This window comes from Bifidobacterium colobi (assembly GCF_018555455.1).
Taxonomy (GTDB): domain Bacteria; phylum Actinomycetota; class Actinomycetes; order Actinomycetales; family Bifidobacteriaceae; genus Bifidobacterium; species Bifidobacterium colobi.
In genome coordinates this window covers 1-230,686 of sequence record NZ_JAFEJU010000002.1, presented here as the reverse complement: position 1 = coordinate 230,686, position 230,686 = coordinate 1, and the positions used below count along the sequence as shown (strand labels likewise).

Sequence of the window (230,686 nt, the reverse complement as noted above, 5' to 3'; positions counted from 1 at the left end):
TCATGTCCACGAAACGTTCGGCCGGGAATTCGCCGTCGCGGGTCATATCCCAGAAGGCCAGCCAGGTCACGGCGCGAGCCAGCGCATCATCGAAGCGGTGCAGGTTGGCTTCGGCGAAGGCCTGGGATTCGGCGTCGAAGCGAATCTTGGTGTAGGTCAGATCGTCATCATTCACCAAGATCAGTGCCGGACGCTGCTTGCCTGCGGCGGATTCCACGATGGTGGTTTCGCCGTCAACGTCGAGTTCGAACTGCTCGGTGCGCACGATCTTGCCGGTGGCCGCGTCTTCATTGTAGAAGCCGATGGCCAAACGATGCGGGCGCAGCACCGGATGCTCTTCGGAGGCGGTCTGGGTGAGCTTAAGCTCGGCGATGGTGCCGTCAGCCGTTTCGTTCACGGCGGAGGCGATGGTGTTGATGCCGGATTCCTCCAGCCACTTGGCGCTCCATGCCTTCAGATCGCGGCCGGAGGTCTTCTCCAGTTCGCCCAGCAGGTCGGCCAGGGTGGCGTTGGAGTAGGCGTGACGGTTCAGGTAGTTGTGAATGCCCTGGAAGAACTGTTCGCGGCCCACGTAGAATGCCAGCTGCTTCAATACGGAAGCGCCCTTGGCATAGGTGATGCCATCGAAGTTCACGTAGGTGTCGTTGAGATCGTTGATCGGTGCCACGATCGGATGGGTGGTGGGCAGCTGATCCTGGCGCAGCGCCCAGCTCTTCTCGCCGGAGCAGAAGGTGGCCCAAGCGTCATGCCATTCGGTGGCTTCAGCGGTGGCCAGCGTGGAGGTGAATTCCGCGAAGGACTCGTTGAGCCACAGGTCGTTCCACCACTTCATGGTCACGTAGTCGCCGAACCACATGTGGGCGAGCTCGTGCAGTACGGTCACCACGCGGCGTTCGGCCAGAGCGTCAGTCACCTTGGATTCAAACACGTAGGAGTCGCGGATGGTGACCATGCCGATGTTCTCCATGGCGCCGGCGTTGTATTCCGGCACGTAGATCTGGTCGTACTTGGCGTACGGGTACGGCACGCCCCAGGTCTTGGCGTAGAAGGCGAAGCCCTTCTTGGTGATGTCGAACAGGTAGTCCACGTCCTTGGCGAACGCCTCGGCCAGGGATTGGCGGCAGTACTGTGCCATCGGCACGATGCGGCCGTCTTCATTGTGGTATTCGGTGTGCCATTCGGCGTACGGGCCGGCGCAGATGGCGGTCAGGTAGGAGCTCATGACCGGGGTCGGCTCGAAGATCCACAGGCGGCTGGACTCGTTCGGCTTCTCGCCCAGGGTGCCGTCCAAGGTTTCGCGCGCATCGTCTTCCACGCTGGAGGTCGGCATGTTGGAGGTTACGATCCAGCTTTGCGGGGCGAGCACCTTGAATTCGAAGGTGGCCTTCAGGTCAGGCTGGTCGAACACAGCGTAGACGCGGCGAGCGTCCGGCACTTCGAACTGGGAGTACAGGTAGATGTTGCCGTCGGACGGGTCGACCGAACGGTGCAGGCCTTCACCGGTGGTGGAGTAGCGGCACAGTGCGGTGACCGTGACCTCGTTCTTGGCCTTCAAATGATTGAGTTCGATGCGGCTGTCCTTGTAGACAGCGGCCGGGTCGAGCTTCTCGCCGTTCAGTTCGATGGCGGTCACTTCGTCGGCGATCAGGTCAAGGAAGGTCGAGGAGCCTTCTTCTGCATTGAAGCAGATCAGGGCCTTGGAACCGAAGTTCTTCGGGCCGACCGTAAGATCAAGATCCACATGGTAGTGGATCGGCGCTTCGACTACGGCCTTGCGCTCTTCGGCCTCAACACGGGTCAGATTCGATCCGGGCATAGTGTTCCTTTCATACAAAAACCTCCCGGTTGGCGGGAGGTGGCGCGGTGCGCCGGATTGGAAAACGTTTTTTCAAGTAAAGGCTGTATACAACTGTAGCGGGTCAGGGGTATTACTCCCTGACCCGCTACAGTCAACATTGGTTTTAGTGCTGGTCTACGATTTCGACATCCTGTGCGATGTCTGCCACAACCGGCACGATCATCGGCTTGCGATGCAGCTGGCGAGCCACCCAGCTGCCGAGCGTGCGACGCATGATCTGCTGCAGCTTGTAGGTGTCGCGTGTGCCTTGCATCAGTGCATCGTTGAGCTGTTCAACGATCTGGTGACGCACCTTGTCGAATTCGCTTTCGTCTTCGGCCACGGCGTTCAGGTAGATCTTCGGACCGGTGACCACTTCGCGGTTGTCGGTGTCCACCACCACGAACGCGGAGACGAAGCCTTCGGTGCCGAGAATGCGGCGCTTCTCCAGCTCGTCATCGGTGAGTTCACCGACCGAATCACCGTCGACGTACACGTAGCCGCAGGGCACGGAGCCCACGACTGCGGCCTTGCCATGGTAGAGATCCACCACGTCGCCGTCTTCCGCAAGCACCACGTTCTGCGGGTCGACGCCGGTCTTGACTGCAATCAGACCGTTGGCCACCAAGTGGCGGTTCTCACCGTGGATAGGCATGGCGCACTTCGGCTTGACGATGTTGTACATGTACAGCAGTTCGCCTTCGTTGCAGTGGCCGGAAACGTGCACTGCGGCGTTATCGCGGTTGACCACCTTGGCGCCGAGCTGCACGAGCTTGTTGATCACCTTGTACACGCCGTGCTCGTTGCCCGGAATCAGGGAGCTGGCGAGAATCACCGTGTCGAATTCGTTGATGTGAATGTCGCGGTGGTTGCCGTCGGCGATGCGGCCGAGCGCCGCCATCGGTTCGCCCTGGGAGCCGGTGCACATGTAGACAAGCTGGTCATCCTGGATGTCGTTGGCCTGCTTCAGATCCACCACGGTGCCCTCAGGGATGTGCAGGTAGCCAAGGTCGGCGGCGATGGACATGTTGCGTACCATCGAACGGCCGACGAACACCACCTTGCGGCCGTACTTGTGGGCGGCGTCCACCACCTGCTGCACGCGGTGCACGTGGGAGGAGAAGCTGGCCACGATGATCTTGCGGGTGGCTTGGGCGAACGCCTGATCCAATGCCGGGCCGATGGAGGTTTCAGGCTTCACGAAGCCGGGCACCTCGGCGTTGGTGGAATCCATCATCAGCAGATCCACGCCCTTTTCGCCGATCTTGCCGAATTCCACCAAATCGGTGATCTTGTGGTCGAGCGGCAGCTGGTCGAGCTTGATGTCGCCGGTGTCGATCAGGGAGCCTGCCGGGGTCTTGACGTAGACGGCCAGAGCGTCCGGAATGGAGTGGGTCACGGTGACGAACTCAAGATCGAATGGGCCGACCTTGAGCTTCTCGCGACCGGAGACCTCCACCTTGGTGGGGTTCTGATGGTGCTCCTTGCACTTGGCGTCCACGAACGCGAGGGTCAGCTTGGAGCCGATCAGCGGGATGTCCGGGCGCAGTTTGAGCAGGTAGGGCACGCCGCCAATGTGGTCTTCGTGGCCGTGGGTCAGCACCAGAGCGTCGACCTTGTCCAAGCGATCCTTGATGTAGCTGAAATCAGGCAGAATCAGGTCGACGCCCGGCTGCTCCTCTTCCGGGAAGAGCACGCCGCAGTCGATGAGCAGCAGGTGACCGTTGTATTCGATCACGTTCATGTTGCGGCCGATTTCACCGAGGCCGCCGAGCGGCGTGATGCGCATGGAACCCTTGCGGTACTTCGGCGGCGCGATCAGCACGGCATCCTGCTGCGGTGCGGTAGGTGCCTGGTTCTGATTGATCTTGCGGGACTGGTTGTTGCGGATAGCCTGGCTCCTGCCGCCCTTGCGGCCGGAGCCGCGGCGACGAGAGTTGCTGTTTTTAGTTGTCTTCTTTTGTTCTTGTGCCATATCTTCTTGGATTTTCTGTTGTTTGTGCCTCTGCTCTGTCATGCAGGGGCGGCGGGCTGGCAACCCGTGTACAGCAGTTGCGGTACAGCAATTACATGCTGTTTACCGCAGTCCGATCACAGCAGTCCGGCGGCGCGCATGCCTTCCTCAGCCTTGTCGAGCTGGGAGGCGTCGGGGCCAATGTTCGGCAGGCGCATGGTGGTGGAAGGAATGTATCCCTTGACCTTGAGCGCGGCCTTGGCCATGACGGCCTGATAACCGTCACCATTGAGCGCGTGGACGAGTGGGGCAAGCTGGTTGGCGAGACGACGTGCGGTGGTGATATCGCCACGGTCGAATGCCTGGACAAGCTGCTGCATGGGGTTGGATGCGACGTGGGCGATCACGGAAATGATGCCAACGGCGCCGATGGAAAGGAACGGCAGGAAGAGGCCATCATCGCCGGAATACCAGGCGAGGCCGGTGCGCTGCTGCTTCTCCACTGCGGCTGCAAGATCGCCGGTGGCGTCCTTAACAGCCTTGACGTGTTCGAGTTCGGCCAGTCGGTCATAGGTTTCCACCTTGACCTTCAGACCGGTACGGCCGGGGACATCGTATACGATGATCGGCTTTTCGGCGGATTCATCAACGGCCTTGTAGTGGCCGACGATGCCGTCCTGCGAGGGGCGGGAATAGTAGGGCATAACTACGAGCACCGCGTCGGCGCCGGCTTCCTGGGTCTGTTCGACCATACGCACGGTATGGGCGGTGTCGTTGGAGCCAGCTCCGGAGATCACCGGAACGTTCACGGCTTCCTTGACGGCTTTGACCAGCTCGACCTTTTCTTCCATGTGGGTCACCGGCGATTCGCCGGTGGTGCCATTGACCACCAGACCATCAGCGCCGTCTGCCACGAGGTTCTTGGCGAGCGCAACTGCGGCGTCGAAATCAACGCTGCCGTCCGCCTTCATCGGGGTCACCATCGCCGGCAGAATACGACCGAAAGGTGCCGGGTCAAGAAGATGCATGTCATGCTCGCTCATAGTGTTCACCGTACTTCCCATTGTGGACGCTTGGATAACTTGGTTGTGCGTGTTTGTGCGCCCGCAATATGTAGTGATGTTGTTTGATTTGTGATTGATGTTGTTTGCTAAAGGCTTACGTTCACAGGTCCAGGAACTGGTCGAGGCCGACGGTCAGGCCGGTGGGAGCATCGCCGGCAAGCTTGCGCACGGCGAGCAGCACTCCCGGCATGAAGCTGGTGCGGTCGAAGCTGTCGGCGCGAATGGTCAGTTGTTCGCCGGCATTGCCAAAGAGCACTTCTTCGTGGGCGTTGAGGCCACGCAGACGTACGGCGTGCACATGGATGCCGTCGATCACCTGGCCACGAGAGCCGCCATCGGTTTCGGTGGCGTCCGGCACCGGAGCCATGCCGGCTGCCTTGCGTGCTTCGGCGATACCGCGAGCGGTGTGGATTGCCGTACCGGAGGGGGCGTCGACCTTGGTGGGGTGATGCAGTTCGATGACTTCCGCGGATTCGAAGTACTTGGCTGCCTTGGTGGCAAAGTAGTCGGCCAGCACTGCGGAAATGGCGAAGTTCGGGGCGATGAACACCTTCTGGGTGCTCGGCTTCGGACCTTGTGCGATGGCTTCCTTGACTTGGGCGAGCTTTTCGTCGGTCCAGCCGGTGGTGCCCACCACCACGTCCACGCCCTGGCCAATCAGGGCGAGAACATTGTTCAGGCTCACACTGGGCACGGTGAACTCCACCACCACGTCGGTGTTTTCGGGGGTGATTTGGGTCAGGTCGTCGCCGGCGTCGAGCGCAAGCGCGAGCTCGGTGTCTTGAGCGTTGTTGACGGCTTCGACCACATGCGAACCCATACGGCCTTTGGCGCCGACCACGGAAACCTTAATCATGACTCTCCCCTGTTTGTTGATGCAACGGTTGTTAATACAACGGTTGTTAATGCTACGTGCAGTTGGCATATTCAGTTATGTTGTGCGCTTAATCGGCATTCAGATTATCACCGGCGCTCTTGCGATCCGGTGAAATGTCCACGGACGATCGCCTCTTGGCCAACCACCATCCGCCCAATGCGATAGGCACTGCCGCGAGGGTGAACAGGAATGGCAGCATCATGCCGATGTGCGCGCCTGCGGCATCCAATGCCACGCCGGCAACCGAGGAGCCGATCGAAGTGCCTACGGTGCCCGCCGTGGTCACCCAGCTCAACCCTTCGGTCAGGGATTCCGAGGGAACAAGGTCTTTGACGATGAGGTTGCCGGTGGCGAACAGGGGCGAGACGGTGAGGCCGGTGAGGATTTCCACCAGACCCAACACAATGAGATGATCCATGGTCAGGCGGAAGAATATGTATCCAACGGTCAGCAGCATGAGAAACATCACCATATGCGCCCAATGGGAGCCTTTGAGCTGTCGGGAGCCGAATATCAGCGCCCCGATGCATGAGCCTACGGCGAACATGGCCAGCTGGAGGCCCAGGAATGGCTCAAGCCCCATGGCTTTCATGGATGCGGTGATGGATACGTCGAATGAGGTGAAGCTCATATTGAACACGATGAATACCGCGAGCAGTGGCAGTACGCCGGCGTAGAGCAGCACGCTCTTGGGTTTGGCGTTGCTTGTTTTCAGTTGGCGCATGGTCAGCTTGTCTGCCTGCCCATTTGCCTGCTGGGTTGCAGGTGATGCGGCAACACCGCGTTTCATTCCGCCCTGTTCCCGACCGGCGTCTTCAGCTGCGGCCGGCAGTTCAATCGCTTCCACAATGGGTTGCGGCTGCGTGGATTTGAGGCTGAAGAACACGGTTCCGCCGATGCCGCAGGCCAATGTGGGCACGAACAGCTGGGAGACGGGGTGTACGGAGGTGGCGAGCCATGCGGCCAGAATCGGTCCGAGAATGAACACGATTTCGTCGATGGCGGCTTCCATGGCGTAGGCGGTGTTCAACAATTGTTCGCCGTCTTCTACTTGGCGCAACGCGTAAGCCCAACGGGTTCGCACCAATGCGCCGAATGAGAATTGCGTCAAGCCCATCACAATGGCCAGTACAAAGAGCACGGCTATGGGCACACGAATCAGTGCCGCGAACGCGAATCCCAACATGGCGATGATTTGCACGGCAAGCGCGATTCTGCCGACTTTGGCTTGGCCGAACCGGTCGAATGCTCTCGCGTAGAACGGGGTGACGCAAGACATGGCGAGCACGTAGACGGCGCTCATGGTTCCCGCAACCGTCCAGTTGTTGTAGAGGTGGTTCAATGCCAGTACGATGCCGAGGCTCATCATGGAGATCGGCAGTCGGGCCACTGCTCCGGAAACGCAGAAGGCTTTGGTTCCCGGCAATGCGAACAGCCTGCGGTATGGCGAGGTGTGGGCAACAGTCGACTTGGCGTCAACACGAGTCGCAGACACTGGTGTACTCCTTACTGGTGGTTCGTCCGGCACGTGCGCCCGCCCACACGCGCCTTCCGAGGGTAGCGGCCCCTGAGCAACGTCACGCGGTGCGTTTCTCCCGCGGACCAATGCCGTTGTGGTTGCGGCTTCGGCAAGCGGCCAGCGTCTGCTGGCGCTTGCTGACCTCATTCCGGCATTGTGTCATAGGCGTTTGCCGCCTAGTCGTTGTCAGATTGTTCAGGGATTCCGGAGCTCAACTCGGTAAGGATTTCCTGTTTGGTTTTTGCGTGGGCGTGGAGCTCACGCAAGCCTGCTTGAGGCTCACTGACATAGTAGAGGGTCGCGTCGATACTTTCCAGCGGCACGTCCTGCACCACGGAAAGCAGCAGACGGTACATATCCAACTGCGCGAGTTTATGTTCGATGTCTTCCGGCTTGGTGGGGCGTTTGCCGGTTTTCCAGTCGACCACAGTGAACTGCTTTGCAGTGTCTTCCGGATCCAACCCGCCGGCGAATACCGCGTCAAGCTTGCCGTTGACGATGCCGACCGACGGCACATCCACCACTATCGAGCGCTCGGCCCAGAGCGGCGTACGTTCAGCCCAATGGGATTGGGCGAGTCGTTCGGCCCAGAGCGGCAGGCTGCCTTCCTCCGGTACTGGTACGCCACGGTATTGATCGGCGTTCTGGTTCGCGTCCGAACCTGGATTCTGACCGGCGAACTGACCATCGTATTGGCCTGTGTACTGGCCGGATTCGATTGCCAGCTCCTGCTGGAGTTGTTCGTATGGATTGCCGGCGTTCACGAAACGTTCCGCCCAGTCGTGGAAGCGGGTGCCTTCCTGTGCCGCCGGCGAGGAGATGCGCGGCACGGGGCGGACCACATAGCGCCAGTAGTCTCGTTCCTCACGTTCGCTCATGCCACCGACTCGTGCCTGCAAACTGGTGACGTTCTGTCTGCCGGCGGCGAGAATGCGCTGCGCTTTGGCTTTCACTGTCTCGTCAAGGGAGTCTGCGTTCCCGCTCGCACTGCCGCTCATCAGATCGGCGTCGTCGGCCAGCAGCTGCGCCCGCTGGGAGATCGGTCCGCATATGAGTACTGAGGTTTCTCCACCGGCTGCCACGGTCTGTTCCGCCTTGGCGATGGCCGCGCGAACGGCTGGAAGGCCTTGGTTCAGACGTTCGTGCAGTGCCGGACTGAGATTCGCCGGCCACATCAGGCCGTTGATGGTTTCAGTCTGCTGTTCCAATGGCGTACGCCATGCGTCAGCGACCACGACTTCACCGTATTCGCCGGCCGCATCTCCTACGAAGAATCCTTGGGGCGGTGCAATGTGGGCGCCATCCTGAGTGACGAGCGCCACAGTGTCCGCCAACTGGTCGACGCATTGTTCCGCACTCACTACGTGCGGATGCGCGTGCAGGGCATCATGGACTTCCAGCCAGAAGTTGGAGGGCGAGGCTTTCTTAGCGCCTTTGATCACCATGGATGGATCGCGGCTGGACTCGTTGGCGTACGTGCTGTAGGTCAATAATGCGTCTTTGCGAGCGCGGGTCAATGCCACGTAGGCCAAACGACGTTCATCGGCATGCAGTCTGCGTCCGTATTCCTCCGATTGTGTCAAATACCAGCCGCTGCGGTCGGCGTCTTCCACGCCATCGCCGTAATCGCGCATGGAGCCGAATACCTCATCGTCGATGAGTTCTATGCCTTCCAGTGTCTGCAACGTGGCAATAGGGTCGGCATCCACATCGGCATCGTGCGGGAAACGCGGCAATATGCCGGCATCAGCTCGCATTGGCACTGGTACGGCGGTGGGATTCATAAGCCAGGAGCGGGCCTTCTCATGGTATTCGGGGGCTTGCCATTGGCCTTGTTCCATGCCTCCCTCATGGCCTTCCTCAAGGGTTACTGAGAGATGGTCGCCTTGATTGCTGGGGAATCCGCCTTGGGTCATGCCTACAACAGCCACGGCGTCCCATTCCAGACCTTTGGATTGGTGCACGCTCATGAGTTCCACATCCACCGGAGCGTCCGGCAGGTTGGCAGCCTCATCTTTGACATCGTTCAAATAGTCGGCCCATGCTATGAATCCGCGCAATGTGGGCGTTTGATCGGCATCGAGCTCTTGCGTATAGGTATCGACCAGGTCAACGATGGAGTTCACGGGCATGCGAGCGATGGTGGGATCAACGTGCCCCGCTCCCCGCACGGCGTGCGCCACCACGGTATCAATGTCGAGGTCCAGAGCCTCGATGGCCGTACGAATCACTTCAGCCAGCGGGCGCCCAATGGCATGCTGCACTTGTTGAGCCGCGCGTGCGGCTTGCATGACGCCTTGCCGCCCATGTTCGCTCAACCTGTTGAGATAGGTGGGCAGATTATCGTGCGCGAGCAGATCAGGAACGAATACCGCATTGGCCACCTGGTCGCGATGCTCGCGCACCACGGCCGCCTGCTGCGAAACTGGGGTGTCGGCGGGCACGAGTCCGGCTTCCACCAACGCTCTGAACCGTTGTTGCGCGTTGAGTTCTTCGGCTAGTGATGCCAGAGCGGTCAGATCATCCGAGGAAAGGTTGAATCGTGGCGTGGCCAGCAGGCGCATCAACGATGCGGTATCCGTACGATCAGACACCACATGCAGCAATGCCATGATGTCGCGGACTTCAGGACGTTCCAGCAGTGCGGAATACCCCACTACGAATGTGGTGAGTCCCGCCTGTTCGAGTGCCTCCTGATAGAGCGGCATACGTGTTTTTCCACGGAACAGTATGGCCACGTGAGCAGGATTGCCATCTTTCGTACGGTATTTCTTGACTGCTTGCTTGCAGAAACGCACCACCGCGTCGATTTCCTGACCGCCGGTTTCGAATCCGAGCACGCCGAGGGTGCCTTCCGGGGCGTTATCTAAGGCGCTCAGTGAGGAAACGTCGACTTCGCGCATCAGTGAACTGGATGGGCGCGCCGGGCGGGAGCGCAACGGCAAGGTCAGATCGTTCGCCGCTTCGAGCACAATCCGACTGTTGCGTCTGGTAACGGAGAGTGGGAATGGCTTGGAATCGGTCGGCATGTGGAAGTCGTGCTGGAACATGCGGAACGCGCCCGGGCTGGCACCACGCCAAGCGTAAATGGATTGGAACGGATCGCCTACGGCATTGACTGCGCATCGATGGGTGTCATCCGGGTGGAACAGTGCGGCGATGAGGGCCGCCTGTGTGGTGGAGGTGTCTTGATATTCGTCCAACAGCACATGACTGTATCGGCGGCGGGTCTGCTCTCCGATGGATGGGAACCGTTCAATGAGCTGGTATGCGGCGATGGTGAAATCCGAGAATTCCGCCATATTCTGTTCCCGCTTGGCCTGCACATAGGCACGCACCAATTGCAGCAGCACTTCGCGTTTGCGCGTTGCCGCCAGCAGTTCGGCGCACCGGTACACGCATAAGGCGCGCAATTGTGCGGCTCGTTTATCCAGCTTGGCCTGCCAAGTGGCGTCAGTGTCTTTTTTCCTCCTCGTGATACTGGAGATCTTCGGCTCCTCCTCGGGAATGGTTTCCCCTTCGAGATTCCGCTGCAGCACGTCGATGAATGCGGCATCCCATTGATGCACGCGATCCATCGCCGTTTCGAAATCCGTGCACCCGGACCCGATCATGGCGTTACCGATCGATGCGGATAAGTCGATGACATCTCTGGCCACCGTGTTGAGTGCGCCGAAACCTTGGCCGGATACCTGATCCATATGCTCATCGATGACATCGATGGCAAGCTGCAGGGCGCTGGCTTCGCTGAGCGGCTGCGTATTCTGGTCGAATCCCACCAGCAAGCCGTATTGTTTCACCAGCGTTTGGAAGAATGCGTCATAGGTGAAGATTGCCGGCTTCAGAAAGGCATGGTCCCATGATGAGGCGATGGTCTTGTCGCCGGCGGCCTTCGCGGCAAGCGTCTCGCTGGCATGAGATGCATCCTGATTGTTTTGAGCGTTCTGCCCGCTTTGGTTGCCTTGATTGCCTTGGCTGCTTTGGCCGTCTCGACCGCTAGCGCCACCGACCGCCGCCGACACGCGGTCGAGCAGCTCCCCCGCGGCTTTGCGCGTGAAGGTGAGGCCAAGAATGCGTTCGGGGGCAACACCGCGTTGAATCAGCGCGATGATGCGTTGGGTCATGGTGAAGGTTTTGCCTGAGCCGGCGCCGGCAACCACCAGCACATCGTCTTGTGCCGGGGCGTCGATGATGACAGCCTGTTCAGGGCTTGGCGTGAAATCGCTCATGCTTGCCTCGTTTCAAATACGGTGTCCACCTGACCTGCGCAGGCCGGGCAAACGTTCTTCATACGGCAGTGTTCTACGTGGGCGGATTGTGGATGCGCATCCAGTGTTGCCGAGCGGCTGGCTGCAGCGGCATAGAATACGCGCGCGATCATGGTGAGCGACCACATGGCTTGGGTGCCGGCCAGACTCAGGAACTGTTGCCATGCTTCGTCACTCACGTTATCCGGCTGTTGCTCTGGTAATATCCCCGGCAAATCGAGGAACTTGTCTGCGGTCGAGAACCAGAACCGCTGGGTGAACGGTTCGGCGTTGAGGCTTCCATCAACGAACAACGGCGGCTGGAAGGCCCCTTCCGGCGCGTGATTGTCCGCGGGAGTCTCTTTCTCGGCAACGTGGAACAGTTCGCTTTGCCCTATGTTCGGCGCTTTTCGGAGTGCAGCCGCGCCACGCGGGCCGTGTTCCGGGAACACCAGACCGAGCTGATAGCACACGAGCTGAAGATCATTGAACACCTGTTTGCCGTTCGGCAATGCACCGGTTTTATAGTCGATGAGACGAATATTGCTGCTACCGTCAGCCAATACGCGTTGTTCCACACGGTCCATGCGGCCGGAAAGACGCACTGTCAGGTCTTCGCTCATGCCTTCGGGCCAGCCTTGTACCAGTACTCCCATGAGCTCCAGCAAGGTGCTGCGGTCAATGGTATTCATTCCCGGCAAGGCATTGTATGCAGCGAGGATATCGTTGATATCGAATCGTGCCGAGAATTGCAATTCGCAATCCACGTCCTGCAATGTGCCGATGTTGAATTTGCCGAAGTTCTTGCCGAGGTAGGATTCGTCCGCAGACATCACAAAGTAACTGGCGATGTTTTGCAGCATGTCTGTGGCAGCCTCATCCTTGCGCAGAGCCTGATACCGTTCGCGCACATCCGCTATGGCATTCGGATCGGGCCGTTGCTCCTGATAGATGGCCATGAGCCTGTCGCGGACCGCTTGGACGCGTTGCGGCTTGCTGGAAGCGTCGTCCAAACCCAACGACTGCAATACATGAGCATCGGTGTCAAGCCGGTCCAGATGCTCTTCGCTGCCTTGTTGGGCAACGGCGTGAATCAGCGTGCCGAATCCGGCGTTCACCGAACCCGGCTGCGGGCCGGCGAATTGATGTTCCAGCATCCAGCACACCGGGCAGGCCCACAGTCCATCCACCGCCGAGGGAGAGAGCGTGACCACCGGTTTGCTATCCGATTGTTGCCGCTGTTGCTCACGTTGTTGTTGCGACTGCCGTGGGCTTGCCTCCACTTCGTCCGACTGCTTACTGCATTGCGTAAACGCCCAGTTCTCGGGATCCGCCGCCTCGATTCCATGAGCGGTGAGTATGCCCAAAGCGGCCGCCGCATCCTGCTGCCGGCTGTTGGCATCTGAGGTTTCGGCGAGCATGACGCGGGCAGCAGCTACCAAGTCGCGCGGATTGCTGTCCAATCCGGCGTAGAGTTCGTTATCATTAACGGATTCACCCGCTTCGACGGCTTTGGCGCTATAACCCACTGTGGTGAATACCGCTTTCTTGACGTCTCTAAGATACCGTTCCGGAAGATATCCAAAGAGGAAATCCGAGGGACTGGTGTCATCGCTCCATACCGCACTGACGAACACGCGTTTGGATGCTCTAGTGAGCGAGACAAGGAAGCTTTTCTTCTCACTGGAAAGCACGGCCATATATCGCGGGTCGTGGCCGTGTGCGTCTGTACCGGCCAGCGTTCCGCGTAATACGAGCTCCGCAAGCTCCTCGCCGCCGAACATGGTGTTGCGGCTGGCGAGATTCGGCCAACCATCCTGCTCGATTGCGGGAATCCACACGTATGGCCAGTGTCTGCCGACTGCACCTGCCGGCGTGGTGAGGCTCACCGCGTCTTCGACTGGTCCAACATGCGCCAGAGAGTCCGCCTGCACCTGCATGTTGCGCACCTGGGCTATGAACCCGGTGATAGTGGCACTGGCTGTTGAATCCTCTGCGAATTGGAACAATCGCATGGCTGCATCCAGCCTGTCGTTGGCGGCACGACCATCCGGCGTGTTCGTCAACGCCACTTTCTGCCATGGTGCGGCCACGCCTGCAGCCTGCCACGCGACGGACAGCGCATTGGCTGGCGTATTCCGCTGATCTTGAGGCAGCGAGCGCATGGCGACACCGATTCGATCCACGAGATTCCATAGATTCACGAATGCGCGAGCCTGAGGGTCATTGCCCAGGACGGCGTTCACTGAAGCAAGCACCTGCTGGGCCGGAGCCGTGTCATCGTCCAGGGCCAGCATGACGTAGAGTGCGTCGATGCCGAATGCGAGATCGTTACGCGACGTTCGATCCATCATGGTGTCGTCAACGGCAATCACTGAGGCGATCCCTGGCCCGCCATGATGTTGTGCAGTATCGGTCGCATCAGACGTATCTGCAACCGGATCGTCCGCCTCATCAGCGGTCGGCGATGGCTCATCAACGGAAACTGCGGAGTTGCGCAGTGCATGCCATCCGTCAACCAATGTGGATAACGCGCCTTCGCCACCAGCCACGGATGCCAGCGATTCCAAGGCATCCATAGCGGAGTCGATGGGAGCTAGACGCGCCGGCCTGCCTTGGCCGGGCTTATTGCCCGTGGTGATCAGCGGGCCGTTCATCAGGGTTCTCACTCGCGCCCGAACATAGGCGGCTATTTGCGCCAGCGTCATCTGGCATTGCGCCAGCCCCTCCACACGCAGTCGAGCGAGTTCCACAAGCGCGAACAATCCTTGGACGAACGGCTCGTCTTTCAACGGCCTTGTGACCGACGAATAGCGAACCGGCACACCATCGCGGCGGAGACGCTCGCCAAAGGTACGTACGGTGGCGTTGTCGTGCGCGATGATCGCCATATCATTCCAGCGAACATGATGATCAAGATGAGCGCGCTTGATGCGCCATACCACGTCATCCAGTTCTTCACGCGCCGACCGGTACAATCCCGTCAATAGCGACTGATCATCGGAGTAATCCCCGGCACCGGCGTTCAAGGCTTGCGTCAGTTTGCCCGGACGTTTGGTAAGAGGCAAATCCTCCTCTTCCTCGGAGGGGATGGACAGGGACACGCGTGAGGCCACCACCTGCGCGTAATTCGGCTCCCCCACCGGGTGCGGTGTGCTCGCAGCCTGAGCTTCCACAGGAACCACTACGGCATGCAATTGGCCTGTGACCGCGCGGTGCATGAGATATTCAGGGTATGATCCACGGAACGTCTGCACAGCCTCATCGGGATTGCCCACCAGCACGATGGCCGTGCCGGATTCATGCAATTCCTCAAGGAAACGCATGCCCGCCAACGTAATGTCTTGCACGTCATCCACCACAATGAGCCGTGGAACAACCGATTGCTCCGATTCAACTCCCGCATCGGAACGGGACGAACGCGGCAGATCCTCGCTTGTGCGCCCCAGCCGGCGTTCACGAATCTCCTTCACTTCACGCGCGCCAGCAACGAGCAGATACGATGCGTCCAGTCGGTATTGTTCCGGGTACGCTTCGGCTTGCGCATGGATGTATTCGGCTCGCAGAGCAAAGGCCAATCGCCATTGCACCAGCAGTCGCGCGTCCGATCGGACCGCGTCCAGCAGGGATGGCTCCTCACGCGGTCCGACGCCAAGTTCATCCAATCGGGCGAGCATATCCCTCAACTGGCTGATGAACGCATCCGAAATCCCCCTCGCCAGGACCTCGGCACTGGTGGAGCCACCAGCCACGGCATTACTGGAATCCGTAATCAATGAAGCCCATTGAGCCTGCGCGAAGTACTCACGCAACAGCAGGCACGTCGCACACTCATCTCCGGCAACGGCATGAGCCATATGCGCTGCCAGTACCTGCCGCAGCAGAGCATCCTGCTCAGCGCCATTGAGCAGACGAGGTTCCGGCAAGCCTGATTCCGCTCGGGACGCGGCAATCACGCGGAAGGCAACCGCACCTAACGTGGTCACCGGTCTTGCCTGAGTGGAGAAGCCGCGCTCACGAATCACACGATTGCCCAGCTGATCGGCCGCGATTCGGCCCGATACGGTCATTACCGCGTGCGATCCGCCATATCGATGCAAACCTTCCAGCAGCACCGAAAGCGCATATTCGGTTTTCCCCGCCCCTGGCACACCAATCACCAGCCTTGACGCACCGTCGCGTTCAATGCCGTCCAGCAGCCATGTGGGATTCATCTGTTCGTTCATGGTTCAAGACTAAGCCACGTTTTTCATGAGGGAAAAATTATTCCCTGCGTCAATACTGCCCTTATGCTGGCAATAGCGGAAGAAACCAATGCGTGTTTCGCATAAGCCCCAAGGGAGGATTGCCATGCCTGCTACCATCACACCGCCGAAGCTGTCCGGCTATGATTTCGTGCAGCGATTGGGAGCGGGCGCCGCGGCCACGGTCTTCCTCTACAACCAGCGCATGCCTCAGCGCCCTGTGGCTGTAAAGGTCAGCAATACCACGCTTGATCCGCGTGCTGCCGCCGGATTCAACCGTGAGGCGAATTTCATGGCCAAGCTGTCCGCGAACCCCTACATTCTTTCGGTATATAACGCAGGAACCACTACAGATGGCCATGGCTACATGGTGATCGAATATGCGCCCGGCGGCACCTATAACAGCATTATGAAAGCCCGGTCCATGACCTGCGAACAGGTATTGGATCTCGGCATCAAACTCGCCGGCGCCTTGTATTCCGCGCATCGCAACAACATCATTCACCACGACATCAAGCCCAGCAATATTCTCATTACCGCACAGGGGCTGCCGGTTCTTGGCGATTTTGGCATCTCCACCGATATTTACGAGCGCCGCGCCACCGGTTTCTCCTTGCCATGGGCACCGCCTGAGGTACTTGAGGGGCGCAGCAACGGTTCGGAAACCGCAGACATCTATTCGCTGGCGGCCACGCTGTATGCCTTGCTGGTCGGCTGTTCTCCGTACCAGCATGAATATCATCCGCATACGCAATCCGAGCTGGCGAATCTCATTATCAACCAGCCATTGCCGCGTATCGGCAGGCCGGATGTTCCTGCAAAGGTGGAGTCGATTCTGGCCAAGGCGTTGGCCAAGGATCCGGATCAACGCTATTACTCGGCATTGGAGTTCGCGCGCGCCATGCAACGCGTGCAGCAGGAACAGTATGGGCATATCACTCCTGTGGTGGCGGATGAGGTAGCGCCATATCCCAAGGATTTCATGCGTCGGCGGGCCAATGAACCGGGCGTTCCCCAACCGCAGCAAGCGCAGCGCAAATGGGTGAAGCCTGTGGCGATTACCACCGCGGTAGTGGCTGTAATCGCGGTGGTCGCCTCGGTGTTCGCTTTCGCCGTACTGCCGAATATGGATACGTCTTCCACTTCCGATGCCACGCATGTGGATGCTGCAGGCGTCGATGAAGCCAACCGGGACAAGAACAATGCGGATGATTCCATTACCGACACCGCCAACAGTCAAGTGCCCGCTCCGGAAAACCTCACCGGACAGTACTCGTTGGATGGCTCGTCCGTAACCTTCACCTGGACGAATCCTGATCCGCTCAAGGGCGATAGCTATGCGTGGTCGCTGGTGCAGTCAAACGCCGTCGATCAGAATGCGCAGACCACTACCACGAAGGAAACATCCGTTTCCGTCAACGCTCAGGATGGTTCGCAGACCTGTATTCAGGTCTCCATAGTGCGAGAAGACCGGCAAATGTCCACCAGTCCGGCCATTGCCTGCGCCGCAAAGCCGTAATCCGGCTAAGCTAGGGTGCAGGAACGAGGGAAGTCCGAAGGAATAATCATGGTGAAGCCATCTGAGTCATCACGTCGGCGCCAGTTAGTCGCTATGGCGCGGCATTTTCTGCCGTCTCGCAATCGAACATGGCTCATGCCCGTGGTCACGCTCCTCGCCATCTTGATGATCATTGCCGGAGCCGTGATTGTCAGCAGCGTGACCAGACGCCACGTGCAGCTCGATGACGGCACAGTGTGGGTCACTTCGCTAAATCATCAGAAAGCCGCCCGATTCAACGTCAAGAATCAGGAGGCGGATGCCGGCATTTCCTCCGCCGCTCCTCGTTTTGATATCACGCAGCACAACGGCAGCACCGTGCTCACCGAACCAAGCCGGGCAACCTCCATCAAAGCCTCCACCGTAAGCGCCGACGCCAAAACCGACGTAAAAGCCAACACCACCGCCGTTGAGGGAGGCGACACCATTGCGTTCCTCAATGAGAAAACCGGCAATGTGTGGGCGGGACCATCCGATCAGCTTGACGCTCTGGCACCCACCACCGCCAGCCCGCAGATGAAACTGGGCTCTGGCGGCCGCATCGCCGTGACCAATACCGGTGATGTGTATGGATACCGTCCTTCCGATGGCATGGTATTGCACTTGGCCAACGGCGACTCCAAACCCCAGGAATTGCAATCACTGACCGATGGCAAACAGGTCAACGCTGAAAGCTTTACCATCATTGGCGATATGCCGGTCATCGCATCCGGCAATACGGTGATGTTCAAGGACGGTCAGGTCAAGGTGGATACCACTGGCACGTTGACGTTGCAGGCGCCATCCACCGACGGCAAGCAAAGCGGATGGGTTGCGGCCGCCTCACCACGCGGTCTTGCCATAGTACAACTCAAGTCGAACAGTGCCGCGCAATTCCTCGCCACCGGCGGCAAGGGAGACGCAGCCCAGCCTGTCTCCACCAATGATTGCGTGTATGCGGCATGGAGTCAGAAAGCCAGCAACTATATTCGCGTCTGCTCAGCCAAAGCATCACAACAGGATTTCCAGACTCTGGAATCCGTCAACGCCACCTCAGAGTTGGTATTCCGCACCAACCATCGACTGGTGGTGTTGAATGATGTGACCAACGGTAACGTATGGAATCCGGACAAGGACACCAAGGTCATCAAAATCCAATGGAACACCATTCAGACGCAGCAGACCGAGCAGGAGCAGAACAACAACGACTCCGCCAACAATCATCATGATTTCTCGAAAACCTGCTCCGCCCAGTCCGGTCAGATTCAAGCCGAGGATGATCAATTCGGCGCCCGCGCCGGCTCCGAACAGATTCTTGACGTGCTGCGCAACGATGAGCAAACCGACTGCTCGGTGTTGAGCATCACTAAAGTGGGTGCGGTCAACGGCGCCAATGTGACTGTCGCGCCGATTTATGACGGCCGGTATCTGCAATTGAACGCGTCCTCCGCCTCCGCCGGAACAGCAACATTCTCCTATGATATTTCCGACGGCCGCGGCCAGACCTCCAGCGCCACGGTTACGGTGACGCTCACCGGTGCGGGCAACCATGCGCCGACGCAATCCGATGTTCCTCCGGAAATCAGCGTAGAGCAGGGTGCAAGCTACACCGCCAACGCACTCGGCAGCTTCACCGATCCGGACGGCGACCCGCTCACACTGGTTTCCGCCACACCGCAGAACAGCGATCAGGTGCAGGTGTCCACCCGCGCAGACGGTCAGCTCACGTTCAACACCGGCGCTCAGGCCTCAGGCCGTGTTGGCGTGGAAGTGACCGTGTCTGATGGCACGGATACCGGCACCGGCATGGTGTATTTCTCGGTGAAACCAGCCAATACATTGGCTGCGGTGATCGACCCTGTGGCGAAAACCACCACGCCGAATACCGATACCGTGATTGCTTTGACCCCTTACGTGCATGGCACCTCCACTCAGCCGGCGCAACTCAGCCAAGTGGATACGCCGAATGGAGCCAGCACTACAACGAACGCGGCGGACATGTCCATCTCGTTCAAGGCAGCCAATCCTGGCACCTACTATGTGCCGTACACGATCACCCAAGGTTCGATTCCGGCCACTGGTCTGGCCCGTGTGGAGGTGCAGCCGGTCGCCGGCGAGGCAGCCAAGCCGATTGCCGCCAATGATGTGGCATTGCTCGGCGCCGATAACACTGCGATTGTGGAGCCCCTGACCAATGATGTCGATCCGATGGGCGGCGTACTGTCCGTCACCACCGTGACCGCGGCGGCCGACTCCGGCATCAAGGTCGGTCTGGTGAGCCATAAGCGCGTATATATCACCGCACGCCAAATCCCCACCAAGCCGACGCCCATCACCTATACGGTGGCCAATGCGGCCGGCGCGTCCACCGGTACCATCGTGCTGCAGCCACCGGCTTTGACTACCTCGAGTTCCGCTCCGAAGGCCAGCAATATCAACACCCAAGTCCGTACCGGTGGCATTGTTTCCATTGATGTGCTTGACCATGTCGATTACTCCGACGGCACCACGGTGAAACTCAAGGACAATCTGCAATACGATAAGAAAACGTTCAAGGGTCTCGCCTTCGTTTCCGCGGATACCGTACGTTATCAGGCTCCGCAGGAGGCGGGCGTCTTCCCCATCACATACACGGTTCAAGACAATCTGGGCAATGTGGCTTCGGCCACCATCACCATCACGGTGCATAAGAGCGATGCCGAAAGCAAGGCGCCGCCGACCCCGCACAACACCGAAGCGCAGGTGGCAGCCGGCCAAAAGGTCCGCATTCCCATCACGCTGACCGGCATCGACACCGATGGCGACGACGACCAGCTGCTGGGCCTCGGCAATAAAGCACCCTCGCTGGGCCGTATCTCCGAAGTCGGATCCGACTACTTGGTCTACGAGGCATATCCGGATTCGTCCGGCACCGACACATTCTCGTATGCCGTGGAGGATTGGACCGGTCAGCGTGCACAGGCTCAGATTCGCGTGGGCGTGTTCCAAGGCGCCTCCGACTCCGGTGTCTACGCTCGCGATGATGAAATCACACTGCGGCCTAATACCGCAGCTACCGTGCCCGTGGCGCAAAACGATATCTCAGGCGACAACACCGATCTGACGGTAACCAAAAACGTGGAAGCCCAAGGCATTAGCGGGGTCAGCGTGAAGGATAATATGATCGCCTTCACCACGCCGGCAAACGCCACCACCGCTTATATTGCCTACACGGTGCGCGACAAGGCCGGGCTCACCGATACCGCCACGCTCAGCGTGAATGTGGATCCGAATGCGCCGATCGAGCCACCGACGGCATACGACTATCGTGTGCCTTCCGCCGCGACCATCGATAAGAAATCCGTGGATGTGGATGTTTCCCAGTGGATCGCGAACCCGTCAGGTACTTCCGATGAGCTGAAGGTCGCCGTGCATCCTTCCGCCACCGATCATGCACACGTCAAGGGTGGCGACAAGTCCACCACCATCACGGTGGATTTGACCTCTCAGGCGCGCGCCGTACCGTACACGGTGACGAACACGAAGTACAACATCACGTCCACCGCCTTCATTCAGGTGCCGGCTTATGGCGTATTCCCGCCGAGCCTGCGCCCCAAGGCTCCTGAGCTGAAGGTCAATGCACGCGAAACCATTCAAATCAACATCAATGATTACGTGCGTGTGGGTGCCGGCAAGGAACCGCATATCGAGAGTGCGGACTCGATAAGCGCCACCAAGGCCTCGAACACCGACTTCTATGTGAACGACACCACGTTGAAGTTCACTGCAGGCAAGGATTATGCAGGCCCGGCGTCCATCACCTTTACCGCGGTGGATGGCAAACCAGGCTCCGATAAGACGAAGATCATCAACTCCGCAGTGCTCACCTTGCAGATCACCATCATTGGACGTGACGTTCCCGCACCGACGTTCTCCTCCCCCACCATTGATGTGGAGGCCGGCGCTGATGCGAAAACCGTTGATCTGACCGCGCTCACACATGCACCGAGCGGCCTGTATGAAGATGAGAAACAGTACACGTATTCGGGTGGTTCATCGTCAGGCCCCATCAGCACGAGCCTGTCATCATCCGGCTCATTGAAGGTGTCCGCAAACGTCGATGCCGCCCCAGGCACTACAACGTCCGTGCCAATATCCATCAAATACAGCAAGGGCACGGTAAATGCCGGTGTTACAGTCCGCGTCACCGTTTCCACGCGCTCGTTGGCACGAGTCAGTAATAAGACGCTGAAAATCAAGGCGGGCTCGAGTGAGTCGGTCAATATTCTGGCCGACGCCTACAACCCGTTCCCGGATAAGCCGCTTACTGCTGTGAGCTGCCGCACCGATGATGCTTCCAAGCTGTCGGTGACCAGCTGCGGGTCAAACGGCAATATCACCGTGGCCGCCGCATCCGATATCGGCGCATCCTCGAACACCGTACTGGTCACCGTGCAAGACGGCACCAAGACCAAGGAGCGCGAGGTTACCGGAACCGTTACCGTTTCCGTAATCGATAAGCCTGAAGCCCCGTTGCTCTCCCCCGTGGCAGGAGAGCCGCAGGATGGTGCGGTCAACCTCAGCTGGACGGCCGGCTCCGCCAACGGTAGTCCCATCACCGATTACAAAGTGCATTGGACCGGTGCCGCCACAAGCGAGAAATCCTGCGGCGCGGTGACCACATGCCAAATCACTGGATTGACGAACGGCAAGACCTATTCCTTCACCGTCACCGCGCAGAACGAGGTGGGCTGGTCCAAGCCGTCCGCCGCCGTGGAAGCCATGCCGGATAAGGTGCCTTCCGCTCCCACCAAGGTGACGGTGGAAGGAGGCCATCAGCAGGCTGTAGTGACATGGTCCGCTCCGGAAGGTGACTTCAGCGCCGTGGATAACTACTCAGTCACCATTAGCGGCGTTGGGGCTCCACAAACGCAGGAGACAGGCGGAGCTGGAACCCGCGCATCATTCAAGTTCGCTAACAATGACATCAACGATGGCACCAAAGTGACAGCCACCGTGAAGGCCCATAACAAGGTCAACTGGGGTGCCGAATCCGCAGCCTCCAATGCGGACGACGTATGGGGCGATCCGGATAAACCGAGCCTGTCCATGGACAATCACGGCACCGACACGATCACGGTAACGGCGAGCGCGGGCAACAACCGCAATGCCGGATGCTCCAGCATCAGCATTTCCGGAGCCACCAGCGATACGGTCGCCTGCTCGGGAGGCACCACCACCTTCCAAGTGCCGGAAAGCGCGCTCAACACCAAGGAGTACGTCACCAAGGCTACGGTGAACCCCAAGCGCAATGCCTCTCCTGCAACAGCGGAGGCGAAATTCACTCCGACATACAACGTGCAACCGCCGACCAATGTGAGAACCTCGGGTTCGGGGAACAGCTGCACGGTGAGCTGGAGCAAGCAAGGCTTCGCACAATCGTTCAGGGTCACCGTGGATGGTATCGGCAGCGATGAAGTGCGCGGCACGTCCAAGACCTTCACCATGAAGCCTTGGGCAACATGTGGCAACGCATCAGTACAGCAGGTACTGAATGGTACTGCCAGTAATCCCGCCACCGGTGGATCAGCCAACCCCTATATCTATAAGAAACAGGCTGAAGTCACCAACCCAGCGGAACTGCGGTGGGGTGATAATGCCAACTCCGTAATCGTTTCAGGCGGTGCAGTGGAACAGTACGGCCAAGGTGCGCGTATCTACATCTCCATCAATGGACAGGACTTTGACTGGACTCCGGGACAACCCTCTCCCATTGATGTGAGCAAATTGGCCGTAGCCAGCGACGGTGCCTACCACTGGAAGGTCAGAGTGATTGGCACTGATACCGCCTTGACCAACGACCCGCAGAACTATGCCGGAACGATTCGCGGCACCCGCCCATCATCGGACTCCGCCAATACGGCGTCCTTGCGAGCGTCGGCGCAAGTCAGCACACTGTCCGGCAGTCCTTGGCTACTTGGTCTTGCCAATACGCCCAGATAAAACGCCCACGACAAGGCTGGGCAATAACCCAGCCTCCCACATTCGATCAATAATCAATCAATAATCAACACAGACCACAACACCAACAGGAGAGAACATGAGCGAGAACATCAACGACGAAACGCAGCTCTCGGATGCTACGCAACTGTCCGGCATTTCCGACGCCACGCAATTATCGTCCGGAATCTCTGATGCCACGCAGCTGTCAAGCAACATTTCGGATGCCACCCAGCTGTCCGACAGCACGAAACTGTCCGACAGCACCATCGTGAACAAGCAGCCGCATAAGCAGACGCCGAAGAGCAACAAGCCCAGCGCCAAGACCGAGCCGCAGTCCACTGCGCAACACACAACAACCAAGTCCAACCAGCAGGGAGCCAAGGCTCCGGTCAACATTTCTCTGCCGGCACGCCCCACCTCCCCCAGCCACGCCAACACCAGCAAGCCTGGCACCGAGCCCATCACCTCGTTTACCGGATCATTCGGCGCTCAGCAGCCACAATCAGCATCGGCATCCCAATTCCACAACGCCACTTCATACAATCCGGCGGCCGCACCACAAACCGCTGCACAAACCATCACGCCTGCCACCACGACCACTGCCACAGTGACCACCGCAGCCGCCACAACCGCAGCCGGCGCTCCTTCAGTCGCGCTGCCGCAGGAGCACACCGGTTCCGCGCAGCCCGTAAGCACCATGAACCCTGGCATGCTGCCGCAGCCCACGCCGGAAATCCAGGAATTCCAGCGTGCGTTCAATGCACTGGTCACCAACATCTCCCGCGTGGTCATCGGCAAGGCACGACCCATCAAGGAGTGCGTAACCGCATTGATGGTGGGTGGCCATGTGCTGTTGGAAGACAATCCGGGTACCGGTAAAACCCAGCTCGCACGAGGTCTCGCCAATTCCATTTCCACCAGCTTCAAGCGTATCCAGTTCACGCCGGACCTCCTGCCCTCCGATGTGGTGGGCGTGACGTTCTACGATCAGAAGCGCACGGAATTCGAGTTCCGTCCAGGCCCGATCTTCGCATCCATCGTGCTGGCCGATGAGATCAACCGTGCTTCGCCAAAGACACAGTCCGCACTGTTGGAGGTCATGGAAGAGCAGAAAGTCACCGTGGACGGCAAGACACATGACGTGCCGCAACCGTTCATCGTCATCGCCACGCAGAACCCTATCGAACAGCTGGGCACGTATGCGCTGCCTGAAGCGCAGATGGATCGATTCCTCATCAAGACATCCATCGGCTACCCAAGCCACGATGTTTCCGTAGACATCCTCAAGCAGGTGGACGTGACCGATCGTGCGCAAACCGTCTCCCCTGTGCTGAGTGGCGACGATGTACTGCGTCTGCGCAAAACCGCATCCGACGTGTACGTGGATGATTCGATTCGCGAATACATTGTGCGTATCGTCGAAGCAACCCGTCACAACGATCGCATCAAGGTGGGCTCGTCCATGCGTGGCGCTCTGGCTCTGACCCGCTGCGCACGAATCTGGGCAGCAGCGGACGGTCGCGCCTATGTGGTGCCGGATGATGTCAAGGATCTCGCCGTGGCGGTGCTGGCACACCGTATTCTGCTCACCCCGGAGGCCACGTTCGACGGCACCACCGCCGACATGCTGATCGCGCAGATTCTCGAAGACGTTCCAGCGCCAACGCTTGGCGCCTGAAAGGCTTGACATTCCATGGCTACTCCATTCGTTGCAACATCACAGTTCAGCAGACGCTACGGGCGCAAGCTCAAGCGTCTTGCTCGACACGTCAAGCGCGCATTCACCGCTTACGTTTCCCCCTGGGGTTGGGCTGTAGCCGCAGCAGCCGTGCTCGCACTGGCGCTGTTCCCGGTTTTGGGATGGTATGAGCTGCTTACATTCGGCATCATGGCAACGGTGATGCTTGTGGCGGCCATCGTTCTTTCGCTTGGCAACACCAGGTTCGACGCGCACATCAGCACCTCGAACCGACGTGTGACGGTGGGCGATTCCATGCATGTGACCGTCGACATCGACAACACCGGCAAAACCGCCACCACCAATGCACGCGGTGACCTGCCCATTGGAGACGTCCACGAACGATTCAACATCCCCATGCTCGCTCCCGGCCAGTCCAAGCGCACGGAACTATCCTTCCGCACCGTCTCTCGAGCTGTGCTGGATATCGGCCCCCTGCGTATTCGCAAAGGCGACCCGTTCGGTTTGATTCGCCATGAAAAACAACTCGCGGAACGCATCACCGTGTTCATTCACCCGAAAACCGTACGGCTGAACACGCTGAACGCCGGCGTGCCCCGCGATCTCGAAGGGCAACCTTCCGGCCAGATCGTCGATGACGATCTCGATTTCTATGGCCTTCGCGAATATGTGCCCGGCGATGATGTGCGCAATGTGCACTGGTTGAGTACCGCCAAAACCGGTTCTCTGATGATTCGTCAATACGAAGCCACTCGGCGAACCGATACGTCACTGACCATCGGCGTAGATCCCGATGATTACGCCTCCGCCGAGGAATTTGAAATGGCCGTATCCATTCACGCATCCATTGGCGTCAAATGTCTGATGCAAGACCGCCCGGTAACGGTCCACGCCGGTTCAACGCATACGTCGCCGCGCAATCCCATGGAACTGCTGGATTCCGCGAGCGGCATTGCCCCCGATCGTGAAGATAATCCGAACCTTTCAGTGAACACGCTGGCGCATGATTCCGATGCCTCGTTTTACTTCTTTACCGTGGGTTCCTTGAAAGACCTCGACCATATCAAACGTATGACCAGAGCATTGCCGCAATCGGCGCGATGCGTGGTCATTCAAGCCAGCTCAGGTTCCAACCGTTCCATCAAGCAATTCAATACATTTACGCTGGCCACGGTCGGCGAATTGAATGACCTGCCCATCATCATGGGGGTGCTCGCATGACCAGCAGTCTTCCCAATCCACATCATCCGAATAGCCCAACCGTCTCAGCTCTGCCGGAAGGCGAGACTCTGGCGCCAGACGCAAGTAACCTCACGTCATCATCAACCTTCACCGGCGCCTCCACCACTGGCTCATGGGCCGATTCCACGCATTCCGTGATTTGGATGACCCGTGGCGGCATGAAACGTGAGCTTCAAGGCACGCAGCAGCCTTGGGCGAAATACGCCGCGACCTTGGTTGTTATCGCACTGCTGATGCTCATCGCCCAAGCCAATCTGCTCGACGTCTATGGCACACCCATGCCATGGGCCATCGCATCCGTGACCTCCACACTGCTTGGCGCACTCATCGCCTTGGCTGGAATGCAACGGTCCATGCGCTTGTGGTGGCAGATCGTGTTTCTGGTCGTCTCCCAGTTCATCATCGGCCCGGTCATTACACTCAACTCCACCACCATCACACACATCATTCCGAGCCTCGATACCCTGAGTCAAGGCTGGGATATGACGTTCGGCTCGTTCAAATACCTGATTTCCATAGAGCCGCCCATCGGTACCGCCGACGGCAGCCTCATGGCCGTATGGACCATCGGCCTGTGGCTCACCTTCCTCGCCGGAGTGTTCGCGCTCAATCAGAACGCATGGCTTTCGCTGGTAAGCGTTCTACCGCTTACCACGGGCATCAGCGTCTGCGCGCTCCTCGGCACGCACACCGGCTGGTATCGCGTAATCAGCGGCATCGTCTTCGCCGTACTGCTTATCGTGTGGCTGTCCTGGCGACTGAGTCTCATGGAATGGGGACGCTGGCTGTCCGCCATCATCATCGTGGTGCTCGCCTGCGCACTGGCATTCGCCGGCACCATTCTCGTGGCGCAAAACCGTATGATTCTGCGCGATCACTATGATCCGCCCATCAGCCCCTATGATTACACCAGCCCGTTAAGCGGCATGCGCTCGTACATCAAAGAGCATAAGGATGATGTGCTGCTGACCGCCACCAATCTGCCAGCCGGCACTCCGGTGAGGCTGGCGGTGATGGATCGTTTCGATGGTTCGGTATGGAATCTTTCCGACGCATCCGAAGCTTCCGATTCCTCCAATTACCGCCGTGTGGGCACCACTATCGCCAATAACGCACAGGGTAAAGAGTTCACCGCACAGTTCACCGTGCATGAGGGGCTGAGCGACACGTGGCTGCCTCTCGCAGGCGCGGCCTCAAGCGTACAGTTCACCCATCGCGACGACGCCAACACCTTCTACTACAACAGCGACACTGATTCGGCTATCTTCTCTTCAGGCACGCGCAAAGGCATGACCTACACCGAATCCGGCATTGTACCCACCATCCCCAGCGATAAGGAAATCAGCAAGGCCAAAGCCGCGCAGATTAGCCAACCGCAAACCCAGGATGTTCCCGATTCAGCCAGCAAATTGGCCACTTCCATTGCAGGCGGCCAATCATCAGGTGGTGCCGCAGCCGAAGCTTTGGCCAGCACATTGCGTGATTCCGGCTGGTTCTCCCATGGTTTGAAAGGCGATTACCCATCTGAGGCAGGCCACGGCAACTATCGCATCGATAAACTGTTGGCTGGCACCGCCATGGTCGGCGATTCCGAACAGTACGCTTCCGCCATGGCCCTGATGGCACGCGAATTGGGTCTGCCATCGCGCGTGGTGTTGGGATTCCTGCCGAAAGACAAGGAAGGCAATATTTCCGACGCACGCACCAAAACCATGTCCGGCAATACCACCAAAACCGAATTCACCGGCAATGATGTGACCGCGTGGGTGGAAATCAAATTGCAAGGCTATGGTTGGGTGGCGTTCTATCCAACACCTAAAGAAACCAAGATTCCTGACGAAAATCAGAATCTCGCACCGCCGAATCCGCAAACCCTGGTCCGTCAGCCTCCGGTGCCGCTTACCGATCCGCTGCGCGATCAGACGCAAGCCAAGAGTCAAAGCTCACTTTCCGGCGCCGATGCCGACGCCCAACCACCGAGCTTGTTCTGGCTGCGCTTCTGGCGTGTGACCCGAGCGGTGGCGCTCTACGGCAGCCCTCTATGGATCGTGCTCATCATCTGTGGACTGATTCTGGCGTTCAAAGCGTTGCTGTTGGCCAGAGCACGCCGTTACGGCTCGCCACAGACTCGTGTAGCCTCCGGCTGGAATGCTGTCTGCGCGTTGGCCGCGCAATGTGGCGTATCCGTACAAGGTACCCGCCGCGATCAGGCTGATGGCATTGCACGCGAGCTCAACACGTCTCACGATGTGTTGCATCAATTAAGCCGTGAAGCCGACTACGCCACATTCTCCGGTCAAAGCATTGAATCCGAGCAAGCAAGCCATTATTGGGCACAAGTCGACGCGTTGCGTAAGGCAATGTTCAACTCATTACCACGATTCAGACGGATAAAAGCACAACTTTCCTTACGAAATGTGCGTATACTTGCTCACAAGCGCACAATGAAGCCGCGCACCATGTTGGTTCAGCTGGTTGCACGTCGTCACAGCAGGGGGAAAGCATCATGACCACAGGTTCCATCCATATAGCGATGACCAGTGATTGTGGTCTCAAGCGCAAAAACAACCAGGATACGGGCCTGACTCATCAGGGAGTCTATGTGGTGTGCGATGGCATGGGCGGTGGCATGGGCGGCGAACAGGCAAGTCAACTTGCCGTCCGCCGTTTCGCTGAGCTCTCGAACGTGCAATACCGCAACCGCGAACTCATCAGCGAAACACTGGAGGATGCCCAACAGCAGGTCCTGCAGCTGGGCCAACAGCTCGGCGGGGTGGCCGGCACCACCATCACCGGCCTTATTCTGCCAGCCAAGCCCTCCACCATCAGCAGTGCTGACACCAGCGCCGCGGCCAGCACTGACCCCGCAGGCAGCAACGCCGAAGCCGCCGCGCCTAGCCAATACGACATAGCCGAAACCCCAACTGCCGGCCCAGACCCATCCGCATCATCCGACGGCCCCATCGACGATTCCACATTGGATGGTTCAGGTTCCTATGGCACTGATGCAGCTGCAGACGAGGACGGCGACACCGATGCAACATTCAGCCCGACCAGTCCCACGGTGTTCGACTCGTATTGCGTATCGCAGCAAGTCTATGTGGTGAACATCGGCGACTCCCGCACCTACCACCTGAGCCCTAAGAACGCGTTCTCCGCATCCCAAGAATCTTCATCTTCCTCCTCTGCATCGTCGCAGAACACTCCCGTGTGGGATCCCGCATCACTGACTCGCATCACCCGTGATCATTCGCAGCGCCAGGAAGCTATTGATTCAGGGCTTATGACTCCTGAAGCAGCCGCGGTTCTGGTGCCGCGCAATATCATCACCCAATGCCTTGGAGATCCCGAAGGCATTGCCCCCGATATTTATGTTGCCGATCTGACCGGCAGGTACATCATCTGTTCTGATGGTTTATACAGTGAAGTGCCTGACCATCTCATCGCCAGCATCGCCGCCGCTCACGCCAGCCCTCGAGCTGCCGTGGACGCGTTGGTTCAAGCGGCACTGCAAGCCGGAGGCCATGACAATATCACCGTCATTGTGGTGGATATGCCAACTCCGGAGCATGAATCACACGCATTCAGCGCGTTCCGACTCGGCGATGGCGAAGATATCGGAGCCATCGAAGATACCACTCTGCAAACACTACGAACAATCCGTTCAATTCAGCCATAGCACAAGGAGACAATCATGGTTGATTACGATGCTGCCGTTGCCGCAGTACAGGATCCTAACGCCGACCCGATTCTGCTGGCGAAGATCGCCTATGAGAATCCGGAGTTCGGCGCCAACGTGGCAGTGAACCCGCGCTGCTACCCCGGACTGAAGCGTTGGCTTGCCGAATTCGGTGATGTCCGCGCCCGCGAAACCCTGGCCCAGATTGGCTTCACCGCCGATTCCATTGGCGGCCCGGTCCAAGATCAGCCGGCCGAACAGCAGGCACCGCAGGAGTCGGCGGCTCAGCCGGCACAGGCGCAGCCGGAAGCTCAGCCGGCACAGGCTCAGCCCGACGCATCCGCATACGCCGGCGCCTACACCGATATCGCGCAAGGTGGTACCGATTCCTACGCCGCTCAGCCCGCGAGCCAGCCGGCCGCGCAATCATACGCAGCTGCCCAGCCGGCACAGGACCAGTACGCTGCCGCACAGCCCGCCGAACAGCTGGCCGCCCAGCCGGTACAGGCTCAGCCGGAAGCTCAGCCGCAGGCCGAGGCTCAGCCGCAGTTCGAGAACCCGACGCCGACCAACCCGTACGGTTTCACCGCCGAGCAGGCACTCACCACCAGCGATCAGATGGAGATTGCACAGATCGCCCAGTACGCGCCGGAACTTCGCGTATGCATCGCACGCAACCCCAATACCTATCAGGCTCTGTTGGATTGGCTGCGTCAGCTTGGCGATCCGGCCATCGACGCCGCTTTGGCAGCTCGCCAGTGAAAGGATCAATGATCAATCATGGCCGTACTTCCATACCCTCCAGCACCAGAATTCGGCTGGTACGCTGACGATTCGCAACCGGCGGATGCTGCTCAACCGGCCGAAAACAACCAATCGAACGACGCAGCTCAGTCCGCCGAGCCGCAGTTCACCCAGTCCGCTGCCCCGGAAGCGACTACAGCACCTGCAGCCTCGCCGGCTCAGGAAACTCAGGCTCCAGCCCAGTCCGCTGAGCCAGCAGCCGCTGAGCCACAAGCCGCCGCACCGCAGACCGAACCGCAGTCGCAGCCAACCGCCGCACCGGCAGCAGAGCCGCAGCCTGCCGCATCACAGTCTTCAAGCCCGCGCCATGCCGGCACACTGCCGGACTATCTGGCCTTCCCGGGCTACGAGAATGTGATGCCCGGCACGTTCGTCGGCGGTGAGCACGTACCGCCGAGCACGCACAACGATGATTTCCACGACAACGACATTGACGATTGGGATAGCACCGTGCTCTCCTCCTCGTTCACGTCGAAGACGCCGAAGATCACGTATCTGCTGCACAGCGACACGACCAATCAGGATGTAATTATCGATACCAGCACATTGCTGGGCCGTAAGCCTTCGGCCGATGTGCCGCAGGGCGCCAAGTCCGTGCGACTCGACGATCCGACGCGCACCATCTCGCGCAACCATGCGGCCATCAGCATCGACACCAACGGCACGCTGTGGATCGAAGACTACGGTTCGCTCAACGGCACCTACATCATCCAGGATGATCAGGAAACCCAAGTGGTCAAGGGCACGCCCATGCAGCTTACCGCCCCTGCCACCATTCGTCTGGGTGACTTGTTCTTCTCATTCACCCAGCAACAGTAGCGTCCGCCAGCAGAGCTGCCTCGCAACTCGCCGCGCATCATATGGTTGTGGCCCGTCAACATACCAAGTGTTGACGGGCCACAACCATATGAACACTGCATCACTACAGCACTGTTGCTACAGGTTCGAATGCACAGCACCCTAACTCTGTGCCGCTGCCTGCACCCTTACCAATATCACCGATATATCATCGGTGCAGCAGCTTGACCACAAACGTATCGTCGGCCAGCGTGAAATCACCGCCGGACGGCAGATATTCGCAGCCGCCGTCAGCCAATTCGCGGCCTTCCACAGCCGTGCCGTTGGCTGAATGATTATCGGTTATGGAGAAACGGCCATCGTCAAGCACGTCGATAATCGCATGCACACGGCTCACATTCGTATTGCCGCCCATGTGAATATCCGCGGTTTTCGATCGGCCGATGGTGGCATGCTCCGCGTATACGGTAATCGTTTTGCCATCACGCAAACGGGTGACTGTAAAGCCGGAAACCTTGCTTGCCGATGGGCGCAGTATCGTCTCGCCTTCACTGTCCTCAGGCAAATCCACCGCCGGCTGAGTCTGCTGAATCGGTTGAGCTTGTGTCTGTTGTGCTACCGGCTCTTGTATCGGCTGTGATGACTGCGATGCCATGATGGGCTGGGACTGTGCGACCGGCTGTGCAACTGACTGCATAGCAGACTGTTCAATCGGCTGAGATTGTTGCGCAAGCTGAGGTTGTGGTCGAAGCGGCTGCTGCATCGGCTCAGGTTGTGCAACCGGCTCGGGATTCGCAATGGTCTCCGACTGTACTGGTTCAGTATGGAGAGGCTTCGGCAGCACTGGTTCGGTCTGCGGCGATGCCTGAGGCTTGGTCTGTAGCGGTTCTGGTTCTGATTGAACAGGCTGAGCCGGCAACGGTTGTTCCACCGACTGCGGCTGAGGTTTTCGCGTTTCCACGCGCTGAGGCAATGGTGTCGCAGGCGACGAATGCGCATCCGTGCGACGCTTCAGCAGGGTGGACAGCACTGTGCCGCCGTCCTCATCATCCTCGGCAATCGGTTGAGGACTAGGCTGCTGAATTGGTTGCAAACCAGACTGCTGAATCGGCTGAGGACTAGGCTGATGATCATCAATCGACGTACCGTCGGTCGACCGATTGTCAATCGACTGATCGCCATTGATTAATGTGGCATCGTTGCGCGCGCCCAACTGGGTGGCATCATCTGTAGCAGCAGTGCCATTCGCAGCACTATTCACAGCACCATTCACAGTGCCGTTTGCCGCACCATTCGCGACCCCACTTGCAGCAGAACGAATGGCATCGAACTGCGCGGTGCCAGCCACCACAGTCTGCCCGAACTGCGTCTCCGACATCGGTTCCTCAGCATTCCGAGCATCATAGGCGGCACCCTGGGCTTGACTATTCGCCGGACGATCGTTCGCCGGCTGATCAGTCACTCGTTGAGCCGAATCAGTTGCAGCACTCTGTGCAGCGGGCTGAGTGCCAACAGCGCGCGGCTGCACCATGCCGGGCAGCGCCATCGCAAGAAAATCATGGAACACAGCCGGCGAAACCACTGGAGTCTGCTGCAGGAAACCATAGAGCTTCACCTGCTGATTCTGCTCGGCAGCATCGGTCACCTTGGTTTTCCGAGTATCCGCTAGAAGCTTCAGCAATGTTGCCTGCGTATCACGATTCGATGCAATGCCGACTAACGGAGTCACCATGAACAATGGATAGCCTTGCGGTGCCATGAAAATCTGCTTGGCATCCCAGTCAATGTAGTCCAACGGCATATGCTGACTATCGCATTGTTCCATCACAGACAACACCGCCAGCAGCGCTCCAGTGAACTGCCCAGCCGGCAAAGCCTGATGCAGATGCTTATGCAATGGCACGCAGTTGGTCACGTCGTAGTAGAGCAGGGTTTCAGCCTCATTGCTTTCATACCGGAAAGGCAACATGTACCAGTGCCCTTGAGCAAGCCACTGCGCCTGCCGCACATCCAAGGATTCACCTCTGGTGGCGTGCACAGTCATGGTTTGTGCACCATTGCGACGATCTTTGACCAACTTCGCTCTCATATCTCCACCTTAACCCCGCGACTTTAGCCCAGCAATGTGATCTTCACGGGACGGTACCGTTCAACCACTCCAGAGCGCGAGCCTTCCCCTACATTCATTATCCACCATAATGAGGCAGAAATCATGATTTCGTCTATGCAATGGCAGATTGGTGTGTTGGTTCTTCGTCTCCTTGTTCTTTACCAAGTGGCGAGTGTCTTAATAGTATCCAATCCATTTTGACGGTGCACCTCATCAAGTTTGTTCCAATATGAGGAGTCCTCAGTGAGCCTTTCGTGCAACAGTTTGATACGTTTGCGATCAGTGCTGCTGTGTAAACGTTCGAGCTCTATGTCGGGATCAGGAATAAGAGATGCAAGCATAGCGGCATCATAAAGATGTCGCTCTCCATAGCCGGCGTGATCAACACTATACGCCGCACTTTTTAGAATCAACGCGCCGAGCAAGTCCGGAATACGAATCACAACATTGGTATTGTTGGGTTTGTCAACGAGGCATACCTGCATACTTCGTTCCACAGCCTGTGCACCTCCCGGCATAGAGAGCACCGGCAATCCAAATAAAGTCGCATCGCGCTCAAGGAATTTAGGCAGATGGTCAGCAACCAATAAATCCACAACGTCTCCATTGGATGCGCTCATACGGGTCGTATAGCCAGTCAACGTTCCCGGTTGGGTTTTGAAGCCATGGGAGGTAAGGATGTTGCGCAATTTGGCAATGCCCCGCCTATCAGCCATAAGATCGGACAACAGGTCAGCATCAGTAGTGGGACGGACTGTCAAGCCGCCCATGATGGCATGCAACTGAACCATTAGCCCTCCCGTAAGCAGCCACGATGCTGAAATACCCGCTTCAGCGACCATGTACACAGTATTCCACGGATGGCATGCGCTAGAAATGGGAATTGTTGGAATCATGCTCAGTTCCCCTTATGATGATAATCGTCAATCAACTGTTGCAATACGCTTAGTCCAGCTTGCCGTTCTCTAGGATCGATGGACTCAGCCAAATCTGCCGCACATACGGCAATGGGCATCGTCCCGTCACCGACAGGAAGACTGTCGGAAACGCGGAGCCGTACCCGAACAGGCACGACACCCTGCTTCAGCCGGCATTGTTGAACAATATCGATTAAGGCATCGGCAGCAACGTAGCCTTCCACCATATCCGTAGATGCCAGATGAAAGGTATCAGCCATTTCTCCGGTGGCAGAAGAAGGTCGAATTAATTGCCTAATCTTTCCCAAATTGGAATCCCTGCACCAATATTCAATTGTTGTTGAACGACGACGCGTGAGTCGGGTTAAATTCTCCGCATCCATATGCCTCAAATATCCTTTGAGGCGATACCGCTGCTGCCTCCCCAGCCATGGCACATCAAACTCGCTGAGCATATATAACGCCGCAAATGCCATGTCTCGAGAATATGGACGCCCACCCTCGCCTCGCCAACGCTCTTGACGTTGAACCGAATCTTCCGTAATCAGAACAGCACCGCCCACGGGGAATGATTCAAGTTGCCCAGAAATGCAAAGCGCATTGATTCGCCGCTCACTCACTCCAAGACGGAGTGCGGCTTCCTTCCGTGTGACCAGTGCACGATTCATCCTGATAACCATTACTACATTGTATACGAAACTATTCCCAATCGAGAATAATTTCGTATACATCAATGGTAATACCTTCACTCATTAGCCCAGCGTCGACAACCGCGACCAAATCTATGATTCATATGGCAAATCCGGAAAGCACACACAAGCAGGCACGATAGATGGGGGTGCACGCACCGAAATTCGTCACAGCAGTAAGTCAAACTGACCAAACACTTGTGGGCAGCGCGGTTGCGGATTAACCGCCACACTGTCCATACCATCCCAAGCATGCTGCACATCTTGCATAGAGACCGGTTCCATGCCGACCACTTGGATTCGATCTCCATCAACATGGAGTTCAATCATCATCATGAGATGGCGATGCCCCCAATGTCGGTCAGGATCCGGCTGGTTAAACCGCTGTTCCCACTCTTTCTTCGTTACATAAGCGGGAACATAGATGGTCTGAGGTTCGGCATCCGTTCGCCAAATAATATACATCAACGGATACGAGTCGCTGTACCTGTTTCCTTCACTACTGCGGGAATCCGCTTTATATACCACTTCTCCGGGCAAGTTATAGGTATTGATACCCACAAACAGCGGAGAGGAGAACTCATCGCGAGTCTTAATCCAACGCAAACGTTGAGCAATGATAGACAGCATCCAGAACAGGACGGCTACTGCAAAACACAGCGAAACGAGGAAAAACACCACCCACATCCAATCAATGGCTGCGAGATCCAAATGGGGGTTATCCCCGTGATCGGACACCCAGACAGACTCATAGGCGCCGACGCCACATATAGCAACAATTGTCGCTGCTATTAGAAAGAAAAGCAGCAAAGCCAGCAGGACCATTATTTCATCACCAAATCCGCTATTGCGGCTTCTGCGCGCTTCGCCAACAATCCGATGGGATCCTACGAGCCATTCTCCTTGTTCCGCTTTCGCGACCGATGCTGGTTTTGAACCCTTTACTTCATCGAGAAAACGCTGGCTGTCTGACTGAATGCTCACTGCATACCCCCTTCATTGAAAATCACGCATTCGGCATATTGCGGATGTCAGGCTGGATCGTTGGTGTGATTCGCGCACTCGGCGCAGGCCATGGCATAGGCACGCGCCTTCCCGGCATGCCTGGACACGCGCAACGCCCACGAACGCCGCGCGATACTGGAAGGCATCCATCTCCCCTTTCACACCCGAGGAGACGAAACCGTCATCCGGTTTACGCAACCCCTCACGCTCCAACAAGGGGAAGATATCACGATTCACCACCCGGCGGAAACGAACCATGCTGAACGCCAACGTCAAAACAAGCGGAATCGAGAAAAGAAGCCCCAACATCGACCATACCCACATCACACGCTCAACAAGACAGGCTCTCTGTCAGCTGGCGAACGTGTTGAATATAGGTGTCAATGTCCGCGTCAAGCAACGCGAGAGCGAGTTTGCGACTCCATTCCGGTTCGGGAACACGCGCGAGCAGCACAGCCCCCATGCTCGCGCACAGGGCTCGTGAGGTCTCCAAATACTGCATGCGATCATCCAAAGAAGCGTCTTGCTTAAGTCCCTCGGAATCAGACAGGGTGCTCAACGCGATAATCGGTAGCGTCAGCAAGCCATCATCGTGCACAATGCCACGGTAAATGTCCAGCAAACGCAGTGCCGCGCTGAACTGCTCCTCGTCACCATCGAACATGGACTTCACCACCAACGGCTCTATAACGTCCGCACCCGCAAGGCTCAGCAGCTTATCATGCACGAAACGAGGATTGTCCCACGGGTTCTCACCTGCGGTACTATCAGCGGCATCGTTGGTATTGTTCTCGGATGAATCGTCAGTAAATAGTCGCCGGTATGCTGCAATAGTATGCTCAGCATCGAAAATGTATAGGGTATCCGATTCAGGGAACGGGCGACCGTCCTCATACAAGCCGTCTTCTGCGGATTCCGAGGTTTCGTCAGGCTGCTCAGATTGCTGAGACTCCTCAGATTCGCTGGAATGCTCAACACCACCGTCACCGAGTGCATCGCTATCCTGTTCGGCAGCAGCTTCTCTCTTGCCGGATGGCGTGATGCTCGCGACAGATTCCTCAGCGCTATGCCTCGCCGCTTTCTCCTCACGACGCGCCTCGGCTTCAATGGCACGCTGCTGAAGATCCGCAATCACCAATGCGGATTCCTGCGGATCGAGGGAGACTTTTGCATATGGCAGCAGACAGTTCAACGCCTCGTCATACTGCTCAAGGAGGAACAATCTGGCGATGGCCGCGCACGACGCATCATCCTCACCCCATGTGAGAAGAATATGCGCGCACATACGGCATGCCGAGGTGAGAAAATCGAAGGTGGCGTCCATATCCTCAAGCTCGTCAACCTGCTGCCGCAGCCAGATTTCTCTGCCCCAAATCATGCGGAACATCCAGCCGAACACATTCTCTTCCTCGATCATGGAAACCGTGTCGGCAAGGAATCCCGCAGACTGTTCGATAAGATCATCATCATGCGTCTGCACGGCCAACACCAGCAAATCCGCAGGATTCGTCTGCCCGAACAAGCCATATACGCGATTGATTAGACCATCAGCGAACGCATCAGGAAGCGGCACCACGGCTTCCCTCCACATATCGAAGTCCGCTTGTATATGCTTCACTTCATCAAGAAAACGCTGGCTATCCAACTGAACGCTCACTGTATATTCCCTTCATCGAAGAACACGCATGCAGCATGTACGGGCTCGGTCAAACCGACATCGGCAGAGCCGTGCAGATACCAAGGAACACCATCAATTCCACGGTAATCCAAAACGCGGCGGACCACTCGCCACAGGCCTCACGCTTGTGCTTCACACAGAATTCAATCGCCGCGGTCTCGGAGAACGCATACATAATCGCAAAGAGCGCAACCACAGGCACGCACGCCATTACAAACCAACCCGCATGACGCGACAGCATAATGCCCAACGCCACAATCAGACTGACCACACCACCGCCCGACGCAACCATGGCAAGCGGCACACCCCACACCGACGACGAATTCGAAGCCATCACGAAATACGCCACAAGAATAAGCAAACCTGCCGCAAGACCCGGGATCCACGCCCAACTCAAAGACGGCTGATACAACGGAGCCGACTGACCGGTATACGACGACAAATCAACAAACGAATCGGCAGGCCACCGTCCCGGCACCACATACATATACCACAGCCACACACGACCGATCTCCTGACCGACAAACGAACCACCGGCCAGCATGGCAAGCACCGCAAGAGGCACATACACACGCGTCAACCGCGGCCAAACACTCCCCACCAGCAGCACCGCAAACGGAGACAACGCGCTTAACAGAAACACAACAACCGCCAACGGCACCACGGAATAAAAAACCGCAACAGGCCACCAGTCACCGCCACCATTCGCCTTCGTCACCGCCATGAACGCAACCTGAACAACCACAGACGCCACGAACAACACCACAAACAACAGGGCCTTCAACACCACACCCTTGCGAGAGAACACCCGGCCACCAGGCTTCGGACCACGCAAGTTCTCGACGGACAAAGCGAACAAACCATGCTCACCATACTTCAACGTGGGACCGCCATTAGCAGCCGAATTCTCGAAAGCTTCCTTCTTACGATCATCCAGCTCCTTAATGGCATCACGATCCCCCTTCGCCGCCGCAACCTCCAACCTATGCTGCGGATCCAATTCCAGCGGCGTAGGATTGCCCTTCTCCCTAAGAATCAGCTCATGAATCTCCTCAGGAGTGGCATGACTCAAATCCGGACGCCCATCCTTACCCTCAATAATCAATCCGACACCGCCTTCACGAGCTTGCCCGGAGCATTAACCAACGTATCGTAATTCCACAACTTCATAGGATCGGGAACCAACGTCTTAACATACGACTTTGCATCGTTCTTCCAAGTCAGCCCATTATCAGTGGGCTGAACATACGGTTTTACAATCTTGGTTACCTTCAGGGTGTCATAACCGGCATTCATATAATTACCTGTTCGCTGCCAGAAGCCAAGATGATCCCACTGCGTCATATGCTCCCATTGCTCCATATGTTTGCCCAGCTGAACCGTATTCTTCATATCGTGAATATTACGGAAATCCGTATATGCATTGCGCACATCCATAACCGTATTGCTGATAGTCCAGTTACTGCCTTTGTTCCAGGCATCCAATTTCTTGAACTGTCCATCCCAGAAGTCGCGCATAACAGTATTGTGGGGATAATTTTGCGCAGTATCAGCAGCTAGTTTTCTAGCAGAGGACCAATCACTAGCGAAATCGTGAACGGTTTTTACTCCATTCTTCCAAGACTGATGTACAGCCTTACCGGCATCACCCAAATTGGTCTTGAGAGTCTGCCAACCTTGCCGCGCAAGATTGGCAGTGACATTCTTAATTCCAGCCTGGTGCAAGGTATGAAGTAAATCCTTGCCGGATCTCATCAAATGCTTGCTTCCCTCGAACCCATCTTTCAAAGAGCCTTGAAGCAACTTCAACCAGCCGCCTGCATCTTTCTTAGACTTCAGCAGTTTATCGCCGGCATTCAATAGCTTATCTCCCCATTTAGTAGGCCCCAACAACTTCGAACGGAGTGCACTTTTACCAATCGCAGACACTGTTTCTTCGGTTAATCCGCGGGAACGCGCAACCTTCATCAAATCTTTAGCCGCCGCTCCTGCATGGAATAATCCATCCGCACCATAAAGGGCTTTGACTCCAGGCACCACGTCTAGCAACGTCCAAAAACCGGATACGATAACATCCCAAATGGAAGCATCGCCATTGGCCTTGGCCAATAATTTATCAATAAAAAGCAAAGCAGCCACAGCTGCGGCAGCCACCGCAATCCACCCGCCAAAGAACAGACCGACAACACCGAGAATCACCGAAGCGACTTCCAGCACCTTAACGAGTACCTGCCATCCATCAGAGTATTGCCATCGTTCCCAAAAGTTATTCAAGCTCGGGGATTCCTTAGTGGCTTTTGCGATCTCGTCAGCATGGCCTTGGCTGGTATTGTCATAATTGTCTACCAGCCTACGCACTTCCTTCTTTGCTCTTTCCAAAGCACCGTCCGCCGACTGGCAGTTTTTCTTGTACTGATCCAACATGCTTTGTGCACTGTTGCGACGGCTTCGGGCCTTATCAATGTCATCGCTACTCGCATTGGAATCAAGATCGTCATACGCGTTCTTCGCATCAGTCAAATCACGCTGACCATCCTGAACCTTCTGCTGCGCCGCCGCCTGCGCCTTCTTGGCATTGGCCACATCGATAAACGCACGGAATGCCCTGCCCTGCAATGAATCAATCTCCGTGCTCCATGTGTCGAGCGCCGAATGAACATCTTTGAACCCATTGGCAAAACCACGGAAGTCCTTGGGCATATTGCCAATCTTCTCGCTGAACTTACTCACCCAGTCGCCGCTCATGCCGGCATTGGTCTGCAGATTCTGAAGATCGTCCGCCATGCCATCGAACGCTGTATACAAATTCTGATAACGGGTTGCTAGCTGGCTCACCTGGTTGCCATTCCCCGGCATCCTATTGCCTTCGGGGTATCCAACGAACGCCCAATCCTCACCTTCAAGGTCCATGATTACTCCTCCCCTTCAGCTGTTGTATTGTTGTTCAACTCCGAAACCGTTATGGTTACGGAGCGAGTCATGGCGTCGAATAATTCAAAAAGCACATCGGCAATATCCACCTGTGGAGTAGTGCCGGTCATCACGAATACGTGTTCCCCAACCGGAACGAATGTTCTCAATGATGCCACTCGCCGATCGGACTTGCTGCCATCCTCATGCGGCAGCGCGGTAATGGATAAAGCTTGAATGGCATCCCCCATGTGCGGAAGTTGAACTTTCTGCAATTCCATGGATTCGCCCTTGACGAGCCCTCCTTCTCGTTGGTCAACGATTCGACCATCGCATCCAAGTCATCATCGGGATTTCCCGTAGGGCTCGCCGGCGGCAACATGGAAATCATGAACGTTGCCATCACCTGAATCGCATCATCGGGATCCACGTCTGTGGCAATGGCATAACGCACGCCAGATTTCCAAGCATCGGCGTACACGCCAACCAGATAACACCTGAGCGCTGGATACACTTTACGCCATTGCGGCACCACATATCGTAGCTGGCTCAGCTGGCGCTCAATCACCTGCTCACGATGCTCAGGATCCACGTCAATCTCCCGCCAACCCGTAGGCGGTACCATGGCAATGGAATATTGATAGACCATGCTGTACATCCTTTTTTAGGAAACGCTTAGACAACCGGTAGGAGCTTCAATATTGTTCTCAGCTCCAATCATCATTCATTTGACTTTCAACGCCGATTGAATCTGTGCGTCCGCATCATCCGAGCCGGTTTTCACATCTTTCAAGAAATCAATCAACTTTTCGGTCTTGATCTTGTATTTGTTTTTGGTCGAAGAAACCTGACCATTGAACTTATCTAATGCGTCAATGAGTTTCTGGCTTCCCACGTTGCCACGAGTCGCCCTCATATCATCACGACCAGCTAAATCGAGCTTGCCGTGGATATCTTCAAAACCCTTTTTAAGACCCTGAACAGCCTGATCGATAATTTTCAGTTTCGCTGCCATAACGATTCCCCTTCAGCAAATCGGATAACAGGCACATACGGTGAAGAAGAAAACAAAGACGTTGGGCGGCCCGCCGCCAAACCCCACTGGCACACAGACCGCCCTCAGTCCACAAGAATATTGACGGAATCAGCTGTTGAGCGCGCTGGCCAGAGAAGAATCCAGCTGGGTCAAAGCATCCTGAGTCTTCTGCAGGAACTGCTGCATACCATTGAGACCGTTCACTGTTTCAGTTGCACCCTTGGTGAACTGCTCATAGGAGGATTGGAAAGCGCCAGAAGCCTTATCGGTCACGAAACCGCTGGTGACCAAATCGTCCACAGTCTTCTTCAACTGGTCAAGAGTGGAAACCAGATTCTGGCGACCCTTCTCCAAATCGCCCTTCACACGCTGAAGATCATCATACGTAACATTAACATTTGCCATGAGAGTAACCCCTTCTTAGCAGTTCACGCGTCACGGCAATTAACCGTTTGCGCCGAATAGACAACTGTGCCCATCCACTTTGGATGCTACTCTTCAAGTTCCATGCCGGCACTAGGCCACAAATAAAGTTCAAATCTTGTTCAGCTATTGTTTGCCTAATGACTGCCACCACTCTTTGCCGGCGCATCGCGGATGTCAGGCTGGATCGTTGGCGTGATTCGCGCACTCCGCGCAGGCCATGGCATAGGCACGCGCCTTCCCGGCATGCCTGGACACGCGCAACGCCCACGCACGCCGCGCGATACCATCCAACACATCCTTCGGCTGGGAAGACAACCCATAGCCGGCCAACACCACGTCACGCCACGCATCCCAACGACCCGAACCACGACCGGCAGCCAGCCACGCGTCCGACGCCCGCCAATCACCGGCACGAAGCAAACCAACCGCCTCACGGATCAGAGCACGATCAGCAACCGGAAACGGGCCGTCGGGCACCACCCGAGGAACCGCAGCCCGGAAGGCCGGACGCGCCACCGCATCCGGCCCTACACCGAAACCACGCACCAGCACATCATCGGGACCAACACCGGCAACCGCATCCTCCCGACGCTGGAAGGCATCCATCTCCCCTTTCACACCCGAGGATACGAAACCGTCATCCGGTTTACGCAATCCCTCACGCTCCAACAAGGGGAAGATGTCACGATTCACTATCCGGCGGAAACGAACCATGTTGAACGCCAACGTCAAAACAAGCGGGATCGAGAAAAGAAGCCCCAGCAGCGACCATACCCACATCACACGCCTCTTTTCTCTGACTTGCTCTTATGAATCGTCAAATGACCGCGCCAATCCCAAGGACCAAACCAACGCACCGCCGCAATAGGCAAAGTGGACATAGAGAAGAACAACAGGAACATGAACATACCAAAGGAGAAAGGCAGTTGCAGATTGTATGCTTGCCCCAACAACGCATACATCGCTAAAACAGGTATGCACCATATGCTGGCCAAACACAGGACACCTATGATTGGACCACCAAACACATACCTCAGCCTTGACGCCCTGCGTCCCACCGCGAACGCCAATTCCGCGGATGTCGCAGGCTCATAATTCACCATACGACCAAATACCAGGCTGCAGAAAACCCAGTATGCCACAAAGGCCGTCACCCATATGATCGCCAACGCCACATATGTGTCCCACTCCTCGTATGACATCCCAGGCGGCATCAGATAATCGAACAAATCCTCGCGCCCATAAATTGGAGGATCATACGGCAAAAACGCGCTCACCAGCCGAATCATTGTCTCCAACGATGCAGCGAAATATGGTACCGACAAGCCAACTACCACAGGAATCCACGTATCGCCTGGTTTCACCTTCTTTTTCACCAAGCGCTTCCACGCCCTGTGCTCGAACGTATCCCAATAAACCACAGACCCATCAGCCAGACGACCAACCAGCACAAACCGCATGAAAAACACATAACGAAAAAACTCCACCCGTATCACCTCTCCTCAGGCAAATGGACGATTCGCCTCAATATGGCTACCCAAATCATCACCATCGCCACGATGCACCCAGTTGTCATATAGACCATCCCAAGAACTACTAAGATTCCAATCCACTGTTGTGCCTATGATTTTCCCAACAAATGCCCCTTGAGCGACTCCCATGCCGCCTGTCACAATAGTTATAAACGACTCAGCTGCGGAACCCATTGTTGTGCCGAGAGAACCACTTATTGTTCCGAAAATGAAATGTGCCGCCCCATCCTGAGCTGCTTTGTCCAATCCATATTGATCAACCCTTTCACCGTACGTAGCAACACCATCAACCACGCCGCCCAATAATGGATCTTTAACAAAATCCGACTGGTTCTCAACGACTTCTTTCCACACAGCATTGCCGGCGTCCTCCGATTGTGCTGGTATTTCCACGGCCTGCAACGCCGATTTCCAATCACTGCCCTTATGCTGCCGATAAAAAACAACTAAATCACCCGCGGTCTTTCCTCCGCTGGCACCCACCCCAACCACATCTTGAAAATCAAGATAATTACTTATCAACGACGCGAGCTCGCCAATTAGAGCATCCAGAGAGGAAACGATTCGCTTACCATCATCTTGATACTGCTGCTCGATTGTGGTCACCTTATCGTGCAGCTCACTGATACGAGCCTTCTTTTCATCGAATTGCGATTGCAACCTCTGTCTTTCCGCTATCGAATCATCGACCTTGCGTTGAAGCCTCACAATCCTGTCATCAAGTTCCGCATCAGGGTCTGAACCTTGATTGCGCAAGGCACGCTGCAGCTGCCGAGCATCAGATAACTTAATTCGGCGATCATCCAACAAGGCTTTCGCATCATCAAGCGAACGCTTCAAAGAGACATGCTCATCACGAAGAGTCATACCTTCCCTGCACATTGGATCCGCTTCAGACTGATATTGCTCGACCAAAGACACCCAATTAAGCAGAGTGGAATGAACTTCATCACAGATTTCTCCCACGCATCGGGCAAAAGCGGACGCATTCTGCAGCTTTCCGCATACAGCCTGTGCCGTATTCCCTACAAAATACGCGTGACCGTCCGTCAACCCCTTTGTCTTTGCGCAAACGCCTTCGAGTACATCCGTGTAATCCTTCAGACGATTAACAACCCTCTTCATCACATCGCAATCACCACGGACCGGATCCTCTTCTTTGTCAATGGCGGACCAATCCAAATCTGATCTATTACTCATCGGCCTGCCCTCCAAACGGCTTTTGCGACTTCTGACCAGCTATTCCCTGGGATTCCCCTTCAGCAAGCCCATGCGCTTTCTCACCAGCCAAGCCCTCCTTCAGCTGTTCGCCGGCATTCGATGGAAAATCATCCTTATCCACGTAAACGCCCTTTCCCGAACCAGCATCGTCTATCCGCGCCTGCGGAGGCAAAACATCACTGAGCTGCCTGCTGCTAATAATCATCGACAGATGCCCATCCACCTCCCTTGTGTTCAGTTCAACCGCCGATAGCACATTTTCCACGCGCCGGAGATCATCATGCAAGTAATGCATGCATGTCACCAGCTGGTCGCTGCCTTGATTGGTTCTTGTGGCGATACCAGCAAAGCCGGCTTCCTCCCACGTCAAAACATCAAGTTGCTTCAACGCGTTCACCTGACTAATCAGTACCTGAATCGCGATTTTCAGCCCATTGATATCCGTGTAGTCTACGCCGAAGTCAGTCATGATCGGGCACCCACATCCACACTGAACCGCTCATACCCGCCGGCGGCGACCAGATCGTCATACCTCTGCTCGAAGCCACGCTCCACATCATCCACGAACCCGACGAACACCACATCCGCCACATCCTCACGATTGAAGAACAACACCCTGCGCGAATCCACCAACCCCTGCGGATACACCACCGCCGCATAATCAAAATAACCCCTATGGCCATCACGCTCCGTCAACGCGGCACGGGACACCACCAACAGCAACGCATCCCCGCCATCACGAAGACGAACCACGCTACCCAAAGGCAGCACGCCAACATTCTCCACACCATCCGCGGAATCATTCTTGCCGGCTGCAGAAGCATCAACCATGAGCCCTCCCCCTTGAAAAACCGATTATTCCAAGACAGTACAACCCTCGTATTACGCCAACGCAAGTCCCACACAAGAGTTCAAACCAAATTCAACAGGAATTCACCAACACGCCATTCACGCACTTACAAAGACAATCCCTGCACACCAGCATCGGTCATATAATCCACTACCGCATGTATGCTAGATACTACGACGAGCGTAGGCCGACAGGCTTATGATCGCTGTTAGGCTAGGAGTCGCTTCGGCGGCTCCTATGCATTTTTCAGTCCAGGCGATTCAAGAAGCCGTAATCAGTCCGTTTTTCCATCGGATACCAAACCGCCGACTGAGGCGCAATGACAGGACGGATGACATCGACAATTTTCAATACGGCTTTATCTCCTTCATTCATTTTCCTGGCGCTGTCGATACTTGCTGCGCGACCACACATGAAGAGCGCCATATCAATCATTTGCAAGCCATATAGCGTACGCGAGTCCTCCCATTGGAAGGGCATCTTGATGCGCGCCAAATCAGAAGGATAATACCCTTCGGTATTGCCGATTAACTGATAACGAACGATTTGGCCTTCCTGAGCCGCTTGATCCGCCACCTTATCTGCCATGACCGATACATCATCACGTTCTTGTTCGGCAATCATGTTCACACGTTCCAAACAGTGCTGAAGAGATACTTGATGAGGGCTATGCGCATACTTGCGGTAACGTTCCTGTAACTGTCCAACGTGCACGCCACGAATCACTAATCTGGCACCACTATCCGCTAAGATACGCATAGCCGCACGATAGATACCAGCCGACTGTCTATGCATGCCCTTCATGCATTTCCAATCATCTTTATACTGAAACATACACTGACCATGAAATTCAGCATCACGTGGCACACCGAATCTGCAATGCACCTGCTCTAACAAGTTATCCAACCCGTTATCAATAACAGCCGCTTGAGCAGGAGTCGCCAACAAACAACCTACATAGTACACGTCATATCCATGCCGATAAGGGTCTGCGTCACACCTCTGCGTATGAGACTCATCAATATATGCCAAAAGCATGAACCTATGGTAACTCACAAAGAACGATAGACACTTTGATGCGGCTTGACTGTCTTGGCGGTCTTCTCGCACGCGATGATATAGGCCCGCGCCGGACCAGCGCCACGCCACAACCGCTCACGGCGAGCCACGCGCTCCACACGACGCAACACCACAGGCGAAACCACCGACAAGCCATACCGCGCCAACACCTCATTACGCCACGCATCCAACCGCAGGCCACGCACCACACGCGGAGTCGAACGCACGCCCCTCAACCAACCATCCGCATACTTCCAATCACCACCCTCGTAAATATCCCGCGCCCAACGAGCCATGGGCCGATCGAACGGATACGGGCCGGCCGGCAACGGCGAAACATCAAACCGCGGATCGAACACCACCATCCGACGCCGCTCACGCGCCTCACGCTCCGCGACAGAGGGATCGGGAGCCGAAGCCGCCGCACGCTCCGCACGATGGAACTCCTCCATACGCTCACGCACACCAGAGGACACGAACCCGTCATCCGGCCTGCGCAACCCCTCACGCTCCAACAACGGATGAATACGATGATCCATCACCCACCGGTAACGCACCATGTTGAACGCCAGCACCAAGCACAACCCGATCGCCACCAGCACACCCATACCGGCAGCCAACAGCAACTCAATCACCGCAACCAACCCCTACGCTCATCCGCACCATGCAAATCAAAACGACCACGCCAATCCCACGGACCAACAAAACGCAAACCCAACAACAACGGAGAACACCACACCAGTATCATCCAAACAAGACCAATTGAATTCATCCGTTCAGACAACATTCTATCTTCAATCGACGAGCTATAAGCCAAATTCACACCATCCGACCAATAGCCCCATGTAGGCATAACCAAAAGCGACAACATTCCCAACAGGAACATAGTTCCCACAATCGGCCCACCGAACATATACCGCAACTCGGATGACCGCATCGAAGACGCGAACGCCAGCTCCTCCAACGAAGCCGGCACATACTCACGCATCCTGCCGAACACCAGACGGCAGAAACACCAATACAACAGGAAACCAGACAGCCACATCACCGCCAGGCACACGTCCATGTTCCACTCATCCACATACACGCCATCCGGACGCAAAAACCCCAGCAACACCACCTCACCACCACCGGACGAAGCCCCCTCCGGAACGAACAAGCCCACCACATCACGCACCACACGCGTCAACACCGGAACCAAACCCGCGGCGACAGTCCCCGACACCAACGCCGCACGAGTCCAACCCGCCACGGCCCTCACCCGCAACACACGCTTCCACGGCCGCCCCTCCAACGAATCCCAAAACACCTGAGAACCATCAGCCAAACGCCCAACCAACACAAACCGCAAAAACAACAACAACACCAATAATCACACATCCTTAGTACCCAAAGTTTCCTCGCAAGCTTGAAGGTACGCGCCGGCTGGGCCCATCTTGCGGAACAACGCAATACCACCGGCACGACGTTCAATGGCTCTGACAACATCCTCAGGCTGAGAATCCAAACCACAACGGAATAGCACTTCATTACGCCATGCATTCAGTCTCGCAGAGCGCACGTCGCCGCTAACATCATTACCTTCAACCCACCGATCCGCGAGCCGCACATCACCAAATTCAAACAAATGCCGAGCATTCAAAGCCTCGGCACCAGCATCATACGGACCCGAGGGCAACCGCATGGTTTTTGGGACAGACGCGTGTGACGGCTGCACATTAATCTCAGGAGAATCAACAAGTGAATCCACTGAATTGACATCATGATTCGATGCATCCTTTGCAACAGACTCACGAATCACTTCAGCATCAGCATCCATCCTCGTTGCGGCTTTACCGTAATGCTCCTCCACATCATCAGCGACCCCGGAAGACACCCATGGATCATCCGCTTTACGCAAGCCCTCTTTAATCAGCATTGGATGAATACGCTTCTTCATCAACCTGTAGTAGCGGAACATGTTAAACGCGAAAGTAAACGCAATAGCAGGCGCTGACAGCACGCCGATAGCGAGCACCATGATAAGAATCATAGAGAGCTTCATCAGAACTCCGCTCCAAATCTCCGACGCACTTTACATTCAATATATGGCACAAACAATATCAACAGGGAAAAAATATAAGCTGATATGAAAAACCAGAACCAGCCCCACGCCCACGGCGAATCATAATGGTTAAACCATGGCTGATTATCGACAATGGAGATTGTGCACATATACCACGGTATGCCCCAAAGAGAAAATGCGAAGAACGGGTACAAAACCGAGTGCCCCATCTCATAACGAGTAAAGCCTGCCAACCGAGAAGTAGCAAAGGCGACCTCCCACATCGATGCAGGAACATATTCCTCCCGATGGATACCGAATACAAGCCAGCAAAACACCCAATACAGGAAATACGCCAAAGCAAGGCCGCATAGCGCCGCGATTATACTCCCCGTCCGCTTATCAAGCGAAAACACCGGCATCAAACCCTGAATCCACAACCACGCCCGGATATCATCGACGATCGGCAACAACGAAACCAGCCATCCAAGCAAACGAAGTACCAACAACAGCAACGGAGCCAAACACATCACAACAACTGTATTGCGTAAACTCTCTCCAGGCTCCAGACGCCGTGCAATAGGACGTTTCACCGCCTTGCCCTCGCGCGTATCCCAAAACACACGCGTCCCATCAGCCAGCCTTCCCAACAGCACATATCGCATAAACAACATATGTCACTCATCCCAGAAGGATAGTTCATCGGCAAAATTACCTAGGAAATCGCCCTCTTCCCCGCGATGAACCGCGGTATCGTATGCCGCATCGGCAGCTGATCCTCCACCATCACATGCACGAATTATCCCTGCACCAGTCATGCTACAGGCCTTGAGATAACCAACGGCAGCACCTCGCCATCCATGGAAGCACTCCGGCAAAAAGCCACCGCACTTGCAACCGAAGCATCAACCATGAGCCCTCCCCCTTGAAAAGTAAGCAATACGATACCCCGCAGATGTTTCCCAACCACCGACCACAGAAGGAGTTCAAACCAAATTCAACAAGAATTCACCTACGAAGATACTTGATGAGGGCTATGCGCACACTTGCAATAACGCTCTTGCAGCGGGCCAACGTACCAGTTTCATAGATTCAGCAAAGTTGGCCCGTGCGCCGATTTGAAGCGTTTTTCAGAAATGGCTTCATTCCGCCATTTTTGACTCAACCGGCACCGGGCCAACATAATGAAAAAACGAGAATCAACACGTTCGCCCGCCCAACACCGGGACAGCACGGATGAAACGAGCGAATCTGCATAATGGCCCGCCCAACAACGGGATTATCCTTACAAATCAGCAAATTCCTCACGTTGGCCCGTCAACTAGCACGCCAACAAACTTGGTTTCGCCCATCTCCTTACAGCTGGTAGATAAACGCCACGACCATCATTATCGACAACAGACTCTCGAACGTGACGGCAGAAGCGAACGCCCACATCCAACGCGCCTCACGCTTGGTACGCACGCACCACGCGGCGGCGGAAAGCTCATTCGGTACAACCAAGCCCAGCAGGACCGCCAACATAAGAACGCCAAGAACCGTCTCACCACCCGCGGGGAGGAGACCACGCAGCACCCCGATGCCCAGACAAACCGTCGGCGTCATCGCGTACATGACCCTGGACCAGAGGGAATCCTTCGTCGATCCACGACGCAGCACGCCGCCAACCGTGCACCACAGCACAATCACAAGCAGCACAGCAACGGTCGAGCCAATCACGCCGGGCAGCATGGAAAGCAAACCGTTGCTGGAAGGCATTCCATACAGCGTCCCATTCTTGAACAACCGCCACCACATGAGGCTCTGACCGGCGGCGTTCCCAGGAAGAATCGCCCACACCATAACCATCAGCGTAAGCATTACCGCTACAAACGGCCACACCCACCTATGCCCATCCAACAACTTGCCCGCAGCGGCCAGCATAACCATGATCGCAGGCGCGAGACCACCAAGCGCGAACACCGGAATCAGAACAAGCACACCCCACCAAGTGGCGCCCGTAATTCCCAACCACGCGAGCACGCCCGGCGAACCCAACTTATCACCGGTCTGAGCTGCATACAACGCATGCGGAAACGCGAGCACCACCATACCGGCGACCAGCACGAACACGCGCCACAACAAGGACCACACGCTCGCAGCCCGGCGCCCCGGCCCGGCAACCGGTATGCCACCGCAAGCCGTGGCGAACAAACCATAACGCTCATAATCATCGTCAGACAAAGAACTGCCAGACCGGGCAACATCTACGTCCACGCCACTAGAAGATGAGGAAGAACCCTGGTTATCGGACATTCCTACTCACCCAGCTTCCTCGTCGAATACGAAACATCAACACCAGACAACGACACCTCACCGTCAGGCAACGGATGCTCACGAACACGAATCCCCGCCTCACGATCACCGCCAAGCCAACCCTCCTCATCGGCCTGAGCATCTTTAATGCTGACCGTAGAATCACGTCTATCGCAACCTTCCCCTGGACGAGCATTCACTTCATACAGCACGCCGACACCATTCATCTTCATAGAATAAGCAGCATCAGCGAGCAAAACATTGTACGGATAATAGCCATCGAACTCAATCCGAGTCACACCCGAATAATATTTCACGACCTTACGCGCCAAGCATTCCTCTGTCTGACGCACCGCCACAGCCTCACGACGAGCCAGATACCGGGGCACCTCAACCACAGCGAAAATACTGCCCGCCGTCACAGCAAGCACCCACACCACCACCAACACCCACACCACAGCCAACCGACGACGATCCGACACCGAATCAGAAACGGTTCCCTTATACGCAGACGATGCCCCTTCAGGCACCAGACCAAACCCCTCCGGCACAAAAGACCGGTTGGAGCCACTGCCGCCATCAGAACGCGTAGTATCATCCCGCTCAGCCATCACATTGCTTCCTTCTCCAACGATTTCATCCCGCACATAACCTGCAATCTCCTGCATCAGCCGCTTCAATTATCTATTTATCTATTTCCACAGTGGAATAGATAACCTTTACATCATCCAGGGAAACATCAGATATTGCCAAGGCCTTCTTACGCAACATAGCTCCCGAAGACTTATCACCTCCCAGCCAGCCTTCGTTATACGCCTGCACATCTTTGATGTCATCACTGGAAGTCTGCAAATCATGCGAAGCACCTGGCTTCCCAGCAACATGCCAAACATTCTCAACACCGTTGACCGAAGCAAAATACGAGGTATATCCGCTCCCGTTGTAGGAATACCCGGTAAACGTAATCTCGTTGATGCCACTATAGTTCGCCACCATGGTCTTGGCTATGAACTCCTCGGTTGTCTCAACACTCCGAGCTGTGTTTTCTTCTCGACCACTAGTCGAATGGCCTACGAAAGCAATCCAACCGAACACTGAAAACACAAGAACAATAGCCGCAACAATTCCGCCTATAACGGCAATAACAATATAGGTGTGATCACGATTATTGTTCGATCTATCACGCATAACCAATCAATCCTCCACCATCACAGACAATTATCAGCCCAAACGTACAAGCCGTGCGTGCATATTACCGAAGCGCAATACATCGCCGGCAGCCATGCTCACACGAGCCAACTTCGGCAATTGTGTCCGCGAACCATGCGATTCCAACCATGTGCCATTGGAGGAATCGCAATCCATGACCCATACCTGCCCCATGGAGGTCATGCCGAATTCAAAATGCCGACGGGATATCTGTTGGCTCGGGTCATGCAGCAATGCGAATGCATCATATCCATCACGAGCAGTCACCGGCATACGTCCAGCACCGCATCGAGCTGTAACTGCCACACGCTGCCCATCCGAAAACTCCATTACGAAACCATGCAGCTGCTGCGCTTCGTGCGGAGTCTGCCGGCCAGCGCGGAATCGTTGCTGTGTAGTTGCAGGAACTGATGGCAATGGACGAGCGATCCGCTCCACTGCTGCACGATCCCACTGCACTCGAATGCTCGACTGGCTCATGCTTGGCAGGGTCGGTAATTCTCGGTATATCTGCGCCGGCTTGATCGCTGTGATGATACCGGATGCTTTCTTCCTATGAAATAACGGGAACACGGTGCATCACCTTTTCTTTTGCGGTATCGGAGGCATTTGGGTTGGCAAAGGTATTGCGTCATCTTTGGGCATGGGCGGCATCGGCATCTGTGGCGGAACCGACTGCTCCCACTGCTCGGAAAGCTCAGACTGCTTGAGCGACTGAGACTGTGCCATACCAGTTCGTGCGCCTCCGAGCTGATGATTGCTCTCTCCCGGCACGCTCAATGCCACCTGCATCGTAACGGACAAGCCACCAAGATGAATGAATCCTCGCCCAGCAGGCATATCAGCGGACAAATCAGCTCGCCGCAATCGAATATTGATGAGATCTTGATATATCACTTCGTCTGGTTTCAACATCACACCTTGGCGAAGAGTCTTAATCTTGGAACCCCAATTGCCGAATCCTGTGGGGAATTCCGCAATATCACCAGCGAACACAAACCCGGCACCAGTACCTTCAATCACACCTATTTGTGATTGCAACCAATCCGAAGCAGGAATGTCCTTCAACAACTGGCAATCATCGAAGACGAACAGCATGTGCGAGTCGTCGGCATGCGAAGACAACAGATCTTCGGTAACGTCCGATGGTTCAGTGATAACCTGATCCACGCCAGACGCGCCCTCAAACTTACGCAAATCATTGTTCTTCGGAGCGACAATCACCACATGGTATCCGCCGAGCAATGCACCGTTGACTATGGTGACCAGCATTGAGGTCTTGCCGCTTTGCTGCGTGCCATAAATCGGCAGCATCGGTGCCTCACCTGGATCAAACAATATCGGCTCGTTATCCTCACCGCCGATGCCCAGCGGAATCCGATATTTATTACCATGTTCAGGCAAGAATTCATCGCCATATTCACGAATGCACTCGTGAACTTGCTCAAGCGAAAGCTCCTGAGGAAGTTGTTCCACCCGGAACGGCATTACCGCACGAGGCAAATCATGGTCTCGTCCAGCTTTCAGTTCAGCTCCGGTGGCACGAATCAGTTCAGATTCCGCTTGGCCAGAGAGTCCTTGGCGGATTTGCGCTACCTGTATTTCCGCTCCGTCTTCGGAACGATATCCTCTACCGTCCGGAATGTTTTCCGGTACGTCACGCGAAGACATACCAACTTCCGTATAGTCGGAAGGATCCACCAAACGTAGCAACACCTTACTATCAGACAGCACTGCCATGCGTCCCGCCAATAGCAGATGATCACCAGTCACAATAAAGTGAATACCCGAAGACGGCCCCTCCCTCATTAATATCTGAAGACGTTCAATCAACGAACCGCCATCGTACCCTTGGAAAAACGAATTAAATCCATCCCAGGAGTCCAACATCACGAGGATATGCGGGAGTTCTCCGTTCTGTTGCGCGGATTCGCTGCCGTTGTATTCATCAATGCTGCTGAACCCATCCTTGGAAAGCATGCTGGAGCGATGCTTGGCTTCCGCTTCCAGTTTGCCAATCAGACGTTCGATTTTCTGGGTTTCACTGCGCAGTGCCACCGCGCCGACGTTCGGCAGTGCGGAGAGCGGCGAAATCGCACCGTTGCCGCCGTCGATGCAATAGATATGCAGCTTACGCGGCGAGTATGCCACGCTGCCTGCATACGCGATGGTGCGCAAGGCTGTGGATTTGCCGGAGCGCGACGTACCGACGATAAACATGTTGCCGAACGAGCTGGCATCAATAGTCACAGCTTGCTGTTGCTGCTGTTGTGGGTAATCGCCGAGCGCGAACGGAATCACTACATGCCCGGCAGACTGCCCAGGCTGCTCACTGGACTGCCCGGACTGCACCGCGGCCTGCAAACGCTGCAAATCCAACTGTTCCGGCAGTGCTGGCAGCCACGGTTGGCGTTGCTTCGGAATACGTTCACGCTCTGCTACCTTGTTGATGGCATCCACCAAGACTTTCAAGTCAGTTACATTCACATCGCCTTTGTCTTTCTTGGCCCTCGGGCGTTGTGGCGCAGGCTCGCCCAGTTGGGAGAACGCCAGCGAACGAATAAATGGCGCTTGCGAGCGCCCCGCATTCTTGGCTGTTGCCGGATTGATGTATCGGCCGCCGACTCGCGCCGATTGGAATGGAATCAAAGAGCTGGACCCCAAACGCACCACGGCTCGTCCCGGCGTGGATTTGGAAATCAGTGCGGCATCCTTGGCATCAATCACGTCCTGGCTTTCCGAGGCATCGGTCATACGCAACGCAATACGCAAATTGGTGTTCGCGCGAATCTCCGGAGAGACCACGCCGCCAGGGCGCTGTGTGGCAAGCAGCAAATGGATACCCAAGGAACGGCCTCGTTGCGCAATATTGACCAAGCCGGTCACAAAATCCGGCAGTTCGCGAGCCAGTGACGCGAACTCATCGATAACAATCAGCAGACGCGGAATCTCCGGCAAACTGGGCTTCGCCTCACGCATATCGATGTAATCTTCCAAATCCTTGGCTCCGGCCTTGGCCAGCAGATGCTCTCGATAGTTGAGTTCGGCACCGAGCGAAGTCAGTGCGCGGGAGACCAGATGATTATCCAAATCGGTGACCATGCCCACGGTATGCGGCAGTTTCACACAATCCTTGAACGCGGCACCACCCTTGTAATCCACGAGCACAAAGTTCAGCGCTTGAGGCGTATTGGCTACGGCGAGCGAAGCCACCAACGACTGTAGGAGCTCGGATTTACCGGAACCGGTGGTGCCACCAATCAAACCATGCGGACCATCTTTGGCAATATCCAAACCGAACGGACCATCCACAGACTCACCAATCAGGCAAGACGTGGAACGCGGATACATGGCCCAGCGAGCCTCAATCTGATCGGGAGTTGGTGTGAGGTTCAGCAAATCCAATAACCGGCTCTGATCCGGTATGCCCGTCTGGCCTTCAGATGGGCTGCCATCCTCGATTGGTGCCAAGGCTCCGCCAACGGCACCCAACCAATCAGAGGAAACCAAGTCGGGCATGATATCGAACACGTCGTCGGCAATGTTGCTTTCCACTCGTAGATTGCTATCCGTAGCAGTAATCACCGTCTGGCATTCCTCAGGCAGCATGCGTTCGTCAGTATCGATGCACAGCGAATACATGCCCAACGCCGGACCTTCCTGAAGCAGTCGAATCACACCCGGCATGGAGCGCAGCACATGCGCACGCTCCATAATGACCACCACGGCGGAGCCCACCCAGTGTTTGACCGATTGCCGTTTCTTTTCGCTGGCTCGCTCATCGAGCACGGCAACGAGTTCGGAGATGCGTAACGCCAGATCATCCGCGGTGACTGCCATAGTGCGCAATGTATTCTGGCCGGAATGCGGCGTGAATTGTGGGAACCATTGGGCAAACGACCAGTCGATGCCACTGAAATCGCTCTTGTGGTTGTGGTCATTCATACGTGGCGTCAATAAATACAGTGCCAAATCTCGAGTGGAGTGCAATGCTGCCATTTGCGCAGTCATCCATGAGACCACCGGGTAGAGAACTTCAGCATTACCGGTGCATCCCACACACCCGGCTTCCGGCAGAGAGACAGTGACTGGAAAATTACGCAACCGCCAATGCTCGATACGCTCAAATTCCATTTTTTGCGGATCTTCGAGCGTGATATGTGAGTCAACCGTGCCGGCTCCCACGCGTAATCTCAGCCATGATTCATCAGTGGAACGCCGATTCCACAACCGTTTGGTATGACGGGCGCAAATATCCAACACCTGCGTAGGATCCGGGTATTCCAAACGCGACTGGGCTTCTTCGGCATCCACGGCTTTGCTCGCTTCGGCCCGAATACGCTTGGAATTCTCATGGAAGCGTTTCATCTGTTTCTTGTAGCGTTTCTTGCCTGCATGATTGCCGGACACGTACGAGCCAATCATCATTACCGGGCTCATCAAGCCAAACATCAGATATGTATAGCTTTTCAGCAACACGCACATGCCAACGGCCATCACCAGCGGTAGCAGACTGGCCATTAATGGGATCGGCATTTTTTCAGGCTTCGTCGGCTCCACTGGCAACACAAATTTACGTTGTTTGACTACTTCACGGATTTTCGGAGGCCGGGCGAACAGCCAGTGGCCTTCCGACTCGTGCGTATCTACCGGCACCGAGGTTTCGCGTCCGTGCGTGACTTCCACAATGCACTCCGGCAGTACGACCTCGGTATCATTCTTGAGCGTTACCGGTTCAATGGCTTCTTTGCCATTGATGAACACGTTGGAATGAATTTCCCTCTTGCGACGACTATACCAATGCTCACGCTTTTTGTACTTGCCTTCACTCACATGTGGAATCATGCGCACATCGCCGTCCGCTCCCACATCGAGCATGAAATCCGCATTCATGGAATTCTTCTCAGGGTCAAGCAACGAGCTGATGGACATGGTGCCTTGGGATACATCGTAGATAGCTCCAGCGTTCACACCACTCACAAAACGCAACTGCACAAAGCCATCGTTGTTATCGGTATTGGCATACGGGTTCATCACTTTGGCTCCGCGACCCATGAGCGAAAGCCAGGAGCCTTCATGTAGTTCGCATTGGCCAACCGTGGTGTCTGGCGTTACGGTTTTGCCATCGACCGCTATTCCCAGGGTTTCCAACTCACCTTGTGCACCTGTGATATTCGACAACGACGGCATGATTGACGATAGCGGCGTGGTATCCGACGCTTCCAAATATGCGGTGAATCGGGTGCCTGCTGTGGCATCGTGAACCGTGACCAAACCCTTCATATCTTGCCCTTCTCTTTCTGTTCCATCCCCATCATGGCGGTCGTCTATCGCTGTTCACGCCATGTTCAGCAGCTGTTCAATGTCTCAGGAAATGCACAACGGGCTGGTCTGACAGTTATCAGACCAGCCCGTTGCGGTGTGTGATTATTCAGTTATGTATCGGCTGTGCGCCGCGCGTTGCCTGCCGCTCGCTACTCGCGTTCGAATGGGTTCTTGCGGTAGGCGAACTGCTTCTTGCGCTGTGCAACCCACACGATGATTCCTGCGATGGCTGCCAGCACCAGCAGCAGGGCGAAGATCATCATGTTGCGAATCCACGCGGTATGGGTGGCGTATTGCCACCAGTTGGATGCCACATAGATGTTGTCGTAGGTGGAGGTTGCTTCGTTGCCAGCCTGATCGATTGTATGAATCACAATCTCATGGCTGGTAGCGTCGGCGTCCAGGTTGAGGCTCGGCGTGGACTTCAACAGTGCGTCGCCCTTCCAGCTGCCCTTCGGCTGGCCATCCACATAGACTTCGGTGGACTTGATGCCCATGTTGTCCTTGGCATCCACCGAAACCGAGTGACCGCTCTGGCTGTAGTATACGGAACCGGAGCGCAGGCCCAGCAGGGATGCGGTCGGCGCGGTGGTGTCGATGGCGAAGTTCACTTCGGCATTGTTCTTGCGGCTGGCATCCTTGTTGTTCATCGTGTTCTGAGACAGGTTGCCTGCCTCGTCCACGGACTGCACCTGCACGCGGTAGAAGCCGTCGGCGTTGAAGTTGGATGCTGGCACCGTGTAGGTGGTGCTGCTCCAACCCTTGTCGTCGTTGGTCTTCGTGGTGAAGTCCTTGCCCGCGTTCAGCGTGTTGGCCTTATCATCCTTGGCCACCACGATCTGGCGCGCATCCGGCTTCAGGCCGGAGACGTTGATCTCGGTAATCACCACGTTTTCGGCCTTCTTCAGGTACGTACCCCTCAGGCTCGTGGTGCCTGCATCGAACAGGTAGGTGGAGCCGAAGCGGTTCACGGAGAAGGTCTTCTGGGTTTCGAACGCGTTGCCGGCCATGTCGGTGGCGGTGGCCTTGATGGTGTACACATCATCAAGCTGCACCTTGCGTTCGAAGTCCTTGAAGTCCACCGTACGGGTGTTGTCCGTGTTGGTGGTGGTGTTGAGCGGAATCTCCTTGTCCTTCAACTCACCACGGTGGCTGCCGGTAATCGTGTAGTTCACGTGGCTCATGTCGATATTCGTATCGTCATAGTCGATGAGCGGAGCCACAGTGCCCGCGTATGCGGTCTTGTTCTCCACGCGTTCGATCTTGACTTGCGGCTTGGTCTTATCGATCACGAACTCCGGTTCGCTCACTTCCTCGGCCACGTTACCGGCCAAATCGGTGGCATTGGCCTTGATGGTGAAGTGCGCTTCGGTGGTGAATGCCACGGTGTTGGTCCACTCGGTGGATTCGCGTTCGCCACCGGTGCGGCTCCAGCCGGCCGGGCTCGGCGCGGTGATGTCTGCGCCGTTATCATCCTTGGCGGTTACGGTAATCACCGATTCGCTTTCGGAGAAGTTACGCTCCACTTCCTTGACCGTGGCGTGACGATCGGCGGCATAGTACATGCCGTTCTTCGCGTTGTTGTTGTCGAAGGTGAGCGTGAGCTTCGGCGCGATGGTGTCCACCGTGAACTCGGTGTGATAGGTCACTGCCGGGTGCAGTACGTCGGCAAAGCTGGCGTCCACGGTCCAGTCGCCATCCTTATCCGCCTTGAACTGCGCGGTGTAGGTCTTGCCATCGTCCTTGGCCAGTGCCTTGAAGTCCTTCAGCTTGACGGTCTGCTTGGTGCCATCCACATCCGTGGTCACGACTACGCGGTCGCCGTCGCGCTCCTGAATCAAATCGAGGTTGGATTCGACGATGGTCACGGTACCGGTGCGGTGGGCCTTGTAGTACTTGCCGTTGCGCACATCGTTATTGTCGTAGGTCACGGCGAGGGTCGGAGCCACGTTGTCGATGACGATCTTCTCGATCTTGTCCTTGAAAGCGGACAGGTTGGAGAAGTCTCCTGTGGAGGCGCAGTTGCCGGCCATATCGCACACGGCAAGCGAAGTGCCATCGGCGTTCAGACGGAAGCTGTCAGCGTTCATCGTGAAGCTCATCGAGCCGGCTGATGGGTTGGACAGGTCGGCGTTGGTGAGCTTTACGCCACTGTTGTGGGTGTCGAAGCTCACAGCGTGATCGTTGTCGACATCGTTGCTACCGGCCTTGTCATCATCGCCCTGAGTAGTTGTGGCGAATGCCTTGGATGCATCATCAATGCCTGCAAGGTTATCGCCGATGCCGTTCAGCGTCACAGTTTCAGACTCAGCGAACAGCAGCTGCTTCCAGACCTTCTGATCCGGGTTGAGCGCTATCTGGCCGAGCGTCGGCTTGGTCCAATCGATGATGAAATCATCACGACCGTTAATCAACTTGCCGGCTTCCGGCTTGGCCGCATCACTAGGATTGTCGTAGAAGCCCTTGTATTGGAGCTTTACTTCATACGTGCCTTCCTGCACAGCCGTTTCGCCGCGCTTGCGCACGTTCTTGGAGATGGTCCAGTTGTAGCCGTTGGAGTTCTTCCAATCAGTGTCGGACGGCTCGAGCTGCATGAACCCGTTCTGCGTGCCATCCACCTTGCTGCTGGCAAGCAAATCAGCATCCTTGATGCTGGTTCCATCAGGATACTTGGCCGTAGCATTCTGGGTAAGCGGGAACCACTTGTCGGTTACCGTGTAGGTGGCTTTCACATCGCCACGGTAGTAGCCGGCGTGATTGCCTTCCTTCTTGCCGGAGATGTCATCAAGCTGAATGGCGGAAACACTCGGCTTGGCACCCTTGGCGATGGCCACGACAGCATCCACGTCACCGGTCTTGGAGTTGGCCGTGACAGTGCCGCTATCATTGCCCACGTTATCGGTGGCTTGGATTTCCACGTCACTCAGATCGTAGTAACCATCCTCCGGCAGCGTTACGGTACCTACATAGGTGCCGTTCTGGTTGGATTGCTGCGCGATAGTGACGTTGACGTCTTCGGCAGCAGACACCAAATCCTTGGCCTTCTTGACCTTCGCGCTCACTTTCTGCACACCAGAGGTGTGATCGGTGCTCTGCGGATTTGCCCCCGTACGGTAATCCTTGACCGTCACGGTAAGGGTCTGCGGACCCACCGCGGCGAAGATCTTCTTGCCGTTGTATTCGGTATTGGCAGAGATGGCAGTGCCGTTCAGCGTGACGGATTCCACTTCCGGCTTGCCCGTATCCACACCGAATGCGTTGACGGCAGGGGCAAACTTGCCGAACAATGCAGTGAAGTACGAGGCATCGTTGTTCGCAGTGTACTGGTACCAGCCATCATCCTTCGGCTGGAAGGCAGCGGGGAAGGTCACCGTTGCAGAGTCACCAGTAGCCTTCACGGTGAGATCCTGATACGTCACCGTGGCGGCATTATCCGTGCCATTGAAGTTCTGGCTGAACACCTTAGTATTCTTATCAGCGGCAAGCACCGCGGCGATCTTCTCAGCCAAATAGTTGTTCTTAATGGTTACTTCGACCGTCGGTGCTGCACCATACCATTTAGCGCCGTTGACGTTCACTGCATCCTTGCCCTGCGCTGGAGTCACGGTAAACGTGGAGCTGGCCTTGGCAAGCTTGGCCATATCGGCAATAACCAGTTCCTTCGGCAGCGTGCCTCCGTCCGTTACACCGGTAACGGCAGTGTTCGCACCCTGGTTGCCAACCTTGTCGTTGACCTGGATCTTCATCTTGGAGAAGTCATACGTACCAGCCTGAGTGAACGTGGCGGTAACCGTATTGCCATTCGCGGTGATCTGCGGCTTCGGATCAGCGGCCTTGCCATCAGTGCCGGTGAAGGCACCGGTGGTGTCGAGCTTTACGTCGTTGACATCGAAGCCGGAACCTTGCTCGTCGACTGTAAAGGTCAGAGTTGCCGAAGCGTTGGCGTTGTTGGAGCCCAGCAGAATAGTGCTGGAGCCAGAGGTAAGCTCATCTCCATTGCCGGCGTATGCCACCTTGGTCACCGCCGGAGCGGTGGAATCGAGAGCAAACGTAGCGGACGCATTGTTCTGCAACTGCAATGCGGCGGTGTACTGGCCGTCGCCACTCAAGGTGGAATCAAACTTATACGCCACAGTGCCGTTGTTCTCAACTGTTGCCGTACCAGTCGGCGCAGTGGCACCAGCTGGAGCGGTGACCTTCACCAGCGGATCGGTGAGTGCCAAACGGTATGGCAATGTAGTTTGATTGCCACCGGTGATGCTCAGACCGGAAACCTTGGTGTAGTACTTGACACCGTTCACGTCAACCCCGGCATTCGGCTCACCGGTTACCGCAACCTTGTAGTTCTTGGCGGTATCAACCACAAGCGTATCCACGGCATTGGCAGTGCCCAGCAGTGTGGACAGCTTCGTGGGAGTCTTATTGCCGGCGGCATCAGTCACCACAACATTCAGATCAGCAACATTTGCCACCGTGTCAGCATTCGGCGTCCATGTAGCGGTCTTGCCGCTAGCAGTCAGGTCTCCCACGGTTTTGCCATCCGCGGAGACCAGCTGCACCTTGGCACCTGTCTCCACATTGGCAGCGAACGTGACATTCAATGCGGCGTTGCCGTCGGACAGCTGTACCTTCTTGCCGTTCACCGTGCCGGCAGTCCAGCCAGCGCCGAAAGCAGCAGCGGTCGGCGCGGCAGGAGCGGTGGTGTCATGAGTAAGCGTCGGCTTGGTGATGGTGCTGGAACCATCCTGTGCCACGAACTTATCGAGCGCCACCGGGGTCTCGCCCTTGGATGCATCGTAGGTTGGCGTATCCACGGCAACGGTGAAGTTCGTGCCGCTGGCACCATTCAACGCGAAAGCCGGACCATCCTGGGGCTTCACCTCATAGGAGCCCTCAACCGGCTTGCCGTCCTTGTCAAGCACCTGGCGGAAATCGCCATAGCGCACATTGAAACGACCTCCCAGCGGCTGGATATCCAGAGCAATGGCGGACTGGTCCTTGGCGTCACCCACATACTTGCCGGTGGTCTTGTCGAACGCGCCAGCCGGGAAGTCGGTGTAATTGGTGACAGTAATACCCAGACGGATGGAGGATGCGTTGGTGGCCGAGCCCAGCGGTTTGGCATCGTTAGGTACCACACCGTTCTTGGCCGCATACGCCTCAATCTTCATCGTCGGAGCAGTCGCGGCAACAGCTGCCGGAGCAGCGGCTGCGGCATCACTCTGAGCTTCGGCGTTCGCAGTGTCACCGGCCACCTTGGTCTCAGCCGAGTCGGTCTTGCCGTCAGTCGTGTTCTGATCGGTGGACTTGGCAGTCTCCTTCACCGGCGGGAAGGTACGCAACGACGTTGGATGATCGGCATCCTGAGTCTGCGCGGTGTCGGAATCATTCTTCGGCAGATTATCCGCCACGGCGAGCGGGGCGATGGAGACTGCACCAAACGTCAGTGCAGCCACGGCCACCACTGAGCCGAACAGCGGCTTCAGCCACGTACGAGTATTGGATTTCATCAGTGTTTCTTCCCTCCACGAACCAGAATGGTGCGGGATTCATCGTCATCGGACGGCTTATCAGTAGTCTTACGGAATTGCATCAGCGAAGTTTCACCTTCGTCAGCCAGCTCAGCGGCGGAAGCCATGGACACCGGAATCTCAACCACGGAGTCGGATTCGGACTGTTCCTTAGCCTGAGTCTTCTTGGCTGCAGCAGCATGGTTGCCATGCTTAGGCTTCGTACCGGTGCTGCCGTTCGGCACTGCAGACGGCTTGTCAGCCGCACGAGTCACGCCAGCATTGGTGGACGCCGAGCCACTGCCCGTGCCCGAACCGGTACCGGAACCAGTACCGGTTACCGGGCGGAACTCCATATCACTGGTTTCATGCGTACCAGTGGTGGTGTCAGCGCCCTTGCGGGCCTTGCGACGCTTACGGCCTTCGCCCAGCTCATCGGCGCGAGCCCACGAACCTGCGCGCACACCACGCAGTTGCGCAATCTCACGCTCAGCGGTCTTACCAGTCAGCGCATCGCGGACTGCCGGAATATTGAACTTGCGGAACAGCACTACGGCCACAGCTGCGAGAATCACCGCCAAGGCCAGGAAAATGACTGCCAGAGTCCTGTAGGTATCAGCGTTCACTTGGCATCCCCTTTAATATCAACGAAAGCGTTGGCAATGGCATCCTTAGTGGGCTGCTCGGCCTGCTTTGCGGATTTCTTGCTGGCGTCCAGTGCCTCGGTGGTGGACTGGGTTTTATCAGCGAGTGTGGAAGCGGCGTTGGCCAAATCAAGCATCGACTGCTGCTTGATGCCATCCGCACGGAACTTACGCGGGTAGACGCGCAACGCGTCCAACGTCAAGTTGGCGGCTTCCAGACGAATCACTTCGTTGTCTTCCTTGTTCGCCGCGCTTACCAGATCATTGAGCTTGGTGAAGTACGGCTTGTATTTGCCGGAATCGGAACCCTGATTGATCAACGGCACGATCTGCGTATTGAAGTCGGCAATGTCGGCGTAGATCTTGGCGAGCTTCGCATCCTTGAAGCTGCTGTCTGCCGCAGCATTGTGCATCCACTGGGAGGCGGCGCGAATACGGGCGTAGCGTTGCGGATCGGTATTGTTCGCCGTATCCTTGCTCGCCATCTTGGTGCCGGAATAGTAGTACCAATACATGCGGCCGGTGTCGTAGCTCAGCTGTGCCCAATCATTCTGGTTCTTACGAAGATCAGTGGCATGCTGGCTCAGTAGCTCGTTGTACAGCTGCTCTTCATCATCGCTGAAGTCACTGTCGAGCGTGTAGCGCTTGATCAGCTCCTCATACGGCTGGATTGCGGTCGGCTTAATCTGAGCCGCGCGCACGTATGCGGCCTCAGCAGCAGATGCATCAGAGTTCTGCGCACCCTGCGACATCCAGTAGTCGTAATCCGTGTTGCGCGCATGGTTGGACAGCAGCAGGCAGCCGCCGGCGAGCGCCAAGCAGACCACCGATGCGATGGCAGTACCGAGGAAACCGCGCCACTTGCCGACCAAAGCCTTGCGAGTGGCCTCATCTTCCTCGCGGTAATGCTTGAGCGCGTAGGCGAAGTCAGCGCAGGACTGGTAGCGTTCGTCCGGATTCTTGCGGGTCGCCTTCTCGATAACCGCTTCCAAGCCTTGGGAGAGTTCCGGCTTGATCTGGCGGATCGGCACGATGCCGTTCTTGCGCGGGTGCGAGCCGGTGAGCAGATAGAACAAGGTGGCGCCCAGCGCGTAGATATCAGTACGGGCATCCACGTGAGCGTTCTCATCGAACTGTTCGGGAGCGCCGAAGCCAGGCGTGCCAAGCTGGCGATCATCACCGATCAGCGGCTTGCTATCCGCACCATCATTCTTGCCAATCTCCAGCGCAATACCGAAATCGATAAGTTTAATGGCACCCTCAGGAGTGAGCATCACATTGGAGGGCTTCATATCGCGGAAAATCACCGGATGCTTGCGGCGGTGCAGATAGTCGAGCACATCGCACAGCTGGATGCCCCAGTCGACCACATCGTCTTCGTCCTGCGGGCCTTCCTTCTTCAGAATGCTCGACAGCGTGCGGCCTTCCACGTAGTCCATGACCACGAACAGGCTGCCCTTTTCCTCGATCAAATCCACGATACGTGGGATGGCGGGATGGTCGAAGCGCTTAATCATGTTGGCTTCGACGGTCAGGCTCTTAATCACCAGGTCGCGTTGCACCGGATCGGAGACGTTCTTAATCTCCTTGATGGCCCACTGCTTGTTCAGCGAGGAATCCATCGCCAGATAGACGGTGGACATGCCACCCTTGCCGATCTGGGTCAGAATCTTGTACCGCTTACCGACCACTGTGTTCAACTCCACCATAGGTGGTCCTCCAACACTGTCTCTCTCGTATTGCTCGTCTGTATGAGCATCAGACACGAAAACCACCATGAAGATGCCTACAGCCCCATGCTTCCTAACCGTACTCTGAGCACTGTCCCAAATTCAGCAAACCCACTGTGATTTGTACTACTTTGATTACTTTTTTGTAATTTTTGGGTGCTTGCCGGGCGCTGGTGTGCATTGTGCAGTCGCGCAGTTAGCGGTCAGCGTGGGTTCACAGTCAACATGGGTTTGCAGTCAACGTGGGTTTGCAGGAGTGCCGTCGTTCTCTGCTTTGGCTTCATCAAGGGGTACTTCCTGCGGAGATTGAATCTGCGGAAGCACATATCGATCAACAATGCGCCTGTATTGATGACCATTCATTATGCACATTTCAAAAAAGATAAACATCGAAACTATTGCTGTCACTATGACAATTCCAATAAATTCAACCATCCTGCATCTCCGCTTAACTCACATTTTCATTGCCTAATTACTGAATTTCCTTGCTTCTTTTCACGTTTTATATGAGGAAGGAACCATAACTGAATCATGGCAATCGCTCCCCATGCGAGCAAAGCAATAAGAGGAGTAAAAAACACATTTTGCACCCACTCATTCCGCCACCATTGCTGGCGCGTAACCCATCCGTTAAAGACAAGCCAGATAAGCATCCCCCACATATACCACAGCAGCAAAGCACGCATCCACCATGAACCAAGAGTGCGCCGCATTACAGAAACCGAATTAAGATAAGCTGCAGTCACCTGACTCATAGTGGCCGTCTCATTATCATCGGAAAACAAGAATGCCGCATATCCAACATTCATAAGCCATCCAAGTAATAATCCGAGGCCAAAAGCAATCACTATACCGGGTAAAGGCAAAGTTCCAGGAAAAATAGCGTTCAACGGCAAGTATCTCAGACCGAGCGGGATGCAAGCCATAGCAATAATAAACAGCAAGATCAACAAATACATGCGAGCGACGCCTTTATCATATCGGTCTTCGAGCAAGGTGCGAGACCTGCCATGCCGTCCTGCAACCGGTTTCTGATTGGCGATTGGATTATCCGCTTTGTCTTTTAGTTCCCGACGCAGTCTTCTACGTAACCTTTTCGGATAGCTGTCTATAGCGACGAACCGCTTGTCCTTATTATCCCAAGCCACCAGCTTTTGCCCTGATGCACCCATGAAATAGTATCGATGGATTTTCAACATACGCTTGCCCTCACGGTGTTCATGCGAGTCGTACATATTCGTGGCCACATTTCCAAGAACGGTACTTACTACACAACCAACAACAGCCCCAACTGCAGTTCCAACAATAGGAACAGATGACCCAACAATGGCCCCTGTGACTGTGCCAGCGGCTACGCCTGCAACTCCACCGACAACTCCGGAAGCTGTAGTAATGCCAGCGTGCCATTCCGCGTCTTGCCGGGCATCATGCTCACCGTATTTATCTACACGACTGTTATATGTAGCTCCATAGTCAAATATTCCACCAACGACAGAGCCGCCGACGGAACCTTTAATACCAACGCGAACGATATCTCCAACTGATGAGCCTAAAGCAGAACCAGTGATCTTTGGCGGATCATCAGGCCATAACGTGGGGACGTACTCGTCACCAGTTGCATATCCCACAGAATCAACCTTCTTAATCCAAGACTCTCCATGTTTTTGGAAATTCCAATAACGGGTTGAATGACGAGCGTGATTACGGCCGTAATATGCCAAGCCTGAATATCCACCAGCCTGAATTGCCATTAGTTCAGTCTGCCAGCGAGACAGATTCCCGTATTTGCGCCCCAATTCTTGGAACTCATCTTCGCAGTCTCTTAGTTCCCAGCTAGTTCTGAACCATTTTGGTCATAGTCCTCTTTGCAGTGCTTTACCTTCTTTATTTCCGAATCTAAATCTTCACGTGCCGAAGCAATAAGATCTTTGCAACTTTTTACCGTATGCGTGTATCTATCTACCTGGTCAGAGGCATCGTCACGAATCCGTACTTGACGACTGTATTCTTCATCAGAAGATGTCTTGCCTTGAGCCTGCAAGGTCTGCAATTGCCTTTGTGCTGTGCGGAACTTCGCTTGCTCACGGTGCAATGAGGAATACGCGCTATCTACATCTTTAGCGTATTTGTCAATGGACTTTTTGATTTCCATAGCCTTATTACATGCATTATCAGCTATGCGCTGATAATCTTCCAGCGCATATGCCCACGTGCTGAATACGCTTGCACCACTGTTATAGATATCTGCCAAAGTATAAGCAAAATTAACCGTGTGTTTGAGTTCGACATCAAATGCTTCAGCACTTTCGCCCTTGAAATGCGTATGTGAACCGCAGACTTGAGACAGAAATGAAGCTACTTGATTGCAGGTTTGACTTCTCGTAACGCATTTGAGATACGCCTCATACAAAGACTGGCAATCGCCTGGTACAGGATCTGCATCCTGTTCCACTGCCGACCAATCCAATCCTGTCGTACGTAGTCTAAAATCGCCCATGGGTCTTCCTGCTTTCGTTTTTCGGCGCAACACAGTCACCTGAAATCTCTACAGACAATTTGCCGTCGACCTCTGAAGTCGAAACCACAACTTGGTCCAGAAAGTTTTCAAGACGTGCCATCATTGCAAGAAATACCAACGTTTCACCAGCACTTCCTTCGATGAAAGTACTGACTTTTGCAGCAAGTTTCTGCTGCCCAACAGATGCAGAAGACAGCTTCAACGCATCTGTGATGGCATCCACTTGGTTTGACGCATCGTGCAATGATGAACCTAGCGACTGCAGTTCGCTGTCGTCTACACCCATTGATGTTGCTGTTTGCATAGAGCCTTCCCTTCGTAAGTTGCTCTTGCTAGTTAACAATGTAGTGCTATTTGTTGGCTGATGCGTTACAGAATTGCAATACCGGGCCAACGCTGCAATATAATCGCTAATTTCATAGTGGCCCGATGCTTAGCGGGCCAACGTGCGTTTTCGGGGCTTCTTAGCGCGTTGGCCCGTTGGCGAGCGGGACAACATGGTTTATTAAGGCTGTTCCACTATGGTGGCCCGCATGGTGAAGACTACAAAACATTGAAAATAAGCCATTCTTGGATTTTGGGCTATTTTGGGGCTCCGGTCCAACATGATTCCAAGAACGTTTTTCTCATAATGGCCCGCTACAGGCCGATAATTGCATGCGCATGGAGCATACAACCTACTGAAGTATGTGAGAGATGCAGCACATGAGGCACATAGCCGTGTTTCGCATCAATACTGCATGCGATCAGATGTAGTCAGCCCCGTATTTCAACTACAAAAAGGTCTGGCGTGAACCCGTGTGATGCACAGGTTCACGCCAGACCTTCAAACAATGCTCGTTGAGAGTAAGTCCTTATTTATAGCACTTACTCTCAGCTGCTATTGCTCTTACTGCTGATCGGAGCCGCCGAGCGGATCGGACGGATCGGTCTGATCAGTGTAGAAATCATCCGGGTTGAAGTCGTCGCCGAGCTTCAGGTCACCGAACTCAAGGTTCGAGAAGTTCAGGTCAGACAGGTCGGAGTCGGAGAAGTTCGCATCGCCAAGATCGCTGTCGCCACCCAAGCCGAAGTTCGGATAGATGGTGTCGCGGATGGCCTTGTCGGGCTCCACCACAGCGTTGCGGTAACGGGCGAGGCCGGTACCAGCCGGGATGAGCTTACCGATGATGACGTTCTCCTTAAGACCCTTGAGGTCATCGACCTTCTCGGAGAGTGCGGCTTCGGTGAGCACGCGAGTGGTCTCCTGGAAGGATGCGGCGGACAGCCAGGAATCGGTGGCCAAGGATGCCTTGGTGATACCCATGAGCGCCGGACGACCGACGGCAGGCTTGCCGCCGTTCTTGACCACGTTGCGGTTGATCTCGCGGAAGCGTGCGTTGTCCACCAGCTCACCAGGCAGCAGATCGGTGTCGCCGGAGTCGATGATGGTGACGCGGCGGGTCATCTGGTGCACGATGACCTCGATGTGCTTGTCGTGGATATCCACGCCCTGGGAGCGGTACACGGTGTGCACTTCCTCCACGATGTTCACCTGAGCGGCACGCTTGCCGAGGATGGTGAGGATCTTCTTCGGATCCACAGAACCTTCGACCAACTGGGTGCCGACCTTGATGTGGTCGCCATCGGCAACCTTGAGCGGCACGCGCTTGGACACCTGGTAGGTGATCGGCTTGATGATGCCGTCTTCCTTCGGAGCGCCGGAATCAGCGTCCGGGGTCAGGATGATCTGGCGTCCGCGGTCGTTCTCCACGATCTTGATGGTGCCGGCGAACTCGGTGATCGGAGCCTCACCCTTCGGGGTACGGGCTTCGAAAAGCTCGGTAACACGAGGAAGACCCTGGGTGATATCGGATGCGGCGGCCACACCACCGGAGTGGAAGGAACGCAGCGTCAGCTGGGTACCAGGCTCACCGATGGACTGGGCGGCGACGATACCGACGGTCTCGCCAACATCGACCAGGGTGTTGGTGGCCAGAGACCAGCCGTAGCACTTGGCGCACACGCCGCGCTTGGATTCGCAGGTCAGCACGGAACGGCACTTGACTTCCTCCACGCCGTGGGCAACGAGATCGTTGAGCACGTCCATGGACAGAGCGTCGTCACGCTTGTACAGCACGGTCTTGCCGTCAGCCGGGTCGATGACATCGGCGGCGAGCAGACGGGAGTACGGGCCACCGTCGGCGGCCTTGACCAGGGTCAGGTTGCCGTCGGCGTCGCGATCGGCCACGCGAATCGGCAGACCGGCCTTGGTGCCGCAGTCTTCCTCGCGCACAATCACATCCTGGGAGACGTCCACCAGACGACGGGTCAGGTAACCGGATTCTGCGGTACGCAGTGCGGTATCGGCCAGACCCTTACGTGCACCGTGCTGGGAGATGAAGTACTCCAGCACGGACAGGCCGTCACGGTAGTTGGACTTCACAGGACGAGGAATAATCTCACCCTTCGGGTTTGCCACGAGGCCTCGCATACCTGCAATCTGGTTGATCTGCATCATGTTGCCTCGTGCACCAGACTGCACGATGATGGCCAGGTTGGAGGTCGGGTCGAACTTGTCCTCGACTTCCTTGGACACTTCAGCGGTGCATTCGGTCCACAGGTCGATGAGTTCCTGACGGCGGGCTTCCTCGGTCAACAGACCCATCTCGTAGTTGGCGTTGACCTTATCGGCCTTGGCCTCGTACTCGGCGATCTTCTGGTCGCGCTCCGGCGGCTCGTTCACGTCGGAGAAGGCGAAGGACACACCGGACCACGGTGCGCGGGTGAAGCCGAGATCCTTCAGGGCATCCAGCGTCACAGCCACCTGCTGGGTGGAGTAGCGCATAGCGATGTCATCGACGATCTTGGACAGACGACCCTTGGCCACCTGCTCGTTGACGAACGGGTAGTCGGTCGGCAGAGTCTGGTTGAACAGGATACGACCGTAGGAGGTGGCGAACAGCACGGTGCCATCGTGGAAGCGCTCTTCCTTGGCAACGTCGGTTTCGCCGTCGCGCGGATCCAGCACCTTGACCTCGCCCGGCTCCCAGTTCTTCGGCAGCACGAAGCTTGCAGGCAGACGCATGAGCACCTTGGCCTGCATGTCGATCTCGTGGCGGTCGAGAGCCATTTCGGCTTCCTCGAGGGAGGAGAACACGCGGCCCTGGCCCTTGGCGCCCTCGATGACGGTGGACAGGTAGTACAGACCGAGAATCATATCCTGAGAAGGCATGGTCACGGTGTGGCCGTCTGCCGGCTTCAGAATGTTGTCGGAAGCCATCATCAGGGAGCGGGCCTCAGCCTGGGCTTCGGCGGACAGCGGCAGGTGGACTGCCATCTGGTCACCATCGAAGTCGGCGTTGAAGGCGGCGCAGGCCAGCGGCGGCAGGTGGATGGCCTTGCCTTCCACCAGGATCGGCTCGAATGCCTGGATACCCAGACGGTGCAGCGTAGGTGCACGGTTGAGAAGCACCGGATGCTCGGAGATGACCTCTTCGAGCACGCCCCACACCTCGGAGTCGCCGCGGTCCACGAGACGCTTGGCGGACTTCATGTTCTGAGCGTAGTTGAGGTCCACAAGGCGCTTGATGACGAACGGCTTGAACAGCTCGAGGGCCATCGGCTTCGGCAGACCGCACTGGTGCATGCGCAGGGACGGGCCGACCACGATCACGGAACGGCCAGAGTAATCGACTCGCTTACCGAGCAGGTTCTGACGGAAACGACCCTGCTTACCCTTGAGCATGTCGGACAGGGACTTGAGCGGACGGTTGGAAGCACCGGTGACCGGGCGACCACGACGGCCGTTGTCGAACAGGGAGTCGACGGCCTCCTGGAGCATGCGCTTCTCGTTGTTGAGCATGATCTCCGGAGCGCCGAGCTCGATCAGTCGCTTCAAACGGTTGTTACGGTTGATCACACGACGGTAGAGGTCGTTCAAATCGGAGGTGGCGAAACGGCCACCGTCGAGCTGCACCATCGGGCGCAGATCCGGCGGGATGACCGGGATCACGTCGAGCACCATGGCCTCCGGCTTGTTGCCGGTGGTCAGGAAGGCGTTGACGACCTTCAGACGCTTCAGCGCCTTGGTCTTACGCTGCTCGGATGCGTCCTTGATCTCTTCGCGCAGTTCCTTGGAAATGGCTTCGAGGTCGAGGGACTGCAGACGCTTCTTGATGGCTTCAGCACCCATGCAGCCGTCGAAGTAGTCGCCGTAGCGATCCTGCATTTCACGCCACAGATCCACATCGTCGACCATGTCGCCGGGCTTGAGCTTCTTGAACTTGTCGAAGACAGCGTCCACGCGGGCGATCTGGTCGTTGTAACGGGTGCGGATGGCGGCCATGTCGCGCTCGGCGCCGTTGCGCAGCTTGGCGCGGGCCGGTCCCTTGGCTTCGCCAGCCTCTTCGAGGGCGGCGAGATCCTCTTCCACCTTCTTGGCGCGGGCTTCGATGTCGGAGTCACGGCGCTGCTCAAGGCGGGCGATTTCGGAATCGAACTCGTCCTGCAGACCGGGCAGATCGTTGTGGCGCTGCTCATCGTCCACTTCGGTGACCATGTAGGAGGCGAAGTAGATCACGCGCTCCAGGTCCTTCGGGGTGACGTTCAGCAGGTAGCCCAGACGGGAGGGCACGCCCTTGAAGAACCAGATGTGGGTGACCGGTGCGGCCAGCTCGATGTGGCCCATGCGTTCACGGCGCACACGGGAGCGGGTCACTTCGACGCCGCATCGCTCGCAGACGATGCCCTTGAAGCGCACGCGCTTGTACTTACCGCAGGCGCACTCCCAATCGCGGGTCGGGCCGAAGATCTGCTCACCGAACAGACCATCCTTCTCCGGCTTCAGAGTACGGTAGTTGATGGTTTCAGGCTTCTTGACCTCACCATGGCTCCAACCGCGAATATCGTCCGCGGTGGCCAGGCCGATGCGAAGCTTGTCAAATGCGTTGACGTCCAGCACTTGTTAATCCGTTTCTGTTCTTGAGGCCTCCCCAGGCTCCCCTTTGTCAGGGGAGCTGTCAGCCACAGCTGACTGAGGGGTAGTCACAACCGGGGCAGGCCTCTTTACGTTGTTTAATTCACGTGGGTAGGTCTGCATACGGCTTGCTGGCCGTATGCGACCCGTGGGATCACTGGTATTCGGGCTCTTCGGCCTTCTGGTCTTCCTTGGCGGCCGCATCAGGGCGGGCACCGATGTTGAAGCCCAGATCGTCGGCGGAGCTCACCGGATCGTCTTCCTCATCCTTCATGTCGATGGCCACGCCTTCGGCGTTGAGCACTTCGACGTTCAGGGACAGGGACTGCATTTCCTTGAGAAGCACCTTGAAGGACTCAGGGATGCCTGCCGGCGGCAGGTTCTCGCCCTTCACGATGGCACCGTAGACGCGCACGCGGCCGTCGACGTCATCGGACTTGGTGGTCATCATCTCGTGCAGCGTGTAAGCGGCACCGTAGGCCTCGAGGGCCCACACCTCCATCTCACCAAAGCGCTGGCCACCGAACTGGGCCTTACCGCCGAGCGGCTGCTGGGTGATCATGGAGTACGGACCGGTGGAGCGGGCGTGGATCTTGTCGTCGACCAGGTGGTGCAGCTTCAGCATGTACATGTAGCCAACGGAGATCTGCTTGGTGTACGGTTCGCCGGTACGGCCGTCGAACAGGGTCGCCTTGCCGTCGGGGCCCACGAGGCGGTCGCCATCGCGGTTCGGCAGCGTGGTGGACAGCAGGCCCTTCAAGACTTCCGGCTTCACACCATCGAACACCGGGGTTGCCACCGGGGTGCCCGGCTCGGCCTTCTCGGCGCCGGACGGAATCAGCTTCTTCCACTCGGCTTCCAGGTTCGGGTCGAGGGAGATGTCCCAACCGGAGTGAGCGATCCAGCCGAGGTGCAGCTCGAGCACCTGACCCAGGTTCATTCGGGAAGGCACACCCAGCGGGTTGAGCATGATGTCGACCGGGGTACCGTCGGCGAGGAACGGCATATCCTCTTCCGGCAGAATGCGGGAGATGCAGCCCTTGTTGCCGTGACGGCCGGAGAGCTTATCGCCCACGGTGATCTTGCGGTGCTGGGCGATGTACACGCGAATCATCTGGTTCACGCCGTTGGGCAGCTCGTCGCCGTCCTCCTCGGCATCCTCACGAGTGATTTCCTTGACGCCGATAACGGTACCGGTCTCGCCGTGGGGCACGCGCAGGGAGGTGTCGCGCACCTCGCGGGACTTCTCACCGAAGATGGCGCGCAGCAGTCGCTCTTCCGGAGTCAGCTCGGTCTCGCCCTTCGGGGTGACCTTACCGACCAGAATGTCGCCGGCTTCGACTTCGGCACCGATGCGGATGATGCCGCGCTCGTCGAGGTTGGCCACAGCGTCCTCGCCGACGTTCGGCAGGTCGCGGGTGATTTCCTCGGCACCGAGCTTGGTTTCGCGGGCGTCGATCTCGTACTCCTCGATGTGGATGGAGGAGAGGGTGTCATCCTGCACGAGGCGCTGGGAGATGATCACAGCATCCTCGTAGTTGTAGCCGTTCCAAGGCATGAAGGCGATGAGCAGGTTCTTACCGAGGGCCAGGTCACCGTTCTGGATGGCCGGGCCGTCAGCCATGACCGAGCCGGCTTCCACACGCTCGCCGTCGTGCACGATCGGGCGCTGGTTGTAGCAGGTGGTCTGGTTGGAGCGCTGGAACTTGGCCAGCTTGTAGGAGCTGGTGGTGCCATCGTCGTTCATCACACGGATCAGATCGGCGGAGACATAGGTCACCACGCCGTCCTTCTCAGCCTTGATCACGTCGCCGGAGTCGTTGGCGGCGCGCCATTCGGAGCCGGTGCCCACCAGCGGGCGCTCGGATTCAATCAGCGGCACGGCCTGACGCTGCATGTTGGTACCCATCAATGCACGGTGGCCCTCATCGTGCTCCAGGAACGGAATCAGGGAAGCACCGAGGGAGACCATCTGACGAGGTGAGACATCCATGTAATCCACGGAGCTCACCGGCACATCGACTGCCTCTTCTTCGCCGACTCGGGCAAGTGCGGACTTCTGCACGAAGTTGCCGTTCTCGTCAAGTTCCTGGTTGGCCTGGGCGATCACGTGGTCAAGATCGCGGTCTGCGGTCATGTACTCGACTTCGTCGGTAACGTGGCCGTTGACGACCTTGCGGTACGGGGTTTCGATGAAACCGAACGGGTTCACGCGGCCGAAGGTTGCCAGGGAGCCGATAAGACCGATGTTCGGGCCTTCAGGAGACTCGATCGGGCACATACGGCCGAAGTGGGACGGGTGCACGTCTCGCACTTCCATGGAGGCGCGGTCGCGGGACAGACCACCGGGACCCAGAGCGGAAAGACGACGCTTGTTCGTCACACCGGAGAGCGGGTTGTTCTGATCCATGAACTGGGAGAGCTGGGAGGTGCCGAAGAACTCCTTGATGGTGGCGTTCACCGGGCGGATGTTGATCAGGGACTGCGGGGTGATAGCCTCGGCATCCTGAGTGGTCATACGCTCACGAACCACACGCTCCATACGGCTCAGGCCGGTACGCAGCTGGTTCTGAATCAGCTCGCCGACCTGACGGATACGACGGTTGCCGAAGTGATCGATATCGTCCACGTCCACGCGCAGGTCGATGTTCTCGCCGTTGCGGGTGCCGGCGAAGGTCTTGGCGCCATCGTGCAGGGCCACCAGGTACTTGATGGTGGCGATGATGTCTTCCTGGTGCAGGGAGCGATCGTTGAAGTCAGCCTCAAGACCGAGCTTGCGGTTGATCTTGTAACGGCCGACGCGGGCCAGATCGTAACGCTTGGTGTTGAAGTAGAAGGAATCCAGCAGGTTCTTGCCGGCTTCCGGGGTCGGGGTGTCGGCCGGGCGGATCTTGCGGTACAGGTCGACCAGAGCCTCGTCCTGGGTCTCCAGGGTCTCGCGCTGCAGGGCGTCGAGCACCAGCGGGCAGTCCTTGAAGGCCTGGGCAATCTCGGGCTTGGTCATGCCGATGGCCATAAGGAACACGATGGCGGACTGCTTACGCTTGCGGTCCACGCGCACCTGCGGCTGATCCCTCTTATCGATTTCGAACTCGAGCCATGCGCCGCGAGACGGGATGATCTTGGCACCGAAGACTTCCTTGTCGGAAGTACGATCCTGCTGACGGTCGAAGTAGACGCCCGGGGAGCGCACAAGCTGGGAGACGATGACTCGCTCGGTACCACCGATGATGAAGGTACCGTGCGGGGTCTGCAGCGGGAAGTCGCCCATGAACACGGTCTGGGACTTGATTTCGCCGGTGTCGCCGTTCTCGAACTCAGCGTTCACGTACAGCGGTGCGGAATAAGTGTAATCCTTCTCCTTGCACTCCTGAACCGTGTGACGCGGCTCCTCGAAGTACGGATCAGAGAAGGTCAGGGACATGGTCTGGGCGAAGTTCTCGATCGGGGAGATCTCGTTGAAGACCTCATCAAGACCGGAGGTGTGAGCCACGGTGTTGGTGCCGTTCTTCTCATCCTCTTCGACGCGCTTCTTCCAGCGCTCGTTGCCGATCAGCCAGTCAAAGCTGTCGGTCTGCACGCCCAGCAGGTAGGGTACATCGATAGGCTCTTTAATGGAGCCGAAGTTCACGCGGTCCGACGCCTTGTGCAGGTCAATGTCATGCTGGTCGGCGCGTGCGATGATGGTAGTGGTGTTCGTCGTAGCTTCAGTAGCCAATGGACGTTCCTTATCGCTCGCTAAATGGTAATTCCCCTGGGAGCGCCGGCATGGCCACCATATGCCTATGCGGACGCTTCATTGTCGGCGGTATGCCCGCAATATGACACACCTCATGCAAATTACAAAGAATAGCGGTATGCAGCGACAATTTACCCTGAGACTCATACGCCCCGATGCATACACAATTTCCTTCAGCTTTGCTTCGTATTCACCTTGGCATTGCATCGAACACCCATCGTCGCCCGCAGCGAATCAAGCCCCGCCGCCACCAGCCAAAGACTACTCCACCGTGAACGTCAAGGGCTCGCTTTTGACCTTGGGCTCGTCCTTTAACGCAATCTGTGCGGTATAGGTGCCGGGATTGACTTTGGCCCAGCTGGATTCGTCCGTGCATTCGGTCAACGTGGCGTTGTAATCCGTGTTCCACGTCATCTTCTGCGCATCCTTATCGCCCTTAGCCATAAGCAGCATGCGGGAATCCGCGGCGCACACATCGGACTTGTACATCGTTTCCGACCCAGAAGTAATGGTCAGCACACGGTTACCATCCGAACCATCCACCAAGCAGCTGCCTGAACCGTCGTGCACAATCGACGCAGTGAATTCCAAGGATCCACCCACCGGCACAGACTGGGTTTTAGCACTGAGCTCCAGCGTCACATCATTGCTGGAGCAGTTTTTCACATTACTGGTCTTCTTCGGCGTGGGCACGCTTTCACGCGAAAGCGCATAGTAATCATCATGGTGAATCGCCACATTGATGGCACCGACTCCACGAGCAATGCTGTATCCGCAGAACACAATCAGCGCAATCAACAGTGCCAAAATCACACCGACCACAATGCGGCGGCGACGATACATCGCACGCTTTTTCTTACTGAGCTTACGCTTACGTTGCTTTGGCGCGGTCTGGCGGACTCCCCTACCTCCGCTCATGGCCTGACCGGAGCGTCCGGAAGCAGTAGGCCGACTCGCGCCGGAGCCGGCTCGCCTACCAGACCGCACGCCATTCACACCCGAATTGTTCCTCTGCAATGCCATAACATTTCCAGTCTACGGTCGTACTGGCCAACACACACGGCGAACCGCATCATTTTCACCAGAACGTCAGCCTTGCGGACGTCAGCCTTGCGGACATCCGCCCTGCGGACATCAGCCCTGCGGCAGACTGAGCGAACCGTCCTTGGCGATTTCAATCAATCCATCATCATCCAAGCTGGCAACACAGGCGGCAAGCTGCCCGTGATCCTTCCACAGTTGCTCCACTTTGCTGCGCTCCAGCGAAGTTCCTGCCGGCAGCGCGCGCAATGCGGCGAGCACCAGTCCGCGCACCTGCCGATCAGTACCCTGGAATCGCTGACGCGGACGGGTCCTCTTCTCCCCAAGCCCCGGTCTGCCGGCCTTCAAAAAAGCACAGTCATGCGCAATCGGGCAGGCGTCGCACAGCGGATTCTTCGCAGTGCACACCACTGCACCAAGTTCCATCACCGACTGATTCCACGTCACCGAACGCTTCACATCCTTGGGCAACACCCGGTTGGCGAGCGCCCGTTCGGCAGCACTGGCCGCTCCCCCGCGCGATTCGGTTCCCACAAACACGCGACTGAGCACACGGCGAATATTCGTATCGATGACTGCAATGCGCCGCCCGAACGCGAAACTCAGCACGGCGCTGGCCGTATAGTCACCAATACCGGGCAGAGCGGTGAGCGCATCATAGGTTTGCGGCAGCTCATCAGCATATTGACCGGCAACAGCTTGCGCGCATTCCTGCAAACGCAGCGCGCGACGCGGATATCCCAAACGACCCCACGCAGTAATCACCTCAGCCTTAGGAGCATCTGCGAGCGCGCGAGCATCCGGCCAACGTTCCATCCACGACTGCCAATACGGCACCACACGACTCATCTGAGTCTGCTGACTCATCACTTCGCTCACCAGCACACCCCACGGTGTGGTTCTGCCGAACCGCCATGGTAGATCGCGCGCGTTCGCCTCCCACCAAGCACCGAGGCGCAGCGCTACCTCGGCGTTGGCATCAAAGGCATCCTGAGCCTTCACTTCGGTTGCCACGATATCGTTCTCCACATCATCTGGTGTGCGGCCTGCCAAACTTGCCGCCCTGTTGTGCGGCAGGGCACTGCTGTGCACTGTCGTTCATCGTTCTTATTCTTAGCATTTATGACGAACGAGGCAGTGAATAAGGCAGCAGTGAACCCACAGGCTCCCGAAAACATCAGCAATCCCGGCAATCTCACCAATCCTGAAGCCAAAGTCGAGAAGATGTTCGAATACGGTTATCGCAAATCGAATTATGGCCCGGACGAACTGGTGACCGACGCGCACGGCAATCCCATCTCCGTGGTGGATGCGATGCTCTCCGCCGAGAAAGCCGCGGAAGCGGAAACCATGACGCCGCACCTGTGCTACTACTCCCCGCGCATTCCCGGCAATACCGGTTCGGCCATTCGACTGTGCGCGGTGACCGGCACGATCCTGCACCTGGTGGAGCCGCTCGGCTTCAATCTGCGCGACACCAAGCTTCGCCGCGCCGGCTTGGATTACCATGACATGGCACATGTGGTGCTCCACCCGAACTTCGACAATCTCGTGGAATCGATGCCGAACTCGCGCATCATCGCATTCACCGCACACGCCACCAAACTGTATACGGAAATCGAATATCGTCCGACCGATATTCTGCTCTTCGGCCCCGAGCCCGGCGACATTCCCGATCCGATGGACATTATGGCCGGTCCGCACGTGGCCGAACAGGTTCGTTTGCCGATGCGCCCGTCGCTGCGCTCCCTAAACCTCACCAATTGCGCATCGATTGCCATTTATGAGGCTTGGCGCCAGCTGAATTTCGCCGGCGGGCGCTGATTCAACTGTCAATTCAGCCATCAGCCCAGCCACCGGTAGACGCAAGACGCTCTATCTGCGTTACAGGGGGTTGATTTCACATCTGCCAGAGGTCTATCTGCTTTACAAGGGGTTGTTGAATGCCGAAAGCCTGAGTAGAAGTGTTGAAACTTCAACCTTCATACTCAGGCTTTCTTCGTATAGGAACCCCTTGTAACGCAGATAGATGTCACGCTAACCGGAAATCAACCCCTTGTAAGCGAGATAGCGGGAAATAGCAGCAGCATCTCATGCGAAATCAGTTCTTGAAGCTGTGAATCGGGGCGGGGATGCGACCGCCGCGGGTCACGAACGACTCACACGAGGTCTGATTCACCGGCATAATCGGCGCATAGCCCATAAGACCACCGAAATTGGCCATCTCGCCCACGCCCTTGCCGACCACCGGGATGACGCGCACGGCCGTGGTCTTCTGGTTCACCATGCCGATGGCGGCTTCGTCGGCGATCAGGCCGGAAATAGTGGCCGCCGAGGTATCGCCCGGAATGGCGATCATGTCGAGACCCACCGAGCACACGCAGGTCATGGCCTCAAGCTTTTCGATGGTCAGGCATCCAGAAGATGCCGCGTCAATCATGTTCTTGTCTTCGGAAACCGGAATGAACGCACCAGACAGGCCACCCACATACGAGGACGCCATAATGCCGCCCTTCTTGACCTGATCGTTCAGCATGGCAAGTGCCGCAGTGGTGCCGGGCGCACCAACCTGTTCGAGACCGATCTTCTCCAGCACTTCGCCCACCGAATCGCCCACAGCCGGGGTCGGTGCCAGTGAAAGATCGATGATGCCGAACGGCACGCCAAGTCGGCGCGAAGCCTCCTGCGCCACCAGCTGACCCACGCGCGTAATCTTGAACGCCGTGCGCTTGATGGTTTCGCACAGGAATTCGAAATCCTTGCCTTTGGCCGCATCGAGCGCACGAGAGACCACGCCCGGACCGGAAACGCCCACGTTAATCACGGCATCGCCCTCGGTCACACCGTGGAAGCCGCCCGCCATGAACGGATTGTCGTCCGGAACATTGCAGAATGCCACGAATTTCACGCAGCCATAGGAGTCATTGTCCGCCGTGCGCTCGGCGATGTCCTTGATGATATGGCCGAGCAGTTCCACCGCGTTCATGTCAATGCCGGTTTTCGTGGATCCCACGTTCACCGATGAGCATACGATGTCCGTCTCGGAGAGGGCTTGCGGCAGTGAGCGAATCAGCAGTTCCTCGGCTGGGGTCATGGCCTTGGAAACCAGTGCCGAATAACCGCCAATCAGATCGACACCGACTTCTTTGGCTGCTTTATCCAACGCGTGCGCGATTTGGACGAAATCTTCCGAAGTCTTGCAGCAGCTCGCCCCGACCAAGGCAATTGGCGTCACGGTGATGCGCTTGTTGACGATCGGAATGCCGTAGTCGCTTTCGATGGCTTGGCCGGTAGCGACCAAATCCTTGGCATACGTGGTGATTTTGCGGTAGATGTTATCGCAGGTCCGCGGCACGCTGTCCGTGGCGCAATCAAGCAGGGAGATGCCCATGGTGATGGTGCGCACATCGAGCTTTTCCTGCTCAATCATCTGATTGGTCTCGTGGACCTCCATGATATTCAACATGGTGTTTCCTTACATAAGCTCATGTCGTAGTCGCCTCAGTATGCAATAAGGCTGGCTGCGTCGTTCGAAAGTCCACCGGACTTTCCTCATTCTCGCGAGGTGAGCCGCCAAGCAGCTCGTCTCAGATTCGATGCATCTTGGTGAAGATCTCTTCGCGCTGGCAGCGGATGCGCACGCCGATATCGTCGCCAAGGTCCTCCAGATTGCCCACCATGGCGCTGAATTCCTTGTCTGCCTTGGAATAGTCCACGATCATCATCATGTTGAAGAAACCGTCGATGATGGTCTGTGAAATATCGAGCACGTTGACGTGATGGTTGGAAAGGTAGGTGCAGACTCGTGCGATGATGCCGACGGTATCTCGGCCTACGACGGTGATGATGGCCTTGTTCATGGCGCTCCCTGATTGAAGACTGATCACTGATCGGAAATGAACTTGCGAACATATTCGAACATATGAGAAACGGGTGCTCCCCAGTATAGAGGAACACCCGTTACGCCTCATCATTCATCTCACTGGCGCGAGGCGATGTTGAGGGTTGCGCAGTTCAGGGTTGCGCAACTCAGGGTTGCGCAGCTCAGGCGGCCAGCTTCTCAATATCCACATGCACCGGTACCAGCTTCGGCTCTTCCTTGCGCTCCTTGAGCAGGAATGAGCATGCGAAGACAACGACCACCAGCGCCAAACCGAACAGGTATCCGTAACGAGAACCGTTCACAAATCCTTGGGCAGGGTTCTCGCCGCCGACCGCAGCATAATTCGTCTGACCGAGGCCAAGCAGGCAGGTGGCCACAGCGGTGGCGATGGCACCGCACACCTGCTGCATGGTGTTCATGATTGTGCTGCCGTCCGCAGCCATCTGTCCAGGCAGCGACTTCAGTGCCGCGGACTGCGAGGACTGCTGGATGAACGGAATGCCGATCATCACAATGATGTGTGCGGCAAGGAACAGAATAATCGGCGTCGAAACACCGATGGAGTAGAACAATGCGCCGCCGATAATGGTCAGCGCAGAACCGGCCCAGACCAGCTTCTTCGCGCCATAACGGTCGAACATGCGACCTGCGGCAAACGTGCACAACGCATTGATCACTCCGCCGGGCAGCATCAGCAGACCGGCAACGGTGGAGCTCAAGCCCATGCCGCGCTGCAACTCCTGCGGTACCAAGTACATGAATGCCAGCGTGCAGGAGAAGGAGCAGCTAATCATAATGGCCGGCGTGCGGAACGCCGCAATGCCCAGGGCGCGCAGGTCAAGCAATGGATCGGTGATGTGCAGCTGACGGTAAGCATAGAACGCCAGCACCAGCACACCAATCACCAGCAAGCCGATGACCATCGGACTGAAGCCCATGTCGCTGATCAGGCTCACGCCGGCGACGAGGCAGCCGAAGCCAATGGCCGAAGCGATGATGGACAGCACATCAACATTCGGTCGGGTGCGTTCGATGGGTGTGACGAAGAACAGAGCTGTGCATACGATGGCAACGACAGCGACGATGGCGAACAGCGCGAAAATCGCACGCCATGAAAGCGCTCCGATAAGTGCACCTGCGATGGTCGGGCCGATAACCGGAGCGAACATGATGACCAATCCGGCTACACCATTGGCTGCGCCGATCTTGTGCAGCGGGAACACGCGCATGATGGCGGCGTACATGGTGGGCAGCACGATGCCGGTGCTGATGCCCTGCATGATGCGCCCCGCCAACAGTACCGGGAAGTTCGGGGCGATGGTGCAGATCACGGCACCGATCAGGAAGCAAACCAGAGCGAACAGTACCAAGGTCTTGGCCTTGATCCACTTGAGCATGAAGCCGACGCACGGCAGCACCACGCCAATAGCCAGCATGTAGCCGACGACCATCCATTGTGCGACACCTGATGAAATGCCGAAATCATTCATCAGATCAGGCAGGGTGATGTTCATGGATGTTTCCGAAAGCATGCCTAGGAACACGCTGATGTACAGGCCAAGCATGACTCGGTGCGGGTGTTCGAAGTGCTGCGGCTTGCCCGGCACGAATGCGGAATCGTCTAGTTGGGTATTACGAATGGTTGCCTTGTTGGTGACTGTTTGGTTGACGCTTGCTGCGTTTGCGGTTGTCTGTTTCTCGGACAACGGAATCCTCTTCCATCTTGTACCTTTGCTGCCGCTGTGCGTGCTCGTCCGGCATGCGCTCGCGCACTGCGGCTATGCGCGGATGAATGCGCGAGCTCACAGTGTGCGACTTCATTGGCGAGCGCCGACAACCCCTAACGTCCGGGTCACAATCGGCAACAAAAAATCGCATGCCATCCGGCAAGTAATACACCAGATGGCATGCGATTATTCAAAACAAGAGGTCACCGTAGTACGATTTTTGATTTTTCGTAAGTACGGCCGCGCGTGTCGCGGGGCGAATCACGCTTCGCGCGACGCCGAAGGCGCGGCAACTGCAGCCAGAGCGCGAGGCGCGTGGAAGCCTTGCTTTTCGAATTCGTCGGCGATGGTCTGAGCCACTTCGTGGCTGCGGCCCTTGTCTACCAGAGCGATGATGGAACCACCGAAGCCGCCGCCGGTCATGCGAGCGCCGTATGCGCCGTTGTGGCGGGCCACATCCACCGCCACATCGAGCTCGGGCACGGTGACCTCGTAATCCGCGGCCAGTGAATCATGGGAAGCGTTGAACAGGCGGCCGGCGGCCTCGATGTCACCCTTGGCGAAGGCGTGCACGAAGGAACGCACGCGTTCGATTTCGGTGACTACGTGACGCACGCGCTTCTTCATGGTTTCGTCCGGCAGAGCGTCGAGCGTTTCCTTCAGTGCCTGGAACGGGTCATCGGCCTTGGCGATGCCGTCGGCCGTAACGCGCAGGTTGGCCACACCGAGAATCTTGGCGGCTTCCTCGCAAGTGGCGCGGCGCTGTGCGTACTGGCCGTCGTTCAACTGATGCGGTGCCTGAGTATCCACCACGAGCAGTTCGAGACCGTACTTGTCGAGGTCGAATTCCTGCTGGGAGACGTTCTCCAGCGGAGTCAGTTCCGGGCGGCAGTCAAGCAGCAGCGCGTGACCGGCGGTGCAGCGCATGGAAGCGTTCTGGTCGAGGCCGCCGGTGGAGGCACCGGCCATCTCGTTTTCGGACTTGATGGCAGCGTTAATCAGGGTCACGCGGCCAGCATCGGAATCGCCATAGCCGAGACCGTACACATCATCCAAAGCCAGAGCAGTGGAGCAAGTCATGGCAGCAGAGGAGCTCAAGCCAGAGCCCAGCGGCACACAGGAGACGAAAGCAGCGTCGAAGCCCTGCACCTTGCTGAAGCCGGCTTCACGCAGCGCCCAAGCCACACCGGTCGGGTAGGCGGACCAGCCGTCCACGCCACGGGCCTTGAGACCATCCAGATCAGCTTCGGCAACCTTGTCCGGAGCCACGTCGGAAACCACGCGCACCTTGGTGTCGTTGCGTGGGGACAGCGCGATGAACGTGCGGTGCGGCAAAGCGATGGGCAGGCACAGGCCAGCGTTGTAATCAGTGTGCTCGCCGATCAGGTTTACGCGGCCCGGAGCAGCCCAGACGCCTTCCGGCTCAACGCCATAAGTCTTGGAGAACAGGGCCTTGGCCTGCTCCACACCATCCTCATGGGAGATTGGTTCGATGAATTCAACAGCAGTCATTGGTGTTATTTCTTTCTTGCAATTCAGTCATTATCGTCTCCCTAGCAGGGGAGGCGCCGGCTGCAAGCAGACTGAGGGAGAGACCACAACTTCACAGTGTCTCTCCCCCGTCTCGCTTCGCGAGCCAGCTCCCTCGTTAAAAGGAGCTTATGAAGGCATCAGTCGGAGATGTCCACGTCGCCGAGCTCGTGGAAGCGCTTGGCGATGAGTTCCGGCGTGGTGTCGGAAATCCATGCGGCCATGCCGGATTCCGAGCCCGCCAGGTACTTGATCTTGTTGGCTGCACGGCGGAAGGAGAAGAACTGCAGGTTCAGACGGTAGTTCTCGCGGCGTGGATCGTGGATCGGAGCCTGATGCCATGCGGAGATGTACGGCAGGTCCATGCCCTTGCCATCACCCTTGTCGAAGAACGCGTTGCCGCGCTTGAGCAGATGCGAGTACATGGACGCCAGATCCCAGCGTTCCTGATCGTTGAGCTGGTCGAGGGTCAGGACGTCGCGCACCGGAGCCACATGCACCTCGAGAGGCCAGCGGGCTGCGGCCGGCACGTAAGCCACCCAGCTGTGGTTGCGCATCACGATGCGTTCACCGGCCTCGAGCTCGGCGTTCATGATGTCCTTGAGCAGGTTGCCGCCAGTCTTCTCGTGGTAGGCCTCGGTGTGCTTAAGTTCCTTCTCCATCTTCGGGGCGATGAACGGGTAGCAGTAGACCTGGCCGTGCGGATGAGCCAAGGAGACGCCAATCTCGGCACCATGGTTCTCGAACGGGAAGATCTGCTCAATGCCTTCCATCTTGGAGATTTCGGCAGTGCGGAAGGCCCATGCCTCAACCACCGTGCGCAGACGGGAAACCGGCAGATCGGCCGGCAGACCATCCTCATTCGGGTCGAAGCAGATTACTTCGCAGCGGCCGGCGGCGGGCTTCTGCTCCCACAGCGGGTTGCCGTCCACGAACTTTACGGAATCATCCTCGCCGGGCACGCGCACCATCGAGGGGAAACGGTTTTCGAACACCACCACGTTGTAATCGGTGTCCGGAACCTCACCATCCTGATACGGGTCACCGGGCTTGCGGGCGGCCAGCGGGTTGCCCTTGGCGGTGGCACCGGGGCCTGCGGTAATCGGGCGGTTCATACGGGCGGTGGCCATCGGAATCCAGTCACCGGTCAGCGGATCGCGGCGCATCTGCGGGGCAGCGTACGGCACTTCGTTGCCGTCAGCATCCAGATGCGGGGCGAAGCGATAGTCCAGCGGACGCGGATCCTTGAGCTCACGGGTCTTTTCACCAGACACATAAGCCGGATCATCATCCAGGTAGAAGAAGTCACGTCCATCGGCCAGCTTGGTTGGCGTGATGCGGATGTGCTCCTTCGCGTATTCACCCGGTTCGTAGTTGGCAAACTCTGCCATCTTCACTCACTTTCCTCATTGGTCTCGCTCTGGTGGGCCAGCACGAGTTCCTTAACCAAATCCTTTGTTTTGGCGGCGGAGTCGGGATCGAGACCGTCGTCGGTGATGACCGTGTCCACCTGGTCAAAGCGCGCGAACAGCGACAACGACGTGCAGCTCCACTTGGTGTGATCGGTCAAAACTATGGTGCGATCGGCAATGTCCATCATTGCCATATCGGTTGCGGCTTCCAGCGAGTTCGGCATCAGGAAGCCACGGGGAATCGATACCGAATGGGTGCCCAGGAATACGGTGTTCACACGCAGCGATGCGACAACTTTGTCGGCAATCGGCCCGACCAGAGAATTCGAGCGCGTGATCACGCCACCGGTGACGATGACCTCCACATCCTTGGATTCCAAAGCCTGCACCAGTTCGGCCACGGGAATCGAGTTGGTGAGAATGGTGATGCCACTGGACTGCTGAGATTCCAGCAAGTGCTGCGCGAACACGTAGGCCGTGGTGCCGCCGCCGATGGCGATCACATCTCCGGGGGCTACGTATTTGACCGCCTCTTGGGCAATGGCATCTTTTAAGCCAATGTCCATTTGAGACTTCACAGAGAACAGGGGCTCGCTCAACAAAGTGCTGGTGGTCACGGCACCGCCATGAACACGCTTCAACAGACCCTTATCGGCCAGCTCAGCGATATCACGACGGATAGTCATCGCCGAAACTCCCAGCTCCTTGGATAGCGCGGTGATACGCACCGCACCGCGAGTGCGCAACCTGCTCAAGATGAGGTGCTGACGTTGTGACGAAATCATATGAACATTATCGCACACAAAAGCTCATAAACAAAACCGTGTTGAGCGTTTTTCAGCCAATGTTTGCGTTCGCTTCCACACAAAACACCAAATTATCGCATTCTTTCCAAAACACTCCTCCTCAAACGCGCAAAACCGAACACATGGTGCCGCGCAGCAGTTCTTTGATGTCTTCGCCCATACCGCAACGTACCCCTGTCGCGGTGTACCCTTCTCTCGACGCTTCACAATCACCACCACCGTGACGTACCCCCACCGTGACGTACCCCTACCGCGGCGCTCCACAATCACCACCTATCACGGTGTACCCCTACCGTGGCGCTTCACAATTACCACCCACCGTGATGCTCACCGCAATCCCCTATACTGCGGCACCCCATCACCACCCGCATCCCGAATCGCCACAACTCAGCGCGGTAAATTCTCGAGATTTTCCCCAACTTCGAGAAATCACCGCGCTGAGACAGTGTCAGTGCGGTAAATTCTCGGGGAATGGGTTCATTTCGAGAAATTACCGCGCTTAGAGCCGCTCAGCGCGGTGAATTCTCGAAATCAAGGTTTTCTACGAGAAATTACCGCGCCGCAAGTATGCACGACCCGCCATAGCTACTATCAAGTAGATTCACGCCCGCCACGACAGCCGCCAACAGTATTCTCCGCCCCACCGCGACAGCCGCCAACAGTATTCACGCCCACCGTCACAGCCGCCAACGGTGATTCACCGCCCTTATCACAGCCACTACCAATAGCGTTCACGACCTAACACGGACTACGACAACTGTATTCCGTCCTATCACAGCAACCTCAGCGGCATACATGCCCCAACACGGACGTCATCAGCATTATTCACGACCCTCAGTAGCTATGCACCCCACCACGACCACCACCAACGGTGTTCACAACCCCGCAGCTGCCATCAGTATCGCAAAGCATAACGTAAAGCATACCGTGAAACATATCGTGAAACATCCAATAATCCATTATTGCAGTGAGTCAAATCAACAATTGCCGCTAGCTCCATCACCATATGCGTGAGAGAATAGGCGTTATGACTTTTGTTTGCGATAGCTTCTGGCACGACGCCGTCAACAAAGCAACCACCGATTTGTTCACTTTCGGGTATAAGCACATCATCAAACCGAATTTCGTGTTCAATCATCGTCCTGACGAGGCCCACGATCAGATGATTGAATTCTGCCATGTGGTGCGCAATATTCCACCGCTGCTACTCGCCGAACGCACCATGCTCGACTACACCGACCCGATTCTGGAAACCAATGTGATGGGTATCGACTTCTCCAACCCGTTCGGCTTGTCCGCCGGTCTCGACAAGAACTGCGATATGCCCGTGGTGCTCGACAACGCCGGTTTCGGCTTTGAAACCGTGGGCTCCACCACCGCACGTCCTTGCCCGGGCAATCCGAAGCCATGGTTCCACCGTCTGCCCGAATACGATTCGATGATGGTGCATGTGGGACTCGCCAACATCGGCTCGGACAAAGTCATCGAACGTGCGGAAAAGGCCTGGACGCAGGCACGCCAGATGCAAATCTCCGTTTCCATTGCCCGCACTAACGATGATCTGTGCGGTGATTTGAATGAGGGCATCGAGGATTACTGCACCTCCATGCGACGCGCCGCAGGCCGTACCGCCATGGTGGAAGTGAACGTCTCCTGCCCGAACACGCATGTGGGAGAACCATTCACAGCTTCCCCAGAAGCACTCGATAAACTCTTCACCGCACTGGATACAATCGACCGCCCGCAACCCACATTGGTCAAGATGCCACTCAACAAGCCGTGGGCGGAATACCGAGAGCTGCTCGACGTTCTGGCCGACCATAATGTACAGGGGCTTTCCATTGCCAACCTGCAGAAGGACCGCACCGGTCTTGAAATCCCGCGCGATTGGGAAGGCGGCCTGTCTGGCGGCCCGTGCACTAAGGCCAGCAACGCATTGGTACGTAAGGTGTATCAGGAGTACGGCGACCGCTTCGTGATTGCCGGCATCGGCGGCATCTTTACGCCCGAGCAGGCATACGAACGTATTCGTTCCGGCGCAAGCCTTGTGATGTTCATCAGCTCGCTGATGTACCGCGGCCCGCAACAGATTACCGTATTGAAGCGCGGCTTGGCGAAACTGCTACGCCGCGACGGATTCGAACACGTCGCCGATGCCGTCGGCGTGGATGTGCGGTAGCCTATCCGTCAAAACGAAGGGTGTTAGTGACAGATTCTGGAAACTCTGTCACTAACACCCTTCTGAATACGCGTCAACGCCGCTTGTCAGCTGCACAATCAGTACGCGCCGCGAATATACTGCGGCTGATACGGCGCCTCGGTGGCCGGAACACCGAGCTTATTGGCTGCGCGCAGCGGCCAATATGGATCGCGCAGCGCGGCACGACCGATTTCCACGGCATCCGCCTCACCACGGGCCACAATCTTATTAGCCTGCTTAGGCTTGGTGATCAGTCCCACGGCAGTGGTGGGCACTTCAGCCTTCAGACGCACCTGTTCAGAGAACGGCACCTGGTAGTTGGCCTTAATCGGAATCGAAACGCCAGCCATGATGCCGCCGGTGGAAACATCCACCAGATCGACGCCATGTTCCTTGAGCATCTTGGCAACCACAATGGTCTGATCCAAATCCCACCCGCCGGCGGCCCAATCAGTAGCGGAAATACGCACCAGCACAGGCATGCCCTCAGGGATTGTGGCGCGAACCGCGTCCACCACTTCCAACAGGAATCGGGCACGGCCTTCCAAATCGCCGCCGTATTCATCCGTGCGTTCGTTGCACAGCGGATCGAGGAACTCGGAGATCAGGTATCCGTGCGCCGCGTGAATCTCGATGGCCTGGAATCCTGCGGCCACAGCACGGCCTGCGGCTGCAGCGAACGCGCCCACAATGCCGTGAATTTCATCAACGGAAAGCTCTCGCGGCTTGTTGAGACCTCCGAATTCGATTGCGGAGGGTGCCACCGTAGGCCATCCGCCAGCCTCTTGCGGCACGCTCTGGCCCTCATATCCCACAGCAAAGCAACCAGTGGAAGCCTTACGGCCAGCATGATTGAGCTGCACAGCCGGCACTGCACCGGCATTGCGAATGCCATCCACAATCCAACGCCATGCATCAATCTGACCGTCTTCCCACAAGCCCACATCGCACGGCGAAATGCGGCCTTCCGGGGTCACTGCAGTAGCTTCGGCAATGATCAGACCGAATCCGCCGAATGCGCGAGAAACGTAATGCTGATAATGGAATGGCGTAGGTTTGCCGTCGCGAGCAAATGCCGAATAGGTGCACATTGGCGGCAGCCAAATGCGATTACGGACGGTCACGTCGCGCAAACCCATCGGCGTAAACAGTCCGATGCGTTCTTTCTTGTTCTTGGAATCTTTTGCCACGTTGGCACCTTTCTTGGATGGATTTGTCTTACGATTACGGCTTTTGCCTGCCTTGCCAGCTTTACCGGATTTGCCAGCTTTACCTTCACCGACAGCACGAGTCTCGTCAGGCTGTCCGGATGCGGCCAAAGTCACTGCCTTGAGTTCCGGCACATCAAAACCCGAAAAATCGAAATTACTATGAGTGAGCTCGTCGCCGCCCATGCATCCCCCTCTGATAGCCGGCTGCATACCAGCGTACGTTACCGGCTGCAATAGTGATATGTTCCTCGCACCATTGTAAAACGGGCGTCGCCTCATTGAGGTAACGCCCGTTCATTCTGTAGTGCGATGATGCGCCAACGTTGATAACCGTTGGGCATCATGCGCGGCAATCATTATCCGATTGCCTGCCCTGCACTGTCACTGGCCAGTGCCGGTGCCCTGCTGGGTAGCAGTACCCTGCTGCTGCGTGGTGCCTTGCTGCGTAGTCGTGCCCTGGCTATTGGTGGTACCGTTCGTCGTACTCGAACGGGAACTGTAAGAGCGTCCACCAATACCCAGTGTGGTGCCGCTGGCCGAATACTTGGCCACAGCCTGACCGTAGTTGTTATCGATCGGCAGCTGCTTCTTATCCGCGTACTGCTGCAGGAAGCTCTTCGCGGCAGGAGAAGCAATACTGGAACCATCCCAGTAGCTGTTGTACACGCCGTTGATGCGGATGTTGGAAATACGATGCGTGTACGGATTCTGGGCATCGCCGACCGATACGAATGTCGCGACCTGGTTCGGGATGAAGGAACCCGCGGAAACGGCCAAATCCTCACTCGTACCGGTCTTGCCGAAGGACTTGCGTCCACCGGCAAGCTGGAGAGAACCACCTGCACCATCCGCTCTCACCACACCTTGGTTCAACGTGTAAGCCAAGGTTTGGATGATGTCCGGATCGACCGCCTGATGGCAGTTGGCGGACGGCACCTTCAGCTCCTCACCATCACCATTCGTGACCTTCTTAATGGCGATGGGGTTGCACTGCACACCATTGGAGGCGTACACGGCAAAGATGGAAGCCATGGTCAGCGGGGAGACATTCACCGAACCAATCATCATGGATGGGGTAAATGAGGAGGTCTTATCAATAGTTTCGCCGGTTCGTGCATCATGATAGCCAACTTCGGTTGCCGTATCTGCCACCTTGCACAACTTCATGATGGTACCCATCGAAGCCTGCGTGGTGTTGTGGGAGCGGACCAGACCCAAGAACGGGCTTTCCGGATTCACTGTAGAGCTGAAAGCGTTAGTGACGTTCCATGTATCGGTGCCACCAGAGTAGCGATCGCAGGCAAAGTCCGTAGTCGCATATCTCGTGGAAGTCTGCAGATTATCGTTGATGGAATGTCCTGATTCCATCCATGCAATGAGGTTAATCGGCTTGAAGGAGGAGCCGATAGTCCAACCGGAACCGCCACCGTCGGCCAAATCGACCGCATAATTCTGGCTGGACTTGGTCGCATCATTTGCAGCCTCTGGCGTTGCATCATAGTAACGGTTCAAACCAAAGCCAAGGATTTCTCCAGTACCAGGCTTGACTGCGGCCATTGCCAATTCCATGCCACTGGGATCATCCGGCGGAATGGTGCTGCGTGCAGTGTTCATCATAATTGAGTTGGCATCCAAATCCAGCGTGGTGACGATCTTCAAACCGCCTTCTTGCAGCAGCTTGTAGCGGTCAGCACGAGTCTTGCCGAATTCCTCGGAATTCTGGATGCGGTGCACCACATAATCGCAGAAGTATGCGTAGTCGCCGGTGTCCTGGCAGCCCACGTTCACCTGCTGCACCTTCAGCGTGTCCTTCAGCGGAATGGCTTTGTCTTTCTTGGCGTCGGCCTGAGAGATGTAGCCTTCCTGGGCCATCAGATCAAGCACGATGTTGCGCTGTTCTTCGCTGGCCTTCTGATTCTCCTCAATCAGCGGATCGAACTTGGTCGGGTTCTTGGTGATTGCCGCAATCGTAGCCGCCTGAATCGGAGTCAACTCGGAGGCAGAGATGCTGAAGTAGCGCTGGGCAGCGGTTTCCACACCGTACAGATTGCTGCCGAACTGAGCGATGTTCAGGTAGCCCTGCAAGATCTCAGCCTTGGAGTATTTCTTTTCCATCTGCACGGCAATCAGCATCTCTCGAATCTTACGAGCGATGGTATCTTCCGTGGCATGGTACTGGGCGATGGAATCATCGTTCTCAATAGCCTGCATCAGCAGTACGTTCTTCACATACTGCTGAGTCAGCGAGGAACCGCCCTGCTGGGAGCCGCGGATAAGGTACGTCTGCACGAAGGCGCGCATCACGCCCTGCACATCGACACCAGCATGGCTCCAGAAACGACGATCCTCACGCGCCACCACAGCCTGCTGCATGGCTTTGGAAATCTTCTTCAGCGGCACCACAATACGGTTCTGGTTGTAGAACGTTGCGATAACCGTGGTGCCATCGGAGGCGTACATCGTGGACTTCTGCGGCAGATTAGTCACGTCGAAGTCAACATTCTCCACCTTCAACGAAGGGATGACGGCCTTGGCGACCTTGTTGGTGCCAATCACACCGGGCACGAACAAGACGCTGGCCACCACGCCGCCGGATACGGCGAGCATGATGTAGGCCAGTAGGAGAACAAGCACGCGACGAACTGTCAAGGACTTCTTTTTGGGCATGCGCCCCATTCTAAATGCCCCGGCGTACCAATCCCACACGCAGTCCAGAACACAAGTCAATCATCACAAGAACCGCACTAGCGTAAGGTTTGCTGAATAGAACCCGAACGCCGAGCAGTTGCGGCTCAACAGCAACAAACCAAGCCGCGACGATTCAGCAGTAACAATCCAGCCGCAACAGCTCAGCGGCGCGAACGTCTGATCAGCATACCCGGCTGGAAGATGATGATGGAGCGACCATCTCGCGCAATCCAGCCACGGTTCGAGAAGTCCATCAGCGCCTTGTTCACGGTTTCGCGGCTGGACCCCACCAACTGCGCCAGCTCCTCCTGCGTCAGATCGTGAGGCACTTTCAGCCCCTGCTCCACAGGCTCACCGAAGCGCGAACCCAAGTTCAGCAATGTTTTGGCCAGACGTGCCGGCACATCCATGAACACCAAATCGGAGATGCGCTCGTTGTTGGCGCGTTGACGGTTAGCCATCACCTGCAACATGTCGATAGCCACACGCGGATGCTCGTCGAGCCACGAGAACAGCGCGTCGTGTTCGAGCCACACCACACGAGTGCCGTGGCTCATGGCCACTGCGGACGCGGTGCGCGGACCGCCATGCGGGTCGAATACCGGAATCTCGCCTAGCACTTCGCCAGGTCCGTGGATGGACAGCAACTGCACGCGGTCATCCGCGGAAGTGCGTATGAGTTTGACTCGCCCGCGCTCCAGCAGATACATGCGATGATCGGTATCGCCTTCGGAGAAAATGAAGTCGCCTTTATCGAACACCGCGCGCTTCAGATGTGGAATCAGTTCCTCTGCCTCGTCGGGAGACACCTGCTTGAACAGCGCAGTTTGCAGCAGGATGTTCTCTTCGTCGGAAAACATGTTAGGAGTTTCCACACTCATCGCACCGTCCTTATGCTCATAGCCGTCGTCGTCCACTCGTCATATTGTAACGCGCCTCACACTAGTCTTCAGGAATTGTTCATGAGAACGTTCACATCATTGACGTGCCTCATCAGCATAGTCGGTCAGATAATCACGGAGAAACCATCGCATCAGATGCGACACGATTTGCTCTCGGCTTAATCCGGTCTGACTTTTCAATGGATCGACGCGCTTGACCGCCGATTTCACCGCCTTATCAGCGAGCTTCTCCCGGCTGGTGTTGAGCACCTGGGTCATCTTCGTCGCATCGATGTCATAGGCCATGGTCACATGGTGCAGCACCGCTCCCCCATGCACGCCGGCCGCCCGACTGGATGAGCCAGCATCGGCAACCTGGCCGAGGCGATCCACATGACTTATCGGGAATCGACGTTGGGCCGCTCCCCCGATTTTGCCGTATTGCGAAGCGAGATCGTTGAGTCCGGCGAAGTGCACATCCAAGCCAAGTCTGCGCAGCGCATCAATCAGCCACCAATCGCACAAACGATAGGATTCCTCAATGCTCATGCCCTGCACAAAATCCAGCGGCGCATACAGGGAATAGGTGATGGTATTGCCCGGTTCGATGAACATCGTACCACCGCCTGTACAACGGCGAACCACGTGGAATCCCAAGCGCTCAGCTACGTCCAGGTTCACTTCATCCGCAGCGGATTGGAATCGGCCAATCACTACAGCCGGGGCCGCCCATTCCCATATGCGCAGTGTGGGCCGGCGCGTGCCTGCAGCGACCTCGCGCGCCCAGGCTTCGTCAATCCTCATCTGTTCTTCAGGCATACGCGGATGGTCATGGAACATGACAAGACTGTGCTCGAGCTGCTTCCAGCGCTCGGCATAGTCGGCATCTGCGTCCGCATGGCTCAAATGGCTCAGATGGCTCGCAGAACTTGGGTTCTGTTGCCGGCTTGGTTGCGATAGGTGAGCCGCGCGGCTTTGCGATGGATTGGTATCGCGCGCCAGTGCAGCTGCGGCAGTAATCGCGCGGGCGAATGCAGTGGCGATGGCTGCCGCATCGGTGCCGATGAGTCGGCAATCCGGATGGTCATCGATTACTGACTGTATCGATGATTGCACTGATGACTGTACCGATGACTGTACCGACTGTACCGACTGTACCGATGACTGTACCGACTGTCCGGCCATCAGCGCCTGCGCTAAGGCCTGAAGATACTGCGTGGATGCTGCATCGTCAGCAGATTCGATGAAGAAATCACCGTCGATTTGGCAGGATTGTATGGTGCCGCCGGCATCACAGATTATGTTCACCGCCACCAATTTGCCGCCTGGTGTCTTACACTCCCCACGTCTTGTTTTCGCTGCGTCCACTCTCCCACCATAACAAACGCGCCATTGCGTTCACGTGCCCATATCCTCTTTGACTGTAGGATTTTGACTGTAGGATTTTGAACATCAACTGTCGGAAATTCAACACTGACTGTCGGAAATTACACAAAAACTGTAGGTTTTTCAACGGAAAACGTTCAAAAACCTACAGTCAGTGTTCAAAAACCTTCAGTCAAGGCGTGGAGATGTCCCCACGTATGTCACATGCGGGCCAGAATGTCCTTGCCGACCTGGTCGGTGGTGCGAACCGTGGAGCCGAGCTCCTCGATATCCGCCTCGACGGCCTTGTGGATCTTCTTGGCCGCATCGTCGAAACCGAGATGCTCAAGCAGCATGGCGGCGGAAAGGATTGCGGCGGTCGGGTTGGCCTTGTTCTGACCGGCGATATCCGGTGCCGAACCGTGAATCGGCTCGAACATGGACGGGTATTCGTCGGAGGCGTTGATGCAGCCGGAAGCGGAGTAGCCCACGCCGCCAACCACGGCACCAGCCTCGTCGGTGATGATGTCGCCGAAGAGGTTGTCGGTCAGAATCACATCGAAGCGAGACGGATCGGACACCAGGAAGATGGTGGTGGCGTCGATGTGCAGGTAGTCGTGGGAAACCTCAGGGTATTCCTCGGCAACCTTGTCCACAATGCGCTGCCACATGTCGCCAGCGTTGACAAGCACGTTCTTCTTATGGACCAGCGTCACATGCTTCTTGCGCTTCATGGCGAGCTTGAACGCGTAACGCACCACACGCTCCACACCATAGGCGGTGTTGATGGACACCTCGGTGGCCACCTCGTTCGGAGTGCCACGACGCACCGCGCCGCCGGCACCGCAGTAAAGGCCTTCAGTGCCTTCGCGCACCACTACGAAATCGATGTCGCCCGGGTTGGCGAGCGGCGAGGTGACGCCCTTGTACAGCTTGGAGGGACGCAGGTTCACATACTGGTCGAGATCAAAACGCAGCTTCAGGAGCAGGCCGCGCTCCAAAATGCCTGCCTTGATGCGCGGGTCGCCCACAGCGCCCAGCAAAATAGCGTCGTTGGCCTTGATGCGCTCCTCCTCGTCTTCGGGAAGGATTGCACCGTCGCGCAGATAACGCTCGGCACCCAAGTCGAACTGTTCGTACTCGAAGTCAGCAACACCTTCAGCGGCCTTTTCCAAAGCCTTCTGCGCCCACGGGGTGACTTCCTTGCCAATACCGTCTCCGGGGATGACGGCGATCTTATATGTCTTTGCCATGCAACGGGAGCCTACTCGCGTGCCCACGTGCCGGTTATCTTCCGCTCAGCACGTGGACACCATATGGACAGGTGCCGCTTGGCGGGCACTGGTAATCCAGCCATCATATATACACATAACAAAACTGCCGCGCCCGAACAACCAAGGTTCGAGGCGCGGCAGTATGAGTCCGCAGCAGCGATGCAGCAGCTAATTAGTGCCGGTTCGGCAGTTGATTAGCGACTGTGCCGTCCGCGTGATGTGCTGAGCAGTGCGAAGCCGACTGCAACAGCCACCGCACAGGCGGCAACCAGTGCGCTGATGCCCACGCCGGTTTTGGCCAGCGGGGAGAGTCGCTCGAAGCGCGACTCCTGGTTGCCGGTGCTACCGGAACCGCCGTTGACGACGGCGACAGTGCCATTGGTTCCGCCTTGCTGATGCGACTGTCCTGCGGCATCCTTCCAATCATCGGTAACCGCACCACCGCTAGTGGAACCTGCATTGTTCCCTTGTGCAGCCGGGCACTGCTTGGTTGCAGCCGCAGCAGGCTGGCCGGGCTTGCGCGCACCGCTGCCATCGCACAGGTTGACGGATTCGTCACGCTTCCACTGCGCCCACAGCTCCAAACCGCTGCGCTCCACCTTGGTGGCGAAGTCGTAGGGCTTGGCACCCTGCTTGTCCGTGGTCCAGCCTTGGAAGATGTAGCCATAGCGGATGGGGTCGGCGGGGCGGGCGAGCGCCTTGCCGCGGCGCACGTGCAGCTGGTAGCTGACCTCGTCGGTGGCGTGCATGGTCACGGCGAGACGCGGGTTCACCGTCTCAGGCATGGTGCCCCAAATGGCATGCAGCGTGGTATCCGAGGAAACCGGGGTGTCGAAATCGTAGATGTTCGCAGCCGTGGTGTCGTTGGCGTCAAGGCTCCAGCCTTGGAACACGTAGCCGTCACGTACCGGACGCTTCGGACGGGAAGCGGTCTTGCCGTATTCCACCTGCTGTGCGTCCACCGCACTGCCGCCGGCCGTGTCGAAGCTCACTGTGAACTTCTTGGCGGTCCATTGGGCGATCAGTTTGAGATCCGCGGACACCGGGGTGCCAAAATCGAACGCCTTACCTTGCTCGGTAGCCCAACCGGCGAAGTCATAGCCTTCGCGAATCGGATCTTCCGGCTTGGTCACGCTTTGACCTGCCGCCAGCTTGCTGGAGGTAGTGCGTCCGGTGCCATCCGCGTAATCGAAGGTCACCGTGACGAGCTTGGCCCATACGGCGTATAGGTCAAGATCGTCCTTCACCGGCGTGGAGACGTCGTAGGGCTGCTTGCCTGCGGCATCCAAGGCCCAGCCGGTGAACACGTAGCCGTCGCGCTGTGGTGCGGCTGCCTGTCCGGCCAGTCCGCCATCGGCCACCTTGGCCACGGTGGTGGCATCGGTGCCGTCGTTGGTGTGGTAGGTCACGGTATGTGTCACCGCGGTGTCGGCAACCCACTGGGCATACAGCGTCAGATCGCTGTTGACCGCAGCGGTGAAGCTGTATGGCTGGGTGCCGTTGGCATCCAACGTCCAGCCATTGAAGATGAAGCCCTTGCGTACGGGGTCGGCCGGAGCTGCGGCCGCCTCGCCCGGCTTGACTTCGATGGCGTCCACGGCGGATCCGCCTTGCGAATCAAAGGTCACCGTGTGTGCGTTGCTCTTCCACTTGGCGTACACCGTGGCGTCCTTGTTCCACACGTGCGTGGTCCAATCAACCGGCTCGGTGCCGTCCTCATCCAAGTACCAGCCGAGGAATGTGTATCCATCGCGTTCCGGCGCGCCCGGCACACCCCAATCGGCGGGCCAGGTCGAACCCGCATCGAGCACGGTGTCACCGTATGGATACTTCCATTCGTTCTCATGGCCTGCATAGCGGATGGTCACAGCCGGGGTCCACTTGGCATACAAGGTGAACGAGGAGGTCACCGGCGTACCGAACTGGTACTGTTCGGTTCCTTCGGCGTCCTTATACCAGCCCTTGAACGCGTAGCCCTTGCGAGTCGGCGCATCCGGCACCACCACGCCGTCACGCTGGGATTTGCCAGCGGTTACGGCAATGGTCTTGGTGGTTTCGCCACCGTTCGCATCGAAGGTGACCCGGTATGTGGTCGGCTTGCTGGCATACAGCGTCGAATCGCCACTGACCACCCAGAATTCGGCGGTACCGGTGTCCTGCTGGTTCGGATCCACGCGAATCAACGATTCGGGGATCAGGCGGTTGTTGTCGTCCGGATCCTTGTCCTTCCACGTATCGCCGCCCTGACGAATCAGGAACCACGGCACTCGCACACCACTGTTGGATGTGAACGTGTAGGTGGCGATCTCGCCGAAATCATCGTGCCCGGTGAAGGCGTCGCTCGTGCCACCGGCGTTTTCGGTCCAGCTGTAGATATCCCAGCCGTTCCAAATGTTCTTGTCGAGGTCCACGGCCTGGTAATCACCATCGCCACGCTGGTAGTGGATGGTGACGGTCAGGTTGACCGGGTTCTTCTGATCGTTGGGGATTGGCGTGGAGGATGTGCTGCTCTTATCCGGCGAAGCCAGTGAAGCCTCGCTTGGGTTGGCGGCATCCACCCATGCTTCGATCACACCGTCCACATGCTCCAGTTCGGAGGCATGGTAGGTCACACCATAGATTGGCGTGGTGTGGTCGGCGCCCACGATGGCGAAGTCCACCGATTCATGATGCCCGTCCAGCTTCAGGTCGGCCACACTGCCGTAGGAATCGGCAGTGCCGTTGAACTTGTAGTACTTGCCACCAATGGTGATGCCTTCGGCACCGGCAACGTTGGATTTCACGTGCACAATGACTCGGGTGGATTCGGTGGCGCCCTTGGTGACCGGCGTGCCCAACGTGGCCTTATGGCCTTCGACCATGATCATGGTCGACCCCACTTTGGCGGTATAGTTCTTGCCGTTCTCGCCACCGGACCAATCGATGCTGCCGTCGGCCTTGGTGAAGTGGAAGCTCACGCCTTTGAGTCCGGTTTTCTTGATGGTTGCCGAATACCAGCCGTCAGCTCCATTCACCGGCTTCATGGTGATGCTCTGGCCAGCGTTGACGCCGGTTCCCAAGCCGTAGTTCAGCGTCACCGAACCGGTGCCGGAGCCTTCTGGCTTGTAGTACACGGTCAGGGAGGTGTCGGCGATGGTGCCTACATCAACGGTGTCCTCATACTTCGGATCAGAGGGATCGGTGTCTTCACTACCAGTGTTGCCGGGATTATCCGGCGTAACACCGGCGATGATGGCTACTGCCGATCGTGCCGGCACAGTGGCGGAGAGCTTGCCATCCTTGACTTCCACGGTGGACGTGCAGGTGCGTGAAGCATACACGTTGCAGTACACGCCGTCCTTAAGCGAAGTGGTGTAGCTCACCTTGTGATCCTCAAGCGTGTTGTTCATGGCGAGGAAGCCCTTGCCTTCGCGCTCGAAGCCGATATTGTTCTCGCCATCGGTCGACCAGTTGGTCACCTTGGTGCCGGCCACGGCATTATGGAAGCGCACCATGCCGCGCGTGGAGGTCCAACGCTGCTGGCAGATCCACTGGCCGTCGCTCCAACGTTCGGACGACGAGCCGTCGGACGCGGTGCAAGCCGTGTCGAAGTCCACATCCGGCACTTCGGTGTCGGTGGTACCGGCCGCCCCAGCGTCGCTGTCGGAGAACCAGTAGCTGGACAGCAGCTTCGGTGTGCCGTAGTCATAAGCCAGCAGGAAGGCGTTGGCCAGCTCGTAGCGTGCGCCGGATTTCGGCGTCAGCGTTTCGGTGCCGCGCTCGGTATCCCAGTTGCTCACGAAAACGTTGGCTTTATCGCTGGGCAGCAAGCCGGAGCTGATGTTCTTCAGGTCTGCGATGGATCCGGAGAAGTCCTGCTTAAGCTGGTAGGCGTAGCTGAATTCGGTCACGTCGCCGTTGCCCAGGTAGTTCGATGGAGCCAGTGCGGCAGCCTCGCCCTGATGGTAGATCACCTCCTGCACCCAAGGGATGTTCTCTGCCGATACACCAATCTTTTCGGCGAGCTTGGCTTTGATGGCTGCGATGTCTTCAGGCGCCATGTGCTTGGACGAGTCGATACGGTATCCGCGAACACCGTCACGCCACAGCGAGGCCAGGTACTCGGCGATGCTGTTTTGCACGCGTGCCGAGCCGGTGTTGAGGTCCCACATGGTGGAAGGCCTGCAGTTACGCACTTCGTCCGCGTTGGTGTAGTCGCTGATCGGCTGGTCGCAGTCATGGAAGTCCTCGGTGGTGCTGCCATACTGGTGGCCATTACCGTTGTCCTTGTATCGGTACACGCCATCGGCACCGTAGAACGGGTAGCGCCCGTAGGTGCCGTTGTACGGGGTGCCGGCCACACCATGCTGGTCGGTGACCAATGCCACATCAGTACCGGTGGTGTGGTTGATGACAGCGTCCGCGATGATGCCCACATGCGCAGCGTTGCAGGTGGCGATCATGTTCTTGAACTCCGCTTCGGTGCCGTAGCGGGAATCCAGTCTGGTGCTGACCGGCTGGTAGGCGGTCCACCATTGCGTGCCGGTGACTGATTCCGCCGGCGGGGAGACCTGCACCCAGCCTATGCCTTCAGGACCGTAGGTTTTGGTGCACTCCGCGGCCACCGTGTTCCAGGTCTGCTGGAATGCCACGATGGTCACGTCGCTCTGCGGCTGGAAGTCCAGTTTGCTGGATGCGGCATTGGCCATAGTCGGTACCGACACCATAGCCACCGCCACCATGGCGCAACTCGTGAGCGCGACTACTGCCGCGCGACCGATTCGCTTGATCATGGAATACTCCTTTGCAATCTCACGCATGATGACGACCTGCCTTGTTCAGTGCACGCTTGGATGCACGCTTGATGATGACTGCCGCGCCGATCAGCAACAGGGTGATGATGCTCAACACTTCGGCTGTTGCACCGGTGTGCGGCAGTTCCTCATCCGGCGTCTCCGGGCAGAATGGCGTTCTCATGTCCTTCATCACCACGCCACCGTTCTCGCCGAGACCACTGGTGGTCACCGTGCCGTCGGTGTTCACCGTGAAGCCCACGGCTGTGGCTGTGATGTAGCCGGTAGGCGGGTCGATTTCCCGCAGCAGGTAGTCGCCCGGCGCCAGTTCGAGGGTCTTGGTTTCGCCGGCCACCGAGTTCCACACCAGTTCGTTGCCGTCGAGATCCTTGATTCTGTTGCCTTGCGCATCGGTGACTTCGAGCTTGGCTCCGCCGATGGTGGTGTCGCCCAACGCCGCGTTGGCGGAACCATCCACCTTGGAGAACTCGATTTCATGCCGTTCGATGGTGTTGGTGAGCGTGAAGCCAGCGCTGGCATCGCCGGTGATCTTCACTGGCAGGTAACCCTTGGCGTCGCTCACCTCATCAACCGTGTAGGTAATCGGCTTTCCGTTCTCATTGAGGTCGAGATCGGTGAACTGGTGGCTCCAGCCGTTGCTTGCGTTGAGGTCCACGGGCTTGCCGTGTTCCTTACCGTTGGCGTACAGCTGCACGTACACGTGTTCGGGGCGCACGTTGGCCTGGTCATCACCGTCCTGCCACACCTTGTGCACCGAGAATTGGGTTTTCTCCGGCGCATAGGTGTTGGTCAGCGTGAAGTGCTTCGCGTTGTCGGCCGCATCCGAGGAAATCATCGCCGGCGAAACACTGGCGGTGTAGCCGCTGACGGCGTCCTCGCTCAACGTGTAGACGATGGACTTGCCGTCGCTGTCGTACTTCGGCAGTCCTTCGAAACGCCATGTCCAGTTGCCGTCGGCATCGGGGATGGTGTCCACCACCATCTGCACGCCGTTGCCGTAGAGGCGCACAGTGATCTTGTCTGGGCGCTTGCCGTCCTGATTGTCGCCGTCCGACCACTGCTTTTCACCGGTGATGGTGATCGTCTCCGGCGTGTGGATGTTCACCAACGTTACCGCCTGACCGTTTTCGTACGGGCGCACGGCTTGGGCGGCCTGATGGTAGCCCAGCTTCTCCGCCAACGCCGTTTCCACGATGGCGTAGTTGATGCGCTTGCCATTGGCGTCATCACGCTTCAGTCCGGTCCACGTGTTGGTCCACGAATTAGTGTCGGACAGTTCAACGGTGGCATCATCATCGGAATCCAGGCCATTGGCCGTGGTGGCTTTCTGACCATTAGCCACCAGAGTGACCTCCACCGACTGTGGACGCTTGCCGTCACGGTTCTGCCCATCGGACCAACGCTTGACTGCGGCGATCATGGTCTTCGGCTCGGCCTGGTCGCTCATCTGCACCACGCCGTCACTCACCTTGGATCCGTTGATGAACAGCTCGCCACCACTGACGGTGAAGTCGATGGGGTCGGCGGTCAGGTACCCGTTCGGAGCCTGCAGCTCGGTCATGGTGTAATTACCGTCTTCCAGCTGGAACACCTTGGGGCCTGCGGCGTCGGAAGTCCACCGAATCGGTGTGATCTCGGTGCCCTCGAAGGTGGTACCGGTCACTTCCAGCTCGGCTCCGGCCAGTTCCGTCACACCGGAAACCGCGACCTTGGAGAAGGTGACGTTCGTGGAGCCTGGCTTATCCACCATCTTCACCGTACCGTCGCTCTTCTTGTTATCCACAGTCACCGTACCGTCCACCGCTACATCGATGGCGATGGATTCGGCGGGCAGGTACCCTTCCGGAGCGCTGACTTCCTCGAGCACGTAGCTGCCGGGCTTGAGATCCTGCACGTAGCTGCCGGTGGACGAAGTGGTCCATTCGGCGGTGAACGGCTCGCCGGCCAGCGTGGTGCCGGTCAGTCGCAGCACGGCTCCGTCGATCTCTCCCACACCGCCGGTGGCGGATACCTTGGAGATCTGCACCGGATGCTCGGTGAAATCGTCCACCATGGTGATGGTGGCGGCGTCAACCACATCCGCTGGGTTGCCTTGCTGGTCAAGCAGGCGTACCACACCGTGGTCGTCCACGTTGAAGTCCACCGGATCGGCTGCATGATAGTTGCCGTTCTTGGGCGCGCGAATCTCGTTCAGGCTCCAGTTGCCGGGCAACAGATGCAGCACATGCTCCTGTTCGGTGTTCACCGTGGTCCAGGTGTAGGTCTGATCCTTGTTGGATTGGTCCAGACCAGTGACGCTCAGCTCGGCATCGGTCACCGGCTTGCCGGAAGGATCCACCTTGGCCACCTTGACTTCATAGGCGGTCAGCGTATCGATCATCACGACCTGCGCGGTCTTGGAAACAGTGTCGCCAATCCGCACCTGATAGGTGCCGTCGTTCTTGCGTTCCACCTTGAAGGTGATGGAGGAGGCCACATCATAGCCATGCGGTGCCTGATCCTCGTACAGTGTGTACGTGCCTTCCGGCAGCTTCACGGTGCGCGGCGTATCCTGGGAAACCCAGCTGTCCAGTTCGGTGCCGTCCTGAGTGGTCAGGCGCATCAGAGCGCCCGCCACCGGGTTGCCGTCATTGTCTTGCTTGGCGAGCTGGATGTCACCGGTTTCCAACGTATTGGTCAGCGTGAATCCGTGAGCCTGATCGCCGGACACGGTGCCGGTGTACTCCTTGACCGATGTTTCCTGAACGGTGTAGGAGATTTCCTTGCCGTTGGCGTCATAGGCGGTCAGCTTGTCGAATGTGGCCTTCCAACCGTTGTCCGCGGTCAGCGTGGCCACGGTTCCGGTTTCCTTGCCGTTGGCCAGCAGCTTGACAGTAATGGACTTCGGACGCAAACCGTACTGGTTATTGCCGTCGTTCCACGCCTTGGTGACATCCACCGAGGTGAGGATAGGCTGATCCTTCATCACCACCGTCACATCTCCTGTGGCGTTGCCGGCAATGGAACCGTCTTCGTTCACGGTGAACGGTACCGGAGCGGCCAGTTCGAAGCCGGCCGGGGCGGCATCCTCCACCAAGCGGTAGTTGCCGGGCGCCAATGCGACTTCCTTCTCCTGATCGGCCTGGCCTGTGGTCTTCCATGCGTCGACCACGGTCACACCGTTCATATCGGTGACGCGCAGCGTGGCGCCGGCCACATACTGGGTCGTGTCGTTGGCGTTCACCTTGGCGAAGCGCACCTTATGACGCTTGATGGTGTTGGTGATGACCACCGAGCCTGAAGCGTCGGGCTTGGCGCCATCGGCCGGCTGATTGGATTCGTAGGCATCGGAGCCCTTGGTCTCCTTAACCGTATAGGCGATGTCCTTGCCGTTGGCCTTCTTCTTCAGTCCGCTCCACGTATGGCTCCAACCACCTTGCGCGTTCAGCGTTACCGTGGCGTCGGCATCGGACTGCAAGCCGTTGGCCGTGGTGGCCTTCTTGCCATCAGCGTAGAGCTCCATGGTCACCGTCTTCGGACGGTTACCCGAGTTAACGTCGCTGATGCTGCGAGCCGCGGCATCATTCCACGCCTTATATACGGTGATGGAGGTTTCCTCAGGACGGTAGGAGTTGGTCACGGTGTAGCCTTGTGCGGCCGAGCCAGTGACATGTGCCGTGTAGCCTTCCGGCACGTTCAGCTCACGAACCGTATAGTCGATCGCCTTGCCGCCCGCATACTTCGGCAAACCGGTGAAGCTCCACTGCCATTGCGTTTGCTCATTGGCAACCGTGGTCATGGCATTGCCGTTCGCATCCTTCACCGCTGCACCATTCGCGTACAGTCCAATGGTCACCAAGGCAGGGCGCTTACCATCCTGATCGTTCTGGTCATCCCAGACCTTGCTGCCCTGGATCGACGTGGTTTCCGGCGTGTGCTGGTTGGTGATCGCGTTGCCGTTGATTTGCGGCGTGTAGCCGTTCACCGCTTCCTCAACCACGGTGTAGTTGATGGGCTGACCGGCCAGGGCACCTTCGGTGTGCTTGGCGGGCAGGTTGGTGAACGCATAGGTCCAGTTTCCTGCAGCGCTGGCCACTGCACTCTTGCCAGTGTCCGCGCCGTCCGCGTGCAGACGAACCGTCACGGAGGTGGGGCGCTTGCCATCCTGGTTGTTCTGGTCATCCCATGTCTTGGTACCGGTGATGCTGGTGCGTTCCAGCGCATCGGTCATGGTGATGGTGGCCATATCCACCTTCTTGCCGTTCTGCATCACTGTGCCATCGGCCTGAACGCTGAAGGTGATGGGCGACGCCGTCAGATAGCCGGCTGGCGCGGATTCCTCCACCAGCACGTAAGTGCCAGGTGCCAGTTTCGCCTCGTGCACCGCGCCGGAGTCGGTCGTCCAGCTGTCCACTTCCACACCGGATGCGTCGGTCAGCTTCAGGCTGAGTCCTGCATCAGCCAGCGGATTGCCGGATTCATCGACCTTGGCCAGTTTGACCGTGGTGGTTTTGATGGTGTTGGTGATGGTGAATCCATCTGCCGCCGATCCGGTCACCGTGCTGTCGTAACCATTCACCGGTGATTCGGTAACGGTGTAGGCAATGATCTTGCCGTTCTCGTACTTCGGCAGGTTTGTGAAGCTCCACTTCCAGCCCACCGCTGCGGTGGCCACTGCGGTTTTGCCCGTGGATTTGCCATTGGCGTTCAGGGTCACGGTCACGGAAGCCGGACGCTTGCCGGTCAGGTTGTTGTTGTCATCCCAGACCTTGACACCTTGGATGGATGTGGTTTCCGGCGTATGCGTATTAGTCAGCGTGTATCCGGATGATGCATTGCCGCTCATGGTCAGCTTATAGCCGGCAGGTACGTTCTGCTCCTCAACGCTGTATCGAATCAATGCACCAGCGTTGTACTTCGGCAGTCCGGTGAAGCTGGCGGACCACTGGTTGGCCGCGTTCAGCTTCACTGTGTGCCCGGTTGGCTGGCCGTCGGCCTTGAGCTCCACAACAATCTCATCCGGGCGTACGCCGTCCTGGTTGTTGTTGTCCTTCCAAGCCTTGGACACCTTGATATCCGTGGTTTCCGGGGTACGCGTATTGGTAATGGTGTATCCGGACTGCATCGAGCCGGTAATGGCGGAGCTGTATCCGTTGCCGGGAGCCACTTCCTTCACGGACCACGTGACTTTCTGCCCGTTCTCCAGCACCTGCAGCTTGGTCCACGTATAGGTCAGCGCTTCGCCGGTGTCACCGGGCTTAATCACCCAATCCTGGCCGGCCACATGCTGTTCGGCCTTGGATCCAACCTTCTTCCACAGTTGCACGGTGACGGTTGGACGCTTGCCGTCCTGATTGTCGCCGTCCTTCCACACCTTGGTGGCGTTGAGTTCGGTTTCCTCAGGGTTATCCTGCATCACAATGCGACCAACGCCGTTCACGATAAGGTTGCGGCCGTTCAGGTCGACGATCTTGCCGTCCTGGGTCACGCGGAACTGCTGGGCCTGCGCTTGCTGATAGTTGGTGGGGGCCGCGGTTTCAACAAGCTGGTACAGACCGGAGTGCGTGAGCATCACCGTATGCGCGGTATCAGTGGACTTCCAGGAATCGATGAGCTTGCCGGTGCCGCCATCGGTGATATCGCGCAGTTCGAGCGTGGCGCCTTCCAGCGGCGTCTTGCCGTCTTCGGACACCTTGGTGATGGCCACCGGGTATTCCTTCGGCTGCTCGGCATCGGAGACGAACACCACCTGCTGGTGCAGCGTAGCGCCGCCCTCGTTGTTGACTGCCAGCTGCAGCGTCTTGCCGTTCACGGTAACGCCCTGATAGTTGCCATAGTTCGCCGCGCTTTGGCCTGGGAAGACCACATAGATCGGGTCGGCCACCTCGAATCCGGTGGGTGCCTTGGTTTCCCGCACGCGGTACACATTGTCGGCGAGCAGACCATATTGCGTGGTGGTGTAGCCGTCGGCACCGGAGGTAATGGTGCCGATCTTCTCCGCATGGTCTTCGTCAACGGTCCACTTGGTGCCCGCCGTGGACTTCATCGGCACCTTTTCGATCACGAATTCGGCATCCGGCAGTTTGGCTGCCGCATCGGAACCGGCGTACTTGTAGACCTTCAGGCCGAATGTTTCCGAAGTGGTCTCACCCTTGGATTCGACCACCATGGTATCCAACGTATTCGTGGTGCTGCCACCGTGCTCCTCATAGCCCTTGAGCACCGCCTTGTTGGAAGCCTTGAGATTCTCGCCGGTATTCAGCAGTACCTGAGCCTTATAGCTGACGGTAATGGCTTTGGCATCCGGCAGGGAGAAGGTCAGTTGATGCTGTTCGGGATTGTAGGCGTAGGTCCATCCGTCGATGGCCTTGCCATTGGCGTCAACGGCCTTGATGGAGTCCATGCGCAGCGACAGTGCGCTGCTCATCGTATCGGTCAAGGTCAGTGCATTGCCCTTGTTGAGGGTGAATGCACCTGGATTCACATCGATGGTGTATTCCACGAACGGTGCCGTGTCGTCGTCGTACTTGGCCTGCTTATCCAGCAGATCGCCCGGCCCATACCATTGCGACGACACGTCCGGAGCCTGGGCTTGGCCGTCGATGGAAATCACCGCGCTGTTGGAGTATTCCTTGTTCGCCGGTGCGTTGAGGTAATCCGCGACCTGAATGCCGTAGACAATGTACAGGTTGTCGGTGAGCGCGCGCTTGAATGCCGGGGAACCGGGGGCGATGGTGAAGGTCACCGTGCCATCGCCGTTGGCTTTCGCACTTACGCCGCTCAGCGCGCTGGAGGCATTGTATTGCGACTTCCTGGCGCTTACCGAACCATCCACGTACACCGTGCCTTCCGGCAGTGTATCGGTGATGGTTACATTGTTGGCCGTTTCCGGAATATCGTGCACCTTCAGCGACCAATCCATACGGTGATCGTTGTTGTACATGGCGCTCTTGTCCATATTGTCGGTGGTCACGGTGTGCTTGGCATGTGCATACTTGCCGAACGCCGTGGTGCCGTTATGGAATGTGGTCACGTTCACGCCGTCGCGCACTGTGGACGAATACGACACATACAGCTTCTCACCCTGCTTGAGGCCCGCGGTGAACCGCAGCGTATAGCTCTTTTCGGTGGTGTTCAGCGTGTAATCGGCTGCCGTGTACTGCGCCTTGCAGTCGGCGTCCTTGCAGACCTTGATGCTGTCGGCGTCCAAGGTCTGGTAGTCGCCGATGCTCTTGCCCTTGCCGTCGAGATCGAGCGTATCCTCGATGACTACGGTGTTCACGTCCTTTTCGGCGGTGAATGTGGTCAGCCATGGAAGATGCTTACGTTCGGTTGCCGAACCAACATACTGCTTGCTGATATCGCCCTTATCGTTGTCGATGGTCACGGTACCGGGGCGGCTGATGATGCCCGAGCCATCACCCGGAGTCACATCCACGGTGTTGGTCCAGGTCTTCGACGTGGAATCACTGTCGCCGGGCACATTGTTCAGCGGCGTAGTGTATTCGATGACATACTGGCCAAGATCGTTGGAGAGCTGGAATGTGCCGTTGGCCAACGCATTCCAGTCCACCGTGGTCTTCGCCGCATCGCCATTGCCGGACGGCTGTCCGGTGGCGCAATCCACAGTGGGGTACCAGCTGATGCCGCCGTCGGCGGTCTTGCCGTAGCAGGTCATGGTCACCGGACCGGTGGGAGCCTCAACATCAGGGCCAAGCGTATCGAGAATCTTGGTTCCGTTGGCATTGCCGTACTGGCCGGGGCTGATGGTGATGGTCCACTTGGCGTTGTTGTTGCCTTCAAGCGCGCCCTTCTTGCTGACCGACCATGTGGTGTCCACGTCGATGCGGCTTTCGGTTTCCTTATCGCCTTCGGTGTTGCCGTCCCAGTTGTAGACCACCTTATTGGTGCGTTCATCGACGCTGGCGCTGCCCTTGCCGGTGGAATCCATCAGCTTGTTGCGGTCGCCCTTGACGTAATAGCGCACGTACAGGGTGGTGTTGTCGGGGATGGTGGGAATGGTGACGGAGAAGTTCTTATCGCCTTCATTGCCGGTCATGGTGAACTGACCGTTCCAGAGTTTGGTGCAGTTGGCGTCGGTGTAGATGGCGAGCGGCCACTGGTTCTGGTCGGCGAGCGAAAGCAGGTCACCCATCGAATCGTTCAATGTGATGTTGCTGTTGGTGCCGGTGGAATCAACCTTGATGCGGAAGTCGAACAGATCAGGCTGCCCGGCCACCGAGGCACCCTTCTGCTTCTTGGCCACCACTTGGCGAATAGGCGTCACATCCACGGTCACCTTGCCATGGCCCGGGAAATCGAATTCCTGCTTGCCGCCGTCATTGTTGCCGATGCTTTTCGATGTGATGGTGGCGTCGATGGAGGCGCGACCGGTCACGTTGGAGCCTTCATCCTTGGTGTAGGTGGCGATGAGCTTGCCGTCCTTGATGGTGAAGCTGCCGTCTACATCACCGCCGTTATACAGCGGATAGGATTTGCCTGACGTGTCGAATTGCAATCCCTTGGGCAGCTCGTAGACGAAGACGTCACCCTTCTTGACTTGGATGTTATTGGGGATGGCCCAGCGGATGTTGGCACGAATCTTGTCGTTGTAGTCCAGCTTCATGCCCTCGACATACGGTTCCCAAGTGGTGCAGGAGGAACCGCCGCGGCACACCATCACCGTGGAGGTCTGGTCACCCTTATCAACGTAGTCGGCGAGGTTGCGTTCCACAGCCTCGGCGGAGCCGACACCCACAATCATGCAGGCGAATAAGGTCGCCAATGCCGCTATGGCGGCGGCAACCTTGGTGTACAGCTTGGCATGACGTTGCTTGTCTTGATGCATGGCCTTGCTCATGCGGGATCTCCCATCCCTCTTTGTAACCCGAGCGCCAGCAAATACGCCCGGACGTATGTGTGACCAGCGTTCTGCGGGGACGCCCGTATGGAACTAGCTGGGGTTGCCGTCCTTCTGGGACTTGCGGCAACAGCAACCGGCTTCATCGACGGGCTGCCAACGGTGGCTGGTTCGTTCTTCTTCTGCTGACAAGATATCACACAGTGCATAAGTATGCAAAACCATATGAATGTTGATATTTCAGCGTTTTTTGTTAAGAAACGCCGATATGCAAATGTTTGCATTGATTACGTTTGCAGGACAATGGGAACAAAGCAGCGGGAACAGAACAAAGGAAACAGAACAACGGAAACAGAACAGAGAAAGCCAAGCAGCCGACGCGCGGCCTCTCCATCCTCTATGCTGTGCGACTCGCACCCTGAGCGGCACACACCTTGAGTAGCACACACCTTGAGCGGCAAACACCCTGCACGACACGCACCTTATATATAAGGACATAGAGAAGAACCCCCGATTGCCGCACTGTTGTGCTGCGTCGCAATCGACGCGCAGCACAACAGCGGCAAATCGGGGGCTTTGGTGAAGCGGCAACGATTACCGCGTGATATGCATCACCGCCAAGCACCAGGCGTTTTCGTAGGAGACTTCCGCCCACTGCTTGTATCGTCCGGACAAGCCGCCGTGGCCGGCTTCGACCTCGATTTTCGCCACGGCGTCCACTCCTGCGGATTGCAGGCGCGCCAACCATTTCAATGGCTCAACGTAGAGCACGCGGGTGTCGTTCATCGAAGTGGTGATGAAGATGCGCGGGAAGTCCTTACCGCAAACAGCTGGCTCAGTGGCTGCAGTGGACTCCGCAGTCACAGCGGCTTCAGCAGTTTCAGCGGTCTCGGCAGTCTCGGCGACCTCAGCAACCGGCACATTCTCGTATGGCGTGTACGACTTCATATACCGGTACACATCCGCATCATGCAGCGGGTCGCCCCACTCATCCCATTCGGTGACGGTCAGCGGCAGATCCGGGTTCAGAATCGAAGTCAGCGCATCCACGAACGGCACATCCGCTTCAATGCCGGCATAGCATTCCGGTGCCATATTGGCCACCGCGCCCATCAGCAGACCACCTGCCGAGCCACCATTGGCCACAGTGCGCCGAGGATCAGCCAAATGAGCGGCCTGCAACGCGCGCGTGGCATCCACAAAGTCCTCGAACGAATGCTTCTTATTGAGTCGTCGCCCCTGCTCATACCAAGCGCGCCCCATTTCGCCGCCGCCGCGAATATGCGGCACCGCATACAGCACGCCGCGATCGAGCATGCTTAGGCGGGCCACGGAGAAACCGGGATCCGATGAGATTTCATACGCACCGTATCCGGTGATGAACATCGGTGAATCCTGCGCCGGGAAGTCACGACGCCACACCAGCGAGACCGGAATCCGTTCGCCATCGCGTGCAGTGATCCATACGCGACGTTCCATATAATCGCGCGGGTCGAAGTTGCCGAGCACTTTGCCGCGCTTCAGCAACGTATCGCGGCCGGCGGCAGGGTCGATTTCGTGCAGTTCGCCGGGGCGAGTGTAGCTGGCGAACGAGTAGCGCATGCGTGGCGCATCATAGGAGGGATTGCCGCCGGTACCAATGCTGTACAACCGTCGGGTCTCGCCGGGCAGATGATCGTCGCTCGCACCGTCGAACGAAGAGGTACTGTCCTGCGGCGCCGAATCCGCAGTCCACAGTCGTTCGCCATGGTCACCGGTTTCGTCGAAGCGGTCGGCGGCGACCATATCCCAGTCATTGTCGAGCGGCGGCGGCAACAGTTCCGTGAATCGCCACGGACGGCCGGCCAGAAAATCCTCAGCCGCCGCGGCTTTAGTGGTGTATGCCACGCGCGTCTGACCATCCGAGCGATAGCTCAGCGTCACGAAATACTTATGCAAGGCGATGCCTTCTATACCAAGACCATGCGCACCCTGCAGAATCGTGGGATTACCGGGGTTAAAGTACGCTTCGGTGATTGGCCTGTCCGGCTCACCCTGTTCGCAGCCGTACGGCGAGCCCGCTGCCACGCATACGCCTTCGCCCAGGCGATACGGTGGCTTGTGCGCGCGCATATCAATCACATCGATTTCGAAATTCGGATTCTTGGCGTTGTGGTAGACCACGGCCAGCGGCACATCTTCGCCGTGCTCCCCCGCACCTTCGAAGCAAGCGAAGCTCACATCGTATTCCACATCGGTTTTGCGGGGAATAAACGCTTGGAATTCACCTTCCGGCGTGGCCACCGGCAGCATCAGCACTTCGGTGGTGGTTTTCGAGCCAGTGCCGATCACAATGCTGCGTTCATCGAAACTGATGCCGGCGCCCACCCAGAACCGCTCGTCGGCCTCACGGTACACGCAGACGTCAGAGTCCACCGGCGCGCCCACATGGTGACGCCAAATGGCGCACGGACGCCACGAGTCATCGACCTCGGTCCAGAACACCCATTGGCCGTCCGGCGTGAAGCATGCGCCGCCGATGCCGGCGAACAGCTCCGGCAACTCCACCGGATGCCCCTGCCGCAGGGTTTCGTCAAGGTCGCGAATGCGAAAATCGTAGCGCTCGTCGCCGCTCACATCCACGCCGTACAGCATCCAACGGCCATCATGGCTCAAATCCAAACCGCCCAAGCGGAAGAAATCATGACCTTCCGATTCCACATTGGCATCGAATACCACCTGCTCGCCGGGCATGGAACCGGGCGCGCCTTGCGGGTCCACCACCGGCGGATCCCAATCGTCGGCGCCACGTACCGGCATACGGCATTGCACGCCGTACTGTTTGCCCTGCTGGGTGCGGGTGAAATACCAGTAATCGTTGATGCGCGTGGGCACGGACATGTCCGTCTCCTCCACGTGCGCTTTCAGTTCCTCGAACAATGTGTGGCGCATCCCTGCCAGATGGCTCATACGCGCTTCGCAATACCGGTTCTGCTCGGCTACATAATCGCGTACTTCGTCGGATTCCTTATTGCGCATCCATTCGTAGTTATCGATAAACACGTCACCGTGAAATTCGCGGCGCGTGGGTTCGCGCTTGGCCACGGGCGGCTTCATTGCTTCGCTCTGCTGGGTCTTCTCAGTCATATCACGCGATTGTACGCGCCGGTAAGGGACTTATGCCCCGGCATAGCGCACACTTGCGCTACCGTGCATGCTCTTTCAGGTACGGCAGCATGGTTTTGAGAATGTTCGCGCCCGTGGTGCCCGTGAACACCGGCACTTCGGTGACCGGCATCGGCTGCGTGGAAGTAAGTCCCGCCACGGAAGCAAGTCCCGGGGTTTCCTTGGGGCTCAGTTGACGGATGGCGATGGCCAGCACGCGACCCGGATAGCGCTTGGCGATGGTGGCGTAGGTAGTGGGATCCTTCTGTCCATCGTCGCCGACCAGAATGAACTTCATATCCGGGAAGTCGGCCATCAGCTGCTCGGCGAACTCCAGCTTGTGCTGCGGACCGGACGGCACGAACGTCTTGGGACGTGGGTCGAGGTCACGCAAGAGCAGCGGACCTTCCGGGAAACCATGGTCGGTGATGAAATGGCGAATCGAGCTTTCCACATTCCACGGCGACGTGGAAAGATAGAAGAACGGCGCATCCGGGAATAGATCGGATATGCGCGCGAACAGTACGCTCATGCCCGGTACCGAAGCTTTTTTCTTGGGATTCAGGAACAGCAGATTGTAGGCGGCCTTCCAGAGCACCGGCGCCTGGGTAATCATGATGGTGTCGTCCACGTCCGAGATGATGCCCACTTTGGCGCTGGCTGGAATGGTGTATAGGTTGGCGCTCACCGGTTTACGGTTGTCCACACTGTAGGACACACGATGGATGCCGGGTGTCAGACGGTGTTCGGCCACCAGATCAAGGTAGCCTGCAGAATCGGAAATCGCGTATTCACCGCTCAGGTCGCGGCTGCGATCGACTTTGTCGTAGACTTCCGAGTCCCCAATCTGCACGGTGTTGAGCGGGGTGTCATCGATGCTGGCCTGTACATGCGTGCGCGGTGCAGGGATGGTGAGCATGCCGCGGATGCCGCGAATCAGCAGACCGGACTGACCATGTACCGGCGCGTACACCGTTCGGCAAATCAGGCGCGAGTAGTCGCCGGTGCCGTAGCCCACATAAGGCTCCACGCGAGGGAACCAGCCGAGCCGCTGCGCTACGAGCGCGGACGCATGCGACCACACGCCGAATGTATTGGTAATAACGCGGCGCATCAGACGAATCAGCGGGGGCTTGACCTCAATCCGCTCACGTTTGGAGGCTGCGTCAAAGGTGGTGACGGCACTGCGCGCGGGAATCGGCACCGTAGGCATGGCATCGTCGGCATTACCGGTGGACGTACCGGCGGCTGCCGGCGAGTCACCGGCTGCGGTGTTGCGCGTCGCATCATCTGCGCCCACAGGCGCATGCGTCTCGCCGCGATGCAACAGATGCAACGCTTCAAGACGCTTGCCTGCGGCTTCAAAATCCTCGCGTGGGCTTCTCATGCCCCTAACTATAGGCCATGGGTGCTATGAGAACGCTACGAATGGCTTCAGCGAATCACCTTGGCGTATTCCTCGGCGGTCAGCAGGTCGGGCTCATCGTCGTCAAGCTCGACCTTCAAGATCCAGCCTTCACCGTACGGATCGCCGTTGATAACGGACGGATCGTCCGAAACATCACGGTTGACGTATTTGATGACGCCAGCCACCGGGCTGATCATCGGTTGCACGGCCTTGGAGGATTCCAATTCCACGATTTCGTCGCCCGCTTCGACGCGCGAACCAGGTTCGGGCAAATCCACGAACACGAGTTCACCGAGCTGGTCGGCGGCGTATTCGGTGATGCCGAGGATGGCGAGCTCGCCGGAGCGATCGACCCAGACATGCTCGTCGGAGTATTCCAGATGATCGGGAATGTCCAGGTTCAATGGCTGTTCAGTTTCTTCACTCATAGTCATAAGCCTATCCCATATTCCCCATATTCGGCGAGCCTGCGGCTACCTTACAGCTCACGTCCGAGCCACTCCTCAATCATGTATCGTGCAATGGTGGCACGCCCCGGTGCCGCCATGCGTCCGGAGATCAGTTCGGCGGTGTACTCGTCGCGGGTGACCCAGCGCGCGGTAACGGTCTCTTCACCGTCCACATGCACATCCGTAGTCACGGCGTGCGCCTTGAACGCCATCATCAATGACGCCGGGAACGGCCATGGCTGGGAGCCGAGGTAGCGCACTTCGCCGAGCTTGATGCCGGTTTCCTCCAAAGCCTCGCGGCGGCATGCATGTTCAAGGTTCTCCCCCGCCTCCACGAATCCTGCAGACACCGAGTAGAGTCGTTCGTCCTTCCATGCGGCATTGTGTTGCAGCAGCAGACGATCCTGTCCGTCCACGATGGCAGTGATTACCGCCGGTTCGACGCGCGGGAACAGAATACGGTGTCCATCCGCCGCATTGGAGCAACGCTGCGCCCATCCGGCGAGCGCTGTTTCGACCGGTGCGCCACAGGTGGGGCAGAACCGTTGGCGGGAGTGCCAGATGCTCAGGGTGATGGCGCTGGTGGCCTGCCCGGCTTCGCGCGCGTTGGCATGTGGCGCAAAACCGCGCAAATCGACCCAATCGAATCGTTCCACGGACTGTTGCAGCAATGTTGGCTTGGGCTGCGGGTGCTGTTGCGTTGTGAGGTCGACGGTTTCATCGAATGCATCGTCGGCACCTTGACCGGCGGAATCCGGTACGCTGAGCGCACCGTCGACGGTACCGTGATCCTCGGTGCCGAGCACGCCGGTCACACTGGCAGTCGTACCATGCTGGCCTGCCGTGGTGCAGCCGTCGCATCCGGCTGCACTGCCCGCATGATGGTGCGTATCGGTGTGTTCACCCGGCGCAGGCACACGCGAGATATCCACTGCCACCACGGATTCGCCGCGCACGCCGCCGTAGGAGCCGAGGAACATGGCTACCGCCTCGGGGTACCGGTTGAGTTCCGCGGTCACGTAGGCGCCGGGCAATGTGGCGAGCCGCATTTTGACGTTTTCGTAGTCGACGAGTTCGCCCTGTCCGCGCGGCACGGCGATGCGACCTGCACGGGTCAGAATCACTTTGGTATTGGGATTCTGCAGCAACTCGTCAATAAGCCCTGGCTCGCTGCGACGATCGACTTGGTAGTCGATATCGCCTTGCGCGAGCGGCAGGAACGGCAGCGCACGGGTCAGTGCAAGCGGTGAGAAATGAATATCTGCGGTCATGGCTGATTACTGCTCCTGTACGCGGCGGACCAGGGACAGCAGCGCGCGCGCCACGGTCTCCGGATGTTCAACGGCGCTGAAGTGTCCGCAATCAGGAATGTCGACGAATTGTGCGCCGGCGATGCGGTCGGCGAGCGGCTTCATCACACTCGGGTTGCTGGTGGGATCGAGTTCACCGGACACCACCACAGTCGGGGCGGTGATGGTTTCCGGAACATTACCCATGTCCGGGCGGCCGTACGTCATGCGTTGACGCCATGCCAGGCCGGCGGGATTCTGTTCCTCAATCCATGTGGTCATGGTGGTGATGAATTCCGGGGTTTTCTTCACTGTAGAATCGCCGTCTGCCGGCTTGGCGAAATGCATGACCGGTTCCACGGAGTTGGTCTGCTCTGCGGCATCCGCCATAGCAAGGCGGCCTTCGCCGCCGGTGCCGTCGGATGCGGCCATGGTGTCGCATAGGGCCAGACCGGCCACCGTTTCAGGGTGGCGGCGCTGGATATCCATCGCCACATAACCGCCCATCGACAATCCCACCCAGATGGCTTGGCTGTAGCCGGCATCGTTGATCAGCGCCACATAAGCGTCCGCCAAACGGTCAAGCGCCTCGGTATAAGCGCCGTTCGCCAGTTGAGGGCCGGAATCCTCGGCGCTTGGCACCGGGGATTCGCCGGAGCCTGCCATATCCGGCGCCCAGATCGGGAACGGAGGCACATCATTCAGGTAAGAAAGATCCGCGAGCGCCTTCGCGCACACGTCCCACATGCGGTGATCCACCGGATAGGCGTTCATCAGCACCACCGGCACGCCTTCGCCTTCGCGATAGACATGATTGACCAATTCGATTGCCATATGCACTTCCTTGAATTCGAGATTCAACACGTATTCAACATGCCACCATGCGGTAGCTGCATTACCGGCGCAGTCGCCGCTGCAATGCGGTATTACCGCCGCGCGTTCACACGCCTGCCCAAGCCAGCGCCTGACGCACAATGCGCCCATGTCCATTGACCATCTGGTCCACGAACTTGTCCATCAGATCGCTCTTGGGATCGACCCACTCCACGTCAAGCGTCTCATCCTGCGGTTTGCAGTCACCGGCGATGGCCACTACGTAGCACAAGGCGATCGCATGCTGGCGTGGGTCATAGTATTCGCTCAGGCCCGGGGTCGGGAAGAACTCGGCCACGGTGAACGGCTGGAGCGAAGCGGGCAGCAACGGCAGCGCGATATCGCCCAGATCCTTGGCCACATTGCGGGCGATGGCCTCGCGCAACGTCTCATGGAACAGCACTCGGCCGGTAATCAGCGTGCGTTCGATCGATCCATCATCCGAAACGCGCAGTAGCGAGCCGACCTGTGCGATGCGACCCATATCATCGGTGCGCACCGGCACAATCTCCACATAGGCAATCGGCATCTGATGGCGCGCACGATTGATGTCCGCGGGGCCAAGCCACCCCGGAGGATTGCTGTGTCCCGCCCCACCTCCGTGGATGAAGTCCTCGGGAGTGATGTTGTCGAATTCGCCGCGCTTGCGGCCTGCATCGAAATCGCCCTCGTCGGGCACTTCATCATTCATGACTGGCATGGTTCCCATTATCGCGCGCGTAATTGGGTGGCGGCTCATCTTTCAGCGAAATATGGGCAAACGTTTGGCTTGTGGCGTAGTCAACGGCGCGTCCGGTCTTTTCCATGCGCGAATTGTTGGGTGGTGCTGTCAAGCTGGAGCCCAGAACGCACCACATATCACCAACACAACCATCAAGGAGAGGCATATGGCGACCAAGGCCATCACTTCCGCGCAATTCGAGCAGACGATCACCGACAATGAAATCGTGTTCGTGGACTTCTGGGCCACCTGGTGCGGCCCGTGCCGCGCATTCGGCCCGATTTTCGAGGCGGCTTCCGACAAGCCGGAGAATAAGGACATCGCGTTCGTGAAGGTGGACATCGATGCCAATCAGGATCTGGCTCAGGCAGCCGGCATTCAGGCCGTGCCCACGCTGATGATCGCCAAGCAGGGCGAGGTCATCTTCCAGCAGGCCGGCGCATTGCAGGCCGCCGACCTGGACGATCTGATCGGTCAGGCCAGGGCGCTCGACCTTGCTGCCGCCAAGGCACAAGCAGCCGCGCAAGCCGCTGAGTAATCGACGAGTAATCGACGAGTAATCGACGAGTAATCGCCGACTGAATGGTGATTGCCGATCACTGAAGCAGGCGCATCAGCAATCACCACTATATTTGGCGCTATTCAGCCAAGCCAACCACTACATATGCCGACTTCTGCCATCTCTCGCAGAGTCGGCATATCGTTGTTCATCCACCGCCCCGTCTATCATGGAGAGCGATGTGTGCAGCTTGGTCATAGGCAATACGCCATACACCATCTGCACAATTGATGCGGTTATATAGTCGTTCATCGAGTTGCAATCAACGCAAGGAGCGTAATGACGAGACACGGCAGGAAAACCTCCCCCCTCAAGTCCCTGAGCCTCAGCAAGCGTCAGTGGGCCAAAATCGGTGCGGTGATTGCCGCCGGAGGGTTGATCGCCGGTGCAGGATTCGTATCCCGCAACTTCTACCAGTCGGATACCGTGCAGCCCAACACCCAGCTCAGTGCGTTCTCCGTCACCGACTCCGCAGCCTCACGTTCCGCAGCGCGCGGCAATCTGAACGGCGCAGACAAGAACACCACGTACGTCACCGTGAAGATCAACGGCGATTCGCGTGTGGTGCTTGGCGAGAAAAGCGAGATGAAAACCGTTAAGGACGTGCTCGAAGCCGGCAATATCACACTGGATCCGAGCGACACCGTGTCCCCGTCGTTGAAGAGCAAGGTCACCGAGTCCACGGTCATCACCATTAACCGTGCAGGCGCTGAGGTGGAGACCAGCGACACGGATATTCCGTTCAACGAGGTCCGCAAGGAAACCTCCAGCCTGCCCAAGGGCACCGAAAAGGTGGAGACCGAAGGTCAGAACGGCGTGATGGAGACCACCTCCCTGGTGACCCGCGCCGGCAACAAGGTCGTGTCCTCCAACGTGTTCGCATCCTGGGTCAAGAAGGCTCCGGTCGATAAGGTGATTCTGGTGGGCACCGGCTCCTCGTCGTCATCTTCCAGCTCGTCGACCAGCTTGGGCACCACAGTGCCGGCCGGTGAAATGCAGACTTGGGCACATGATTGGCTGCTTTCCAACGGGTACAGCGAAGAGGACTTCACCGCCGCGAACTTCATCATCAACCATGAATCCGGCTGGAATCCCACTGCCACGAATCCTTCCTCCGGCGCCTACGGTCTTCCTCAGGCGCTGCCTGGCAGCAAGATGGCTTCGGCCGGTTCCGACTGGGCCACAAACTACCAGACCCAGTTCAAGTGGTTCGTGAATTATTGCAACGGCCGCTATGGATCGATTGCCGGCGCCTATGCGCATTGGCAGCAGTACAAGAGCTACTAGGATTCATAAGTGATATAGCTTGCACGATACTCTTCACAATAAGCCCTGCCATCAGGCGGGGCTTTTGCGTATCCCTACATTCAAAAAGGTTCAAAAAGGACCTCGCAATTCTGCTGGTAATTTGCAATATTTTCGATTATTTAGTTAGAATTATCGAGAAAACAATATCGGGAATTCTGTTTCATATAGGAGCATTATTATGGCTTCATTATTGCAAGGTTTTGAGGAAGTCCAGCTCGTCAAGCCGGTCGGCAAAACCGTGATGACCGTGACCGAAACCGCCATCCGTTTTAACAAGGCCACCTCCGAAGTGCTGGGCTCCCCCGCGTATGTCAAGGTCCTGATCAACGAGAAGACCCGACAGATCGCCGTCACTCCGACCACCGCCAAAGCGGATAACGCCATCAAGTTCAGCAAGGTCGCCGGCACCGCGTCATCGGCGAATATCAAGGAGCCAACGCTGGTGGAAGCCGTTAAGGCATTCTTCACTCTGCCTGAAGCTCCTGAAGGCGAAGTCGCCTACCAGGCGGTCAACGGCGCGGCATATCCGGAAAACAAAACGGTTATCTTCGACGCTGACTCAGCCGTATCCGGCATCATGAAGCGTCGCGGTCGCAAGAAGGCCGCCTGATCACCGAATCAGCAGCAATCTTCACTGTTTATGCGAACGCGCCGGAGCAACAGCCGGCGCGTTCGCATATCATCATCAGACCACCCCGCGGCGTAGTGTATGTGAGTGCTTTCTAAAGGTGCCGCCCGGCCAAGCACAGAAGCAAATGGCACCTGCCACCGAGTCCAGCAGGGGATGAAACAGGCTGTATCACCGAGCCGAATCACCAGTCCTAAGCTTTTCCGACCGAGCGCAGAAGTGGAGTGTTGTGTGGCTGGAGAGAGCGGAATCAAACATCGCACTAGCGAATTGCAGCGTGTACTAAGCCAAGAGGAATCCTATGTGGACGGCAAACTCAGCCGTGCAGCATTCGTTTCCATCGCCATTCTTACCTTCATCACTTTTGTTGGAAACTTTACCCAGCTGCAATTAAGTTCCGCGCTGCCAATCATCGTTAGCGAATTCGGCATCTCCGTCACCACCGGCCAATGGCTCACATCCGTATTCCAGCTGGTCATGGGCGTTATGGTGCCATTGACCGCATATCTGACCCGCCGATTCTCCACCCGCCAAATCGTGATCTGTTCGATGGCGGTGTTCACCGTCGGTTCGATCATGGCATGGCTCGGGCCGAACTTTGTGTGGGTGCTGCTCGGCCGCGTGCTTGAGGCCGCGGGTACAGGCGTGATGTGGCCGGTGCTGCAAATCACCGTATTCTCGATTTATCCGCTGTCACGCCGCGGTTTCGCGATGGGCACCGTGGGCATGGCCATGAGCGTCGCCCCGGCCATCGGACCGACGTTGGGCGGATGGCAAACCGATGCCAACGGATGGCGATCGATCTTCCTGACCATGACGATTATCGGCGTACTGTCGTTGCTCGCCGCCGTATTCTGGCTGCATAACTTCGGTTCCCACGATCCTTCCGCCCGCGCGGACTTCTTCTCGGTGTCGCTGTCGGTGATCGGCTTCGGCGGGCTGATGTTCGGCTTCACCAATTCGGAAACCTACGGGTTCGCCGCACCAGCCGTGTGGGGGCCGATGATCGTGGGCCTGATTGGCATCATCTGGTTTGTACTGCGCAATCTGCGCCACGGACGTCGTTATCGTGAAGCCAAGGCCAGAATTGCGGCGGCGGGCATGAGCAGCGTAAACGCCACAGCAGAAACACCAACCCATCCGCACGCCCTTCCGCAGCCTCCACTGCTTGATCTTCGCGTGCTGAAGAACCGCTCCTTTACCGTAGGCACCATTACCGCGTCGCTGGCGTTCTTTGCCTTCAGTTCGATTCTGGTCATCATGCCGCTCTATATCCAGACCGATCGTGGGTTCACGGCAACGATGAGCGGCCTGATTATGCTGCCGGGCGCCATCGGCCAATGCGTCTCCCAGTTCTTTGGCGGGCGCGCCATGGACCGCTTTGGCGCACGACCCGTGGCCCTGTTCGGTTCGATCGTGCTGACGATTGGTACCATCGGCATGTCTTTGGTTGCGATGGACACGTGGATCTGGTGGGTGTCGATCTGCCAGTTCGTCCGCCAGATTGGCATGGGATTCCTGCTGATGCCGATTACCACATGGTCGTTGAATTGTTTGAACGGGCCGGATGAAGTGTCCGCTGGCTCATCGGTGACCAACACGGCACGCCAGATTGCCGGTGCGGTGGGCGCTCCGGTCCTGGTGATTCTGATGGAAACGTTCGCCGCGTGGAATCACGCCTCCGGCGCATCCAACGTGGCTGCCTCGATTTTCGGTATTCAGTGGGCGCTGCGTATTTCCGCCGGCATCTGCTTCGTGATGGTGCTCATGGTGGCCTTTGGCGTGCGCGGTGACGGTGCCGGCCACATGCGCGACGCCATATCACTCCACGCATTGCGCGAACGGCTCCATTCTCTCCACTGACTGACGGATTTCCCACATTGACTGACGGATTTCCCACACCGACTGACGGATTCCTCACATTGACTGAAGGATTTCCAACGAAATTCGTTATAAAACCGTCAGTCAGCGTTAAATAACCGTCAGTCAATGTTAGATAACCGTCAGTCAATCAAGCTGAGGAGAGGACTGAGTTCGATTTCTGAAATCCTGTCACCGAACCAAGCAACGAACCAAGCAGCTAGGCTCAGACAAGCAACAGATGTCAACTAATTCGAACCGCCGATAGATATGACTAACGCAATGCGGACACAAAAAGCAATCATTATAGGCGACGAAAACACTAGCGTTAAGCAGCAAGCAGCAGCAAAAATCGCTCTTATAATCATCGGAGCCATGGCGCATATGGTTTGCCTATAGGCACACCAGCCTTCTCCAAAGTTTTTTTCATAGGCAATCGATGGTACGCATCGGCAAAGAACCATCGCACACAACGATCCACACCGAGCGCCATCAGCGCATTCTGACGACTGCGTTCCTGGCTGACCACGCCGCTGACATTCTGGCCTTGGGCCATTGAAGGATCTACGTACTTCTTTTGTCCGTCAAACTCACCAACTACTATGCTTCCATCAGACAATCTCCATAAATAATCAACGCGATACGCGGCGTTTGCATTATTCACATCAATAAATTCAACCTGCTGTTCCGGCAGACTAATCCCTTCTTCAGCCATCGTTGCATAGCAAAATGATTCGCCACCATTTTCACTAAGGCCATTGGCAAAACCAGCAAGGGCACGGGCCGGGAATTGATTACGGCAGCGATGCTTTTCATACGTATATTTCAGAATGTCCTCTTGAGTAATCAAACCTTGGCGTATAGCTGAATCATAAAATGACAGAGCACTACGAGGCTCATACATGCGACCGCAGTCGAATAACGTACGCTGAATACTCGTGACTTTAACCCCGGCAACACATTGTGCCTGTTCGATTTCATGTTGCGGCACATAGAATCTGCGTATCTGCTTGCAATAACCATTTGCAGTCGTCCCACCACTTGCAGCCATCACAATTCGACTATCCCGGGTATGCAAGTACGTCGAATGGTCCAGATTCCACGCACATGCTGCCGAAATTCCAGCAAACACCGTATCGGGACTGTCGGCTGAAATCGCTCGCATGATATGCAGCATCTGTGCAGCAGGTGTCAGTCCATTCCAGTAGCCGCCGTTCATGTACATATTGGGATATGTTCGAACGACTTCGCCTCGCTCCGTCATTCGTTTGAGCAACATGTACTCCGAAGCTCCCGAAGCTCTCATACACTGACCTCGACGTTGAGCGTCAATTAGCTTTTCCATGATTAATGAATACGTACCCATGTTCCAACGCTAAAAGGGTTGGTCGAAACTACGCAAGCTCTTCCGGCAATTGTGGATACTATGACGGAGTAACAACCACTGTGGATAACTTTTGGTTATCCACATCGACGCTTATCAATCTGCGCGTTATGTCGGAATCACACAAGGTGATCAAAACCGACTACATATTCTGAAGACGGTTCTACCGATTCTGAAGACAGTTCTACCGATTACGCATAGTCCGAGACAGTCCTCATGGGAGACAGGTCCCTACTGCCGCCCACACACAATAACTGACGGTTTCCCAACATTGACTGACGGATTTCTCACATTGACTGAAGGATTTCCAACGGAATTCGTTATAAAACCGTCAGTCAGCGTTTAATAACCGTCAGTCAGTGTTATAAAACCGTCAGTTAACGGTGAAAATGACGGTCATGCTTTGCCGAGGACCGTCATGCTTTGCCGAGGACCGTCAGCACGATGAGCAGCACGTTCAGCGCGATAATCAGTGCGGCCACAGCAATGAAGATCACATGTTTGACCGGGCCGTCCACCCATTTGCCCATGAGTTGCTTATCGTGCGTGTAACGCATCAACGGAATGATGGCGAATGGGATGCCGACGGAAAGAATCACCTGACCAATCACCAACGCTTCGGTTGGATTCGGCGCGAACCACAGCACAATCAAACCCGGCACCAACGTCACCACGCGGCAAGCCCACATCGGCGCCTTGATACGCAGTAAACCATGCATGATCTCAGAACCGGCATACGTACCCACCGACGTGGAACTCAGCGAAGAGGCCAGCAATCCGACGGAGAAGATCGTACCAATCACCGGACCGAGCACGGAAACAATCGCATGCTGGGCACCCTCAATCGAATCAGTGCCCTTCATGCCGTACAGGGAATTGGCGGCGAGAATCAGCAGACTCAGATTCACCGTACCGGCCAGCACCAACGCCCAAAACACATCGACTTTGGACCCATCAAGTAGACGTTTGATGGAAGGCTTGGCCTGACCGCCGGCGTAATGATCGTTCACCAGCGTGGAATGCAAATAAATCGCATGCGGCATCACCGTGGCACCCAGCATGGAGGATGCCATCAGCACGGAGTCCGTGGTGGTGAAATGCGGAATGAGACCGCCGGCCACGTCGGCTGGGTTCGGTGGCGCGATGAACAGTCCGGCAATGAAACCGAACGTAATCACCAACAGCAGGGCGATCACCATTTTCTCGAACAGGCGGTGCGTTTTGCCGCCCTCGAACAGCAGTAGCACGGTGGAAACAGCGCCAATCACCACGCCGCCGACGAACAGCGGCAATCCGAACAGCAGGTTCAGCGCGATGGCACCGCCGATCAGCTCCGCCAAATCGGTGGCGATGGCGATGACCTCGGCTTGCATGAAGAACATGAATCGGCCGGCATCATGCATACGCTCGCCCAGCAGTTCCGGCAGTGATTTGCCGGTGACAATGCCGAGCTTGGCGGATTGGTATTGAATCAGCACACTCATGGCATTGGCAAGCACCAACACCCAGACCAGCAGATAACCGTACCGGGCACCGGAGGTCACGTTGGCCGCCACATTGCCCGGATCCACGTACGCCACGGCCGCCACAAAGGCAGGCCCCAGAATGCCGGCGAGCGCATGACCATGATGGGCTGGTTTGTTCGCCGCCTGCGCACGGGCCGCCGCACGCTCCTTGTCGATTTCCGCGTCGCCTCGCTCGATGCTGGCCACGGTTTGCGCGTCCACAATGTTGAGCTCAGGATGTTTGGCGGTGAGTCGCTCCTGCTCAGGGTGGATGGTGCGACGCTTATCGATGGTGTGCATACGGCCATAACCGCGGCCGTGGGTGTTGCTGGCAATGGTCGGATCGTTGGTGCGCGGCATGCGCTGATTATTCGACTGGTTTTTTGACTGAGTATTGGTGTGATTATTCACTGATGTATTCGACTGATTATCCGCTTGATTATCCGTGCTCGCGTTGACGCTCATGTGCTCGTTCGTGCCTCTCTTAGTATTCCCCGGCCACTGTTATAGCGTCACCATGTTTCTGAGTCAACACAACGGGACCATCAACGACCACGCATGATTACTGGTCTGCTGGGACTGCCTGCCCGGGACAGGCATGCAGTACGGCAAGCATCGCATCCTTCTCCTGGCTGGTCACGGTGAGTTTGTATTTGTCTTTGACTCCGATCTGCCGGGCCACATAGTCGCACCGGTAGGCTGCGTTGGTGGGCAGCCAGTAGGCTGCGGAAGCTGAGCCCTTCTCTTGGTTGGCGGGGCCGTCCACAGCCAGTAGATTATACGGGTCATTGCCAAACTGGTGACGCTCGGCAGTGGTCCAATCGCGCGCCCCGGATTGCCAGGCGTTTTCCAAAGCCACCACATGATCAATCTGTACTTTGGCGCTGGTGGTTCGTCCGCGCACAAAATGGATGGTCTGGCCGGTGTAGGGATCGTTCAGTGTGCCGGAGGTGACTTCGCAGGAACCAGCGTATTTGACTTGTACGTCGGTCAGGTCGCGGGCAAGCACATCCTCGCGCGCATCGCATCCGTTACCGTCGGTATCGGTTTCACGGAAGCCGAACGAGTCGCGATCGTAGCCCGCCGGGTTCTGCGCATCGTCCACAGTGAGCCGGTTCAGGGTATCTGCTGCGGAACCGGTGGCGGTGTAGTTGCCAGTGATTTTGCCCGCGGTAGGACTCACTTGCGGCAATAACAGTCCGACAGTGACGCCGATAATGGCGGCAATCACCAACAGAATCAGTATGCGCTCCAGCGGATTGGACGCGTTGAATCCACGGCGGAAGTGCGCGGAACGAGAACGACGGTACGAAGTACGACGTGGCATCGATTCACGCGTAGGTGAAGGTGGCGGGATCGTGGCCTGCGCGGGTCGGACCATCCAACGCGTCGATGGCCGCATGCTCGTCGGCGGTCAGCTCGAAGCCGAAGAGATCCAGGTTTTCCTGCTGGCGCGCGGCGTGCACAGACTTCGGAATGATAATCGTGCCGTTTTCGATATGCCAGCGCAGAATCACCTGAGCCGGGCTCACCTGATGCGCTTCGGCGATACGCTCAATCGTGCCGTCTCCGGCATTGAGGTCGGCGCCGCGAGCCATCGGCGAATAGGCTTCCACGGCAATGCCATGCTCCTTGCAGTAGGCCACCACGTCACGCTGCTGCCATGTGGGGTGCAGCTCAATCTGGTTCACAGCCGGCCAGGAACCGGTTTCCCCATAGAGGCGCTTCAAATCGGCGGGCATGAAGTTGCATACGCCCAACGTGCGGGCGCGCCCCTCCTCACGCAGCTTCATGAACGCCTTCCACGTGTCGGTGCTGCGCCAGTCGAACGGCGTGGGCCAGTGAATCATATACATGTCCACATAATCGAGCTGGAGTTTGTTCAAAGAATCATCGAACGCCTTGAGCGCGGAATCATACCCCTGCTGGGAGTCACGCAGTTTGGTGGTGACCCACAGGGTCTCGCGCGCGGCACCCTTGTTGTAGCCGGTGGCGGCGAGCGCGCGCCCCACGCCGGCCTCATTGTTATAGCCGGCGGCTCCATCGATGTGACGGTAACCGGCCTCCAACGCGGATTCGACCACCGGGGTCACGCCGTCATCATCGATGCGCAGCACGCCGAGGCCGATCTGCGGAATCGAATGGCCATCTTTCAATGCGATGTCCGGTACGTTGGCGGGATTGATATGCCCATTGGTCATGACGACGCTCCTTTATTACGGCTCACTACACGCCACTGTACACGGTTCTTACCCCGATGAAAGCCGATGAAAGCCCATGAAAGCCGATGAAAGCCCACGAAAGCCCCTGAAAGCGCATCGCCAACGTAATCCAATGCAATGGCAAGTCTTGGCAACAACGCTCCATTACCAATTATTTATGATATTTTCACGCCGAAACCGTGTGCTCCGGCTACTATATGCAAATGTCCCCCGAGCTGTTATTGAGAGGAAGAGCACATGGCGGGTCTGTTTCAGGATGCCACAAAACAAACAAACCCGTTGGGAACAGCTATTCGCACACAAGGTTCAGGGAAATACACGTTTGGTTTGGCGTTAAGCGCCGGCCTCGCCGGATTACTGTACGGCTATGATACGGTATCCATTTCCGGTGCCATTGAATTCCTTCGCGCCAAATATGATCTCAGCACGCTGATGGAGGGTTTCATGATCTCCTCCATCATGATCGGCGCCATTCCCGGCGCCGCGCTTGCCGGTTTCCTTTCGGATAAATTCGGCCGCAAACGATTGCTGCTTGTTGGCGGCTGGCTTTTCCTGGTGGCCGCGATTTGGAGTGCGCTGACCGTAGGCCCTTATGATCTGCTGGTTTCGCGTATGGTCGGCGGTTTGGGCATCGGCTTGACTGCGGCATTGGCGGTCACCTACATCACCGAATCCGCTCCGTCGAATATTCGCGGCCTATTAGCGTTCTCCTATCAGATGCTCGCCGTCTGCGGCATCTTCCTCACCAACGTCATCAATTACATCATCGCCTCCTATGGCGCGCATCACTGGGATGTCAGCACCGGTTGGCGATGGATGCTGGGACTTGGCGCCATTCCGGCCGCCGCTTTCCTGCTCGCTATGATGCGCGCTCCGGAAAGCCCCAGATTCCTGATTCGCATGGACCGCAATGATGAGGGTTTCACCGTACTGGAACATATTCTCGGCACCGAACGCGCTCGTCTTCGCGCCGACGACATCAGTGCTTCCGTTCGCTTGGAAAGCGAAATGTCCAGCGAATTCCATGACCTGTTCCGCCCGGGCCTACGCAAAGCCTTGTGCATTGGCATTTTTCTTGCCGTCTTCAATCAGCTCATCGGCATGAACGCCATCTCCTATTACGGTCCGGTGATGTTCTCCGATCTTGGCTTCGGCGGCGATACCGAGTTCCTTGCCGCCGCATGCGTGGGCGGTGTGGAGCTGGTGGCCACCGTAGTGGGCATGTATCTGATTGATACGTTCGGACGCAAGCGACTGATGGAAATCGGCACTGGGCTGATGTGCCTGTTCGCTTGGTGCATCGCGGTGGCGTACGCCATGGATAGCTCGCTGTTGACGTTGATTTTCGTCATGGGATTCACCGCATCGTTCGCATTCTCCATGGGGCCGATTCCTTGGATTGTGATTCCCGAACTTTTCCCCACGTATCTGCGCGGCCGTGCCACCGGCCTGTGCGTCATGTGCCTGCTGATCGCAAACTGGATTATCGCCCAGTTCACTCCGCTCATGATTGATGGATGGGGTGGCGGCATCTCCTTTGCTATTTTCGGCGCGCTTGATCTGCTAGGTCTCTTCGGCATCATTGTGCTGGTACCGGAAACGATGGGCCGTACGCTTGAGGAGATTGAGCATCTGTGGCAGCCGAAAACCGAAATGGCTGCCGCAAAGTATGCGTTGAGTTCCGCAGATGCGAATATTCGTCACGCGGAAGCAACGTTGCGCCGTGTGGAAAACGAACGATTGCAGGCTTTGGGCATTATGACTGCTGCGGAACGCGCTCGGCTTACCGCGCAACGGCAGGTGTTCGCTTTGGAAGCGCAGCAACAGCAGGCTGAACGCGAACGTCAGGAACAGAAAGCACAGCGCAAGGCCAAGGCAACGTTGCAGTCCGCTCAGGCACAGCGCCAGCCATCGCTGCCTGCTCATGCTGATGCTGTGCAGGCTGCGGATAGTGTCAACGCCTCTGCTTCAACCGGCAACATGGTGGACGAGGATATCGATTCGTCTGCCCGTGCTGCAGTCGATGCTCTTGCCGCAAGCGTCATCACGCCGGTTCCGGCTCCCGGGCAGATTCCGGTGCCGGTACCGGAACATGTCAGCGCAGTATCCATACCGGCGCAGCCCAACGGCATTGAGAACGCTGATATCGCGCGCGAGGCAGTACTCAGCGATACCACTGCTCCTGCGTATGATGCCGCGGAAAACGCCCGCGAGGCCAAAGCCATCGATCAGGCGCTCGATTCGCTGGATGCATTCATCAAGGAATAATCACGAACAACACTGTGGGCTGCAGAACTGTCGTATATTCGGCAGTTTTGCAGCCCACAGCACCATACTGCCGACTCGCAGCTGATTACAAGGTCACGATTTCGTTCGCGATGCGCATGGCGGATGCGCGATGCGATACCAATACCACGGCGGTACCGCAATCATCCGAATCCTTCCGGCGATGCGCAGTGCTGAGCTCTTGAATCGATCGCAGAATCATCGCCTCGTTCAGTGCATCAAGCCGGCTGGTCGGCTCATCGAACAGCACCAGATCGGCATCCCGTAGGAATACGCGCGCCAATCCGATGCGCTGGCGTTCGCCTTCCGAAAGGCGATCGCCAAGCTCGCCCACTTGGGTATCCAAACCGTGCGGCAGCGAATCAATCAGCTCCAGTACCGAAGCTTTGGCCAGCGCGTCACGCAAACGATCATCAGATACCGTTGCCAACTGCGATTCAGGCAGTGCGATGAGCAGATTATCGCGAATCGTACCGTCGAACAGATGCGTTTCCTGACTCATCATCGCCTGAGCGCGGCGGCGATAATGGGCGTCGACTTGCGGTACAGGCGTACCGGAGAAGTACACTTGGCCGGATTGCGGATCCCAGTAGCGCATCATCAGTTTCAGCATGGTGGACTTGCCGCGACCGGATGGTCCTTGGATGCCGAGAATGCCCTGGCTTGGCACATTCAGCGAGTAATTGTCGAGCACCGGCGCATTGGCGCGAGCGCCGGTCTTCCCGGGCATGGGATAGGTGAAGGTCACATGGTCCAGCGCCATTCCCTCGTATACAGGCGTTTCGGTTCCCTGCTCGTGAATGGCCGGTTGCTCGTCCATAAGACCGAACAGGCGGCGAGCGGCGGCAAAGGTCTGCGTAAGGTTCGCCGGCAGCGCGCTCAAGGCCAATGTCGGGCCAAAGGAGCTGGTGAAGAGCACGAATGCGCTCACCAATGCCGGGATATGCAACGGAGCGCTCACCGCCTGATTGAGCACCAGCGCAATGGCTCCCATATTGAGCAGGAAGACCAATAGCCCTCCGATGCCGGCGAATCGTCCGTTGACACGGCTGAGCTTGGCATGGTCACGCCAGAGCGCGAGCGTGCGTTGTTCGATGGCCTGCGCGCGCTCCTCGCCACGGCCGAAACGGATGATTTCATCAAGGCCGCGCATATCGTCGAGCATCACGTCGTCGAGTCTGCCTGCGGCACCGCGAATGACCGGGCCGAGATTATGCACACCGGTGGCGAAGAACTTCGGAATCACCACGCCGATTACCAAATGAGCGGCAATCAGGGCGAGCGCCATCCACGGGTTCAGCGTCGCCGCAATAATCGCGTACATGACTGTGGTAGTCACTGCGATGGCGAACGGGCTGATGGTGTGGGCAAAGAAGATTTCGAGCAGTTCCACATCCGTGGTGAGCATGGCGATCAGGTTGCCCTTGCCTTTGCCGGCAAGTTTGGCGGGAGCGAGTCGGCGCAATGCCGCGAACGCTCGGGAGCGGAAAAGCGCGAGCAGATGGAAGGCCACATTATGGTTCAGATACTGTTCGACATATCGGGTGATGCCTCTGAGCAGCGCGCAGATGATCATGCCGATGACCGCTGCGGTGACGTTCATACCCCACACCGGGTAGCCGGCGACGGCAAAGGCTGCGACGATGCCGAACACCGGCAGGAAGGTCGCGGCAAGGTGACCGATGGAGCCGGCAATGGTGGCCGTGACCATCAGACGGGTCAGCGGGGCCGCCACCTTGAGCAGACGCTTGACGGTTTGGAAGGTGGAAAGCTGAGCCGGTTGAATGGTGCTGGCTGCGATGGCTTCGGATGATGCGGAGGCCGATGCTGCGGGCTGACTGTTCTCACTGCGCGAGGTCTCTCCCCCACCCGGCCTACGACCGGGAGCCCCCTCGTCAGAGGGGGCCTGCACACCGGATGCATCGGCAAAATGCTCGATATCGGCTTGCGCGGTGAAAAGCTCGGCGTATCGGCCGTGCGCTGCCATCAGCGCATCATGGGTACCGGATTCCACCACATGTGCATGGTCGAGCACCACCACATGATCGGCATGTTCGGCATTGGCCATGCGATGCGTGATCATGATCACCGTCTTGCCATGCGTTTCGGCCAATTCACGAATCGCGGCAAGAATCAGTTCCTCGGATTCCACATCCACGCTACTTGTGGCCTCATCGCAGATAATGATCGGAGCATCATGGAGCAGTGCGCGGGCGATGGCGATGCGCTGGCGTTGACCGCCGGACAAGTTCGCCGCATCCGGCTCAATAATCATGTCCAGTCCGGCTGGCTGCGTACGCACAAAGTCAGCGATGCGGGCTTGTTCCAGCGCCGACCACAGCCTTGCTTCCAGCGGCGCCGACGATGGAGACGCATCAGTACTGGCTGCAATGCTGGGAGGCAATGCCATCATCAGATTCTCGCGCAACGTGCCAGCGAACAAGTGACTGCGCGCGCCAATCAACGTCACATTGTTGGCAAGCGTGGCACCAGACAGGTCGCGAACCTCAGTTCCACCGATGGTCAGTGATCCCTGATATCCAGCGAGCGTGCCGGCAATCAGTGCCGCTGCCGTGGATTTGCCGGAGCCGGATACGCCAACGATGGCGGTGAGCTGACCGGCATGGGCGTTCAAGGAAATGTCAGACAATGCTTCGGTGCCATCATCATAGGCAAAGGACACATGAGCACAATCAACATCGAATGCAGCATCCTTGCTCGCGGCACCGGCCGGCAGCACAGCAGTGCCATGCGCAGGTTCCGGAGCATCGAGCAACGCGAAAATACGCTTCGTGGAGGTCATGCCGTTCATAGCCACATGGAAGAACGAGCCAAGCTGACGCATCGGAATGAAGAATTCGGCGGACAGCAGCACAATGAACAGCACTCCGGCCAAAGTCAGCGGGTAGCCGATACCGAACGGCAGCAGGTATTGCAAACCATATACCGGATACCGGAGTGCTTCGGGCACTCGATGCGCAAGAAATACCATCGATATGCCGGTATCGAACACATGGGCGTGCGCGTAACGCCAGAGCGCCACGCCAATGCCGGCCGCCGCGCCGCCATAGGCCACCACGTCCATAGCAGTCAGCGAGCGCAGCTGGATCTGCAGCACGCGCATGGTCATCACGCGGAAGTCTTCGGCCTTCTTGTCCATTTCAGCGGCGGCACGATCGTCGGCATCGAAGTTCTTCAGTGTTTCGAGACCCTGAAGGTTGTCGAGGAAGGCGGCACCCATGTCGGTGTAGCGTCCCCAATACTTTTTGAAGGCACGGGCGGCGGTCATTGACACCATGCCGGTCACGATGATGATCAGCGGAGCGCAGATGAGCATGGTCAGCGCTGCCGGCACATCAATCGGCGCGATGGCCACGAACAGTGTGAGCGGCGCGAGAATCGCATAGAACAATTGCGGTAGGAACAGTTCGAAGAAGCTTTGAATCTGTTCCACGCCCTCGCCAGCGGACTGCACCACGTCGGAAGTCTTGACGCGGCTCGCATACGAGGGGCCAAGCTTGATCATCTTGCGGTAGAGCTTGGAGCGCAACGCCAGTTTGACGCGTTCCGCGGCTTCTGTACCAAGCCGAGTGGCATGCGTGGTCACCGTGTATCGTATCGCAGCGCACAGCAGTGCCAGCAGCACATAGAACATGATGTCGCCGGCCATGGGGAGCACGCTGCTGCCTGCCACGTCTTGCAACTGTGTGGGGCAGGGCCATGCGTCAGGCGATGTGCTATCGCATTGGAAGAGCGGCGGATCGACTGCGGTCAGCGCATTGTCCAACAGCATGACCACAGACAGTACAAAGCCGATGTTGGCGAGTAATCCCACCCACATCAAGGCCACTTTGCCGGCTACAAGTCTGCCAAGACCGGGCGTTAATTGAAATAGTCGCTTATCAAACATGCTTCCCCTCAATGTGTGTCACGCAATCCTTTTCACCGTAATGGAAAAGCCCGGCACACGCCAGTGCCGCCGATAGCGAAATACGTCACAGAAGCCTGTATACAGCTTATCCGCGCATATTGGGCGCAATGCTGACGCTGCGGGCTGCGGTGAGCAGGTCCTTTGCGTATTGTGGGCCCGGATCGGCGAAAAACTGCTCTGTTGATTTCTGGACCACGCTTGTGCCGCCGCGCATCACCATGATGCAATCGCACAGTGCGTTGGCCACACCCAAATCATGGGTGATGAGCATCAGGCTCAAGCCTTGGGTGTGGCGCATTTGCGCCAGCAGGTCCAGAATCTCATGCTGCACGGAGACGTCCAGCGCACTGGTTGGTTCGTCGGCAATGAGCACATCCGGCTTCACGCCGAGCGCACGCGCGATGGCGATGCGCTGGCGTTGGCCGCCGGAAAATGCCTGCGGATGGCGGTGCAATATGTCGTGCGCATCTTCACCGAGACCGACCATATGCAGCAGCTCGAGGCATCGCTGGGTAATGGCTTCGCGGGAAGGCTTTACACCATTGGTTTCCAGCGTGTGATGCAACACCATGCCTTCGGAAAGAATACGGTAGATGCTGTGGCTCGGATTGAGCGTGGAATCAGGATTCTGAAACACCATTTGGATACGTCGGCGTTGTTCGCGCGTGCGTCGAATCGGTGCAAGCGTCTGGCCGTCGAGCACCACTTGGCCTCCTGCCGGCGCCACCAGCCCGGCAGCTACGCGCGCCAATGTGGATTTGCCTGCGCCGGACTCCCCCACAATGCCGAGCGCTCCACCACGCGGCAAACTGAACGACACATGATCCACTGCGGTAAACCCGCCATATCGCACAGTGATATCGCGCAGTTCAAGCAATGCTGGTGATGCAGTTGGTGTCATCGGTGCTGTTCTCCTGGAATCGGCAGAATCGCGCTGACCAGGCGCCGCGTGTACTCCTGCTGTGGATGATGCAGTACTGCTGTGGTAGGCCCGGTTTCCACGATATGCCCATGCTGCATCACGATGAGCCGATCACACACGTGCGCGGCAACACCAAGATTGTGGGTCACGAACAGCATGGTGAGGCCAAGGCGCTGGCGTAAATCGGCAAGCAGATCGAGGATCTGGAGCTGTACGGTGACGTCCAACGCCGTGGTCGGCTCGTCGCATAGCAGGATATTCGGCTTGGTGGCGAGCGCGATGGCGATGCCGACGCGCTGGCATTGTCCGCCGGACAGCTGCCCGGGATAGCGGTCGGCGGTACGTAAGGACTGCGGTAGACCAAGGCTGATGAGCAGGTCAGCAGCTTGGACTCGCGCTTCATGCCGGTTCATGTGCTGGTTGTATCGCAGTACTTCAGCGACTTGTTTGACCACTCCGGTCAACGGATCGAGTGAGGAGACCGGATCTTGGAAGATCATGGCGAGGCGCTTCTGTTCGGCTACGGTAATCGATTCCGTATCCGTAAGGGTCACGCCTTCGGGCAGCAGCCCCATAATCGCGCGCAAAGTGAGGCTTTTGCCGGAGCCTGATTCGCCGACCAGTCCCACGGTTTCACCGGGGTGCACGTCAAAGGAGATGCCATCCACGAGCGCACGCCCGCTGGCTGTAGCGTGAATACCAAGGTTCTTAACACTGATAATCGCGCTCATGCCTGCCGCCTTGCATCGTTGAGTCCGTCGCCGATCAAGGCCAGCGCAACGCCGACCAGTACCACAGCGGCACCCGGCAACGTGGACACCCACCAGCGGGTGGCCAAGAACGACTGTCCGCCCGCAATCATCGTGCCCCAATCTGGGGTGGGCGGCGTGACACCGAGACCCAGATAGCCTAATGTCACAATCGCCACGAGCAGCGCCACCATATCGCTCACCAACACGATTACCGCCTGGGAGAGCACGTTCGGCAGCATCTGATGCACCAGAATCGACGTATCCGAAAACCCCATCACGCGCGCGCTTTCCACCCATTCCGCGCCTGCGAGCGAAGCCGTGGCACCTTTGACCGTGCGCGCGAAGATGATCCAGCCCATGATGAGGAACGTCAGGAAAATACCGGTGATTCCCGTACCGGTCACGAATGCAACCACGGCCACCAGCAGGTAGAACGGGAAAGCGATCAGCGCATCAGACAGCAATGTGATAGCGCGGTTCGGCCAACCGCCATAGTAGCCGGCAATAAGACCGGCCGCCGTACCGATGATGAACGGCAGCAGTTCCACACCAATCATCAATGCCAAGTCGACCCTGCCAGCCGCAGCCACGCGCACTAACATGTCGCGCCCAAGCTGATCGGTGCCGAACGGATGCGCCAACGATGGCGGCTGCAACATCGAGGAAATGTCTTCCGCCGTGGGATTGTATGGAGATAGCAACGGAATGATGAGCACCGCCAGCACCATAATGGCAAGCAGCGCAATGCCAGCTACCAAAGTACGGGGTGCACGACGCAGCACTGCGGTGAATTGATTCATGCCGCTTCCCCCGCCTGCTCACACCCAAGCTCGCCGCGCACTCGGTAGTCGATGAGCCCTCCGATGATTTCCACAATCACGGAAATCAGCACCACGCCAAGCGCACAGTAGATGGCAATGGCTTGAATCAGCGGAAAATCTCGGGCGGTGATGGCGCTGAACAGCAGCGAGCCTACACCGGGCAGACCGAATACCTGTTCGACCACCAAAGTGCCGCCAACAAGAAACGAGATCTTCATGCCATAAAGTTGCAGTGCCGGCAGCAACGCGTTGCGCAGCACATGCCGGTGAATCACACGCTCGGGTAGGTGGGCCGCGCGAAGTGTCACTACATAATCAGATTTCAGCACTTCCAGAATCCTAGTGCGCAGCGAACGTACGATAAACGGCGTTTGCGCGAGCGCGATGGTCAATGACGGTAGCGCCATCGAATAGAGCATGCCATCGATGCCGGGCTGTATGCCGCCGACCGGGAAGATTTTGAGCGTCACTGCGAACAGCAGCACGAACACCAATCCCACCCAGAATTCCGGCATACCAAGGGTAATGGTGGGCACAATGCGCACCAATTGGTCAATCCAACTGCCTTTGTGGAGCGCTGCGACCATGGCGAGCGGCAGCGATATGGCCACCACCAGCACGGCCGAGCAGCCAATCAACCACAGGGAGACCGGCAGTCTGCTGAGCACCAGTGCTTTTGAGGATACGTTGTAGGCGATGGACTGACCGGTGTCGCCGGTGGTGAACAGCGTGCCGACAAAGGAGATGAACTGCTGGCCGATGGGTTGGTCGAGACCAAGGCGATGATGCATGTCCGCAATCTGTTCAGGCCGTGCCTTGAGTCCCAGCACCATTTGCGCCGGGTCGCCGGGCACAATGCGCACAATTAGGAACACACCGATGGTGACGAGCACCAGCACCAGCAGCATATGAACGACAATGCCGCCCAGCCATTTGGCTAAGGCGGCAGGTCGTGATGTAGTCATAGTGGTTATTGTACGGCTAGCAATCAGCCGATCTTGACATCCTGGAAGCGCACGGAGTTGTTCGGCAGCACCTCGAGACCGGTCACGTTCTTGCGCACGGCCTTGACGATCTGCGGGGAGTACAGCGGAATGTACGGCACTTCGTCGGCCAGCGTCTGCTGGATCTTCTCGTACAGGGCGGCACGCTCGTCACCGTCCGGGGTCACCTGGGCCTTCTTGAGCTCGTCGGTGACCTCAGGATTGGAGTAGCTGGTCCAGTAGGACTTGCTGAAGCCATCCGGATCGGCTTGGAAGTCGATGATCGAGTCGGCATCCGGGTAGTCGGCCTGTGCGGAGTTGATCATGATCTGGTAGTCGAACGCCTTGAAGCGGGAGCGGAAGGTGGCGATGTCCACGGACTCGATCTCCAACTTCACGCCGATCTTGGCGGCTGCGGACTGCAGCAGCTGAGCGGCCTGGGAGTAGGCGTTGTTGCCGGATGCGAGCAGGATCTTGGCGTCGAAGCCGCTCGGGTACTTGGACTGGGCGAGCTCTTCCTTGGCCTTGGCGAGGTCATTGTCCACCGGCTTGATGGAATCCTGGGTGCTGTATTCGATGGCCTTCGGCAGCACGGTCTTGGCGGTGTCGGCGTGGCCGAAGGAGACGGCCTTGGTCACATCGGAGCGGTTCAGCGCATAGGCCAGTGCGCGGCGCACATGCACGTCGGAGAAGTGCTCATCGGCGGTGTTGAAGAAGAAGGTGTGGGTTACCCAGCTGCCTGCGGTTTCCACCTTGGTGTCGTTGCCGTTCTCAAGTTCGTCAAGATTCTCGAGAGCCGGGTCTTCGATGCCATCCACCTGACCGGCCTTGAGCTGGTTCACGGCCTGGGTGCCGTCTTCCACCAGCTTGTAGACGAGCTTGGTGATGCCGGGCTTGCCCTTCTGCCAGTAGTGTTCGTTCTTGGTGAAGGTCAGGTCGCCGGACTTATCCCACTTGGAGACCACGAACGGGCCGGTGCCCACCGGGTTGGCGAAGAAGTCCTTCTCGGACTTGCCGCCGAAGTCCTTGGGCACGACGCCGTTGGAGAAGTTGGCCAGCTCGGCGAGCAGCGGGGTGTAGGGGCTGTTGAGCTTGATTTCCACGGTCTTCTCGTCCGGAGCGGTGACGGATGCGATGTCCGCGGTGAGCGGCAGGGCGGCATCCTTCTCAGCCTGATGCTGTTCGATGGAGAACACGGCATCTTCAGCGGTCACGTTCTTGCCATTGGAGAACTTGAGGCCATCGCGCAGGGTGAAGGTGTAGGTCAGGCCATCGTCCGAGATCTTGTGGGATTTGGCGAGCCAGTCGATGATCTTGCCGTTCTTGTCGAAGCTGACGAGCGGTTCGAAGATCTTATCGATGGCAAACGCGTTGTTGGAGGTGATTTCGGTCCACAGGTTGAGCGAAGTCACGGCTGCGGAGCGGGCGTAGGTGAACGTGGTCTGATCGCCGGATGCGCTGGTGCCGGCCGTGGTGGAGCCACCGGTCTGTGAGCATGCGGCGAGCGAAATGGCGAGCACGGCGGCGGTTGCAGCCGTGAGCGCTGTGCGAAGGGCACTGAACGTGCGGGTCTTCTTCATTGCGATGTTCCTCTTCTTGAATCCTCTGTTTTGGCTCAGGCATGAGTGCGATGGCGCGAATAAACGCGTGCAGCTGACGCACTGACCTGAAATACAAAAGCGCAGTCCATCCTAGGATGGGCTGCGCTCTGCTGCAATCGCCGTCTTATTCCACAGCTATCAGCATAAGTTAGCGCCGGTTATTGTGCGGCGGCATCAGCTCAGGCTGCAGCGTCGGCGATGGCGCGACGCTTGGCCAGCTCAGCGCGGATAATCGGCTCGTTCTTCTCGAACTTACGGTAGAAGAGCATGATGAAGATGCAGATTGCGTACACGATGATTGGCAGCCAGATGAAGCAGAACTGGATGGCTTCCAACGCTTGGGCGCTCTGCTGCTGATTGGCCACGTAGCCAGCGGCGGCCATGATCTTGGAGGGGATCAGGTTGCCGAGGCCGGAGCCGAACTGGATGCAGAAGGAAGCACCGACTGCGGAAAGCAGACCGGCAGCGCGGATGCCGTTCTTCCACTCGCCGTAATCAACGGTATCGGCCAGCATGGCGAACGGCATGGCGAGGGCCATGGCGGCGCCGAGGATGGAGATGGCCCAGAACACCACGAACAGTGCGAAGCTGTGGGATGCGGTGAGTAGCAGGAGCTGGCCGATGATGGCCATGACCATGCCGAGGATCATGGTGTCGGTCTTGCCGGCCTTGCCGAAACGCTTGGAGATGACAGGAATGAGGAAGGTGGTTACAAGGCCCAGGATCTGCATGCCGTTGAGCACGGTGGCCAGGTTCTCATTGTTCAGGTTGTACTTGGCGTAGTACACGGCCACGGACATGCGGTCTTCCTGAGCGATCCAGAAGATCACGAAGGCGACGATCAATGTGATCCACGGCCAGTTGCCCTTGATGGCGTGCAGGCTTTCCTTGAACGGCAGCGGGTTCTGGGTCTTGGGATCGTAGTTGTGTTCGCGGATGTTACGGAAGGCGAACCAGAGCAGCGCCACGGCGATGACGCCGTAGACGGCAAAGGTGAACATGAAGCCGATCTTCTGGTCAGTGTGACCGGTGATGGCCTTGCCAGCCCAGTTGACCAGCGGAATGGTGCACACGGCGGTGATGAACGTGCCGAACAGGCCACCGGAGAGGCGGAAGGTGTTGGCCTTCACGCGCTCGTTCGGATCCGGGGTGAGGTTGGAAAGAATAGCGGTGATAGGCGTCTGGATGCCGGTGTAGACCAGACCGGCGGCCAGGATGTAGGTGATGGTGGCGTAAACGACCTTGCCGAACGGCGGCAGATCAGGTGCGGTGAACGCCAGGAACACGGTGATGGCGAACGGCACAGCCATCCACAGGAAGAACGGGCGGGATTGACCCCACTTGGTCTTGGTGTGGTCCACGATGGAGCCCCACACCGGAGCGGAGATGCAGTCGCCGATGCGGGCGATCAGCAGAATCCAGCCTGCGGCGGCTGCGGTGATGCCGAACACATCGGTGTAGAAGAACATGATGTAGGTGCCGAGTGAGGAGTACAGCAGGTTGCCTGCCATATCGGTGCTCAGGTAGGAGACCTTCTCCTTGAGCGGCAGCGTGCCGCCGAAAGGCTCCTCGGCTTCGAATTCTTTCGCCCTACCGGCGGCGGTTGACACCTGACCAGTCAAAGCAACAGACATAATGCTTCCTCTCTTTTACGTCTGTTTGAACGTGCATATGCGTTCACAATTGTTTGCTTTGTTTTGCTTTATCGGTAATGTTTGCGCTATCACCGATTGCCGAATGGTATGTTATGCCCTTTTTTGCGCAAAAACGCTCAAAAACTATCACACGCGCGAATCGTTGTAGAACCGTTACGAACACTGCCTGAAAATGGCTCCATTGTTATCATTGCGTTGTTGATTCGTTATCGTTTCGTGGCTTTTCACGCGCTGTGTCGTTGTTGTTTCGGCGCGAAAATTTTCGCCTTTGCTCGATTTTGTCGCCCAGACGAATCGTCTGTGCTACTGGCACTGGAATAGCATCCCCCCAGTTGCGCACAGCAACACAGCGGTAGTAGCAACACAGCTGCATACCGGTAACCACGGCAGCTTGTAGGCAATCCACAAAAGGGCGAGCACGACTTTTCCGCCGGGCACAACGCGCCGTACGCTACGCCAGCGTAACCTCAGCTAACAGAATGGCAAGAAATGTCAATGCATTGGCTTTCTCGCTCACGGTGCTGCCGAGTTGCGGCTCAGCTGCACCCACCCACAATCCAAGACTTAGCAGCACGCCGAGCACACCGGCGCGGCATGAAAGAACAGGCACCAATGCTCACCGAATACACCACTCCCGGCTCCTCCATCGAGCTGCGCAACGATCAAACCATCTACTCCTTGCTTACAAACCGAATCCTTCGCACCGGCGAGGATACGGTAATCGCCGCCAAGAAGCTCGGCCCCGGCCGCTGGCAGAATGTGACCACCGGGGAATTCCACAAGCGGGTGATCTCCGCCGCCAAAGGCCTGATTGCCCTCGGCATCAATAAGGGCGATGCCGTGACCATCTTCTCCTCCACCCGTCTGGAATGGGGCATCCTCGACTTCGCGCTGGCCGCCGTGGGCGCGGTAAGCGTGCCGATCTACGACACCGATTCCGCCTCCCAAGCCCAGCGCATTATGAATGACTCCGAAGTCAAGCTCGCCGTGGCCGACAATCGCGAGCGCTTCGACCGTCTTGATTCCGTGAAGGATCACTGCCCCACGTTGCGTCAGATTCTGATGTTCGACGGCAATGCGCTTGGCGCGCTCGAAGGCTTGGGCGTCACCGTGTCCGATGAAGAGTTTGAGGAACGTGTGGCTTCGGTGCATATCGATGATCTGGCCACCATTGTGTACACGTCCGGTTCCACCGGCAACCCGAAGGGTGCGGAGCTGACGCATAAGAACTTCGTTTCCATTACGATTGCGGCTTCCCAGGCACTGCATGAGGTGATTCTCGACGATCATCCGCGTCTGCTGCTGTTCCTGCCGCTCGCCCACTGCTTCGCACGCTTCATCCAGTACGCTTCCATCGCCTCCGATGATGGCGTGGTTGGCTACCTGCCGGACACCAAGTCCCTGCTTCCCGACCTGCGTTCCTTCGAACCGACATATCTGCTTGGCGTGCCGCGTGTGTTCGAGAAGGTGTACAACGCCGCATCGCGTAAGGCCGGCACCGGTTGGAAGGGCCGCTTGTTCCTCAAGGCCGCCGAAGCCGCTCGCGTGTGGAGCCGTAAGGAACAGGCCGGAGAGAAGCATACACTGGCCGAAATCGCCGAGCATGCCAAGTATGAGACGCTGGTGTACCGCACGGTTCGTGGCGCTTTGGGCCCGAAGATCAAGTACGTGGCTTGTGGCGGCGCGCCGCTCTCCTTGGATCTGGCGCACTTCTACAACGGCATTGGTCTACCGATGATTCAGGGGTACGGCATGACCGAAACCGCGGCTCCGTTCGCCGCCACGCGTGTGACCGACAATGTGATCGGCACGGTTGGCCAGCCGGCTCCGGGTTCCTCGATTCGTATTTCCGATGAGGGCGAGCTGCAGGTCAAGGGGCCGAATGTGTTCCGCGGCTACCACAATCTGCCGGAGAAGACTGCCGAGGCGTTCACTGCCGACGGATGGCTCAGGACTGGCGATTTGGCGGAGATTGATGATGCCGGCCGTATTATCATCACCGGCCGTATCAAGGACATCATCATTACCGCAGGCGGCAAGAACGTCTCCCCGATTCCGCTGGAAGAGGAGATTGCCAAGTGCCCGATTGTGGAGCATTGCGTAGTGGTGGGCGATCGCCGTCCGTTCATCGGCGCGTTGGTGACGCTTGACCCGGAAGCACTGGCGGCTTGGCTGCCGGCTCATGGCCTGTCCGCCGATACGCCGGTGGATCGCCTAGCTGTGAATGCCGCCGTGCGTGAGGAGATTCAGCAGTATGTGGATAAGGCGAACGCCACGGTTTCCCGCGCGGAATCCGTGCGTAAGTTCGCGGTGCTGGATACGCAGTTCACGCAGGAGAACAAGTGCCTGACGCCGTCGCTGAAAGTGGTGCGTCCAGCGGTGAACCGCGTGTTCGCTGACGTAATCGACAGCGAAATCTATAACGGCAAGCACTGAGCGTAGTAAGCATTACCAGGGCTCTTCGGAGCCCTTTTTGTTTGCAACATTGCATACAAAAAAGGGCCGCTCCGGTTTCCCGAAGCGACCCTAGGCAGTTTCACTGGTTAAGCATCAGTGACGATTATCCAAGCGGTGGTACATCTCGGACAGCTGCAGTTCCTTCTCGAACTGGCGAGCGGTGGTCTTATCGTCGATGACGGCGAGCTCAACGCCGGCGATGCGGGCGAAGTCTTCCCAAGCCTCGCGACCAACAGAAGTGGTCATGCAGGTGTGGTGAGAACCGCCAGCGGTGATCCAGCACTGGACAGCGGTCTTCAGGTCAGGCTGCGGCTTCCAGACGGCGCGTGCGCACGGCAGTTCCTTGAGGGAGCCCTGCGGCTCGACAACGTCGACAACGTCCATGAGCAGGCGGAAGCGCTCGCGCTCGTCGGCCATGGAGACCACGACTGCGTCCTTCTTCGGAGCGCCGGAGAAGACCAGGCGGACCGGATCGGCCTTGCCACCGATGCCCAGCGGGTGGATCTCCAGCTTCGGCTTGGCGATGGTGCCGATGGCCGGGGAGACCTCGAGCATGTGGGAGCCCATGTCGAGCTCGTTGCCCTCGGTGAAGTTGTAGGAGTAGTCCTCCATCAGGGAGGCGCCACCCTCGAGGCCGTAGCCCATCACAGCGCCGATGCGAACCAGCACAGCGGTCTTCCAGTCACCTTCAGCGGAGAAGCCCCAGCCGTACTCGGACGGGAAGCGCTGCGGGCCAACGCCCGGCAGCTGCGGCAGAGCGCCAAGGTCTTCGAAGTTGTCGACGCCGGCGGTGCAGCCGTTGGCGCGCATCATGTTGACCATGGCAGCCTCTTCCTTGGCTGCGATGAACAGGGAGTCGTACTTGGCGTCCAGCAGAGCCGGGTCAACGTCGTACTTGGCCTTGTAGTCTTCGATGATTTCCTTGACCTGGTCGTCCTTGACGGCGTCGTATGCGGCGACGAGCTCGTTGACAGCCCAGGTGTTGATGGAAGCGCCGAACACGCGCTCGGCTTCGGTCTTGTCGCCCTCGGTGACGGCAACGTTACGCATGTTGTCGCCCCAGCGCATGACCTTCATGTTGTTGGAAGCATCCCAGCCGGCGCAAGCGCGAGCCCAGGTGCCGACCTTCTCGGCGACTTCCGGATCGGTGTAGTGGCCGACGACGATCTTGCGCGGAATGCCGAGGCGGGAGACGATGTAACCGAACTCGCGGTCGCCGTGTGCGGCCTGGTTCAGGTTCATGAAGTCCATGTCGATGGTCTCCCACGGGATCTCCTTGTGGTGCTGGGTGGCCAGCTGCAGCAGCGGCTTGGTCAGCACTTCGAGGCCACGGATCCACATCTTGGCCGGGGAGAAGGTGTGGCACCAGGTGATGACACCGATGACGTTCGGGTTGGCGGAGGCTTCAACCATGAACTGCTTGACGCCGTCGGAGGACTTCAGGGTCGGCTTGAGAACGATCTTGGCCGGGATCTTGCCGGTCTTGTTCAGGTAGTCGACCATTTCAGCGGAGTGCTCAGCGACCTGACGCAGAGCTTCCTCGCCGTACAGGTCCTGAGAACCGACGCCGAACCAGATTTCCTTGCCCTCAAAGGGGTTTTCCATTGCCATAATGGCTCCTTTTATTTACTTCGTTGTGTACGAGGATTTGGATGTAAGTATTGGGAGGCTTCTCACGAAGCCTGCCGTTTTTCTACTTCTCTCCCTCAGTCAGCCTTCGGCTGCCAGCTCCCTCATCAGAGGGAGCCAGGAAAGAGAATCAATAGCTATTTGATGTGTGCGGCCTCTAGGCGTGGAAGGCGAAGGAGTACGAAGGTACTTCGAGCCTTCCACAACGACGAGGACGCTCCATCAAATCAGTGCTGACCGTAGACGTTCTGATAGCGGTCGTTAAGCTTATCGATATCGGCCTGGTCGATCTCGATGATGTCGCCGAGCTGCTTGGCGGCCCACATGGTGTGAGCGACTTCCTCGGTCATGGCAGCGGCCTTGACGGCGCCTTCTGCATCCTTGCCGATGGTGAAGGGGCCGTGGTTCTGCATGAGGACGGCCGGGGACTTCGGGTACTTCTTGAGGGTCTCGACAACGCCCTTGCCGATGGCTTCGGAACCGATGAGACGGAACGGACCGACCGGAACCGGGCCGCCGAATTCGTCGCCCATCATGGTCAGGCCGCAAGGAATGTTCTGGCCGGTGGCGGCCCATGCGGTGGCGTAGGTGGAGTGGGTGTGCACGACACCGTAGACGTCAGGCATGTTGCGGTAGATGTAGGCGTGGGAAGCGGTGTCGGAGGACGGGGCTTCGGTGCCGTCTACAACGTTGCCGTCAAGATCAACGACGACCATGGAGTTCGGGGTCAGGTTCTCATAGCGAACGCCGGAGGGCTTGATGACGAACAGGTCGGCGGTGTGCAGACGCTGGGAGACGTTGCCTGCGGTCCAGACGACCAGGTTCCACTTGATCAGCTGCTGGTGCAGGTTGGAGACGACCTCACGGACCTGCTTGACCTCGGCGCGAACCTCGGGGCCGTAATCAGCCAAAGTTGCCATTGTTGGTTTTCCTTTCCACTTAGTTGGAAGCTTGCTAAAACTTACTTGTCTTCGAGATCGATGGTCTCGATGGCGGTGTGCTCGATCGGCAGTCCCTTGGAGAAACGCTCGAAGAAGTCCTCGAAGCCGATCACGTCGGAGGCCACAGGGGTCTCGGTGACGGACTGTGCGTCCTTGAAGACGCAGCCGTCAAGGTAGTCGGCCAGGTTGGAGTGGTCTTCGTTGGTGTTCCACAGGTAGTTGGCGAGCACTGCCATGCCCCATGCGCCGCCTTCGGCTGCGGTGGACATGACCTTGATCGGGGTGTTGAAGGCTGCGGCCAGAATCTTCTGGGCGACCTTCGGGGTGGTGAAGATGCCACCGTGGCCCACGAGGGAGTCGATCTGCACGTGCTCCTGCTTGGTCATGACATCCATGCCGATCTTGACCGGGGAGAATGCGGAGAAGAGCTGTGCGCGCATGAAGTTGCCGAGGGTCATGTGAGCCTCAGGGCTGCGGGCGAACAGCGGACGGCCTTCGGGCAGACCGGCGAGGAACTCACCGGAGCGGAACGGGTAGTTCAGCAGGCCGCCGCAGTTGGCGTCCACGTCGTCGGCGATGGCCGCACGGAACAGGGTGCCGTACAGGGTGCCGGCGTCGACAGGCTGGCCAATGGCCTTGGCGAACTCGCCGAAGAGGCCAACCCATGCATTCAGGTCGGAGGTGAAGTTGTTGGCGTGGCTCATACCGGCCAGATCGCCGGCCGGGGTGGTGACCAGATCGACTTCGGGGTGCAGGGCCTTGAGCTTGTGCTCGAGCACGACCATGGCGAAGATGGAGGTGCCGGCGGAGACGTTACCGGTGCGCACGCGCACGGAGTTGGTGGCCACCATGCCGGTGCCTGCATCGCCTTCCGGCGGTGCGAGCACGATGCCCGGCTTCAGGGTGCCGGACGGGTCGAGCAGCTTGGCGCCTTCCTCGGTCAGCTCACCGGCCGGGGTGCCGGCGACGAGCGGAGTCGGCAGCAGGTTCTCGAGCTTCCACGGCTGGGCGGCGACTTCGGGCAGGGCATCGAACTTCTCGATGAATTCGGTCTCGTAGGTGTGGGTGGTCGGGTCGATCGGGAACATGCCGGAGGCATCGCCCACGCCGAGCACCTTCTTGCCGGTGAGCTTCCAGTGCACGTAACCGGCCAGCGTGGTGAAGTAGGTGACCTTGGAGACGTGCTCTTCCTTGTTGAGCACGGCCTGGTAGAGGTGTGCGATGGACCAGCGCTCAGGAATGTTGTACTGGAACAGCTCGGAAAGCTTCTGGTGAGCTTCGGAAGTGTTGGTGTTCTGCCAGGTGCGGAACGGGACCAGCAGCTCACCGTTCTCGTCGAAGGCCAGATAGCCGTGCATCATGGCGGAGAAGCCGATGTGACCGATGTGGGTGAGCTTCTCACCGTATGCGGTCTCCACATCGTTGGCCATGGAGGCGTAAGCGTGCTGCAGGCCGCCCCAGATTTCTTCGGTGGAGTAGCTCCACAGGCCATCCTCCAGATGGGAGGCCCAGCTGTAATCGCCGGAGGCGATGGTGTGGAAGGTGTCGTCGATCAGAACGGCCTTGATTCGGGTGGAGCCGAATTCAATGCCCAGCGTGGTCTTGCCCGCGCGAATCTTTTCAGCGATGTGTGCGACCTGTTCGGCCGCGTTGTCGATAACTGCCATATCTATCCTTACCCTGCGGAGCGCCGGCTTTCCTCCCCTTCTTTGGGTTCTGTGTTAGCGCTCACAATTTCCGAAAATCATTGTACCTATAACCGAGGTTCGACACAACTTATAGCGTTATTTCGTTTATAACGAATCGATAACAGCAAGCAAATTGGCTCAATAGAGCCACGACACAAACTTCATTTCTTGCAATAACCACCCCTCAGTCGGCCTCGCCTCCAGCTCCCCCCGACAGAGGGAGCCAAAGAGCGAAGCGATTGCCGGCATGCTACCTACGCGGAGCCGGCCCCAGCGAGCTGCGACTCATCACTTTGGCGGGGATCAGACCCACGCCGTGCTGATTCGTCAGGAACACCGGTTCGGAGCCTTCCCCCAGCAAACGCAATGTTTCACGCATCGCCACGCCACCCAACGCCTCGAAATCAGGGTGCACGGTGGTCAGCGGCGGATACAGATTATCCATGCCCGGCATGTCATCGAAGCCCACCACGCTGATGTCCTGCGGAATCCGCAGCTTATGCTCATGCAGCGAACGGATGATGCCAACCGCCTGGCTATCGTTGGCCGATACCACTGCGGTGGGCAATGGCAGGCCCTTCATACCGTATTCATCCAACAGATGATTCATCTGCGCGTAGGATTCGTCCGAATTCCACGTATGGCAGCGCGCAATCTGGGAGTCGATGGAATGCATGGCCGAAAGCTTGCGCCATGCATCCAGACGGGTGTGCGCGTCTCGCCATTCGTTGGGCCCCGCGAAATACAGCGCGGATTTATGTCCGTATTCGCTCATCAGCCCCACTACTTTGGCCATCGCATCCCACTGGTCGATGCCCACAATCGCGGTGCGGCGCTTGTTTTCCGCCGAAATCAGACTCAATCCCTCACGTACGGTCATCTGCCCGTGCGTGGAGGTGACAATGACGCGTGGCTGGTTGACTTTCGCACGGCACGCGGCGGCGAACATCACATCCGTTGGTGTCAGGAAAATGAAGGCGTCCACGTTCTGTTCGATGAACGTATCGCAGAGGTTGTCGAATTCAGCTTGGGTGCACAGCGCCTCATGCACCATCATGACGCTCATGAACAGGCCATGCTCACGCGCGATGGATTCAATGGATGCGATGGCGGAAATCGGACCGAAGAACTTCATGCCGCCGGCAATAAGGCCGATCGTGCGCGAACGGCGGGAGGCCAGTGCGCGCGCGGAATTGGACGGACGGTAGCCGAGCTGATCGACTGCCGCCTGCACTTTGGCTCGTGTGGCATCGGAAACGTCCGGCGAATTGTTGATGACGCGGGATACGGTTTGGTGGCTGACCCCCGCGAGTTTGGCTACTTCAAACATGGACGGGCGCTTGCTTGGTTTGCGGCTGTTCACCATACCACCTGAACCTTTCCGCTTGCGGTCGGCATCCGTTGCACGACCGTTGTGAATTGCACTACCAATGACTTTAGCGCGTTTTCAGACAGTTGCGTTAACGCTCACATTGGCCGTGTCGCGTGGGATAAGCCATCTGCCTCTGCATGATTGCGGCAATGCTCACCCGTTCCCGGCACTGTCAGGTCAGATGCCAGCTGATGCGATGCAGTGGGCTCGGGCCATGCTCGGCAATGGCGGCGCGATGTGCGGCGGAACCATATCCTTTGTTATGTTCCCACTCATATGGCGCATACGCCGGATTACTGTGCGCGAGGTCGACCATGAGCCGATCTCGGGTGACTTTGGCGATCACCGCCGCACTGGCCACGGTGGCGCAATGCTGATCACCTTTGACTTTGGTGGTAACGGTGGCTGGAATCGGTACCTCTGGAGCGTCAAAAGTACCTAATGCTTTGGTGATGTAGTCATTCGGCCCATCGAGGATTGCACCGACGCGCAACGGCTGAGCATTGGCCTCACCCAGCTCAAGCTGTCGTTCGACTGCGGCGAGCGCGCGCAACGCCGCGATGCCGAGCGCATAGGAGATACCCCAATCATCGATTTCGGTATTGCTGGCCTGACCGACCGCCCAAGCTGCACACCAATCGCACAGTTCATCGACGATGGCTTCGCGACGATGTTCGGTGAGCATTTTGGAATCGGCTACGCCTGCGGGCACTTCGAGAGCGTTTAGGTCACGTGACCAAATCGCCGCGCAGCCGACCATGACCGGACCGGCGAGCGCGCCACGGCCAACCTCATCGAATCCGGCGATCAGATCAAAGCCCTGATCGGCAAGGTTATGTTCAAGGTCAAGCGTTGGTGTGATTTTCGGCATGACTTCCCTCCAACAGACAACTCAATGCGTTGAGCACTACCCCTCAGTCGGCTTCACCGACAGCTCCCCTAACAAGAGGAGCCGAGGAAAAAGGAATTCAGGAGGCGGATGCGGTGCGGTCGGGCACATTGGCGAATACCTCGTGATGGGCCTCGAGTGTGCCGATGCGATCTAAGGGCCAGTATGTTACCAAACCGGTGCCCACAATGTCACTCATCGGCACCAAGCCATGATCGCCGTCATCTTGATGGTAGCGGGAATCGGCGGAATTTGCGCGATTGTCACCCATCACGAACACGTGGCCTTCGGTGACGGTCACCGAGAATGGGAACGCACTGGGATCCACGCCGGGGCGAATATAGGAGGATTCATTGATTGCCACGCCATTGATGGTGATCGGCTGGCCAACGCCTTTGCATTCCACGGTGTCGCCCGGCAAACCAATCAATCGCTTGATGAGAAATCCACCGCCGAGTCCGCTGCTTTGTTCGGCGCTGAGCCAATTATTCGGATCTTTGAACACCACCACATCGCCACGGTGCAGGTCAATATACTTCGGTGAGAGCTTGCTCGCCACTACTCGGTCGCCGGGCACGATGGTGTCCATCATGGAGCGTGACGGGATTTCATAGAATCCCAGCAGGAATACGCGCACCAATATCACAATCAGTACGGGCATGCCGCACCAGAGGAAGAAATCGCGCAGTGTGAACCGGTCATCGTTCTTGGTTGTTGCTGCGGCATGCCGCGCGGGAGTATGCGGGGCGGGTGACTGCTGCGTTGCCGCAGACGGCAATGGTACAGCCGGCGGTACCGGGGATAAGTCGATGCCGTGATCGGCCACTTGCAGTGTGCGCGAATCACGCACTGAGGATTCGGCATCGGCAGCCTGTGCTGCGGCGGGCAGCTCGCTGTCGTCTTGTACCGCAGCAGAGTCGGCATGTTCGGCAATCACGGAAATCGGGAGCGACTCGTTATCCTGATTATCCTGCATGGCTATCCTCCGTGGTTTTGACCGACTGTCGCTTGGCACTGCCGGTAACCGGCATACAAGCGCGCTCTATATTACTTGCCCAATACGAATTCAGCCCGGAACCACCAACGATTCCGGGCTGAATTTCACGGTTTATTCGCGCGACTCTAGAGTCGCTGGCTGTAACAAACCTACCGACGAACTCACTTAGCGGAGTTGTCGCGGCGCTCGACGATACGAGCAGCCTTGCCGCGCAGAGCACGCAGGTAGTACAGCTTGGCGCGGCGCACACGGCCCTTACGCACGAGCTTGATGGACTCGATGGACGGGGAGTGAACCGGGAAACGACGCTCCACACCAGTGCCGAAGCTGATCTTGCGGACCACGAAGGTCTCACGAACGCCAGCACCCTGACGAGCGATCACCACGCCGGTGAAGGTCTGGATACGGGAGTTGTTGCCTTCCTTGATCTTCACGTTCACGTCGACGGTGTCGCCGGGACGGAAGGCCGGGATTTCCTCAGCCGGCTTCATGTGCTTGGCGTCAAAAGCCTCAATAGCGTTAACCATTGTTGTTCCTTCAGTGCTGCCGCATACCAGCCCCAGGTCAAGGATCACTGCCCGCGTTGTTGCATTGCCGGGCGTAATCGCTTTTCATCATCCCGCGGGTTTGCCCTTGGGAGGCCTGCCGATCCGCCGAAAGTCAGGTTCGACTGGACCCTGGGAGAAGCCGGCTTATGCGGCGGCCTGCTTCTCGACACAGCAAAGCAAAGTTTACGGCAGCTTATGGACGTGCATCTATTCGCGCACAGTTTGGTGGCGGCGCTCGAACCGTGCGCGCAAATCGCACATAATCGCTCAAACGCATAATGGCGGAATCGTTGCGATCCGCCATTATGTCAGTGCATTATATGCGATTTGCCTCAGGCATTCCGCACACGCTTCTTATTGAGATTGATTCGCTGTGTGGTCGGCTAACGATCAATCGACTCGTTGACCTGCTGGATGGACTTCAGGGCCGATTCCACCGTGGCATCGCCAGTGTAGATGTTCTGCATCTGCACGCCTATCTCATCATTGAGCTCCTGGGAGGTGAGCTTGCGCTGGAGCTTGGACTCGGCCTGGCCCTTGGTCACCAGATCGATGCTGGCCTTGGCGGATTCGGTGGCGTCAGACGGCACTTCGACCTTCATGTCCTTGTCGACCGGAGCACCCTGCAGGGTGTTGATCCATTCCTGCTGGCCTTCGCCGGTGGTCATGAATTCGATGAACTTCATTGCGGCTTCCTGCTTCTTGGAATCCTTGTTCACAGCCAGACCGAAGTCCACGCCGGTGGTCGGGCCAGTGGCCTTGTCGCCCACGGTCGGGAATTCCATCATGCCCAGCTCATCCTTCTCCACTGCAGTGCCCTTGGTCTCATCGTTGGGCAGCACAGCGGAAACATGCCAGGAGCCGGTCGGGAAGAACGCGGTCTTACGAGCGTAGAAGTAGTTATCGCGAGCATCCGGGTAGGTGGCGGTGCCCACGGCGCCATCCTGGAACAGACCGTCATCGATCATCTGCTTCCAAGCCTTCATGGTCTTGACGAAGGTTTCATCGGTGAACTTGGCCTTGCCTTCAGCGGCCTTGTATACGTCACCTTCGCCATACTGGTTCGACAGCCACACGAAGATATCGTCCAGATGCCAGCCGTCCTTGGCGCCGAGGGCCATCGGCATGAGTCCCTTGGAGACCAGGGTCTTGTTGGCTTCCACCAGCTCGTCGTAGGTGGTCGGCACCTTGACGCCGTTTTCATCCAGCAAGGTCTTGTTGTACAGAATGTACTCGGAACCGGAGGTGATAGTCGGCATGGCTACCATCTTGCCGTCCGCGTTGGTGGTCTGCTCCACAGCACCTTCAGCGACCTTGGAATCCCAGCCCGGCATGTATTTGTCGGCCAGACCCTTCATGTCTTCGGCAAAGCGACCGTACTGCTCCACCGTGGAGCCGGCCTGCACACCGAACACATCCGGGCCTTCGCCGCCGGCCATCGAGGTCTGCAGCTTCTTCTGGTAGTCAGCCATCTCGGAGGTACGCCACCAGTCGATCTTGATGTTCGGATACTTCTTCTCGAATGCGGCGTAGATGCTCTTCCACTGAGCATCGGTGGGCTGCCAGGTCCAGAAGGTCAGGGTCACCGGATTGTCGGCGGTGCCCAGTCCTTCATCGGAGCCACCGGTGCTGGATCCGCAACCGGCCAGAAGGCCAGCGGACATAGCCAGCGCGCCTACTGCGGCAATTGTCTTCTTCATATTGAACATGATGTTCTCCTTATTTCTCTTGTTGTTTCACACCGTTGTGGAAAGCGGAAGTTGTATTGGTTCGAAGGAGTAGTGGTTTGCATCACGGCTGACGCACAGGCGAGGAGGAGCCCGGTCAGCCATGACGCGATGATTCAATCGATGGCTTTACGCTCCTTTCCTGCCGTCGGCCACGAGAGCGGTCCTCGTATATCCGGTCAAAGAAGTGCGGTCAAGAGTGATGCACGCATGCGCATCATCGTCGGCGCATGGCACTTGCCAGCTTTTGCCGCGCACATGGATGCGCAGCAGACCATTCAGCGCTTCGATACGAACGGTGAGTATTGCTCGGCCGAGTTGGCCGCGACGAATCTGATGATTCAGTTCGCGCAAACGCACCGGCTGTGCAGCGGCGTTCAGCGCCACGCCATCGTGCATGAGATTCGCGCCAGCAGCGGTAATGGACAGGCGATAATCGCCCACGGCCACGAGGGTCCGGCCATTATCCGTATGCGATGCGAAGTCCAGAACGAAACGATTGCCGTTCAGCGGGGCGCGGAGTGTGATGTCGGCTGGCTTGACGCCACGCGGACGTATGCCATCGCTGATGGTCAGCAGGCTATCTGTGGTGATCTCACGGCCGAAGTCACGCAGACGGGCACCCCAGAGGTTCACATGTTCGGTGGCCACGTACGCACTGAACTCCGCAGCGGTCCGTACCGCGAACAGGCCGGCGCGTCCGGGCTGATCGCTGATGGTGCAGGATTCGAAGCAACGACCGTCGATGGTCACGCCCAGTCGGCAATAGCGTCGTTCGACGCGGTACTCATGCCAGGCCGTGAAATCGAAGCCTTCGAACCGAGTGCGGACCGCACGTTCGGAGACCACACCACCGATCACATCGACAACAGCAATCAGGTTGCGTCCAGCGTCGATTTCGACTTTCGTGAGGTTGCGATCATCCACGTAGCGCACCACGATGCCGAACCGGGCACCCAGCGGATTGACCGGCGCTTTGGCCCATACATCCACCACCTGGGTGGCAGACGACTCGCCTGCCACAGCGACGAACGTACCGGCTTCGTCGGCAACCAAGGCGGTGGAGCCTTCCCCATCGGCGTTGTCGCCGATCGCGGCATGTGCGGCACCGGAGATCACAGCCCACTGCTGTCCCAGACCTTGCGCGAAGTCATCCTGAACGGTGCCGCGCAGCGGGCCATCCTGCTCATCCGCGGTGGGACCGGGCGTATCCAGTCCGTTTTCCGCGTAATAGAGCGGATCGATGCGCATCACGCGCTGTTCGGTGCCCACGTACAGTTCGTCGTCGGCGTTGCGACCATGGTAGACGATCCAATCATCAATGGCGTTGGGCGCTTTGACGATGGAATTATGGCCGGTGCCTTCCACCTGCGGACTGCGAATCAGCAGCGGGTCGAAGCTGGTGCCGTTGAGCTGCTTGCTCCAATCCATCTCGTCGATATGCGCTGCTGCCGGGTCGTCGGGCAACGGAGCGGCGGAATATCCCACGAAGTAATCCTCATGCTCGTAGGCGTTGGCCGAGTAGGTGATGAACGCGCGGTCGCGGTAGGTGAAGTAGGTGGCACCTTCCACGGTGTGCCAATCGCGGCCGTCGCCGAAGCGGTTGCGGGCGAAGATCTCCTCGTCCATGGTGGGCACGATCAGCGGGCGCGGGTTACCTTCGCGAACGAACGGCGTAGCCAGCCGGTCAATCATCACCGAGGTGCCTGGGCGGTCTTCGGACAGGCCGGTGACTTGGTTGTCTGCGTAAAGCAGGTACAGATTGCCGTCATCACCCCATACCACCTGGGAGTCGATGGCGAAGGTGTTGAACAGCTCCGCACGCTTCTCGAATGGTCCGAGCGGGTTGGCACTGGTGGCCACACGCATGATTTCGTTGTGGGTATCCGCCTCATGCTCCGGCATGTTCGAGAAGTACATATGGAATATGCCATTGATGAGAATCACGGATGGCGCCCAGAAGTTCTTACGTCCGGCTTCGGTGTAGCAGTATCCGTGTGAGGTCCAGCGAACGAGGTCGGGCGAAGTGGAGACCAGGATGCCGTGCTCGTCGGTGGCGTAGCAGTAGTACAGACTGCGGTAGCGGATGACGAACGGATCCGGAGCGGTGTGGGCTTTGCCATCCGCATATGCAACCGGGTTCACATACGTGCTGCCGGTCAGCGGGGCGATTGTTGCAGACATCTCACTCACCTCAGCTCTTGACGACACCGGCGGTGATGCCGGACTGCAGCCACTTCTGGCTAATCAGATAGACGATGATGGATGGAATGGTCATCAAGATCAGAGCCGCGTATTCCTGCGCCACCATCTCCGGGGTCTGGCTACGCGTCTCCATGAAGTAGGTGGAGGCCAGCGTGACCGTGTACTTGGATTCATCGCGAATGAGCAGCAACGGAATCAGGTACTCGTTCCAGGAGTAGACGAATGTGAGCACGCCAGTGGTGGCAATCATCGGGGTGGAGATCGGCATGAGGATGCGCAGATAAATGCGCCAGGTGGAGCAACCATCCACGCGTGCCGCCTCGATGATCTCATTGGGGATGCCATCGAAGTAGTTACGCCACAGCAGCAGCATCTGCAAAGCATTGAAAGCCACGAGCGGAATGATCATACCGAGGTAGGTGTTGGTCAGGCCGAAGGTCTTAATCGTGAAGAACAGCGGCATGGTCACGGAGGCGATCGGCACCGCCATGCAGGCGAGCATCAGCACATAGATGACGTTCTGTCCCACGAACTTCATCTTCGAGAAGGCGAAGCCCGCGAGCGAGGTGATGAACACCACAACGACGGCTGTAACGAGTGCGATGAACAGTGAGTTGAACACCACGCGGAAGTAATGCACATCCGGATTGGTGATCACCGAATGATAGCTGGCGAAGCCACCGACCTGCAGGGACTTGGTAATAGCCGTGACGATGGGGAACAGCCAGATGGCCAGGAAGAAGAAGAGGACCACGTACATGATGATCGTGGTGCTGAGTTTGCGCTTCATGGTACCGTCCTTTCCTTACTTGTTGGCCTTGTTGTTGACGATGACTTGGATGATGGAGAGCACCACGGCGATGATGAGCACCATGACGCCGATGGCTGCGGACAGGCCACCGTTGAACTGCTGCACGCCGGCCTTGTAGAGGTAGGTGTTCAGGAATTCGGTGGAGCGGCCGGGGCCGCCGCCAGTGGTCTGGATGACGATATCGAAGGTTTTCAGCGAGCCGACAATGCCGAGCAATATCAAAGTGTTGGTGGTGCCGGACAGGTTCGGAATAATGATGCGGAAGAGGGTGTTCCAGAATCCGCAGCCATCGATTTTCGCAGCCTCATAGATGTCCTCGGAGATGGACATGAGGCCGGCGTAGTAGATAATCATCGAGAAGCCCATCCATTCGAAGATGTTGATGGCGCAAATCGAATACAGAGCGATTTTCGGGTCACCCAGCCAACTTTGCGCGAGGAAATCCAGATGCAGGAAGCGGAAGGCCTCGTTGATGGCGCCAACATTCGGATCCATGATGATGCGGAAGATGGCGGCGATGATCACCGGAGCCATGGCGATGGGCATGAAGAAGATGGCTTTGAAGAGATTCGAGCCGCGCATGCGCTCTTTCAGAATCACTGCAAGGATGAGTCCTAGACCGGCTTGGATGACCACAGTGACCACCATGAAGATGATGTTGTTCTTCAGAGCCGTCCAGAATACCGAGCCGGGAGCAAGCAGCTTCGCATAGTTCTTCAGGCCGATGAAGTCCATCTCATCGGAGATGCCATCCCAGTCCGTAAACGAGGTGGCCACAGTGAATCCGATGCAGTAGTAGATGAACACGCCGGACAATATGACGAGCGGCGCGATGAACAGGTATGGGCGCAGTTTGCTTTGCCACGAGTTCATGGATTCGCCGGCCTTCACAGTACGACGTCGCGTTTGTTTCGATGTGCTCACCGCCTCTCCCCTGTGGCTTGCGACCGTTTCCGTCTGCGCGGAAACGCTTGCTGCACTTGCCGTCATGACAACCTCCCTCGGTTCTCTCACAACTTTGTGAAACGTTTCAGAAAACGTGCGAAAAAACACCGCGACACCATCGCGGCTAAGTCTCAACGCATAGAGCCGGCGCAGCTGCGCGCCGCTTTTCTAGAACGTTTCAGATTTCTTTGTTGGTAACAATTCTATAACGTTTCAGAAGATTGTCAATTCGCACGTCGCTTCATCAATAAACCCATTGAAACCACTGGCAACACGCCGCGAAAAGCTTCGCCCATTCAGCACTGTACCCTGTGCATTACCGATGACCGATGAGCAGTCACACCTGCGGCGAAGACGCGCGATATTTCAGCTGGAACGCCACATCAATACGGCTCCTCGGAGCGCGCGCCCCGTTCTTGAGCTGGCTGAGAATCGACTCAATCGCCAATTTGGCAATGGTCGCACGCCCTGGATCGACCGTCGTCAGCGATGGAATGGTGTATTTCGCCTCGTCGATATCATCGAAACCCACCACACGCACGCTTTCCGGAATACGCACGCGCATCTCCCTCAGTTGGCTGATCACACCCATAGCCAACAGATCGTTCAACGCAAAAATGCCATCCGGGCGAATGCCCTGCGCATACATGTTCCGTACAGCTTGAGCCCCTTCGGCACTGGTCCATTCGCCGGTTTCGCGAATCAGTTCACTGCGCACCGATTGGCCGCGGTCAACCAACGCATTCACATAACCCTTGGTACGCATCGAACGAGAAGACGGCACGGAATCATCCAAGGTTCCACCAACCACCGCAATCGTACGGCACCCAGCCTTTAGCAAATGCTCGGTTGCCGCCTGCGCAGCAGTCTCATTGGCCATCACCACATGCGGTGCCGGCGCGCCAAACAGGCGCTCGCCCAGCATCACCAGCGGATAATCACCTTCCAACTCGGGAATATCCTCCGTACGCAACTGGGTGGGGCTCAGAATCAGACCATCGGTCATATTGCTGGCCATTGCACGCGCACTGTCGATTTCGCGCTGCCGATCGTTACCCGTGGACTCAATAATCACCCGATACCCATATTCGCGGGCCTGCTTGATGGTTTCCTCGGCAAGTTCGGCGAAATAAATCTGATTCAAATCAGGCAATGAGAGCGAAATCAGTCCGGTGCGGCCAGAGCGCAGATTTCGCGCCTGCTGGTTGGTCACATACCCCAACTCATCTATGGCCTTCTGAATACGCTCTCGCGTGGATGGCCGCATATACGGGTAATCATTGAGATAATTCGAAACCGACGCCACCGAAACATGCGCACACTTCGCCACGTCATGAAGCGTTGCCTTGCGTGAGCCTGTGGCCATCGAACTACCCTTCTACCTGATTTTCTGAAAATTTCAGATGCGGTTCCAGCATAGCCTATGGCACCATATCCGCGCACGATTCGGCCATCACATCTGAACTATGCGCGCAAATCGCACATAAGCGCTCAAACAACCCTAAAAATCGTCACACGTGGCGATTATTCGATTCATGCAAATCAACAACTATGGATTATGCAAATCACCGGGTATAATTTATGTAAATCAACGATTAGAACTTATGCGAATTGACGACTAGATATGCATCGAGGATGTTCGCACCTTCTATGGCCCGATGCCGTTGAGTATGCAATCGGATAGGAGCAGTACATGATTCCCCGCGCGCTTACCGCCAAACTGCTTGCTTTGTCAAAGCTTTTTCCCGCGATTACATTGACCGGGCCACGCCAAAGCGGCAAATCCACGCTCGTGAAAGAGGCGTTCCCGGATTATCGTTACGTCTCACTCGAGAACGAGGATATACGAGAGCTTGCGCTGGATGATCCAAGGGCCTTCCTTTCCAGATACAACAACCGCGTAATCCTGGACGAAGTGCAACGCGTCCCCGGATTATTCTCCTATCTTCAAGGTGTAATTGATCAGCACAACGAGCCCGGCCAATACATTCTTTCCGGGTCGCAGAATTTCTTGCTCATGCAACGCATCTCCCAATCACTGGCCGGACGCGTCGCGGTGCTCCATCTGCTCCCCTTGTCCTACGCGGAAATCACCTCCGCCGGGCAAATCCCGGACACCATCGACGACTTCCTGTTCAACGGCTGCTATCCCCGTCCCCTGACGATGGGGATCAACCCGGCCGACTTCTTCCCCAGCTACGTGGAGACCTATATAGACCGTGATATACGTACTGAACTTGGAGTCAGGAAAATCCCCGAGTTCAACACGTTCCTCACACTGTGCGCCACCCGCGTCGGCGAAGTCCTCAACATCACCAGTCTCGCCAACGATTGTGACATCAGCATCGACACCGCCCGGGACTGGCTATCCGTTCTGGAGACAAGCTTCATCATCTTCCGACTGCACCCCTACCACAAAAACTACGGGAAACGACTCATCAAAGCGCCGAAACTCTACTTCTACGACACCGGACTCGCCGCAAACCTGCTGGGCATGGACTCCTCCAACCAACTGTTGACCAGTCAATATCGAGGTAACTTGTATGAGAACGCCATCGCCGTTGAAATCATCAAGCAATACCAGGCAATCGGCCGCGAGCCGAAACTGTTCTACTGGAGGGACAGCAACCAGAAGGAAATCGATTTCATCATCGAAAAGGGCGGACGCCCGCAGTACGCCATCGAAGTAAAGTCATCCACCACCTACAGGCCGAAGGCATTCGAAAACCTCGAAGACCTCGCCCCAGCAATGGGACTCGACCCGGATCACCGGTACGTCGTCTACGGAGGCAACGAGACCTTCGACACCCGCCACGGCCAAGTCATCGGCATCAACGACATCAATAGACTCGTAGAACAACGATAACCAGCGATACCAGTTTCGCGCACAGTTTGGCGGTGGCGCTCGAACTGTGCGCGGGAATCGCACATAAACACTCAAACGCACAATGGCGGAATCATTGCGATCCGCCATTTTTTATGTTCTGCCGCGCGATTTGCCGCTCAAATCCACACACGGTTCTTAATGAGAATGATTCGCTGCAAGGTTAACCTTGCATCAGCCTGGCTACGGCCGCGCGAATGGCTGGCTCGGCGGCAGCTGGGTCGTCAATATCAGCCACTGACTGCTCGATTGGACACATACCGGTGCCGGCGCGATTGAGAATCATCGGCACCAGGGTGCCGTACGAGGCTTCAATACCATTGTTTTGCAAAGTTGTCAGCCCTGCTTCGCTCATAGTTTCGGCATATACGGCTTTGGCGCCGAGTTTGGCGTAGAGCAATGCGGCACCTTTGCCGACCACGCGGTCGGCGGCAGAGTAGCCAGACAAGCGCTGCCCGGCAGCAAGCCATTGCAGCAGTGGACGCACTCCCCTGCCAGTGCCGGTCAGGGTCTCAGCATCACTGCGGCAGGCCACGCATCCGAGTGCCGGGTCAGATTGCAGCAACGCTCGAGCCTGCTCAATATCGGACACGATTCCCCCTTCTTATCAAGAATTCCTCATCGACTGCTGCCGTCAAGGAGCAGGCGGCAATCGATGAGGAATACACAGATGTTTACGGACACTCAGTCGCGCTTACGATCCACAGCAAACATAATCACCGGAATCGCAATCCATTGCAGAATCAACCCCGGCAGACCAGTCACGACTGCAGCGGCAACCGAGGCGACGGACATCTGAGCGTTGCCCAGCAGGTAGACGGCCACGGCGATCGCAATGGCATCAACCATACGACCGGCGACCTGTGCACCCAGCAACTTAATCAACCAAGCAAATGGTGAAGGAATGAACTGCGGCAAAGCCACCCCGCGCAGCAGACCTGCGAACAAACCGTACGCCGCAAGCTCAATGACCATGAACGGCACCATTGGAGCCATCGGCATGCCGGTTAAAGCAAAACTGATGATCGGCGCAAAAGCACCAGTTGCCACACCGGCATAAGGACCAGCCAAGAGACCGACCAACAGCACCGGCAGATGCATCGGCAGCAGTGTCTGGCCGAGGGCAGTTCCCAGGCCGAGCGCGGCACCGGCACTATGGAAGACCTGCGGCAATGCCACTGCGGCGATGACGGCGAGCGCGGCGGCTGCGGATTGGAATGTGATGGATGGCAGTGCGTATGTACGTGCTGCGGTATTGGTTTGCATGATAAAGCTCCTTCTTCTTGCCCTTCTTACCGTTGATCGAGGTCGACGAGATGGTAGTCACGTGAGCCCAAGCCCATTTCCACGGCATGTTCGATGGTGTGGATGCCGTGGCGGGATTCGATGCGTTCGATCAATGGTTCCTTGTTGTCGTGCGAAACGTAGACCATGTCCACGCAGGCCTGATCCACGGCCACCGGGTCGAGCGAGGCGCAGATGCCGATGTCGGCCATGACGGGCGGGTGCGGGTTGCCGTCGCAATCGCAGTCCACGGACAGGTTGTTCATCACGTTGATGAAGAGCATATTGCCTTTCAGCGCGTTGAACACGGCGGTTGCGGCTTCGGCCATGGCCTCGAGGAAGGAGTCCTGGTCGCCGCTGAACGGGTTGGGCAAGATCTCGTCTTGACCGGAGTGCAGGCGTTTCTTGCCGTTGGATGACGCCATGCCGATGGAGATGTTTTTCAGCGCGCCGCCGAAGCCGCCCATCATATGGCCTTTGAAGTGGGAGAGCACGGCGTAGTAATCGTAGTTCGGGAAGTGCGAGCCGACGATGTCGCCGGTGATGCGCTTGCCGCCTTCGACCGGAATGGTGATTTCGCCTTCTTCATCTTGGATGTCGCAGGGTGCGATGTCGAGGAAACCGTGGTCTTTGATGGTTTGCCAATGATGCTCAGAAACATCGCGCGTGCCGGGGTATGCGGTGTTGCATTCCACGATGGTGCCGCCCAGATGCTGCACGAGGTCTTTAATAAGCGCTGGCTGCAGATAATGCGTGTTGCCGCCTTCGCCGGAGCTGAGCTTGACTGCGACTTTGCCCTGCGGGCGCGCGCCCAGCGCCTCATAGACGCGCATGAGGCCAGCCGGGCTGATGTCTCTTGTGAAATAGACGTTGGCCGCCATTGGATAGTCGGTGTCGTGATTATGCGTTTCCACCATGTGCCGCCTCCTTGCAGGGTATGGAACCGTTCATTCTCTACGATACCGCTGGAATGTGAAGTTTGACCGATGGGAAGGCACTGATGCAAAAAGCCCGGCAGCATGGCACTGCCGGGCTTGATTGCTCCCTCAGTCACCTAGCGGTGACAGCTCCCTCGTCTTCAGGGAGACACGAAGGAGTGGAGATCGGAACGCAAGTGGAGATCAGAACTCGCGGTTCTTGCGGTAGAACTCAATCAGGGACTGAGTGGAAGCATCCTGGGCGGCCAGGGCTTCGTCATCCTTGGAGATGGCCGGGGTGATCTGCTTGGCCAGCTGCTTGCCGAGCTCGACGCCCCACTGATCGTAGGAGTCGAGGCCCCACACGGTGCCCTCAACGAAGGTGATGTGCTCGTACAGAGCAATCAGCTCGCCAAGTGCGAACGGGGTCAGAGCCACGCCGAAGATGGAGGTGGTCGGACGGTTGCCGGTGAACACGCGGGCCGGGACGATCTCTTCCGGAGTACCTTCAGCACGCACCTCGTCGGCGGTCTTGCCGAAGGCGAGGGCCTTGGTCTGAGCCAAGTAGTTGCCGAGGAACAGCTCGTGCACGTCCTGGTCGCCATCCTTGGTCGGGTTCGGGGTGTTAACGAACGCGATGAAGTCGGCCGGGATGAGCTGGGTGCCCTGGTGGATCAGCTGGTAGAAGGCGTGCTGGCCGTTGGTGCCGGGCTCGCCCCAGAAGATCTCACCGGTTTCGGTGGTGACCGGGGTGCCGTCCCAACGCACGGACTTGCCGTTGGACTCCATGGTCAGCTGCTGCAGGTAGGCCGGGAAGCGGTGCAGGTACTGGTCGTACGGCAGCACAGCGTGGGAAGCGGCCTTGAAGAAGTTGCGGTACCAGACATTCAGCATGCCGAGCAGCACCACGACGTTCTTCTCGAACGGGGTGTTGGCGAAGTATTCGTCGATCTCGTGGAAGCCGTGCAGAAACTCCTCGAAGCGAGCCGGGCCGAAGACCACAGCCAGAGAGGTGCCGACAGCGGAATCGACGGAGTAACGGCCGCCGACCCAATTCCAGAAGCCGAATGCGTTGGCCGGGTCAATGCCGAACTCCTCGACCTTCTCCAGGTTGGTGGAGACGGCCACGAAGTGCTTCTTGATGGCTTCAGCGCGCTGAGCCTCGTCGCCCTCGGCGATGGCGCCGTTGGCGGTGAGCTCCTCGAGCAGCCAAGTGCGGGCTTCACGAGCGTTGGTCAGGGTTTCCAGAGTGGTGAAGGTCTTGGAAACGATGATGAACAGGGTGGTCTCCGGATCGAGGCCCTTGGTCTTCTCGGCCAGATCGTTCGGGTCGATGTTGGAGATGTAACGGGCGGAGATGCCGGCATCAGCATACGGCTTCAGGGCTTCGTACGCCATGACGGGACCCAGGTCGGAGCCGCCGATGCCGATGTTGACCACGGTCTCGATCTTGCGGCCGGTCACGCCGGTCCACTTGCCGGAACGAACCTCATCGGCGAAAGCGTAGATCTTGTCGAGGGTCTCACGCACGTCCTTGACGGTGTCCTGACCGTCAACGATGTACTTGCCCTCATCCTCAACCGGACGGCGCAGTGCGGTGTGCAGCACAGCGCGGTCTTCGGTGTTGTTGATGTGCACGCCGGTGTACATGGCCTTGATGCGATCGCCGAGCTTAACCTCGTCGGCGAGGAAGGTGAACAGGCGCAGGGTCTCCGGCTTGATCAGGTTCTTGGACAGGTCGAAGTGCAGGTCGCCTGCGTCGAAGCTCAGTTCCTTGACGCGGTCGGGATCTTCAGCGAACCACTTCTTGAGGTCGATGCCCTCGGCCTGAAGTTCGTCATAATGCTTCTGCAGCGCAACCCACGCAGGGGTCTTGGTGGCGTCAACAGGAGGATTGATTGCCATTGGAATTTTCCTTTCCTCGGTGACTGGAGCACCCTCGCACACAGTTCGGTTATGCCCCGTATCACCAAACAGAATACTCACAAATTCGGACATGAACAGAACAAAAACAGTCAGTGTCGTAAAGTCAAACTACGTTGCCTGTGCCATACGCCAACATATAACTACCGTTCGGTCACTCAGTGTCGGCAATATCGTCGGCGTTTCTCGAACCGCCCAATTCGTGCTCGAACACGGCCGATTGGCGTTTTTCCACGGCATGCCTTATACTCATTGTTTTGTGCGCGGTTAGCGAATGCTTTCCGCAAAACAAGCCACTTTAGCTCAGTCGGTAGAGCGGCTCACTCGTAATGAGCAGGTCGTCAGTTCGATTCTGACAAGTGGCTCGACTACCCTAGGCTGGTTCGCCTGCCTAGGGTTTTGCATATCGCCGTGCTTCAACCGATGCAAGCGCTATGCAGCAATGCGCGAGTGGCGGAATTGGTAGACGCGCAGGATTTAGGTTCCTGTGTCTTTGACGTGTGGGTTCAAGTCCCATCTCGCGCACCAGTGCAGTCCGGCCGCTTGCATTGCTGTGACCATAGTGCTACACTGCCGTTTTGGCTTGAAGCAAAACTTGAAGCCATGCCACCTTAGCTCAGTGGTAGAGCATCCCCATCGTTTGCGGGAAGGTCGGGAGTTCGATTCTTTCGGGTGGCTCCACATATAATGTCGTCTCTTGACTCACATGAGGTACGAGGGATATATAGCCTGACACCCTATGATTCATTCCACTGTTCTGCTGCACGTCAAATAACGTTTTTCAACATAATTCGTTAGGAAACCGACAGTCTATACATGGTCTGCAGTTCCATAGAACCTATACATCAGTCATCAGTCCAAGGTATGAGAAACCCCCAGCATCGCGCGCATCAACGTCCGCCACGGCGAGGATAGTAAAACCGTACGCGAACCGAGGGAGAGAAGCTGTGTCTGCCATTCTTACGCCAGTCGGCCTGTTGCTGATTATTCTTGCAGGCTACCTGTTTCGGCGTTTTGGCCTCTTCGGACAGAAGGATTACCGAGTCCTACAAACCGCCGAATTCAACATTGTGCTACCTGGCGCCATCGTCTACTCGTTCGCCACGAATCCGCACGATATCTCATTGCTGTGGATTTCGCTGTTCGCATTCTTCTGCTCGTTCATCCCTGTAGTCTGCATCTTCATCGCCACCCGCAAACGCAATGTCACCGACCGCGCATTCCTGATGCTCAACGGCGCCGGCTTCAACCTCGGCTGCTTCTGCTTCCCGGTCGTGCAATCGTTCTGGGGAGCCGGCGCGGTGGTACCAGCTGCCATGTTCGATATCGGCAACTGCATTATGGTGGCGGCCGGAACCAATGTGCTCACCCAGCAGCTGCTGCATATTCAGCCCGGCAAAACACTTGCCGAGCAACACGCCGGCGCAGCGCCAACGTTGCCATATACGAAGCCCAAGGATCGTGATGCCAAACGACTGGCCCTGCGCGCATTGCTCCGCAACATCGTCAAGAGCTTCTTCGGCTCGGTGCCGTTCGATACCTATATTCTGATGATTGTGTTCACGATTGTGAATGTGAAAATCCCTGGTTGGATTGCCACGCTTTGCGAGCCGCTCAGCGGCGCCAATGCGTTGATGTCCATGCTGATGGTGGGCATGCTGATGGATCTGCCGCAATCCAAGCATGATGTCCGCGAGGTTTTGGCTGTTGTGGCTTGGCGACTGCCGTTCAGCATCGCATTCGCTTGCGCCGCATGGTTCCTGCTGCCGTTTGACGCTTCGATTCGTGCCGTGGCGGTCATCGCAAGCTTGGCTCCGATTGCCATCTTCTCCACACTGTTCACCGATAAAGTGCTCGGCAATGCCAAGCTTGCCGGATTCTCACTGGCGTTGACCGCCATCATCGCACTCGTATTGATGGCCATCGCCCATTCGCTGATGGGTGTGTGAGCAAGGCCGCCAAGAACCACAAAACGAGCATATACAATTGAGCGGCGCCAACTAGCGCCGCTCCTAGCTCATAGTGTGTAGAGCCGCCTCTCAACCGGCCCCAGCGGATTTATCGGCCAAGCACACGATGTGCCAGCTGCTTCAACCGGTACATCAGAGGACGCACTGGAAGAATGAACTCACCGAGGAGCTCTTCCACGTACCCGTTGAAGCCTTGCTTGAATTCAAGCACGCCGTGGCTGGGAACGGTTGGGTCATCGAAAATGCCGTCAATGCCGTAGAAGTTGTATCGCTGCACACCACGGCGCAGGCATTCCGCCATCACGTAATGCTGAATCGCAGTAGGAGCATAGAACTTCGCATACTTCTCATCGCTGCCGGAGAACAGGTACACGCACTCACGCTCATGCCAGATGAACAGACCAGCCGCAACCGGCACGGTCTCACCATCCGCCTCGATATATTCACGAGCCTTCTCTACGCGCTTCACCGCCGCGTCATACGTGGACTGCGCCGTAGCGATTTTCTTACGCACGGTTTCAGGATATTTGGACGTTTCCAACGACTTGTTGAGCTTCTCAATATCCTGTGCAAAACGGTCGCGCTTGGCCTGCCATGTGGCCAAATATTCCTTCATATCAATGGACGCAACTAGAAAATCAGCGGTATCGCCGAATTCATCAAAGATGTCTTCGAAATGTGAGAGCGGACGGTTCTCAAACCCTTGACGTTCGCAGCTCAGCTCGCAAATGTCATGGAAGATATTCAGCTGATCACGAGTCAACTTGGTCACGCTCACCGCGCTGTTCCTTGCGATCTTCACATTGCGTCGGGTGTTCTTTGCATAAGATTCAAGGAGGGACTTCTCATCCTTGAATTCAGACAAATCCTTGATATAACGCCAACGCGGAACATCGGTGTATCCGATTACGAAACCGGTGTGAATGAAGCCCAGCGACTTCAGCGATGCCACCGTCTGATCATCCGGAGCGCTTCCCGGAACGTCGGACGGCAAATCATTGCCATCGGAGTCATGCAACTGGTACGGGGATTCCGGCGTAATCTCCAGCTGGGCGGCGCCCTTGGCCTTGGCATGCTGCTTCAGCTGATTCATCAGGAATGACAGCAACTCATCATCATGAAAATCAACCAATGGACCATCATGAATGCACGCATACGTAGACAATCGGGAACGATGGATTTCAAACAGCGTCGCTGCGACTACCGCACCATTCTCCTTCACCGCAAGGTACTCGACTTCAGTGCCCTGCTTGGCACGCAAATGCCCCATCTGCGAGGTCTGCTGAAAATTGCCTTGCGGATGATGAGCCGAAAACTCATCGAACTCATCATCATTTAACTTCACGAGCGCAAAATCACGCATGCTATTCCTTGTTGTCCTAGCTTTCTCACTTAATCAAGTCATCGAGACCCGCATCTCTCTACGCGACACGGGCTATTCTCTTATCCTCAGTCAGCATAGCCGATAGGTGCACGAACCCCGCCGCCGCTGACGGAACGAACACCATCTGCTCGCATTGCAGGGCTGTACTACACACGAATCCGCGTACTACCTACTTCAGCAGCGCCTCGATATCGGGCACCAGAGCCTTCAGCGCCTTGCCACGATGGGAGATAGCGTTCTTTTCGGCCGGCGTCATTTCGGCGCTGGTCAGCGGCTCGCCTTCGTAATCAGGCTCGGTACTGGTGCGACCCGCCGGCTGATCATCCGGCACGAACAGCGGATCGTAGCCAAAACCATGCTCACCGCGGGCTTTGCGAATAATGCGACCAACCATGTCGCCGAGCTTGACCACTTCGGACTTGATAGCATAGCGACCGGTTACCGGCGCACTTTGAACCGCTGCGGAACCCTCAGCCTGAGCATCGCCGGTCACATCCACTGCCGCTTCGGTATCCGGCACGACCAGTGCAGCCGCGCAACGGAACCGAGCAGTGCGCTTATCATCCGGAATGTCCTCAATCTGAGCGAGCAGCAGCGCATTGTTGGCTTTGTCATGGCCATGAGCGCCAGCCCAGCGGGCGGACAGGATGCCGGGGGCGTTACCCATCACATCCACAATCAGGCCGGAATCGTCGGCGATGGCGGGCAGGCCGGTGCGGCTGGCCACATCGCGCGCCTTGAGCAGTGCATTCTCCTCAAAGGTCACGCCGGTTTCCACAGGGTCGGGCAGATGCAGGCTACCGGCGGAGACCAGCTCGATGCTTGCGGCGTCTTCGCCCAAATCCTCTTCAAGGATGCGGCGAATTTCCACCAGTTTGCCTTCGTTATGCGTCGCAACGACGAGTTTCATGAGGGTTTCTCCTTATTGGTGTTGTATACGAATGCGGGGAACGGGTGCCCACCTCAACATGGGTATATCCTCCTCACTATGTATGCGGCCCAACGAAGACTCCGCATACATAGTGAGGCTTTCACGGCCCAAATCCTCACTATGTATGCAGACACATCGTAATCACGCATACATAGTGAGGATTTTAGGTAATTCTGGCTTGGATTCGGCAGACACCCCTGATTTGAATTCAGCGCGCCCCGACTAGTCCAGAGCCAAGGCGGCGCGCTGGGCGGCTTGCAGCTCCTTGTTGCCCTTTTCCGCGAGGTCGAGCAGCGTACCAAGCTCGGCTCGGTTGAACGGGCGATGCTCGGCAGTGCCCTGAATCTCAATGAACGTGCCGGAACCGGTCATAGCCACATTCATATCAGTCATGGCCTGGCTGTCTTCGATGTAGGGCAGGTCCAGCATCGGCGTACCGTTGATCACGCCCACGGAGACTGCGGAAACATAGTCCTTGAGCACCTTGGCCGCAGACTTGATGTGATGGTTCTTCTCCGCCCAGTTGACCGCGTCCACCAGGGCCACGTATGCGCCAGTGACCGAAGCGGTACGGGTGCCGCCGTCGGCCTGCAGCACGTCGCAGTCCAGCTGAATCTGGTTCTCGCCAAGCGCCTTCATATCGATGACGCCACGCAGACAGCGGCCGATGAGTCGGCTGATTTCCATAGTGCGGCCGCCGATCTTGCCCTTGACGGATTCGCGATCGGTACGCTCCGAGGTGGCGCGCGGCAGCATCGCATATTCGGCGGTGACCCAGCCAAGGCCGGAATCCTTGCGCCAGCGCGGCACACCGGGGGTGAACGTGGCAGTGCACATCACACGCGTGTTGCCGCACTCAATCAGCACCGAGCCTTCAGGAGCATCAGTGAAGTGACGGGTGATGCGAACCGGGCGCAGCTCGTCCACTGCGCGACCGTCTGCACGAATAATCTGATGATTGGGAAGCAAATCTTTAATTTCAGCCATGACGCCCAGCATACGCCACACGGTTCACGGGAGCACCATGCAATCTAACCGAGCAGGGCTTTCTTCGGCAGCGCACGGTCCAACGCCCATACCGCAAACGACAATACGAGGAACGCGAGCGCCAGTTTGCCGCAGCTCACCGCGAAGCCCTGCCAGCCGAGCGTGTGCAGATTAATGAATTCGTATGGATAGGGGCTGCCGCCGGCGGCCGGCCCGGAATGAGGCCAGAGCGCGGCTCGAATCAGCACGAACGCCAAATATAGCGGGAAGTACACCAGCCAGGAAAACAGGTAATGCCAGCGGAACCGGCGGTGCGAATCAAACAGTACGAAATCGGCCATGGCCATAATCGGCGCGATTTTGTGCAGCATCGTATTGGTCATGATGCCGATGACCTGCGGCACATAGGCGGGATTATCCGGCGGCATCAGGAAGAACGCCACCAGTGCGGTCACGATGGCATAGAGCGTGACGCATCCTTTGAGCCAAGCGGGTGGCTGTATGCCCTTGAGCAGTGTGGCGGCTCCGGCCCAGAGCATCACAACGCCCAGCACGAAACCGGTCTGGAAGGTGAAATACACCCAATATTGCGGCTTGGACCAAGCCTCATACGTGCCCACGAAGCAGAAACCCGCAATGGCCAGTCGCCATAATGCCGCAATGAATCTCATGACTGCGAGTCTACCCGCGCATTCGGCAATCAATGGGGCTATCCACGGACTACACTTATAGTCATATTCACTATTAGTAGGAACGCCAAACTAGGAAAGGCCTGATATGGTCGATTATTCGCCGGCTCTGATGACCGACATGTATGAGTACACCATGCTCGACGCCGCGCTCAAGGACGGCACCGCCAACCGCAAGTGCGTGTTCGAAGTGTTCACCCGCCATCTGCCAGAAGGCCGCCGCTATGGCGTAGTGGCCGGTACCGGACGCATTCTGGACGAGCTCGAACGCTTCCATCTGAACGACGAAGACCTGAAATTCCTCGCCGACCGCCATGTGGTGAGCCCCGAAACCATCAAGTGGCTTGAAAACTTCCATTTCTCCGGTTCCATCAAAGGCTACCGCGAAGGCGAAATGTTCTTCCCGAACTCCCCGATTCTGCAGGTTGAAGGTACGTTCGGCGAGTGCACACTGCTGGAGACGCTGATTCTTTCCATCCTCAACTATGACTCCGCCGTGGCCTCCGCCGCTTCCCGCATGGTGTCCGCCGCCAAGGATCGCCCATGCATGGATATGGGCGGGCGACGCACTAACGAGTGGGCTGCGGTCGCAGCCGCACGTGCAGCTGTGGTAGGGGGATTCAAGGGCACCGCAAACCTGCTCGCCGCACAGCTCTATGGTCTGAAAGCCATCGGTACCGCCGCGCACTGCTTCACGTTGGTGCATGATTCCGAGCGTGACGCGTTCGAATCGCAGATTGCCGCGCTCGGCAAGAACACCACGCTGCTGGTCGACACCTACAACATTGAGGAAGCAGTCAAAACCGCCGTTGAGGTAGCCGGTCCGGAACTTGGCGGTATTCGCATTGATTCGGGTGACTTGGCCGCGATGGCACAACGCGTGCGCAATCAGCTGGATGCACTGGGCGCTACAAACACCACGATTACCGTGACCAATGATCTGGATGAGTATGCGCTGGCAGCGTTGCAGACCGCGCCCGTGGACTCTTACGGCGTGGGTACGATGCTGGTCACTGGTTCGGGTGCGCCAACCTGTGCGATGGTGTACAAGCTCACCGAGCGCGAAGGCGCGGACGGCACAATGCAGCCGGTGGCCAAGAAGTCGAAGGACAAGGCCACCGTGCCTGGCCGTAAGCTGGCGTACCGCTCCTATGAGTATTCACTGGCCGATGCCGAGCATGTAATCTCCGGCTCGGAGGAGAAACTGGCCGGCTTCACGCCTGAGGACTCCTGGAAGAATCTGCTCGTGGACTTTGTGGACCACGGCAAGGCCGATGCGCAATGGCGGGGGCACGATGCCATCATGGCCGCACACGACTATCGCGCCAAGGCGCTAGCCGAACTGCCGATTACCGCGCAAAGCCTGATGAAGGGCGAGCCTGTGATTCCTACGGAAACCACAGTGCTGTGATTTCCGTAGGAATCCGTCGCGGCACAGCCGCTCCCCTCATCTACGGGCAGCCCACCGGGCTGTCCGCTTAACGATTCGGCCTGCTGAAACCACAGTGCTGCACTCTCAGTAAGACTCAGCAATCGATTGAGTAGACGCGGGTCTTGTAGTTCTTCCAGTCCGGCAAGGACTCGCCCGCGTCTATCGAACGCTTGATATCGCTATAGTAGTGCAGTTTGCGCTGCACATGGATGGCGGCCTCGTTCAACGCGCACCGCTGTTCGTCCAACGCTTTGCGCCGCGATTCCAAGAGCTCCAAGATCTCATTGATATGTTCGGGCTCATTGGACTCATAGACGAAGAACTTCTTCAGGTCATCAATCGTCATGCCGGCGTTCTTGAAGCAGCAGATGGCGCGCAAACGGTCGATATGGCAGTCTTCATACACGCGCTGGCCGGTCTCCGTGCGTCCCACGTTGGTGAGCAGCCCTTGATCCTCGTAGCAGCGCAGCGTGGACGGCTGCATATGGAATTGCGTGGCCACTTGCCGGATCGTATATGACATGCGAATCATCCTTCCATCGCTTCCGAATCAGCAAACGCCACGCGACACGCCGACGTGTCACCCAGCATTTGCATTCAAGTTCACTTGAACTGGAACCATAATAACCGATAACGAAAACCGCGCGCCCCGTATCGCGTGCCGCAGGCTCAAGATGTTTTCAGCTTGCAACGCATACGATGGGACATGCAGAGAAGCACTATGCCACATACGGCAGCGCCGACAGCCTGCCGGAACAACACGCCACAGGAGGCACCATGTTCGAACCAACCGCCACCTACTCCCCCAATCCGCATCGCTACGATACGATGACCTACAACCGCGCCGGCAATTCCGGACTCAAACTGCCGGCGGTCTCCCTCGGTTTCTGGCACAACTTCGGCGACATCACGCCGTTCGAGCAGATGAAGTCCCTGGTCTTCACCGCATTCGACAACGGCATCACCCACTTCGATCTGGCCAACAACTACGGCCCTGAACCCGGTCAGGCCGAAAAGAACTGCGGCCTGCTGCTCGCCAAGTACTTCAAGCATCATCGCGACGAGCTGGTGATCTCCACCAAGGCAGGCTATGAGATGTGGGCAGGACCGTATGGCGACCTCGGCAGCCGCAAGTACCTGCTCGCCTCGCTCGACCAGTCGCTCGAACGCCTGGGCCTCGACTACGTGGACATTTTCTACCACCACCATCCGGATCCGGAAACCCCGCTTGAGGAGACGATGGGCGCGCTTGCGCAGGCCGTGAACTCCGGCAAGGCGCTGTACGTGGGATTGTCCAACTACGACGGCCCGACGATGGAGAAGGCTGCCGCGATTTTGAAGGAATTGCACGTGCCGTTCATCATCAATCAGAACAAGTACAACATCCTCGACCGCACCGTGGAGCACAACGGTCTGAAGGAAACCGCATACCAGCTTGGCAAAGGCCTCATCACCTTCTGCCCGCTGGAGCAGGGCCTACTGACCAACCGCTACCTGAACGGCATTCCGGCCGACAGCCGCATCGCCCGTGATCCGCGATTCCTCAACGATTCCGCACTCACCGGCAAGCTGCACAAGCAGGTGGTGGATTTGAACCATCTGGCTGCCGAACGCGGTCAGACGCTTGCGGAGATGAGTCTGGCATGGCTGCTGCACGACGGCAAGGTGACCTCCGTACTGGCAGGCGCATCCAAGCCGCAGCAGATTCTTGATAACATCGGCGCGCTGAAGAACACCCATTTCAGCGATGAGGAGCTCAAGCTGATCGACGAAATCGCCGCTCGCTGAGTCACATCCGATCAAAATACGGGCTGAAATGGTTGATTCCTGCAATTCGCAGCATTGAATGGACGTTTTGCGTGTGTAATTTGTCCTACTCGGCACTGCGAATTGACGTTTTCGACCATTTCAGCCCGTATTTTGCGTTGACGACGTCGCCACAGACACTGCGCTCGACGCCAGCAAGTGTCGTCAGCTCGCTCAGCCCATCATCTCGTCATAAATGCGCTTGCAATCCGGGCAGACCGGGTACTTGGACGGATCATGCTTCGGCACCCACACCTTGCCGCACAACGCCACTACCGGGCGTCCGGTGGCGCGGGATTCGGCAATGCGATCGCGGGACACGTAATGCGCGAAACGATCGGCATCGCCGCCATCGTCACGTACCGGCGACTCCTCAACCTGCGGACGTTCCAGCACCGAAGTCCCCGCGGACTGATCCGGGTTCCTCAGCGGCTCGGCATCATCGACAAAGCGTGCAATGTTCAGACTCATGGCGTACTTCTTTCCTTGGCTTACGGCGGCAGATATCGTCCGTCATCGACGGATATCCGCGTTCCATCATAGGTTCTTTACATTACTTGCGCATCGGCTCATTGCCACGCCCGCTCATATGCGCTGCACCATATAGGCAGCGGCACACTCACACCCGGCAAACGATGTAGTCTAGAAGGCATGACTATCGCAGTATGCCCCGGCTCGTTTGACCCCGTCACCGCCGGACACTTGGATGTAATCGAGCGCTCGGCGCGGTTCTTTGACGAGGTGCACGTGGTGGTGGCCGTCAATGCCGCGAAAACACCGATGTTTTCCGAAGCCACCAGAGTCGAGGTGATCCGACGCGCCCTCGCTGAGGCCGGCTGCACCAACGTCGTCGTCTCCTCCACCGAAGGGCTCATCACCGACTACTGCAAGAAGGTCGGCGCCAGCGTCATCGTCAAGGGACTGCGCCAGAACGGTGATTACGAAGCCGAACTGGGCATGGCTCTGGTCAACCGCAAACTCGCGGGCATCGAAACCTTGTTCCTGCCCGCTGATCCGATTCTTGAACATATCTCCAGTTCCATCGTCAAGGACGTGGCTCGCCACGGTGGCGACGTAACCGGCATGGTGCCCGACTGCGTTGTTCCGATGCTCGCCGAAGCCTTGACCAAGGAAAGCCAGAAGAAAGACTAAGGACTAATGACTATGAGTGACGAGCACCCTACCGGATACGTCGACTTGACCCAGCCGGACGAGCAGCCGGCTACGAACACCGTAAGCGAGCCGCCTGCAGCCCCCGAACCGCCACAGGCACCCAGCGGCAATGCCACCCCCACCGAGGAGGCTCCCGCGCTGGCTCCTAGCGCCACCAGCACCGCTCCACATGATGACCATGCCGAGCAGCCCACCAGCAAGCCACGTTCGTTCAATATGGATGCGCTGCCCGACCTGCGCGAAACGCTGAATCCCGAAGCCCCCACCGAAAAAAGCCGCGAGGAATTCACCACCGTCTACGATGTGATCGACAGCATCGACGCGATGCTCGCCGAAGCCAAAACGAGCTTCTTCACCCCCGGCATGGTTCGTGTGGACCGCGACGAGCTGACCAGTCAGCTCAATGAGTTGAAGAAACTGCTGCCTGTGCAGCTGGAGCGCGCATCCGCACTGATGCGCGAAGCCGAACGCCGTCTGGAATCCGCCCAGACCCAGGCCAACGCCGTGGTGGCATCCGCACAGAGCCGCGCCGCGGATATGGTGAAGGAAGCCAACGAGCAGGCGCAGTTCCTTGCCGGCCAGGAAAACGTGACCGAATTGGCTCGGCAGAAGGCCCGTTCTATTTTGGAGCAGGCGCAGAACAAGTCCGACCATCTGACTCAGGGCGCGGACCAGTACTGCACTACGGTGATGGAAGGACTGTCCCAGCAGCTCGTGAAGCTCAATCAGGATGTTCAGGCGGGACTCAATGTGCTGCATGAGCGTCAGCAGGCGGCCGCAGAGAAAATGCCGAACATCACGTTGAACGATTATCCTGAAGCGCAGTAATCGCAAAGCAATACACTGCAGTACGCGCAGCAGTACCACATACGAAAGGCATAGGCATATGGCACGAGTTGAGGATTCCCCATGGGCTATTCCGGTGGCGCAAATCGCCTCCCGCGCTGGCCAATCCAAGTCCATCGACGATGATTTCCCGGCACCGAGCGGCATTGGCGACAATATCGTCGGCATCAAGGAAGGCGCGCCGGTTCATGTCAGCGGCCAATTCGATTCGATTGTGGATGGCCTGATTTTCACCGGTCGTCTGGTCGCCCCATTCGTAAGCGAATGCACCCGCTGTTTGAAGCCGATTGATGAGGATTGGCCGGTGAACGTCACCGTGTTCTTCCCCTATGATTCGTCTGCGGATAAGAACGCCGGGCGCAACGGCAAGGGTAAGGGTGGCAAATCCGGCAAGGACGAGGAAGTGGACATCATTGCCGGCGAGGATGAATCCGAAGACACCTATCCGCTGCTGGAAAACGGCGCGTTTGCGGACATCGAGGCGATGATTCGTGACACGCTGGTGGAATCCCTGCCGCTGCAACCGTTGTGCAAGCCGGATTGCAAGGGCTTGTGCTCACAGTGCGGCGTGGATCTGAACGAGGAACCGGACCATCACCACGACACCACGGATATCCGTTTTGCGGGACTTGCCGCTCTGAAAGCTCAGCTGGAGGCCGAGCAGAGCGAGTAACACGCCCAATAGGTGTGTTTGGTGTTTGTACGAGCCATGCGTTAAGATAACGGACGCTTAAGCTCAATTGTTCGAACGAAACAGAGGATACTCAAATGGCACTGCCTAAGTACAAGACCTCTCGCGCCAACACGCACTCGCGTCGCGCGAACTGGAAGGCCACCGCTGCTGCGACCGTGAGCTGCCCGAACTGTGGCGCTCCGGCTCTGCCGCACATGGCTTGCCCGGCATGCGGCAACTACCGCGGCCGCACCTACCGCTCCGCCATCCAGCCGGCTCACACCAAGTGAGCCCTGCGATAACGGCTTAACCAAGACCCTGCCATCGACGGGTGGCAGGGTCTTCGCATACCGGCTGATGATGATTCGCACAACAGCGGCTCACGGTCGGCCGATAAGCGACACCCATCCCATCCACATTCACTACACGCCAAGGATCGCGCATCAACCATGACTGAACAATCAGCCGAACATCATGTCCGCGTCAGCACCCACAACCCCGAGAACAGCCCAGCCAACGAGCTGCTGGAAGCCTTGGGCACCACTATCAGCCCTGAACTGCTGGTACAGGCGCTCACCCATCGCTCGTTCTCCCATGAGCATCCGGGCGCATTGAATTATGAGCGTCTCGAATTCCTGGGCGACGCGGTTCTGGAGCTTGTCTCCACCGAAACCCTGTTCACCATCCACCCGGATATGACCGAGGGACAGCTGGCCAAAATGCGCGCCAAAGCCGTTTCCGAAGATGCCCTGAGCGCCATCGCCAAAACCAAGCTCAAAGTCGGCCCTTACATTCTGTTGGGCCATGGCGAAGCCGAACAGGGCGGTGCCGAAAAGAACTCGATCCTGTGCGACATCGTGGAATCGCTCATCGGCGCCACGTTCCTGGAGCATGGCATTGACGAGGCACGCAAGGTGGTGCATCGTCTCATCGACGACACGCTCGCCGAAGTGGCCACCGAGGGCCCGGCCTTGGATTGGAAGACTTCGCTGACCGTCAAAGCCCATGAGCTGGGCAAAGACGAGCCGGTGTACCACATGGCGGTCTCCGGTCCGGAATACGCCCAAGTGTTTACCGCCAAGGTGAGCCTGGGCGACAATGATCAAATCATCGGCACCGGCAAAGGCTCCAGCAAGCGCAAAGCACAGTTGGCTGCCGCCGAAGCCGGATGGAAGGCATTGGACCAGCAGCACAAGTCCGGCTCTCTCAAGAAGCGGACTAAGTAGGCCAGCTGTCAGCGATGCGAATAGACTGATACCAACTAATACCACAACATGAGCAGCGAGCCGCATGCTGGGCCACAAGCCCAGAGTATCGGCCGGAATCAGACGGAGCGAGACCCAGGCTCCCATTCCACTGCCGAGCGGTTCAGCGCGGTTAACCGCGGTTAATTATGAGGTGAGAGGAATCATGGCTTTACCCACGCCTTTGCAGGCTTTCAGCGGTGTGCCCAAAACCACTGCGGCCACGAACAAGCAGACCATTATCGACGGTGAGAAGATGACCGGCGCCGAAGCGCTGGTGCGCTCGCTGGAAGACTTGGGCGTTGAAGACGTCTTCGGTATCCCCGGCGGCGCTATTCTGCCGGTCTACCATCAGATCAATGGCAACACGAAGTTCCGTTTCGTGCTGATGCGTCACGAGCAGGCCGCCGGCCATGCCGCCGAAGGTTACGCACTGGCCACCGGCAAGGTGGGCGTGTGCATCGTGACGTCCGGTCCGGGTGCCACGAACGTGGTCACCGCTATTGCGGATGCCAACATGGATTCCGTGCCAATGGTGGTCATCACCGGTCAGGTGGGCGTGAACGCCATCGGTACCGATGCCTTCCAGGAGGCGGATATCGTGGGCATCACCTACCCGGTGTCCAAGCACTCCTTCCTGGTGACCCGTGCGCAGGATATTCCGCGCGTGCTTTCCGAGGCCTACCACATCGCCAGCACCGGCCGCCCCGGCCCGGTGGTCGTCGATCTGACCAAGACCGCCCAAACCGGCGACATGTACTACTCATGGCCGCAGCGCATGATTCTGCCCGGCTACAACCCCACCACCAAGGCGCACGGCCGCGTGCTCTCGGATGCGGCGAAGCTGTTCTCCAAGTCCTACCGTCCGGTGCTGTATGTGGGCGGCGGCGCCGCTCGCTCCAACGCCGGCGCACAGGTCAAGGCACTGGCCGATCTGACCGGCGCTCCGGTAGTCACCACCTTGCCCGCCCGCGGCATCATCCCGGACACTGATCCGAAGAACCTGGGCATGCTGGGTATGCACGGCACGATTGCAGCCACCGGCGCTGTGCAGCGCGCGGATCTTTTGGTGGCCATCGGCGCTCGCTTCGATGATCGTGTGACCGGCAAGCTCGACGCGTTCGCACCGACCGCTCGCGTGATTCATATCGATATCGACCCGGCTGAGATTGGCAAGAATCGCCAGCCCGATGTGCCGATTGTGGGCGATGTGGCTACGGTGCTCGACGATCTGATTCCGGAAATCGAACGTACGCAGGCCATTGTGGGCAAGCCGAATCTGAAGCCATGGTGGGATGCCATCGATGGCTGGCGCGAGAAGTACCCGATGACTTGGGATGAGCCGACCGATGGCTCTTTGGCTCCACAGTGGGTCATCAAGCAGCTCTCCGAGCTCGCTGATCCTTCCACCATCTGGGTCACCGGCGTGGGCCAGCACCAGATGTGGGCTTCCCAGTTCATCGATTTCGAGAACCAGCATTCCTGGATTTCCTCTGGCGGTCTCGGCACGATGGGCTACGGTTTGCCGGCCGCCATTGGCGCTTCCGTGGGTTCGGCTCGCGAATTCGACGGCAAGAAGCCGGTGTGGCTGATCGATGGCGACGGCTCCTTCCAGATGACTTCCGAGGAATTGGCCGCCGCATTCCTTGATCACGCTCCGGTGAAGATCGCCATCCTGAACAACTCCGTGTACGGCATGGTTCGCCAGTGGCAGACCCTGTTCTACAACCACCACTATTCACAGACCAACCTGAAGGATGGCGAAGCGCACGGTACCGAAGGCGAGGCTCAGCTGACTGCCGGCGATGCTCCGCTTGAGGTCCCGGACTTCATCAAGCTGGCCGAGGCGTACGGCTGCGTCGGGATTCGCGCCTTTACCGAGGATGAGGCGATTGCCGCCATCAAGAAGGCCAATGAAATCAACGATCGTCCGGTGTTGATTGACTTCCGCGTATGGAAGGATGCCATGGTCTGGCCGATGGTCGCCGCTGGTGCTTCCAATGATGAAGTGACGTATATGCCCGGCATCAAGCCGCTGATTGGTGGCACGCCGGCTCCGGGAACCGGCGCCGATGATGCCGAGACTGCTGACGATTCCGCTGATTCCACTGATTCCGCTGCGGACGAGCACTGAGGGGAGAAGATTTACGATGGCTATTTATCCTGCATCCCAGCCTGGTTCTGAGCGTCATACCCTGTCCGTGCTGGTGGAGAACCGCCCGGGCGTGCTGGCTCGTATCGCCGGCTTATTCGCCCGTCGTGCGTTCAACATCAACTCGCTGTCCGTCTCCCCCACCGAGCGTCCGGACATCTCCCGCGTGACCGTGACCGCCGATGTGGAGGCCGTGCCGCTGGAGCAGATCATCAAGCAGCTCAACAAACTGCTGCACGTGCTGAAAATCGTGGAGTTGGATCCGAATTCCACTGTGGAGCGCGAGCTGGTGCTCATCAAGGTGGCGGCCAACCAGTCCAACCGTTCCGACGTGCTCGAGATCGTGCGCCTGTTCCGCGTGCGCGTGGTGGATGTGAATCCGGAATCGCTCACCATTGAGGCCACCGGCGCTGAAGGTAAGATCGACGCGCTGCTCGGGCTTTTGGAGCATTACGGCGTGATTGAGCTGGTGCGTTCCGGTGCCGTGGCCGTGACCCGCGGCCCGCGCGCCCTGAGCGAAAAGGTAATCGGCTCCGAAGTCACCGGTCGCTGAATCCCTGGCTCCTAAGCCACCCAATATGCCTCATGAAACGTACGCTGAGCGCTCGCTAGCGTACGTTTCATGAGGTTTTTCTTATCTTTTCTTTTGAGATGCTAGCAAAATGCAAGCATGATGTGCTAGCATTGTGCTAGCACAGACAACGATGTCTTTCTTAGGTCGACTTATAGAAAGGAGCGCCAACATGGCAACCATAACTTTGCGCAAAGTGCCTGACGAGTGCGTGGAAATCCTCAAGAAGGCAGCTAAAAACAATAATCGTTCCATGGAAGCCGAAGCCAAATCGGTGCTGGAAGAGTTCACTTCACAGTATGTGGCGCACAAAATCGTTACGAATGCAGATTTAGTTCAAGAGATGTGGCGTCTGCTAGACGGACACGGGCTCGGAGAGGATGAAGAACTTGTCCCTCCTCGCAACACATACGATACCGAGCCACGACCCGTAGATTTTGGAGACGATGATGATTGTGCTTGACACCAACGTGGTCAGCGAAATCCTTAAAAAGGACAACAGCGATCACAACGTCATTAACTGGTTCATTCAGCTGCCTCCGCAAGAATGCCGCACAACGACGATTACCATAGCGGAATTGCTGTATGGACTTGCTATCAAGCCAGTTGGGCAGAGAAGGGATAACTTATCTCAAACCATTCAGGCATTCATCGCAACCTATAGAGACCGGACGTGGTCTTTTAATCAAACAGCAGCATCCCATTATGCCGCAATTGCAGCATCACGCCGGCAAACTGGCCGGCCCATCGGCGTGCAGGATGCCATGATTGCAGCTATCGCACGCTCTCATGGAGCGGCCGTTGCGACCCGCAATATCAAGGATTTCGAAGGCACCGGCGTCGAGCTCATTAATCCGTGGGAATATGCGCAGTAATATCTCCGCAAATGTACGCTGACGGGGGACTGAGCGTACATTTGCGGAGGTGAACAGTAAAGGTATTGCGGAGTCAGAGGCTCAGCGGCGGCAGCTCGACCGTCGCATCGGCGCGGTCTCGGCATGCGGCAATACGACGCGCATTGACTTCATCGACCTCCATCACCCACTTACGCGCCTGCTCAGGAGCCTTGCCGAACTGAATGTGACGCTCCACTAAACGTTCACGGCGCAGGTCATTGTCAACGTCGACGTACCAGACTTCAGTCATAGCTGCGCGCACATCCTTCCAAGCGTCAGCTTCATCAAGCAGATAGTTGCCCTCGGTCACCACCAGACGAGTCCACGGAAACACTGGGATCGCGCCCGCCAAAGGTTGCTCAAGATCGCGCTCGAACATCGGAGCATAAATCACACCATCTTCGCCTTTATGGATGCGCTGCAGCAACGAGCGGTAGCCACGCGCATCGAAAGTGTCAATAGCACCCTTGCGCTGCAAGCGGCCTAAACGCTTCAACTCCACATCAGCCAAATGGTATCCATCCATCGGCACCCATGCAGCAAAATGATCCACCGGCTCGGCAACCCCGGCCTCACTGCCATCTTCAAACGCCTCGGCCAGCAATTGCGCCAGTGTGGACTTGCCGGCGCCCGGAGCGCCCACAATACCGAGGATCACACGCTCATGGGATGCGAGCAGCTCCTTGACGCGAGCTTTGGCTTCTTCGAGATTTGCGATGTTGACCACCATTGTCGTTTCCTTCCTTGGAATTCGTTTGCTGCATTCACGTTGGACTCGATGGATTTCTACTACTGCAGTCTCCAACAAGTCGGAGTATCCGAACGTTTCACCGCCATTCGTTTTCTCCTTGTAATACATAACTATACCATTGTTTTGTATAGCAATATACATAAGTAAGGGAATAATTGTAAAGATATTGTCAAATACCGTTATGCTGTATGCTAACAACTATGGATAAGTCAGTGGAAAGCATCGATGTCAGCACCGGGACTATCGAATTACTTTCATACTTGCGCGAGCGCGGCCCGATGACTCGCAGCGGAATCGGTACCGTCACCGGATGGGCACGCCCCACAGTGAACAAGCGCATCGACGAACTTACCGCCATCGGCATCGCTCAACCGCTGGCCATTCCCAGCGCAACAGGAGGCCGACCGGCGCAAGGCTTTGCATTCAATCCTTCCTGTGCCTACATTCTCACCATCGATATCGCAACCACAGTCACTACGATTGCACTGTGCGATCTTTCTGGGCAGCCGACCGTAACACAAACCGTCAACGTCGGCGCGGAGAATGAACCGGATGAAGCACTGGCCCACATCTGCAAGGCCGCCGACTCCCTGCTGATTCAAGGAACTGGCGCCTCACAGGCTATCGGAACCCCCCACACCAGAGCAGTACGTCTGTATGCGGTATCCGTTGCCGTGACCACCCGAGTCGAGACGATCACCGGCAATATCATTCAGGCTCCGGTGATGCGACACTGGGAGAATCATCACTTACGCGAATACTTCGCCGAACGGTACCATGCGCCCGCATTCATCGAAAATGACGCCAATGCCCGCGCCCTATGCAAGGCGCACCAAATGTCCCCCAACGCACAACGTCTGGTCCCCAATCTCCTGTATGTGCACGCCGGTATGGGACTTGGAGCCGGCATCATCGCCTCTGGTGCCATCATGCATGGCGCGTTTGGCGCCGCGGGAGACATCGGACATATTCATGTCTTTAGCAGCATCGGCGAACACAGCCTATGCCGCTGCGGCAATACAGGATGCGTAGAGGCCACTGCGGGCGGATGGGCCATATTGCAAGCATTGCAAGCGCAAGGTAAGTCCGCGTGCACTCTGAATGATGTTGTGGAACTCGCCAACCACGGCGATATTGCAACTGTGCAGCTTATTCGTCAGGCCGGCCGACTTATCGGCGATGTGATCTCCGCCTGCGTCAACATGCTGAATCCTTCGTGCATTGTGGTTGGCGGCGAACTCTCACACTGCGGCGAATTGCTGATGAACGGCATCCGCGAGCGCGTGTGGGCGCGCGCGCAGCCGCTCGCTACCAAATCACTGCGCATCGAACCTTGTTCAGATGAGGCACAAGCCGGCATTGTTGGCTTGGCTTATGCGGCCATCGATCAGGGATTGACATCACTGGATATGCTGCAGAACTTCGCCAATGAACAAAATCGATAGTCCCCTTTACCTCACTAAACGTACGCTGACGGGGACTGAGCGTACGTTTTCGGAGGGAAAAGCCAATAAAACCTCACGAAACGTACGCTAGCGAGCGCTCAGCGTACGTTTCGTGAGACAAGTAGTGAGGGTAATGAGACTAGCCCAACTGCTCGGAGAGCTCGAGCCATTCGGCTTCGAGATCGTCATTCTCGGCATTGATGGCGTTGAGCTGCTCGTTGAGTTTGTTGAGCCCCTCGTAGTCGGAAGGATCATGGGCGGCCATCTGCGCTTCAAGGTCGGCTTTCTGCTCTTCGAGCTTGGCGAGCTTGCGTTCGATGGCATTCACGCGCTTGGACGCCTCATGGAAGGCTTTGCCGGTGAGCTTCGGAGCGGAATCCTCGTCGGCGCTCTGAGACGCCGCTTCAACATCCGAAACCCCTCCGGCGCTTTGCGCCACTTCCCCCTTTGAGGAGGAGGCAGAAGATTTACGCTTCGCCGAGCTGCTACCCGTACCCGCAAAACCGGGGTTGTCGGCCGGCAATCCTTTACCGTTCTTGATGTCCTCGACCATATCGAGGTAATCCTGCACACCACCGGGCAGATGGCGTACCTTGCCGCCAAGTAGGGCGAACTGCTGATCAGTGACGCGCTCGAGCAGATAGCGGTCATGGGAGACCACAATCAGCGTGCCAGGCCAGGTATCGAGCAAATCCTCCATCACGGCGAGCATATCGGTGTCCAGATCGTTGCCGGGCTCGTCCATGATGAGCACATTCGGCTCATCAAGCAGAATCAGCAGCAGTTGCATGCGGCGCTTCTGACCACCGGACAGATCACGAATCGGCGTCATCAACTGAGCGGACTCGAAGCCGAGTCGCTCCATCAGCTGACCAGGGGTGACTTCCTTGCCGTCCACAATGTAGCTCGGCTTGTAGCGGGAGAGCACTTCCTTAATCTTGTACTTGCCGAGCTTCTCCAGCTCATCGAGACGCTGCGAAAGCACAGCGAACTTCACCGTCTTGCCGATGTTCACATGCCCTGCAGTCGGAGTCAGCGTGCCATCGATGAGCTTAAGCAGCGTGGACTTGCCGGCACCGTTCGCGCCGACGATGCCGAAACGGTCGCCCGGGCCAATCAGCCACGTCACATCATCCAAAATCTCGCGGCCGGAAACCGTCACCTTGCGGGCAGCCGAGGTGGCGCTAGCTGCAGTCTCATCATCGGCACCGACTGCTGCAGCATCGCCGCCGATGGTCTCGCCACCGGTGTTCATGCGACGCACCTCACGGTCATCGGCAAGTTGCGGATTACTGCCCTCAGCTTCGGCCTTCTTACGAGCCTCTTCCGCAGCCTCGATCGCCTCCGGCACACCGGCATCCACCAGACGCGGATCGGTCATGTCGGTAACCGCCACCTCAACGGAACCATGCAGCTGCGGTTCGGCATACATGGCATTGACCACATCCACACGAGAAGCGGACGCGGAAAGCGCGGCTACATCCGGGTCGATATCGGCCATGCCTTGCGGCTTTTCGAAAATCTGCGTCACGTCAACGAGATCGACCACCTGCTTGCCGAGGCGGGAGGTGGCCATCTGCTTCAATTCCAGCGTGTTACGCATTGGCGGCACATCGGCGATGAGCTCGCGCGCAGCCTTGACATGGAACTTCTGCTTGGTGGAGCGGGCGCGAGCGCCGCGGGACAGCCACGCAAGCTCCTTGCGAGCCAGATTACGACGTTTGGTTTCACGCACATCAGCCTGACGGTCACGCTCCACACGCTGGAGCATGTATGCGGAATATCCACCCTCGAACGGCTCGATCACACCGTCGTGAACCTCCCACATCGATTCACAGACCTCATCCAAGAACCAACGGTCGTGGGTGACGAGCAGCAGTGCGCCCTGGCCTTTGGACCAACGGTTCTTCAGATGTTCGGCAAGCCAGTGGATAGTGACCACATCAAGATGGTTGGTGGGCTCGTCGAGTGCGAGGATGTCCCAGTCTTTAAGCAGCAGTCGGGCGAGATCGGCGCGACGACGCTGGCCACCGGACAGTGAGCCGACCTTGGCATCAAGGCTCATGCCGCCGAGCAGCGCCTCGACGATTTCACGGGATGTGTTGTCGGACGCCCATTCATAATCCGCGCGCCCCTCCAGTGCGGCTTCGCGGATGGTGGCGTTGTCGTCCAGTGGATCACGCTGGTCGAGCATGCCGAACGTTAAACCGCCGCGCTTGGTCACACGACCGGAATCAGGCTCCTGCGTGCCGCGGAATAGGTGCAACAGCGTGGACTTGCCGTCGCCGTTGCGGCCGACGATACCGATGCGGTCGCCTTCGAAAACACCTTGCGTCACATCCGTGAAGATGGTTTTGGTGGCAAAAGCAAGCGAAACGTGTTCAAGTCCAATATCGTAAGTCGGCATGATTCACCAATGTAGCGTCATGCTTGCCCAGAAGAGGCCTCTTACTTGTTCAGCGTTTGCGCATAGGAGTTACAGCGCGCTGCAAAACTGGAGAATACCTGTTCGGCGAGCGGCTGCAATAGTGGATCGTACTGGGCGAATTGCTCACGCAGCTGGGACTTTGAGCCGCCAGCGGCCTTCAAATCCTTCACCATGCTCGGCTCTTCCAGCCATTCGTCCAGCAGTGAGCCACATACCTCAAGATGGAATTGCAGGCCCAATGCCGAACCGAGTCGGAACGCCTGCACTTTGGTGCCGGCGGAGCGGGCGAGCAGTTCGCCGCCTTCCGGCAAGCCCACCACATCGTTATGCCAGTGCAGCACGTTCAGTTGCTTATCCCACATGGAGAAGTAGTCGTGCTTTTCCATTCGCTTGATCGGCGCAAAGCCGATTTCAGGCGCGTCACCTTTGCGCAGCTGCGCGCCCAGCGCAGTGGCGATGATCTGATGGCCCAGGCACACGCCGAGCAACGGTTTGCCCGAAGCCACCGACGCCTTGGCGAGCTTAGCCTCCGCCTTGAGCCCAGGGTACTTATCGTAATCAAGCGCACCCATAGGTCCGCCCATAATCACCACACCTGCAAGTTCGCCAAAGTCAGGTAGATCCGGCTTCTTCTTTTTGGTGATGTTCAACGTCACCGTTTGGATGCCGAGATCCTCAAGGTTCGAAAGGATACGTCCGGGGCGTTCCCATGAAACATGTTGCAAAATGAGCACTTGTGGTGTGACCATGCTCCCATTGTGGCACGAGCATTCCCCGTTTGCGTTAATTCGGCGGTGTTGGCCGGGTTGATAATGCGCATGGCCCGCACGTTATGCACGCCATGCCAGTTGCAGCCACCGTCCATATTGGCGAGCAATATCGCGTTCATGTCTGGCTTGTTCCCTACGCTTGGAGACTATGGGAAACAGCCAAGAACCGCAGGATTTCAACATTTCCGTTATGCCGTCGAGCCTTACGCCCGTGCATGTGGCCAAGGCCGCCGAGGGCTTGAATCTGTACGATACCGCTTCGCATCAGGTCAGCCATTTCGTACCGCTGAAGCCCGGACGCGTAGGTATTTACGTGTGCGGCGCCACCGTGCAATCCTCCCCGCATATCGGTCATATTCGCGCAGCCGTGGCGTTCGATGTGATTCGCCGCTGGTTCCTGAAGCTGGGATATCAGGTGACGTTTGTGCGCAATGTGACCGACATCGATGACAAGATTCTTGATAAGGCCGCTGCCGCCGGCCAGCGCTGGTGGGCTCGCGCCTACTACTACGAGCGCGAATTCACCGAGGCCTACAACACGCTGGGCGTGCTGCCGCCGACCGTTGAGCCGCGCGCAACCGGCCACATGTCGGACATGATTGATCTGATTCAGCGCATCATCGACAACGGCCATGGTTACGTGGTAGTGGACAGCGATGGCAAGCCCACCGGCAACGTGTACTTCGATGTGGCTTCCTGGCCGCATTATGGCGAGCTGACCCACCAGAAGCAGACTGCCGAAGTAGATGAGGCCGCTGCCGTGGCCGACCGAATGGGCCCGTCCGTGGATGCCACCGGAGCCGACAAGTACAATCCGGTTGATCCGGCGGATGCCTCCCCCGATAAGCACGATCCGCGCGATTTTGCCCTGTGGAAGGCTCCGAAGGATACCGACCCCGAGGATGCCCGCTGGTCCACGCCGTTCGGCGTTGGCCGCCCTGGATGGCATATCGAATGCTCCGCCATGTCTCACCGTTACTTGGGCGATGGTTTTGATATTCACGGTGGTGGCTTGGATCTGCGCTTCCCGCATCACGAGAATGAGATGGCGCAGACTCGCGCGGCCGGTTATCCGTCCGCGGCTCGTTGGATGCATTCCGCTTGGGTGACAGCCAAGGGCGAAAAGATGTCGAAGTCTCTGGGCACTGGCCTGTCCGTGCCGTCCGTGCTGGCGGAGCATTCCGCTTGGGTAGTGCGGTACGCGCTTGGTTCCGTGCAGTACCGTTCGATGCTGGAATGGTCCGATCAGGCGCTGGTCGAGGCTCAGGCCGCCTATGATCGCGTTTCGAACTTCATCGAGCGTGCTGGCGTGGTGCTCGGCGAGCAGCCGACCCGCGATGAGATCGTGGCCGTATCAGCCGATGAACTGTCGGCCAATTTCGTGGCCGCGCTCAACGATGACATCAATGTGTCCGGCGCCACCGCCGCGATTTTCACTGCGATTCGCTCCGGCAATACGCTGCTTTCCAAGCTGGCCGACCGCGTGGATTCTTCAGCCGCCAAGGCCGAGGTCCGCGAAACCCTGGTATCCGTACGTGCCATGCTTGATACGTTGGGCTTGGATCCGCTGGCTGAACCATGGCTCTCTGATGGCGCGGCCGGTGGAGCCGGTGCCGGTGCAGGCGAATCACCTGAGCACGTGGCACTGGAGGCACTGATTGCCGAACAGCTTACGGCCCGGCAGGAAGCCCGCAAGGCTCGCGACTTCGCCAAGGCCGACGCAATCCGCGATGCATTGGGCGCTGCCGGCATCGCCATCGAGGATGGTCCGCAGGGCTCTACGTGGAGCTTGAAGTAGCGCCTTCGAGTTAACTGGGCTGTTTACGCAGAATGGCTCCGTGGGGTTGCCACGGAGCCATTCTGCGTTACAAGGGGTTGATTCCCGCGTTCTCGAACATCTATCTGCGTTACAAGGGGCTGTCAAGGTGAAATATCCCGCCTACACAAGAAATCAAGACAACGCCATTCCGCCAAATTATGCATATTGCTACTTACGCAGTAACCCCTTGTAAAGCAGATAGATCTTCCGGACCATCGAAATCAGCCCCTCGTAACGCAGTTACTACAATTAGCGATCTGAAATCAGTCGAATACGAAGTCCACGTCCACGATGTGCAGACGTTTCGTGAGCGCTTTCTCCAGCGAACGCTTGCATTCCACCAAATCGGCCACATCAATGGTCGCTCCGGTACCGGCCAGATACACATCGACCGTGTAGTTCATGCCGGTTTTGAAAATCAGCGTCTGCTCGTATTCGGTGTTGGCAGGCAGATGATGCTGTGCAGTTGCTTCCACGAATGCGTTGGTCTCGTCGTCATCATGGATGCCGCCGACCAGCTCGATGAATGCATCCTTCAATACGCTGAACGGTTCCTTGATGGTCAGCGCGACCAAGGCCACGGTGATGAAGAAGTCGCCGGTGTAGTGCAGGAAGTCCAGTGGACCGCCCGCAGGCAGCACCATCAGGAATACCGCCACCGCACCAATGCCGAACGACATCGCGCCGTCGACCAACGTACTTTTACATTCCGCGGTGAGCATGGTGCTGGCGTTGCGAATGGCACGGTTTTCGCGACGGTAATACATGAACAATCCAAAGCAGATCAGCACGGTGATCACTTCGTAGATCACCACCGGTCCGGTGACGATGCGTTCGCCGTCGCCGAGCACAAAGTAGTCATAGGCCACTTGGCAGACGTCGATCAGCGAATACACCAGCAGGGACATGGTGAAGATGGCTTTGCAAATCGCGTAGATTGGCTCCAACGCGAACATGCCATTGGGGAACCGTTCGGTGGTGCGCACGGTTCGCGTGGACAGATAGACCGCCACCAGACCTGAAAGCACGGATATGGCGGTGAAGGAGAAATCAAGGAACATGGCCTTGAGGCCGGTCATAAAGAACACGGCCATGCCAGCGGCGACCTGAATGACGTTGACGATAATGCCAACGATCAGGGCTTTGCGTTCGATAGTTTTCGTTTGGGGCATCGGTGGTCCTTCCGTATTGCACGGCATGTCTGCGTTGGCCCGCTACTTCACTGGCCGACTCGATAGTGTGAGTTCCAGTCGGCTCGATTCGCGAGGGCGCACGGCAGTCTGCGTATAAGGTGGTGTCCAAGGATTTTCAAAACAGCATAAGCATTCCAAAAAACACTGGATTTTTTGCCATTCCATAGTACCGGAAACCCCTCGATTAGCGTGTGGCCAGCTGCGCCGTGAGCGGACAGGTCTCCCGCCGGTCTTCCTGCACCCGCCAAGCCCCCAGGCACCCCCAAGCACCCCGCCAAGCACACTTTTCGCACGAAAAGTACGCATATACGCAGCGAAAAGTACATATGTATGCGCGAACAGGATTGATGCACAGCCCGTTTTCCCGCGTGGCGGCTAGACTGTTGCCCATTATGGCAGCTTTTTCTTCTTTAACTGACAGGCTCTCGAATGCGTTCAAGCATCTGAAGAGCAAGGGCAAACTTTCCGAAGCGGATATCGACGGCACCATCCGCGAAATCCGCCGCGCACTGCTCGACGCCGATGTGGCGCTCGATGTGGTCCGCTCCTTCACCGGCAAGGTGCGCGAGCGTGCGCTTGGCACTGAGGTCTCCGAGGCGCTGAATCCTGCACAGCAGGTAGTGAAGATCGTCAACGAAGAGCTCACCGATGTGCTCGGCCAGGGCGTGGATCGCCCGTTGAACTTCGCCAAGAACCCGCCGACGATCATCATGCTCGCTGGTCTTCAGGGTGCCGGTAAGACCACGCTGGCCGGCAAGCTCGGCTATTGGCTGAAGGATTCCGGCCATACGCCGTTGCTGGTGGCCGCTGATTTGCAGCGTCCGAACGCAGTAACCCAGCTGCAGGTGGTCGGCGAGCGTGCTGGCGTGCCGGTATACGCTCCCGAGAAGGGCGTGCAGTCCGATGGTGGCGAGGCTGTGGCCGCTCCGGGCCAGACCTCCGGCGACCCGGTGAAGGTTGCACGCGATTCCATTGCCTTCGCCAAGCAGAAGCTCTACGACACGGTGATCATCGATACCGCTGGTCGTTTGGGCGTTGACGAAGAATTGATGAAGCAGGCTCGCGATATTCGCGATGCCGTGCAGCCGAATGAAATTCTGTTCGTGATCGATGCGATGATCGGTCAGGATGCCGTCAAGACCGCCAAGGCTTTCGATGAGGGTGTGGACTTCACCGGCGTGGTGCTCTCCAAGCTCGATGGCGACGCCCGTGGCGGCGCGGCCCTGTCCGTGGCATCCGTGACTGGCAAGCCGATTCTGTTCGCCTCCACCGGTGAAGGCCTGAAGGACTTCGAGGTCTTCCACCCGGATCGTATGGCTTCCCGCATTCTCGATATGGGCGACATCATGACCCTCATCGAGCAGGCGCAGAAGCAGTTCGACGAGGAAGAGGCTCGCAAGGCAGCCGAGAAGATCTCCGAAGGCTCTTTCGGCTTGGATGACTTCCTCGCACAGCTGCAGCAGGTGCGTAAGCTCGGTTCGATGAAGTCGCTGCTCGGCATGATTCCGGGCATGGCTCAGCATCGCAAGGAACTGGAGCAGTTCGATGAGAAGGAAATCGATCGCACCGAGGCGATTATCCGTTCGATGACTCCTGCCGAGCGCCGCGATCCGTCGATTATCAATGGCTCCCGCCGCGCCCGCATCGCTTATGGTTCCGGCGTGACGGTGTCTCAGGTCAACGCCTTGCTACAGCGTTTCGAGCAGGCGGCGAAGATGATGAAGCGTATGGCCAACCGTTCCGGCATGGGCGGCGGCATCCCTGGCTTCGGCGGCCCTGCTATGGGCGGCGGCAAGAAGAAGGGCAAGGGTAAGAACAAGAAGAAGGGCGGCAGGTCCGGCAACCCGATGAAGCGCGAAGCCGAGGAGAAAGCATTGCGCGATAAGCTGGCCGGCAAGTCCTCTGGCTCTACTGGCGGCTCGGCGTTCGCCAAGAAACCGCAGAACCCGGCCCTGCCCGCAGGCCTTGAGCAGATGATGGGCAACGCCGAGGGCGATGGCATGGAACTACCACCGAACCTTGGCGGTGGCATCGGTGGCCTGTTCGGTCGCTGATAGTCAGTGATTTCCGGCTCCCCTCGCATATTGAGGGGAGCCTGTTTTGTATGTGATTGATTGCGCACGTGAAGGAGCTTGTTCTATGACCACATTGTTTGTTGCGGTCGTTATTCTCGCATGGCTTTGGCTGGGCTTATGCGCGTTGCCAGCCGGGCTCGAAGCGCATATGCCGATGCCCTATATGATTGCGCTCACGCCGTTTTTGTGGGTGCCGTTGGTTGCGTTGGCCGGCGTGGCGGCATGGCAGCAGAATTGGGGGGCCGTGTGCCTGCTGCTGGTTGCAGCCCTGATGACCAGCTCCCAACGCATCAGCTACTGGGGAACCGGCATGCGGGCCGGTGCCAAACAGCATCGTGAAACAACGCGTGAAACAGATTCTGCTGCCACTGCCGATGGTGCCGCGAACACGATGCTACCTCACCGATTCGCCGTCATGACGTTGAACTGCCGTTATGGTCGTGCTGACGCCGGCGCCATAGTCACCGCAGTACGTGAACGCCATATCGCAGTACTGGCGCTACAGGAAGTCACCGACGCGCTGATTGCGCGGCTGGACGAGGCCGGTATTGCCGAACTGCTCCCCTACCGTCAGTCCGGCGAGCCACAGGACACTGATAACGGCGGCTACAATGTGCTGTTCTCCCGATACGAACCGGCGGCAGCCGTACCGAATGTAGTCACCATTCCGGCAGCCGATGTGCCGGCGATGACCTTGCGACTTGCGGAGCATACAGCTCATGGTGCCGGCATCGCATTCGCCGCCACAGACACCTCAAACATCATCAGCAGCACGCCAGAGTCGGCGAATCCGGGCAATGGCACACAAGCTTCAGATACCACCCGCACCATCACCTTCTGCTCCGCACATCCGAAGTCTCCGATGCGCGGCTGCGCCGACTGGTCAGCCGGGATTCTGGGACTCGGCTCCATAGCCAAAGCCTCCGCCATCGGCGACCATAATATCGCTGTCGTGATGGGCGATCTGAACTCCAGCACCGATCATCCCAGCTTCCGCGCACTACTCAAAGCAGGATTCAAGGATGCCAGCCTCGCCCAAGGCGCAGGCCCCAACCTCACATTCCCCCGCTGGCTCACATGGCCGCGCATCGAACTCGATCACGTGCTGTTCACCCCCGGCCTGAAGCCCTCTGGAGTAAAGGCTTTCGAGGTCAAAGACACCGATCATCTCGCCCTCACCGCCACCCTCACCGTGCGCTGAGTCGGCGCGAAAAACCAAGCGTGTTTCACGTCCGGGGCTCGGCGCTATAATAGGCCAGTTATTCACGCGCGCGTGGCGCCCTCTACACCCCGCACCGTGAGGACACGTGGGTTCCGGCGAGCCGTGCCCCACACAGCACACCGAGAAACCACAAACCTAGCATTTACAAGGAGAGCCATTTTGGCAACCAAGATTCGTCTGAAGCGAATGGGCAAGAAGTTCTACGCCTTCTACCGCGTGGTGGTCGTTGATTCCCGCAAGAAGCGCGACGGCAAGGTCATCGAGGAGATCGGTACCTACAACCCGAACACCCAGCCCTCCACCATCGAGATCAAGTCTGAGCGTGCTCAGTACTGGCTCGGCGTCGGCGCTCAGCCGTCTGAGCCGGTCTTCAAGCTGCTGAACATCACTGGCGACTGGCAGAAGTTCAAGGGTCTCGAAGGTGCTGAAGGCACCCTGAAGACCGTTGAAGCTGGCCCGGATGCCGCTGCTCGCATTGAGGCTGTGGAAAACGAAGCTCAGAAGCTGAAGGCTGCTAAGTCCGAAGCTGAAGCCAAGGCTAAGGCCGAGGCTGAAGCCGCTGCCGCTGCTGAGGAAGCTCCGGCCGAGGATGCCGCCGCTGAAGAAGCTCCGGCTGAAGCCTGATTCGAGAAAGGCTAGCAATGCTTGCACAGGCTGTGGAACACCTCATCAAGAACATCGTTGATTTTCCGGACGATGTTTCCGTTAAGTCCCATGAGAACGCGCGCGGCGAACTGCTTCGCGTGCGCGTGAATCCGGAAGACATTGGTCGCGTGATTGGCCGATCCGGCCGCACCGCCAATGCGATTCGCACGGTGATTCAGGCCCTGTCCGATCATAAGGTGCGCGTCGATATCATGGACGTCCGTCGATAAGGAATAATTCACAGCATGGCACAGCAAGACATGCACGACGACCCTCAGCAGCGCGAGTTGCTGAGGGTCGCTCGTATTGGTAAGGCACAAGGTCTGAAGGGCGAGGTCACTGTTCGCCTGTACACCGACGATCCGGAATGGCGATTTGAGCCGGGTTCCGTGCTCTATGAGCAGGACGGCGAAACCGAATACATCGTCGAGCATTCCCGCACGTTCAAGGACCGTTGGATCATCAAATTCGAAGGCACCGATGATCGTACCGCCGCCGAAGCATTGAACGGCATCGAGCTCTACGGCGAGGCCGATGACCCGGATGAGATGCTGGAGGCTGATGAATGGTATCCGAAGGATCTCATCGGTCTTGAAGCTCGACTGGCCGCTGATAATGGTCTGGGGTTGCCCGCAGGCCAGGTAGTCGGCAAAGTGGTCGATGTGGTCGACTCCCCCGCCCAGTCGCTGCTCAAGATTCGTTTGACCGAGCCGGTAGTCACCGGCCAGAACTCCAAAGGCGAGGATGTAGTCGAAAAGACCGCACTAGTGCCGTTCGTGGAGCAGCTGGTACCGGAAATCGACCTGAATAAGCAATACTTGACGCTCGACCCGCCCGGCGGTCTGATTCCCGGACTATAAGCTAGCTTCCACGCTTCCTACGCATCCACGCCCTCCGCTCTTCCCGAATTTCTCTCACTGACGTATCGTCAGTGAGAGAAATTCGGGAAGAGCGTTGTGTTATGCGCCGAGCTTGGCGAGCTCTTCGGGGCTGAGCTCCAATTGGTCGGCCTTCAAGGAATCGAGGATGGTTTCGGGGCGGTGCGCACCCGGAATCACAAACATGTGGTCGCCCTTGGCGAGCTCCCAAGCCAACACCACCTGCTGGTAGCTCACACCGTGAGCGGCAGCCACTTCACGGAACGGGTCGAACTTGGACTCATCGTACGGATGACGGTAACCGCCGAGCGGACTCCAGCACACGAACGCGAGACCGAGCTTGGCGCAGTAGTCGAGCGTGTCCTGCGTCTCCAGGTGAATCGGCGAATACTGGTTCTGCACGGCCACCAGCTTGTCGCCCAGAATCGAGCGCGCAATATCAATCTGCTCAATCGAAGCATTGGACACACCGGCCACGCGAGCCACACCCTCGTCCACCAGTTGCTTCAACGCCTCAATGGACTCGTTGTACGGCACTTCCGGGTCATGGCGGTGCAGATACAGCAGGTCGATGGTATCCACGCCGAGTGCCATGGCGGACTGCTTACCGTATTCAATCAGATGCTCCGGCTTGCCGTCGCGCGGCCACAACGGCTCACCATTCTCGCCCCATACGCGGCGCAGGCCGATCTTGGTGGCCACAGTGACCTCATTACGCGGTCCCTTCCACGTGTCGAGCGCCTCACGCACCAGCTTCTCACCGGTCTGCTCCTCCTCGCCCGGCGTGTAGTACGCCCAAGCGGTGTCAATGTGACGGCAGCCGGCATCCAAGGATGCATGCAAGGTTTCAATACCCACATCATGACCGCGGTTGTTTTCAATGGTCAACGGCATCTCACCATGACCGATGGCGGTGGTAGAGAATGGACCGAGATTGCGGAACAAGGCCATAACGGCTCCTTTGCTAGAGGTGTTCAAAACAATACTGCTACTGGCCACTATAACCGCTTCATGGCTCCTGCACAGACAGCCCCCGGTTTTTTCGACGAGCCGCACAATCAATCAGCGTCCTCCGAAGCTGCCGCCACCGGAACCACCGCCGCCACCGTCGAAACCTCCGCCGGAGAAACTGCCGGAACCGGCACCACTGGTATCCACAGGAGCCGACGCGTGAATCGCAGAAGCGATCTCACTCAAACCTGAACTCAGCTGCGATCCCAAATCGGTAATGCCGCCGTAATTGCCGGCAATGCCCGAGGTGAAGCTGTTTGCATCAAGAGCATTCGAGGCGCCTGAACCTACAGAGGAACCGAACAGCGAAGTGGAGCGATAATCCCAGTAGACCAGCGAATCGGACGCATGAGTATCCAGCCATTCGGGGTCACTGACCTGAGGATAGGCTTTGGCGAGCTCCCGCAAAGCCTGGTGGGAAATACCCATCGCGGTGGCATAAATTAGGTATTGGTCCCAGAGCACCAAGTCAAGAGCACCACGGTCGGTGAAATCACTGAAATCAGTAAGATACCGATAGAAACCAGCCACTTCCTCGCCATAATGCCTACCGTTCTTGGTGAACATTTCCCGAGGCGCGCTTAGGAAAGCAAAGGAGCCTAGTAGCATGCCGGGCACGCCCATAATAAGCGACAGCGTCAGATTGCCGATACCCAGATAAATCACTGCGGCAGTAATGCCATAGAACACGGCACTGAGGCCAAAGAAAGCCGCCATACCGCCAATGGACCGCGCAATCCTACGTTTGTTCCACTCCTCGCTGCAGGCATCGGTAAATCGCTCCAATGCTTTATAGCCATCTCGCCACCCCTGGCAGCTCTTCTGCATCTGATTCAAGTCAAACGTATCCGTGCCACGATCCTTGCCGATGAACTCCAGAATGCGCAGCAGCATATGTTCTGGCTTGGTCAACGGTTTTGGCTTCCGCTGGCTACGACGAACCGGATGCAGCACAATCGTACTGGTGCTCTTCAGCTCCTTCTCGGTAACCGGGCGCACGCCGCCGTCTGTATATGAGCCGTCACTGCCATCCGTCTCCAACGTCTCCAACGTCTCCAACGCCTGCAACGCCACATGCGGAGTCAACGTCATAGCACCTGAACTTTTCGCTTCGTCGACACCGTATAATCTGGCCGGACCAGGATACAGTGCGATGGCGCCTTTGGATACCAGCGACAGCATCGTGGCGGCAAGCTGACGATGCTCCACGTCGCCTGATTTCGCAATGCCAAGAATATCAGCGATTTTCGCCACAGTGGTCGGTTTGAGGCTTGGTACCTCACGCTGATAGGTCACTCGTTTGCTGTGCAGCGGACCATGCGCGCGCCATCGGCCGAACACAGACAATCCAAGCGATATTACACATAGCAGCAATTCCAAGCCAAGCACTATAGCCCAGGTCCCCACAGTCTTACGCTGCTCGGCTTGAGCTTTGGCTAACTTTTCGGATTCGAGTTTCCTCAGCGATTGCAATCCCGGATAGTCGCGCGTTCGAATCCACTCCCCCGCCGGCTCGTACTTTGCACCGACGGCACCATTCGACGTGTCGCGCACCGCCGAGGAATCAAAAGCCACCAGCAGATTCAAGTAGCGCCCGGCAGCCACATTGGTCGCCTTGAAATGCAACGTACCGTCAGCATCGCGGGAGGTGGACGAAGAACCAGCGTAATGCAGCCAAGCCCAGGAATTCTTTGCAGTAATCCCCTTCGGGAAACGCACGGTACCGGTCACGCGCCCTATTGGCGTCGTATTGTTTTCGGCAATCGGCTCCCATTGGAACCATGCGATATCCGTGTGAAGGCGAGCGGCACCGACGAGTGTCATTGTCACGTCGAATTTCATGCTGTGCGCATGCTTGGTGGCGGGAATATTCCAGCCGATTTCCACCGTACGTTGGCGTTTCAGCGCATTACCTTGGATGAAATCATCATATTTCGTCTCGTCCGAATATATAGGCATGCCGTTGACACCGGGCTTGTATTCCTTGGGATTGGCACCCAGCATGTCTGATATTTGCGCATACCAGTGACCGGCATACTTGCTGTTCCATTCGGCATCGCTCGCCACATCGCTCGGCAACACGGTTGTGGTGCGCGTATAGGTTTCGCCAGTGGTCACATTCTTAACTGATATGTCGGTGATATCCGCCAAATCGGACTGATTCAACGTGTACTGCTGATACAGCTGCTTCCACGGCTTACCGTGCTCGCGACGCCCGAGCTTCATATCGATGTGCTGGGTGACCTTGATATCCCCGTTGGTTTGCACAGTAACGTCATAATCGACGCTGCGATATTGCAAATCCGAGTGGCTTCCGGTGAACCAGAAGCCAATGAATATCACGGCAAACACCACAGCGGTGAAGAGCACCGACGAAATAATGGCGCGTGGAATCCTACAGTTCATACCGTCTTAACGCCCTCCGAAGCTGCCGCCGCCGGAGCCACCGGAGGAACCGCCGAAACCTCCACCGGAGAAGCTGCCGCTGGAACCGAAACCGCCACCGCTGGACGAATTCAGCGCGGCGGCGCTGATAGTGGAAGTGATGTCCGCAAACCCGGAGGAGATCTGCGAGCCGAGATCGTCGAAGCTCAGGCTCGGCACATACTGCGAACCGTCGAAGCCACTGCTCTGCACACCCACTCGTGCACCGATTCCATAGCGCGAATCATCATCCCAGCTATGCGAACGATACGACCAGTAGAGCGTGGAGTCGGACGCATTGTCGTCAAGCCAACGCGGATCAGTCACCTGCGGGTAAGCCTTGGCCAGTTCAACGGCCACACGTTCGCTGATGCCGAATGCGGCGGCGTAGACCATGTACCAATCCCACATGGCCAGGTCGGCGGTACCACGGTCGGTGAAGCTGGAGAAATCCTCCATGTAATGCTTGAGTCCCAGGCATTTGCCGACAATCTGCTGCCCTTGTGCAGTCATTTCCTGTGTCGCGCCACCCGCAGCACAGAACATGCCGATAAGGAAGATCGGTATGCCGATAATCACGCCAACCATCGTGAACCCAAGAATCGCGTTGCTGAGCATCGCACCGAAGCCAACCAGTCCGGCCAGAATGCCAGCAACGATCGACTGCCAGCCATGCGAACGGGAGACATCAAGGTATGCGTATTCGATGTCGCAGGCGCTGGTGAACTTGTCCAGCTCCAGATAGCCGTCTTCCCACCCCTTGCAGGCCTGCTTCATTTGGCCGAAGTCGAACACCGGTGAGCCGACGCGCTCGGAAATGACTATCAGCAGGTTGAGCAACGCGTTCTCTGATTCGCTCAATCCCAACTGTTCGGCATTTGGCGCATCATCGATGGCGAGCGGCAGAATCACGATGGTACTGGTCATGCGGGAGGCTTGGCGTCTGCTCGCATCCGTGTCGATCATATGGCTGAGCCCCACCGGCGTGGCCTGACTCATATCGATGCCGCGATACATATCCGCCGGGCCTGGATAGATGGCGATGGCTTTCTTGACGGCGAGCGACAGCATCGTGGCCGTGAGTTTACGGTTCGTTGGCCGCGAGCGCTTAGGCGGCTCCACCAGCTCAATAACCTGTGCGGCCGCAGCCGGGCTGACACCGGGCTCGTCGCGCCAGTATTCGATGCCTCCACGGTATTGCGCCCGTCTATTGCTGGTGATGACGGCCACAATGCCCCATGCGCAGAAGATAATGCCGAGCGCTATAGTCGCAATCCACAACGCTACGCGCACGCGAGCCATCGTTCGTTGCTTCTCGCGCCACTGCTGTTCCTGCAGGTATTCGCTCTGCTTCAGCGCATCCAGATGATTGCCGGATATACGCCGGGCGATTCCTGTCTCGTCTGGCGAGGCTTTGAACGCGGCGACCACGTCGAGATAGTCACCGGCATGTATGTTGTAGGCCTTGAACTTGAGGCTGCCGTTCGCTGCCCGGCTGGTTTCGGACGTGCGTTCGGTGTGCAGCCATCCCCATGAGGTGTCTTTGGTGATTTCGTCCGGGAAGTGCACGGTGCCGGTCACGGTGCCGATGGGCACGGGATTGGATTTGCCGAACGGCTCCCATTGCAGGCTTGCAATGTCGCTCCACTGGGTGGCCACATTATGCAAGGTGAACGAAACGTCGAATTTCATCGAGTCCGCAGACGTGGTGGCGGGAATATTCCAGCCGATTTCCACGGTTTTCTGCATGGCCTTCTCGGCGCCCGGTACAGTAACAGCGAGCGCATCCTCGCCGGGCGTGTAGGGGCGAGCAAACTTTTCGCCGGCGGTCACGTCCGCAATATACCAGTGGTCGGCGTAATCGGAGTCCCAAACATCGTCGCTGGACACATCGTCCGGCATCATCAGCTTGGTTTGCTGCTGGTAGGTGGTGCCATCGGTGACGTTTCGCACATAGACATCGCTGATATCCGTAAGATTGTCGCTGCGCAATGTGTACTGCTGGTAGAGCTGTTTCCATGGCTTGGTATCGCCGTTCTCATCGTCGCGCTGCTTGAGCTTCATGTCGATATGCTGCGTGACAGTGAGGTCGCCTTCGGTGGTGATGGCGACATCATAGTCGAGCGTGCGATAGCTCAGATCGCCGCCACCATTGCCCGAAGCAATACCGATGGCAATCATCGAGAAAATGACGCCAATCAGCAGTGTGAATGTCACACTGAAGATAGCGGCGCGAACCAAACGCCTCTTCATCAGAACTTGACCTGCGGCGCCTGGCGAGCGGCTTCATCCACCTGGAAGTATTGCGCCTGCTCAAAGTGGAACAGGCCGGCGATGATGTTGGTTGGCACTGTTTCGATGGCGGTGTTGAGCTTCAGCACCACATCGTTGTAGAACTGGCGGGCGTACGCAATCTTGTTCTCCAGTTCCTTGAGCTGGCCTTGCAAATCCATGAAGTTTTGGTTGGCTTGCAAAGCCGGGTACGCTTCGGCAGTCGCCTGCAGATTGACCAGTGCACGCGACAGCTGGTTTTCCGCGACGGTACGCTGCGCAACAGTCGCATTCGGATCGCTGGCTGCCGCCACCACACCGGCGCGAGCCTGCGTCACCTGAGTGAACACCTGAGACTCGTGCGACGCGTAACCCTTAACGGTTTCCACCAGGTTCGGAATCAGATCGGCGCGCTGCTTGAGTTGCACGTCAATCTGTGCCCAACCGTTCTTCACACGATTCTTGAGCGTCACCAGGCCGTTGTAGGCGCTGATGCCCCAACCAATCACGACTATGAGAATGACGACTACGACAATGCCGATGATTGCACCTGTGCTCATAACTGCTCCCTTGCTGGTCTCAATAGACCTTACCGAGTCGCGTTTCCCCTTCTCGGCCGGACGGATAGTACCGGATTACTGTTCATGCCCATTCTTTCACGAGTCAGCGCGAAAAGCGAGGAGGCGCGAACGATTATTCGCATTCGCGCAACAGATGGTTCAGCAAGCGTTCAGGAATGTTCCAGTCAAGTGCAACGGAGTTTGTCTATGACTACCAGCACAGCATAAGCGCGCAATCATCATCACCGCTGATAGTTAGGGGCAGAAGTTCCGTGCGGACAGCCTGTTTCGCGGGGAACTTGCGAATCACCATAATGCTGCGGCACCGGATGCTCCGGTACCGTGCTGATCATTCAAGGATCTGTCTATGTTTGTGTTGAACAATGCCTGGAAAACCGTGATACGGAACAAGGGCCGCAATATTCTGATTGTGCTGATCGTGGCGATCATCGCCGCGGCGGCTACCATCGGTCTCGCCATTCGCAATGCGGCAAGCACCGCACGCGAGACCGGATTGGCGAACACCTCTGTGACCGCCACCATCAGCGTGGATCGCAGCAAGCTGATGGAGCAGGCGCGCGAATCACAGTCGAGCTCATCAGACTCCTCTGATTCCTCTTCCAACTCCAGCGATGCCGCGCCTGATTTTGATTCGATGCGTAGCGCACTCGAGGGCAGCAGCCTGACCCTGGCTGATTATCAGAAGTATCAGAAGGCGTCCAGTGTGTCGGTGAGCTCGTACTACTCCGAAAGCACCGGTGTCTCCGGTACTGATGCATTCCAGCCGGTGGAGTCCAGCACGGCGAATGCCGCGAATTCCTCGAATTCCTCGTCCTCCGACTCGTCCAGCTCATCTGATTCCAACTCCGGCAACAACCAGCAGGGGCCGGGCGGCAATGGAGGTCAGGGCGAAGGCCAGGGAGGCGGCCCTGGCAATATGATGACCTCGGGTGACTTCACCCTGACCGGTTTCTCCTCAGACACCGCCATCGCCAACGCGTCCAACGGCTCGTTCACCATGTCGAGCGGCGAAGTGTTCGGCTACGGCGAATCCGACAACGGCAAAGTCATCATCTCGAAGACCCTGGCTGACTTCAACAATCTTTCCGTGGGCGACACCATCACCGTGACCAATCCGAGCGACACTTCGCTCACCTATACGCTGACTATCTGCGGCATCTACGAGAACTCCACCTCCAGCAACACCAATGCGATGGGACCGATGGGCGGCACATCGCAGGATGCGGATAACGCGATCTACACCTCCGTATCCACGCTGAAGTCGCTCGGATTGGATGCCGACACCACTGCGAACGACGATAACGACGACACCACCACCCAGCTCAACTACACGTATGTGCTTGCCAATGCCGATGACTATGAGACCTTCGCCGCCGATGTGAAGGCCGCCGGCTTGGACGACACCTATACCGTGCAGTCCGCGGACGTGGAACAGTACGAGTCCAGCTTGGTGCCGCTCGATAACCTCGCCAAGTTCGCGCTGACCTTGCTCATCGTGGTGCTCGTGGTGGGCGCTGTGGTGCTCGTGGTGCTGAATCTGTTCAACATTCGCGAACGCAAGTATGAGGTCGGCGTGCTCACCGCCATTGGCGTCAAGAAAGCCAAGGTCGCCGCACAGTTTGTTATTGAGCTGTTGATTGTGACGATGTGCGGTATCGCGCTTGGTGTGGCAGGCGGCGCGGTGGCATCCGTGCCGGTATCGAACCAGCTGCTGGCTTCTCAGGTGTCCGCTCAGGAATCCGAGGCTTCCAGCCAACAGCAGCAGTTCGGTCGCGCTGCGGACATGGGCGGTGGCCCCGGCGGCGAACAGCAGTCCAGTTCGTCCGACTCGTCGTCCAGCAGCGACAGCAGCTCCAGTTCGTCCAGCGAATCCAGCGAATCCGCACAGTCAACCAAGAATAATAATCAGCCTTCGCAGCAAGGCGGACCCGGCGGCATGCGCCAAGCCGTGGACTATGTCAGCGAAATCAATGCCACCGTGAATCTTAAGGTAGTAGGCCAGCTGATTCTCATCGGCCTTGGATTGACGTTGATCTCCGCGCTGGTTGGCATCGTGTTTGTGATGCGCTACGAGCCGCTGCAGATTCTCGCCGACCGTTCATAAAATATCCAATCCCCCACGGTGTGGTTTTCCTGAACTATACATTGGCGGAATTACGCCATTTCGAAGACCACACCGTGGGATTTTTACCACACCGTGTAGGTATACCCCACTTCGTTAAGGACTTCATTATGGATACTGCAACTGCAACCACTACCGAGTCTGCGCCTATCGCAGACGCATCCGTTGCCCCGGCTTTGGAACTGGAGCATGTCTCCTACTCATATTCCAAGGGCGGCAAGCGCGTGCTCATCGATAAGAACTATGTGTTCCGCACCGGCCGCGTCATTGCCATCACCGGACCATCTGGAGCCGGCAAGACCACGCTGCTCTCACTGCTATCAGGGCTCACCACGCCGACCAAGGGCCGCGTGCTGCATAACGGCGAGGATTTGGCCAAAGCCGACCGCTACCGGTTCCGCAGCCACGACATCGGAGTGATCTTCCAGAGTTTCAATCTACTGCCGGCGCTCACGGTGGCGGAGAACATCATCCTCTCCATGGATGCCTCCGGCAAGACCTTCGATAAGCCGAAGAAGGAGATCGCGGCCGAGCTCATTGAAAAGGTGCGCCTGCAGCCGGAGTATCTGAACGAGCGTATTTTGCACCTGTCGGGCGGCGAACAGCAACGTGTGGCGATTGCGCGCGCATTGAGCTACGGCCCGCAGATTATTCTGGCCGACGAGCCCACCGGCAATCTTGATCTGGCTACGCAAGACGACATTATGGCGATTTTCAAAGATTTGGCGCACCGCGAAGGCAAGTGCGTGATTATCGTGACGCACAGTCCGGAAGTCGCCGCCCAATCCGACGAGGTCTTCCAGCTCGCCCCGCTTCGCGAGCGGTGACTGTCATAAGTTAAGCGCAATAGCAAAAGGACAGACCTATTCGGTCTGTCCTTTTTTAGTGCTCACTGGTGATTTCAGCGGTTGCTGTAATCACCGCGACGGATCCGTGAGAGGACATCAGTCCTCGAATGCCGAACCGTCAAGCGGGAACCCGGCGGGTTCCCCGTAGGTGAGGGGAGCGGCTATGCCGCGACGGATCCGTGAGAGGACATCAGTCCTCGAACGGATCAAAGTCACGACGGACGCGACGACGCGGACGCTCGGAACGCTCTTCGCGATCGGCGCGGTAGTCATCGTAGTTGTCGTCGGTGGCGTAACGCGGGTTGCGGTCGGAGCCACGACCACGACCACGGCTCGAGGAGCGACGGTCGTCACGATCGAAATCGCGGTCGCCACGGTCGGAAGAGCGGCGGCGACGCGGACGATCATCATCGCGATCATCACGATCGAAATCACGGTCATCACGGGAGCCACGACCACGGCCACGGGAGCCACGACGGTCATCATCGTGATCGTCGAAGTCACGGTCAGCAGAGCGGCGGCGACGCGGACGATCATCGTAATCATCATCGAAATCGTCATGGTCAACCGGACGGCGGCGACGCGGACGATCATCATCGCGATCATCACGATCGAAATCACGGTCATCACGGGGACCACGGCCACGGCCGCCACGACGGTCGTCACGGGAGCCACGACCACCACGACGATCGCCACGGCTGCCACGGCCGGCGTTGTTCTCCTGATCCTCGAAGCCCGGGATAGCCAGGGAGATCTTGCCGCGATCGTCAACGCCCTGTACGACGACCTCAACGGTGTCGCCTTCCTTGAGCACGTCTTCCACAGAGTCGATGCGCTCACCGTTGGCGAGGTTACGAATCTGGGAGATGTGCAGCAGACCGTCGGTGCCCGGGGTGAGGTTCACGAAAGCGCCGAAGGACGTGGTCTTCACGACCTTGCCGTTGTAGGTTTCGCCAGCCTGAGGCACGTGCGGGTTCGCGATGGAGTCGATGATCTGCTTGGCCTTCTCAGCGGCTTCGCCACCCTCGGAGGAGATGAAGACAGTACCGTCATCCTCGATGGCGATCTCGGCACCAGTGTCTTCCTGGATCTGGTTGATCATCTTGCCCTTCGGGCCGATGACTTCACCGATCTTCTCAACCGGCACGGTGGTGGTGATGATGCGCGGAGCATATTCGCTCATCTCAGCCGGGCCGTCGATGCACTCGTTGATGACCTCGAGAATGGTGGTGCGGGCTTCCTTGGCCTGCTGCAGGGCGGCGGCCAGAATGTCAGCCGGGATACCGTCGAGCTTGGTGTCGAGCTGCAGGGCGGTGATGAACTCGGAGGTGCCAGCCACCTTGAAGTCCATGTCGCCGAACGCATCCTCAGCACCCAGAATATCAGTCAGGGTCTTGTAGATGTGCTTGCCATCAACATCACCGGAGACCAAGCCCATGGCGATGCCGGCAACCGGAGCCTTCAGCGGCACGCCGGCGGCGAGCAGGGACAGGGTCGAAGCGCACACGGAACCCATGGAGGTGGAACCGTTGGAGCCAATGGCCTCGGAGACCTGACGGATAGCGTACGGGAACTCTTCGCGGCTCGGCAGCACCGGCACGAGAGCCTTCTCGGCCAAGGCACCGTGGCCGATTTCGCGGCGCTTCGGGGAGCCGACGCGACCGGTCTCACCGGTGGAGTACGGCGGCATCTCGTAGTTGTGCATGTAGCGCTTGGACTGCGGACCGCTCAAAGCGTCGATCTGCTGCTCCATCTTGAGCATGTTCAGGGTGGTGACACCCAGAATCTGGGTCTCGCCGCGCTGGAACAGAGCGGAGCCGTGCACGCGAGGCACGATGTCCACTTCGGCGGACAGGGTACGGATGTCGCGCAGGCCACGACCGTCGATGCGGTAGTCCTGGGTCAGGATGCGGCGACGCACGATCTGGCGCTGCAGCTCCTTGAACGCGTTGCCGAGTTCCTTGTCCTTCTCGGCATCATCCAGCTCCGGGAACTCGTTGGCGAGCACTTCGCGCACGTGTTCCTTGATCTCGTGAATACGATCCTGACGCGGCAACTTCTCGGCGATGGAGAGCGCTTCGTCCAAATCCTTGTGAGCAATCTCGTCAATGCGGGCGTACAGCTCGTCGGTGTACTCCGGGAAGAGCTCGAATTCCTTGGTTTCCTTGGCGGCCTTCTCCTTGAGCTCGTTCTGAGCCTCGCAGATCACCTTGATGAACGGCTTGGCAGCTTCAAGACCCTGAGCCACAACGGTCTCGTCCGGCTTGGTCTGGCCCTCGTCGTAGATCAAGTGCCAAGCGTTCTTGCCGGCACCGGCCTCAATCATAGCGATGGCGACATCACCGTTCTCGATCACGCGGCCAGCGACCACGATCTCGAACACGGCGCGTTCACGCTCGCTCCAACGCGGGAAGGCGACCCACTGGCCGTCGATCAGAGCCAGACGCACACCGGAAACCGGGCCGGAGAACGGCAGGCCGGAAATCATGGTGGAAGCGGAGGCGGCGTTCAGTGCGATAACGTCGTAGGCATCATCCGGGTTCACAGCGAGCACGGTCTCGACAACCTGCACTTCGTTGCGCAGCGTGTGCGGGAACAGCGGGCGCAGCGGACGGTCGATGATACGGCAAGCGAGAATGGCCTCAGAGCTCGGGCGGCCTTCACGACGGAAGAACGAGCCCGGGATCTTGCCGGCTGCATACATCTTCTCTTCCACGTCCACGGTCAGCGGGAAGAAGTCGTAGTTCTCCTTCGGGCTGGAACCGGCGGTGGTGGTGGACAGAATCATGGAATCGTCGTCGAGATAGGCGGCCACAGCACCATCAGCCTGCTGTGCAAGACGACCGGTCTCGAAGCGCAGCGTGCGCTTGCCAAACGATCCATTGTCGATTACGGCCTCAACGGCCTTGATTTCGGGACCCTCCATAGGGTTCCTCCTTTGTATTGTTCTGTTATTCCTACATACCATTGCGGCTTCATGCCGCATGTCCTCTTCAGCGGACGTCACATACCTTTGCGAACGGCCCCTTGGCCGTCGTCCCTCGTGTCAACCCATTCATTCGGGTTCTCTTTTCGGCCTCACTTACACGAACTTCAGCACCAGGCTCGATCACATTCAATATCGTGCGGTGCTGTTTGCGGCCTATCCTCTAACCCTCTTGCTGTCGTTGCCGTTGGCTGGCGATATGTAAAACGCCCGAGTACCATCCTAGGCACTCGGGCGGAAGTCTTCAATTATCGACGCAGACCCAGACGCTCGATGAGGGAGCGGTAACGGTTGATGTCGACGCGCTTGAGGTAGTCAAGCAGACGACGACGATCACCAATCATGAGCTGCATACCACGACGAGAGTGGTGGTCGTGCTTGTGCTGCTTCAGGTGCTCGGTCAGGTCGGCGATGCGCTTGGACAGGAGGGCAACCTGAACCTCAGGGGAACCGGTGTCACCTTCGTGCGTTGCGTACTCGTTGATAATCTGGGTCTTCTCTTCAGCCGTCAGTGCCACGGCATCCTCCTTAATTCGGTCGTTGCGCGGTGTTTCGTGCGGGCTCGCTCGAAACGCTCTCTATCCGCGGGCGGAATCACGCCAAATGAGAACTTTACGGCAAGGTGCGGACTGCGCAGCCTTGTCAGTCGATATCAGACTACAGTCAGCAAGCCGCCGAACAGTACCACGAACAATGCCAGCGCCTCAATCACAAAGTACAGAATAAAGCTCGCCCAGCTTTTGGTCAGCACATTGAGCGGCGAGGTCTTCTTGATAATCACCAGCAATCCCACGAAAATCACCGCGTACACGGCGATGCCTATCGCGGATGCCAGAATGCCGAGGTTCGCGGCATTGGCCAGATTCGATTGGTCACCGTACACCACGTATGTGGAGTACCAGAAGTTCAGGTTGAGCATACTCAGGCCAGCTACGAACTGTTCCGCCGCAAGCCCCAGTACGAATACGATGAGCCACGGCCATGACGGCGAGACAACCACCGCCATCGCAAGGCCAACGTAGGCAATCACCACCACTGCCCAGCCGACCAGCGCGATGCCACGCGGATCAATACCGCCCAGGGCTGCGACCACTGCATCCGTATTGTTGACGGCAAGAGTGCGGCCAAACCAGTAGGGCGCGACGATGGCCACCAGCACCCCGACGATAACGGCAATCCAACGTGCGGGATGCGAGCGGCGACGCTCGATGTCCGCCAAAGACAGTTCGGTGACCGGAATCGAAGCCTCGGGATGTTTGGAGACTTCCACCTTCTCAACCTTGCCGCCAACGATTTCCGTGGCTTCGTTCGGTTCGTTAACCATGCACCGCCTCGTCTACTGCGTCGTGATTCGCCTATTACTTATCTGCCATACCACATTAGCGGCAAGGAATCACAAAACCGAAGACCAACGAAGAAAAACAAAAGAACCGTTGGCATTCCAACGGTTCTTGACTGGAGCGGATGACGGGAATCGAACCCGCGTAATCAGTTTGGAAGACTGAGGCTCTACCATTGAGCTACATCCGCGTGTAGGGCGTCGCTTTTGGCGACTTGAGACATTATACACAACCCTCGGAAAGCGGCAAGTCCCGGCGGCCGGTCGTACATGTTGTTCCAAAACCATCGTCCACGCGACCGCCAATATGACCGTTCATGCGACCTCCCACACGAAAACCGGCTCCCCTCATGGCGAGGAGAGCCGGCGGCTCAGGGACGAGCAGCTATCACAGGTGAATGAAGCGAGCCTCGTACGGGGCGAGGTCGGCGTCGAGCGGTTCCTTGATCACCGCGTCACCTTGCTCGTCGGCGCCCGGGTTCAGATGGATATGCTGTTCAAGTTCGGAGAAGTTGAACAGGCCAACCAGCACAGCGTCATCGACCTTGCGAACCACGGCGAGCACGGTGTCATTGAAGGTATCCCAAGTGGAGACCCAGGCGTCCGGCGCGAAGCAGGGATCGTGACGCTCTTCACGCAGGCCTTCCATGCCCTTGAACAGTCGGTTCTGCAGCGTGCCGGCCTTCTTGCGCAGCGCGGCCTTGTCCCAATCGAACTTGCTGCGATGCAGGTTGCGGCTATCTTCCACGCGATCGGGGTCATCCTTGTAATCCCAGCCGTTGAGCTGGCCGATCTCGTCACCGCAATTGAGCATCGGGAAGCCGCGAAGGAATGCCATGGTCTGGTGCATCAGCAGGTCGCGCTTGATCGAGGTCTCATACAGCGGCTTGTCGTGCGTGATGATGGCCTTTTCGATGCCGGTGAGCGATGCGGTGGTGCCGCAGCTGCGGGCATCGCGGGTGGCTTCGTCGTAGTTGTAGAGCTCGCCCATCGACCAGCTGCCGGGAACCGCGCCCTCGTAGAAGTGGTACAGGAATTCCTTGTGCTTGAGCGGGTCGATGTCGAGATAACGTTCCACATCTTCGTCAAGGCCCCAGCCGATATCGTCGTGGCAGCGCAGGTAGTTGACGAACCAGCAGTTGTCAGGCAAAGCATCGAACTGATCAATCTGGTTCTTGAGCAGGCGCACGTCGCGACTGGCGAGCGCGCTCCACAGGTTCACCATGATGGAGACGTTGTAGAGCATATGGCACTCGGGGGCTTCCGGGGTGCCGAAGTAGGCGGCGAGCTCCTTCGGAGCCATCACCACTTCACCCTTGAGCACCACCGCCGGGCAAACGCATTCGAGGATGATGCGCAGCATGCGCACGATGGTGTGCACCTGCGGCAGGTTGCGGCAGTTGGTGCCGAGTTCCTTCCAGATGTACGGCACGGCGTCGATGCGGAAGACTTCCACGCCAAGGTTGGCAAGGTGCATCACGGAGCCCATCATGGCGACAAGCACCTTGGGGTTGCGGTAGTTCAAATCCCACTGGAATGGGTAGAACTGGGTCATGACCCACTTGTTCATCTGCTCATTCCAAGTGAAGTTGCCGGGAGCGGTGTTCGGGAAGACCTGTGGCACGTGGGCGTCGTACTCGTCTGGGACCGTGCGGTCGTCGTAGCAGAAGTAGTAGTCCTGGTACTCCGGGTCGCCGGCTTGTGCGGCCTTGGCCCAGCGGTGGGTGGAGGCGGTGTGGTTCATCACGAAGTCGATGCACAGGCTGATGCCGGCGCGACGCAGCTTCTTGGCGAGCGCGGCGAGGTCCTCGTTGGTGCCGAGCTTCGGATCCACATTGTCGAAGTCCTCGACTGCATAGCCACCGTCGTTGTTCGGGTGCGGCATCTGCAGCAATGGCATCAGATGCAGGTACGTGAGCTTTTGTTCCTTCAAGTACGGGATCTTGTCGGCAAGTTTCTTGAGGTCGCCGGCGAAGAGGTCGGTGTACATGGTCATGCCGAACATGTCGCCGCGCTTGTACCATTCGGGGTCTTGTTCGCGGCTCTTGTCGAGACGCTTCAGATCGGTTGGACGGTCGGCGTAGGCGGCGGCCATGGATTCGAGGAGTGCGTTGAAGTCTTCGGCGGCGGTTTCGCGCTCGCCATACAGGCTCATGAAGAGGCTTTCGAGCTCGGCCTTGTGGGAGTCGAGACGGGAGAGGAAGACCGGGCTTGGAGCGTGGCGCTTGGTCGCGGCGGCCTTGGCTGCAGTCGTGCGCTTTGCTGCCGATCGCGCGGTCTTCTTTGCTGCTTGTGCAGTCGTAGTTTTGGTTGCCTTAGCCTTGGCTGCGTTGGTTGCGTTTTCTACCGATTGGTTACCCTGAGCCATCGGAAACTCCTTCGTCCCATGTATCTGCCCGCGTCAACCGTTTGACGTTGAAAACCATAGTATCGAACCGGTTCGACAGCGGTATGCGCGACACTCCGAGGTTTCGCGTATTTCAGTGGCCCATCATCAATCGGCGCATTCATCGGCCAGGATGACTACAGCCGAGGCCACCGGACCATCATGGCTTAACGAGATATGAATGACGGGAATCGAACCCGCGTAATCAGTTTGGAAGACTGAATCCCCATTGTTTTCCACCGCGGGATCGACAGTGGCATCAGCAGAAGAACCAACCGAGGGGGATCCCCCACCACGAGTACCACGGAACGCACGCTCCGCATCACCTGAGAGCATTACATGAGGCACCCCACGCGAATCATCAAGGATTTCCACCTCGCGCCATGGAAAGTTATCGAGCGTGAATGGATAAGGCCTCTCCCCCAGCGCTTCGCACCAGGCTTTGAGCAACGCTTCCTTACCGGCCCACTTGGCGGCCAAATGTACGGCTTCACCATCGTTTTTCACACGCGCACGACTGGCGGCTTGGCGCAGCTCGCGCACGGAAAACAGCGCGCGCATATGCGAACCCGGCTCGCCCAACTGCTCGGTGAATGCGGCAACATCGACTACGTCGTGCCCTAATCCACAGATACCCATATCATCACCGTTTCCACTATCGCTATCGCCACCCAATGATTGCGCGAATTCCTGTGTTATCGCAAAGCTTTATCAGTCAAGAATACGGATGTTGTCTTCGTTGAGCTGGTAGCCGATGGCAATCAACTCTTTGAGATACGTATGCATATTGGCGATTCGCAAGTGATCAGTACGTTCCGGCCCACCTTGGCACACCAGCGGGTCATAGACATAACAGTCACCGTACTTCGGAATCGACAGCCGTTTCTTTGCTGCCTTATAACCCCGCATGCCTAGTACATGCTGCCGGAAGTACTCATCAGGGATATCCGCCAAATAATACTTGAGCATGGACGATCGGAATATATTGTTGCGGAATTGCAGCGTCACCATCAAATCCTGTGGCTCCAATGCGATGAGATCGCCGAACGCGGTTGCAAAGATGGGAATCGGCACTTGCTTCTGCCACGGCAGATAGTACAGACGAACCAATAGCCCGCCCAGTCATCGGGGTTGATGACGCGGAGATACCCATCGCAGAAGGTGCCAAGCCCCCATCGATCCCAAACGTCGACAATCTCGTGCGGCAGTTTGTTATGCCACCGCTCGTATGAGCTCGGCGGCATCGGGCGAAACGGCACAAAATCATCGAAACAACTTCGGTCATCCGGATCGACCATGGGCATTCTCCCGTCACTCATGCTTAGTACCAGTATCGCCGAAATTGCCGATATCCATTGTTGGGGAGCGTGATCGCGAAACCGCTACGTGTATCTCGTATCTCGCTTACAAGGGGTTGATTTGCAGGCTGCCGGAGGTCTTTCTGCTTTACAAGGGGTTGTTGTTCAAGTAGCAGCAACCCTAAAACGGCGGAATAACGTTGCGGGAATGCCATTAATACTCGTGCTTTCGTGGATTAGGAACCCCTTGTAATGCAGAAAGATGTTCCAAAGTCCGGAAATCAACCCCTTGTAATGCAGAAAGCCCCTCCGAAGAGAGGCTTTCTCAACCTTCCCGAATTTCTCTCACTGAGCTTGCGTCAGTGAGAGAAATTCGGGAAGGTTGACTCCCATCAACCGGTGGGGGCTAGGGGGAACATCAGGCTTCGTAGAAGCCGGATTCACCAAGGCGAGCATCAGGATTCAGAAGCATTGCCTTTTCGACCTCATGGTGGTCATAGCCGCGGTGGTCCTCATGGAAGCGACGGTTGTCGATCGGCTCATAAAGCGCGGCACGACCCATCATGCCTTCCTCGAGGTGGCGCTGGCCAGCGGCGAGACGCTCGTTGGCGCGTTCGCGCCACTTGGCCAGAGCCTCTTCACCATCGGCCTTGGCCACAGCCGCTTCGAATGCACCGGGGTGAACCAATGCCACGAAGCCGGACACATGGCCGAAGCCGAGCGACGTAGCCAGACCGGCCTTGACCGGGCGACCTGCGGTTTCGTGACCGAACTGGTCTTCACCGCCGCCGATGCGCAGCGGCTTGCGCAACCAGACCATGTGGTCGTCGCACTTGAGCTTCGGGTCGACGCAGTCGAGCGACGCGTTCGCCGGAAGCACACCGGACTTGAACAGCTGGGTCAGGCCGTTGACCTGGAAGATGCAGGCACCGCCCTTGGCGTGGCCGGTGAGCGTCTTCTGGGAGATTACGAACAACGGGTTGCCGTCCGTACGCCCAATCGCGTGGGCCAGCGTGTTGTGCAGCTCGGATTCGTTCGGATCGTTGGCATTCGTGGAGGTGTCGTGCTTGGAGACCACGGCGATGTCATCGGCGGAGACGCCCAACGCGGCCAGATCGCGCACCAGCTTGGACTTGCGTCCGCCGAGGCCCGCCGCCAAAGCGCCGAGGCCCGGAGCCGGAATCGAGGTGTGTGCGCCATCCGCATAGCTGTGGATGAAGCCGACCACGGCCGCGACCGGCAGGCCGAGCTGTTCTGCGATATCGCCTCGGGTCACCAAGATCGTGCCGCCACCCTGGGATTCCAGGAAGCCGCCGCGGCGACGGTCGTTCGCACGGGAGAAGAAGCGTGCATCGATGCCCTTGCCGTACATTTCGGCGGAGTTGGCGGTGGCGTTCATGTTGCCGAAGCCAATCACGGATTCCACGCCGATGTCGTCGATTGCACCAGTGACCACGAAGTCGGCCTTGCCGAGCGCAATCTTATCGACGCCTTCCTCGAGGGAGACGGCAGCGGTGGCGCAGGCGGAAACCGGCTGAATCATGTTGCCGTAGCCACCGATGTAGGACTGCATCACGTGCGCGGCCACCACATTCGGCAGGGCTTCCTGCAGGATGTCGGTCGGAATCTCGTGGTTCAGGAAGCGGTCAAGGTACAGCTTGCGCATCGAGGCCATGCCGCCGAAGCCGGTGCCCTGCGTGGACGCGATCAGCGACGGGTGAATCGACTGTAGGATTTCGGCCGGGGTGAAGCCTGCGTTCAGGTAGGCATCCACGGTGGTGACGATGTTCCACAGTGCGATCTTGTCCACGTCGCCGACCATCGATGCCGGAATACCCCAGCGGGTCGGATCGAAGCCCTTCGGGAACTGGCCGCCGACCGTGCGGGTCATGGTGGCGCGACGCGGCACGCGGATCATCGAGCCGGCGTGACGCGTCACATTCCATTCGCCGGATTCGGCGTCCGGTGCGATGGTGGTGTGCTTGGCATCCAGCTTGACGTATTCCTCGGCGACTTCGCGGCTCGGCACAGAGAAGGTGACATCGTGGTCCAGGAAGACCTCGGCTTCCTCCTCGTCGGCACCGTCCTTGTAGTCGTTGCCCATGCCCTCCTCGAACGGACGGATACCGGAGCGGGCCACAACCTCGTCGTGGTAGCGTTCGGCGATATCCTCTTCGGGCACCAGGTTGCCGTCGGTGTCGTACCAGCCTGGCTTCGGGCTGTCCTGCCAAGTGAGCAGGCCCATGTTCCAGGCCAGCTCGAGCACTGCGCCGGCGCTCAGGTCGACTTCGCCATCCGAATGGATGCCAAGTTCGGCTTCGGCACGGGTGCGGCCGGAACCCCACGGACCAAGTTCGCCAATGGATACGATGACGATTTCGTCTTCCGGCTTGGCGGTGACGCCCTGCCAGTCGGCAAGGTTGACTGCAGCTTGCTTGGTGACGATTGGCGTAGGCAGGGCCTTGAGGGATGCGGCGGAAACGGAGCCTGCGGCACTGGATTCACTACTCTGCTCCTTGGCTTCCTCTGACGAAGGAGCTGTCTGCGCATCTGCCTCAGCTTCTGCCTCAGCCTCCGCACGCAGGGCCTTGATGTCGATGGGCTCGGAGCCGAGGCCACCGGTCAGGTCCACGTCGAGCGGAGCCTTGACGGCTTCCGCGCGCGATTCCGCAGTGCACAGGTCGAGCAGCTTGGCTGCGATCTGCGCGGTGGAATAGGTGTGGATGCCATGACGCTCCACCACGTTGACCAGCGGATCGTTACCGCCCATCAGGCCAGTGCCACGCACCCAGCCGATCTTCGGATGGGCGAAGGTCACGCGGCCAGACCAGGCATCGCGCTCGGCACGGGCACGGTTCACCACGGCATCGAAAGCGGACTTGACTTCGCCATACGCACCGTCACCACCAAAGACGCCACGGTTCGGGGAACCGGGCAGCACCACATGCAGCTTGTGCTGCACGTTGGTGTCGGCACCAATCTTGGACAGACCAGCAATCGCGCGTTCCACACCCCAGAGCATGAGTCGCGCCTGAGATTCGAACAGATCGCCGGCATCGGCCAGCGTGCCATGCACCGGCGGAGCGGCGAACGGGAAGAACAGGGTCGGTTCCCACGCAGGCTTCAGGATGGTCGTGGTGGCACCGGAGGTCTTCTTCTGCTCGTGGCCCACCCAGTCGACCAGCGCATCCACATCGCGGTAGCTGGAGAGGTTGGCCGGAACCAGCCACAGCTTGGCGTTACCGGTGGCATGCTCACGGTATGCCTGCTTGGCCCATGCCTTGACGGATGGCTTGAAGCTGTGCGAGGTGGCCACCACGGTGGCACCGCCGGCAAGCAGGCCTTCGACCACCTGTGCGGCGATGGAGTTCGGGCTCACGCCGGTCACGATGGCGATGTCGTTCGCAAAGCGGGAGGCGGCAGCGTCGGAAGTGACCGATTCGAGGGCCTCGGATGCGATGCGAGCGAATGCGACTTTGAGGCTAGAAGAGGTCTCAGTCGAGAGCTGCTCAGCAAACCACTGAGCTTCGTCGGCGATGGTCTTGCCGAGGCCGACGAAGCTGCCCGCCAAAGCAGCAGCATCGTGGTTGTAGTAGGCACGAGCCAGATCCTCACGAGCGGATGCCCAACGATCATCAAAGAGGATGGCCTTGTTCGCATCGAAGCGCGGTTCGACCTGCTTCGGCCAATCGGAGCCAAGTTCGGCTTCGACGGCGGCCACTACGGCAGCGTTTTCGTCGTCACCCTCCTCCGGTACCGGAGCGGCAACGCCGAGCTCGTTCAGCACAAAGCGGGCAGTGGCGGCGAGTACACCGTTGGAACCGGTGACCTTCTCGGCGAACGCGTCGAGGGCAGCGGAATCCACCACGGCACCACCGGCTGCACCACCTGCGGACGGCAAGGCAACCGAAACACCCTTGAGCTGGGCAACGGCCTGCACGGCGGCGTCGATGAGCTTATCGGCTTCAGCCTTGGACTGCACAGCTGCGGTCGGCAGCTTGGCCAGGTCGCCGCCGCGGGAGCTGGCACCTTCACGGGTGTCGAGCAACAGCGCGGCAAGCACGCTGGCCACCCAACCTTCACCGAGCTGCCAGACGTTGGTCACACGGTCGCGAATGTACTGCTGCTTGACGCCAGCGGCACCGAACAGCGAGCGCAGTCGATCGCGCAGGGCTTCGGAAAGCACAGCACCGAACGGCTTGTAGTTCGGGGCAGCCTTGTTGACGATTTGCGCGAGCTGCACCAGCGTCGCCTCGGCGGCACCGTCCACGCTGGCCACGCCGAGCTCGGAGCTGATGTCCATAAGCAGCTGGTTACGGCGAGAGGAGACACCGTTGGTCAGAGTGTCGGTGGTGTCGGTGCTGCCGATCTGGTCGAGGCGCACCTTGGCGGAGTAAGCCATAAGCACGCCGATGGCGTCGGAGGCCTTGAACGGCAAGTCAGCGGGCTGCCCTGATTGCAGCCCGGCGATGGAGCCATCCGCTGTCGGCACAGAGGCAGCTGCGACAGCGTTTTCCTCAGCGAGAGGAGCCTGAGCAGCGGCAACACCGGAGCCAAGCTTGGCGACGGCGGAGCCACCGGCAGGGGCGGTCTCGACCGGAGCCGGAGCCGCCACATCAGCATCATCATCCTCGGGCACCAAGGAGTCGGAATCAGTCATATAGACGCGACCCTCGTCGCGTCCCACGTTGTAGACCACGGTGTCGGTGCCCGCGAACTCGGGCAGACGCAGCGTCTTGGCACCGAGGTTGGCCAGCGTCGGCGCATTGCCGAGACCGACTTCCACATATTCCTCGACGCCAAGGCCACCATCGGCTCGCGAACCGAACAGCAGGGCTTGGGTTTCAATCCAGCGCACCGGGGATGCGAACTGCCAGGAAAGCAGTTCGGTCAGCAGCAGTCGGCCGAGCTTCTGATCGTCGGCGGCATAGGAATCCCATACAGCCGAGTTCTCCAGAGCCTCGCGAATGCGTTCGGACGGTACGACTTCGAGGATCTTCGCTGCGAACTCCTTGGTCATTTCGAACGGCGCAGCCACCAGGTTCGGAATGTAGCGGCCCACCAAACGACCACGGTAGTCAATGTGCTGTGGCAGCAAAGCATCGAGCTTATCGCGGAACTCCGGCACGCCCTTACGAAGCAGCGTGGAATGGAACGGCACGTCGATACCCGGCACCAGCATGAACGCTGGCTTGCCGCCGTATTCGGCGACTCGGCGGGCGGCATCGGCCTTCAGTGCCTTAAGACCGGCGATAGTACCGGCGATGGCGTACTGCTGGCCGGCGAGGTTGTAGTTCACGATCTGCAGGAATTCGCCGCTCTTCTTGGCCACGGATTCCACGTATTCCTTCACGTGGGCGTCGTCAACGCCGAACTGGTTCGGGCGCAGCGCTCCCATGCGGTAGTTGGAGCGGCCTTGCGCGTCGCGATCGATCAGATGATGCATCGTGGAGCCGCGGTGGAACACGAGTTCGAGCACGGTTTCCAGCGGAATCACGCCAGCGAATGCGGACAGCGCATTGTATTCGCCGAGCGAATGGCCGGCGAAGTAGGCGGGCCAGATATCTGCGCCGGCTTCGCGCAGACGTGCGGTCTGGGCGAAGGCCACGGTGGCGAGCGCCACCTGGGTGAACTGGGTCAGGTTGAGCAGTCCTTCAGGGTGACGGTAGGTGACGCCGTTGGCGGTCAGCTCCTTCGGGTTATCGCGCACGAGACCGATGATCGAGAAACCGAGCTTGGAGCGGGTGAGCTTGTCGGCTCGCTCCCACACGTCGCGGGCGGCTGCGGACTTGGCGCGTTCGTCCAGCACCATGCCCTGCTTCTGGATGCCCTGGCCAGGGTAGACGAAGGCGGCGCGAGGTGCACGCACCAATGCGGTGCCGCGGGAAACCAGCTGTCCGTCGATACGGCAGGTGACTTCGAGGGTCATGCCACCGTGGCGCACTTTGCCGACGCGTTCCACGGAGATTTCCACCTGATCGTTCAGCTGAACCATGCCGTACATGTTGTAGGTCCAGCCGGCGATCTCGTAATGCGCACCCTTCTCGTCGGTGGCCTGCACCGCGTGCTGGGCGGTGGCAGACAGCCACATACCGTGCACGAGCGGAGCCTTCAGACCGGAGATGCGAGCGCCACGGGTGGAGGTGTGGATTGGGTTGAAATCGCCGGAAGTACGGGCGAATGCGGTCATGTCGCCGGGAGCGGTGACCTTGACGCGACGGAGCAAACGGCGAGGAGTCGGCTCGATCTCATCGTGTGCGGCATCGCCGAATTCCGGAGCATCGGCCGGCAACGCGTCGGAGTAGACGCGGCCGCGGATGGCGAAGCGTTCGGTTTCGCGGGCGAGCAGCGTGCCGTCGGCGGCGGTGTGGGTCACATGGATGGTGACCACACGGCCGGAAGCGGATTCGAAGTAATCCTCGGCCCAGGAAGTCAGGGCAACGGTTTCGCCAACGTGGCGCAGCAGCTCGGCTTCATCAACCTCAAGTTCGATGAGATGGTCGAGATGTACGGCGTTGAGCAGGCCTTCGATCACCGGGTAGCCGTTGACAGATACGGAACCGAGTGCCGCGTAGATCGCCGGCCAAGCCGGGCCGACCAGCGCATCCGGAGCGATGCGGCTAGGCTGCAAATCAGTTGGCAGTGCGCCACCGGTGGCCGCCTCGTGGTCGAAACCGAGGTTGGCGGACAGGGTGTAGGTGGTGTGTGCTTCGCCGAATACTCGATCGGCAGCAGGCACAATCTCGGGCATGGCGGTGAGCTTGTCGCCGGTGATGGCGGTGTTGCCGATGCCGGCGGTGGCGGCCAACATCGCGTACACGTCCGGAATCAGTCGTTCACGATCCACGACCGGCACGCGGCCCGGCTCGGCACCGTTCACAATCAGCGGAATGACGATGTCGCGCACGGCATGCTTGGAAGTGCCGCCGTCCGGATCGTTGTCCCAGAAAGTATCGAGGTGAATGTCGAGATCATACTTGCCGGCTGCGGCATCGAATGCGCGAATCTCGTAGTTCTTGTCGCCCAACGCGGTGCCGTAGGCGGGATTATCGGTGATGTGGCCGACCCAAGAGATGTTCGGGGACTTGCGGATGAAGTCCTCAGCGGAAGCCGCTTCACCGAGCGCGGCGAAATCATCGGCTTCGGACACAGCTGAATCTTCCGCTTCCTTGGCGCGCTCGATAGCGGCATGCTCGAATCGGCCAAGAATCGAGGCAACCGGCTCGTCCACAGTGGTGATGCCAGCCACGGAAATCGGACCGGGGATGGCACGCACGGAATCAGCGGAGTAACGCGCATCCTCGGACTGCCAGAGCTGATCCTGACCCCACCAGCGCAGCAGATCGTTGTCGATGACCGGCACGAACGGCATCGGCTTCGGATATTCGCGCACCAGCACCGGGAACCATGCCACATCGGCGGGCACCACCTTGAGTTCGGCGGTTCGCGGGTAGATTTCGGCAAGCTTGGCGAGTGCGGCGGACGGGTCGGCAGCCACATCGGCGCGAGTCAGCAGTCCGGCTGCTGCAGCATCTTCGGCAGAGGCATCAGCGGCAGCGAACAGCTTGGAGGTGAACGCACCGGAATCAGTATCGTTGACGCGCGCTTCGATACGCTCCAACAGGTGCTGGAAGCGGTCGGCATAGGTGGGGTCCACCCAGGGGAAGGCAAGATCAGCGAAACGCTGCGCCCATTCGAGGTAGGTCATGGAAGCAAGGTCGCCGAAGTATGGCTTGGCGGTCTTATCGAGCGCCGCAATGATTTCCTCGCGACGGGATTCCAGCTCCTCCGGGTGCTTCATAACGCGTACGAGCAGTCGGCCGCATTCGGCGGACGCGTTTTCAAGCTCATAGATATCGGCATGCAGATGGCTCAGACCGGAGGAGACACCGCCCACGGACTTGCCGGACGGCACCCAGTGTGCGGCCTGCGGCGCGAACACATCCACGGCAGCATCAGAGTCAGCAGCCGAAGTGCCGGCAATACCCGGCGTCTTGACCAGCAGCTGCTTGACTTCAGGGCTGGTATGCGCTTCCTTGGCGGTCATCACGGCGGTGCCTACGAGCACGCCATCCACCGGCATAGCCGGCAGACCGTAGGCGCGGGCCCACTGGCCGGAAATGTAGTCGGCGGCACGCTCAGGAGTGCCGATGCCGCCACCGGCCACGAGCACCAGGTTCTCGCAGGCACGCACCTCAGCATAGGTGGCGGCCAGCAGGTCGTCCAGAGCTTCCCAACTGTGGTGGCCGCCTGCCTCGCCACCTTCCACCTGAATCATGATGGTGGCGGGAGCCACGGCCTTGGCGATGGCCACCACCTGGCGAATCTGGTCCACGGTGCCGGGCTTGAAGCTCACGTACGGCAGACCGTCGGCGTGCAGCTGCTTGATCAGCGTCACGGCCTCATCCAGCTCGGGGATGCCGGCGGACACCACCACACCGTCGATCGGAGCGCCAGACTGACGCTTCTTCGGCACGATGCGGGAGGATCCGAACTGCAGGTTCCACAGGTAGCGGTCCATGAACATCGCATTGAATTCCACCGTGCGGCCTTCTTCAAGCTGTTCCTCGAGAGCGGCCACGTGGCGGTCGAACACTTCGGCGGTCACCTGGCCGCCGCCTGCGAGCTCAGCCCAGTAGCCGGCGTTGGCTGCCGCGGCCACGATCTCAGGCTCCACGGTGGTCGGCGTCATGCCTGGCAACAGTACCGGCGGCTTGCCGGTGAGACGGGAGAACTTGGTGACCAGCTTGTCGCCGGCCGGCGTGCTGATCACGCGTGGTGCGAACGTCTTCCAGTTCTGCGTGCGCTCTGGCTCGCCTTCCAGCGTGGAGAGTGCAGCGCGTTCGGCCAACGTGGTGGCTTCCACCACGCCGACACCGGTGCCTTGCACCACGTTGCCGATGAGCTTGCCGAGCGTATTGCCCGGACCCAGATCCACAATCCACAGCTTGGCCGGATCTTCGGCAGTTTCCAGCAGATGCTTGACGCGGGCGTTCCAGTCCACGTGATTGATAAGCACTTCCTCGGCGAGCGCGCGGGTGCGATCCTGATCGAAGCCGCATGCGGCAGCCCATGCCACGGTCTGTTCAACAGCTTCAGCCATCAGTGGCGAGTGGAACGGCAGGGTGACCTCAAGGTACTCCAAAATGGGGTTGAACACGGTGCCGCCGCGCAGCTTCTGTTCGCGCAGCTTGGCCTGATGCTGGTGTTCGTGCTTGGCGGCTACAGCGAATGCGGCCAAATCCTCCGGGTAGCCGGAAAGCACATAATGGTTCGCGGAGTTGGTGACGGCGATGGAAATCGGCCCGCGAGCATGCCCGCCATCAGCCACGCGTGCGATCAGTGCCTCGACCTGCGCTTTGTTGGCGCCCTTGACGGAGAGCATTGGGCTGGCCTCACCGTACTTGGCGGCAAGTCCAAGCGCACGCACGCGGCGGGTGCCGGCGGCACCAATCAACGCTGCAATAGCCAGGATTTCATCCAGCGCTTCGGCGGCAGACTCAACGGAACCGGCTTCTTCGATGGCGCGTGCCATGTGCACGGCGAGCACGCCCTGCGAATGGCCGAGCACGGCGACTGGATGTGCTGCGGACAGTGCATAGCCAAGGTGTTCAAGGTCGAGCAGTGCGCCCAGCTGGGTCAGCGCAATGCCTTCCACGGAGGCAGAGGCATCGGCTGCGGCACCGAGTTTGGCCGGGTTCGGCGTGAAACCGAACAGATCGACCGGGCGACCGGTGGTAGCCAGCAGATCTGCGGCGACTGGGGTCAGCAGTCGGCTGGCGGCTTCGGCGTGAGCGTGCAGTGCGTCGGCAAGGCTGGGATCGGTGGTCTGATCGGCGAGCGTAACCGGCCACGGGGTGGACTGTCCGGCAAAGGCGAGCGCGTGCGGCTCGGCGGCCAGGCGATTGAGGAAGAAGGTGGTCATTACTTTCCTTACTTGTGTTGAGTTGGCGTCTTACAAAGTTGTGTTATATGGATGGCGTTGTCAGTTCAGTCGACAACCCACCGGGCTGCAACCTGCCCGATGCAAGTCACAGCGGCTGGTTGCCGTGGTGCTTGGTCGTATGTTTCACGCGACGCTTGGTGGCCAGTGTGCTCAGTGATTCGATGATGACTTCGCGAGTTTGTTCGGGGTCGATCATCGCGTCAATCTGTCCGATTTCGAGCGAGAGGTTCGCGTTGACCGTGCTGGTTTCGTAGTCCTTGATGTATTTGGCTCTCAGCGCTTCTACATCAAGTCCCGCGGCTTTGGCTTTGGCCAGATCATGACGGTGGATGATGTTCACCGCGCCAGCTGCGCCAAGCACTGCAATCTGCGAGCTCGGCCAAGCGAAGTTCAGGTCGGCGCCGATGGCCTTGGAACCCATGACGATGTAGGCGCCGCCGAATGCCTTGCGCAGCACTACGGTGACCAGTGGCACTTGCGCGTTGGCGTAGGCGTAGATCACTTTGGCGCCGCGGCGAATGATGCCGGCGTGCTCTTGATCGGAGCCGGGTTTGTATCCGGGCACGTCCACGAGCGTGATCACCGGCAGGTTGAAGGCATCGCACAAGCGCACGAATCGGGCGACTTTTTCCGAGGAATCCACGTCGAGGATGCCGGCGCGTACGTTCGGCTGGTTCGCCACAATGCCCACCGGCTTGCCTTCGATGCAGGCGAAGCCCACGAGCGCGGAAGCGCCGAAGAGCTCCTGGACCTGCACGAATTCGCCGTAGTCGGTGATGCAGCGGATCACGTCGAGCATGTCGTAAGGCTGGCGTTCGTTGGCGGGCACGATGGTGGCGAGTCGCTTGGCGGTGTCGCGTTCGGCGCGGGTGGCGGCGTACGCGTAGACCGGCGGCTGGCTTTCCGAGTTGGATGGCAGGTAGGCGAGCACGGTGCGCGCGTAGTCGATGGCATCGGATTCATCTTCGCCGAGGTAGTGAGCCACACCGGAGACCTTGTTATGCACTTCGCCGCCGCCGAGGTCTGCCATCGAAATGGTTTCACCGGTGGCCGCCTTGACCACGTCCGGCCCGGTGACGAACATGTTCGAGTTCTCGCGGGTCATGATGATGAGGTCGGTCAGGGCCGGGCAGTAGACGGCACCGCCGGCGCAGGGTCCCAGAATCAAGCTCAGCTGCGGTACGAATCCGCTGGCTTCACAGGTTTTGCGGAAGATTCGACCGTACTGGGTGAGCGCGGCCACACCTTCCTGGATACGGGCGCCGCCGGAGTCCACGATGGCTACGATTGGCACTTTGAGGTCGATGGCCATGTCCATCAGCCGGCAGATCTTCTCACCCTCCGCGGTACCCAAGGTGCCGCCTTTGACGGAGAAGTCCTGCGCGTAGACGGCGACCTTGCGCCCGTAGACGAGTCCGAATCCGGTGATGACCGCGGCTCCGGCATTGCCGCCGGCGATGTTGCCGCCTTGGAATCGGCCGATTTCCTCGAAGGAGCCGGTGTCGAACAGCAGGTCGAGGCGTTCGCGCGCGGTTTTCTTGCCTTTGGCGTGCTGCTTGTCGCGGGCGCGATCTTCGGCTGCACGAGCCAATTCGGCGGCGCGTACCACAGCTGCGCGCAATGGCTGGTGGCCGGAGGGCTGCGAAGCGGCATTGGACGCCGCGCCTGCCGATGCCGGAGACACCGAGGTTCCAGCCGCAGCGGCAGCCTGCACGGCTTTAACAGCAGGCGAATCCATGATGTCAGTCATTCTTGCCGCCTTCCTTCACCGGATTGGCTCCCGTTGATGGGACCTTGCCGCCAGTCACGTCGAGCGTGACCAACGTGTCGCCGGCTTCCACGCCGTCGGCCGGACTGACGAAGATCTTCTTGACTTCGCCGGCTGCAGGCGCGTACACATAGTTCTCCATCTTCATGGATTCGAGCACCACCAGAAGATCGCCCTTGGCCACCTGCTGGCCTTCGGACACGTTGATGCGCGTGACCACGGCCTGCATCGGGGAGGCGATGATGCCGGATTTGGCGCCATCGTTGACTTTGGCCGCGGCCGATGCCACGTTATGCAATCCGGCGCCGCGCAATGGCTGGGTCGGGCGCTTGGCATTGCGGGCACGGGCGGAACCGGTTAGGTTCTCCACGATGTCCAGCGGCACGGTGAGCTTGACGCGCCGATCGTTCATTTCGATGACGAACGTCTCGGACTTGGTCTTATCCGGCTGGTTTGCGGCGGCACCCGGTGCACCTGCGGCGGTGGCGCCCAATGATGCCGGCTGGCCGGCGCGAGCCGAATCAGGCGTACGGTTCAGGTACGTGCGCTCCAGCCACTTGGTGGTCACCGAGAACGGATGACCGTGTTCGGCGGTGAAGTCATCGTTGCGGAAGATTTCCTTGTACAGCGGAATCGGCGTGGGCACACCCTCGATCACCAATTCGTCGAGCACGCGGCGCACACGGGCCACGGCGTCGAGACGGTTCTGCGCGGTGACGATGACCTTGCCCATCATCGAATCGAATTTCGGGGAGATCGTGTCGCCCTGCTCCACACCGGTGTCGATGCGCACGCCAGGGCCTGCCGGCCATTGAATCTTTTCGAGCGTGCCGGAACCGGGAGTCAGGTTGGTGGCCGGATCCTCACTGGTGATGCGCAGCTCGAAGCTGTGGCCACCGGGTTCGGGAGCACGGGTCAGCTCGCCGCCGGAGGCGATGACCAACTGTTCGCGCACCAGATCAAGACCGCTGACTTCTTCGGAGACGGTATGTTCCACCTGCAGTCGAGGATTCACTTCCAGGAAATAGACTTTGCCGTTCGGCGTCACCATGAATTCACAGGTGCCAAGACCCACATAGTCCACGGTGGTGAAAAGCCGACGGGAGTATTCCTCCAACGTGGCGACGACTTCCTCGGTCAGGAATGGGGCGGGCGCCTCTTCCACGAGCTTCTGGTTGCGGCGCTGCAGCGAGCAGTCGCGCGTGGAATACACAGTGAAATTGCCGTGCGAATCGCGTCCGGACTGGGTTTCCACATGGCGAGCCTTGTCCACGAATTTCTCGATGAAGTATTCGTTGAGGTCGCCGCCCTGCAAGGCATCATGGTTCATGTAGAAGCGACGCAGCTCCTCGTCGTCATACACCACGGTGATGCCGTGGCCGCCGCCGCCATCGGTGCGCTTCATCATGATCGGATAGCCATGCGTGTGCGCGAAGTCGAGCAGTGTACGCACGTCGGTCACCGGCTCGGAGATGCCGGGCACCGGCGGCACCTTGGCGCGCAATGCCACGCGTCGCGCGGTGATCTTGTCGCCAAGGTCCACGAGTGCGGTGTGGTGCGGACCTACCCAAATTGCACCGGCATCCTCGACCTTCTGCGCGAAGCTCGGCACCTCGGAAAGGAAACCGTAGCCGGGGTGCACGGCGTTTGCGCCGGAGCGGTGCAGGATATCGATGAGCAGGTCTTCGTTGAGGTACGTGTCCTTATAGGTGTCGCCGGAAAGCAGGTAGGCTTCATCCGCCATGTCCACGTAGCGGCTGTTGCGGTCCTGTTCGGCATACACGGCCACCGTGGAGATCCCCATCTCCTTGGCCGTGCGCACCACGCGAAGGGCGATTTCACCTCGGTTCGCAATCAGTAATTTCTTGACACTTTGAGTCATATCGTCAGATTGTCCCCTTGATGACGAAATCCGGCAACCCCTATGCGAACAAAAGCTTTCATCCCGTTTTGTAGAGGCCAAACAAACGCCTGCGTAAGTTCCCCTTACGTAACCGGCAAGTACGCAGCCTGCAAAACCGCAGTATTACGCCGTTTTCAGCATGCCGCTCACCAATCAATCAAAGTTGACATTTACTGCATTGTTCGTCAACTTCAAATAAAAACAATAATGGTTTTTTGTATTTCCATACGAAACCGCACGAAACCGCACACTCGTACGATGGCAATCACAGTTGGGAAAGGCTCCAGCATGGATGTCTTGCCGATGAGCTTCCTCACTCAGCAAGTCGGCAAGACATCCGCATCTCACATCGCGACAATGCGGCACCAACCAGTACCGCATGCGCATTACGCAACCAAGGGGAAACCATCATGCAGACTTCACACACCGCAGCACCGGCCACCAGCGCCGCTTCACTGATTCGTCGCGCAACCGCAGTCTCCTGGAAGCCGGTGCTCTTCGCTGCACTGCTTTGGCTTTCGGCTGCAGCCGGCGAGATTCCGATCCCGGGCACCCCGGTTCCGATCACCCTGCAGACGTTCGTGGTGATGCTCGCCGGCCTGATGCTGACCTGGCGACAGGCGGGTTCCGCTTTGGCTCTGTACATCGCAGCCGGAGCAGCCGGACTGCCGGTGTTCGCCGGCGGCGCTTCCACAATGGCTCTGGTCGGCCCGAGCGCTGGCTTCATCTTCGGATTCCTTCCGGGCGCCATCGTCATCGCGCTGCTGCGCGGCAAGGCGGATACGTCGTCGCTGACTGCCGCGGCACTGACTACGGCCCGCTACCTGTTCGCCACCATCATCGGCGGCGTTGCCGTAGTGTACGCGTTCGGTTTCCTTGTGCAATCCGCACTGACCGGCGCTCCGATTGCAGCCGTGGCACTGGCTTCGATGGGCTTCGTTCTCGGCGACATCGTCAAGGCTGTGGTCGCCGCCGCGGCTGCCGCAGGCTTGACCAAGCTCAGCCGCTAATCATTCGGTTCCCGAATTTCTCTCACTGACGCATCGTCAGTGAGAGAAATTCGGGAACCGTTGCGTACTTAGAGCACACCCACGTCCGCAGTGTGCACAATATGATCCACTCCGTCTGGCGTATGCAGCACCAATGATGCATCGTCATCAAGCCCGATGGCCTTGCCAACCAACGTGGATCCGTCGGTGAAATGCGCCTCGACTTCACGGCCGCGTGCCCAGCAAATAGCCTTCATCTCAGCGCGCAGCAGTTCGGCCTGCCCGTGCGGATCCGCGATGAACTTCGCCAAACGTGTTCCCAATCCCTCGACCTCGCGTGCGGCCACCGCATCCTGCATTGCATCGAACGAGGGCAGACCAGTGGCGTGTAACTGCAATGATGTGGATTTCGCAGTAGGCAGTCTGCTGGGATCCAATGCCAGATTCAATCCGACGCCGAACACCAGCGCCACATCATCATCGCTTCCGGCAGCGCCGCCGTCAGCATCAGGAATCATCACCACTTCAGACAACAGTCCGCCGAGCTTCAATCCATGGCAAAACACATCGTTCGGCCATTTAAGCTCCAGGAAATGCGCCGAATCAATCATCGAAGCACCAGATTCCTCAATCATGCCGTTCAACGCGTCCACTGTGGCCAGGCCGGCGATCATTTGCAGCCAGCCGTTCACCGACGGATCCAAAGCCACAGCCCGCGGGATGCGTACCACATAGGAAATCGTCGAACAGCATCCCGGCTGGCTGATCCAAGAGTGACCATTGCGCCCGCGCCCGGCAACCTGACGATCAGCGACCACCACGGCGACCGGCAGTCGCTCGGCATCGGAACCGGCCGCCGAAGACGGCAATGCCAGCGAACCGTCCGCAATCATCTGTGCTGCAAGCGCATTGGTGGAATCGACTTCGGCAACGCTGACGATTCGATTCGCGATAGCCTCGGTTTTCGGCAATTGAGGTTTCGTGGTCTGTAGTGCAAGCATCATGAGCAAAACGTTACCGCATCATGGATGCCGAAGAGTCCAATAATCCCACGAAAACGGCTCAAAATCAAGGTTTTACCAGCATCAGCACCATGTGAACGCTCACAGCGTGAGCAAAGTCACAGGCCTCGACGCTCCACCACACGCCCGCTGCACTGCACTGTATAGCGGACTCCCTCATCTTCGACAGCACACCTGCCGCGATCGCACTGCAATCGCACTGCAATCGCACTGCATTCGCACAGGCGTACGGTCCACTGCTATGCTTGCCGCAGTCATCTTGTGACTCACACGTTGATTGCCTTGCCGTTCGCGTATGCGGCTACCATTGACTCACATGACGTCACCAGCCATATCCAAGTCTGCCGCCGCAAGCCACCCTTCCTCGGCGAGCAACCAACGAAGCAGTTCACGATTCGCCCGCATCGGCAGTATCGCGCGCTGGACACTGGCGGTATTGGCTTGCCTATGGTTATCGCTGTGCACGGCAGTCGGACCGCTGTACTGGGATTTCGAAACCGGTACCATCGCGCACTGGAACTGGGCGAACACCGCAATCTTCATCGGTTCGTTCATCATCTATATCGGCATTATTCTTGGCTGCGTTCGATTCGCTGAGCTCGGCCGCGCGCTGCCTGCCAAACTCAGCGCACGCCTGCACGAGGCAGTTCAGCAGTTTTTTGCGCACGCCGAGACTGTTGAAAGTCAGCATATGGCTGATGATGACGGCACACGCAAACGTGCAGCCCGATTCCATATCTCCCGCCAGCAGATTGCCACAGGCACGGCACGCGCGCTGCTTTTCTGTAATCGCTGGCTCATCCGCGGCACGAATCGGTTCTGGAAACTCCTGCTGGTGTTCTTCGTCGGCTGGCTATGGATTCCCACCACGCTGTTGGCCGCGTTCGGTGCGGATGTTCGCTCGCAGATCCGCGAATTCAGCTGGGCTTGGAATCAATGGACGGGATTGAAGCAGCCCTACATCGGGTTCTTCTCGTTCGTACCGATGGACATCTACCCCACCGCACACTACATGTGGCCGTCCAATCCCACATATCTGACCGATCAGCACAATATCGTGCTGACACTGATCTACGGTGCCACAGCATCATTCTCCCGGTATGTGACCGGCTCGAACGATGCCGGCATTGTGGTGCTCGCCGCCCTGCAAATGCTGTTCGCGGTATTCTGCTGTGCCGCAGCCGCACATCGTTTCCTGAATCGACCTTGGTTGAGCGCAACCGACACTGCCGATGCCGGGTCCACTGCCGGTGCCGGGGCTTCAGCAACGCCGCCGCAAGCCGGCGGTTTAGCTCGCTTCCTGATTCTGCTGTTCTTCATGGTGTGCCCGTTGGCCGTGTTTTCCACGATTTCGCTGACGAAGTCGCCACTGTTCGCATTCTCGTTCGTCTGGTGGTTCAGCATCTGGTATGAGCTCACCCAGACGTGGAGACCGGCCGCCGCATGGCATCTGCGCAAGCCGCGGAAGAACCGTTCAGCAGACTCGGTACCATCGTCAGTCGTACAGTCGGTAGTGAAGCTGCCGCGGCACAGCTTCATTGCCTTTATCGTATCCACTTCGGTAATGCTGATCTCCGCCAAATACGCGTGGTACATCATCGCGTTGCAAATCGTATTGGCCATCATTGCCGACCGTCGCCGATGGGCCACCTACGTTGCCGCGCTGCTTATTCCGACCGTATTGATTCACGGCGGCATCGCCTACGCCATCTCCTCGAATATGATCATTGGTGGCGATCCCATCGAAAGCCGCGGCGTGCAGCTGCAGATGATTGCGCGCGTGGCGCAGCGCAATCCCGATGGCATCTCCCAGGAAGCGTTGGAAAACCTCTCCCCCGTGTTCAACAAGGACCAGATGGCCGACGCCTACTCGCAACAGGACGCCGACCCGGTGAAATCCTCGGGCATCCAGTCCAAGAAGGTCAGCTATAAGTGGCGTACGGTCACGCCGGATGACATGGCGAACTTCAACAAGGCGTGGCTGGATATCGTCAAAGACAATCCGGTCATTGCCTTTGACGCGTTAATGGCCAAATGCTTCGGCTACTTCAATGTGACCGATCAGCCATACGTATCCATGGGGTATTACGTGACCAGCGATTATGTGCAGAAAAGTTCCGTATGGATCAAGTCATACAACCATGATTGGCGCGAGCATATCGCGGGGTTTGCCAAGTCCTGGGGTTGGATTCCGGTGCTCGGCTGGCCTACGCACGGCAACTTCTATGTGGTGCTTACGCTGTTGATTGGTGCCGCTGAGGTCATTCGCCGCCGCTGGCTGACTCTGATGACGCATATGCCGTTGCTTCTGCTGATGGGCGTGATGATCACCGCCCCCGCCAATAACTTCGAGCGTCATATGCTGCCCGTGGCTTTTGCTTTTGGGTTCGTGGTGCTTACCTATTGGCGCGAATCGCGTGCGGAACTGGCTGCCGTGCAGTCTCAGGACTAAGCCATATGCTCATGGTCTGCGCGCAACTCAAGTAACAAGGTTTACACTATTGGATATGCCTTCAGACTTTCTTGATCTTCTCGCAGAGGATGTTGCCGGAGCCACCGATGCCACGGCAACCGACCGCATACGTACGGTGCTTTTTGAATGTCTGTTCAATGGGCTGTCGGATCAACGCGTCTCGTCGCTATTTACGCTGCTTGGCTTTACCGGTGAGTTCGACTGCTATGCCATCGCCGGCTACCCCGCGCGCTCCTCGGCACGAACGCGTAAAGCCATTGAGAAAATCGTGTCTGATTTTGGTGGGGTCGGTATTACTGCCGAACATACGCTGCACGCTTCGCTAGCTGCTGGGCATGGTGGTTCCGCGCACGGTACTGCGGTGGATAAGTCTGTGGATAAGTCAGCAAAGCTGGACAAATCCGCCAATACGGTAGTCGTGGCACTGATTCGTCCTATTGGTGCGGCAACGCCTGAAGTGATTTGCAATACGATTGCGTCGGAATATAGTGATGCGCGTCCGTTGGCATTAGGTCCGCAGCTCAATGGTGCGGATGGTGCGATGCGTTCGATTCGAACGTCGTTGTTCTGTTTGCAGGCGGCACCGGCTTTGGCTGCGGCAGTGCCACAGATACCACGTCCTTTGCGCAATGATGATGCACTTCCTGAACGAGCCATGATTGGCGATGTGGACGCGCGCGAAGAGCTGGTCAACGTGGTCTATGGCAGTCTGGCATCAGGAGGACCGCAGGATCCGACGTTACTGACGGTATCCACATTCCTCAAGTATGGCGGCTCATTGGAGACGGCGGCTAAGGAGCTGAATGTGCATCCGAATACGATTCGTTATCGTTTGAAGCGTGCCGCTGAGTCCACCGGATGGGATGCGACTGATCCGCGTGAAGCGTTCGTGCTTTCATGCGCGATTGCATTGGGCCGTATGGCCGCTTAGTCGGTTACCGCTGCATAGCCGTGTGCAGAGTGCGCAGAGTTGAGGTACATGACCTCGTACACAGCAAATGATTATTGGCCATAATGCAGTAACGCCCCTCAGGAAGCTGAATTCCTGAGGGGCGTTATGCATTACTGTGCATGGATATGCTGTGGATAGAAAACGCAATAAATGCAGGGACCCTCGGGAGCTGTTGCTCGACCGAGGGTCTCTCGTTAAGTGTTAATGCGGCGGCGTGCTACTCTCCCACACCCTGTCGGGTGCAGTACCATCGCCGTGCCAGGCCTTAGCTTCCGGGTTCGGAATGGGTCCGGGCGTCTCCCCTGGGCTGTGACCGCCGCAAGTCTTCTGTT

154 protein-coding genes, 4 tRNA genes, 1 rRNA gene and 4 pseudogenes (1 of these 163 cut by a window edge) are annotated in these 230,686 nt (G+C 57.9%); 44 read left to right on the top strand and 119 right to left on the bottom strand.

All coding sequences use genetic code 11. The features are described from left to right. The 7 genes from pepN to JS530_RS03215 form a co-directional block, all read right to left on the bottom strand. Window positions 1-1,816, bottom strand: the 5' portion of a protein-coding gene (pepN, locus tag JS530_RS03245; RefSeq protein ID WP_214375784.1) for an aminopeptidase N. 794 nt of this gene lie to the left of the window's left edge; only the first 1,816 of its 2,610 coding nucleotides appear in the window; the start codon lies at window positions 1,814-1,816; its stop codon lies off the left edge, out of view. A gap of 145 nt (window positions 1,817-1,961) precedes the next feature. After that, window positions 1,962-3,812 (bottom strand): ribonuclease J, encoded by a 1,851-nt coding sequence (locus tag JS530_RS03240; protein ID WP_214375783.1) that lies wholly within the window; start codon window positions 3,810-3,812, stop codon window positions 1,962-1,964. A gap of 116 nt (window positions 3,813-3,928) precedes the next feature. Beyond that, a complete protein-coding gene (gene dapA, locus JS530_RS03235) occupies window positions 3,929-4,834 on the bottom strand; it encodes a 4-hydroxy-tetrahydrodipicolinate synthase (RefSeq protein ID WP_214375782.1) in 906 nt (301 codons plus the stop codon). 121 nt (window positions 4,835-4,955) lie between these two features. Continuing rightward, on the bottom strand, window positions 4,956-5,711 hold the full coding sequence (gene dapB, locus JS530_RS03230) for a 4-hydroxy-tetrahydrodipicolinate reductase (RefSeq protein WP_214375781.1): 756 nt from the start codon (window positions 5,709-5,711) through the stop codon (window positions 4,956-4,958). Between the two features lie 88 nt (window positions 5,712-5,799). After that, window positions 5,800-7,227, bottom strand: a complete 1,428-nt coding sequence (locus JS530_RS03225) for an MFS transporter (RefSeq protein WP_214375780.1) — start codon at window positions 7,225-7,227, stop codon at window positions 5,800-5,802. Window positions 7,228-7,427: 200 nt separating this feature from the next. Further along, the gene (locus tag JS530_RS03220; protein ID WP_214375779.1) at window positions 7,428-11,480 is read right to left on the bottom strand and encodes an ATP-dependent DNA helicase; all 4,053 of its coding nucleotides are present in this window, start codon (window positions 11,478-11,480) and stop codon (window positions 7,428-7,430) included. Further along, complete coding sequence (locus JS530_RS03215; RefSeq protein WP_214375778.1) at window positions 11,477-15,724, bottom strand: PD-(D/E)XK nuclease family protein; 4,248 nt, start codon at window positions 15,722-15,724, stop codon at window positions 11,477-11,479. Before JS530_RS03215 ends, JS530_RS03220 begins: the two co-directional genes overlap by 4 nt. A 124-nt stretch (window positions 15,725-15,848) precedes the next feature. Between JS530_RS03215 and JS530_RS03210 the strand changes: the two genes are divergently transcribed. The 8 genes from JS530_RS03210 (at window position 15,849) to JS530_RS10765 (ending at window position 31,504) form a co-directional block, all read left to right on the top strand. Continuing rightward, window positions 15,849-17,261, top strand: coding sequence for a serine/threonine-protein kinase (locus JS530_RS03210; RefSeq protein WP_214375777.1), 1,413 nt, complete (start codon window positions 15,849-15,851; stop codon window positions 17,259-17,261). Window positions 17,262-17,309: 48 nt separating this feature from the next. Further along, complete coding sequence (locus JS530_RS03205; RefSeq protein ID WP_214375776.1) at window positions 17,310-23,261, top strand: Ig-like domain-containing protein; 5,952 nt, start codon at window positions 17,310-17,312, stop codon at window positions 23,259-23,261. A 97-nt stretch (window positions 23,262-23,358) separates the two neighbouring features. Beyond that, entirely contained in the window at window positions 23,359-24,939 is a 1,581-nt protein-coding gene (locus tag JS530_RS03200; protein ID WP_214375775.1) for an AAA family ATPase, read from the top strand. A gap of 15 nt (window positions 24,940-24,954) precedes the next feature. Next, window positions 24,955-26,181 carry a DUF58 domain-containing protein gene (locus JS530_RS03195; protein WP_214375774.1) on the top strand — a complete coding sequence of 409 codons (1,227 nt, stop codon included), beginning with the start codon at window positions 24,955-24,957 and terminating at the stop codon, window positions 26,179-26,181. Continuing rightward, window positions 26,178-28,712 (top strand): transglutaminase TgpA family protein, encoded by a 2,535-nt coding sequence (locus JS530_RS03190; RefSeq protein WP_214375773.1) that lies wholly within the window; start codon window positions 26,178-26,180, stop codon window positions 28,710-28,712. The genes JS530_RS03195 and JS530_RS03190 overlap by 4 nt, the downstream gene beginning before the upstream one ends. Then, a complete protein-coding gene (locus JS530_RS10770) occupies window positions 28,709-29,881 on the top strand; it encodes a PP2C family protein-serine/threonine phosphatase (RefSeq protein ID WP_240541063.1) in 1,173 nt (390 codons plus the stop codon). Before JS530_RS03190 ends, JS530_RS10770 begins: the two co-directional genes overlap by 4 nt. A 15-nt stretch (window positions 29,882-29,896) precedes the next feature. Next, window positions 29,897-30,643, top strand: coding sequence for a variant leucine-rich repeat-containing protein (locus JS530_RS03180; protein ID WP_214375772.1), 747 nt, complete (start codon window positions 29,897-29,899; stop codon window positions 30,641-30,643). A gap of 399 nt (window positions 30,644-31,042) precedes the next feature. After that, window positions 31,043-31,504 (top strand): FHA domain-containing protein, encoded by a 462-nt coding sequence (locus tag JS530_RS10765; RefSeq protein ID WP_425350848.1) that lies wholly within the window; start codon window positions 31,043-31,045, stop codon window positions 31,502-31,504. Window positions 31,505-31,691: 187 nt separating this feature from the next. Here JS530_RS10765 and JS530_RS03170 read toward each other — a convergent pair whose 3' ends face one another. The 37 genes from JS530_RS03170 to JS530_RS02995 all read right to left on the bottom strand — a co-directional run bounded on the left by JS530_RS03170 (window position 31,692) and on the right by JS530_RS02995 (window position 78,981). Then, on the bottom strand, window positions 31,692-33,572 hold the full coding sequence (locus tag JS530_RS03170) for an FHA domain-containing protein (RefSeq protein WP_214375770.1): 1,881 nt from the start codon (window positions 33,570-33,572) through the stop codon (window positions 31,692-31,694). A 179-nt stretch (window positions 33,573-33,751) separates the two neighbouring features. Further along, a complete protein-coding gene (locus JS530_RS03165) occupies window positions 33,752-34,489 on the bottom strand; it encodes a hypothetical protein (RefSeq protein ID WP_240541062.1) in 738 nt (245 codons plus the stop codon). Between the two features lie 2 nt (window positions 34,490-34,491). Continuing rightward, window positions 34,492-35,244, bottom strand: coding sequence for a helix-turn-helix domain-containing protein (locus tag JS530_RS10760; protein WP_240541061.1), 753 nt, complete (start codon window positions 35,242-35,244; stop codon window positions 34,492-34,494). Between the two features lie 123 nt (window positions 35,245-35,367). Then, window positions 35,368-36,183: a hypothetical protein gene (locus JS530_RS03155; protein ID WP_214375769.1), complete on the bottom strand. Its 816-nt coding sequence runs from the start codon at window positions 36,181-36,183 to the stop codon at window positions 35,368-35,370. A gap of 352 nt (window positions 36,184-36,535) precedes the next feature. Then, on the bottom strand, window positions 36,536-37,861 hold the full coding sequence (locus JS530_RS03150) for a hypothetical protein (RefSeq protein WP_214375768.1): 1,326 nt from the start codon (window positions 37,859-37,861) through the stop codon (window positions 36,536-36,538). Window positions 37,862-37,910: 49 nt separating this feature from the next. After that, window positions 37,911-38,987 (bottom strand): hypothetical protein, encoded by a 1,077-nt coding sequence (locus JS530_RS03145; RefSeq protein WP_214375767.1) that lies wholly within the window; start codon window positions 38,985-38,987, stop codon window positions 37,911-37,913. Next, window positions 38,984-40,792: a putative T7SS-secreted protein gene (locus JS530_RS10755; protein WP_240541060.1), complete on the bottom strand. Its 1,809-nt coding sequence runs from the start codon at window positions 40,790-40,792 to the stop codon at window positions 38,984-38,986. The genes JS530_RS03145 and JS530_RS10755 overlap by 4 nt, the downstream gene beginning before the upstream one ends. A gap of 2 nt (window positions 40,793-40,794) precedes the next feature. Beyond that, window positions 40,795-40,923 carry a hypothetical protein gene (locus JS530_RS10910; protein WP_281067678.1) on the bottom strand — a complete coding sequence of 43 codons (129 nt, stop codon included), beginning with the start codon at window positions 40,921-40,923 and terminating at the stop codon, window positions 40,795-40,797. A 35-nt stretch (window positions 40,924-40,958) separates the two neighbouring features. Beyond that, on the bottom strand, window positions 40,959-41,441 hold the full coding sequence (locus tag JS530_RS03135) for a hypothetical protein (RefSeq protein ID WP_214375766.1): 483 nt from the start codon (window positions 41,439-41,441) through the stop codon (window positions 40,959-40,961). 75 nt (window positions 41,442-41,516) lie between these two features. Continuing rightward, the gene (locus JS530_RS03130) at window positions 41,517-41,807 is read right to left on the bottom strand and encodes a hypothetical protein (protein ID WP_214375765.1); all 291 of its coding nucleotides are present in this window, start codon (window positions 41,805-41,807) and stop codon (window positions 41,517-41,519) included. 129 nt (window positions 41,808-41,936) lie between these two features. Continuing rightward, a complete protein-coding gene (locus tag JS530_RS03125; RefSeq protein ID WP_214375764.1) occupies window positions 41,937-42,233 on the bottom strand; it encodes a WXG100 family type VII secretion target in 297 nt (98 codons plus the stop codon). Between the two features lie 195 nt (window positions 42,234-42,428). After that, window positions 42,429-42,968, bottom strand: a complete 540-nt coding sequence (locus tag JS530_RS03120) for a hypothetical protein (RefSeq protein WP_214375763.1) — start codon at window positions 42,966-42,968, stop codon at window positions 42,429-42,431. A 65-nt stretch (window positions 42,969-43,033) separates the two neighbouring features. After that, window positions 43,034-43,741, bottom strand: a complete 708-nt coding sequence (locus tag JS530_RS03115; RefSeq protein WP_214375762.1) for a hypothetical protein — start codon at window positions 43,739-43,741, stop codon at window positions 43,034-43,036. 15 nt (window positions 43,742-43,756) lie between these two features. After that, window positions 43,757-44,986: a coiled-coil domain-containing protein gene (locus JS530_RS03110; RefSeq protein ID WP_214375761.1), complete on the bottom strand. Its 1,230-nt coding sequence runs from the start codon at window positions 44,984-44,986 to the stop codon at window positions 43,757-43,759. Then, complete coding sequence (locus JS530_RS03105) at window positions 44,979-45,476, bottom strand: hypothetical protein (protein ID WP_214375760.1); 498 nt, start codon at window positions 45,474-45,476, stop codon at window positions 44,979-44,981. Before JS530_RS03105 ends, JS530_RS03110 begins: the two co-directional genes overlap by 8 nt. Next, window positions 45,473-45,838 (bottom strand): DUF4176 domain-containing protein, encoded by a 366-nt coding sequence (locus tag JS530_RS03100; RefSeq protein WP_214375759.1) that lies wholly within the window; start codon window positions 45,836-45,838, stop codon window positions 45,473-45,475. The genes JS530_RS03105 and JS530_RS03100 overlap by 4 nt, the downstream gene beginning before the upstream one ends. A gap of 265 nt (window positions 45,839-46,103) precedes the next feature. After that, window positions 46,104-46,895, bottom strand: a complete 792-nt coding sequence (locus tag JS530_RS03095) for a DUF3800 domain-containing protein (protein ID WP_221339822.1) — start codon at window positions 46,893-46,895, stop codon at window positions 46,104-46,106. Between the two features lie 14 nt (window positions 46,896-46,909). Continuing rightward, window positions 46,910-47,551: a hypothetical protein gene (locus tag JS530_RS03090; RefSeq protein ID WP_214375757.1), complete on the bottom strand. Its 642-nt coding sequence runs from the start codon at window positions 47,549-47,551 to the stop codon at window positions 46,910-46,912. Further along, on the bottom strand, window positions 47,548-48,285 hold the full coding sequence (locus JS530_RS03085) for a hypothetical protein (protein ID WP_214375756.1): 738 nt from the start codon (window positions 48,283-48,285) through the stop codon (window positions 47,548-47,550). Before JS530_RS03085 ends, JS530_RS03090 begins: the two co-directional genes overlap by 4 nt. 3 nt (window positions 48,286-48,288) lie before the next feature. Next, entirely contained in the window at window positions 48,289-48,948 is a 660-nt protein-coding gene (locus tag JS530_RS03080) for a hypothetical protein (RefSeq protein ID WP_214375755.1), read from the bottom strand. A gap of 11 nt (window positions 48,949-48,959) precedes the next feature. Further along, on the bottom strand, window positions 48,960-49,634 hold the full coding sequence (locus JS530_RS03075) for a hypothetical protein (protein ID WP_214375754.1): 675 nt from the start codon (window positions 49,632-49,634) through the stop codon (window positions 48,960-48,962). Between the two features lie 682 nt (window positions 49,635-50,316). Next, entirely contained in the window at window positions 50,317-51,183 is an 867-nt protein-coding gene (locus JS530_RS03070) for a hypothetical protein (RefSeq protein ID WP_214375753.1), read from the bottom strand. A 74-nt stretch (window positions 51,184-51,257) separates the two neighbouring features. Further along, a complete protein-coding gene (locus JS530_RS03065) occupies window positions 51,258-51,923 on the bottom strand; it encodes a hypothetical protein (protein ID WP_214375752.1) in 666 nt (221 codons plus the stop codon). A 16-nt stretch (window positions 51,924-51,939) separates the two neighbouring features. Further along, complete coding sequence (locus tag JS530_RS03060; RefSeq protein ID WP_214375751.1) at window positions 51,940-52,443, bottom strand: hypothetical protein; 504 nt, start codon at window positions 52,441-52,443, stop codon at window positions 51,940-51,942. Window positions 52,444-52,476: 33 nt separating this feature from the next. Continuing rightward, window positions 52,477-52,770 (bottom strand): FHA domain-containing protein, encoded by a 294-nt coding sequence (locus JS530_RS10905; protein WP_214375750.1) that lies wholly within the window; start codon window positions 52,768-52,770, stop codon window positions 52,477-52,479. A 273-nt stretch (window positions 52,771-53,043) separates the two neighbouring features. Beyond that, complete coding sequence (locus JS530_RS03050; protein WP_214375749.1) at window positions 53,044-57,747, bottom strand: FtsK/SpoIIIE domain-containing protein; 4,704 nt, start codon at window positions 57,745-57,747, stop codon at window positions 53,044-53,046. Window positions 57,748-57,938: 191 nt separating this feature from the next. Next, the gene (locus JS530_RS03045) at window positions 57,939-63,299 is read right to left on the bottom strand and encodes an autotransporter outer membrane beta-barrel domain-containing protein (RefSeq protein WP_214375748.1); all 5,361 of its coding nucleotides are present in this window, start codon (window positions 63,297-63,299) and stop codon (window positions 57,939-57,941) included. After that, complete coding sequence (locus JS530_RS03040; RefSeq protein WP_214375747.1) at window positions 63,299-63,925, bottom strand: hypothetical protein; 627 nt, start codon at window positions 63,923-63,925, stop codon at window positions 63,299-63,301. The genes JS530_RS03045 and JS530_RS03040 overlap by 1 nt, the downstream gene beginning before the upstream one ends. After that, window positions 63,922-65,652 (bottom strand): serine/threonine protein kinase, encoded by a 1,731-nt coding sequence (locus JS530_RS03035; RefSeq protein WP_214375746.1) that lies wholly within the window; start codon window positions 65,650-65,652, stop codon window positions 63,922-63,924. Before JS530_RS03035 ends, JS530_RS03040 begins: the two co-directional genes overlap by 4 nt. 258 nt (window positions 65,653-65,910) lie before the next feature. Next, complete coding sequence (locus JS530_RS03030; protein WP_214375745.1) at window positions 65,911-66,108, bottom strand: hypothetical protein; 198 nt, start codon at window positions 66,106-66,108, stop codon at window positions 65,911-65,913. Between the two features lie 26 nt (window positions 66,109-66,134). Beyond that, complete coding sequence (locus JS530_RS03025; protein WP_214375744.1) at window positions 66,135-67,394, bottom strand: hypothetical protein; 1,260 nt, start codon at window positions 67,392-67,394, stop codon at window positions 66,135-66,137. Window positions 67,395-67,495: 101 nt separating this feature from the next. After that, the gene (locus JS530_RS03020) at window positions 67,496-68,170 is read right to left on the bottom strand and encodes a hypothetical protein (protein ID WP_214375743.1); all 675 of its coding nucleotides are present in this window, start codon (window positions 68,168-68,170) and stop codon (window positions 67,496-67,498) included. Next, entirely contained in the window at window positions 68,157-68,495 is a 339-nt protein-coding gene (locus tag JS530_RS03015) for a hypothetical protein (RefSeq protein WP_214375742.1), read from the bottom strand. Before JS530_RS03015 ends, JS530_RS03020 begins: the two co-directional genes overlap by 14 nt. Before the next feature lie 585 nt (window positions 68,496-69,080). After that, entirely contained in the window at window positions 69,081-73,133 is a 4,053-nt protein-coding gene (locus JS530_RS03010) for a DNA-directed RNA polymerase subunit beta' (RefSeq protein WP_214375741.1), read from the bottom strand. A gap of 169 nt (window positions 73,134-73,302) precedes the next feature. Beyond that, complete coding sequence (gene rpoB, locus JS530_RS03005; protein WP_214375740.1) at window positions 73,303-76,866, bottom strand: DNA-directed RNA polymerase subunit beta; 3,564 nt, start codon at window positions 76,864-76,866, stop codon at window positions 73,303-73,305. A gap of 282 nt (window positions 76,867-77,148) precedes the next feature. Next, complete coding sequence (locus tag JS530_RS03000) at window positions 77,149-77,910, bottom strand: hypothetical protein (protein ID WP_214375739.1); 762 nt, start codon at window positions 77,908-77,910, stop codon at window positions 77,149-77,151. A 111-nt stretch (window positions 77,911-78,021) separates the two neighbouring features. After that, on the bottom strand, window positions 78,022-78,981 hold the full coding sequence (locus tag JS530_RS02995; RefSeq protein WP_217625429.1) for an HhH-GPD family protein: 960 nt from the start codon (window positions 78,979-78,981) through the stop codon (window positions 78,022-78,024). 171 nt (window positions 78,982-79,152) lie between these two features. Here JS530_RS02995 and JS530_RS02990 point away from each other — a divergent pair, with 171 nt between their 5' ends. After that, window positions 79,153-79,752: a tRNA (cytidine(34)-2'-O)-methyltransferase gene (locus tag JS530_RS02990; protein ID WP_240541089.1), complete on the top strand. Its 600-nt coding sequence runs from the start codon at window positions 79,153-79,155 to the stop codon at window positions 79,750-79,752. A gap of 277 nt (window positions 79,753-80,029) precedes the next feature. Here the strand turns inward: JS530_RS02990 and JS530_RS02985 are convergent, their stop codons facing one another. The 6 genes from JS530_RS02985 to JS530_RS02960 form a co-directional block, all read right to left on the bottom strand. Continuing rightward, window positions 80,030-81,394, bottom strand: a complete 1,365-nt coding sequence (locus tag JS530_RS02985; RefSeq protein WP_214375738.1) for a PFL family protein — start codon at window positions 81,392-81,394, stop codon at window positions 80,030-80,032. A gap of 121 nt (window positions 81,395-81,515) precedes the next feature. Continuing rightward, complete coding sequence (locus JS530_RS02980) at window positions 81,516-81,788, bottom strand: ACT domain-containing protein (protein ID WP_214375737.1); 273 nt, start codon at window positions 81,786-81,788, stop codon at window positions 81,516-81,518. Between the two features lie 184 nt (window positions 81,789-81,972). Further along, the gene (locus JS530_RS02975) at window positions 81,973-83,451 is read right to left on the bottom strand and encodes a DHA2 family efflux MFS transporter permease subunit (RefSeq protein ID WP_342590054.1); all 1,479 of its coding nucleotides are present in this window, start codon (window positions 83,449-83,451) and stop codon (window positions 81,973-81,975) included. A gap of 348 nt (window positions 83,452-83,799) precedes the next feature. Further along, window positions 83,800-85,050: a galactokinase gene (gene galK, locus JS530_RS02970; RefSeq protein WP_214375736.1), complete on the bottom strand. Its 1,251-nt coding sequence runs from the start codon at window positions 85,048-85,050 to the stop codon at window positions 83,800-83,802. 158 nt (window positions 85,051-85,208) lie between these two features. After that, complete coding sequence (gene galT, locus JS530_RS02965; protein WP_033891310.1) at window positions 85,209-86,459, bottom strand: galactose-1-phosphate uridylyltransferase; 1,251 nt, start codon at window positions 86,457-86,459, stop codon at window positions 85,209-85,211. Window positions 86,460-86,461: 2 nt separating this feature from the next. Then, on the bottom strand, window positions 86,462-87,265 hold the full coding sequence (locus JS530_RS02960; RefSeq protein ID WP_033891309.1) for a DeoR/GlpR family DNA-binding transcription regulator: 804 nt from the start codon (window positions 87,263-87,265) through the stop codon (window positions 86,462-86,464). A 1,048-nt stretch (window positions 87,266-88,313) separates the two neighbouring features. Here JS530_RS02960 and JS530_RS02955 point away from each other — a divergent pair. Beyond that, window positions 88,314-89,465 (top strand): quinone-dependent dihydroorotate dehydrogenase, encoded by a 1,152-nt coding sequence (locus JS530_RS02955; protein ID WP_214375735.1) that lies wholly within the window; start codon window positions 88,314-88,316, stop codon window positions 89,463-89,465. Between the two features lie 98 nt (window positions 89,466-89,563). Here the strand turns inward: JS530_RS02955 and JS530_RS02950 are convergent, their stop codons facing one another. The 13 genes from JS530_RS02950 to JS530_RS02890 all read right to left on the bottom strand — a co-directional run bounded on the left by JS530_RS02950 (window position 89,564) and on the right by JS530_RS02890 (window position 118,400). Continuing rightward, a complete protein-coding gene (locus tag JS530_RS02950; protein ID WP_214375734.1) occupies window positions 89,564-90,880 on the bottom strand; it encodes an NADH:flavin oxidoreductase/NADH oxidase in 1,317 nt (438 codons plus the stop codon). Window positions 90,881-91,078: 198 nt separating this feature from the next. Continuing rightward, window positions 91,079-93,373 (bottom strand): transglycosylase domain-containing protein, encoded by a 2,295-nt coding sequence (locus JS530_RS02945; protein ID WP_214375733.1) that lies wholly within the window; start codon window positions 93,371-93,373, stop codon window positions 91,079-91,081. Between the two features lie 173 nt (window positions 93,374-93,546). Further along, window positions 93,547-94,266: a Crp/Fnr family transcriptional regulator gene (locus JS530_RS02940; RefSeq protein WP_214375732.1), complete on the bottom strand. Its 720-nt coding sequence runs from the start codon at window positions 94,264-94,266 to the stop codon at window positions 93,547-93,549. 96 nt (window positions 94,267-94,362) lie between these two features. Then, window positions 94,363-95,580 carry a lipoate--protein ligase family protein gene (locus JS530_RS02935; RefSeq protein WP_342590048.1) on the bottom strand — a complete coding sequence of 406 codons (1,218 nt, stop codon included), beginning with the start codon at window positions 95,578-95,580 and terminating at the stop codon, window positions 94,363-94,365. Between the two features lie 272 nt (window positions 95,581-95,852). Further along, the gene (locus JS530_RS02930) at window positions 95,853-96,884 is read right to left on the bottom strand and encodes a 3-isopropylmalate dehydrogenase (protein WP_214375730.1); all 1,032 of its coding nucleotides are present in this window, start codon (window positions 96,882-96,884) and stop codon (window positions 95,853-95,855) included. Between the two features lie 215 nt (window positions 96,885-97,099). Beyond that, window positions 97,100-101,704, bottom strand: coding sequence for an InlB B-repeat-containing protein (locus JS530_RS02925; RefSeq protein ID WP_214375729.1), 4,605 nt, complete (start codon window positions 101,702-101,704; stop codon window positions 97,100-97,102). Next, entirely contained in the window at window positions 101,697-110,537 is an 8,841-nt protein-coding gene (locus JS530_RS02920) for a Cna B-type domain-containing protein (protein WP_214375728.1), read from the bottom strand. The genes JS530_RS02925 and JS530_RS02920 overlap by 8 nt, the downstream gene beginning before the upstream one ends. 594 nt (window positions 110,538-111,131) lie before the next feature. Beyond that, a complete protein-coding gene (locus JS530_RS02915; RefSeq protein ID WP_214375727.1) occupies window positions 111,132-113,663 on the bottom strand; it encodes a S9 family peptidase in 2,532 nt (843 codons plus the stop codon). 58 nt (window positions 113,664-113,721) lie between these two features. Beyond that, a complete protein-coding gene (locus JS530_RS02910) occupies window positions 113,722-114,894 on the bottom strand; it encodes an App1 family protein phosphatidate phosphatase (protein ID WP_425350846.1) in 1,173 nt (390 codons plus the stop codon). Between the two features lie 221 nt (window positions 114,895-115,115). After that, window positions 115,116-115,523: a glycine cleavage system protein GcvH gene (gcvH, locus tag JS530_RS02905; protein ID WP_214375725.1), complete on the bottom strand. Its 408-nt coding sequence runs from the start codon at window positions 115,521-115,523 to the stop codon at window positions 115,116-115,118. Window positions 115,524-115,567: 44 nt separating this feature from the next. Further along, a complete protein-coding gene (gene nudC, locus JS530_RS02900; RefSeq protein WP_214375724.1) occupies window positions 115,568-116,809 on the bottom strand; it encodes an NAD(+) diphosphatase in 1,242 nt (413 codons plus the stop codon). Between the two features lie 6 nt (window positions 116,810-116,815). Next, complete coding sequence (locus tag JS530_RS02895; protein ID WP_214375723.1) at window positions 116,816-117,661, bottom strand: alpha/beta fold hydrolase; 846 nt, start codon at window positions 117,659-117,661, stop codon at window positions 116,816-116,818. Between the two features lie 106 nt (window positions 117,662-117,767). Then, window positions 117,768-118,400: an NUDIX hydrolase family protein gene (locus JS530_RS02890; protein ID WP_214375722.1), complete on the bottom strand. Its 633-nt coding sequence runs from the start codon at window positions 118,398-118,400 to the stop codon at window positions 117,768-117,770. A gap of 187 nt (window positions 118,401-118,587) precedes the next feature. Here JS530_RS02890 and trxA point away from each other — a divergent pair, with 187 nt between their 5' ends. The 4 genes from trxA (at window position 118,588) to JS530_RS02870 (ending at window position 122,779) form a co-directional block, all read left to right on the top strand. Next, window positions 118,588-118,959, top strand: a complete 372-nt coding sequence (gene trxA / locus JS530_RS02885) for a thioredoxin (RefSeq protein ID WP_214375721.1) — start codon at window positions 118,588-118,590, stop codon at window positions 118,957-118,959. Window positions 118,960-119,259: 300 nt separating this feature from the next. Beyond that, the gene (locus JS530_RS02880; protein WP_214375720.1) at window positions 119,260-120,267 is read left to right on the top strand and encodes a resuscitation-promoting factor; all 1,008 of its coding nucleotides are present in this window, start codon (window positions 119,260-119,262) and stop codon (window positions 120,265-120,267) included. A 199-nt stretch (window positions 120,268-120,466) separates the two neighbouring features. Continuing rightward, window positions 120,467-120,898 (top strand): hypothetical protein, encoded by a 432-nt coding sequence (locus JS530_RS02875; protein WP_214375719.1) that lies wholly within the window; start codon window positions 120,467-120,469, stop codon window positions 120,896-120,898. A 249-nt stretch (window positions 120,899-121,147) separates the two neighbouring features. Next, complete coding sequence (locus JS530_RS02870) at window positions 121,148-122,779, top strand: MDR family MFS transporter (protein ID WP_214375718.1); 1,632 nt, start codon at window positions 121,148-121,150, stop codon at window positions 122,777-122,779. 361 nt (window positions 122,780-123,140) lie between these two features. On the opposite strand, the gene JS530_RS02865 is transcribed toward JS530_RS02870, so the two are convergent. The 4 genes from JS530_RS02865 to JS530_RS02850 form a co-directional block, all read right to left on the bottom strand. Beyond that, window positions 123,141-124,142: a hypothetical protein gene (locus JS530_RS02865; RefSeq protein ID WP_214375717.1), complete on the bottom strand. Its 1,002-nt coding sequence runs from the start codon at window positions 124,140-124,142 to the stop codon at window positions 123,141-123,143. Between the two features lie 434 nt (window positions 124,143-124,576). Further along, on the bottom strand, window positions 124,577-125,965 hold the full coding sequence (locus JS530_RS02860; protein ID WP_214376023.1) for an Nramp family divalent metal transporter: 1,389 nt from the start codon (window positions 125,963-125,965) through the stop codon (window positions 124,577-124,579). Window positions 125,966-126,227: 262 nt separating this feature from the next. Beyond that, window positions 126,228-126,992: an HNH endonuclease family protein gene (locus JS530_RS02855; RefSeq protein ID WP_214375716.1), complete on the bottom strand. Its 765-nt coding sequence runs from the start codon at window positions 126,990-126,992 to the stop codon at window positions 126,228-126,230. 4 nt (window positions 126,993-126,996) lie between these two features. Then, window positions 126,997-127,866 (bottom strand): aldo/keto reductase, encoded by an 870-nt coding sequence (locus JS530_RS02850; protein WP_214375715.1) that lies wholly within the window; start codon window positions 127,864-127,866, stop codon window positions 126,997-126,999. A gap of 258 nt (window positions 127,867-128,124) precedes the next feature. Between JS530_RS02850 and JS530_RS02845 the strand changes: the two genes are divergently transcribed. After that, entirely contained in the window at window positions 128,125-130,155 is a 2,031-nt protein-coding gene (locus JS530_RS02845) for a sugar porter family MFS transporter (protein WP_214375714.1), read from the top strand. An 85-nt stretch (window positions 130,156-130,240) separates the two neighbouring features. On the opposite strand, the gene JS530_RS02840 is transcribed toward JS530_RS02845, so the two are convergent. From JS530_RS02840 to JS530_RS02810, 7 genes are all read right to left on the bottom strand, one after another. Beyond that, entirely contained in the window at window positions 130,241-134,083 is a 3,843-nt protein-coding gene (locus JS530_RS02840; protein ID WP_214375713.1) for a thiol reductant ABC exporter subunit CydD/CydC, read from the bottom strand. A 106-nt stretch (window positions 134,084-134,189) separates the two neighbouring features. Beyond that, a complete protein-coding gene (locus JS530_RS02835) occupies window positions 134,190-135,005 on the bottom strand; it encodes an ABC transporter ATP-binding protein (RefSeq protein ID WP_214375712.1) in 816 nt (271 codons plus the stop codon). Next, complete coding sequence (locus JS530_RS02830; RefSeq protein WP_214375711.1) at window positions 135,002-135,757, bottom strand: ABC transporter ATP-binding protein; 756 nt, start codon at window positions 135,755-135,757, stop codon at window positions 135,002-135,004. The genes JS530_RS02835 and JS530_RS02830 overlap by 4 nt, the downstream gene beginning before the upstream one ends. Next, complete coding sequence (locus tag JS530_RS02825) at window positions 135,754-136,578, bottom strand: ABC transporter permease (RefSeq protein WP_214375710.1); 825 nt, start codon at window positions 136,576-136,578, stop codon at window positions 135,754-135,756. The genes JS530_RS02830 and JS530_RS02825 overlap by 4 nt, the downstream gene beginning before the upstream one ends. Then, window positions 136,575-137,564 (bottom strand): ABC transporter permease, encoded by a 990-nt coding sequence (locus tag JS530_RS02820; protein ID WP_214375709.1) that lies wholly within the window; start codon window positions 137,562-137,564, stop codon window positions 136,575-136,577. The genes JS530_RS02825 and JS530_RS02820 overlap by 4 nt, the downstream gene beginning before the upstream one ends. A 23-nt stretch (window positions 137,565-137,587) precedes the next feature. Continuing rightward, window positions 137,588-139,162, bottom strand: coding sequence for an ABC transporter substrate-binding protein (locus JS530_RS02815; RefSeq protein WP_214375708.1), 1,575 nt, complete (start codon window positions 139,160-139,162; stop codon window positions 137,588-137,590). Between the two features lie 200 nt (window positions 139,163-139,362). Further along, on the bottom strand, window positions 139,363-140,817 hold the full coding sequence (locus tag JS530_RS02810) for a glycoside-pentoside-hexuronide (GPH):cation symporter (protein WP_214375707.1): 1,455 nt from the start codon (window positions 140,815-140,817) through the stop codon (window positions 139,363-139,365). Between the two features lie 633 nt (window positions 140,818-141,450). Between JS530_RS02810 and JS530_RS02805 the strand changes: the two genes are divergently transcribed. Next, a complete protein-coding gene (locus JS530_RS02805) occupies window positions 141,451-143,274 on the top strand; it encodes an AMP-dependent synthetase/ligase (RefSeq protein ID WP_214376022.1) in 1,824 nt (607 codons plus the stop codon). 114 nt (window positions 143,275-143,388) lie between these two features. On the opposite strand, the gene araA is transcribed toward JS530_RS02805, so the two are convergent. From araA to JS530_RS02745, 12 genes are all read right to left on the bottom strand, one after another. After that, a complete protein-coding gene (gene araA, locus JS530_RS02800) occupies window positions 143,389-144,906 on the bottom strand; it encodes an L-arabinose isomerase (protein WP_152209793.1) in 1,518 nt (505 codons plus the stop codon). 245 nt (window positions 144,907-145,151) lie between these two features. After that, entirely contained in the window at window positions 145,152-145,844 is a 693-nt protein-coding gene (locus JS530_RS02795) for an L-ribulose-5-phosphate 4-epimerase (protein WP_033891525.1), read from the bottom strand. Between the two features lie 41 nt (window positions 145,845-145,885). Further along, window positions 145,886-147,532, bottom strand: coding sequence for a xylulokinase (locus tag JS530_RS02790; RefSeq protein ID WP_214375706.1), 1,647 nt, complete (start codon window positions 147,530-147,532; stop codon window positions 145,886-145,888). Between the two features lie 271 nt (window positions 147,533-147,803). Beyond that, on the bottom strand, window positions 147,804-148,919 hold the full coding sequence (locus JS530_RS02785; protein WP_214375705.1) for a LacI family DNA-binding transcriptional regulator: 1,116 nt from the start codon (window positions 148,917-148,919) through the stop codon (window positions 147,804-147,806). 178 nt (window positions 148,920-149,097) lie between these two features. Then, complete coding sequence (locus tag JS530_RS02780; RefSeq protein ID WP_214375704.1) at window positions 149,098-149,796, bottom strand: ribonuclease HII; 699 nt, start codon at window positions 149,794-149,796, stop codon at window positions 149,098-149,100. A 97-nt stretch (window positions 149,797-149,893) separates the two neighbouring features. Further along, on the bottom strand, window positions 149,894-150,790 hold the full coding sequence (gene lepB / locus JS530_RS02775; protein ID WP_214375703.1) for a signal peptidase I: 897 nt from the start codon (window positions 150,788-150,790) through the stop codon (window positions 149,894-149,896). Window positions 150,791-150,972: 182 nt separating this feature from the next. Beyond that, window positions 150,973-151,338, bottom strand: a complete 366-nt coding sequence (gene rplS, locus JS530_RS02770) for a 50S ribosomal protein L19 (RefSeq protein WP_033891529.1) — start codon at window positions 151,336-151,338, stop codon at window positions 150,973-150,975. Window positions 151,339-151,742: 404 nt separating this feature from the next. Next, entirely contained in the window at window positions 151,743-153,068 is a 1,326-nt protein-coding gene (locus JS530_RS02765) for an ABC transporter substrate-binding protein (protein WP_214375702.1), read from the bottom strand. A gap of 147 nt (window positions 153,069-153,215) precedes the next feature. Next, window positions 153,216-155,270: a glycoside hydrolase family 43 protein gene (locus JS530_RS02760; RefSeq protein ID WP_214375701.1), complete on the bottom strand. Its 2,055-nt coding sequence runs from the start codon at window positions 155,268-155,270 to the stop codon at window positions 153,216-153,218. A 10-nt stretch (window positions 155,271-155,280) separates the two neighbouring features. Then, window positions 155,281-156,081, bottom strand: a complete 801-nt coding sequence (locus JS530_RS02755; protein ID WP_214375700.1) for a carbohydrate ABC transporter permease — start codon at window positions 156,079-156,081, stop codon at window positions 155,281-155,283. A gap of 15 nt (window positions 156,082-156,096) precedes the next feature. Beyond that, window positions 156,097-157,092: a carbohydrate ABC transporter permease gene (locus tag JS530_RS02750; RefSeq protein ID WP_240541058.1), complete on the bottom strand. Its 996-nt coding sequence runs from the start codon at window positions 157,090-157,092 to the stop codon at window positions 156,097-156,099. Between the two features lie 292 nt (window positions 157,093-157,384). Continuing rightward, on the bottom strand, window positions 157,385-158,413 hold the full coding sequence (locus tag JS530_RS02745; protein ID WP_214375699.1) for a LacI family DNA-binding transcriptional regulator: 1,029 nt from the start codon (window positions 158,411-158,413) through the stop codon (window positions 157,385-157,387). A gap of 327 nt (window positions 158,414-158,740) precedes the next feature. Here JS530_RS02745 and JS530_RS02740 point away from each other — a divergent pair, with 327 nt between their 5' ends. Further along, the gene (locus JS530_RS02740) at window positions 158,741-159,913 is read left to right on the top strand and encodes an ATP-binding protein (protein ID WP_214375698.1); all 1,173 of its coding nucleotides are present in this window, start codon (window positions 158,741-158,743) and stop codon (window positions 159,911-159,913) included. A 181-nt stretch (window positions 159,914-160,094) separates the two neighbouring features. Here the strand turns inward: JS530_RS02740 and JS530_RS02735 are convergent, their stop codons facing one another. The 4 genes from JS530_RS02735 to pgi form a co-directional block, all read right to left on the bottom strand. After that, a complete protein-coding gene (locus JS530_RS02735) occupies window positions 160,095-160,523 on the bottom strand; it encodes a DUF1893 domain-containing protein (RefSeq protein WP_214375697.1) in 429 nt (142 codons plus the stop codon). Between the two features lie 92 nt (window positions 160,524-160,615). Beyond that, complete coding sequence (locus JS530_RS02730) at window positions 160,616-161,197, bottom strand: ECF transporter S component (protein WP_214375696.1); 582 nt, start codon at window positions 161,195-161,197, stop codon at window positions 160,616-160,618. A gap of 26 nt (window positions 161,198-161,223) precedes the next feature. Beyond that, window positions 161,224-162,132: a DUF362 domain-containing protein gene (locus JS530_RS02725; RefSeq protein ID WP_214375695.1), complete on the bottom strand. Its 909-nt coding sequence runs from the start codon at window positions 162,130-162,132 to the stop codon at window positions 161,224-161,226. Window positions 162,133-162,336: 204 nt separating this feature from the next. Next, window positions 162,337-164,037 (bottom strand): glucose-6-phosphate isomerase, encoded by a 1,701-nt coding sequence (pgi, locus tag JS530_RS02720; RefSeq protein ID WP_214375694.1) that lies wholly within the window; start codon window positions 164,035-164,037, stop codon window positions 162,337-162,339. Between the two features lie 310 nt (window positions 164,038-164,347). Between pgi and JS530_RS02715 the strand changes: the two genes are divergently transcribed. The 4 genes from JS530_RS02715 to JS530_RS02700 all read left to right on the top strand — a co-directional run bounded on the left by JS530_RS02715 (window position 164,348) and on the right by JS530_RS02700 (window position 166,004). Then, window positions 164,348-164,420 (top strand) — tRNA-Thr (locus JS530_RS02715). A gap of 79 nt (window positions 164,421-164,499) precedes the next feature. Then, window positions 164,500-164,583 (top strand) — tRNA-Leu (locus tag JS530_RS02710). Window positions 164,584-164,660: 77 nt separating this feature from the next. Next, a tRNA-OTHER gene (locus JS530_RS02705) sits at window positions 164,661-164,736 on the top strand. A 266-nt stretch (window positions 164,737-165,002) separates the two neighbouring features. Beyond that, complete coding sequence (locus JS530_RS02700) at window positions 165,003-166,004, top strand: AEC family transporter (protein WP_214375693.1); 1,002 nt, start codon at window positions 165,003-165,005, stop codon at window positions 166,002-166,004. Window positions 166,005-166,113: 109 nt separating this feature from the next. Here JS530_RS02700 and JS530_RS02695 read toward each other — a convergent pair whose 3' ends face one another. From JS530_RS02695 to JS530_RS02680, 4 genes are all read right to left on the bottom strand, one after another. Then, window positions 166,114-167,388 (bottom strand): aminoacyltransferase, encoded by a 1,275-nt coding sequence (locus JS530_RS02695; RefSeq protein WP_214375692.1) that lies wholly within the window; start codon window positions 167,386-167,388, stop codon window positions 166,114-166,116. Between the two features lie 190 nt (window positions 167,389-167,578). After that, window positions 167,579-168,319, bottom strand: coding sequence for a non-canonical purine NTP pyrophosphatase (locus tag JS530_RS02690; RefSeq protein WP_214375691.1), 741 nt, complete (start codon window positions 168,317-168,319; stop codon window positions 167,579-167,581). A 243-nt stretch (window positions 168,320-168,562) separates the two neighbouring features. Further along, window positions 168,563-169,327 (bottom strand): ribonuclease PH, encoded by a 765-nt coding sequence (gene rph, locus JS530_RS02685; protein ID WP_214375690.1) that lies wholly within the window; start codon window positions 169,325-169,327, stop codon window positions 168,563-168,565. 44 nt (window positions 169,328-169,371) lie between these two features. Continuing rightward, window positions 169,372-169,998 (bottom strand): Pr6Pr family membrane protein, encoded by a 627-nt coding sequence (locus tag JS530_RS02680; protein ID WP_214375689.1) that lies wholly within the window; start codon window positions 169,996-169,998, stop codon window positions 169,372-169,374. A gap of 106 nt (window positions 169,999-170,104) precedes the next feature. Here JS530_RS02680 and JS530_RS02675 point away from each other — a divergent pair, with 106 nt between their 5' ends. Further along, a complete protein-coding gene (locus JS530_RS02675; RefSeq protein ID WP_214375688.1) occupies window positions 170,105-171,427 on the top strand; it encodes a nicotinate phosphoribosyltransferase in 1,323 nt (440 codons plus the stop codon). Window positions 171,428-171,542: 115 nt separating this feature from the next. On the opposite strand, the gene JS530_RS02670 is transcribed toward JS530_RS02675, so the two are convergent. Next, window positions 171,543-171,971 carry a MerR family transcriptional regulator gene (locus JS530_RS02670; RefSeq protein ID WP_214375687.1) on the bottom strand — a complete coding sequence of 143 codons (429 nt, stop codon included), beginning with the start codon at window positions 171,969-171,971 and terminating at the stop codon, window positions 171,543-171,545. A 254-nt stretch (window positions 171,972-172,225) separates the two neighbouring features. Here JS530_RS02670 and JS530_RS02665 point away from each other — a divergent pair, with 254 nt between their 5' ends. Beyond that, complete coding sequence (locus tag JS530_RS02665) at window positions 172,226-173,236, top strand: aldo/keto reductase (protein WP_214375686.1); 1,011 nt, start codon at window positions 172,226-172,228, stop codon at window positions 173,234-173,236. A 192-nt stretch (window positions 173,237-173,428) separates the two neighbouring features. Here JS530_RS02665 and JS530_RS02660 read toward each other — a convergent pair whose 3' ends face one another. Beyond that, window positions 173,429-173,725, bottom strand: coding sequence for a DUF3039 domain-containing protein (locus JS530_RS02660; protein WP_214375685.1), 297 nt, complete (start codon window positions 173,723-173,725; stop codon window positions 173,429-173,431). 180 nt (window positions 173,726-173,905) lie between these two features. Between JS530_RS02660 and coaD the strand changes: the two genes are divergently transcribed. From coaD to JS530_RS02615, 9 genes are all read left to right on the top strand, one after another. Further along, window positions 173,906-174,406 carry a pantetheine-phosphate adenylyltransferase gene (gene coaD, locus JS530_RS02655; RefSeq protein WP_214375684.1) on the top strand — a complete coding sequence of 167 codons (501 nt, stop codon included), beginning with the start codon at window positions 173,906-173,908 and terminating at the stop codon, window positions 174,404-174,406. 12 nt (window positions 174,407-174,418) lie between these two features. Next, window positions 174,419-175,255 carry a cell division protein gene (locus JS530_RS02650; protein ID WP_425350843.1) on the top strand — a complete coding sequence of 279 codons (837 nt, stop codon included), beginning with the start codon at window positions 174,419-174,421 and terminating at the stop codon, window positions 175,253-175,255. A gap of 58 nt (window positions 175,256-175,313) precedes the next feature. After that, window positions 175,314-175,946: a YceD family protein gene (locus JS530_RS02645; RefSeq protein WP_214375682.1), complete on the top strand. Its 633-nt coding sequence runs from the start codon at window positions 175,314-175,316 to the stop codon at window positions 175,944-175,946. Window positions 175,947-176,041: 95 nt separating this feature from the next. Then, window positions 176,042-176,236, top strand: coding sequence for a 50S ribosomal protein L32 (rpmF, locus tag JS530_RS02640; RefSeq protein WP_101625453.1), 195 nt, complete (start codon window positions 176,042-176,044; stop codon window positions 176,234-176,236). Between the two features lie 159 nt (window positions 176,237-176,395). Further along, window positions 176,396-177,172, top strand: coding sequence for a ribonuclease III (gene rnc, locus JS530_RS02635; protein ID WP_214375681.1), 777 nt, complete (start codon window positions 176,396-176,398; stop codon window positions 177,170-177,172). A 184-nt stretch (window positions 177,173-177,356) separates the two neighbouring features. Next, on the top strand, window positions 177,357-179,324 hold the full coding sequence (locus JS530_RS02630) for an acetolactate synthase large subunit (RefSeq protein ID WP_214375680.1): 1,968 nt from the start codon (window positions 177,357-177,359) through the stop codon (window positions 179,322-179,324). Window positions 179,325-179,340: 16 nt separating this feature from the next. After that, complete coding sequence (ilvN, locus tag JS530_RS02625; protein ID WP_033891554.1) at window positions 179,341-179,895, top strand: acetolactate synthase small subunit; 555 nt, start codon at window positions 179,341-179,343, stop codon at window positions 179,893-179,895. 190 nt (window positions 179,896-180,085) lie between these two features. Further along, complete coding sequence (locus JS530_RS02620; protein WP_214375679.1) at window positions 180,086-180,376, top strand: FitA-like ribbon-helix-helix domain-containing protein; 291 nt, start codon at window positions 180,086-180,088, stop codon at window positions 180,374-180,376. After that, window positions 180,360-180,788, top strand: a complete 429-nt coding sequence (locus JS530_RS02615) for a type II toxin-antitoxin system VapC family toxin (protein WP_240541057.1) — start codon at window positions 180,360-180,362, stop codon at window positions 180,786-180,788. Before JS530_RS02620 ends, JS530_RS02615 begins: the two co-directional genes overlap by 17 nt. A 73-nt stretch (window positions 180,789-180,861) precedes the next feature. Here JS530_RS02615 and JS530_RS02610 read toward each other — a convergent pair whose 3' ends face one another. Further along, entirely contained in the window at window positions 180,862-181,539 is a 678-nt protein-coding gene (locus tag JS530_RS02610; protein ID WP_214375678.1) for a nucleoside/nucleotide kinase family protein, read from the bottom strand. 299 nt (window positions 181,540-181,838) lie between these two features. On the opposite strand from JS530_RS02610, the gene JS530_RS02605 reads away from it, so the two are divergent. Continuing rightward, a complete protein-coding gene (locus tag JS530_RS02605; RefSeq protein WP_214375677.1) occupies window positions 181,839-183,005 on the top strand; it encodes an ROK family protein in 1,167 nt (388 codons plus the stop codon). Between the two features lie 139 nt (window positions 183,006-183,144). On the opposite strand, the pseudogene JS530_RS11050 reads toward JS530_RS02605, so the two are convergent. The 3 genes and pseudogenes from JS530_RS11050 to JS530_RS02595 form a co-directional block, all read right to left on the bottom strand. Next, window positions 183,145-183,387, bottom strand: a pseudogene (locus tag JS530_RS11050) (ABC transporter C-terminal domain-containing protein); the annotation flags it as partial. A gap of 86 nt (window positions 183,388-183,473) precedes the next feature. Next, window positions 183,474-185,412: pseudogene (locus JS530_RS02600) on the bottom strand (ABC-F family ATP-binding cassette domain-containing protein); the annotation flags it as partial. A gap of 41 nt (window positions 185,413-185,453) precedes the next feature. After that, on the bottom strand, window positions 185,454-186,182 hold the full coding sequence (locus JS530_RS02595; protein WP_214375675.1) for a type 1 glutamine amidotransferase: 729 nt from the start codon (window positions 186,180-186,182) through the stop codon (window positions 185,454-185,456). Between the two features lie 169 nt (window positions 186,183-186,351). Between JS530_RS02595 and cysS the strand changes: the two genes are divergently transcribed. Continuing rightward, complete coding sequence (cysS, locus tag JS530_RS02590; protein ID WP_214375674.1) at window positions 186,352-188,001, top strand: cysteine--tRNA ligase; 1,650 nt, start codon at window positions 186,352-186,354, stop codon at window positions 187,999-188,001. Between the two features lie 284 nt (window positions 188,002-188,285). Here cysS and JS530_RS02585 read toward each other — a convergent pair whose 3' ends face one another. Continuing rightward, window positions 188,286-189,194 carry a cation transporter gene (locus tag JS530_RS02585; protein ID WP_214375673.1) on the bottom strand — a complete coding sequence of 303 codons (909 nt, stop codon included), beginning with the start codon at window positions 189,192-189,194 and terminating at the stop codon, window positions 188,286-188,288. A gap of 413 nt (window positions 189,195-189,607) precedes the next feature. On the opposite strand from JS530_RS02585, the gene ffh reads away from it, so the two are divergent. From ffh to rimM, 5 genes are all read left to right on the top strand, one after another. Further along, complete coding sequence (ffh, locus tag JS530_RS02580; RefSeq protein WP_214375672.1) at window positions 189,608-191,269, top strand: signal recognition particle protein; 1,662 nt, start codon at window positions 189,608-189,610, stop codon at window positions 191,267-191,269. Window positions 191,270-191,354: 85 nt separating this feature from the next. Beyond that, complete coding sequence (locus JS530_RS02575) at window positions 191,355-192,491, top strand: endonuclease/exonuclease/phosphatase family protein (protein ID WP_214375671.1); 1,137 nt, start codon at window positions 191,355-191,357, stop codon at window positions 192,489-192,491. Between the two features lie 180 nt (window positions 192,492-192,671). Then, complete coding sequence (gene rpsP / locus JS530_RS02570; RefSeq protein ID WP_214375670.1) at window positions 192,672-193,136, top strand: 30S ribosomal protein S16; 465 nt, start codon at window positions 192,672-192,674, stop codon at window positions 193,134-193,136. 17 nt (window positions 193,137-193,153) lie between these two features. Beyond that, entirely contained in the window at window positions 193,154-193,387 is a 234-nt protein-coding gene (locus tag JS530_RS02565; protein ID WP_033891569.1) for an RNA-binding protein, read from the top strand. Window positions 193,388-193,402: 15 nt separating this feature from the next. Continuing rightward, a complete protein-coding gene (gene rimM / locus JS530_RS02560; RefSeq protein WP_214375669.1) occupies window positions 193,403-194,017 on the top strand; it encodes a ribosome maturation factor RimM in 615 nt (204 codons plus the stop codon). 99 nt (window positions 194,018-194,116) lie between these two features. Here the strand turns inward: rimM and JS530_RS02555 are convergent, their stop codons facing one another. From JS530_RS02555 to JS530_RS02540, 4 genes are all read right to left on the bottom strand, one after another. Continuing rightward, the gene (locus JS530_RS02555) at window positions 194,117-194,986 is read right to left on the bottom strand and encodes an aldo/keto reductase (protein WP_214375668.1); all 870 of its coding nucleotides are present in this window, start codon (window positions 194,984-194,986) and stop codon (window positions 194,117-194,119) included. Window positions 194,987-195,097: 111 nt separating this feature from the next. Continuing rightward, window positions 195,098-197,452: a DUF2207 domain-containing protein gene (locus JS530_RS02550; protein ID WP_214375667.1), complete on the bottom strand. Its 2,355-nt coding sequence runs from the start codon at window positions 197,450-197,452 to the stop codon at window positions 195,098-195,100. A gap of 6 nt (window positions 197,453-197,458) precedes the next feature. Further along, window positions 197,459-199,723 (bottom strand): DUF2207 domain-containing protein, encoded by a 2,265-nt coding sequence (locus JS530_RS02545; RefSeq protein WP_214375666.1) that lies wholly within the window; start codon window positions 199,721-199,723, stop codon window positions 197,459-197,461. Further along, the gene (locus tag JS530_RS02540; RefSeq protein WP_214375665.1) at window positions 199,723-200,301 is read right to left on the bottom strand and encodes a LemA family protein; all 579 of its coding nucleotides are present in this window, start codon (window positions 200,299-200,301) and stop codon (window positions 199,723-199,725) included. Before JS530_RS02540 ends, JS530_RS02545 begins: the two co-directional genes overlap by 1 nt. A gap of 367 nt (window positions 200,302-200,668) precedes the next feature. Here JS530_RS02540 and JS530_RS02535 point away from each other — a divergent pair, with 367 nt between their 5' ends. Next, entirely contained in the window at window positions 200,669-202,426 is a 1,758-nt protein-coding gene (locus JS530_RS02535) for an ABC transporter permease (protein WP_214375664.1), read from the top strand. Window positions 202,427-202,554: 128 nt separating this feature from the next. Continuing rightward, window positions 202,555-203,271, top strand: a complete 717-nt coding sequence (locus tag JS530_RS02530) for an ABC transporter ATP-binding protein (protein WP_214375663.1) — start codon at window positions 202,555-202,557, stop codon at window positions 203,269-203,271. A gap of 211 nt (window positions 203,272-203,482) precedes the next feature. Here the strand turns inward: JS530_RS02530 and JS530_RS02525 are convergent, their stop codons facing one another. The 12 genes and pseudogenes from JS530_RS02525 to JS530_RS02475 form a co-directional block, all read right to left on the bottom strand. Beyond that, complete coding sequence (locus JS530_RS02525) at window positions 203,483-206,218, bottom strand: polyribonucleotide nucleotidyltransferase (protein WP_214375662.1); 2,736 nt, start codon at window positions 206,216-206,218, stop codon at window positions 203,483-203,485. A 308-nt stretch (window positions 206,219-206,526) separates the two neighbouring features. Then, complete coding sequence (rpsO, locus tag JS530_RS02520) at window positions 206,527-206,796, bottom strand: 30S ribosomal protein S15 (RefSeq protein WP_109058111.1); 270 nt, start codon at window positions 206,794-206,796, stop codon at window positions 206,527-206,529. A gap of 134 nt (window positions 206,797-206,930) precedes the next feature. Continuing rightward, window positions 206,931-207,602, bottom strand: a complete 672-nt coding sequence (locus JS530_RS02515; protein ID WP_214375661.1) for a hypothetical protein — start codon at window positions 207,600-207,602, stop codon at window positions 206,931-206,933. Window positions 207,603-207,734: 132 nt separating this feature from the next. Then, window positions 207,735-207,808 (bottom strand) — tRNA-Gly (locus JS530_RS02510). 197 nt (window positions 207,809-208,005) lie between these two features. After that, window positions 208,006-209,985, bottom strand: coding sequence for an alpha-amylase family protein (locus JS530_RS02505; RefSeq protein ID WP_214375660.1), 1,980 nt, complete (start codon window positions 209,983-209,985; stop codon window positions 208,006-208,008). 126 nt (window positions 209,986-210,111) lie between these two features. Beyond that, window positions 210,112-210,642: a holo-ACP synthase gene (locus JS530_RS02500; protein ID WP_214375659.1), complete on the bottom strand. Its 531-nt coding sequence runs from the start codon at window positions 210,640-210,642 to the stop codon at window positions 210,112-210,114. 72 nt (window positions 210,643-210,714) lie between these two features. Then, window positions 210,715-211,113 carry a T6SS immunity protein Tdi1 domain-containing protein gene (locus tag JS530_RS02495; protein WP_240541056.1) on the bottom strand — a complete coding sequence of 133 codons (399 nt, stop codon included), beginning with the start codon at window positions 211,111-211,113 and terminating at the stop codon, window positions 210,715-210,717. Further along, window positions 211,014-211,247 carry a GAD-like domain-containing protein gene (locus JS530_RS11045; protein ID WP_425350845.1) on the bottom strand — a complete coding sequence of 78 codons (234 nt, stop codon included), beginning with the start codon at window positions 211,245-211,247 and terminating at the stop codon, window positions 211,014-211,016. Before JS530_RS11045 ends, JS530_RS02495 begins: the two co-directional genes overlap by 100 nt. Window positions 211,248-211,719: 472 nt before the next feature. Then, a pseudogene (locus JS530_RS11040) lies at window positions 211,720-213,768 on the bottom strand (beta-ketoacyl synthase N-terminal-like domain-containing protein); the annotation flags it as partial. 77 nt (window positions 213,769-213,845) lie between these two features. Continuing rightward, window positions 213,846-221,226, bottom strand: a pseudogene (locus tag JS530_RS02485) (fatty acid synthase subunit beta domain-containing protein); the annotation flags it as partial. A 106-nt stretch (window positions 221,227-221,332) separates the two neighbouring features. After that, on the bottom strand, window positions 221,333-222,997 hold the full coding sequence (locus JS530_RS02480; protein WP_214375655.1) for an acyl-CoA carboxylase subunit beta: 1,665 nt from the start codon (window positions 222,995-222,997) through the stop codon (window positions 221,333-221,335). After that, on the bottom strand, window positions 222,990-224,897 hold the full coding sequence (locus JS530_RS02475; protein WP_214375654.1) for an ATP-binding protein: 1,908 nt from the start codon (window positions 224,895-224,897) through the stop codon (window positions 222,990-222,992). Before JS530_RS02475 ends, JS530_RS02480 begins: the two co-directional genes overlap by 8 nt. 431 nt (window positions 224,898-225,328) lie before the next feature. Here JS530_RS02475 and JS530_RS02470 point away from each other — a divergent pair, with 431 nt between their 5' ends. Continuing rightward, window positions 225,329-225,928, top strand: coding sequence for a biotin transporter BioY (locus JS530_RS02470; RefSeq protein ID WP_214375653.1), 600 nt, complete (start codon window positions 225,329-225,331; stop codon window positions 225,926-225,928). A 68-nt stretch (window positions 225,929-225,996) separates the two neighbouring features. Here the strand turns inward: JS530_RS02470 and JS530_RS02465 are convergent, their stop codons facing one another. After that, complete coding sequence (locus tag JS530_RS02465; protein ID WP_214375652.1) at window positions 225,997-226,911, bottom strand: biotin--[acetyl-CoA-carboxylase] ligase; 915 nt, start codon at window positions 226,909-226,911, stop codon at window positions 225,997-225,999. A gap of 334 nt (window positions 226,912-227,245) precedes the next feature. On the opposite strand from JS530_RS02465, the gene JS530_RS02460 reads away from it, so the two are divergent. Then, complete coding sequence (locus tag JS530_RS02460; protein ID WP_214375651.1) at window positions 227,246-229,381, top strand: DUF6020 family protein; 2,136 nt, start codon at window positions 227,246-227,248, stop codon at window positions 229,379-229,381. Between the two features lie 55 nt (window positions 229,382-229,436). Continuing rightward, complete coding sequence (locus JS530_RS02455; RefSeq protein WP_214375650.1) at window positions 229,437-230,333, top strand: PucR family transcriptional regulator; 897 nt, start codon at window positions 229,437-229,439, stop codon at window positions 230,331-230,333. A 225-nt stretch (window positions 230,334-230,558) separates the two neighbouring features. On the opposite strand, the gene rrf is transcribed toward JS530_RS02455, so the two are convergent. Next, window positions 230,559-230,675, bottom strand: a 5S ribosomal RNA gene (gene rrf / locus JS530_RS02450). Window positions 230,676-230,686: the final 11 nt, after the last annotated feature.

Excerpts from the sequence above, each read along its gene's own strand:
- JS530_RS03190 (WP_214375773.1), top strand. The coding sequence starts at position 26,178 with ATGACCAGCAGTCTTCCCAATCCACATCATCCGAATAGCCCAACCGTC.
- trxA (WP_214375721.1), top strand. The coding sequence starts at position 118,588 with ATGGCGACCAAGGCCATCACTTCCGCGCAATTCGAGCAGACGATCACC.
- JS530_RS02665 (WP_214375686.1), top strand. The coding sequence starts at position 172,226 with ATGTTCGAACCAACCGCCACCTACTCCCCCAATCCGCATCGCTACGAT.
- JS530_RS02555 (WP_214375668.1), bottom strand. The coding sequence starts at position 194,986 with ATGGCCTTGTTCCGCAATCTCGGTCCATTCTCTACCACCGCCATCGGT.
- JS530_RS02535 (WP_214375664.1), top strand. The coding sequence starts at position 200,669 with ATGTTTGTGTTGAACAATGCCTGGAAAACCGTGATACGGAACAAGGGC.
- JS530_RS02680 (WP_214375689.1), bottom strand. The coding sequence starts at position 169,998 with ATGAGATTCATTGCGGCATTATGGCGACTGGCCATTGCGGGTTTCTGC.
- JS530_RS03120 (WP_214375763.1), bottom strand. The coding sequence starts at position 42,968 with ATGGTTCGTTTCCGCCGGATAGTGAATCGTGACATCTTCCCCTTGTTG.
- JS530_RS02730 (WP_214375696.1), bottom strand. The coding sequence starts at position 161,197 with ATGCAAACCAATACCGCAGCACGTACATACGCACTGCCATCCATCACA.
- rph (WP_214375690.1), bottom strand. The coding sequence starts at position 169,327 with ATGGCTGAAATTAAAGATTTGCTTCCCAATCATCAGATTATTCGTGCA.
- JS530_RS03130 (WP_214375765.1), bottom strand. The coding sequence starts at position 41,807 with ATGGCAGCGAAACTGAAAATTATCGATCAGGCTGTTCAGGGTCTTAAA.
- JS530_RS02815 (WP_214375708.1), bottom strand. The coding sequence starts at position 139,162 with ATGAAGAAGACCCGCACGTTCAGTGCCCTTCGCACAGCGCTCACGGCT.
- JS530_RS02810 (WP_214375707.1), bottom strand. The coding sequence starts at position 140,817 with ATGTCTGTTGCTTTGACTGGTCAGGTGTCAACCGCCGCCGGTAGGGCG.
- JS530_RS02845 (WP_214375714.1), top strand. The coding sequence starts at position 128,125 with ATGGCGGGTCTGTTTCAGGATGCCACAAAACAAACAAACCCGTTGGGA.
- lepB (WP_214375703.1), bottom strand. The coding sequence starts at position 150,790 with ATGCAGGATAATCAGGATAACGAGTCGCTCCCGATTTCCGTGATTGCC.
- JS530_RS02530 (WP_214375663.1), top strand. The coding sequence starts at position 202,555 with ATGGATACTGCAACTGCAACCACTACCGAGTCTGCGCCTATCGCAGAC.
- dapA (WP_214375782.1), bottom strand. The coding sequence starts at position 4,834 with ATGAGCGAGCATGACATGCATCTTCTTGACCCGGCACCTTTCGGTCGT.
- JS530_RS02820 (WP_214375709.1), bottom strand. The coding sequence starts at position 137,564 with ATGACTACATCACGACCTGCCGCCTTAGCCAAATGGCTGGGCGGCATT.
- JS530_RS02930 (WP_214375730.1), bottom strand. The coding sequence starts at position 96,884 with ATGGCAAAGACATATAAGATCGCCGTCATCCCCGGAGACGGTATTGGC.
- araA (WP_152209793.1), bottom strand. The coding sequence starts at position 144,906 with ATGGCAATGGAAAACCCCTTTGAGGGCAAGGAAATCTGGTTCGGCGTC.
- JS530_RS02725 (WP_214375695.1), bottom strand. The coding sequence starts at position 162,132 with ATGGTGGAAACGCATAATCACGACACCGACTATCCAATGGCGGCCAAC.
- galK (WP_214375736.1), bottom strand. The coding sequence starts at position 85,050 with ATGACTGCTGTTGAATTCATCGAACCAATCTCCCATGAGGATGGTGTG.
- JS530_RS03210 (WP_214375777.1), top strand. The coding sequence starts at position 15,849 with ATGCCTGCTACCATCACACCGCCGAAGCTGTCCGGCTATGATTTCGTG.
- coaD (WP_214375684.1), top strand. The coding sequence starts at position 173,906 with ATGACTATCGCAGTATGCCCCGGCTCGTTTGACCCCGTCACCGCCGGA.
- JS530_RS02925 (WP_214375729.1), bottom strand. The coding sequence starts at position 101,704 with ATGCGTGAGATTGCAAAGGAGTATTCCATGATCAAGCGAATCGGTCGC.
- JS530_RS02480 (WP_214375655.1), bottom strand. The coding sequence starts at position 222,997 with ATGACTGACATCATGGATTCGCCTGCTGTTAAAGCCGTGCAGGCTGCC.
- JS530_RS02540 (WP_214375665.1), bottom strand. The coding sequence starts at position 200,301 with ATGAGCACAGGTGCAATCATCGGCATTGTCGTAGTCGTCATTCTCATA.
- JS530_RS02620 (WP_214375679.1), top strand. The coding sequence starts at position 180,086 with ATGGCAACCATAACTTTGCGCAAAGTGCCTGACGAGTGCGTGGAAATC.
- JS530_RS02940 (WP_214375732.1), bottom strand. The coding sequence starts at position 94,266 with ATGAGTGTGGAAACTCCTAACATGTTTTCCGACGAAGAGAACATCCTG.
- cysS (WP_214375674.1), top strand. The coding sequence starts at position 186,352 with ATGGGAAACAGCCAAGAACCGCAGGATTTCAACATTTCCGTTATGCCG.
- JS530_RS03240 (WP_214375783.1), bottom strand. The coding sequence starts at position 3,812 with ATGGCACAAGAACAAAAGAAGACAACTAAAAACAGCAACTCTCGTCGC.
- JS530_RS03080 (WP_214375755.1), bottom strand. The coding sequence starts at position 48,948 with ATGATTCTTATCATGGTGCTCGCTATCGGCGTGCTGTCAGCGCCTGCT.
- dapB (WP_214375781.1), bottom strand. The coding sequence starts at position 5,711 with ATGATTAAGGTTTCCGTGGTCGGCGCCAAAGGCCGTATGGGTTCGCAT.
- JS530_RS02750 (WP_240541058.1), bottom strand. The coding sequence starts at position 157,092 with ATGACGGCAAGTGCAGCAAGCGTTTCCGCGCAGACGGAAACGGTCGCA.
- JS530_RS03035 (WP_214375746.1), bottom strand. The coding sequence starts at position 65,652 with ATGGTGGAGTTGAACACAGTGGTCGGTAAGCGGTACAAGATTCTGACC.
- JS530_RS03215 (WP_214375778.1), bottom strand. The coding sequence starts at position 15,724 with ATGAACGAACAGATGAATCCCACATGGCTGCTGGACGGCATTGAACGC.
- JS530_RS02675 (WP_214375688.1), top strand. The coding sequence starts at position 170,105 with ATGGTCGATTATTCGCCGGCTCTGATGACCGACATGTATGAGTACACC.
- JS530_RS03100 (WP_214375759.1), bottom strand. The coding sequence starts at position 45,838 with ATGGTTGATGCTTCTGCAGCCGGCAAGAATGATTCCGCGGATGGTGTG.
- JS530_RS02615 (WP_240541057.1), top strand. The coding sequence starts at position 180,360 with ATGATGATTGTGCTTGACACCAACGTGGTCAGCGAAATCCTTAAAAAG.
- ilvN (WP_033891554.1), top strand. The coding sequence starts at position 179,341 with ATGGCTATTTATCCTGCATCCCAGCCTGGTTCTGAGCGTCATACCCTG.
- JS530_RS02545 (WP_214375666.1), bottom strand. The coding sequence starts at position 199,723 with ATGAAGAGGCGTTTGGTTCGCGCCGCTATCTTCAGTGTGACATTCACA.
- JS530_RS03030 (WP_214375745.1), bottom strand. The coding sequence starts at position 66,108 with ATGGTTGAATTTATTGGAATTGTCATAGTGACAGCAATAGTTTCGATG.
- JS530_RS03195 (WP_214375774.1), top strand. The coding sequence starts at position 24,955 with ATGGCTACTCCATTCGTTGCAACATCACAGTTCAGCAGACGCTACGGG.
- JS530_RS02860 (WP_214376023.1), bottom strand. The coding sequence starts at position 125,965 with ATGCACACCATCGATAAGCGTCGCACCATCCACCCTGAGCAGGAGCGA.
- JS530_RS03170 (WP_214375770.1), bottom strand. The coding sequence starts at position 33,572 with ATGAGAGCGAAGTTGGTCAAAGATCGTCGCAATGGTGCACAAACCATG.
- JS530_RS03000 (WP_214375739.1), bottom strand. The coding sequence starts at position 77,910 with ATGGCATTGCAGAGGAACAATTCGGGTGTGAATGGCGTGCGGTCTGGT.
- JS530_RS02780 (WP_214375704.1), bottom strand. The coding sequence starts at position 149,796 with ATGCCGAAAATCACACCAACGCTTGACCTTGAACATAACCTTGCCGAT.
- JS530_RS11045 (WP_425350845.1), bottom strand. The coding sequence starts at position 211,247 with ATGCCGCCGAGCTCATACGAGCGGTGGCATAACAAACTGCCGCACGAG.
- JS530_RS02875 (WP_214375719.1), top strand. The coding sequence starts at position 120,467 with ATGGCTTCATTATTGCAAGGTTTTGAGGAAGTCCAGCTCGTCAAGCCG.
- JS530_RS02895 (WP_214375723.1), bottom strand. The coding sequence starts at position 117,661 with ATGGCAATCGAATTGGTCAATCATGTCTATCGCGAAGGCGAAGGCGTG.
- galT (WP_033891310.1), bottom strand. The coding sequence starts at position 86,459 with ATGGCAGAGTTTGCCAACTACGAACCGGGTGAATACGCGAAGGAGCAC.
- JS530_RS02955 (WP_214375735.1), top strand. The coding sequence starts at position 88,314 with ATGACTTTTGTTTGCGATAGCTTCTGGCACGACGCCGTCAACAAAGCA.
- JS530_RS02840 (WP_214375713.1), bottom strand. The coding sequence starts at position 134,083 with ATGTTTGATAAGCGACTATTTCAATTAACGCCCGGTCTTGGCAGACTT.
- JS530_RS02690 (WP_214375691.1), bottom strand. The coding sequence starts at position 168,319 with ATGAAACTCGTCGTTGCGACGCATAACGAAGGCAAACTGGTGGAAATT.
- ffh (WP_214375672.1), top strand. The coding sequence starts at position 189,608 with ATGGCAGCTTTTTCTTCTTTAACTGACAGGCTCTCGAATGCGTTCAAG.
- JS530_RS02670 (WP_214375687.1), bottom strand. The coding sequence starts at position 171,971 with ATGTCATATACGATCCGGCAAGTGGCCACGCAATTCCATATGCAGCCG.
- JS530_RS02980 (WP_214375737.1), bottom strand. The coding sequence starts at position 81,788 with ATGAACAAGGCCATCATCACCGTCGTAGGCCGAGATACCGTCGGCATC.
- JS530_RS02465 (WP_214375652.1), bottom strand. The coding sequence starts at position 226,911 with ATGATGCTTGCACTACAGACCACGAAACCTCAATTGCCGAAAACCGAG.
- JS530_RS03065 (WP_214375752.1), bottom strand. The coding sequence starts at position 51,923 with ATGCAGGAGATTGCAGGTTATGTGCGGGATGAAATCGTTGGAGAAGGA.
- nudC (WP_214375724.1), bottom strand. The coding sequence starts at position 116,809 with ATGACCGCAGATATTCATTTCTCACCGCTTGCACTGACCCGTGCGCTG.
- JS530_RS02785 (WP_214375705.1), bottom strand. The coding sequence starts at position 148,919 with ATGGTGAACAGCCGCAAACCAAGCAAGCGCCCGTCCATGTTTGAAGTA.
- JS530_RS02475 (WP_214375654.1), bottom strand. The coding sequence starts at position 224,897 with ATGACTCAAAGTGTCAAGAAATTACTGATTGCGAACCGAGGTGAAATC.
- JS530_RS02950 (WP_214375734.1), bottom strand. The coding sequence starts at position 90,880 with ATGGGCGGCGACGAGCTCACTCATAGTAATTTCGATTTTTCGGGTTTT.
- JS530_RS02920 (WP_214375728.1), bottom strand. The coding sequence starts at position 110,537 with ATGAGCAAGGCCATGCATCAAGACAAGCAACGTCATGCCAAGCTGTAC.
- JS530_RS02990 (WP_240541089.1), top strand. The coding sequence starts at position 79,153 with ATGTTCGAATACGGTTATCGCAAATCGAATTATGGCCCGGACGAACTG.
- JS530_RS02865 (WP_214375717.1), bottom strand. The coding sequence starts at position 124,142 with ATGGGTACGTATTCATTAATCATGGAAAAGCTAATTGACGCTCAACGT.
- JS530_RS02790 (WP_214375706.1), bottom strand. The coding sequence starts at position 147,532 with ATGGCAGTTATCGACAACGCGGCCGAACAGGTCGCACACATCGCTGAA.
- JS530_RS03200 (WP_214375775.1), top strand. The coding sequence starts at position 23,359 with ATGAGCGAGAACATCAACGACGAAACGCAGCTCTCGGATGCTACGCAA.
- JS530_RS02755 (WP_214375700.1), bottom strand. The coding sequence starts at position 156,081 with ATGAAGCGCAAACTCAGCACCACGATCATCATGTACGTGGTCCTCTTC.
- JS530_RS03045 (WP_214375748.1), bottom strand. The coding sequence starts at position 63,299 with ATGAAATCCAATACTCGTACGTGGCTGAAGCCGCTGTTCGGCTCAGTG.
- JS530_RS02880 (WP_214375720.1), top strand. The coding sequence starts at position 119,260 with ATGACGAGACACGGCAGGAAAACCTCCCCCCTCAAGTCCCTGAGCCTC.
- rnc (WP_214375681.1), top strand. The coding sequence starts at position 176,396 with ATGACTGAACAATCAGCCGAACATCATGTCCGCGTCAGCACCCACAAC.
- JS530_RS03075 (WP_214375754.1), bottom strand. The coding sequence starts at position 49,634 with ATGTTGTTTATGCGATATGTGCTGTTGGGAAGGCTGGCTGATGGGACG.
- JS530_RS03125 (WP_214375764.1), bottom strand. The coding sequence starts at position 42,233 with ATGGCAAATGTTAATGTTACGTATGATGATCTTCAGCGTGTGAAGGGC.
- JS530_RS02645 (WP_214375682.1), top strand. The coding sequence starts at position 175,314 with ATGGCACGAGTTGAGGATTCCCCATGGGCTATTCCGGTGGCGCAAATC.
- JS530_RS02850 (WP_214375715.1), bottom strand. The coding sequence starts at position 127,866 with ATGACCAATGGGCATATCAATCCCGCCAACGTACCGGACATCGCATTG.
- JS530_RS02985 (WP_214375738.1), bottom strand. The coding sequence starts at position 81,394 with ATGTTGAATATCATGGAGGTCCACGAGACCAATCAGATGATTGAGCAG.
- JS530_RS10765 (WP_425350848.1), top strand. The coding sequence starts at position 31,043 with ATGCCCGGCACGTTCGTCGGCGGTGAGCACGTACCGCCGAGCACGCAC.
- JS530_RS02760 (WP_214375701.1), bottom strand. The coding sequence starts at position 155,270 with ATGTCTGCAACAATCGCCCCGCTGACCGGCAGCACGTATGTGAACCCG.
- JS530_RS02830 (WP_214375711.1), bottom strand. The coding sequence starts at position 135,757 with ATGAGCGCGATTATCAGTGTTAAGAACCTTGGTATTCACGCTACAGCC.
- JS530_RS10910 (WP_281067678.1), bottom strand. The coding sequence starts at position 40,923 with ATGACCGGCACTACTCCACAGGTGGATATTGCCGATGTGCTTTTTGAA.
- JS530_RS03220 (WP_214375779.1), bottom strand. The coding sequence starts at position 11,480 with ATGAGCGATTTCACGCCAAGCCCTGAACAGGCTGTCATCATCGACGCC.
- JS530_RS02630 (WP_214375680.1), top strand. The coding sequence starts at position 177,357 with ATGGCTTTACCCACGCCTTTGCAGGCTTTCAGCGGTGTGCCCAAAACC.
- pgi (WP_214375694.1), bottom strand. The coding sequence starts at position 164,037 with ATGGCAATCAATCCTCCTGTTGACGCCACCAAGACCCCTGCGTGGGTT.
- JS530_RS02460 (WP_214375651.1), top strand. The coding sequence starts at position 227,246 with ATGACGTCACCAGCCATATCCAAGTCTGCCGCCGCAAGCCACCCTTCC.
- JS530_RS03205 (WP_214375776.1), top strand. The coding sequence starts at position 17,310 with ATGGTGAAGCCATCTGAGTCATCACGTCGGCGCCAGTTAGTCGCTATG.
- JS530_RS02765 (WP_214375702.1), bottom strand. The coding sequence starts at position 153,068 with ATGTTCAATATGAAGAAGACAATTGCCGCAGTAGGCGCGCTGGCTATG.
- JS530_RS02825 (WP_214375710.1), bottom strand. The coding sequence starts at position 136,578 with ATGAATCAATTCACCGCAGTGCTGCGTCGTGCACCCCGTACTTTGGTA.
- JS530_RS03135 (WP_214375766.1), bottom strand. The coding sequence starts at position 41,441 with ATGGTCTATCAATATTCCATTGCCATGGTACCGCCTACGGGTTGGCGG.
- JS530_RS02945 (WP_214375733.1), bottom strand. The coding sequence starts at position 93,373 with ATGGGGCGCATGCCCAAAAAGAAGTCCTTGACAGTTCGTCGCGTGCTT.
- rplS (WP_033891529.1), bottom strand. The coding sequence starts at position 151,338 with ATGGTTAACGCTATTGAGGCTTTTGACGCCAAGCACATGAAGCCGGCT.
- JS530_RS02855 (WP_214375716.1), bottom strand. The coding sequence starts at position 126,992 with ATGCCACGTCGTACTTCGTACCGTCGTTCTCGTTCCGCGCACTTCCGC.
- JS530_RS03015 (WP_214375742.1), bottom strand. The coding sequence starts at position 68,495 with ATGCAAACAGCAACATCAATGGGTGTAGACGACAGCGAACTGCAGTCG.
- JS530_RS02575 (WP_214375671.1), top strand. The coding sequence starts at position 191,355 with ATGACCACATTGTTTGTTGCGGTCGTTATTCTCGCATGGCTTTGGCTG.
- JS530_RS02515 (WP_214375661.1), bottom strand. The coding sequence starts at position 207,602 with ATGGTTAACGAACCGAACGAAGCCACGGAAATCGTTGGCGGCAAGGTT.
- JS530_RS02605 (WP_214375677.1), top strand. The coding sequence starts at position 181,839 with ATGACTCGCAGCGGAATCGGTACCGTCACCGGATGGGCACGCCCCACA.
- JS530_RS02835 (WP_214375712.1), bottom strand. The coding sequence starts at position 135,005 with ATGACACCAACTGCATCACCAGCATTGCTTGAACTGCGCGATATCACT.
- JS530_RS02550 (WP_214375667.1), bottom strand. The coding sequence starts at position 197,452 with ATGAACTGTAGGATTCCACGCGCCATTATTTCGTCGGTGCTCTTCACC.
- JS530_RS03105 (WP_214375760.1), bottom strand. The coding sequence starts at position 45,476 with ATGACTGACTTCGGCGTAGACTACACGGATATCAATGGGCTGAAAATC.
- JS530_RS02740 (WP_214375698.1), top strand. The coding sequence starts at position 158,741 with ATGATTCCCCGCGCGCTTACCGCCAAACTGCTTGCTTTGTCAAAGCTT.
- JS530_RS02795 (WP_033891525.1), bottom strand. The coding sequence starts at position 145,844 with ATGGCAACTTTGGCTGATTACGGCCCCGAGGTTCGCGCCGAGGTCAAG.
- JS530_RS03050 (WP_214375749.1), bottom strand. The coding sequence starts at position 57,747 with ATGAAGGGTTTGGTCACGGTTCACGATGCCACAGCAGGCACCCGATTC.
- JS530_RS02595 (WP_214375675.1), bottom strand. The coding sequence starts at position 186,182 with ATGGTCACACCACAAGTGCTCATTTTGCAACATGTTTCATGGGAACGC.
- JS530_RS02650 (WP_425350843.1), top strand. The coding sequence starts at position 174,419 with ATGAGTGACGAGCACCCTACCGGATACGTCGACTTGACCCAGCCGGAC.
- JS530_RS02890 (WP_214375722.1), bottom strand. The coding sequence starts at position 118,400 with ATGCCAGTCATGAATGATGAAGTGCCCGACGAGGGCGATTTCGATGCA.
- JS530_RS10770 (WP_240541063.1), top strand. The coding sequence starts at position 28,709 with ATGACCACAGGTTCCATCCATATAGCGATGACCAGTGATTGTGGTCTC.
- JS530_RS03060 (WP_214375751.1), bottom strand. The coding sequence starts at position 52,443 with ATGCGTGATAGATCGAACAATAATCGTGATCACACCTATATTGTTATT.
- JS530_RS03180 (WP_214375772.1), top strand. The coding sequence starts at position 29,897 with ATGGTTGATTACGATGCTGCCGTTGCCGCAGTACAGGATCCTAACGCC.
- JS530_RS02470 (WP_214375653.1), top strand. The coding sequence starts at position 225,329 with ATGCAGACTTCACACACCGCAGCACCGGCCACCAGCGCCGCTTCACTG.
- JS530_RS02505 (WP_214375660.1), bottom strand. The coding sequence starts at position 209,985 with ATGGCTCAGGGTAACCAATCGGTAGAAAACGCAACCAACGCAGCCAAG.
- rimM (WP_214375669.1), top strand. The coding sequence starts at position 193,403 with ATGGCACAGCAAGACATGCACGACGACCCTCAGCAGCGCGAGTTGCTG.
- JS530_RS02565 (WP_033891569.1), top strand. The coding sequence starts at position 193,154 with ATGCTTGCACAGGCTGTGGAACACCTCATCAAGAACATCGTTGATTTT.
- JS530_RS02805 (WP_214376022.1), top strand. The coding sequence starts at position 141,451 with ATGCTCACCGAATACACCACTCCCGGCTCCTCCATCGAGCTGCGCAAC.
- JS530_RS03165 (WP_240541062.1), bottom strand. The coding sequence starts at position 34,489 with ATGATTCCAACAATTCCCATTTCTAGCGCATGCCATCCGTGGAATACT.
- JS530_RS02585 (WP_214375673.1), bottom strand. The coding sequence starts at position 189,194 with ATGCCCCAAACGAAAACTATCGAACGCAAAGCCCTGATCGTTGGCATT.
- JS530_RS02695 (WP_214375692.1), bottom strand. The coding sequence starts at position 167,388 with ATGCGTGATTTTGCGCTCGTGAAGTTAAATGATGATGAGTTCGATGAG.
- gcvH (WP_214375725.1), bottom strand. The coding sequence starts at position 115,523 with ATGACTATGAGTGAAGAAACTGAACAGCCATTGAACCTGGACATTCCC.
- JS530_RS02915 (WP_214375727.1), bottom strand. The coding sequence starts at position 113,663 with ATGACTGAGAAGACCCAGCAGAGCGAAGCAATGAAGCCGCCCGTGGCC.
- rpmF (WP_101625453.1), top strand. The coding sequence starts at position 176,042 with ATGGCACTGCCTAAGTACAAGACCTCTCGCGCCAACACGCACTCGCGT.
- JS530_RS02660 (WP_214375685.1), bottom strand. The coding sequence starts at position 173,725 with ATGAGTCTGAACATTGCACGCTTTGTCGATGATGCCGAGCCGCTGAGG.
- JS530_RS03110 (WP_214375761.1), bottom strand. The coding sequence starts at position 44,986 with ATGAGTAATAGATCAGATTTGGATTGGTCCGCCATTGACAAAGAAGAG.
- JS530_RS02610 (WP_214375678.1), bottom strand. The coding sequence starts at position 181,539 with ATGGTGGTCAACATCGCAAATCTCGAAGAAGCCAAAGCTCGCGTCAAG.
- JS530_RS02455 (WP_214375650.1), top strand. The coding sequence starts at position 229,437 with ATGCCTTCAGACTTTCTTGATCTTCTCGCAGAGGATGTTGCCGGAGCC.
- JS530_RS02745 (WP_214375699.1), bottom strand. The coding sequence starts at position 158,413 with ATGGCCACAGGCTCACGCAAGGCAACGCTTCATGACGTGGCGAAGTGT.
- JS530_RS03095 (WP_221339822.1), bottom strand. The coding sequence starts at position 46,895 with ATGCTTTTGGCATATATTGATGAGTCTCATACGCAGAGGTGTGACGCA.
- JS530_RS02525 (WP_214375662.1), bottom strand. The coding sequence starts at position 206,218 with ATGGAGGGTCCCGAAATCAAGGCCGTTGAGGCCGTAATCGACAATGGA.
- JS530_RS02910 (WP_425350846.1), bottom strand. The coding sequence starts at position 114,894 with ATGCCTACGGTGCCGATTCCCGCGCGCAGTGCCGTCACCACCTTTGAC.
- JS530_RS02500 (WP_214375659.1), bottom strand. The coding sequence starts at position 210,642 with ATGGGTATCTGTGGATTAGGGCACGACGTAGTCGATGTTGCCGCATTC.
- JS530_RS03020 (WP_214375743.1), bottom strand. The coding sequence starts at position 68,170 with ATGGGCGATTTTAGACTACGTACGACAGGATTGGATTGGTCGGCAGTG.
- JS530_RS02960 (WP_033891309.1), bottom strand. The coding sequence starts at position 87,265 with ATGATTTCGTCACAACGTCAGCACCTCATCTTGAGCAGGTTGCGCACT.
- JS530_RS10755 (WP_240541060.1), bottom strand. The coding sequence starts at position 40,792 with ATGGACCTTGAAGGTGAGGATTGGGCGTTCGTTGGATACCCCGAAGGC.